211 protein-coding genes, 8 tRNA genes and 1 riboswitch (1 of these 220 running past the window's edge) are annotated in these 230686 nt (G+C 68.1%); of the genes, 71 read left to right on the top strand and 148 right to left on the bottom strand.

What is annotated here, in order from left to right:
- The 29 genes from rpe to AC1C2T_RS14510 all read right to left on the bottom strand — a co-directional run.
- Nucleotides 1-462 carry the 5' portion of a ribulose-phosphate 3-epimerase gene (gene rpe, locus AC1C2T_RS14650; protein WP_495360264.1) on the bottom strand. It extends 210 nt beyond the left edge of the window, so only the first 462 of its 672 coding nucleotides appear in the window; the start codon lies at nt 460-462; the stop codon falls past the left edge of the window.
- Nucleotides 463-471: 9 nt separating this feature from the next.
- Complete coding sequence (locus tag AC1C2T_RS14645) at nt 472-1917, bottom strand: RsmB/NOP family class I SAM-dependent RNA methyltransferase (RefSeq protein WP_495385771.1); 1446 nt, start codon at nt 1915-1917, stop codon at nt 472-474.
- Complete coding sequence (fmt, locus tag AC1C2T_RS14640) at nt 1914-2849, bottom strand: methionyl-tRNA formyltransferase (protein ID WP_495360266.1); 936 nt, start codon at nt 2847-2849, stop codon at nt 1914-1916. The genes AC1C2T_RS14645 and fmt overlap by 4 nt, the downstream gene beginning before the upstream one ends.
- A gap of 48 nt (nt 2850-2897) precedes the next feature.
- A complete protein-coding gene (locus tag AC1C2T_RS14635; RefSeq protein WP_495360267.1) occupies nt 2898-3461 on the bottom strand; it encodes a dTDP-4-dehydrorhamnose 3,5-epimerase family protein in 564 nt (187 codons plus the stop codon).
- Between the two features lie 124 nt (nt 3462-3585).
- Entirely contained in the window at nt 3586-5544 is a 1959-nt protein-coding gene (locus AC1C2T_RS14630) for a primosomal protein N' family DNA-binding protein (protein ID WP_495385770.1), read from the bottom strand.
- Nucleotide 5545: 1 nt separating this feature from the next.
- Nucleotides 5546-6739, bottom strand: coding sequence for a methionine adenosyltransferase (gene metK / locus AC1C2T_RS14625; RefSeq protein WP_495360269.1), 1194 nt, complete (start codon nt 6737-6739; stop codon nt 5546-5548).
- Nucleotides 6736-8013: a bifunctional phosphopantothenoylcysteine decarboxylase/phosphopantothenate--cysteine ligase CoaBC gene (gene coaBC / locus AC1C2T_RS14620; protein WP_495385769.1), complete on the bottom strand. Its 1278-nt coding sequence runs from the start codon at nt 8011-8013 to the stop codon at nt 6736-6738. Before coaBC ends, metK begins: the two co-directional genes overlap by 4 nt.
- A gap of 13 nt (nt 8014-8026) precedes the next feature.
- Nucleotides 8027-8284: a DNA-directed RNA polymerase subunit omega gene (gene rpoZ / locus AC1C2T_RS14615; protein WP_022891987.1), complete on the bottom strand. Its 258-nt coding sequence runs from the start codon at nt 8282-8284 to the stop codon at nt 8027-8029.
- A gap of 63 nt (nt 8285-8347) precedes the next feature.
- Nucleotides 8348-9283 (bottom strand): guanylate kinase, encoded by a 936-nt coding sequence (gene gmk / locus AC1C2T_RS14610; RefSeq protein ID WP_495385768.1) that lies wholly within the window; start codon nt 9281-9283, stop codon nt 8348-8350.
- Entirely contained in the window at nt 9276-10154 is an 879-nt protein-coding gene (gene pyrF / locus AC1C2T_RS14605; protein ID WP_495385767.1) for an orotidine-5'-phosphate decarboxylase, read from the bottom strand. The genes gmk and pyrF overlap by 8 nt, the downstream gene beginning before the upstream one ends.
- Nucleotides 10151-13438 (bottom strand): carbamoyl-phosphate synthase large subunit, encoded by a 3288-nt coding sequence (gene carB, locus AC1C2T_RS14600; RefSeq protein ID WP_495360273.1) that lies wholly within the window; start codon nt 13436-13438, stop codon nt 10151-10153. Before carB ends, pyrF begins: the two co-directional genes overlap by 4 nt.
- Entirely contained in the window at nt 13438-14649 is a 1212-nt protein-coding gene (gene carA, locus AC1C2T_RS14595) for a glutamine-hydrolyzing carbamoyl-phosphate synthase small subunit (RefSeq protein ID WP_495385766.1), read from the bottom strand. The genes carB and carA overlap by 1 nt, the downstream gene beginning before the upstream one ends.
- Nucleotides 14642-15301 (bottom strand): PH-like domain-containing protein, encoded by a 660-nt coding sequence (locus AC1C2T_RS14590; RefSeq protein ID WP_495385765.1) that lies wholly within the window; start codon nt 15299-15301, stop codon nt 14642-14644. Before AC1C2T_RS14590 ends, carA begins: the two co-directional genes overlap by 8 nt.
- Nucleotides 15294-16634 carry a dihydroorotase gene (locus tag AC1C2T_RS14585; RefSeq protein ID WP_495385764.1) on the bottom strand — a complete coding sequence of 447 codons (1341 nt, stop codon included), beginning with the start codon at nt 16632-16634 and terminating at the stop codon, nt 15294-15296. Before AC1C2T_RS14585 ends, AC1C2T_RS14590 begins: the two co-directional genes overlap by 8 nt.
- Nucleotides 16634-17584: an aspartate carbamoyltransferase catalytic subunit gene (locus tag AC1C2T_RS14580; protein WP_495360277.1), complete on the bottom strand. Its 951-nt coding sequence runs from the start codon at nt 17582-17584 to the stop codon at nt 16634-16636. The genes AC1C2T_RS14585 and AC1C2T_RS14580 overlap by 1 nt, the downstream gene beginning before the upstream one ends.
- Nucleotides 17584-18129 (bottom strand): bifunctional pyr operon transcriptional regulator/uracil phosphoribosyltransferase PyrR, encoded by a 546-nt coding sequence (pyrR, locus tag AC1C2T_RS14575; RefSeq protein WP_495385763.1) that lies wholly within the window; start codon nt 18127-18129, stop codon nt 17584-17586. Before pyrR ends, AC1C2T_RS14580 begins: the two co-directional genes overlap by 1 nt.
- 241 nt (nt 18130-18370) lie before the next feature.
- A complete protein-coding gene (nusB, locus tag AC1C2T_RS14570; protein WP_495360279.1) occupies nt 18371-18784 on the bottom strand; it encodes a transcription antitermination factor NusB in 414 nt (137 codons plus the stop codon).
- On the bottom strand, nt 18784-19347 hold the full coding sequence (efp, locus tag AC1C2T_RS14565) for an elongation factor P (RefSeq protein ID WP_495360280.1): 564 nt from the start codon (nt 19345-19347) through the stop codon (nt 18784-18786). Before efp ends, nusB begins: the two co-directional genes overlap by 1 nt.
- 131 nt (nt 19348-19478) lie before the next feature.
- Nucleotides 19479-19916 (bottom strand): type II 3-dehydroquinate dehydratase, encoded by a 438-nt coding sequence (locus AC1C2T_RS14560; RefSeq protein WP_495360281.1) that lies wholly within the window; start codon nt 19914-19916, stop codon nt 19479-19481.
- A gap of 64 nt (nt 19917-19980) precedes the next feature.
- On the bottom strand, nt 19981-21066 hold the full coding sequence (aroB, locus tag AC1C2T_RS14555; RefSeq protein WP_495385762.1) for a 3-dehydroquinate synthase: 1086 nt from the start codon (nt 21064-21066) through the stop codon (nt 19981-19983).
- Nucleotides 21063-21596: a shikimate kinase gene (locus tag AC1C2T_RS14550; protein WP_495360283.1), complete on the bottom strand. Its 534-nt coding sequence runs from the start codon at nt 21594-21596 to the stop codon at nt 21063-21065. Before AC1C2T_RS14550 ends, aroB begins: the two co-directional genes overlap by 4 nt.
- Entirely contained in the window at nt 21574-22794 is a 1221-nt protein-coding gene (aroC, locus tag AC1C2T_RS14545; RefSeq protein ID WP_495385761.1) for a chorismate synthase, read from the bottom strand. The genes AC1C2T_RS14550 and aroC overlap by 23 nt, the downstream gene beginning before the upstream one ends.
- A gap of 66 nt (nt 22795-22860) precedes the next feature.
- Complete coding sequence (locus AC1C2T_RS14540; RefSeq protein WP_495385760.1) at nt 22861-23691, bottom strand: shikimate dehydrogenase; 831 nt, start codon at nt 23689-23691, stop codon at nt 22861-22863.
- Complete coding sequence (gene mltG / locus AC1C2T_RS14535) at nt 23684-25183, bottom strand: endolytic transglycosylase MltG (RefSeq protein ID WP_495385759.1); 1500 nt, start codon at nt 25181-25183, stop codon at nt 23684-23686. The genes AC1C2T_RS14540 and mltG overlap by 8 nt, the downstream gene beginning before the upstream one ends.
- Nucleotides 25180-25656 (bottom strand): Holliday junction resolvase RuvX, encoded by a 477-nt coding sequence (gene ruvX / locus AC1C2T_RS14530; RefSeq protein WP_495385758.1) that lies wholly within the window; start codon nt 25654-25656, stop codon nt 25180-25182. The genes mltG and ruvX overlap by 4 nt, the downstream gene beginning before the upstream one ends.
- A gap of 5 nt (nt 25657-25661) precedes the next feature.
- Nucleotides 25662-28319, bottom strand: coding sequence for an alanine--tRNA ligase (alaS, locus tag AC1C2T_RS14525; RefSeq protein WP_495385757.1), 2658 nt, complete (start codon nt 28317-28319; stop codon nt 25662-25664).
- A 144-nt stretch (nt 28320-28463) separates the two neighbouring features.
- A complete protein-coding gene (locus AC1C2T_RS14520) occupies nt 28464-28667 on the bottom strand; it encodes a hypothetical protein (RefSeq protein WP_495385756.1) in 204 nt (67 codons plus the stop codon).
- A 147-nt stretch (nt 28668-28814) separates the two neighbouring features.
- Nucleotides 28815-29438 carry a 30S ribosomal protein S4 gene (gene rpsD, locus AC1C2T_RS14515; protein WP_495360290.1) on the bottom strand — a complete coding sequence of 208 codons (624 nt, stop codon included), beginning with the start codon at nt 29436-29438 and terminating at the stop codon, nt 28815-28817.
- Between the two features lie 215 nt (nt 29439-29653).
- On the bottom strand, nt 29654-31108 hold the full coding sequence (locus AC1C2T_RS14510; protein ID WP_495385755.1) for a replication-associated recombination protein A: 1455 nt from the start codon (nt 31106-31108) through the stop codon (nt 29654-29656).
- Between the two features lie 175 nt (nt 31109-31283).
- Here AC1C2T_RS14510 and AC1C2T_RS14505 point away from each other — a divergent pair, with 175 nt between their 5' ends.
- From AC1C2T_RS14505 to AC1C2T_RS14495, 3 genes are all read left to right on the top strand, one after another.
- Entirely contained in the window at nt 31284-32063 is a 780-nt protein-coding gene (locus AC1C2T_RS14505; protein WP_495360292.1) for a peptidylprolyl isomerase, read from the top strand.
- 88 nt (nt 32064-32151) lie between these two features.
- On the top strand, nt 32152-33384 hold the full coding sequence (locus AC1C2T_RS14500) for a DUF349 domain-containing protein (RefSeq protein WP_495360293.1): 1233 nt from the start codon (nt 32152-32154) through the stop codon (nt 33382-33384).
- Between the two features lie 117 nt (nt 33385-33501).
- On the top strand, nt 33502-34104 hold the full coding sequence (locus AC1C2T_RS14495; RefSeq protein WP_495385754.1) for a hypothetical protein: 603 nt from the start codon (nt 33502-33504) through the stop codon (nt 34102-34104).
- Here AC1C2T_RS14495 and AC1C2T_RS14490 read toward each other — a convergent pair.
- The 11 genes from AC1C2T_RS14490 to pdxS all read right to left on the bottom strand — a co-directional run bounded on the left by AC1C2T_RS14490 (nt 34091) and on the right by pdxS (nt 44936).
- Complete coding sequence (locus AC1C2T_RS14490; protein WP_495360296.1) at nt 34091-36343, bottom strand: RelA/SpoT family protein; 2253 nt, start codon at nt 36341-36343, stop codon at nt 34091-34093. The two genes, AC1C2T_RS14495 and AC1C2T_RS14490, sit on opposite strands and share 14 nt — an antisense overlap.
- Before the next feature lie 75 nt (nt 36344-36418).
- Nucleotides 36419-37438 (bottom strand): protein translocase subunit SecF, encoded by a 1020-nt coding sequence (gene secF, locus AC1C2T_RS14485; RefSeq protein WP_495385753.1) that lies wholly within the window; start codon nt 37436-37438, stop codon nt 36419-36421.
- Nucleotides 37438-39180, bottom strand: coding sequence for a protein translocase subunit SecD (secD, locus tag AC1C2T_RS14480; protein WP_495360298.1), 1743 nt, complete (start codon nt 39178-39180; stop codon nt 37438-37440). The genes secF and secD overlap by 1 nt, the downstream gene beginning before the upstream one ends.
- Before the next feature lie 62 nt (nt 39181-39242).
- Nucleotides 39243-39647 carry a preprotein translocase subunit YajC gene (gene yajC, locus AC1C2T_RS14475; RefSeq protein ID WP_495360299.1) on the bottom strand — a complete coding sequence of 135 codons (405 nt, stop codon included), beginning with the start codon at nt 39645-39647 and terminating at the stop codon, nt 39243-39245.
- A gap of 71 nt (nt 39648-39718) precedes the next feature.
- Nucleotides 39719-40795 (bottom strand): Holliday junction branch migration DNA helicase RuvB, encoded by a 1077-nt coding sequence (gene ruvB / locus AC1C2T_RS14470; protein ID WP_495385752.1) that lies wholly within the window; start codon nt 40793-40795, stop codon nt 39719-39721.
- Nucleotides 40792-41409: a Holliday junction branch migration protein RuvA gene (ruvA, locus tag AC1C2T_RS14465; RefSeq protein WP_495385751.1), complete on the bottom strand. Its 618-nt coding sequence runs from the start codon at nt 41407-41409 to the stop codon at nt 40792-40794. Before ruvA ends, ruvB begins: the two co-directional genes overlap by 4 nt.
- Entirely contained in the window at nt 41406-42014 is a 609-nt protein-coding gene (gene ruvC, locus AC1C2T_RS14460; protein WP_495360302.1) for a crossover junction endodeoxyribonuclease RuvC, read from the bottom strand. Before ruvC ends, ruvA begins: the two co-directional genes overlap by 4 nt.
- Nucleotides 42015-42023: 9 nt before the next feature.
- Nucleotides 42024-42782, bottom strand: a complete 759-nt coding sequence (locus AC1C2T_RS14455; RefSeq protein ID WP_495385750.1) for a YebC/PmpR family DNA-binding transcriptional regulator — start codon at nt 42780-42782, stop codon at nt 42024-42026.
- A gap of 90 nt (nt 42783-42872) precedes the next feature.
- Nucleotides 42873-43403, bottom strand: a complete 531-nt coding sequence (locus AC1C2T_RS14450) for a DUF1697 domain-containing protein (protein WP_495385749.1) — start codon at nt 43401-43403, stop codon at nt 42873-42875.
- Complete coding sequence (gene pdxT, locus AC1C2T_RS14445; protein WP_495385748.1) at nt 43400-44044, bottom strand: pyridoxal 5'-phosphate synthase glutaminase subunit PdxT; 645 nt, start codon at nt 44042-44044, stop codon at nt 43400-43402. The genes AC1C2T_RS14450 and pdxT overlap by 4 nt, the downstream gene beginning before the upstream one ends.
- Before the next feature lies 1 nt (nt 44045).
- Entirely contained in the window at nt 44046-44936 is an 891-nt protein-coding gene (gene pdxS / locus AC1C2T_RS14440; protein WP_495385747.1) for a pyridoxal 5'-phosphate synthase lyase subunit PdxS, read from the bottom strand.
- Nucleotides 44937-45079: 143 nt separating this feature from the next.
- Between pdxS and AC1C2T_RS14435 the strand changes: the two genes are divergently transcribed.
- Nucleotides 45080-46444, top strand: a complete 1365-nt coding sequence (locus AC1C2T_RS14435) for an aminotransferase class I/II-fold pyridoxal phosphate-dependent enzyme (protein WP_495360831.1) — start codon at nt 45080-45082, stop codon at nt 46442-46444.
- Nucleotides 46445-46451: 7 nt separating this feature from the next.
- Entirely contained in the window at nt 46452-47303 is an 852-nt protein-coding gene (pdxY, locus tag AC1C2T_RS14430) for a pyridoxal kinase PdxY (RefSeq protein ID WP_495360307.1), read from the top strand.
- A gap of 127 nt (nt 47304-47430) precedes the next feature.
- Here pdxY and AC1C2T_RS14425 read toward each other — a convergent pair whose 3' ends face one another.
- Nucleotides 47431-48003, bottom strand: a complete 573-nt coding sequence (locus tag AC1C2T_RS14425) for an HIT family protein (protein WP_495360308.1) — start codon at nt 48001-48003, stop codon at nt 47431-47433.
- On the bottom strand, nt 48000-49991 hold the full coding sequence (thrS, locus tag AC1C2T_RS14420) for a threonine--tRNA ligase (RefSeq protein ID WP_495385746.1): 1992 nt from the start codon (nt 49989-49991) through the stop codon (nt 48000-48002). The genes AC1C2T_RS14425 and thrS overlap by 4 nt, the downstream gene beginning before the upstream one ends.
- A gap of 325 nt (nt 49992-50316) precedes the next feature.
- Between thrS and AC1C2T_RS14415 the strand changes: the two genes are divergently transcribed.
- Both AC1C2T_RS14415 and AC1C2T_RS14410 read left to right on the top strand, forming a co-directional pair.
- Entirely contained in the window at nt 50317-52395 is a 2079-nt protein-coding gene (locus tag AC1C2T_RS14415; RefSeq protein ID WP_495385745.1) for a glycosyl hydrolase family 28-related protein, read from the top strand.
- A gap of 79 nt (nt 52396-52474) precedes the next feature.
- A complete protein-coding gene (locus AC1C2T_RS14410; RefSeq protein WP_495385744.1) occupies nt 52475-53071 on the top strand; it encodes a hypothetical protein in 597 nt (198 codons plus the stop codon).
- Nucleotides 53072-53197: 126 nt separating this feature from the next.
- Here AC1C2T_RS14410 and AC1C2T_RS14405 read toward each other — a convergent pair.
- From AC1C2T_RS14405 to AC1C2T_RS14395, 3 genes are all read right to left on the bottom strand, one after another.
- A tRNA-Val gene (locus AC1C2T_RS14405) sits at nt 53198-53272 on the bottom strand.
- 25 nt (nt 53273-53297) lie between these two features.
- Nucleotides 53298-53371, bottom strand: a tRNA-Cys gene (locus AC1C2T_RS14400).
- A gap of 57 nt (nt 53372-53428) precedes the next feature.
- Nucleotides 53429-53500 (bottom strand) — tRNA-Gly (locus tag AC1C2T_RS14395).
- A 250-nt stretch (nt 53501-53750) separates the two neighbouring features.
- Between AC1C2T_RS14395 and AC1C2T_RS14390 the strand changes: the two genes are divergently transcribed.
- Both AC1C2T_RS14390 and AC1C2T_RS14385 read left to right on the top strand, forming a co-directional pair.
- Nucleotides 53751-53823 (top strand) — tRNA-Val (locus tag AC1C2T_RS14390).
- 139 nt (nt 53824-53962) lie between these two features.
- Nucleotides 53963-54322, top strand: a complete 360-nt coding sequence (locus AC1C2T_RS14385) for a VOC family protein (RefSeq protein WP_495385743.1) — start codon at nt 53963-53965, stop codon at nt 54320-54322.
- 3 nt (nt 54323-54325) lie between these two features.
- Here the strand turns inward: AC1C2T_RS14385 and AC1C2T_RS14380 are convergent, their stop codons facing one another.
- The 3 genes from AC1C2T_RS14380 to zapE all read right to left on the bottom strand — a co-directional run bounded on the left by AC1C2T_RS14380 (nt 54326) and on the right by zapE (nt 57521).
- Entirely contained in the window at nt 54326-54886 is a 561-nt protein-coding gene (locus AC1C2T_RS14380) for a type II toxin-antitoxin system PemK/MazF family toxin (RefSeq protein WP_495385742.1), read from the bottom strand.
- A 63-nt stretch (nt 54887-54949) separates the two neighbouring features.
- Entirely contained in the window at nt 54950-56170 is a 1221-nt protein-coding gene (locus AC1C2T_RS14375) for an ammonium transporter (RefSeq protein WP_495360313.1), read from the bottom strand.
- 295 nt (nt 56171-56465) lie between these two features.
- Nucleotides 56466-57521: a cell division protein ZapE gene (gene zapE, locus AC1C2T_RS14370; protein WP_495385741.1), complete on the bottom strand. Its 1056-nt coding sequence runs from the start codon at nt 57519-57521 to the stop codon at nt 56466-56468.
- 141 nt (nt 57522-57662) lie between these two features.
- Here zapE and AC1C2T_RS14365 point away from each other — a divergent pair, with 141 nt between their 5' ends.
- Together AC1C2T_RS14365 and AC1C2T_RS14360 are read left to right on the top strand one after the other, a co-directional pair.
- Nucleotides 57663-58562 carry a sulfurtransferase gene (locus tag AC1C2T_RS14365; protein WP_495385740.1) on the top strand — a complete coding sequence of 300 codons (900 nt, stop codon included), beginning with the start codon at nt 57663-57665 and terminating at the stop codon, nt 58560-58562.
- A gap of 47 nt (nt 58563-58609) precedes the next feature.
- Nucleotides 58610-59047: a SufE family protein gene (locus AC1C2T_RS14360; RefSeq protein WP_495360316.1), complete on the top strand. Its 438-nt coding sequence runs from the start codon at nt 58610-58612 to the stop codon at nt 59045-59047.
- 62 nt (nt 59048-59109) lie between these two features.
- Here AC1C2T_RS14360 and AC1C2T_RS14355 read toward each other — a convergent pair whose 3' ends face one another.
- Nucleotides 59110-60324, bottom strand: coding sequence for an alpha/beta hydrolase family protein (locus tag AC1C2T_RS14355; RefSeq protein ID WP_495385739.1), 1215 nt, complete (start codon nt 60322-60324; stop codon nt 59110-59112).
- Nucleotides 60325-60409: 85 nt separating this feature from the next.
- Between AC1C2T_RS14355 and AC1C2T_RS14350 the strand changes: the two genes are divergently transcribed.
- The 4 genes from AC1C2T_RS14350 (at nt 60410) to AC1C2T_RS14335 (ending at nt 65608) form a co-directional block, all read left to right on the top strand.
- On the top strand, nt 60410-60997 hold the full coding sequence (locus AC1C2T_RS14350; RefSeq protein ID WP_495360318.1) for a DUF3000 domain-containing protein: 588 nt from the start codon (nt 60410-60412) through the stop codon (nt 60995-60997).
- The gene (locus AC1C2T_RS14345) at nt 60990-62186 is read left to right on the top strand and encodes an HRDC domain-containing protein (protein WP_495385738.1); all 1197 of its coding nucleotides are present in this window, start codon (nt 60990-60992) and stop codon (nt 62184-62186) included. The genes AC1C2T_RS14350 and AC1C2T_RS14345 overlap by 8 nt, the downstream gene beginning before the upstream one ends.
- Nucleotides 62187-62261: 75 nt before the next feature.
- Nucleotides 62262-63467, top strand: a complete 1206-nt coding sequence (locus tag AC1C2T_RS14340) for a thiolase family protein (protein WP_495360320.1) — start codon at nt 62262-62264, stop codon at nt 63465-63467.
- Nucleotides 63467-65608, top strand: coding sequence for a 3-hydroxyacyl-CoA dehydrogenase NAD-binding domain-containing protein (locus AC1C2T_RS14335; RefSeq protein ID WP_495385737.1), 2142 nt, complete (start codon nt 63467-63469; stop codon nt 65606-65608). The genes AC1C2T_RS14340 and AC1C2T_RS14335 overlap by 1 nt, the downstream gene beginning before the upstream one ends.
- Before the next feature lie 103 nt (nt 65609-65711).
- Here the strand turns inward: AC1C2T_RS14335 and dxs are convergent, their stop codons facing one another.
- From dxs to dut, 5 genes are all read right to left on the bottom strand, one after another.
- Nucleotides 65712-67661: a 1-deoxy-D-xylulose-5-phosphate synthase gene (dxs, locus tag AC1C2T_RS14330; protein WP_495385736.1), complete on the bottom strand. Its 1950-nt coding sequence runs from the start codon at nt 67659-67661 to the stop codon at nt 65712-65714.
- Between the two features lie 129 nt (nt 67662-67790).
- Nucleotides 67791-70601 carry an aconitate hydratase AcnA gene (gene acnA, locus AC1C2T_RS14325; protein ID WP_495385735.1) on the bottom strand — a complete coding sequence of 937 codons (2811 nt, stop codon included), beginning with the start codon at nt 70599-70601 and terminating at the stop codon, nt 67791-67793.
- A gap of 156 nt (nt 70602-70757) precedes the next feature.
- The gene (locus tag AC1C2T_RS14320) at nt 70758-71546 is read right to left on the bottom strand and encodes a DUF3159 domain-containing protein (RefSeq protein ID WP_495360833.1); all 789 of its coding nucleotides are present in this window, start codon (nt 71544-71546) and stop codon (nt 70758-70760) included.
- A 5-nt stretch (nt 71547-71551) separates the two neighbouring features.
- Nucleotides 71552-72172 carry a DUF3710 domain-containing protein gene (locus AC1C2T_RS14315; protein WP_495360324.1) on the bottom strand — a complete coding sequence of 207 codons (621 nt, stop codon included), beginning with the start codon at nt 72170-72172 and terminating at the stop codon, nt 71552-71554.
- The gene (gene dut, locus AC1C2T_RS14310; RefSeq protein WP_495385734.1) at nt 72169-72627 is read right to left on the bottom strand and encodes a dUTP diphosphatase; all 459 of its coding nucleotides are present in this window, start codon (nt 72625-72627) and stop codon (nt 72169-72171) included. Before dut ends, AC1C2T_RS14315 begins: the two co-directional genes overlap by 4 nt.
- Nucleotides 72628-72665: 38 nt before the next feature.
- Here dut and AC1C2T_RS14305 point away from each other — a divergent pair, with 38 nt between their 5' ends.
- A complete protein-coding gene (locus tag AC1C2T_RS14305) occupies nt 72666-73130 on the top strand; it encodes a DUF3093 domain-containing protein (protein ID WP_495360326.1) in 465 nt (154 codons plus the stop codon).
- Here the strand turns inward: AC1C2T_RS14305 and AC1C2T_RS14300 are convergent.
- Nucleotides 73127-73420, bottom strand: coding sequence for a DUF4193 domain-containing protein (locus AC1C2T_RS14300; RefSeq protein ID WP_495353764.1), 294 nt, complete (start codon nt 73418-73420; stop codon nt 73127-73129). The genes AC1C2T_RS14305 and AC1C2T_RS14300 overlap by 4 nt on opposite strands.
- Nucleotides 73421-73467: 47 nt before the next feature.
- A complete protein-coding gene (locus tag AC1C2T_RS14295; protein ID WP_495385792.1) occupies nt 73468-73746 on the bottom strand; it encodes a hypothetical protein in 279 nt (92 codons plus the stop codon).
- Here AC1C2T_RS14295 and sepH point away from each other — a divergent pair.
- Both sepH and AC1C2T_RS14285 read left to right on the top strand, forming a co-directional pair.
- Nucleotides 73654-74682, top strand: coding sequence for a septation protein SepH (gene sepH, locus AC1C2T_RS14290; RefSeq protein WP_495385791.1), 1029 nt, complete (start codon nt 73654-73656; stop codon nt 74680-74682). The genes AC1C2T_RS14295 and sepH overlap by 93 nt on opposite strands.
- A 104-nt stretch (nt 74683-74786) precedes the next feature.
- Entirely contained in the window at nt 74787-75071 is a 285-nt protein-coding gene (locus AC1C2T_RS14285; protein ID WP_495385733.1) for a DUF6504 family protein, read from the top strand.
- Between the two features lie 53 nt (nt 75072-75124).
- On the opposite strand, the gene AC1C2T_RS14280 is transcribed toward AC1C2T_RS14285, so the two are convergent.
- The 8 genes from AC1C2T_RS14280 to AC1C2T_RS14245 form a co-directional block, all read right to left on the bottom strand.
- Nucleotides 75125-76303, bottom strand: coding sequence for a benzoate/H(+) symporter BenE family transporter (locus tag AC1C2T_RS14280; RefSeq protein WP_495385790.1), 1179 nt, complete (start codon nt 76301-76303; stop codon nt 75125-75127).
- Between the two features lie 24 nt (nt 76304-76327).
- Entirely contained in the window at nt 76328-77602 is a 1275-nt protein-coding gene (gene clpX / locus AC1C2T_RS14275; protein ID WP_495360329.1) for an ATP-dependent Clp protease ATP-binding subunit ClpX, read from the bottom strand.
- Nucleotides 77603-77716: 114 nt separating this feature from the next.
- Nucleotides 77717-78475 (bottom strand): AAA family ATPase, encoded by a 759-nt coding sequence (locus AC1C2T_RS14270; protein WP_495360330.1) that lies wholly within the window; start codon nt 78473-78475, stop codon nt 77717-77719.
- A 9-nt stretch (nt 78476-78484) separates the two neighbouring features.
- Nucleotides 78485-79153, bottom strand: a complete 669-nt coding sequence (locus AC1C2T_RS14265) for an ATP-dependent Clp protease proteolytic subunit (protein WP_495360331.1) — start codon at nt 79151-79153, stop codon at nt 78485-78487.
- 27 nt (nt 79154-79180) lie between these two features.
- Nucleotides 79181-79765 carry an ATP-dependent Clp protease proteolytic subunit gene (locus AC1C2T_RS14260; RefSeq protein WP_495360332.1) on the bottom strand — a complete coding sequence of 195 codons (585 nt, stop codon included), beginning with the start codon at nt 79763-79765 and terminating at the stop codon, nt 79181-79183.
- A gap of 73 nt (nt 79766-79838) precedes the next feature.
- Nucleotides 79839-80321, bottom strand: a complete 483-nt coding sequence (locus tag AC1C2T_RS14255; protein WP_495385732.1) for a tetratricopeptide repeat protein — start codon at nt 80319-80321, stop codon at nt 79839-79841.
- A gap of 146 nt (nt 80322-80467) precedes the next feature.
- Entirely contained in the window at nt 80468-81985 is a 1518-nt protein-coding gene (tig, locus tag AC1C2T_RS14250) for a trigger factor (RefSeq protein ID WP_495385731.1), read from the bottom strand.
- A gap of 49 nt (nt 81986-82034) precedes the next feature.
- Nucleotides 82035-82108 (bottom strand) — tRNA-Pro (locus AC1C2T_RS14245).
- A 179-nt stretch (nt 82109-82287) separates the two neighbouring features.
- Between AC1C2T_RS14245 and AC1C2T_RS14240 the strand changes: the two genes are divergently transcribed.
- Together AC1C2T_RS14240 and AC1C2T_RS14235 are read left to right on the top strand one after the other, a co-directional pair.
- Entirely contained in the window at nt 82288-86067 is a 3780-nt protein-coding gene (locus tag AC1C2T_RS14240) for an SCO7613 C-terminal domain-containing membrane protein (RefSeq protein WP_495385730.1), read from the top strand.
- 85 nt (nt 86068-86152) lie between these two features.
- Nucleotides 86153-86226 (top strand) — tRNA-Gly (locus AC1C2T_RS14235).
- A 100-nt stretch (nt 86227-86326) separates the two neighbouring features.
- Here the strand turns inward: AC1C2T_RS14235 and AC1C2T_RS14230 are convergent.
- Nucleotides 86327-86989 carry a response regulator transcription factor gene (locus tag AC1C2T_RS14230; RefSeq protein WP_495360336.1) on the bottom strand — a complete coding sequence of 221 codons (663 nt, stop codon included), beginning with the start codon at nt 86987-86989 and terminating at the stop codon, nt 86327-86329.
- A complete protein-coding gene (locus tag AC1C2T_RS14225; protein WP_495385729.1) occupies nt 86970-88253 on the bottom strand; it encodes a sensor histidine kinase in 1284 nt (427 codons plus the stop codon). The genes AC1C2T_RS14230 and AC1C2T_RS14225 overlap by 20 nt, the downstream gene beginning before the upstream one ends.
- A 125-nt stretch (nt 88254-88378) precedes the next feature.
- On the opposite strand from AC1C2T_RS14225, the gene AC1C2T_RS14220 reads away from it, so the two are divergent.
- The 5 genes from AC1C2T_RS14220 to AC1C2T_RS14200 all read left to right on the top strand — a co-directional run bounded on the left by AC1C2T_RS14220 (nt 88379) and on the right by AC1C2T_RS14200 (nt 91906).
- Nucleotides 88379-89119: an ABC transporter ATP-binding protein gene (locus AC1C2T_RS14220; protein ID WP_495360338.1), complete on the top strand. Its 741-nt coding sequence runs from the start codon at nt 88379-88381 to the stop codon at nt 89117-89119.
- On the top strand, nt 89116-90459 hold the full coding sequence (locus AC1C2T_RS14215; protein WP_495360339.1) for an FtsX-like permease family protein: 1344 nt from the start codon (nt 89116-89118) through the stop codon (nt 90457-90459). The genes AC1C2T_RS14220 and AC1C2T_RS14215 overlap by 4 nt, the downstream gene beginning before the upstream one ends.
- 217 nt (nt 90460-90676) lie before the next feature.
- A complete protein-coding gene (locus AC1C2T_RS14210) occupies nt 90677-90958 on the top strand; it encodes a type II toxin-antitoxin system RelE/ParE family toxin (RefSeq protein WP_495385728.1) in 282 nt (93 codons plus the stop codon).
- An 11-nt stretch (nt 90959-90969) separates the two neighbouring features.
- Complete coding sequence (locus AC1C2T_RS14205; protein ID WP_495385727.1) at nt 90970-91266, top strand: HigA family addiction module antitoxin; 297 nt, start codon at nt 90970-90972, stop codon at nt 91264-91266.
- 142 nt (nt 91267-91408) lie between these two features.
- Complete coding sequence (locus AC1C2T_RS14200) at nt 91409-91906, top strand: Dps family protein (protein ID WP_495385726.1); 498 nt, start codon at nt 91409-91411, stop codon at nt 91904-91906.
- A 100-nt stretch (nt 91907-92006) separates the two neighbouring features.
- Here the strand turns inward: AC1C2T_RS14200 and AC1C2T_RS14195 are convergent, their stop codons facing one another.
- From AC1C2T_RS14195 to AC1C2T_RS14165, 7 genes are all read right to left on the bottom strand, one after another.
- On the bottom strand, nt 92007-92663 hold the full coding sequence (locus AC1C2T_RS14195) for a response regulator transcription factor (protein WP_495360343.1): 657 nt from the start codon (nt 92661-92663) through the stop codon (nt 92007-92009).
- Nucleotides 92664-92733: 70 nt separating this feature from the next.
- Complete coding sequence (locus tag AC1C2T_RS14190; protein ID WP_495385725.1) at nt 92734-94143, bottom strand: sensor histidine kinase; 1410 nt, start codon at nt 94141-94143, stop codon at nt 92734-92736.
- Nucleotides 94133-95665, bottom strand: coding sequence for a multicopper oxidase family protein (locus AC1C2T_RS14185; protein ID WP_495385724.1), 1533 nt, complete (start codon nt 95663-95665; stop codon nt 94133-94135). The genes AC1C2T_RS14190 and AC1C2T_RS14185 overlap by 11 nt, the downstream gene beginning before the upstream one ends.
- A 134-nt stretch (nt 95666-95799) precedes the next feature.
- A complete protein-coding gene (locus AC1C2T_RS14180; protein ID WP_495385723.1) occupies nt 95800-97314 on the bottom strand; it encodes an amidohydrolase in 1515 nt (504 codons plus the stop codon).
- Nucleotides 97311-97955: an FMN-binding negative transcriptional regulator gene (locus AC1C2T_RS14175; protein ID WP_495385722.1), complete on the bottom strand. Its 645-nt coding sequence runs from the start codon at nt 97953-97955 to the stop codon at nt 97311-97313. The genes AC1C2T_RS14180 and AC1C2T_RS14175 overlap by 4 nt, the downstream gene beginning before the upstream one ends.
- A 44-nt stretch (nt 97956-97999) precedes the next feature.
- Nucleotides 98000-99004, bottom strand: a complete 1005-nt coding sequence (locus tag AC1C2T_RS14170) for an Fpg/Nei family DNA glycosylase (protein WP_495385721.1) — start codon at nt 99002-99004, stop codon at nt 98000-98002.
- 2 nt (nt 99005-99006) lie between these two features.
- A complete protein-coding gene (locus AC1C2T_RS14165) occupies nt 99007-99576 on the bottom strand; it encodes a ribose-5-phosphate isomerase (RefSeq protein WP_495385720.1) in 570 nt (189 codons plus the stop codon).
- Between the two features lie 132 nt (nt 99577-99708).
- On the opposite strand from AC1C2T_RS14165, the gene AC1C2T_RS14160 reads away from it, so the two are divergent.
- From AC1C2T_RS14160 to AC1C2T_RS14150, 3 genes are read left to right on the top strand one after another with little or no spacing between them, the layout of a single operon-like run.
- Nucleotides 99709-100896, top strand: a complete 1188-nt coding sequence (locus tag AC1C2T_RS14160; protein WP_495385719.1) for a CE1758 family FMN-dependent luciferase-like monooxygenase — start codon at nt 99709-99711, stop codon at nt 100894-100896.
- Between the two features lie 2 nt (nt 100897-100898).
- Complete coding sequence (locus AC1C2T_RS14155; protein WP_495360351.1) at nt 100899-101384, top strand: MarR family winged helix-turn-helix transcriptional regulator; 486 nt, start codon at nt 100899-100901, stop codon at nt 101382-101384.
- Nucleotides 101381-102106 carry a CE1759 family FMN reductase gene (locus AC1C2T_RS14150; protein ID WP_495385718.1) on the top strand — a complete coding sequence of 242 codons (726 nt, stop codon included), beginning with the start codon at nt 101381-101383 and terminating at the stop codon, nt 102104-102106. The genes AC1C2T_RS14155 and AC1C2T_RS14150 overlap by 4 nt, the downstream gene beginning before the upstream one ends.
- Before the next feature lie 89 nt (nt 102107-102195).
- Here AC1C2T_RS14150 and AC1C2T_RS14145 read toward each other — a convergent pair whose 3' ends face one another.
- Complete coding sequence (locus AC1C2T_RS14145) at nt 102196-103191, bottom strand: DUF2332 domain-containing protein (protein ID WP_495385717.1); 996 nt, start codon at nt 103189-103191, stop codon at nt 102196-102198.
- A gap of 85 nt (nt 103192-103276) precedes the next feature.
- Here AC1C2T_RS14145 and AC1C2T_RS14140 point away from each other — a divergent pair, with 85 nt between their 5' ends.
- The 10 genes from AC1C2T_RS14140 (at nt 103277) to AC1C2T_RS14095 (ending at nt 117588) form a co-directional block, all read left to right on the top strand.
- Nucleotides 103277-104761, top strand: coding sequence for an SDR family NAD(P)-dependent oxidoreductase (locus AC1C2T_RS14140; protein ID WP_495385716.1), 1485 nt, complete (start codon nt 103277-103279; stop codon nt 104759-104761).
- Between the two features lie 174 nt (nt 104762-104935).
- A complete protein-coding gene (gene pepN, locus AC1C2T_RS14135; protein ID WP_495385715.1) occupies nt 104936-107485 on the top strand; it encodes an aminopeptidase N in 2550 nt (849 codons plus the stop codon).
- 177 nt (nt 107486-107662) lie between these two features.
- Nucleotides 107663-108574: an ABC transporter ATP-binding protein gene (locus AC1C2T_RS14130; protein ID WP_495360356.1), complete on the top strand. Its 912-nt coding sequence runs from the start codon at nt 107663-107665 to the stop codon at nt 108572-108574.
- On the top strand, nt 108571-109428 hold the full coding sequence (locus AC1C2T_RS14125; protein WP_495385714.1) for an ABC transporter permease: 858 nt from the start codon (nt 108571-108573) through the stop codon (nt 109426-109428). The genes AC1C2T_RS14130 and AC1C2T_RS14125 overlap by 4 nt, the downstream gene beginning before the upstream one ends.
- Before the next feature lie 10 nt (nt 109429-109438).
- On the top strand, nt 109439-110776 hold the full coding sequence (locus tag AC1C2T_RS14120; protein WP_495360358.1) for a sensor histidine kinase: 1338 nt from the start codon (nt 109439-109441) through the stop codon (nt 110774-110776).
- The gene (locus tag AC1C2T_RS14115; RefSeq protein ID WP_495360359.1) at nt 110773-111483 is read left to right on the top strand and encodes a response regulator transcription factor; all 711 of its coding nucleotides are present in this window, start codon (nt 110773-110775) and stop codon (nt 111481-111483) included. The genes AC1C2T_RS14120 and AC1C2T_RS14115 overlap by 4 nt, the downstream gene beginning before the upstream one ends.
- Nucleotides 111484-111571: 88 nt before the next feature.
- On the top strand, nt 111572-114250 hold the full coding sequence (pepN, locus tag AC1C2T_RS14110) for an aminopeptidase N (RefSeq protein WP_495385713.1): 2679 nt from the start codon (nt 111572-111574) through the stop codon (nt 114248-114250).
- Between the two features lie 11 nt (nt 114251-114261).
- Entirely contained in the window at nt 114262-115380 is a 1119-nt protein-coding gene (locus AC1C2T_RS14105; RefSeq protein WP_495385712.1) for a mechanosensitive ion channel family protein, read from the top strand.
- 47 nt (nt 115381-115427) lie between these two features.
- Nucleotides 115428-115841, top strand: coding sequence for a globin (locus AC1C2T_RS14100; protein ID WP_495385789.1), 414 nt, complete (start codon nt 115428-115430; stop codon nt 115839-115841).
- A 61-nt stretch (nt 115842-115902) separates the two neighbouring features.
- Entirely contained in the window at nt 115903-117588 is a 1686-nt protein-coding gene (locus AC1C2T_RS14095) for an FAD-binding dehydrogenase (protein WP_495360362.1), read from the top strand.
- A gap of 70 nt (nt 117589-117658) precedes the next feature.
- On the opposite strand, the gene AC1C2T_RS14090 is transcribed toward AC1C2T_RS14095, so the two are convergent.
- Nucleotides 117659-118339 carry a DUF8185 domain-containing protein gene (locus AC1C2T_RS14090; RefSeq protein WP_495360363.1) on the bottom strand — a complete coding sequence of 227 codons (681 nt, stop codon included), beginning with the start codon at nt 118337-118339 and terminating at the stop codon, nt 117659-117661.
- Nucleotides 118340-118432: 93 nt separating this feature from the next.
- Here AC1C2T_RS14090 and AC1C2T_RS14085 point away from each other — a divergent pair, with 93 nt between their 5' ends.
- The 3 genes from AC1C2T_RS14085 (at nt 118433) to AC1C2T_RS14075 (ending at nt 120442) form a co-directional block, all read left to right on the top strand.
- Nucleotides 118433-119323, top strand: coding sequence for an acyl-CoA thioesterase (locus AC1C2T_RS14085; protein ID WP_495360364.1), 891 nt, complete (start codon nt 118433-118435; stop codon nt 119321-119323).
- A 94-nt stretch (nt 119324-119417) separates the two neighbouring features.
- Nucleotides 119418-119909 carry a QcrA and Rieske domain-containing protein gene (locus AC1C2T_RS14080; RefSeq protein WP_495360365.1) on the top strand — a complete coding sequence of 164 codons (492 nt, stop codon included), beginning with the start codon at nt 119418-119420 and terminating at the stop codon, nt 119907-119909.
- Between the two features lie 2 nt (nt 119910-119911).
- Nucleotides 119912-120442 carry a hypothetical protein gene (locus AC1C2T_RS14075; protein ID WP_495385711.1) on the top strand — a complete coding sequence of 177 codons (531 nt, stop codon included), beginning with the start codon at nt 119912-119914 and terminating at the stop codon, nt 120440-120442.
- A gap of 1 nt (nt 120443) precedes the next feature.
- Here the strand turns inward: AC1C2T_RS14075 and AC1C2T_RS14070 are convergent, their stop codons facing one another.
- The 4 genes from AC1C2T_RS14070 to ssb form a co-directional block, all read right to left on the bottom strand.
- Complete coding sequence (locus tag AC1C2T_RS14070) at nt 120444-120920, bottom strand: acyl-CoA thioesterase (protein WP_495385710.1); 477 nt, start codon at nt 120918-120920, stop codon at nt 120444-120446.
- Nucleotide 120921: 1 nt separating this feature from the next.
- Nucleotides 120922-122604: an energy-dependent translational throttle protein EttA gene (ettA, locus tag AC1C2T_RS14065; protein WP_495360368.1), complete on the bottom strand. Its 1683-nt coding sequence runs from the start codon at nt 122602-122604 to the stop codon at nt 120922-120924.
- A gap of 5 nt (nt 122605-122609) precedes the next feature.
- Nucleotides 122610-123098, bottom strand: a complete 489-nt coding sequence (locus AC1C2T_RS14060; RefSeq protein ID WP_495360369.1) for a DUF6993 domain-containing protein — start codon at nt 123096-123098, stop codon at nt 122610-122612.
- Between the two features lie 99 nt (nt 123099-123197).
- Entirely contained in the window at nt 123198-123752 is a 555-nt protein-coding gene (gene ssb, locus AC1C2T_RS14055) for a single-stranded DNA-binding protein (RefSeq protein ID WP_495360370.1), read from the bottom strand.
- A 247-nt stretch (nt 123753-123999) separates the two neighbouring features.
- On the opposite strand from ssb, the gene AC1C2T_RS14050 reads away from it, so the two are divergent.
- The 3 genes from AC1C2T_RS14050 (at nt 124000) to AC1C2T_RS14040 (ending at nt 126082) form a co-directional block, all read left to right on the top strand.
- Nucleotides 124000-125007, top strand: coding sequence for an aldo/keto reductase (locus AC1C2T_RS14050; protein ID WP_495360371.1), 1008 nt, complete (start codon nt 124000-124002; stop codon nt 125005-125007).
- A gap of 86 nt (nt 125008-125093) precedes the next feature.
- A complete protein-coding gene (locus tag AC1C2T_RS14045; RefSeq protein WP_495360372.1) occupies nt 125094-125351 on the top strand; it encodes a hypothetical protein in 258 nt (85 codons plus the stop codon).
- A gap of 74 nt (nt 125352-125425) precedes the next feature.
- A complete protein-coding gene (locus AC1C2T_RS14040) occupies nt 125426-126082 on the top strand; it encodes a hypothetical protein (RefSeq protein WP_495360373.1) in 657 nt (218 codons plus the stop codon).
- A 56-nt stretch (nt 126083-126138) separates the two neighbouring features.
- Here the strand turns inward: AC1C2T_RS14040 and nadE are convergent, their stop codons facing one another.
- Nucleotides 126139-126960, bottom strand: coding sequence for an NAD(+) synthase (gene nadE, locus AC1C2T_RS14035; RefSeq protein ID WP_495385709.1), 822 nt, complete (start codon nt 126958-126960; stop codon nt 126139-126141).
- Nucleotides 126961-127103: 143 nt separating this feature from the next.
- On the opposite strand from nadE, the gene AC1C2T_RS14030 reads away from it, so the two are divergent.
- The 7 genes from AC1C2T_RS14030 to AC1C2T_RS14000 all read left to right on the top strand — a co-directional run bounded on the left by AC1C2T_RS14030 (nt 127104) and on the right by AC1C2T_RS14000 (nt 134046).
- Entirely contained in the window at nt 127104-128324 is a 1221-nt protein-coding gene (locus tag AC1C2T_RS14030) for a cation:proton antiporter (RefSeq protein WP_495360375.1), read from the top strand.
- A 31-nt stretch (nt 128325-128355) separates the two neighbouring features.
- Nucleotides 128356-128428: transfer RNA gene (locus tag AC1C2T_RS14025), tRNA-Arg, on the top strand.
- A gap of 111 nt (nt 128429-128539) precedes the next feature.
- Nucleotides 128540-129160, top strand: a complete 621-nt coding sequence (gene orn / locus AC1C2T_RS14020; RefSeq protein WP_495385708.1) for an oligoribonuclease — start codon at nt 128540-128542, stop codon at nt 129158-129160.
- A 43-nt stretch (nt 129161-129203) separates the two neighbouring features.
- Nucleotides 129204-129279: transfer RNA gene (locus AC1C2T_RS14015), tRNA-His, on the top strand.
- A 30-nt stretch (nt 129280-129309) separates the two neighbouring features.
- Nucleotides 129310-129657, top strand: coding sequence for a metallopeptidase family protein (locus tag AC1C2T_RS14010; protein WP_495353718.1), 348 nt, complete (start codon nt 129310-129312; stop codon nt 129655-129657).
- Nucleotides 129658-129868: 211 nt separating this feature from the next.
- Nucleotides 129869-132733, top strand: coding sequence for a sialate O-acetylesterase (locus AC1C2T_RS14005; RefSeq protein WP_495385707.1), 2865 nt, complete (start codon nt 129869-129871; stop codon nt 132731-132733).
- 44 nt (nt 132734-132777) lie between these two features.
- Nucleotides 132778-134046: a serine hydrolase family protein gene (locus AC1C2T_RS14000; RefSeq protein WP_495385706.1), complete on the top strand. Its 1269-nt coding sequence runs from the start codon at nt 132778-132780 to the stop codon at nt 134044-134046.
- Between the two features lie 38 nt (nt 134047-134084).
- On the opposite strand, the gene AC1C2T_RS13995 is transcribed toward AC1C2T_RS14000, so the two are convergent.
- The 16 genes from AC1C2T_RS13995 to AC1C2T_RS13920 all read right to left on the bottom strand — a co-directional run bounded on the left by AC1C2T_RS13995 (nt 134085) and on the right by AC1C2T_RS13920 (nt 151449).
- Nucleotides 134085-134342 (bottom strand): hypothetical protein, encoded by a 258-nt coding sequence (locus tag AC1C2T_RS13995; protein WP_495360379.1) that lies wholly within the window; start codon nt 134340-134342, stop codon nt 134085-134087.
- 58 nt (nt 134343-134400) lie between these two features.
- On the bottom strand, nt 134401-134973 hold the full coding sequence (locus AC1C2T_RS13990) for a nucleoside/nucleotide kinase family protein (RefSeq protein ID WP_495385705.1): 573 nt from the start codon (nt 134971-134973) through the stop codon (nt 134401-134403).
- Complete coding sequence (locus AC1C2T_RS13985; protein WP_495360381.1) at nt 134970-135743, bottom strand: energy-coupling factor transporter transmembrane component T family protein; 774 nt, start codon at nt 135741-135743, stop codon at nt 134970-134972. Before AC1C2T_RS13985 ends, AC1C2T_RS13990 begins: the two co-directional genes overlap by 4 nt.
- Nucleotides 135740-137230 (bottom strand): ABC transporter ATP-binding protein, encoded by a 1491-nt coding sequence (locus tag AC1C2T_RS13980; RefSeq protein WP_495385704.1) that lies wholly within the window; start codon nt 137228-137230, stop codon nt 135740-135742. The genes AC1C2T_RS13985 and AC1C2T_RS13980 overlap by 4 nt, the downstream gene beginning before the upstream one ends.
- A gap of 1 nt (nt 137231) precedes the next feature.
- Nucleotides 137232-137867 (bottom strand): ECF transporter S component, encoded by a 636-nt coding sequence (locus AC1C2T_RS13975; protein ID WP_495385703.1) that lies wholly within the window; start codon nt 137865-137867, stop codon nt 137232-137234.
- Between the two features lie 38 nt (nt 137868-137905).
- Nucleotides 137906-138015, bottom strand: a riboswitch (TPP riboswitch).
- A gap of 58 nt (nt 138016-138073) precedes the next feature.
- Nucleotides 138074-138406 carry a spore germination protein GerW family protein gene (locus AC1C2T_RS13970; RefSeq protein ID WP_495360384.1) on the bottom strand — a complete coding sequence of 111 codons (333 nt, stop codon included), beginning with the start codon at nt 138404-138406 and terminating at the stop codon, nt 138074-138076.
- Nucleotides 138407-138485: 79 nt separating this feature from the next.
- The gene (locus AC1C2T_RS13965; protein WP_495360385.1) at nt 138486-139742 is read right to left on the bottom strand and encodes a DNA polymerase IV; all 1257 of its coding nucleotides are present in this window, start codon (nt 139740-139742) and stop codon (nt 138486-138488) included.
- 62 nt (nt 139743-139804) lie between these two features.
- Nucleotides 139805-140428, bottom strand: a complete 624-nt coding sequence (locus tag AC1C2T_RS13960) for a hypothetical protein (protein WP_495385702.1) — start codon at nt 140426-140428, stop codon at nt 139805-139807.
- A 181-nt stretch (nt 140429-140609) separates the two neighbouring features.
- A complete protein-coding gene (gene gatB, locus AC1C2T_RS13955; protein ID WP_495385701.1) occupies nt 140610-142136 on the bottom strand; it encodes an Asp-tRNA(Asn)/Glu-tRNA(Gln) amidotransferase subunit GatB in 1527 nt (508 codons plus the stop codon).
- Entirely contained in the window at nt 142136-143671 is a 1536-nt protein-coding gene (gene gatA / locus AC1C2T_RS13950) for an Asp-tRNA(Asn)/Glu-tRNA(Gln) amidotransferase subunit GatA (RefSeq protein WP_495385700.1), read from the bottom strand. Before gatA ends, gatB begins: the two co-directional genes overlap by 1 nt.
- Nucleotides 143668-143970, bottom strand: a complete 303-nt coding sequence (gatC, locus tag AC1C2T_RS13945; RefSeq protein ID WP_495360389.1) for an Asp-tRNA(Asn)/Glu-tRNA(Gln) amidotransferase subunit GatC — start codon at nt 143968-143970, stop codon at nt 143668-143670. The genes gatA and gatC overlap by 4 nt, the downstream gene beginning before the upstream one ends.
- 36 nt (nt 143971-144006) lie before the next feature.
- Nucleotides 144007-145782, bottom strand: a complete 1776-nt coding sequence (locus AC1C2T_RS13940; RefSeq protein ID WP_495385699.1) for an alkaline phosphatase family protein — start codon at nt 145780-145782, stop codon at nt 144007-144009.
- Between the two features lie 18 nt (nt 145783-145800).
- A complete protein-coding gene (gene ligA / locus AC1C2T_RS13935; RefSeq protein ID WP_495385698.1) occupies nt 145801-148173 on the bottom strand; it encodes an NAD-dependent DNA ligase LigA in 2373 nt (790 codons plus the stop codon).
- A gap of 58 nt (nt 148174-148231) precedes the next feature.
- Complete coding sequence (locus AC1C2T_RS13930) at nt 148232-148915, bottom strand: hypothetical protein (RefSeq protein WP_495360392.1); 684 nt, start codon at nt 148913-148915, stop codon at nt 148232-148234.
- Between the two features lie 87 nt (nt 148916-149002).
- On the bottom strand, nt 149003-150109 hold the full coding sequence (gene mnmA / locus AC1C2T_RS13925) for a tRNA 2-thiouridine(34) synthase MnmA (RefSeq protein WP_495360393.1): 1107 nt from the start codon (nt 150107-150109) through the stop codon (nt 149003-149005).
- A 107-nt stretch (nt 150110-150216) separates the two neighbouring features.
- On the bottom strand, nt 150217-151449 hold the full coding sequence (locus AC1C2T_RS13920) for a cysteine desulfurase family protein (protein ID WP_495385697.1): 1233 nt from the start codon (nt 151447-151449) through the stop codon (nt 150217-150219).
- Between the two features lie 102 nt (nt 151450-151551).
- On the opposite strand from AC1C2T_RS13920, the gene glgX reads away from it, so the two are divergent.
- Together glgX and ybaK are read left to right on the top strand one after the other, a co-directional pair.
- Nucleotides 151552-153630: a glycogen debranching protein GlgX gene (glgX, locus tag AC1C2T_RS13915; protein ID WP_495385696.1), complete on the top strand. Its 2079-nt coding sequence runs from the start codon at nt 151552-151554 to the stop codon at nt 153628-153630.
- Entirely contained in the window at nt 153630-154127 is a 498-nt protein-coding gene (gene ybaK / locus AC1C2T_RS13910) for a Cys-tRNA(Pro) deacylase (RefSeq protein ID WP_495385695.1), read from the top strand. The genes glgX and ybaK overlap by 1 nt, the downstream gene beginning before the upstream one ends.
- A gap of 119 nt (nt 154128-154246) precedes the next feature.
- Here ybaK and glgP read toward each other — a convergent pair whose 3' ends face one another.
- Nucleotides 154247-156817, bottom strand: a complete 2571-nt coding sequence (gene glgP, locus AC1C2T_RS13905) for an alpha-glucan family phosphorylase (RefSeq protein ID WP_495385694.1) — start codon at nt 156815-156817, stop codon at nt 154247-154249.
- Nucleotides 156818-156921: 104 nt separating this feature from the next.
- Here glgP and AC1C2T_RS13900 point away from each other — a divergent pair, with 104 nt between their 5' ends.
- Together AC1C2T_RS13900 and glgB are read left to right on the top strand one after the other, a co-directional pair.
- Nucleotides 156922-158955 (top strand): alpha-1,4-glucan--maltose-1-phosphate maltosyltransferase, encoded by a 2034-nt coding sequence (locus tag AC1C2T_RS13900; RefSeq protein ID WP_495385693.1) that lies wholly within the window; start codon nt 156922-156924, stop codon nt 158953-158955.
- A complete protein-coding gene (glgB, locus tag AC1C2T_RS13895) occupies nt 158948-161161 on the top strand; it encodes a 1,4-alpha-glucan branching protein GlgB (protein ID WP_495385692.1) in 2214 nt (737 codons plus the stop codon). Before AC1C2T_RS13900 ends, glgB begins: the two co-directional genes overlap by 8 nt.
- Before the next feature lie 82 nt (nt 161162-161243).
- Here glgB and AC1C2T_RS13890 read toward each other — a convergent pair whose 3' ends face one another.
- Nucleotides 161244-162194 carry a co-chaperone YbbN gene (locus tag AC1C2T_RS13890; RefSeq protein WP_495360400.1) on the bottom strand — a complete coding sequence of 317 codons (951 nt, stop codon included), beginning with the start codon at nt 162192-162194 and terminating at the stop codon, nt 161244-161246.
- Nucleotides 162191-164038, bottom strand: a complete 1848-nt coding sequence (locus AC1C2T_RS13885; protein WP_495385691.1) for a DUF8094 domain-containing protein — start codon at nt 164036-164038, stop codon at nt 162191-162193. The genes AC1C2T_RS13890 and AC1C2T_RS13885 overlap by 4 nt, the downstream gene beginning before the upstream one ends.
- Nucleotides 164039-164223: 185 nt before the next feature.
- Here AC1C2T_RS13885 and AC1C2T_RS13880 point away from each other — a divergent pair, with 185 nt between their 5' ends.
- On the top strand, nt 164224-165837 hold the full coding sequence (locus AC1C2T_RS13880) for a DivIVA domain-containing protein (RefSeq protein ID WP_495360402.1): 1614 nt from the start codon (nt 164224-164226) through the stop codon (nt 165835-165837).
- A gap of 30 nt (nt 165838-165867) precedes the next feature.
- A complete protein-coding gene (locus tag AC1C2T_RS13875; protein ID WP_495360403.1) occupies nt 165868-166932 on the top strand; it encodes an AI-2E family transporter in 1065 nt (354 codons plus the stop codon).
- Nucleotides 166933-166950: 18 nt separating this feature from the next.
- Here the strand turns inward: AC1C2T_RS13875 and AC1C2T_RS13870 are convergent, their stop codons facing one another.
- The 9 genes from AC1C2T_RS13870 to rpsB all read right to left on the bottom strand — a co-directional run bounded on the left by AC1C2T_RS13870 (nt 166951) and on the right by rpsB (nt 173789).
- The gene (locus tag AC1C2T_RS13870) at nt 166951-167685 is read right to left on the bottom strand and encodes an alpha/beta hydrolase (RefSeq protein WP_495360404.1); all 735 of its coding nucleotides are present in this window, start codon (nt 167683-167685) and stop codon (nt 166951-166953) included.
- Nucleotides 167682-167990, bottom strand: a complete 309-nt coding sequence (locus tag AC1C2T_RS13865; RefSeq protein ID WP_495360405.1) for an Rv1322 family protein — start codon at nt 167988-167990, stop codon at nt 167682-167684. The genes AC1C2T_RS13870 and AC1C2T_RS13865 overlap by 4 nt, the downstream gene beginning before the upstream one ends.
- Nucleotides 167991-168041: 51 nt before the next feature.
- Nucleotides 168042-168725 carry an aggregation-promoting factor C-terminal-like domain-containing protein gene (locus AC1C2T_RS13860; protein WP_495360406.1) on the bottom strand — a complete coding sequence of 228 codons (684 nt, stop codon included), beginning with the start codon at nt 168723-168725 and terminating at the stop codon, nt 168042-168044.
- A gap of 54 nt (nt 168726-168779) precedes the next feature.
- Nucleotides 168780-169334 (bottom strand): DivIVA domain-containing protein, encoded by a 555-nt coding sequence (locus AC1C2T_RS13855; protein ID WP_495360407.1) that lies wholly within the window; start codon nt 169332-169334, stop codon nt 168780-168782.
- Between the two features lie 33 nt (nt 169335-169367).
- A complete protein-coding gene (locus AC1C2T_RS13850; protein WP_495360408.1) occupies nt 169368-170354 on the bottom strand; it encodes a phosphatidate cytidylyltransferase in 987 nt (328 codons plus the stop codon).
- A 9-nt stretch (nt 170355-170363) separates the two neighbouring features.
- Nucleotides 170364-170918 (bottom strand): ribosome recycling factor, encoded by a 555-nt coding sequence (frr, locus tag AC1C2T_RS13845; RefSeq protein WP_495360409.1) that lies wholly within the window; start codon nt 170916-170918, stop codon nt 170364-170366.
- Between the two features lie 33 nt (nt 170919-170951).
- Nucleotides 170952-171683, bottom strand: coding sequence for a UMP kinase (gene pyrH / locus AC1C2T_RS13840; protein WP_495360410.1), 732 nt, complete (start codon nt 171681-171683; stop codon nt 170952-170954).
- A 165-nt stretch (nt 171684-171848) separates the two neighbouring features.
- On the bottom strand, nt 171849-172679 hold the full coding sequence (gene tsf, locus AC1C2T_RS13835; protein ID WP_495360411.1) for a translation elongation factor Ts: 831 nt from the start codon (nt 172677-172679) through the stop codon (nt 171849-171851).
- 27 nt (nt 172680-172706) lie between these two features.
- On the bottom strand, nt 172707-173789 hold the full coding sequence (gene rpsB / locus AC1C2T_RS13830) for a 30S ribosomal protein S2 (protein WP_495385690.1): 1083 nt from the start codon (nt 173787-173789) through the stop codon (nt 172707-172709).
- Nucleotides 173790-174063: 274 nt separating this feature from the next.
- Between rpsB and AC1C2T_RS13825 the strand changes: the two genes are divergently transcribed.
- Complete coding sequence (locus AC1C2T_RS13825; RefSeq protein ID WP_495385689.1) at nt 174064-174666, top strand: murein hydrolase activator EnvC family protein; 603 nt, start codon at nt 174064-174066, stop codon at nt 174664-174666.
- Between the two features lie 2 nt (nt 174667-174668).
- Here AC1C2T_RS13825 and AC1C2T_RS13820 read toward each other — a convergent pair whose 3' ends face one another.
- Entirely contained in the window at nt 174669-175631 is a 963-nt protein-coding gene (locus AC1C2T_RS13820; RefSeq protein ID WP_495385688.1) for a tyrosine recombinase XerC, read from the bottom strand.
- A 67-nt stretch (nt 175632-175698) separates the two neighbouring features.
- The gene (locus AC1C2T_RS13815; RefSeq protein ID WP_495385687.1) at nt 175699-176607 is read right to left on the bottom strand and encodes a phosphodiesterase; all 909 of its coding nucleotides are present in this window, start codon (nt 176605-176607) and stop codon (nt 175699-175701) included.
- Between the two features lie 43 nt (nt 176608-176650).
- On the opposite strand from AC1C2T_RS13815, the gene AC1C2T_RS13810 reads away from it, so the two are divergent.
- A complete protein-coding gene (locus AC1C2T_RS13810; RefSeq protein WP_495385686.1) occupies nt 176651-177433 on the top strand; it encodes a haloacid dehalogenase type II in 783 nt (260 codons plus the stop codon).
- Between the two features lie 5 nt (nt 177434-177438).
- Here AC1C2T_RS13810 and dprA read toward each other — a convergent pair whose 3' ends face one another.
- From dprA to AC1C2T_RS13770, 8 genes are all read right to left on the bottom strand, one after another.
- A complete protein-coding gene (dprA, locus tag AC1C2T_RS13805; RefSeq protein WP_495385685.1) occupies nt 177439-178725 on the bottom strand; it encodes a DNA-processing protein DprA in 1287 nt (428 codons plus the stop codon).
- Entirely contained in the window at nt 178722-180263 is a 1542-nt protein-coding gene (locus tag AC1C2T_RS13800) for a YifB family Mg chelatase-like AAA ATPase (protein ID WP_495360418.1), read from the bottom strand. The genes dprA and AC1C2T_RS13800 overlap by 4 nt, the downstream gene beginning before the upstream one ends.
- Entirely contained in the window at nt 180263-180619 is a 357-nt protein-coding gene (locus tag AC1C2T_RS13795) for a YraN family protein (protein ID WP_495360419.1), read from the bottom strand. Before AC1C2T_RS13795 ends, AC1C2T_RS13800 begins: the two co-directional genes overlap by 1 nt.
- 105 nt (nt 180620-180724) lie before the next feature.
- A complete protein-coding gene (locus AC1C2T_RS13790; protein WP_495353674.1) occupies nt 180725-181048 on the bottom strand; it encodes a DUF2469 family protein in 324 nt (107 codons plus the stop codon).
- 5 nt (nt 181049-181053) lie between these two features.
- Nucleotides 181054-181734: a ribonuclease HII gene (gene rnhB, locus AC1C2T_RS13785; protein WP_495385684.1), complete on the bottom strand. Its 681-nt coding sequence runs from the start codon at nt 181732-181734 to the stop codon at nt 181054-181056.
- Nucleotide 181735: 1 nt separating this feature from the next.
- Complete coding sequence (lepB, locus tag AC1C2T_RS13780; protein WP_495360421.1) at nt 181736-182479, bottom strand: signal peptidase I; 744 nt, start codon at nt 182477-182479, stop codon at nt 181736-181738.
- Between the two features lie 104 nt (nt 182480-182583).
- A complete protein-coding gene (gene rplS, locus AC1C2T_RS13775) occupies nt 182584-182931 on the bottom strand; it encodes a 50S ribosomal protein L19 (RefSeq protein WP_495360422.1) in 348 nt (115 codons plus the stop codon).
- A gap of 211 nt (nt 182932-183142) precedes the next feature.
- A complete protein-coding gene (locus tag AC1C2T_RS13770) occupies nt 183143-183655 on the bottom strand; it encodes a hypothetical protein (protein ID WP_495385683.1) in 513 nt (170 codons plus the stop codon).
- A 73-nt stretch (nt 183656-183728) separates the two neighbouring features.
- Here AC1C2T_RS13770 and map point away from each other — a divergent pair, with 73 nt between their 5' ends.
- The gene (map, locus tag AC1C2T_RS13765; protein WP_495360424.1) at nt 183729-184496 is read left to right on the top strand and encodes a type I methionyl aminopeptidase; all 768 of its coding nucleotides are present in this window, start codon (nt 183729-183731) and stop codon (nt 184494-184496) included.
- A 359-nt stretch (nt 184497-184855) separates the two neighbouring features.
- On the opposite strand, the gene trmD is transcribed toward map, so the two are convergent.
- From trmD to rpsP, 4 genes are read right to left on the bottom strand one after another with little or no spacing between them, the layout of a single operon-like run.
- Nucleotides 184856-185545, bottom strand: a complete 690-nt coding sequence (gene trmD / locus AC1C2T_RS13760) for a tRNA (guanosine(37)-N1)-methyltransferase TrmD (protein WP_495360425.1) — start codon at nt 185543-185545, stop codon at nt 184856-184858.
- A 7-nt stretch (nt 185546-185552) separates the two neighbouring features.
- Nucleotides 185553-186281, bottom strand: coding sequence for a ribosome maturation factor RimM (rimM, locus tag AC1C2T_RS13755; protein WP_495360426.1), 729 nt, complete (start codon nt 186279-186281; stop codon nt 185553-185555).
- The gene (locus tag AC1C2T_RS13750; protein ID WP_022891825.1) at nt 186238-186474 is read right to left on the bottom strand and encodes an RNA-binding protein; all 237 of its coding nucleotides are present in this window, start codon (nt 186472-186474) and stop codon (nt 186238-186240) included. The genes rimM and AC1C2T_RS13750 overlap by 44 nt, the downstream gene beginning before the upstream one ends.
- 3 nt (nt 186475-186477) lie before the next feature.
- Nucleotides 186478-186885 (bottom strand): 30S ribosomal protein S16, encoded by a 408-nt coding sequence (gene rpsP, locus AC1C2T_RS13745; protein WP_495360427.1) that lies wholly within the window; start codon nt 186883-186885, stop codon nt 186478-186480.
- A gap of 276 nt (nt 186886-187161) precedes the next feature.
- Between rpsP and AC1C2T_RS13740 the strand changes: the two genes are divergently transcribed.
- The 3 genes from AC1C2T_RS13740 (at nt 187162) to AC1C2T_RS13730 (ending at nt 190082) form a co-directional block, all read left to right on the top strand.
- Nucleotides 187162-188331, top strand: a complete 1170-nt coding sequence (locus tag AC1C2T_RS13740) for a glutamate--cysteine ligase (RefSeq protein WP_495385682.1) — start codon at nt 187162-187164, stop codon at nt 188329-188331.
- A gap of 75 nt (nt 188332-188406) precedes the next feature.
- A complete protein-coding gene (locus tag AC1C2T_RS13735) occupies nt 188407-189078 on the top strand; it encodes a HEAT repeat domain-containing protein (RefSeq protein WP_495385681.1) in 672 nt (223 codons plus the stop codon).
- Complete coding sequence (locus AC1C2T_RS13730; protein ID WP_495385680.1) at nt 189072-190082, top strand: HEAT repeat domain-containing protein; 1011 nt, start codon at nt 189072-189074, stop codon at nt 190080-190082. The genes AC1C2T_RS13735 and AC1C2T_RS13730 overlap by 7 nt, the downstream gene beginning before the upstream one ends.
- Here the strand turns inward: AC1C2T_RS13730 and AC1C2T_RS13725 are convergent.
- Nucleotides 190079-191512, bottom strand: coding sequence for a GH1 family beta-glucosidase (locus AC1C2T_RS13725; protein ID WP_495385679.1), 1434 nt, complete (start codon nt 191510-191512; stop codon nt 190079-190081). The two genes, AC1C2T_RS13730 and AC1C2T_RS13725, sit on opposite strands and share 4 nt — an antisense overlap.
- 126 nt (nt 191513-191638) lie before the next feature.
- On the opposite strand from AC1C2T_RS13725, the gene AC1C2T_RS13720 reads away from it, so the two are divergent.
- Nucleotides 191639-192442, top strand: a complete 804-nt coding sequence (locus AC1C2T_RS13720; protein WP_495385678.1) for a spermidine synthase — start codon at nt 191639-191641, stop codon at nt 192440-192442.
- Nucleotides 192443-192469: 27 nt separating this feature from the next.
- Here the strand turns inward: AC1C2T_RS13720 and AC1C2T_RS13715 are convergent, their stop codons facing one another.
- From AC1C2T_RS13715 to ftsY, 4 genes are all read right to left on the bottom strand, one after another.
- Entirely contained in the window at nt 192470-193030 is a 561-nt protein-coding gene (locus AC1C2T_RS13715) for a hypothetical protein (protein WP_495360433.1), read from the bottom strand.
- A gap of 183 nt (nt 193031-193213) precedes the next feature.
- The gene (ffh, locus tag AC1C2T_RS13710) at nt 193214-194788 is read right to left on the bottom strand and encodes a signal recognition particle protein (RefSeq protein WP_495385677.1); all 1575 of its coding nucleotides are present in this window, start codon (nt 194786-194788) and stop codon (nt 193214-193216) included.
- A gap of 34 nt (nt 194789-194822) precedes the next feature.
- A complete protein-coding gene (locus AC1C2T_RS13705; RefSeq protein ID WP_495385676.1) occupies nt 194823-195305 on the bottom strand; it encodes a hypothetical protein in 483 nt (160 codons plus the stop codon).
- A gap of 13 nt (nt 195306-195318) precedes the next feature.
- Nucleotides 195319-196194, bottom strand: coding sequence for a signal recognition particle-docking protein FtsY (ftsY, locus tag AC1C2T_RS13700; protein ID WP_495360436.1), 876 nt, complete (start codon nt 196192-196194; stop codon nt 195319-195321).
- A gap of 107 nt (nt 196195-196301) precedes the next feature.
- On the opposite strand from ftsY, the gene AC1C2T_RS13695 reads away from it, so the two are divergent.
- Together AC1C2T_RS13695 and AC1C2T_RS13690 are read left to right on the top strand one after the other, a co-directional pair.
- A complete protein-coding gene (locus tag AC1C2T_RS13695) occupies nt 196302-197270 on the top strand; it encodes a TIGR03885 family FMN-dependent LLM class oxidoreductase (protein ID WP_495385675.1) in 969 nt (322 codons plus the stop codon).
- Nucleotides 197267-198931, top strand: coding sequence for an alpha-amylase family protein (locus tag AC1C2T_RS13690; protein ID WP_495360438.1), 1665 nt, complete (start codon nt 197267-197269; stop codon nt 198929-198931). Before AC1C2T_RS13695 ends, AC1C2T_RS13690 begins: the two co-directional genes overlap by 4 nt.
- Nucleotides 198932-198971: 40 nt before the next feature.
- On the opposite strand, the gene smc is transcribed toward AC1C2T_RS13690, so the two are convergent.
- Nucleotides 198972-202490 (bottom strand): chromosome segregation protein SMC, encoded by a 3519-nt coding sequence (gene smc / locus AC1C2T_RS13685; protein ID WP_495385674.1) that lies wholly within the window; start codon nt 202488-202490, stop codon nt 198972-198974.
- A 172-nt stretch (nt 202491-202662) separates the two neighbouring features.
- Here smc and AC1C2T_RS13680 point away from each other — a divergent pair, with 172 nt between their 5' ends.
- Both AC1C2T_RS13680 and AC1C2T_RS13675 read left to right on the top strand, forming a co-directional pair.
- Entirely contained in the window at nt 202663-203736 is a 1074-nt protein-coding gene (locus AC1C2T_RS13680; RefSeq protein ID WP_495360440.1) for a GNAT family N-acetyltransferase, read from the top strand.
- 15 nt (nt 203737-203751) lie between these two features.
- The gene (locus AC1C2T_RS13675) at nt 203752-204834 is read left to right on the top strand and encodes a GNAT family N-acetyltransferase (protein WP_495385673.1); all 1083 of its coding nucleotides are present in this window, start codon (nt 203752-203754) and stop codon (nt 204832-204834) included.
- Here AC1C2T_RS13675 and AC1C2T_RS13670 read toward each other — a convergent pair.
- Entirely contained in the window at nt 204770-205462 is a 693-nt protein-coding gene (locus AC1C2T_RS13670; RefSeq protein ID WP_495360442.1) for a TetR/AcrR family transcriptional regulator, read from the bottom strand. The two genes, AC1C2T_RS13675 and AC1C2T_RS13670, sit on opposite strands and share 65 nt — an antisense overlap.
- Before the next feature lie 102 nt (nt 205463-205564).
- On the opposite strand from AC1C2T_RS13670, the gene AC1C2T_RS13665 reads away from it, so the two are divergent.
- The gene (locus tag AC1C2T_RS13665; protein WP_495360443.1) at nt 205565-206122 is read left to right on the top strand and encodes a dihydrofolate reductase family protein; all 558 of its coding nucleotides are present in this window, start codon (nt 205565-205567) and stop codon (nt 206120-206122) included.
- Between the two features lie 87 nt (nt 206123-206209).
- On the opposite strand, the gene AC1C2T_RS13660 is transcribed toward AC1C2T_RS13665, so the two are convergent.
- From AC1C2T_RS13660 to AC1C2T_RS13580, 17 genes are all read right to left on the bottom strand, one after another.
- Nucleotides 206210-206611 (bottom strand): hypothetical protein, encoded by a 402-nt coding sequence (locus tag AC1C2T_RS13660; protein WP_495385672.1) that lies wholly within the window; start codon nt 206609-206611, stop codon nt 206210-206212.
- Nucleotides 206612-206668: 57 nt separating this feature from the next.
- A complete protein-coding gene (gene mutM, locus AC1C2T_RS13655) occupies nt 206669-207592 on the bottom strand; it encodes a bifunctional DNA-formamidopyrimidine glycosylase/DNA-(apurinic or apyrimidinic site) lyase (RefSeq protein ID WP_495385671.1) in 924 nt (307 codons plus the stop codon).
- A gap of 39 nt (nt 207593-207631) precedes the next feature.
- Complete coding sequence (locus tag AC1C2T_RS13650; RefSeq protein ID WP_495385670.1) at nt 207632-210676, bottom strand: alpha-mannosidase; 3045 nt, start codon at nt 210674-210676, stop codon at nt 207632-207634.
- A 30-nt stretch (nt 210677-210706) separates the two neighbouring features.
- Nucleotides 210707-211537 (bottom strand): carbohydrate ABC transporter permease, encoded by an 831-nt coding sequence (locus AC1C2T_RS13645; RefSeq protein WP_495385788.1) that lies wholly within the window; start codon nt 211535-211537, stop codon nt 210707-210709.
- An 8-nt stretch (nt 211538-211545) separates the two neighbouring features.
- Nucleotides 211546-212493 carry a carbohydrate ABC transporter permease gene (locus tag AC1C2T_RS13640; protein WP_495385669.1) on the bottom strand — a complete coding sequence of 316 codons (948 nt, stop codon included), beginning with the start codon at nt 212491-212493 and terminating at the stop codon, nt 211546-211548.
- 3 nt (nt 212494-212496) lie between these two features.
- Complete coding sequence (locus AC1C2T_RS13635) at nt 212497-213849, bottom strand: extracellular solute-binding protein (protein WP_495385668.1); 1353 nt, start codon at nt 213847-213849, stop codon at nt 212497-212499.
- 112 nt (nt 213850-213961) lie between these two features.
- A complete protein-coding gene (locus AC1C2T_RS13630; RefSeq protein ID WP_495385667.1) occupies nt 213962-215170 on the bottom strand; it encodes a glycoside hydrolase family 76 protein in 1209 nt (402 codons plus the stop codon).
- A 156-nt stretch (nt 215171-215326) separates the two neighbouring features.
- Nucleotides 215327-216556 carry an ROK family transcriptional regulator gene (locus AC1C2T_RS13625; protein WP_495385666.1) on the bottom strand — a complete coding sequence of 410 codons (1230 nt, stop codon included), beginning with the start codon at nt 216554-216556 and terminating at the stop codon, nt 215327-215329.
- Between the two features lie 94 nt (nt 216557-216650).
- Nucleotides 216651-217361, bottom strand: coding sequence for a ribonuclease III (gene rnc, locus AC1C2T_RS13620; protein WP_495360451.1), 711 nt, complete (start codon nt 217359-217361; stop codon nt 216651-216653).
- Between the two features lie 28 nt (nt 217362-217389).
- Complete coding sequence (rpmF, locus tag AC1C2T_RS13615; protein WP_495353628.1) at nt 217390-217593, bottom strand: 50S ribosomal protein L32; 204 nt, start codon at nt 217591-217593, stop codon at nt 217390-217392.
- A 2-nt stretch (nt 217594-217595) separates the two neighbouring features.
- Nucleotides 217596-218165, bottom strand: a complete 570-nt coding sequence (locus tag AC1C2T_RS13610; protein ID WP_495360452.1) for a YceD family protein — start codon at nt 218163-218165, stop codon at nt 217596-217598.
- Nucleotides 218166-218176: 11 nt separating this feature from the next.
- Nucleotides 218177-220504, bottom strand: coding sequence for a transglutaminase TgpA family protein (locus tag AC1C2T_RS13605; RefSeq protein WP_495385665.1), 2328 nt, complete (start codon nt 220502-220504; stop codon nt 218177-218179).
- 3 nt (nt 220505-220507) lie between these two features.
- Nucleotides 220508-221875, bottom strand: a complete 1368-nt coding sequence (locus AC1C2T_RS13600; RefSeq protein WP_495385664.1) for a DUF58 domain-containing protein — start codon at nt 221873-221875, stop codon at nt 220508-220510.
- Between the two features lies 1 nt (nt 221876).
- Nucleotides 221877-222881, bottom strand: a complete 1005-nt coding sequence (locus AC1C2T_RS13595) for an AAA family ATPase (RefSeq protein ID WP_495360455.1) — start codon at nt 222879-222881, stop codon at nt 221877-221879.
- The gene (gene coaD / locus AC1C2T_RS13590; RefSeq protein WP_495360456.1) at nt 222878-223369 is read right to left on the bottom strand and encodes a pantetheine-phosphate adenylyltransferase; all 492 of its coding nucleotides are present in this window, start codon (nt 223367-223369) and stop codon (nt 222878-222880) included. The genes AC1C2T_RS13595 and coaD overlap by 4 nt, the downstream gene beginning before the upstream one ends.
- A 51-nt stretch (nt 223370-223420) precedes the next feature.
- Nucleotides 223421-225646, bottom strand: a complete 2226-nt coding sequence (locus AC1C2T_RS13585; protein ID WP_495385663.1) for an ATP-dependent DNA helicase RecG — start codon at nt 225644-225646, stop codon at nt 223421-223423.
- A complete protein-coding gene (locus tag AC1C2T_RS13580; RefSeq protein WP_495360458.1) occupies nt 225643-226452 on the bottom strand; it encodes a tetratricopeptide repeat protein in 810 nt (269 codons plus the stop codon). Before AC1C2T_RS13580 ends, AC1C2T_RS13585 begins: the two co-directional genes overlap by 4 nt.
- A 49-nt stretch (nt 226453-226501) precedes the next feature.
- Between AC1C2T_RS13580 and rsmD the strand changes: the two genes are divergently transcribed.
- Nucleotides 226502-227122, top strand: coding sequence for a 16S rRNA (guanine(966)-N(2))-methyltransferase RsmD (rsmD, locus tag AC1C2T_RS13575; protein ID WP_495385662.1), 621 nt, complete (start codon nt 226502-226504; stop codon nt 227120-227122).
- Here rsmD and thiL read toward each other — a convergent pair.
- Together thiL and AC1C2T_RS13565 are read right to left on the bottom strand one after the other, a co-directional pair.
- A complete protein-coding gene (gene thiL, locus AC1C2T_RS13570; protein ID WP_495385661.1) occupies nt 227092-228102 on the bottom strand; it encodes a thiamine-phosphate kinase in 1011 nt (336 codons plus the stop codon). The genes rsmD and thiL overlap by 31 nt on opposite strands.
- 25 nt (nt 228103-228127) lie before the next feature.
- The gene (locus AC1C2T_RS13565) at nt 228128-229864 is read right to left on the bottom strand and encodes a VWA domain-containing protein (RefSeq protein ID WP_495360461.1); all 1737 of its coding nucleotides are present in this window, start codon (nt 229862-229864) and stop codon (nt 228128-228130) included.
- Between the two features lie 204 nt (nt 229865-230068).
- Here AC1C2T_RS13565 and AC1C2T_RS13560 point away from each other — a divergent pair, with 204 nt between their 5' ends.
- Entirely contained in the window at nt 230069-230587 is a 519-nt protein-coding gene (locus AC1C2T_RS13560; RefSeq protein ID WP_495360462.1) for a DUF3515 family protein, read from the top strand.
- Nucleotides 230588-230686 lie beyond the last annotated feature (99 nt).

Raw genomic sequence — 230686 nt, 5'->3', positions numbered from 1 at the left:
GAGCTTCGGCATCGTCTCGGGCATGAACGACTGACCGCCGAAGCCGGGCTCGACGGTCATCACGAGCACCTGGTCGAACTCTGGCAGGAGTTCGAGGTAGGGCTCGACATCAGTGCCGGGCTTGAGAGCGATGCCCGCGCGCGCGCCGATCTCGCGGAGTCGCCGCGCAAGTGCCACGGGGTCGGCGGCGGCCTCGGCATGGAACGTCACCGAGAACGCACCCGTCTCGGCGTAGCCGGGCGCCCAGTGGTCGGGATCGTCGATCATGAGGTGCACATCGAGCGGAATCGGGCTCACCTCTTGCAACCGCCCGACCATCTGCGGACCGAAGGTGAGGTTCGGCACGAAATGGTTGTCCATCACGTCGACGTGCACGAGGTCGGCACTCGCGATGCGCCCGAGCTCGCGCTCGAGGTTCGCGAAGTCGGCAGCGAGGATGCTCGGGTTGATCCGCGTCGTCATGCAGCCACCCTACCGATCGGTGCCCGCCGGTGAAGGTGCGTCGTGCTGCTTCTGCACGAGGGCGATGAACATCGCGTCGGTGCCGTGCCGGTGCGGCCAGAGCTGCACCGTCTCAGCCTCGCCTGCGAGGTCGAGCGGATGCCGCGACAGCCCCTCGACCACGACACGAGTGTCGAGCTGACGAGCTGACGTGCCTGCTCGTCGAAGCGCCGCGGCGAGCGTGCCCTGCGTCTCGGCGGTATGCGGCGAGCAGGTGACGTACGCGAGGATCCCGCCGGGCGCGAGCGCGGCGAACGCGCTGTCGAACAGCTCGCCCTGGAGTTTGGTTAACTCGGCGACATCCGATGGGGCCTTGCGCCATCTCGCCTCGGGGCGGCGGCGGAGCGCGCCGAGTCCGGTACACGGTGCATCGAGCAGGATGCGATCGAAGCCGGCGGGCGCGCCGAGCACCTCGAGGTCGAGGTCACGGCCGTCGCCGACGTGAACATCGACCGAGAGCGGCACTCCGGTGATCGCCTTGCGCACGAGCTCCGCCCGAACCGGCACGGTCTCCGTCGCCGACAGCGCGGCCCCACCCGTCAGCGCCTCCGCGGCGAGCACCGCGGTCTTGCCGCCCGGGCCGGCGCAGAGGTCGAGCCAGTGCTCGCCCGCACGCACGGGCATGGCACGACTGAGCGCGAGTGCCGCGAGCTGGGAGCCCTCGTCTTGCACGCGGATGCGGCCGCCGGAGCCCTCGGCAGCGGCGATCGGGTCGTCGGCGACCGCGCCGATCGGTGAGAACCGATCGGGTTCGAATCCCTCGATGCCATCGGTGTCGACATCGAGCCCCGGCAGCACGGCGAGATTCACCCGGGGCGAGGCGTTGTCGGCGTCGAGCAGCGATTCCAGCTCATCGGCGCGACCCTCGCGCTCGAGCGCGGTGCGGAGCGCTCGCACAATCCACTCGGGATGGCTCGCCACCGCGGCGAGGCGGGCATCTTCGCCGACAGCACCCTCGGCGACGAGCTCACGCCATGTTTCGGGCGACGATCGCGAGATCGTGCGCAGCACCGCGTTCACGAACCCGGCGGCCTTCGGTGACGCCCTCCGCGCGAGCTCGACCTGCTCGTTGACGGCGGCGTGCGTGGCGACCCTGGTTGCGAGCAACTGGTGCGCGCCAAGCCGCAGCACATCGAGCACCGCTGGGTCGATGGCGCCGACGGGGCGATTCGCGGCGAGCTCGATGACGCGATCGTAGAACCCCTGCATGCGCAGCGTGCCGTAGGTCAACTCGGTCGCGAAGGCCGCGTCGGCGCGACTCAGGCCGGCACGGCGGATGCGAGCAGGCAGGAGGAGGTTCGCGTAGGCCTCATCGGTTCGCACAGCTTCGAGTACGTCGACGGCGACGAGGCGTGCGGGCGAGATCCGAGCACCGGTGCCGCCGCCGGTGCTGCGCGCCCGGCCAGTCCCACTCATCGGGCCACCCCCACGGTCTGGGCGGCGCCGCGCCACCAGTCGCCCGCGTCCATCGCCGGCTTGCCTGCGGGTTGTACCCGGCGCAGCTCGAGCGGCGTCGTGGCCGTGCCGATCAGCAGGCGTCGTGCAGCGAGGGTGATCTCGCCGGGCGCGAGCGCCGGGACATCCGCCGCATCGTCGACGCCATCGAGCCCCAGTATCTTGACTCGCTGCCCGTCGACCGTCGTCCATGCGCCCGGCTCGGGCGTCACTCCGCGGTAACGCGCTCGCACCTCCGACGCAGGGTGCGACCAGTCGAGGCGTGCGTCGTCGATCGTGAGCTTCGGCGCGAGACTCGGCTCTCCGTGCTGAGGCACGGCGCGCGCCACCCCCTCGGCGATGCCGTCGACCACACCGGCCAACAGCGCCGCCCCCGAAACGGCGAGTTCCTCGAGCAGTTCTCCGGCCGTCTCGTCACCGCCGAGCGGTCGTTCGTGCATCGCGAAGACGTCGCCCGCATCGAGATCGGGCACGAGCTGGAACACGGATGCGCCCGCGACGGTGTCCCCCGCGATGAGAGAGTGCTGCACGGGCGCGGCCCCACGCCAAGTGGGCAGGAGGGAGAAGTGCAGGTTGATCCAGCCGTGTGCGGGCGTCGAGAGAAGCGGCTCGCGTACGAGCCCGCCGTAGGCCACGATGACGCCGAGATCGGGTGCGAGCTCGACGATGCGCGCAGTCGCGTCGGCATCGAGTCGATTGGTCTCGATGAGCGGCAACTGCAGGCGTGCCGCTGCCTGCGCGACGGGCGACGGTGTCAGCACGCGCTTGCGACCGAGGGGTGCCGGCTGTCGTGTGACGACTCCGACGAGATCATGGCGGCTCGCCGAGAGGCGCTCGAGTGATGGGACGGCCGCGGCAGGAGTGCCGGCGAAGATGATGCGGAGCTTCTGCACACTCCATTGTCGCCGACGAACGAGCGGCTACGGGACCCCGGACCGAGCTCAGATTGAGATCGGCTCGACATCCCGGAGGAACGGATGAGTCTCGTCCTTGTCCGACAGAACGGCGTCACCGAGCGGGATCGGCCAGTCCACCGCGAGCTCCGGGTCGGCCAGATTCACGAAGGTGTACAACTCGTAGGCGTCGGGGGTCCAGTGTCGGTTCACGCTGTAGAGGTAGTGGAGTGCGCTCAAGCACTGATACGAGTTCGCGACACCTGCTGGAACGAAGACCGCGTTGTCCGGGCGGAGTTCAGTCGTCACGATCCTCCCGAACGTCTCCCCCGCTCTGAGGTCCACATATGCAGCGAAGGCGGTGCCGTCGATGATCGAGATGTACTTGTCCCACGGCTCGGCGTGAAACCCCCGAGTCGATGCCCGCTCATTGAAGGCGACGCTGGTCTGGACGACGTCGAACGCCGCAGGAAGCCCCGCGCCGACCAGTTTCTCGCGATGGTACTTCTCCTGAAACCATCCTCGAGAATCTTCGACACGGGTCACATCGAACACGAGCAGTCCGGGAATCTCCGTCGTCCTGCCAGTGAACTGCGTGGTCGATGAACCCATCCTCAGCGCCTCCGTGCTCGAACGTCCCAAACCCGCGAGTCGCTTGACCAACCGCGAGAACCACCCCACGATAGCGCCCCGAGGTCATGCCGATTCGACGCGCCGAACGCTGAAGACCGTGCGGCTACGGAACCTCGGGATCGTCGAAGCGCACCCGAAGCACCGACGGCCGCTTCGGCGGCCGACCCGTGACCGGCCGCCGTCGCTCCGTCGCGACCCGGATCATCTCTGCGCGCAGCGCCTTCGCGACCGCCCCGCCGGCCGAGTAGTCGAACCGCACGATCGCCCGCTCGAGTCCTTCGTCGGCGGGCACCGGACCGAGTGCATCGACGCCATCGACCGCGGCCCGTGCCGCCGTGAGCGCCTGCGCGACCAAAGCGGGCGCAGCCGTCACGCTCGCCACACGCACGGCGGGAGGGAAACGCAGCGCCCGGCGAGCCGCGAGTTCGCCGCTCGCCCACTCGGGCTGACGCCACGACGCCAGCGCGGTCGCCAGCGCTCCCGCGACCCCGACGAGGAAGACCGGCGACCCCGGCGCTGCGAGCGCCGCGGCGTTCGACCACCATCGCAGGCAGTCCTCGGCAACGCGGAGGGATTCGCGCAGCAGCATCCGCTCGCCGTCGAGGAGGAGCACCGCGCGGTAGCCGCCGTCAGCGATCGGCTCGGCACCGCGCGTCGCCACCACCAGGGCCGGTTCAGCACCCACCCTGAGCACCGGACGCTCCCCGTCGGAGAGAATGACCCTGGCAGTCGGGAATGCCCGACCGAGCTCTTCCGCCGTGCGGCTCGCCCCGACTGTGACGGCACGCAGCTTGACGCCCTCGCAGACCGGGCATCGCCACGTACTCGCACTCGTGCCGCAGAGCACGCAACGCGGGTCACCACCGCTGCGCGGCACGACCAGTGCGCCGCCGCACGCGGTGCACCGCGCCGGTTCACGGCAACGATCGCAGGCGAGCAGCGGCGCGTGGCCGGGACGAGAGACCTGCACGAGCACCGGCCCCTCACGGATCGCCTGCTGCGCCGCTCGCCAGGCGCTCGACGGGATGCGCGCCGAACCGGGGGCGGGCGCCGACTGCTGCTCGGTCGGGATGACGCGGGGTCGAACATGCTTGACGGCAGGCACCTCCCGCGCCCAACCGATCTCGACGAGACGCTCGACCTCGACGCTGCGCGTGTGACCGAGGAACACGAGCGCCGCGCCCGACTGCTCCTGCCGGATGAGCGCAGCATCGCGCGGGTGCACGCCGGGTGAGAGCTGCTCGTTCTGCAGCGAGTCGCCGTCGTCCCACATGGCGATGAGGCCGAGCCTGGTCGCGGGAGCGTAGACGGTCGAACGGTTGCCGATGATGACGCGGGCCTCGGGCGCGGTCGCGTCGAGGAAGGCACGGAAGCGCTCACCGCCCGTCTGACGCGCATCGGTGCGCAGCACGCGTCGAGGGTCGACGCGATCGGCCAGGGCGGCCTGAAGCTGCTCCTGATCCCGGTAGTCGGGCACGATGATGAGACTCGAGCGATCGGCGGCGAGCGTATGAGCGGCCGCGGCCGCGAGCGTCGCGGCCCACGCACCGACCCACTCCCCCGAGCCGAGCCGTACCGGCCGAGGGTCCGCGGCCAGCGACATCCGCTCGCCCGCGTCGATGCCGGTCTCGAGACGGCCTGCCTCATAGCCGGGAATCGCCGCCGGCGGGGCCGGCAGCTCGCCTGGGTCGGGTTCTGCTGCACGCCACGCCCGCTCGGCCCGCACATAGCGGCTGGGAATTGCCAACCGCAGGATGTCGCCGGCGTTGCCGGCAGCGCGATCTGAGGCCGCGCGGGCCAGCGCCCACACCTCGGGCATGAGCAACGGCACCTCGGAGACGACGTCTTCGAGCTCGCTCAGCCGCCCCGCGAACTCACTCGTCTCTGCGACCTCGACGAGCCAGCCGTTCGCGATGCGCCCACCCGACCGCAATGGAACCCGAACTCGTACCCCCGCGACGGCCGCCTCGCGGAGCCGCTCGGGCACCGCGTAGTCGAAGAGCTGGTCGAGTTGAGGCAGTGGCGAGTCGACGAGCACACGGGCGACGGAGCCGCCTGCCACGTCAGATCCTGGCTGCGGTGCGGAGATCGTCGACGCGATCGAGGCGCTCCCATGTGAAATCGGGCAGCTCCCGGCCGAAGTGGCCGTAGCTCGCGGTCTGCGCGTAGATCGGCCGGAGCAGATCGAGGTCGCGGATGATCGCCGCAGGACGCAGGTCGAACACCTCACGGATCGCGGCGATGATCTGCTCGTCAGGCAGCTTTCCTGTGCCGAAGGTCTCGACGTAGAGCCCCACGGGCGCTGCCTTGCCGATGGCGTACGCGACCTGCAGTTCGAGCCGGTCGGCGAGCCCTGCGGCGACCGCGTTCTTGGCGACCCAGCGCATTGCGTATGCCGCCGAACGGTCGACCTTCGAAGGGTCCTTTCCACTGAAGGCGCCGCCGCCATGCCGGCTCGCGCCGCCGTAGGTATCGATGATGATCTTGCGCCCGGTCAGCCCGGCGTCGCCCTGCGGCCCGCCGATCTCGAAGCGGCCCGTGGGGTTGATGAGCACGTCGAGCTCTGGGCGCATGAGTTCGACCGTGTCGAGCACCGGGCGGATCACGAGCTCTTCGACCTCGACCCGGAGCTGCTCGGTCGAGACGGCACGAGTGTGCTGCGTGGAGAGCACTACAGTCTCGATCGTCTTGGGCACCTGCCCGTCGTAGCCGACCGTGACCTGGGTCTTGCCGTCGGGGCGAAGGTACTCGAGTTCGCCGTTCTTACGTACGGCCGCAAGTCGCTCGGCGAGTCGATGCGCGAGCCAGATCGGCACCGGCATGAGTTCTGGAGTCTCACGCGTGGCGTAGCCGAACATGATGCCCTGGTCGCCGGCGCCCTGTTGGTCGAGCGCGTCGTCGCTGTCTCGTTCACGGGACTCGAACGCGTGGTCGACGCCCTGGGCGATGTCGGGTGACTGACCCCCGATCGACACCGAGACTCCGCAGGAGCGGCCGTCGAACCACGCGTCGGATGAGTCGTAACCGATCGACGTGACGCGCTCGCGCACGATCGCCGGGATCTCGACGTAACCGCGCGTCGTGACCTCGCCCGCGACATGCACGAGGCCCGTGGTCACGAGGGTTTCGACCGCAACTCGGCTCGTCGGGTCTTGACGCAGGAGCGCGTCGAGTATCGAATCGGAGATCTGGTCGCAGAGCTTGTCGGGGTGCCCCTCGGTGACGGACTCGGACGTGAAGAGGCGGAGTGCGCTCATACGGGATCGGATTCCTTCGTGGTCGTCGCGGCACGCGCCGCAGTCGTCAGTTCCGAGACAACCACGTCGAGGATGTCATGCGCCACCGACAATTTCGTTCCGTGCGCTCGCGTGACGACGACGCCGTCGGTGCCGATGACGACGACCTGGTTCTCGTCGCTCGCGAAACCCTCGTTCCAGCCGACCCGATTCACGACGAGCAGGTCTGCGCCCTTCGCATCGCGCTTGGCTCGGCCGAGCGCGAGCAATCGTTCGTCGTCGACCTCGGTCTCGGCCGCGAAGCCGACGAGCAGGGTGCCGTCATGCGGTGCATGACCGAGGCCCGCGAGGATGTCGGGGTTGCGCACGAGTTCGATCGTGAGCCCGTCGTCGCTCTGGTCTTTCTTGATCTTCGCTTCGCTCACCGTCGCGGGACGGTAGTCGGCCACGGCCGCAGCCATCACGACGACATCGGCGCCCGATGTCGCCTCGGTCACCGCGCGCTGCAGTTCGAGCGCGGTCGAGACACGGCGGATGTCGCAGCCGTCGGGTTCGGCGACCTCGAGGTTCGCCGCGATGAGCGTGACGCGCGCGCCCCGCGCCCGCGCTGCCTCGGCGATCGCGGTTCCCTGCTTGCCACTCGAACGGTTGCCGAGGAACCGCACGGGATCGAGCGGTTCGCGCGTGCCGCCGGCGGTGACGACGACGTGCAGTCCCGAGAGGTCACTGCGTTCGGCGGATGCCGCGGCCGCGCCGCTCTCGCCGAGCGCACGCTCGAGTGCCGCGCGCACGATTTCACCGGGCTCCTCCATGCGACCCGGCCCGCTGTCGGTTCCGGTGAGCTGGCCGACCGCCGGACCGACGATCGTGACGCCGCGGGCACGCAGCGTCGCGATGTTCGCCTGGGTGGCGGGGTGACGCCACATCTCGGTGTGCATGGCAGGCGCAATGACGACGGGCGCCTCGCTTGCGAGCACCGAGTTGCCGAGCAGGTCGTCGGCAAGGCCCGCTGCGAGTTTCGCGATCGAATTCGCCGTCGCCGGAGCGATGACGATGAGGTCGGCCGCCTGACCGATGGCGACGTGCCGCACCTCGGAGACGCCCTCGTACAGCTCGGTGTGCACAGGGTTGCGCGAGATCGCCTCGAGGGTGGGCTTGCCGACGAAGCGCAGTGCGCCTTCGGTCGGCACGACGTGCACGTCATGCCCCGCGAGCACGAGCGCGCGAACGACGCCGACGGCTTTATATGCGGCGATGCCGCCCGTGATGCCGACGACGATGTTGAGCCGAGTCATCCGGCCCTCCGGATCACTCGGCGATCGGGCGGAGCCGGAGCTTGTCTTCGTTGATCTCGTGCAGCGCGACCGAGAGGGGCTTGTCGTCGATCGACGAATCGACGAGCGGGCCCACGTTGTCGAAGAGGCTTCCTTCGTGCAGGTCGGCGTAGTAGTCGTTGATCTGACGTGCACGCTTCGACGCGAAGATGACGAGCTGGTACTTCGAGTCGACCTTGGAGAGCAGGTCGTCGATGGGCGGATCGATGATGCCGGACAGCTTCTCAGCCATGAAATGACTCCTTGATCGTGGGGTGCACACCCGCAGTGCGCGGAAAGTCGTGGCGAGGGCAGCTCAACGCCGACCCTTGCGAGATCTCATCAAGTCTACGACCTCTTGCGCGGCTTCGGCGACGTCGTGGTTGACGACCTGGTAATCGAACTCGTCGACCGCGGCCAGTTCAACCCTCGCTGTCTCGAGTCTGCGCTGCTGTTCGGCCGGGCTTTCAGTGCCCCGACCGACGAGCCGTCGCACGAGTTCGTCCCAGCTCGGCGGGAGCAGGAAGACGAGGGTCGCCTCGGGCGCAGCCCGTCGAACCGACCGGGCTCCCTGGATGTCGATCTCGAGCAGCACGCTGTTGCCGGCGGCGATGGCCTCTTCGACTGCCTTGCGAGGTGTGCCGTAGCGGGATGCGTTGTGGACCGTGGCCCACTCGAGCAACTCGCCGCCCTCGACCATCCGATCGAATTCGGCATCGTCGACGAAGAAGTAGCTTTCGCCCTCGACTTCGCCGGGTCGGGGCTTTCGGGTCGTCGCCGACACCGAGAGTCGCACGTCGGGGTGATGACGACGGATGTATTCGGCCACAGTGCCTTTGCCCACCGCCGTGGGACCGGCGAGCACGACGAGCCGGTCGCCGGTGCCGCCGTGCGCGGCGACCCAATCGGCGAGGAACTCCCGCAGACGACGCCGCTGCAGCCGGCCGAGACCGCCCAGACGCTTCGACGTGGAGATCTCGAGTTCCTCCATGATGCGTGCCGACTTCGTCTGGCCGATCGCAGGGATGGAAGTCAGGAACTCGGTCACCCGCAGTCGCCCCTCGACCCCGTCGGGTGACTCGAATGCCTCACGCAGCACGTCGAGTGGACTCCGCGAGCCGGCCGCGATCGCGGACTTGACCGTGGCCCGCGCACGACGCGCAGCCACGGCGGCGCGGGATGCCGCGACCCGGTCGACCTCGGGCGGAGCCTGCCGCGTCGCGGCGGCGGCGGCGGTTTCATGCTCAGACACTCGCGGCCCCCACTTCGTCGACGCGACGGGTGATCGCCTCTGCGAGGCCGTCGGGCCCGGCGCTGAGAATCGACCGTGATTCGCTGACGATGACGCCGGCGGCGAGCGATCCGTAGATCGCCCGGAGGTCGGAGAGCTCTGCCCCCTGATATCCGAAGCCCGGCGCCAGCACCGGCAAGCCGGGTCTCGGCGGGTCGGCATCGAGATCGATGCCGAACGTGCGGGGGTCGACGGTCGCTCCGAGCACCACGCCCACCGAGCCGAGCGGCCGGCTCGTGGCATCCGCTCGCCCCTGGTTCCAGCCGATGACGCCGGAGGTGATGGCCTGCGCGACCGTGAAGCCCTCGCGGCTCGATTGCTGCAGCACCGCCCGCTGGATGGCCGCCGCCTCGGGGTTGGAGGTCGCGGCGAGCACGAAGACGCCCTTGCCTGCCGACTCGGCTGCGGTCAGGACGCCCTCGAGCGAACCGAGGCCCTGGTAGGCGCTGACGGTCATCGCATCGGCCTCGAGGCTCGATCCGGGTCGCAGCCACGCCTGGCCGTACGCCTCGACACTCGTGTCGAGATCGCCGCGCTTCACGTCGGCGATGATGAGCACCCCGGCGTCGCGCGCCTCAGCAAGCACCCGCTCGAGCGCCGCGTACCCCGCTGCACCGTGTCGTTCGAAGAACGCCACTTGCGGCTTCACGATGCCCACGCGACCGGAAGCGGCCTCGACCACGCGCAAGCCGAACTCCCGCACTCCCTCGGCCGAGTCGGGCAGGCCCCACGCGTCGAGGAGTGAGGCGTGCGGGTCGATGCCGACGCACAGCTTGCCGTACGCGGCGAAGACGGCTTTGAGCCGTTCGCCGAAAAGCGGCTGGCCGCTCATGCGTTCGCCTCCCGTCGGAGCTGGTATTCCTGCAGGCTCGTGACCTCGAAGCCCTCGCGCTGCACGTCGAGCGACGCGACCGCCGCCGAGAGCTCGGCGATGGTCGTGAACAGCGGGATGTCGGCGGCGACGGCCGCCGCGCGGATCTCATAGCCATCGGCGCGCGACGAACGCCCGCTCGGGGTGTTCACCACCACGTCGACCTCGCCGCGGTGGATGAGCTCGACCACGGAAGCCGCGTCTTCGCTCGTCTTCTCGCTGAATTTCAGCACCTCCTGCGCCCGGATGCCGTTGCGCCGCAGTACCTCGGCGGTGCCCTCGGTTGCTGCGATGTCATAACCGAGTTGCTGCAGGCGGAGCACGGGGAGGATGATCGAACGCTTGTCGCGGTCGGAGACCGAGACGAAGACCGTGCCCGACGTCGGCATTCCGCCGTACGCGGCGAGCTGGCTCTTCGCGAACGCAGTCGGGAAGTCCTTGTCGATGCCCATGACCTCGCCGGTCGAACGCATCTCGGGCCCGAGCACGGAGTCGACCATGATGCCTTCGCGGGTGCGGAAGCGGTGGAACGGCAGCACAGCCTCCTTCACTGCGACCGGCGCATCGAGCGGCACGCGCGAGCCGTCGGATGCCGGCAGCATGCCCTCTTCGATGAGCTCGGCGACGGTCGCGCCGACCATGATGCGCGAAGCCGCCTTCGCGAGCGGGATACCGAGCGCCTTGGAGACGAACGGGACGGTGCGGCTCGCTCGCGGGTTGGCCTCGAGCACGTAGAGCACGCCGGCGCCGATCGCGAACTGCACGTTGAGCAGGCCCCGCACCCCGATACCCTCGGCGATGGCGCGCGTCGCCACGCGCACGCGGTCGACCTCTGCACGCCCGAGGGTCACGGGCGGCAGGGTGCAGCTCGAGTCGCCGGAGTGGATGCCGGCCTCCTCGATGTGCTCCATGACGCCGCCGATGTACAGGTCGGTGCCGTCGTAGAGTGCGTCGACGTCGATCTCGATCGCGTCGTCGAGGAACCGGTCGACGAGCAGCGGATGACTCGGGCCGACGATGCCCTGGCCCTCGATGCGGTCGAAGTAGTCGGCGAGTGAGGGCGAGTCGTAGACGATCTCCATGCCACGCCCGCCGAGCACGTAGCTCGGGCGCACGAGCACGGGGTAGCCGATGCCCTCTGCGACCTGCACCGCGCCGGCGACGTCGAGGGCCGTGCCGTTCTTCGGCGCGAGCAGCCCGGCCGCATCGAGGATGCCGGAGAAGCGGCCGCGCTCTTCGGCGAGGTCGATCGCGTCGGGGGTCGTGCCGAGGATCGGGATGCCCGCAGCCTCGAGGCCCTTCGCGAGACCGAGCGCCGTCTGGCCGCCCAGTTGCACGACGACCCCGACGAGTTCACCGGACTGCGACTCGGCGTGGATGACCTCGAGCACGTCTTCGAGGGTGAGCGGCTCGAAGTAGAGCCGGTCGCTCGTGTCGTAGTCGGTCGAGACCGTCTCTGGGTTGCAGTTGATCATGATCGTCTCGAAGCCAGCCGCCGAGAGGGCGAACGAGGCGTGCACGCAGGAGTAGTCGAACTCGACGCCCTGGCCGATGCGGTTCGGGCCGGAACCGAGGATCACGACCTTCTTGCGATCGCTCGGTTCGACCTCGGTCTCCTGGTCGTAGCTCGAGTAGTGGTAGGGCGTGAGCGCCGGGAACTCCCCCGCGCAGGTGTCGACGGTCTTGTACACCGGCCGGATGCCGAGGATGTGCCGCACCTCGCGGGCGTCGGTCTCGCCGAAGCCGCGGAGCTGTCCGATCTGCGCGTCGGAGAACCCGTGGTTCTTCGCGAGCAGCAGGAGTTCGGTGTCGAGGTTCTCAGCTGCTGCGATCGTCTCTGCGACCTCGTTGATGAGCACGATCTGGTCGAGGAACCAGGGGTCGATCTTCGTCGACTCGAAGAGCTGCTCGAGGGTGGCGCCCTTGCGAAGCGCCTGCTGCACGAGCACGATGCGACCGTCGGTCGGGGTGCCGGATGCCTCGACGAGCTCGTCGGCCGTGCGGGCCTCGTCTCCCCAGTGGAACGAAGAACCGCGCTTCTCGAGCGAGCGGAGCGCCTTCTGCAGCGCCGTCGCGTAGTTGCGGCCGATCGCCATGGCCTCGCCGACCGACTTCATGGTCGTCGTGAGCGTCGGGTCGGCGGCCGGGAACTTCTCGAACGCGAACCGGGGCACCTTCACGACGACGTAGTCGAGTGTCGGCTCGAAGCTCGCGGGCGTGACCCGCGTGATGTCGTTGGGAATCTCGTCGAGACGGTAGCCGATCGCGAGCTTCGCGGCGATCTTGGCGATCGGGAAGCCGGTCGCCTTCGAAGCCAGCGCACTCGAACGCGACACACGGGGATTCATCTCGATGACGATGATGCGTCCGTCTGCGGGGTCGATCGCGAACTGGATGTTGCAGCCCCCGGTGTCGACGCCCACTGCCCGGATGATGTCGATGGCGATGTCGCGGAGCTTCTGGTACTCGCGATCGGTCAGCGTGAGTGCCGGCGCGACCGTGATCGAGTCGCCCGTGTGCACGCCGACAGGGTCGACGTTCTCGATCGAGCAGACGACGACCGTGTTGTCGGCCGTGTCGCGCATGAGTTCGAGTTCGTATTCCTTCCACCCGAGGATCGACTCCTCGAGGAGCACCTCGCTCGTGGGCGAATCATGCAGGCCTTGCGTGACGATGCGCACGAGGTCTTCCTCGGTGTGGGCGAAGCCGGATCCGAGACCGCCCATCGTGAACGACGGGCGCACGACGAGCGGGTAGCCGAGATCGAGGGCGAACTCCTTCGCCTGCTCGAGCGTCTTCACGACGTGCGAGCGCGCGACCTCGGCGCCGATCTCGATCACGAGGTCTTTGAAGAGCTGGCGGTCTTCACCCTTGCGGATGGCGTCGACCTTGGCGCCGATGAGTTCGACGCCGTGCTTCTCGAGGATGCCGGCGTCGTGCAACGCGATCGCTGCGTTCAACGCCGTCTGCCCGCCGAGCGTCGGCAGTACCGCGTCGGGCTTCTCCTTGATGATGATCGACTCGATGATCTCGGGCGTGATCGGCTCGATGTAGGTCGCGTCGGCGAAGTCGGGGTCGGTCATGATCGTCGCCGGGTTGGGGTTGACGAGGATGACCCGCACGCCCTCCGCCCGGAGCACACGGCACGCCTGGGTGCCCGAATAGTCGAACTCGGCGGCCTGGCCGATGACGATCGGACCCGATCCGATGACGAGGACGCTGTTGATGTCGTCGCGCTTGGGCATCAGTTGCCTGCCTCCTGGCTGGTCTCGGTGGTTGGCGACTCGCCCTGATCCTGCGGCCTGCCCGGAGCTTGTCGAAGGGTGACCATGTCGCGGAATCGATCGAAGAGGTAGTTCGCGTCGTGCGGGCCGGCCGCGGACTCGGGATGGTATTGCACGCTGAACGCGGGGATGTCGAGGCAGTTCAATCCCTCGACGACGTTGTCGTTGAGGCCGTAGTGGCTCACTTCGACGCGGCCGAAGCCTTCGCTGGACTCGCTCACCCGGTCGATCGGCGCGTCCACTGCGAAACCGTGGTTGTGCGCCGTGATCTCGACGCGACCGGTGGCCTTGTCGAGCACGGGCTGGTTGATGCCGCGGTGGCCGAACGGCAGCTTGTACGTGCCGAAGCCGAGGGCCCGGCCGAGCAGCTGGTTGCCGAAGCAGATGCCGAAGTAGGGCAGCCCTTCACGCAGCGTGGTGCGCAGCAGTTCGACATGGCGGTCGGACGCCGCGGGGTCGCCCGGACCGTTGGAGAAGAACAGTGCGTCGGGGGCGAGGGCGAGCACTTCTTCAGCAGTGATCGACTGCGGCACGACGTGCACCTCGAAGCCGCGCTCGGCGAGGTACTTCAGGGTCGATGTCTTGACGCCGAGGTCGAGCACCGCGACCGATCCGACCCGCTCGCCCTCGGCGGGCAGCGTGTAGGCCTCCGTGGTCGAGACCGCGCTCGACAGGTTCGCGCCGACCATGGCCGACGCGCCTTGCACGAGGTCGAGCTGCTCCCCAGGGGTCAGCAGCGCGTCGTCGCCCGAGAAGACGCCTGCACGCATGGCACCCGCGGAGCGGAGATGGCGAGTAAGCGCTCGGGTGTCGATGCCGCTGATGCCGACGACGCCCGCGGCCGTGAGATCGTCGTCGAGACTCCGCTGCGAGCGGAAGTTCGACACGACCCGTGACGGGTCGCGCACGATGAACCCCGCCACCCAGATGCGGCCGGACTCCATGTCTTCGTCGTTCATGCCCGTGTTGCCGATATGCGGCGCGGTCATCATCACGATCTGGCCCGCGTAAGACGGGTCGGTGAGGGTCTCCTGATAGCCGGTCATGCCGGTGGCGAAGACCGCCTCGCCGAGCGTGCGGCCGCGCGCGCCGTAGGCGCGCCCGTCGTAGCGGCGTCCGTCTTCGAGGACGAGCACGGCGGTGTCGCTCGTGCCTGCTGGGGTCTCAGTCATTCGAGGCCTCACTCTCCTGCTCTGGCCGCGGCGCGACTGGCGCTGCGGCGATGTCCTCTGACCGAAGCGCGGCTGGCGCTGCGGCGATGTCCTCTGACCGAAGCGCGGCTGGCGCTGCGGCGATGTCCTCTGACCGCGGCGCGGCTGGCGCTGCGGCGATGTCGTTGACGGCCTGGATGATTCTGGCCGGGTCGCCCGGATACCGGGCGCGCACGTAACTGTCGACGCGAGGTTCGGCCTCGGCCGGGCCTCGCTCCTGGGCGATCCAGGTGAGGGCGATGAGACCCTCGGGCTCGACGCCGCGGTCGATCGCGTAGCTCGCGAGTTCGGCGCCGACCAGCCGGTCGGCCGGGACGAAGGTCGTCGACTCCCCCGCGATGCGGAGGATGATCCCTTCGGGGAGCACTTCGATGCGGGCAGAGCCGCGGAACGCGAGACCGTGCACGGCGAGACGCTCGAGCGGCTCGCCGACAGGTGTCGTCGCGACGTAGAGCACCTCGGTCTCGAGCACGGGCGTACCGCGCGTCGCCGGCTCGGGATACGACCCGAGGGTCTCGTCGCGCACGGTACGGCGCTTCCAGGAGCGGTACATCAGCCAGCCGGCGACACCGACGATGACGACCGCGACCACGATGCCCATCCACTTATCCATGCTGGACCTCCCGCGCCACCGCGAGCCGGGCGATCTCGTCGTGTGGGCGCACCTCGCCGTCGAGGAACGTCGGGTAGCCGCCGTGGAAGGTCGCGACGACGCGGCCGGGCAGGCTCCGCCCGAGGTACGGCGAGTTCGTGCTGCGGCCGGCGAGGCGGTCGAGGTCGAATACGGATGCCGCGGCGGGGTCGTACAGCGTCAGCTCAGGTGCGGCCCCGACGGCGATCGACTCACCGTGCCCGCGGAGTCGGCCGATTCGTGCAGGGGCGGCCGACATCACGCGCGCGACATCCGCCCAGCCCATGAGCCCCGTCTCGACGACGGCGGCGTGCACGACCGCGAGCGCCGACTCGAGACCGACCATGCCGTTCGCCGCAGCCTGCCATTCGCTCTCTTTCGCCTCGACCGGATGCGGGGCATGGTCGGTCGCGACGATGTCGATCGTGCCGTCGGCCAGTGCCGCGCGCAGCGCCTCGACGTCTTCAGGGCGGCGCAACGGTGGGTTGACCTTGAAGCGGGGGTCGTAACCGGCGATGAGTTCCTCGGTGAGGAGGAGGTGGTGGGGGGTCACCTCGGCGGTCACGTCGATGCCACGGGCCTTCGCCCAGCGGATCACCTCGACGGAACCGGCGGTCGAGACGTGGCAGACGTGCAGCCGCGACCCGACGCGCTCGGCGAGGAGCACATCGCGGGCGATGATCGACTCCTCGGCGACGGCCGGCCAGCCGGCGAGGCCGAGTTCGCCCGAGAGCGCCCCCTCGTTCATCTGAGCGCCCTCCGTCAGGCGCGGCTCCTGCGCGTGCTGGGCGATGACGCCGTCGAAGGCCTTCACGTACTCGAGGGCGCGGCGCATGAGCAGCGGGTCGGAGACGCAGAAGCCGTCGTCGGAGAAGACGCGCACATTCGCACGAGAACGGGCCATCGCGCCGAGCTCGGCGAGTTGTTCGCCCTTGAGCCCCACGGTCACCGCACCGATCGGCTGCACGGTGGCGTAGCCGGCGGCCCGGCCGAGACTGGCCTCCTGCTCGACGACCCCGGCCGTGTCTGCCACGGGGAAGGTGTTCGCCATCGCGAACACGGCGGTGAACCCGCCGGCCGCAGCGGCCTGGGTGCCTGTGAGCACCGTCTCGCTCTGTTCGTAGCCCGGCTCGCGCAGGTGCGTGTGCAGGTCGACGAGGCCGGGAAGGGCGACGAGCCCTTCGGCGTCGATCACCGTTGCGCCCGCGGCATCCGCAATCCGACCGACCTCGGCGATGATGCCGCCATCGAGGAGGATGTCGGCGCGTTCGCCGTCGGGCAGACTGGCGCCCGTGATCAGGAAACGCTCGTTCATCAGGCATCCCCCCGATCGCCGGACAGCAAAAGGTACAGGGCGGCCATTCTCACTGAAACTCCGTTCGCAACCTGCTCGCGCACCGTCGACTGCGGGGAGTCGGCTGCACGAGCGGCGATCTCCAGCCCACGATTCATCGGGCCGGGATGCATGACCATCGTACTGGGGGGCAGTGCGTCGAACCTGGCGTCGTCGAGGCCCCAGGTTCGCGCGTACTCGCGACTGTTCGGAAAGAACGCCGCGTGCATGCGCTCTGCCTGAATACGAAGCATCATGACGACGTCGGGCGTGCCTCGCAGCGCCGCGTCGAGGTCGTACCCGACACGAGCGGGCCAGGCCGTCGTATCGACGGGCACGAGCGTCGGCGGAGCGACGAGCTCGACCTCGGCACCGAGGGTCGCGAGGAGCCAGACGTTCGACCGTGCGACACGCGAATGCAGGATGTCGCCCACGATGACGACGCGAACTCCGTCGAGCGCCCGCCCACGCGAAGCGCTGCCGTGGAGGCGCCGGCGCATCGTGAACGCGTCGAGCAGCGCTTGGGTGGGGTGCTCGTGGGTTCCATCGCCGGCGTTCACGACGCCGGCGTCGATCCATCCGCTCGTCGCGAGCGTGTACGGCGCACCCGAAGCATGGTGGCGGATGACGACGCCGTCGGCGCCCATCGCCTGCAGGGTCTGCGCCGTGTCCTTCAGGCTCTCGCCCTTCGAGACGCTCGAGCCCTTCGCGCCGAAATTGATGACGTCTGCGGAGAGCCGTTTCGCGGCCGCTTCGAACGAGATGCGGGTGCGCGTGGAGTCCTCGAAGAAGAGGTTCACGACCGTCTTGCCGCGCAACGTCGGCAGCTTCTTGACCTCGCGCTCCTGCACTGCGGCCATGTCTTCGGCGATGTCGAGCAGCTCGATCGCCTGCTCGCGCGACAACTCGCGGGTGCTCAGCAGGTGACGCATCACTCCTCGCCCTCGTCGATCGTCACGCCGTCTTCGCCGTCGATCTCGGCGAGGCGCACGTTGATGCGCTCTCGGGTCGAACTCGGCAGGTTCTTGCCGACGAAGTCGGCACGGATCGGGAACTCGCGGTGACCGCGGTCGACGAGCACCGCGAGCCGCACCGCGCGAGCACGGCCGAGGTCGCTCAGGGCGTCGAACGCTGCGCGGATCGTGCGGCCCGAGTACAGCACGTCGTCGACGAGCACGACCGTCTTGCCGTCGATTCCGCCCGGTGGCAGCTCGGTCGGCTGCGGCGTGCGCGTGCGGGTGCGCGTGAGATCGTCGCGGTACATCGTCACGTCGAGCGCCCCGGCGGGCGCCGGCGGAGCGTGCGGTTCGATGCGGGCGATCGTCTCGGCGATTCGACGGGCGAGGAACACGCCCCTGGTGGGGATGCCGAGGATGACGAGATCGGAGCTACCACGATTGGACTCGAGGATCTCGTGCGAGATGCGGGTCAGCGCCCGCGAGATGTCAGCTTGACTCAGCACAGCACGTGCCATCAAACGACTCCCTTCTCCGCCTCACAGGACGGCCTTAAAGGTTGTCAACTTCGGCAAGTCTATCGTGTCGCACGAGCGGGCACTGCCGAACGGACGCTGCGTTCAGCGGCGGCGGCCGTCCACGGGGTACGTGGCGCCGGGGTCGACGGAAGCGCTCGGAGGCATCCGATCGCGCCGTTTCGACCTCAGTCGTTCGAGGATTGCAGCATCGCGCCCGCGACCAAGTCGCCGAACGCCCGCGCCGTCAGGCCTTCGCGTGCGAGATCGCCGCGAGCAGGCCGTTGACGAAGCCGGCCGAGTCGTCGGTCGAGAGCACGGTGGCCGCCTCGACGGCTTCGGAGATCGCCACGCCGTCGGGCACGGCGTCGTTGTGAGTGATCTCCCACACGCCGATGCGCAGGATCGCCCGGTCGACGGCGGGCATGCGCTCGATCGTCCATCCGTGCGAGTTCGTCTCGATGAGTTCGTCGATCTCCGCACGGTGATCGACGATGCCATCGACGATCTCGCGGGCGTACAGCCACGAGGCGGCTCGTTCAGGCTCTCCGACGGCTTTCTCCGCCTCGACGACGAGCATCTCCTCGACCGGCACTTGGCGCATGTCGGCGGAGTACAGCATGTCGAGCGCGCGTTTGCGTGCTTTGGTTCGAGCGCTCACTAGTCGTTCACTCGGCCGAGGTAGTCGCCCGTGCGGGTGTCGACCTTGACCTTCGTGCCGGTCTCGAGGAAGAGCGGCACCTGGATCTCGTAGCCGGTCTCAACTGTGGCAGGCTTCGTGCCGCCCGTCGAGCGGTCGCCCTGCAGGCCGGGCTCGGTGTAGGTGATCTCGAGCACGACCGATGCGGGCAGGTCGACGTACAGCGGGTTGCCGTTGTTCAGCGCGATCGTGACTGCCTGGTTCTCGAGCATGAAGTTCGCGGCGTCGCCCACGACCGTGCCGGGCACGGTGATCTGGTCGTAGTCGCTCGTGTCCATGAACACGAATCCGTCGCCGTCGGCGTACAGGTAGGTGAAGTCGCGGCGGTCGACGTTCTCGATCTCGATCTTCGTGCCCGCGTTGTAGGTGCGATCGACGGTCTTGCCGGTGACGACGTTCTTGAGCTTCGTCCGCACGAACGCACCGCCCTTGCCGGGCTTGACGTGCTGGAACTCGATGACGTTCCAGAGCTGGCCGTCGATGGAGAGGACGACGCCGTTCTTGATGTCAGCGGTGCTTGCCATGCGTGTGTGTTCCATTCGGTAGCGAAAAAGGCTCGGCCTGAGTCGGCCGCAGAAGTACAGTCGGTCGAGTTTAGTCGCTCGGTTCCAGCTGCGCCAATGCGGGCGGATGCCGCGCTGCGGGAGTGTGCGCGTCAGGCGTGACGCAGCAACCAGTCGACCGCGAGACGATACGAATCGCCGCCGAAACCGGCGATGACGCCGGTCGCCACGCCGGAGATCACACTCGTGTGACGGAACGTCTCGCGAGTATGCGGGTTGGTGAGATGCACCTCGACGAGCGGCAGGCCCGCCTGCTTCAACTGGGCAGCGGCGTCACGGAGCGCGTAGCTGTAATGGGTGAACGCGGCCGGGTTCAACACGACGGGAAGCCGCCGATCAACGGCCTCGTGGATCCAGCCGATGAGTTCGGCCTCGTCGTCGCTCTGGCGCAGGTCGATCTCGACCTCGTCTGATCTGAAGCCGGCGAGCGAGGCACGAATGTCGGCGAGGCTCTCACTGCCGTAGATCTCGGGTTCGCGGGCGCCGAGCCGGCCGAGGTTCGGGCCGTTGAGCACGAGGATCGTCGTCATGCGAAAAGCCTAGCGTCGAGGCCCCCTTCGACAGACTCAGGGGGAACACCGTCGCCCTGTTCGTTCAGGAGGCGATCTCCTGGTAGGCAGCGAAGAGGAGCGACTGGTCGGGCGCGAGCATGACGGTCGGCTTCGCGAGGTCGTCGAGCACGATGAATCGGAGCTGGCCGGCGCGGGCTTTCTTGTCGCGCTGCATGGTTGCGAGCAGGGTGCTCCAGCGTCCGGCGGGGTACGACGTCGGCAGGCTCAACAGGTCGAGAACCCGTTTGTGTCGATCGGCGACCTCGTCGGAGAGGCGGCCGGAGAGGCGGCCGAGCTCGGCCGCGAACGACATGCCGACCGCGACGGCAGCGCCGTGCCGCCATTGGTACCGCTCGGCGTGCTCGACCGCGTGGCCGAGGGTGTGCCCGTAGTTCAGGATCTCGCGCAGCCCCTGCTCGGTGAGGTCTTCGGAGACGACGTCGGCCTTCATCTGAATCGCGAGCTCGACGACGCGCCTGAACTCGGGCGTCGCCGGGTCGGTCGCGGCCTCGGGATCGGCCTCGATGATGTCGAGAATCTCGGGGTAGCGGATGAAGCCCGCCTTCACGATCTCGGCGAAGCCGGCGAGGATCTCGTTCTTCGGCAGTGTGTCGAGCACGTCGAGGTCGCAGATCACGGCAACGGGCGGGTGGAAGGCCCCGACCAGGTTCTTGCCCTCGTTGGTGTTGATGCCGGTCTTACCTCCCACAGCTGCGTCGACCATGCCGAGCACCGTGGTCGGCACCTGCACGACCCGCACTCCGCGGAGCCACGTCGCAGCGACGAAGCCCGCGAGATCGGTGACCGCTCCCCCACCGAAGCCGACGATCGCGTCGGTTCGAGTGAAGTCGGCCTGCCCGAGCACCTGCCAGCAGAATGCGGCGACCTCGACGCGCTTGCCGGCTTCGGCGTCGGGCACCTCGGCGAGCAGCACCTGGTACCGGTCGGAGAGCGCTTCGCGCAGCTCGGCGGCGCGAGCACCGAGCGTCGCAGGGTGCACGATGAGCACTTTCGTCGGTGCCGTGCCGAGCACATCGCCGAGCTCGGCGATCACTCCTCGGCCCACGATCACGTCATAGCCCGATTCGCCGCCGACGCGGATGCTCGTGCGTGCCTCGTCTGCCGTCATCGTGTTCCTCCGAAGTGCTCGGTGATGTCGTCGACGATCCGCGCGACCGAGCGGCGCGAGGTGTCGATGCCGAGATCGGCCAGTGCTTCGTAGATGGGGCGGCGCGCCTCGAGGATCGCCGTCCAGCGCTCGAGGCCGCCTTCGGCGAGAAGGGGACGGTTGCCGCCGGCGAGTCTGGGGGTGACTGCTGATGCCGAAACCTGGAGCCACACCACGGGCAGGTCGGCCAGGTCGTCGCGAGTGTCGGCGTGCAGCACGGCGCCGCCGCCGAGCGAGACGACCGCCTCCTCACGGAGCGCCTCGACGACGACCTCGCGCTCGACGATGCGGAAGTACTCCTCACCCTCGCGTTCGAAGATCTCCTCGATCGGTCCGTAGCGGTCGACGATGCGCAGATCGGTGTCGATGAACGGTGCACCGACGGATGTCGCGAGCCGCTGTCCGACCCGGGACTTGCCCGCGCCCATCGGACCGACGAGCACGATCGGCAGGGCGAGGCGCGACGTCTCAGGCACCGTCTGCCGCGGCATCCGCCGATGCGACCGCCGTGCGGAGGGTTTCGGGAATCGCAGCGAGGTATGAGTCGAGGTTGCGGCGCGTCTCGGCGACCGAGTCGCCGCCGAACTTCTCGAGCACCGCGTTCGCGAGCGTGAGGGCGACCATCGCTTCGGCGACGACGCCGGCAGCGGGCACGGCGACGACATCGGAGCGCTGGTGGTGCGCTGCGGCGGCCTCCCCCGTGGCCACGTCGACGGTCGGCAGCGCGTGCGGGATGGTCGCGATCGGCTTCATGCCGGCTCGCACGCGCAACACGGTGCCGGTGGACATGCCACCCTCGGTTCCGCCCGCGCGGTCGCTCGAACGCGAGATACGCCCGTCTGCGACGTGCAGTTCGTCGTGTGCCGCAGAGCCGCGTCGCGTCGTCGTGAGGAAGCCGTCTCCGACCTCCACCCCCTTGATCGCCTGGATGCCCATGAGGGCAGCGGCGAGTTGCGAATCGAGCCGGCGGTCCCAGTGCACGTGCGAACCAAGACCGGGCGGCACGCCATAGGCGAGCACTTCGACCACGCCGCCGAGGGTGTCGCCCTCCTTGTGGGCGAGGTCGACCTCGGCGACCATCGCGGCCGAAGTCTCAGGGTCGAAACAGCGCAACGGATCGCCGTCGAGACGGTCGACGTCGTCTGGCATGGGCAGCGGCCGCCCCTCGGGCACTCGTACCGGCCCGATCGCGAGCGTGTGCGCGACGAGTCGAATGCCGAGTTCTCCGAGGAACGAGCGGGCGACGGCACCGAGCGCGACGCGGGCGGCGGTCTCACGGGCGCTCGCCCGCTCGAGCACGGGCCTGGCCTCGTCGAAGCCGTACTTCTGCATGCCGACGAGGTCGGCGTGCCCCGGCCTCGGGCGAGTCAGCGGCGCACCGCGACCGCGCCCGAGCTTGGCAGGGTCGATCGGCTCGGGGCTCATGACCTCTTGCCACTTCGGCCATTCGGTGTTGCCGATGCGCAGCGCGATCGGACTGCCGAGACTCAGGCCGTGCCGCACGCCACCCGAGATCGCGAGCTCGTCTTGCTCGAACTTCATGCGGGCACCCCGGCCGTAGCCGAGCTTGCGTCGCGCGAGGTCGGCGCGAATATCGTCGAGCGAAACGGGGATACCGGCGGGAAGACCCTCGAGGATCGCGACGAGCTCAGGGCCGTGCGACTCTCCGGCAGTGAGCCAACGGAGCATGCTCCCATCCTTCCACAGGCTCACGCACGAGACTTGCGCATGACGCACGCGCGGGAACGTACTCGATCAGCTGACGGCGTCGCGCATGACGGCGAGCACGCGCTCTTCACCGTCGAGGGCGACGGCCGGGTCGCCATGCACGAAGACGCGCACCTGGAGCAGCGCCTGCTGCAGGAGCATCCCCAGGCCGTGCACGACCGTGCCGCCGCCGGCGAGCCAGTTTGAAGCCAGCGGCGTCGGCCACGGATCGTATGCGACGTCGAGCAGTGCGGCGTTCGAGATGAGCGCCGCGGATGCCGCGACACCGATGTCGGAGCCGCCGGGAATCGTGCTCACCACCAGATCGACTGCCTCGACCGCCGCGAGATCGGAGATCGCGCCTTCGGTGACCTCGACGCCGAGCTGCGGCCCCAACGTAACGAGTGCCGCCGCCGCGCCGGGTCGTCGCACGAGCACCTGCACGCGGTGCGCGCCGATCTCCGCCATGGCGACGAGCGCCGATGCCGCGGTGGCGCCGCCGCCGAACAGCAGTCCGTCGTTGATCTCGTTCACGCCCGCGTCACGCAGCGTGCGTACGATGCCGCCCACGTCGGTGTTGAACCCTCGCCGAACTCCATCGTCGAAGAGCACGGTATTCGCCGCCCCCGTGAGCGCCGCGATCCCGTCGACGGTGTCGAGGAACGGCAGCACCTCCTGCTTCAGCGGCATCGTCAGCGAGAGCCCGCGCCACTCATCCCCCCGGCTCTCGATGAACTCACGAAGTCCGGCCCCATGCATCTCGATCGCGGTGTACTGCCAGGGAAGACCAAGCAGTTCATAGGCGGCTCGGTGCAACGCCGGGCTCTTGGAATGCGAGATCGGTGAGCCGAGCACCGCAAGCCGGCGAGGTTCATTCACAGTACGAAGCGTTCTCGTCTTGCGCGCACCATTCCTGTAGCTGTGCCACGGCGGCCTCGTGCTCGTCAACCGTGGTTGAGAAGACCGTCTCACCAGATTCGAGGTTCACCGGCACGAAGAACAGCCAGCTGCCATCAGCGGGTTGGATGGCAGCGTTGATGGCGACGTCGCCCGGGTTGCCGATCGGGCCGACCGGCAGACCGGGGTTCGCATAGGTGTTGTACAGGTTCGAGGCGTCGGCACGTTCCTCGTCGGTGGTCCAGACCGTGTGCGTGTTGCCTGTGCCATATGCCACGGTCGCGTCGGATTCGAGATTGATCCCCTGGTCGAGTCGGTTCTGGAACACACGTGCGACCTTCGGGAAGTCAGTGACATCCGATCCCGCCTCGCGCTGCACGATCGAGGCGAGCACGATGGTCCGCCAGCGCTGATCGGTCGGCACGCCCGCGGCATCGAGCGCTTCGAACTGTCGGTCCACGAGGGTCTGCAGCACGGTGTGCGCGTCGAGCTCTGGCTCGAGAGTGTACGTCGCCGGGAAGAGGAAGCCCTCGAGCGTCGTCGCTTCGGCTGGCAGCCCGTAGCTCGCGGGCGGCTCGGCCGCTGCCGCCTGCAGCTCTTCGATGGGCACGCCGGAGCCCTCGGAGATCGCGACGAGCGCGTCGGGCAGAGCCGTGCCCTCGGGAATCACGAAGGTGTTCTCGAGCTTGTTCGCAGGATCGACCAGGGCGTCGAGTGCTGCCTGCGCACTCATCTGCTCAGCGAGCTGGTAGGCGCCGGGGTGGAAATCGGGCTCGGGGGTCTGCTCGAGCAGGAGGTCGTAGAACGCGTCGTACGACGCTGTGATCCCCTCATCGACGAGGTTCTCGGCGATGCTCGATCCGGTGTCGCCGTCGTGGATCATGAACACGACCTCGCCGGTACCTGCGCCGGAGTAGTCGGCGGCCGGGGAGAACCGCTCGATGAGCGCGTTGATCGGCCCCTGCAGGAAGAAGAATGCACCGGCGCCGAGCGCGATGACGACGAGAAGCCCGACGAGGCATCCCCACGCACCGCGTTTCTTGGGCTTTTCGGGTTCGTAGGGATCGGATGTCACTGTGCGGCGCTCCGCCCGCGACGGTCGCGCCGGCTCGGGCTCGTCGGACGTCGGTCTCTCGGGCACCGGTGTCTCGGGCACCGCCGCAACCCAGTCGTGCGTCGGGACCGGCCGTTCCGACGGCGCTGCAGCCCAGTCGGGCATCGGTACCGGGCGGTCCGTCGCCGCGGCTTCCGCTTCGGCCGCACGGCGTTGCTCCGCCTCGCGCGCCTCGCGCCGAGTCATCGGGCGGTCTTCTGCGCCGCCCTGGGTCGGCCCGACGGAAGCGGCGCCCGGTGCGGGCGCGGCATCCGTACGAACCGGTGGCGACGTCGGCGGCTTGCCGGCAAGCATGTCGTGCCAGTCGGTTGCCGCGCGGGCGGCGGCGTCGTCGTTGTGCTCTGGGGGGAGCTGGGTCACAGGGGGGATGGCCCTTCGTCAGTGTCGATCGTGCGGCCGGGCGGGCGGCCGGAGGTCCGTTCAGCGTCAATGGCGTGTTGCAAAATGATAACGGCTGCAACCTGGTCGACGATGGGACGTTGCTTGCGCGTCGACTTTCCCGCCGCACGAAGCGCCTGCTGGGCGCTCACGGTGGAAAGACGTTCGTCGACCAGCCGCACTGCGACTCCCCCCTCCGCAAGTCGCTCAGCGAAGGCCACCGCATCGTCCGTCGACGGGGTCGCAGCGCCCGAGAGCGAGAGGGGGTTGCCGACCACGACCTCGATCACGTCGAGTTCGCGTGCGATGTTGAGGATTCGAGTCACGTCGGCGTCACCGTCGGCTGCGCGGGGAACCGTCTCGATGGGGGTCGCGAGCAACGCTCCGGCGTCGCAGCGTGCCACGCCGATGCGCGCTCTGCCGACATCGACGCCGAGTCTCACCCCGAGTCGCACGAGCGCTACCCGCGGAGCGCCGAGCGCACCGCGTCGAGTGCAGCAGGGATCGCCGCAAGATCGCTGCCGCCACCCTGGGCGAGGTCGGGCTTGCCGCCGCCGCCGCCGCCGAGCACGCCGGCCATGGTCTTCGCGAGCGCACCGGCGTTCGCACCGGCATCGCGAGCGGCCGGTGAAGTCGCCACGATCGCCACGGGTTTGCCGCCGACCTCGGCGGTCAATGCAACGACGGATGCCGCGTCGCCGAGCTGCGCCCGCACAGCGAGCGCAAGCGCACGCAACTCGTCACCGGAGCCGAGCGCCCCGACCATCTCGGCGACGAGCAGCACCTCGCCGGTGCGCACGGCCTTGGCTGCCAGAGCCGGCACACGGTCGTTCAGTGCCCGAGCCTCGAACGTCTGGATGCGCTTCTCGGCTGCTTTGAGGCTCGACACGAGCTCGCCGACACGGTCGACGAGCTGCTCCGGCCGGGTCTTCAGCGTGGAGGTGAGTTCGGAGACGAGCGCGCGCTCCGATGCGAACCTCCTGAACGCATCGAGGCCGACGAGCGACTCCACACGGCGATTCGAGGCGCCGACGGATGATTCGCTGACGATGTTGATCATGCCGACTTCGGAGCTCGTCGCCACGTGCGTGCCGGCGCAGAGCTCACGCGACCACGGACCGCCGATGTCGACGACGCGCACGACATCGCCGTACTTCTCGCCGAACAACGCCATCGCGCCGAGGGACTTCGCCTCATCGAGTGGCATCTCACGGGTGATGACCTGGAGGTTGTCGCGGATCGCGGCATTCGAGATCTCCTCGATCTCGCTGCGGGTCTCTGGCGACAGGGCGGAGTTCCAGCCGTAGTCGAGCCGGAGGTAGCCGGCCTTGTTGAACGATCCCGACTGGTGCGCGTTGGGGCCGAGTACCTGCCGGAGTGCGGCGTGCACGAGGTGGGTGCCCGAGTGCGCCTGCGTGGCGCCGCGACGGTACTGTTCGTCGACGAGCGTGGTCGCAGGCACGCCGACGCCGACCTCACCGGAGGTCACCTTCACGGTGTGGCTGATGAGGCCCTTGATGGGCCTTTGCACGTCGAGCACCTCGAGCTCGAATCCGTCGCCGACGATGCGTCCCTGATCGGGCGCTTGTCCGCCCGACTCTGCGTAGAGCGAGGTCTCGGCAAGGATGACTTCAGCGGTCTGCCCTGCCGTCGCGAACGGCACCGGGCGGCCGTCGACGAGGAGGCCGAGCACCGTCGAGCCCGTGGCGAGCTCGGTGTAGCCCGTGAAGATGGTCTCGCCCTTTGCGCGGAATTCGGCGTACACCGAGAGGTCGGCGAGCACCTTCTTCTTCGACTTCGCGTCGGCCTTCGCGCGAGAGCGCTGCTCGGTCATGAGTGTGTCGAACGCGGCGCGATCGACGGCGAGACCGGCTTCGTCGGCCATCTCGAGGGTGAGCTCGATCGGGAAGCCGTAAGTGTCGTGCAGGAGGAACGCAGTGTCGCCCGCGAGCTCGGCGCGGCCCGACTGCTTGGTCTTGGAGACCGCCAGGTCGAGGATCGACGTGCCGGCGGTGAGCGTGCGGAGGAAGGTCTCCTCCTCACCGATCGCGAGCTGCTCGATGTGCGCGTAGTCGGTCGCGACCTCGGGGTAGGCGGACTTCATCGCATCGCGAGACGCCGCGAAGAGCTCGCGGAACGTCGGGCCCTCGACGCCGAGAAGCCTCATTGCACGGATGCTGCGGCGCAGGAGTCGACGCAGGATGTACCCGCGCCCCTCGTTCGACGGGCTCACGCCGTCGCTCATGAGCATGAGGGCCGAGCGAACGTGGTCGGCGATGACGCGCATACGAACGTCGTCGTCGTGGTTCGCACCGTAGCGACGGCCCGAGATCTCGGCAGCGCGATCGAGCACCGGGCGCACCTGGTCGATCTCGTACATGTTGTCGACGCCCTGCTTGATGAACGCGACACGCTCGAGACCCATGCCGGTGTCGATGTTCTTCTTCGGCAGCTCTTTCACGATGCGGAAGTCGGTCTTCGACGTCACGTCATCGATGAGGTACTGCATGAAGACGAGGTTCCAGATCTCGACGTACCGGTCGTCATCGGTCGCCGGGCCACCGTCGATGCCGTACTCGGGGCCGCGGTCGAAGAAGATCTCCGAGCACGGGCCCGCAGGGCCCGGCTGGCCGGTGTGCCAGTAGTTCGTGTCTTTGCCGAGGCGCTGAATGCGCTCTTCGGGAAGACCCGCGATCGACTTCCAGAGCTCGATCGCCTCATCGTCGTCTTCGTAGACGGTCACCCAGAGGTCGTTCGGCTCGAAACCGTAGCCGCCGTCGTTCTCAGAATTCGTGAGCAGCTCCCACGCCATGCGGATGGCGCCCTCTTTGAAGTAATCGCCGAATGAGAAGTTGCCGCTCATCTGGAAGAAGGTGCCGTGACGCGGCGTCTTGCCGACTTCTTCGATGTCGTTCGTGCGGATGCACTTCTGCACGCTCGTCGCGCGCGGGTACGGCGCGGGCACCAGACCGGTGAGGTACGGCACGAAGGGCACCATGCCGGCGACCGTGAAGAGCAACGTCGGGTCATCGGACACGAGCGAAGCCGAGGGTACGACGGTGTGGCCGCGCTCGGCGAAGAAGTCCAGCCAGCGCTGGCGGATGTCGGCAGTCTGCATGTTTCCGTTTCTCAGTCTTGCCCGGCGCAGCCGGGCCATCAGATTCGCGTGCGGCCCGTTCGCGTCGGCTTCGTTCGCGTCGGCTTCGTCAGCGTCGGCTTCGTCAGCGTCGGCTTCGTCAGCGTCGGCTTCGTCAGCGTCGGCTCAGAGCGACGCGGGCGCTTCGCCCTGCTCGGCGCGGATCTCCGCGTCACGTGCGTGGTAGCCCTCTGCGATCGCGTGGCCGAAGGCGCGGGCCTTCGCGTCCACCGTGGAGAAGAAGTCCTGCCCCTGCTTGGTCTTGTTGACCTGGTGCGCGACGGCGAATCCGGCCGCGACGCCGACGGTGAACCACAGAATGCTCTTCACGAGGTGTTCCTGCTCCCTGATCGATATATCGCCGACGCGGTGGGCTCGGCACGCCTCGAACCAGTGTAGTGGCCGGGCACGAGCCCCCGCCGAGTACGCGACAGGGGCCGCGGGAAACCCCGCGACCCCTGTCGGAACTGCTCTGCGTCAGCGAGCGGCGTAGTACTCCACGACCAGCTGCACGTCGCAGGTCACGGGGACCTCGACGCGCTTCGGACGACGGAGGAGCTTCACCTGGAGCTTGTCGAGCTCGACCTCGAGGTAGCCCGGAAGCTTGGGGAGCACGTCGACGTGACCGCCGGCGGCCGCCACCTGGAAGGGCTCGGTGCCTTCGCTGCGCACCTTGACGTGCACGAGCTGGCCCGGCTTCACGCGGAACGAGGGACGGTCGACGAGCTGGCCGTCGACGAGGATGTGACGGTGCACGACGAACTGGCGGGCCTGCGAGATGGTGCGGGCGAAACCGGCGCGCAGCACGATGGCGTCGAGACGCATCTCGAGCAGCTCGACCAGGTTCTCACCGGTCAGGCCGTCGGTGCGACGGGCCTCGTTGAACGCGATGCGCAGCTGCTTCTCGCGGATGCCGTACTGGGCGCGCAGGCGCTGCTTCTCGCGCAGACGCACGGCGTAGTCGCTGTCCTGCTTGCGCTTGGTGCGGCCGTGCTCGCCGGGAGCGTACGGACGCTTCTCCATGTAGCGGGCGGCCTTCGGGGTGAGGGCGACGCCGAGCGCACGGGAGAGGCGGGTCTTGCTACGTGACTGGTTCGACACGAATGTCCTTTCGGAAGAATCTCAAGTGAATTTCACGGCGCGATCATGCGCCGAAAATCTGTGTCAGAGGGATTCGCCAAGGGTGCATCGGCTACAGATCGCACCCATTCGCCGGTGATCCTCTCGCAGCCGCGCTCGAGAATCAGGCTTCAGGCCAAGGGAGATAATACCACGGAGCCAGGCACGGCCCAACACGCCGTGAGGCGCGATCGGCGTCAGCCCTCGCCCCGCACGATGCGACGCAGCTTCGCGAGTCGCGCCGATACCTCGCGCTCGTTGCCGTGCTCGGTCGGCTCGTAGTAAACGGCGCCGCGCAGCGAGTCGGGCAGGTACTGTTGCTCGACAACGCCGATCTCGTCGTTGTGCGGGTAGCGGTAGCCCTTGCCATGCCCGAGCCGTTTGGCACCCGGGTAGTGCGCATCGCGCAGGTGCTTCGGCACACGGCCCGCCTTGCCCTCGCGCACGTCGGCGATCGCCTGGTTGATACCGAGGTAAGCGGCATTCGACTTCGGGGCGGTCGCGAGATGCACCACGGCCTGTGCGAGGGGGATGCGGCCCTCGGGCATGCCGATGAGCTGCACGGCGTCTGCCGCAGCCACCGCGACGCCGAGCGCGCTCGGGTCGGCGAGCCCGATGTCTTCGGAGGCGAGCACGATGATGCGTCTGGCGATGAACCGTGGATCTTCGCCGGCCTCGATCATGCGCGCGAGATAGTGCAGCGAGGCGTCGACGTCGCTGCCTCGCACCGACTTGATGAACGCGCTGATGACGTCGTAGTGCTCGTCGCCGTTGCGGTCGTACCGCAGCAGTGCGCGATCGACGGCGCGGGCCACGATCTCGGTGGTGATCACGGGCGTGGCGGATGCCGCGGCATCCGCTTCACCGTCGCTCTCGTCTGCGTCGGCGCCCGCGGCTTCGCCATCGCCATCGCCATCGCCATCGCCATCGCCATCGGCGAGTTCGGCGGTCGCGGTCTCTGCAGCCGGAACCGACTGGGTCGCGGCGACCGCTGCCGCTTCGAGCGCGGTGAGGGCGCGCCGCGCGTCGCCCGAGGCGAGCCGGATGATGACGGCCCGCGCCTCGGCGTCGAGCACCACCCGGCCGCCGAGCCCGCGTGGATCGGAGACCGCGCGGTCGACGAGCACGCCGAGGTCGTCGTCGGTGAGGAGTTCGAGGGTCAGTAGGAGCGACCGCGACAAGAGCGGGGAGATCACCGAGAACGACGGGTTCTCGGTCGTCGCGGCGACGAGGATGACCCAGCCGTTTTCGACACCCGGTAACAGGGCGTCTTGCTGCGCCTTCGTGAAGCGGTGGATCTCATCGAGGAAGAGCACCGTCGACAGGCCGTAGAGGTCGCGGCTGGCATGTGCCTCTTCCATCACCTGGCGTACGTCGCGCACGCCGGCACTGACCGCGGAGAGTTCGATGAACTTGCGGCCGGAAGACCGGGCGATCGCCTGCGCGAGCGTCGTCTTGCCCGTGCCGGGCGGCCCCCAGAGGATTACGGAGACCGAACCCGACTCCCCCGTGCGGTCGCCCGCGAGCGCCACGAGCGGAGAGCCTGGGGTCAGCAGATGCTTCTGCCCCGCGACCTCGTCGAGACTCGTGGGGCGCATCCGCACCGCGAGAGGGGTCGCGCCGGAGCGCAACCCCGGGCCGGAATCCACCATGGGATCCAGAGTAGTCGCGGCATCCGACACCGGATCCCGGCCCGACGCCACGCCACGGGTGCCGCGCACCGACCCCGCGAGCGCCGGGGATCACGACCTCGAACGGAGCGGCGATTGGTATGCGCACCGGCGCTTGCGTAGAGTCGGCACGCAGGAGTCCCGAGAAGGAGCATGCGTGGCATCGAACGATCGGCTGGCGCGCGAAGAGCGAGCGCGCCTTCGCACCTATCAGGCACGCCAGGAAGTCCACACGCGAAAGCAGCGCCGCCGCACGCGCGACAACGTCATCGCGGTGCTCGCGCTCGTGGTCGTGCTGGCTCTCGCCATCGGGGCTCAGCTCTTCTACTTCAGTGGCGGGCCGGGTACTCCCGAGCCTGTCGCGTCCGAGACGCCGACCCCGAGCGCCACGCCCGCGGCCGGTGAGAATCAGGGCGACGTGCCCTCCGCCGATATCGCCGAAGGCCGCACGTGGGCCGGCACGTTGACCCTCAACGAGATCCCCCTCGGCATCGAGCTCGGCGGTGCAGCCGCGCCGCAGGCCGTGTCGAGCGAGATCAGTCTCATCCAGGCGGGGTTCTACACCGGCACGAGCTGCCATCGACTCACGACCGCCGGCATCTGGGTGCTGCAATGCGGCGACCCGGCCGGCGACGGTACCGGCGGCCCTGGCTACAGCTACGGCCCCGTCGAGAACGCGCCTGCCGACGCGCTCTACCCGGCCGGCACGATCGCGATGGCGCGTAGCGCCGACCAGTACAGCCACGGCAGCCAGTTCTTCATCGTGTACGAAGACACGACGCTACCCGGCGACACCGGCGGCTACACGGTCGTCGGCCACGTCACGAGCGGTCTCGAAGAACTCCGGGCCGGCATCATCGATGCCGGCACCGCCGACGGTGCAGAGGACGGTGCCCCAGCGGTGCCGACCACGATCACCTCGTTCACCATCCAGTGACGGCCGGCCCCGCCATTCGGCGGTGCAATAGGCTTGATGCCGTCATCGCCGCCTCCGGGCGGCATCCGACCTACGACAGGGTGAGCCCGTGACCGATTCAGAGCAGCAACCGTGGGGCCGCGTCGACGCGACGGGCACCGTCTTCGTGCGCACGATCGACGGCGAACGCGCCGTCGGGCAGTATCCCGACGGCTCGGCTGAAGAGGCACTGGCCTACTTCGAGCGCAAGTACGCCGATCTCGCCGGTCAAGTGGGTCTGCTCGAGCAGCGTGTTCGGGGCGGTGCACCGGCAGCCGACGTCGCGAAAGCCGTCGCCACTCTCCGGTCCTCGGTGTCCAGCGCCAACGCGGTCGGCGACCTCGAGTCGCTCGCCCGTCGACTCGAAGCACTGTCGGGCACGACGAAGGAGCTGACCGAGCAGCAGCAGGCCGAGACGAAGGCCGCGGTCGCCGAGGCCATCACCGAGCGCACCGCGATCGTCGAAGCCGCCGAGGTGCTCGCCGCCGGCGACCCGGCGAAGACGCAGTGGAAGCAGGCGACCGCAGAACTCGAAGAGCTGTTCTCCCGCTGGCAGCGTCACCAGCAAGACGGCCCTCGGCTGCCCAAGACCGAGGCCAACGAGCTCTGGAAGCGGTTCCGCGCCGCACGTTCCACGATCGAGACGCACCGCAAGGCGTTCTTCGCCGAACTCGACGCCGCGCACCGCGACGTGCGCACCCGCAAGCAGGCGCTGATCGAACGTGCCGAGGCGCTCGCGCCCCGCGGCGCCGACGCCGTGGGCGACTACCGCAACCTGCTCGATGAGTGGAAACTGGCCGGCCGCGCCGGCAAGAAGCTCGATGACGCGCTCTGGGCGAAGTTCAAGGCCGCAGGCGACGTGCTCTTCCATGCCAAGGCCGAGATCGACGCACAGGAGGACGAAAGCTACCGCGCCAACCTCGACGAGAAGCTCGTGCTTCTCACCGAGGCCGAGCCCCTGCTCGCCGAGAAGGACCCGAAGCAGGCTCGCGCCGGCCTCAACAAGATCCAGCGCAAGTGGGACGAGATCGGCAAGGTTCCGCGCGATCAGGTGCGGGTCGTCGAAGACCGACTGCGCAAGGTCGAGAACCACGTGAAGTCGCTCGAGGAGGAGCGCTGGCAGCGCGAAGACCCCGAGAAGAAGGCCCGCTCCGAGGGCATGCTCGGGCAGCTGAACGACGCCATCGAGAAGCTCGAGGCCGAGCTCGCCGCAGCAGAGGCTTCGGGCGACGCGCAGGCTGCGGCATCCGCTCGCGAGGCGCTCGAGGCGCGTCGAGCCTGGCTGAAGGCCGTCGGCGGCTGAGATTCGTCGGCGGCTGTCGCTGACCCCACCCGTCCTCGACCGTCAGCCGTCGTTGCCATTGTCCACAGATGACGCGCAGCCATGCGATTTCGGGCACGGATGCTGCAGCATGAGGTCATGGCCAAGCTTCCGACGGTGCTCAGCACCGACGATCTCCCGCTCGCCGAACTCTACGCTGCACGCATCGACGGCGAGCTGATCGCGATCGACGAGGTCTGGGCACCAATCGACGAGCCCGATCTGCCGTCGCTTCGCGCTTCGGCCGTGGCGTTGCGTGCGCCGCGCGCCCTCGTGATCGAGCGCTACTCAGCGGCCTGGGTGCACGGTGCGTTGCCCGCTCCCCCGGCGCTCGCCCAGTTCTGCGTTCCGCGCACCTCGCGCATCGCGGTGATCTCGGCTCAACGCCTCGTCGTGCGAGAGGTGGTGCTCGCCGAGGCCGACATCGTGGAGTTCCCGCGTGCGCGATGTACCTCCGTCGTTCGCACGGCGTTCGACCTGTTGCGGGAGCCTGGCCGCGACGACCTCCGACCCGAGCAGGTCGTCGCGGAGCTCTGTGCCACCCGCGCCTGGCTCGTCGGCGAGCTCCGCGGCAGGTTCGCCGCGGCGAACCGACTGCCCCATCGCGCGCTCGCGCTCGAACGGCTCGATCGCATCGGCATGAGGCTTCGCGCCATGGGCGACGCCGGTGGCACCGCCGCTTCGTCCGTCAGCCGTCGCTGACGCGATAGACGTCGTACACCGCGTCGATGCGACGTACCGCGTTCAGTACGCGGTCGAGGTGGGTCGTGTCGCCCATCTCGAAGACGAACCGGCTGAGCGCGAGCCGATTGGTGGAGGTCGACACGTTCGCCGAGAGAATATTGACGTGATGCTCCGAGAGCACTCTCGTCACGTCGGAGAGCAGTCCTGCTCGATCGAGAGCCTCGATCTGAATCTGCACGAGGAAGACGCTCTTCGAGCTCGGCGCCCACTCGACCTCGATCATGCGCTCGGGCTCTTGCATGAGCGATTGCACATTGTGGCAACTCGCCTGGTGCACCGAGACACCCGCGCCTCGGGTGACGAACCCGACGATCTCGTCGCCTGGCACGGGCGTGCAGCATCGCGCGAGCTTGACGAGGATGTCAGGCGCTCCTCGCACGAGCACCCCTGAATCCGATTGCCGAGGCAACGGCCTCGACCGCACGGGCATCGGCAGATCGGGCTCGTCGCCTCCGTCGACGTCGCGTACGAGCGCGACGACCTTCTCCAGCACCGACTGGGTCGAGACGTGGCCCTCGCCGACCGCTGCGTACAGCGATGACACGTCGTCATAGCGCAGTTGGGCTGCGACTTCGGCGAAGGACTCCTGGCTCATGAGCTTCTGCAGCGGCAGGTTCTGCTTGCGCATGGCACGTGCGATCGAATCGCGGCCCTGCTCGATCGCCTCGTCGCGGCGCTCCTTGGTGAACCACTGCCGGATCTTGTTGCGTGCGCGGGGGCTCTTCACAAAGCCGAGCCAGTCTTTGCTGGGGCCCGAATCGGGGTTCTTCGAGGTGAACACCTCGACCACGTCGCCGCTCGACAACTCGCTCTCGAGCGGCACGAGCCGCCCGTTGACCTTGGCGCCCATCGTGCGGTGGCCGACCTCGGTGTGCACCGCGTACGCGAAGTCGACCGGGGTCGCTCCGGCGGGCAAGCCGATCACCCGCCCCTTGGGGGTGAAGACGTAGACCTCTTTGGCCCCGATCTCGAATCGGAGGGAGTCGAGGAATTCGCCAGGATCGGCGGTCTCCGCCTGCCAATCGGAGATATGCGCGAGCCAGGCCATATCGGTGTCGTTCTGGCCGGACTTCTCTGCTGTACGGCTCCCCGCCATGCGCTCCTTGTACTTCCAGTGCGCGGCGACACCGTACTCGGCGCGCTGGTGCATGTCGTGGGTGCGGATCTGGATCTCGACCGCGCGGCCATTCGGGCCGATGACCGTCGTGTGCAGCGACTGGTACAGGTTGAACTTGGGGGTGGCGATGTAGTCCTTGAACCGGCCGGGCAGTGGCGTCCACCGGGCATGAATGGCACCCAGCACTGCATAGCAGTCACGCACTGAGTTCACGAGCACTCGAATGCCGACGAGGTCGTAGATCTCGTCGAAGTCACGACCGTGCACGATCATCTTCTGATAGATCGAGTAGTACTGCTTCGGTCGGCCGACGACCTTGCCCCGGATCTTCCCGGTCTTCAGGTCTTCGGTGACGAGATCGATGACGTTCTGCACGAACTCTTCACGCTGCGGCGTGCGCTGCTTGACGAGACTCTCGATCTCGGCATAGAGCTTCGGATAGAGCACGGCGAAGGAGAGGTCTTCGAGCTCCCACTTGATCGCCTGGATACCGAGTCGGTGCGCGAGCGGTGCGTAGATCTCGAGGGTCTCAGTCGCCTTGCGCGCAGCTGACGCGGCCGGGACGAAGCCCCACGTGCGCGCGTTGTGAAGCCGATCGGCGAGTTTGATGATGAGCACCCGGATGTCTTTCGACATCGCGACGATCATCTTGCGAACGGTCTCAGCCTGCGTCGAGTCGCCGTATTTGACCTTGTCGAGCTTCGTGACGCCGTCGACGAGCATCGCGATCTCGTCGCCGAAGTCGGCCCGCACCTGGTCGAGGGTGTACGCGGTGTCTTCGACGGTGTCGTGCAGCAGCGCTGCGGCGACGGTCTTCGAACCGATGCCGAGGTCGGCGAGGATCTGCGCCACCGCGATCGGGTGCGTGATGTACGGCTCACCGCTTTTGCGCTTCTGACCCTCGTGTGCGCGTTCAGCGACCGTGTACGCGCGCTCGATGAGCGACAGATCGGCCTTCGGGTGGTGCATGCGCACCGTGCGCATGAGCGTGTCGACGGCACCCGAAGGCTGTGCCTTCGAGAAGATGCGGGGTACCAGACGGCGCAGCGATGCCGTCGAGTTGACACCCGTCTCCGTCATCGATCACCTCCGGAACTCAATTATCGCCGCTCCGGAGGCCTCGACATGCCATATAGCGCACGCCGAACGCGAACATCATGCAGTGGGCAGTGCCTCTGCCCCGCTCGAGACGGATGCCGCGCGCTCACGTTCCTTCAGCACCTTCTGGTCGTGACGGTGAATCACCGGTTCTCCTTCGCGGAGCTGCGAGTACAGCGGAGCCGCGACGAAGACCGTCGACCACGTGCCGACGAGGATGCCGATCAGGAGCGCCAGCGAGATGTCGCGCAGTGTGTCAGCGCCCAGGACGCCCGCACCGATGAAGAGGATCGCCGCGACCGGGAGCGCAGCCACGATGCTCGTGTTGATCGAGCGCACGAGCGTCTGGTTGACCGCGAGGTTCACGGACTCCGCGAACGTGCGGCGAGACTCCTGACCGTCTTCGGCGGTGTTCTCGCGGACCTTGTCGAAGACCACGACGGTGTCGTAGAGGGAGTAGCTGAGGATCGTCAGGATGCCGATCGTCGCGGCCGGGCTGATCTCGAAGCCAACCGCGGCGTAGATGCCCACGGTCACGACGAGGTCGCCGATCAGCGCGAGGATCGCCGCGAGCGACATCTTCCAGGTGCGGAAGTACAGCGCCATGATGATGCCCGCGAGCAGGAGGAAGGCGACGAGGCCGACGAGCGCCTGACGAGTGACGTCCGCACCCCAGCTGGGTCCGATGAACGAGGAGGTGACCTCGGACTCGGGAACGTCGTAGGCCTCGGCGAGAGCACCGGTCACGTCCTGCGAATCCGCTTGGTCGAGCTGGTCGGTCTGCACACGCACACCGGTGCCGCCGACGATCGCGACGTGCACCTCAGCGTCGGGAACGACGGAGTGCACCGCCTCGATGGCGGGCTCAGCCGTAGCGTTCTCGACCTCTGTGATCTGGAACTGGGATCCGCCGCGGAACTCGATGCTGAAGTTGACGCCGGTGAGGAGCGGCACGACGATCGACAGCAGGATCAGGATGCCGGCGATCGTGTACCACTTCTTGCGGCCTCCGACGAAGTTGAAGGAGCGCTTGCCGGTGTAGAGGTCGTTACCGAAGGTCGTGAGACGGTTCGCCATCAGGACTCCTTCCCTTCGTCGGACGAATCGGAGGCGCCGACTGCTGCAGATGCCTTCCGTTCGGCGATCGTCTGACGGCGCTGCGCTTCTTTGGCGCTTGCCGCGGTCTTCTTCGCCGGCTGTCCGACGGGCTTGCGGAACTCGGCACGACCGCGGTACACGGCTCCAAGTGCGTTCGGGTCGAGGCCCGACCAGGAGTTGCCGCTGGAGAAGAAACGGGTCTGCGCGAGCAGCTGCAGCATCGGGTGCGTGAAGAGGATGACCACGACGACGTCGATGATCGTGGTGAGTCCGAGTGTGTACGCGAAGCCCTTGACGCTGCCGACGGCGAGCACGAAGAGTACGACGGCTGCGAGTAGATTGGTGGCCTTCGACGCGAGCACGGTTCGGAATGCGCGCTTCCAACCCGTCTCGACCGCACCGATGAGTGGCCTGCCGTCGCGGAGTTCGTCTCGAACGCGTTCGAAGTAGATGATGAACGAGTCGGCGGTGAAGCCGATCGAGACGATGAGGCCCGCGATGCCGGCAAGCGACAGGCGGTAGCCCTCACGCCACGACAGGATCGTGATCATCAGGTAGGTGATGATGCCCACGATCACGAGCGAGGCGATGGTAACCGACGCGAGGGCGCGGTACTGGAAGATCGTGTAGATCACGACGAGGATGAGGCCGATGAGGCCGGCGATCAGGCCGGACTGCAGCTGCGACGTGCCGAGGGTCGGAGAGATCGTGTCGGAGGACTGCACCGTGAAGCTCAGAGGCAGCGCGCCGAACTTCAACTGGTCGGCCAGCGATTTCGACGACTCCTGGTCGAAGCTGCCCGTGATCTGCGGCTTGCCATCGGTGATCGCGCCGTTCATCGAGGGCGCAGTGAGCACAGCACCGTCGAGCACGAACGCGAACTGGTCGCGCGGCGTCTGGCCCTGAAGGCCGTACAGGCGGGTGCTGACCGCGGCGAAGTCTTCAGTGCCCTGTTCGTCGAAGACGATGTTCACGGCCCACTGGCCGGTCGACGCGCCGGTCGAGGTCTGCACCATGCCGTTGGTGGCGTCGACGATGTTTTCGCCGCTGGCCTCCACAGGGCCGAGCAGGTACTTCGCCGTGCGATTCACATCGCAGGTGACCAGCGGTTCATCGGCAGGTGCGACGTTCGTCGACGCCTCGTCGAGCTGGGAGCAATCGAAGTCGTCGAACTGCTGCTGCAGCGCCGGCGTGATCCACGAGGGATCGCTGCCGTCGGTGGGCTCAGCGGTCGGAGTCGACTCGAGCTCTTCGGCGGGCGCTTCAGTCGGCGACGGGCTCGCGCTGGGATCGGCCGCGGTCGTGGTCGCCGCGTCGGCGAGAAGCACAGCTCGGAGCTCGAGCTTCGCCGAAGCTTGGATACGGGCACGGGTCTGGTCGTCGAGTTCGCCCGGAATGCGGACGACGACGTTGTCGCCCTCGGTGTTGATCTCCGCCTCGGCCACACCGGACGCGTCGACGCGCTGACGGATGATGGAGACGGCCTGATCGAGCTGTTCCTGCGAGACGTCAGCGCCGGTCTCGACCTTCGGCGCCAGAATGATCTGCGTGCCGCCCTCGAGGTCGAGCGCCAGCTTCGGCGCCCACGATCCGTCACCCCAGATGACACCGGCGGCGTTGATGCCGAACAGCAGCGCGATGATGACGCCCAGCCAGGTGAGGGATCGCCATGCCTTGCGCACGGGGGTCGGCCGGGATGACCGCTTCGATTGTGCAGCCACGTGCTCCGCTTTCTCTGCAGGAGCCCGCGCGACAGCGCGCGGGCCCAGCCTCGGGGTGAGTCTTAGTCGTCCGACTTCTTGGTGTCGGGCGTCTCGTCGGTCGTGTCGCCGGGAGTCGCGTCGGGTGCGGAGTCGGCGAGACGCTCTCCGAACTCGGGCTCGCCGTCGACGGGTGCCGCGGTCTCATCGACATCGTCGGCCTTGGGCTCGACGACGCGGGCGATCGTCTGGCGGTGCACGGTGAGGATCGTGCCGGGCGAGGTCTCGAGCAGCACCTGGTTCTCTTCTTCGTCCATCGAGAGAATGGTGCCGAAGACGCCGAAGTTGGTCATCACCTTTGCGCCCACCTGCACCTTCGACTGCAATTTCTCCGCGTCGGCCTTGCGCTTGCGCGAGTTACGGAACATGAAGAAGATGAGCACCGCCAGGACGGCGAGCATGATGATGGTGAACGGATCGAACGTCATGAGAGGGAGGTACCTTCCGGAGTGCGGTGTGCGCACGAAGTCATCGGTGCTGAGGGGTCAGCCTCAAAGGATTATAGGTCATCGATGGGAAGGGCCGTTGCCGCGTCGGGCGCGCTTGCGGCGAGACCGAAGTGGCGCCAGGCCGCCGGGGTCGCGACGCGGCCCCTCGGCGTGCGGGTGATGAGACCGATGCGTACAAGGAACGGCTCGACCACGGCCTCGATGGTCTCGGACTCTTCGCCGATCGAAACGGCGAGCGTGTTCAACCCCACAGGACCGCCCCCGAACCTCGTGAGGATCATCTCCATGACGGCCCGGTCGAGCCGATCGAGGCCCAACGGGTCGACGTCGTAGAGCTCGAGCGCGGCCCGCACCGACGTGATATCGGCTCGCACAGCGCCGCGCCGCCCTGAGCTTGTCGAAGGGTGCACGAGCGCATAGTCGCGCACCCGCCGCAGCAGTCGATTGGCGATGCGCGGAGTGCCGCGACAACGGCCGGCGATCTCGGCGAGCGCTTCGTGGTCGACGTCGAGGCCCAACAGGGCGCCCGCACGTGAAAGCACCTGCTCGAGTTCGGCTTCGTCGTAGAACTCGAGATGCGCGGTGAACCCGAACCGGTCGCGGAGCGGGTTCGGCAGGAGACCGGCGCGGGTTGTGGCGCCTACGAGCGTGAACGGAGACAGGTCGAGTGGCACCGAAGTCGCCCCGGCGCCTTTGCCGACCATGATGTCGATGCGGAAGTCTTCCATCGCGAGGTAGAGCATCTCTTCGGCCGAGCGAGCCATGCGGTGGATCTCGTCGATGAACAGCACCTCGCCGGGCACGAGGGAGCTCAGAACGGCCGCGAGGTCGCCCGCGTGCTGGATCGCCGGGCCGCTCGACATGCGCAACGGCCGGCCACTCTCATGAGCGACGATCATCGCAAGTGTCGTCTTGCCGAGCCCCGGCGGGCCGGCTAGCAGGATGTGATCGGGCGTGCGCTGCTGCAGCGTGGCAGCCGTGAGCAGGAGCTGCAGCTGGCCGCGCACCCTGGTCTGGCCGACGAACTCGCCGAGGCTCTTCGGGCGCAGCGCCCCCTCGAACGCGAGTTCGGCCTCTGAGGCGAGCACGGGGTCGGTCAGGTCGAGGTCGCCGTTCGCGTCGCTCATCGTGCCCGGCCCGCCTGCTGTGCGGGCCCGAGACGGGCGAGCGTGAGCCGAAGCAGGGTCGGCACCGAGGCGGCCTCGATGTCGGATGCCTCGGCGATCGTCTCATCGACGGCCTCGGCCGCCACGCGTTCCGACCAACCGAGGCCCGTGAGCGCCGCGAGCACGCTGTCGGCCGCACCGCGTGCCACGATGGTCGGCCGTGCGGGAGTCGCCGGTGCGACGAGCTTGCCCGAGAGCGAGACGTTGATGAGCTTCGCGGTCTTGGGGCCGATGCCGCTCACCTTGCGGAAGACGGCATCGTCGTCGCGCTGCACGGCCTCGGCGATCTGGCCCGGCGACAGCGCAGAGAGCACGCCGAGCGCGGACTTCGGGCCCACCCCGGTGACGCCGATCAAGAGGTCGAAGACGTCGAGCTCATCGCGTGTGGCGAAGCCGAAGAGCGTCAGCGAGTCTTCGCGCACCACCAGGGTGGTGTGTACCGACGCCTCGTGCCCTTCTCTCGTCGAGAGGGCGAACGCAGGGGTCGTGTTGACGTGCAGGCCCACGCCGCCGACCTCGATCACGACCGAACCACCGGCTGCAGTGAGCACACGGCCACGAAGAGAGGAGATCACCGCTTCAGCCTACGGGCCGCCCCCGACACGGCAGCGGAGCGTTCAGCGGCGAGCCACGCTCGCTGCGCCGGAGTCAGCGCCGAGTCGTCGACGGTCGCGTCGGCACCGTCGCGCACGGCGGCGCCCGCGACTCCCCCGGTGCGCCAGGCGTGGCAGATCGCGAGGGCGAGCGCGTCCGCGGCATCCGCAGGTTTCGGCACCTCGTCGAGGCCGAGGATTCGGGCCACCATAGCGCCGACCTGCTTCTTGTCGGCTCGTCCGTAGCCCGTGATCGCCGCCTTGACCTCGCTCGGCGTGTGCAGGGTGACCGGGAGCGCTCGACGAGCGGCGATCAGCATGGCGACGCCAGAGATCTGGGCCGTGCCCATGATCGTCGAGACGTCGCTGCGCGCGAAGACTCGCTCGAGCGCGACGGCCTGCGGCCGATGCTCCTCGATGATCGCCTCGAGTCCTTCGGCGATGCGCACGAGCCGGCGCGGCGTGTCGAGGTCAGCCGGCGACCGCAACACCACGACGTCGACGAGGCGCGCCGTGCGGTTCGGATCGACGTCGACCACACCCACGCCGCACCGCGTGAGCCCCGGGTCGATGCCGAGCACGCGCACGGCGATCGGCTACTCCGCCTCGAGCTCGGCCTGCACCTCTGGGGTGAGGTCGAGGTTGCTGTAGATGTTCTGCACGTCGTCGCTGTCTTCGAGCGCGTCGATGAGCCGGAACACCTTGCGGGCGGTCTCGGCATCGACCTCGACCTTGATCGACGGCACGAACGCGGCATCCGCCGAGTCGTAGTCGATGCCGGCCTCTTGCAACGCACTACGCGCCGCGACCATGTCGGACGCCTCGGTGATGACCTCGAAGGTCTCCCCCTCGTCGGTGACCTCTTCGGCACCGGCGTCGAGCACCGCGCCGAGCACGTCGTCTTCGGTGAGGCCATCGGCCTTGCCGACGACGATGAGGCCCTTGCGTGCGAAGTTGTAGGCGACCGAACCGGGGTCGGCCATCGTGCCGCCGTTGCGGGTCATCAATGTGCGCACTTCGGCGGCCGCACGGTTCTTGTTGTCGGTGAGGCACTCGATGAGCAGCGCAACACCGTGGGGGCCGTAACCCTCGTACATGATCGTCGTGTACTCGATCGACTCACCCGTGAGTCCGGCGCCGCGCTTGACGGCGCGATCGATGTTGTCGTTCGGGACGGAGGTCTTCTTCGCCTTCTGCACGGCGTCGACGAGCGTGGGGTTGCCAGACATATCGGCGCCGCCCATCTTCGCGGCGACCTCGATGTTCTTGATGAGCTTCGCGAACGACTTCGCACGGCGCGAATCGATGATCGCCTTCTTGTGCTTGGTCGTCGCCCACTTGGAATGCCCGGACATGCGTCTCCTGAATCGAATCCTCGCGCGCGACTGCGAGCCGCGCCCAGCCATTCTAAGACAGCGAGGGAGCTTCCTGAGATTGTCGAAGGATCAGCCGAGCAGCTTCACGAGCGTGCGCAGATTGCGGTTCGTCGTCGTGGGCTTGAAGCGCGTCTTCGCCGTGAGCTTCGCGAACGCGCTGTCGACGCCGCGCTCACGGCGGTTGTGCCAGTAGATCACGCCGTCTCCCGGCGCGATCACGTCGTCGGCGGCATCGAGGTCATCGCCGGCTGCGACGAGCTGGTCGAGGTGCTCGGCATCCGAGCCGAAGAGCACGTACGGATGCCACCCCTCGCGCGTCGCATCGAAAGGGAACGCCGCGACGATCCGCTCGAGTCGCTCCCGGCTGATGAGCACGATCCAGGCTTCGTACCCGAAACGGTCTCCGAGCGCCTGCTCGATCCGCCTCTTCAGGGCATCGGATGTCGCGGCATCCGTCGTCTCGAATGCGACGTTGCCACTCGCGAGAACTGTGCGCACTCCCCCGAAGCCGAGACGCTCGAAGAGTTCGCGCAACGCCGCCGACTTCACCGTGATGCCGCCGACGTTCACTCCGCGGAGGAGCGCGATGTACCCGGTCATTCCCCTACCGTACGAGCCGTGACCTTGCCGAGGAAGTACTCGTGGAAGCGGTACTCCCCCGTGATCTCGGGATGGAAGCTCGTGCCGAGCAGGTTGCCCTGTTCGACGGCGACCACGCGGCCGTCGGCGAGTGTCGCAAGCGGCGTCGCCGCATCGCCGACCGACTCGACGACGGGCCCGCGGATGAAGACCGCGTGCACCGGCTCTTCGCCGAGCACGGGGATGTCGAGGTCGGTCTCGAACGACTGGTTCTGCGAACCGAAGGCGTTGCGGCGCACGACCACGTCGAGACCACCGAGCGACTCCTGCCCGGCGATCGCGTCGAGCACGGTGTCGGCGAGCATGATGAGGCCGGCGCAGGTTCCGTAGACCGGCATGCCCGCAGCGATCGCGGCCTGCAGCGGCTCGTGCAGCCCGAAGGTGCGGGCGAGCTTGTCCATCACGCTCGACTCGCCGCCCGGGATCACGAGGCCTTCGATCGTTTCGAGTTCCTCCGGGCGCCGCACGAGCGACACATCGGCGCCGAGTTTCGCGAGCACGTGCGCGTGCTCGCGGAAGTCGCCCTGGAGGGCGAGCACACCGACGCGGGGCGCGGCCGAAGCCGGTCGCCCCGCGTCGAGCGATTCACTCCGGAGGTTCAAGTCACCAGCCGCGCTCGGCGAGCCGGTGCGGGGCAGCCAGGTCGGCGACGTTGATGCCGACCATGGCCTCGCCGAGTCCGCGCGAGACCTCGGCGACGACCGACGGGTCATCGTAGAAGGTGGTCGCCTTGACGACGGCAGCCGCACGCGCCTCGGGGTTGCCCGATTTGAAGATGCCCGAGCCCACAAAGACGCCGTCGGCACCGAGCTGCATCATCATCGCGGCATCCGCGGGGGTGGCCACGCCGCCCGCCACGAAGAGCACGACCGGGAGCTTGCCGGTCTCGGCGACCTCGAGCACGAGCTCATAGGGGGCCTGCAGTTCTTTCGCGGCGACGTAGATCTCGTCGCGCGACATCGACTTCAGCTGGTTGATCTGGGAGGAGATCTTGCGAATGTGCTTGGTCGCCTCCGAGACGTCGCCCGTTCCGGCCTCGCCCTTCGAGCGGATCATCGCGGCACCCTCGTTGATGCGGCGCAGCGCCTCGCCGAGGTCCGTCGCCCCGCAGACGAAGGGAGTGTTGAACGCCCACTTGTCGATGTGGTTGACATAGTCGGCCGGCGAGAGCACCTCGGACTCGTCGATGTAGTCAACGTCGAGCGCCTGCAGCACCTGCGCCTCGACGAAGTGGCCGATGCGGGCCTTCGCCATGACGGGGATCGACACTTCGGCGATGATGGCGTCGATCAGGTCGGGGTCGCTCATGCGGGCGACGCCGCCCTGAGAACGGATGTCGGCGGGCACGCGCTCGAGCGCCATGACGGCGACGGCGCCCGCGTCTTCGGCGATACGCGCCTGCGCGGCCGTGACGACGTCCATGATGACGCCGCCTTTCAGCATCTCGGCGAGGCCGCGCTTGACGCGGCTCGATCCCGTCTCGGATATGGTCACAGGGGAATCCTCTCGGACGAGCGCGCGCTTCGTCGCGCATCAGAACTCGGACGTGCGCGGCACGTTGTCGGCATCAGAACAGATCAACATAACTATTGTCCTAGGCCAAAAGATAGCATGGTCGCAGACGTGAAGAAGGGCGGATTGCGATCATCGACATCGAGGGCCGTTCTGCGGCGGAGATCGCCGACAGCCTGCGCACGCTCATCGAGCGCGGCGCACTCCGCCCGGGCGACGCGCTCCCGCCGGTGCGGGCGCTCGCGGAGCGTCTCGGCGTCAACCGGAACACCGCCGTGTCCGCCTACCGGCAGCTGACGAACGCGGGCGTCGTCATCACCTTGGGCCGCGGCGGAACGCGCGTGGCAGGCGCGTCGACCGTCGCCCAGGAGGGATTCGCCGCCGACACGGCACTCCGCGACATCGGCACCGGCAATCCGGATCCCGGGCGAATCCCTGACCTCTCCCGCGCGCTCGCGAGCACCGCCCGTCGCCCAGTGCTGTACGGCGAACCCGTCATCGATCCCGAGCTGGCACGATGGGCACACGCGTGGATGAGCGGAGATCTGCCAGCTGCAACGTCGATGCGCATCACGGTGACGAGCGGCGCCGCCGATGCCGTCGAACGCCTGCTCGCTCAGGCGCTCACCCGCGACGACGCCGTGGCCCTCGAAGACCCGTGCTTCCTCACGAGCATCCATACGGTCCGCGTCGCCGGCTACCGCCCCGTCCCAGTGCCGATCGATGACGAAGGCATGACGGTCGCCGGTCTCCGGGCCGCACTCGAGCAGGGGGTCCGTGCGGTCATCTGCACACCGCGCGCGCAGAACCCCACCGGGGCGAGCCTCACCGAGCGGCGCGCGGCCGAACTGCGCGCGGTGCTCCGGGACCATCCATACGTCCTCGTCATCGAGGACGACCACTACTCGCTGCTCTCGCAGGTGCCCTTCCACTCGCTCATCAGTGCCGAGCACCGCCGCTGGGCGCTCGTGCGCTCTGTATCGAAGTTCCTCGGACCGGACATGTGCCTCGCCGTCACGGCGTCCGATCCCGAGACCGCCGACCGGCTCGCCGTGCGGCTGACCCCGGGCACGACGTGGGTGAGTCACCTGCTGCAGAGACTCGTGCACGCGCTCGCGACCGACCCCGACGTCGCGACGGGCATCCGGGCGGCCGGCGAACACTACGCGGCTCGAAACGCCGCGTTCGCCGAGTCGCTCACGGCGGAGGGGATCCTGACGCGGCCCGGCGACGGCCTCAACGTCTGGGTTCCGCTCGACGCGCCGGCGCGCGCCGTGTCCGAACAGCTCATGCGGCGCGGATGGCTCGCCCGACCGGGCGACGAGTTCGCGCTCGGTGACAACGCACCCTCCGAACGCCTGCGCCTCACCGTCCACGACCTCGACGATGCCGACCAGCGAAAACTGGCGGCCGACCTCGGCGCTTCCGTCCGTACGGCGAGCGAGCAGGCAAGGTTCGCAGGAGGAACGCGGGCCCCGGAGATGCGATGATCGATCGGTGAAGATTCTCTCGATCCAGTCCGCGGTCGCCTACGGTCACGTCGGCAATTCCGCCGCCGTCTTCCCCCTTCAGCGCATCGGCATCGAGGTGCTGCCGGTTTACACGGTCAACTTCTCGAACCACACCGGTTACGGTGCCTGGCGCGGACCGATGATCAGCCCCGACGAGGTGCGCGAGGTCATCACGGGCATCGAGGAACGAGGGGCGTTCCCGCAGATCGACGTGGTGCTCTCGGGCTACCAGGGCGGCGAGGGCATCGCCGACGTCATCCTCGACGCGGTCGCTCGGGTCAAGGCCGTCAATCCCGACGCCGTCTACGCTTGCGACCCGGTCATGGGCAATGCGAAATCCGGATGCTTCGTGGCCCCCGCCATCCCGATCCTGCTGCGCGAGCGCGTAGTGCCTGCAGCCGACATCATCACGCCCAACCAGTTCGAGCTGGGCTTCCTCACGGAGACCGAACCCGACACGCTCGAGTCGACCCTGGCGTCGGTCGACCTCGTGCGCGCCACCGGACCGCGCACCGTGCTCGTGACGAGCGTGGAGCGTCCCGATCGCGAAGACGGCACGATCGAGATGCTCGCAGTCGACGACACAGGCGCCTGGATCGTGCAGACCCCGCTCCTGCCGATGAAGGCGAACGGCTCCGGCGACGTCACCGCGGCGCTCTTCACGGCGCACTACCGACGCACAGGCGATGCAGCAGACGCGCTCGCACGTGCCACATCGAGCGTCTTCGACCTGCTCTCACTCACCCATACCTCGGGCGAACGAGAGCTGCAGCTCGTGGAGGCGCAGGAGGCCTACGCCAACCCCCGCTTGCAGTTCACTGTGCGCCAGGTGCGCTGACCCTCCAACGCCGGTCGAGTAGCGTCGTCACGAAGTCTCGATACGGCGCTGGCGCGCCTACTCGACCTACGGAGCGCCCGCCGGTCGAGTTGCGACGAAGGAGCGTATCGAGACCCCCAGACCGCACCTACTCCACCGACGCGGGCCACGCTTCCGCGATTTCCTGACGCACCTCGCCGAGGAGTCGGGGCAGCGCCTTCGTGCCGGCGATGATCGGGAAGAAGTTCGAGTCGAGGGCCCAGCGCGGCACGATGTGCTGATGCAGGTGCTCGGCGATGCCGGCACCGGCGATGCGGCCCTGGTTCATGCCGATGTTGAAGCCGTCGCACTTCGACACCTGCTTCACGACCCGCATCGCGATCTGCGTCAGTTCGCCGATCTCGGCGACCTCTTCGAGCGTCGCCTCGTCGTACGTCGCGACATGCCGATAGGGGCATACCAGCAGGTGTCCGCTGTTGTACGGGTAGAGGTTCAGCAGCACATAGGCGTGCGTGCCGCGTGCGACGATGAGCGACTGCTCGTCGCTCATCTCGGGAGCGCGGCAGAACGGGCACGTGTGCTCGTCGGGCTGCTGGCCGTGCTGGATGTAGACCAGCCGATGCGGCGTCCAGAGCCGTTGGAACGCATCGGGCACGCCGGCGAGGTCTGCCGCGTCATCCGTCGGCACGCCCTCGAACTCGTCGGGCTGGTACGCACTCATGCGAACAGGTCGTCGCGCGTGATGACCTGGCGACGCTCCTCGATCACCTGCTGGATGCGCTCGACCGCCTCGGCGATCGCGACGCCGTTCTCCTGGGTGCCGTCGCGGAAGCGGAAGCTCACGGTCTCGACCGAGCGGTCGCTCTCGCCTGCGATGAGCTGGAGCGGCACCTTCTGAGTCGTGTGCGTGCGAATCTTCTTCTGCATGCGGTCGTCGCTCACGTCGAGCTCGGCGCGCACGCCGGCGCCCTTCAGCTGCTCGATGATCGCGCCGAGATAGGGCGCGAATTCGTCGGCGACCGGGATGCCCACGACCTGCACGGGTGCGAGCCAGACCGGGAATGCACCGGCGTAGTGCTCGAGGAGAATGGCGAAGAAGCGCTCGATCGAACCGAACAGTGCCCGGTGGATCATGATGGGGCGCTTCTTCTGCCCGTCGCGGTCGGTGAACTCGAGTTCGAAGCGCTCGGGCAGGTTGGGGTCGACCTGCACGGTCGAGAGCTGCCAGGTGCGGCCGATCGCATCTCGCGTCTTGAGGTCGATCTTCGGCCCGTAGAACGCGGCTTCACCGGGCATCTCGGTGAGCTTGAGCCCACTCGCGCGGGCGACATTGCGGAGCGCGTTCGTGGAGTACTCCCAGAACTCGTCCGAGCCGATCCACTTGTCTTTCTCGTCGTCGCGCATCGACAACTCGAGTTCGAAATCATCGAGGCCGAAGTCGCGCAGCATCGAGATGACGAATGCGATGACCTTGGTGGTCTCCTCCTCGAGCTGGTCGGGGGTGACGAAGAGGTGCGAGTCGTCTTGCGTGAAGCCGCGCACTCGAGTGAGTCCGTGCAGCGCCCCTGAGAGCTCGTTCCGGTAGACGGTGCCATTCTCGGCGAGTCGCATCGGCAGGTCGCGGTAGCTGCGCCCGCGCTCCTTGTAGATGAGGATGTGCATTGGGCAGTTCATGGGCTTCAGGTAGTAGTCCTGGCCCTGCTTCGTCACGTTGCCCTCGGCGTCGCGCTCCTCGTCCATGCGGATGGGCGGGAACATGCCCTCCTTGTAGGTGACGAGGTGGTTCGACTGGAGGAAGAGGTCTTCCTTCGAGATGTGCGGGGTGTACACGTAGGTGTAGCCGCCCTCGATGTGGCGACGGCGTGCGTGCTGCTCCATCTCCATGCGCACGACTCCGCCGCGCGGGTGCCACACCGAGAGACCGGAACCGATCTCCTCCGGGAAGCTGAAGAGGTCGAGTTCACGCCCGAGCTTGCGGTGGTCGCGACGTGCGGCCTCCTCGAGTCGGTGCTGGTAGGCGCGCAGCTCGTCTTTCGTCGCCCACGCGGTGCCGTAGATGCGCTGCAGTTGCGGGTTCTTCTCGGAGCCTCGCCAGTACGCGGCCGCGAGGCGCGTGAGCGCCCAGCCGTTGCCGATCATGCGGGTGTTCGGCAGGTGGGGCCCGCGGCAGAGGTCTTTCCAGACGGTCTCACCGGTCTTCGGGTCGACGTTGTCGTAGATCGTGAGCTCGCCGCCGCCGACCTCGACGGACTCGTTGTCATCAGTGCTGGTTGAGCCTGTCGAAACCCCGCCCTTCAGGCCGATGAGTTCGAGCTTGTAGGGCTCGTCGGCGAGCTCGGCGCGGGCCTCGTCATCGGTGACGACGCGGCGCATGAAGCGCTGGCCGGCACGGATGATGCGCGACATCTCTTTGTCGAGCGACTTGAGGTCTTCGGGGGTGAACGCCTCTGCGACGTCGAAATCGTAGTAGAACCCATCGGCGATGGGAGGCCCGATGCCGAGCTTGGCCTCTGGGTTCACGGTCTGCACCGCTTGGGCGAGCACGTGGGCGGCCGAGTGCCGCAGAATACTGAGCCCGTCAGGCGAGTCGATCGTGACGGGTTCGACAGCATCCGCGTCGGTGACCGTCGTGGCGAGGTCCTTGAGCTCGCCGTTGACGCGCATCGCGACAACGGATCGGTCGGTGAAGAGCTCGAAGCCGTCGGCCACCTGGTCCACTCCTTGCAGTAGGAAAACGAATCCTTCAACTGTAGTCGGCGCACCAAGGCCGCTCGGCACTTCGGCGGTGGCCCTGAACCGTTGTCGGGCGACGATTTCACGCTCTTGCGCGATCCACGCAAGTCCGTGTCAAGAGTCGACTGAACTTCCACCTTCTTTCGACCGTTTCCGCAAGAACTCGACTTTTCCGTGATGTTCCCTCACATCCCCTTGTGACGGGGTGCGCTCGCGCCGTACAGTCGGCACACTCGGCGAGCGCAGATGGCCCATCGAGGTGTCCGATGGCGTGCACCCACCACGAGGAGACGAGTCGACGATGACGCGTATGACGAGCCCCATTCCACTGCCACCACGTGTTCCACTGCCACGACGTGCGCCACGACCGGCCCGCGTCGCAGCGCTCGCCGCAGCCGGGGCGTTGACGCTCGGCGCGATCGCGGGCGCTCCGCTTTCCGCGGGTGCGACACCCGGCACGGCGCCGCCTCCCGTCGTCACTCGTGCTGCACTCGACCCCGCCCTCGTCGAGGGGCGAGGGGCATCCGTCGCGTTCCTCGAGCAGGAGGCCGAGTTCTCGGTGCATACCGGCACCGTCATCGGCCCCGACCGAAGTGCGTACATACTGTCCGCCGAGGCCTCGGGCCGGAGCGCGGTACAGCTCGCGCCGGGCCAGTACGTCGAGTTCACGCTCCCGGCGGCAGCGAACGCCCTCACCGTGCGCTACAGCATCCCGGATGCGCCGAACGGCGGCGGCTTCGAGGCCCCCCTCGACATCACCGTCAACGGCAAGCACAAGCGCACCATGACGCTCACGTCCGAGTTCGCCTGGCTCTACAACCAGTACCCGTTCACGAACGACCCGAATGCCGGCCTCCTCCACCCCGACTGGTGGATCACCGAGTGCACTTGCGTTCCCGGTGACGGGTACGAGGTCGCGAAGCCGTTCCGCCCGATGCACTTCTACGATGAGCAGCGGATGCTCCTCGGCAAGTCCTCCCGCGCGGGCGACGTCATCCGGCTCACAGCGCCGGCGGGCACGAATGCCGCTTCGACCACGATCGACCTCATCGACACCGAGCAGATCGATCGGCCGCATGTCCGGCTGAAGGCCGCGAACGTACTCCTGTTCGGTGCAGACCCGTTCGGTCGTCGCGATTCGGCGAAGGCGTTCGATCGTGCGATCGCATTCGCGCAGCGGCACGACCTGCCCGTCTACGTGCCGCCGGGCAGGTTCCGGGTCGATCGGCACATCATCGTCGACGACGTGACGATCGAGGGCGCGGGCAGTTGGTACACGACCATCACGGGCGAGCAGGTGGCGCTCGACGAGCCCGCACCCGATGGCTCCGTGCACACCGGCGTCGGCTTCTACGGCAAGGATGCCTCGGCGGGCGGCAGCTCCAATGTGCACCTCTCGGGCTTCACGATCGAAGGTGATGTGCGCGAACGCATCGACACCGACCAGGTGAACGGCGTCGGCGGCGCGATGAGCGACTCGACGATCGAAGGGCTGTACATCCGGCACACGAAGGTCGGCATGTGGTTCGACGGTCCGATGGACGCCCTGACCGTGAAGGACAACATCATCGTCGACCAGATCGCCGACGCCCTGAACTTCCACGGCGGTGTGACGAACTCGACCGTCTCGAACAACTTCATCCGCAACACGGGCGACGACGGGCTCGCGATGTGGTCGGAGCACACCGCGAACGCGAACAACACGTTCGACCGGAACACGGTGCAGACCCCGACCCTCGCCAACGGCATCGCGATCTACGGCGGCACCGACAACACCGTGTCGAGCAACCTCATCGCCGATCCGATCCGGGAGGGCAGCGGCATCCACGTCGGGTCCAGATTCGGTGCCGAGGCATTCACCGATCACCTCTGGATCACCGACAACACCACGGTTCGCGCGGGCACCTACGAGCTGAACTGGAACATCGGGCTCGGTTCCATCTGGCTCTACGCGCTCGATCAGTCGATCGACGCCGACATCCAGGTCGTCGGCAATCACTTCCTCGACAGCACGTACAACGCGATCATGCTCGTGGCCGACTGGCCGGTGAAGGACCTCTACGGCATCACAGATGTCCATTTCGCCGACACGCTGGTCGACGGCACCGGAACGTCGGTGCTGAGTGCGCGCGTCGCAGGTTCCGCCAGCTTCGAGAACGTCGATGCGCGCAACGTGGGGGCGGTCGGGGTGAACAATTGCGGTTCGTTCAACTTCCCGCCCACAGGCTCCGAGTTCTCGATCGTCGACCTCGGCGGCAACGACTCGAGCGGCGTGAACACCACCGGGCCATGGCTCGCCCCGTGGGAGCTGCCCAACACCATCACGTGTGATGATCGCCCTGCGGTGGTCGCGCCGCAGGCACCGTCGCCGTGGTGGTGAGTGCACCTGATCGCCGATCGGGTTGCTTCGGTGTTCGCACTGAGGCGCACACCTCGATGGCGATACTAGAGTTTTGCTCATGTTCAATGACGACAAGGAATCCCCCGGCGGCGGCTTCGACGACCGGGTCATCCACCTCTCCGAATTCGAGGTAGATATCACGCCCGCCGACTGGGTGGAGAAGCACCGTCTCGACAGCCTCTTCCCCGGGCCGGTCTTCTGGGCGCCGATCGAGACCCTCACCCCCACGCGCACGGTCGGCAGCGGACGAACGAACCTCACACTGATCCGTCCCACGATCATGCAGACGGATGCCGCGACCCCCCACGCCGGATTCGACCTGCGCGAGACCCCGAACCGGAACCCCGCGGTCTCGGTGCACTTCGCCCCCGGGGCGTACGGCATCACCGGGGTCGGCACTTACGTGTTCACCTTCGCCGTCGACGCACCGACGCGGGCCGCGTTCAGCCCCACCGGCTTCGCCGGAGGCGGAACCGTCGACGCGCCTGGATCGATCCGGTTCAGCGGGAGCCGCGTGATCACGATCATCCTGAGGAACGTGCCACCGACGGCCGAGGTGTGGGCGGCGATCGAACAGACCGCGGGCGAAACCTGGTCGTGGTTCAGCACCCGGATCGGGCACCCGCCGCTCGTCCTCGAGGTGCTGCAGCCCTGACGAACAACCGGAGCGCAGCCCTCGAGAGCGCGTTGGTACACCCTCCCAAAGGCAAGTTGCAATATTGCCCGAGTATTGCCCACGCGATCCAGACAAGAAAAAACCCCCGGTAAACCGGGGGCTTCGTGGTGGGCGATACTGGGATCGAACCAGTGACCTCTTCCGTGTCAGGGAAGCGCGCTACCGCTGCGCCAATCGCCCAAGTCGAGAATGGAGGTTCTCAGCTTGGAGGTGGATACGGGATTCGAACCCGTGTATACGGCTTTGCAGGCCGCTGCCTCGCCTCTCGGCCAATCCACCGTGTCTGGGTTCACCACCAAAAGAACAGGAATCGGGCTTTCGCCCGATCCTGATCAGAGCGGATGACGAGATTCGAACTCGCGACCCTCACCTTGGCAAGGTGATGCGCTACCACTGCGCCACATCCGCAACGCCCGCATTTCTGCGTGCAGAGAGACTCTAACCGATTCCCGGATCGATTCACAAACCGAGGGGATCGAGTGGCCCGTTCGCGCCGGTCACGAGGGGAATCCGTGCCCACTTCCCGGGCGTGTCGAGGTCATTCGTCTCGCATCCGCAGCGATGGGGCATCCTGCGCCCCCATCTCATCGATGTGCATTCGCCCCACGCCGTCGGCTAGTATCGAGTCCGCGGTCACCATGTGCGACCGCTCACACTTGGGCGATTGGCGCAGTTGGTAGCGCGCTTCCTTCACACGGAAGAGGTCGTCGGTTCGAGTCCGGCATCGCCCACGAAAGCCCCCACTCCACTGGGGGCTTTCTTCATTCTTCGCGCGCCTCGAACGCGCCCTCCCGTTCGGCCCTGGTGTTGTGGCTGCTGCGGCCGCCCACTACGGTGTGCCGTGAACACGCATCGATGCGAGGGGGAACCATGTCGGGCGAAGTGTCGTTCATCGAGTTCGGGGCAGCGGATGCTACGACTGCACGCAGCTTCTACGGGAAGCTCTTCGGCTGGTCGTTCGCGTCGGGGCCGGGCGGCAATGGCTACGCGGTCGACGGTGCGGGCGTGCCCGCCGGCGTGCACGGCGGCGATCCGGGCGCCGCACCGTATGTGTTCTTCAGGGTCGATGACCTCGACGCCGCTGTCGCCTCGGTCGAACGCCTCGGGGGTACCGTCGAATCGCTTCCCGGTGCCGATGACGAGGAGACCGTCGCCATCTTCGGTCAGTTCCGGCTGTGCCGTGACGATCAGGGCTCCCCGTTCGGGCTCCACCATCCGCCACGGGCGTGAGGCTCAGCGCCAACCGTAACGCGCGTCGAGTGCGGCCGCCACGAGGCTGTAGCGCGCCGCGTCGAGCGACGACGCCTCGCGCCGCATGCCGCCCGCCCGCACCCGGAACACCCGGTCGATGCGCGCCCAGCTCGGGCGCCCCTCCGCGTCCCACGCGCCATCGCCGAGCGCGACGAAGTCGCGATCAGCGTCGTGCGCCTTGCTGGTCAGCTGTACGGCGAGGTAGTCACCAGCACCGGATGCCGCGATGATCACGACCGGCCGGTCCTTGCCACGCCCGTCGTTCTCCTCGTAGGGCACCCAGGTCCAGACGACCTCACCGGGATCGGGCGCACCGTCACGCGCCGGCGCATAGCCGAGCCTGACACCGCGCAGCTTCCGCGGATCCACCTCGACGGTGGCCGACGGCCCCGCCTGCCCCGCTTGCCCCGCTTGCCCCGGCGAGAGCGTGTCGGTCGCGGTGGCCGCCCGCGACGGGGCATCCGATGACTGCGTCGACCCACTGCCGACGAGCGACCTGAAGACGCGGCTGAGGGCGGTGAGGAAGCGGCTGGTGTCTGACACACCGGCACACTACCCCACCGCCCTCGCGACCCGACGGGCCCGTTCACCGCGGGCCCGTCAGGATCAGACGTTCTCGAGCTTGTAGCCTTCCTCGCCGTGCACGACCGTGTCGATGCCCGCGATCTCGTCTTCGTTCTTCACGCGGAAGCCGATCGTCTTCTCGATCGCGAAGCCGAGAACGAACGCGACGATGAAGGAGTAGAGCATCACCGCGAGTGCGGCGATCGTCTGCACTGCGAGCTGGCCGAGGTCGCCGCCCGTGAAGAGGCCCGTCTCGATCGCGAAGAAGCCGAGGTAGAGCGTGCCGATGAGGCCGCCGACGAGGTGGATGCCCACGACGTCGAGCGAGTCGTCGAAGCCGAGCTTGAACTTCAGCTCGACCGCGAGGGCGCACACCGCACCCGCGACGGCGCCGAGGAGCAGGGCCCAACCGGGCTCGAGGTTGGCGCACGCCGGGGTGATCGCGACGAGACCGGCGACGGCACCGGAACCGGCGCCGACCGAGGTGGGCTTGCCGTCCTTGAACTTCTCGACGAGCATCCAGCCGATGATTGCGGCTGCGGTTGCGCCCAGGGTGTTCACGACGATGAGTCCGACGTTGGCGAGGCCGTTCAGCCACTCGGCGCCGGCGTTGAATCCGAACCAGCCGAACCAGAGGATTGCAGCGCCGAGGAGCACGAGCGGCACGTTGTGCGGCTTGTCGATGCCCTTCTGGAATCCGACGCGCTTGCCGAGAACGAGCGCGAGGGCCAGAGCCGCGGCACCTGCATTGATGTGCACGGCGGTACCGCCGGCGTAGTCGATGACGCTGGGCAGGCCGAGCGTCTCGCCGAGGTTCAGGATCCAGCCGCCACCCCACACCCAGGCCGCGACCGGGAAGTAGACGAGCGTCGCCCAGATGCCGGCGAAGATCATCCAGGAGCCGAACTTCGCGCGGTCGGCGATGGCGCCGGAGATGAGCGCGACCGTGATGATCGCGAAGGTGGCACCGTATGCGACACCGATGAGGTCGGTGTTCGCCGACTCACCCGTCGCGAGTGCACCGAGCCCGAAGTCCGAGAACGGGTTGCCCGCGAAGTCCCAGACGCCGCCCACGGCGCTCATGTTGAAGCCGTACAGCAGCCAGAGCACGCTGACGAGCCCGAGTGCGCCGAAGCTCATCATCATCATGCTGACGACGCTCTTGGCCTTGACGAGGCCGCCGTAGAAGAAGGCGACACCCGGCGTCATGAACAGCACGAGCGCTGTGGCCGTGATGGCCCACGCAATGCTTCCCGTATCCATTGGATTTCCTCACACCTCGGTGAATCTGCAGGGGACATACCGCGAGGGTGACGGGGCGTCGGTCTCGGGTACTGCGATCAGAGTGGTGCGGTGAGGTTTCGGCGACGCTGCACGGTTCGTTTCGCGTCGGTTACGAACGAGCACCCTGTGTAACGAGCATGTTTCCGGATGCCGCGAGGCCGCCGACAGATCGGCGGACACGGGGTGCCGCGGTTGCGGGCGACACGATCGATGCGACATCCGCTCGGCGGCCGTCGAGCGACGGGCCAGACCAGCGGATGCCGCGGAGCGCGCGTCAGTCGTGCGGCGGCAGTTCGCCCGTCGTGAGCGCGATCATGCGCGACATGGCCCGCAGGTACTTCTTGCGGTAGCCGCCGGCCATCATGTCGGTGGCGAAGACCTCGTCGAGCGGCAGACCGCTCGCGATGATCGGCACCTCGGCGTCGTAGACGCGGTCGATGAACGCGACGAGTCGCAGCGCAGCATTCTGGTCGGTGAGCTCGTGCACGCCCTCGAGCGCGATGAACTCGAGTCCGGCGACGAGCTTGACGTACTTCGAGGGGTGCACGGTCGCCAGATGCTCGACGAGTTCGTCGAAGCCGTCGAGCGAGACGCGATGGCCGCGAGCTGCGAGCGCAGCCGCCGTGCGAGCGACATCGGCGTCGCCCGCGAGCGACTCGGCATGCCCCTCGGTATCGCGGCGCCGATAGTCGAGGCCGTCGATGCGCAGCGTCTCGAAGTTCGACGAGAGTGCGTGGATCTCACGGAGGAAGTCGGATGCGGCGAACCGCCCTTCGCCGAGCGCATTCGGCGGGGTGTTCGAGGTCGCGGCGACGCGGGTGCCACCGGCCATGAGTTCGCCGAGGAACCGGGTCATCAGCATCGTGTCGCCCGGGTCGTCGAGCTCGAATTCGTCGATGCAGACGAGTTTCGCGCCGCGCAGCAGCTCGACCGCCGGCTGGTAGCCGAGAGCGCCGACGAGGGCCGTGTACTCGATGAAGGTGCCGAAGTACTTCGGGCCGTGCGCAACGTGCCACAGCGCGGCCAGCAGGTGCGTCTTGCCGACGCCGAACCCGCCGTCGAGATAGACACCTGGCAGCTCGATGCGCGCAGGGCGCTTGCGAGAGAAGAACCCGCCCGGACGCTGGGCCGCGCGCCAAGCACCTGCGAACTCCTTCAACCGATCGAGCGCGGCCTGCTGCGAGGGGAAGTCGGGGTCGGGACGATACGACTCGAACGATGCGTGCTCGAACTGCGGCGGCGGTGAGAGCTCCGAGGCGATCTCGGCGCCCGAGATCGATGGGCTCCGCTCGATGAGACGGATGAGGGCATGGCTCGATGCCGTGGTCATGCTGGAGGAGCTCCCGTATTGCATCGGATGACGGGCGTACTGACTTCACCCCGTGCGCCGCGTAGATTCGTGGTGGACAGGTGATCAGCCTAGTCCGCTCCCCCGCACACCCCGCCCGACCGGGCTCCCCAGGAGGCTCCCATGCCCGCCGAATTCGACTCAGCAGCGAAGCTCGCCGAGTACGCCCACCCCGAGCGTCTCGTCACCACGGAATGGCTCGCCGAACACCTCGGTGAGCCCGGCCTCGTCGTCGTCGAATCCGACGAAGACGTGCTCCTCTACGAGATGGGGCACATTCCCGGCGCGGTGAAGATCGACTGGCACACCGACCTGAACGACCCCGTGGTGCGCGACTACATCGACGGCGAGCAGTTCGCTGCGCTCCTCGGTTCGAAGGGCATCGCCCGCGATACCACGGTCGTGATCTACGGCGACAAGAACAACTGGTGGGCCGCGTACGCGCTCTGGGTCTTCACGCTCTTCGGTCATGAAGACGTGCGCCTCCTCGACGGCGGTCGCGACCTCTGGATCGCCGAGGGTCGCGAGATCACGACGCATGCTCCCGAGGTCACGCCCGTCGAGTACCCCGTGGTCGAGCGCGACGACAGCTCCGTGCGCGCCTACAAGGACGACGTGCTCGCCCACCTCGGCAACCCGCTCGTCGACGTTCGCTCGCCCGAGGAGTACAGCGGCGAGCGCACGACCGCACCGGCCTACCCCGAAGAAGGCGCTCTTCGCGCCGGACACATCCCCACCGCGGCATCCGTACCCTGGGCTCGTGCTGCGGCCGCCGACGGCACCTTCAAGCCCCGTGAAGACCTCGACGCCATCTACCGCGGCGAGGTCGGCCTGGAAGACGGCGACGACATCATCGCCTATTGCCGCATCGGCGAGCGTTCGAGCCACACGTGGTTCGTGCTGAACCACCTCCTCGGCTTCGAGAAGGTGCGCAACTACGACGGTTCATGGACCGAGTGGGGCAGCGCCGTGCGGGTTCCGATCGTGACCGGCGACGCGCGCGGCGAGCTCCCCGCACGCTGAGACGGCTGGCGGGCGGGGTCGCCGGCCACCATGGGAGAATGGAACCGATGGAAGCGCCGACCCTGCCCGCACGACTCGCCGAGACCCGAGACGATTTCCTCGCACTCGAGGTGCGCGATCGTCTGCAACTGCTGCTCGAATTCTCGAACGAGCTGCCCGAACTGCCCGCGCGATACGCAGACCACCCCGATCTCTTCGAGCGGGTCGAAGAGTGCCAGTCGCCGGTGTTCATCTTCATCGAGGTCGATGACGGCCGGGTGCACCTCTACGCGACGGCACCGGCGGAATCCCCCACCACGCGCGGGTTCGCCTCGATCCTCGCGCAGGGCCTCGACGGGCTCACTGTGCAGGAGGTCTTCGACGTTCCCGCCGACTACCCGCAGTCGCTCGGCCTCGCTGCGGCCGTCTCACCGCTCCGGGTTCGCGGCATGACCGGCATGCTCGCCCGCACCAAGCGGCAGCTGCGCGATCGCATCGCCGCCTGACCGGCGATCGGAACGTTCAACGCCGGCGGTCGGCGCTGGCGGTTCAACGCTGCCGGGCGCGGTCAGCCCGCGATCTGCGCCTCGTCGCCGAGTCGAGCGACGCTCTCACCGCGTCGGGTGAGCCAGTCGTGCACGAGCCCCGTCCATCGTTCGGGATCGTGATTCCAGAGCTTCGTGTGCCGCGCACCCTCGAACTCCTCGAACTCGATGAGGTCAGGCCTGGCCGCGGCGAAGCGGCGTGATCCGTCGATCGGCACGAAGCCGTCGTCGACACTGTGCATCAGCAGCATCGGCACGTCGAACTCGTCGGCCCGAGCGATGGGATCGAGCTCCTCGACGTCGATCGGCGCCGCGATGCCGGTGAGCCCGACCCCGAGCGGCCCACCGAGCACCCGCACCACGAGGTCGCCGAGTTCGGGCGGGAGGCCCTGCAACCGGCCCTGGAATCGGAGGATGTCGGTCCAGTCGATCGCGGGCGAGTCGAGCATGACGCCAACGAGGTGTTCGCGCACCTCCGCAGAGCGCAATACCGCTTGGAGCGTGATCGCGCCGCCCATCGACCAGCCCATGAGCACTATCTGCTCGGCGCCGTGCTCGACTGCGAATCGTGTCGCAGCGACCACGTCGACCCACTCGGTGCCGCCGAGCCCGTACTTGCGGTCTTCACTCTCGGGCGCCTCGCTGTCGTTGCGATAGGAGATGAGCAACGAGTTCCAGCCGGCGGCACGCACCGGCGGCACGGCGCGGAGACCCTCTGGTCGTTTCGACCCTCGGCCGTGCACCTGGATCACCCAGCGCGCCGATGCATCCGCAGCCCTGATGAGCCATGCCGGGGCCGGGCCCAGCTCCGTCTCGATCGCCACGTTCTCGTACGGCGCATCGAATTCCCACGGGCCGAGGTGGTACCACCCGTTGATGCGGCCGCGTCTCGCCCGGGCGAGTCGGCCGAAATCGACGGATTCGATGCCGCGACGCACCTCGCGTTCACCGTCGTCGATGACGTCGCCGAGTCGGGCGTGCCCCGCGTCGTGATCGAACCAGAGCCCGTACCGGCCCCGCATGCGGGTCTCGTCGGAGCCGACGAGCGTGATCTCGCCCGCCGCGAGGTCGACGCGGGCGATGCGCACGTCTTCTTCGTGCTTTTCGGGCGGAGTGACGACCTTCCGTGCGAAGTACACGGCCAGGGCGGCGGTCGCCGCGCCGATCGTCACCGCGATGAGCCCCACGGCGGCAGCCGCGATCCCGATTGCAGAACTCGTACCGTGCGTTCGACGCATCCGTTCCTCCCGAACCAGCCACCGTGTGCAGAGTGATGCGGCGTGCCGCCGACGTCCCCCGCACCCGAGACTCTAGTCTGCACACGTGCCCGACTCCGTGCCTCCGCTTCCTCCCGAGTTCGAGGCCGCGCTCGACTCGTTGCGTGCGGCCGCTCCGCGGTCCGAGCTGCGCGTCACCGAAATCCCGGCGCCGGGCTCGCTCGCACCGAACTCGGTGGCCCTCTCGGCCGACGTCACGCCGAGTCGTCACGACGATTCCGAACTCGGCACCGGACGATTCGTGCTTCTGCACGACCCGAGCGAACCGGAGGCTTGGGGCGGCCGGTTCCGGATCGTCTGCTTCGCGCAGGCACCGCTCGAGACCGACATCGGCCTCGACCCATTTCTCGCGGATGTCGCGTGGTCGTGGTTGGTCGACGCTCTCGACGCACGTGGCGCCCGTTACATCGCGGCGTCGGGCACGGCGACGAAGATCCTCTCCACCGGATTCGGTGAGCTGGCCCGGCAGGGCGACGGCGCCCAGATCGAGTTGCGCGCCTCATGGACGCCCCTCGACTCGACCATCGGCCCGCATGTGGAAGGCTGGGGAGAGTTGTTGTGCATGCTCGCAGGACTCCCACCCCGATCGGAAGGGGTGACCGCACTGCCACGTCGGAGGACGAACCGTGGATGAATTCCGGGTGATCGACACCCCCGCCGCCTACGATGAGGCGGTGCGGCGGCTCCTCAGCGGTGAGGGTCCCATCGCCGTCGATGCCGAGCGTGCCAGCGGATTCCGATACTCCCAGCGTGCATACCTGATCCAGATGTTCCGGCGCGGTGCGGGCACCTTCCTCTTCGATCCGCCGCAGATTCCCGACTTCTCCGAACTCCAGGCCGGCATTCGCAGCGAAGAGTGGGTGCTGCACGCAGCCAGTCAAGATCTCGCCTGCCTGCGCGAGGTCGGGCTCGATCCCGACCGCATCTTCGACACCGAGCTCGCCGCGCGGTTGCTCGGCATGCCGCGCGTCGGCTTGGCGTCGGTGGTGGAAGAGCTCCTCGACATCCGTCTCGCCAAGGAGCATTCGGCATCCGACTGGTCCAATCGGCCCCTGCCGCAATCGTGGCTGAAGTACGCGGCCCTCGATGTCGAGCTCCTCGTCGATGTTCGCGAACGCCTCGGCGTCGCTCTTATCGACGCCGGCAAAGCGGAGTTGGCCGACGAGGAGTTCGGTGCAGTGCTGCACCGTGCGGCCAAGCCGCCGGCTGCCGAGCCATGGCGCCGTCTCTCCGGCATCCACGCGATGCGCGGGCCCCGAAACCTCGCGGTGGCCCGCGAGCTCTGGCTTTCACGCGACGAACTCGCGACCGAGACCGACGTCGCACCCGGTCGTCTGGTTCCGGATGCCTCGCTCCTCGCGGTGGCGCGCTCGTTGCCGTCGACCCGGCGTGCGCTCGCCGACCTGCGCGAGTTCAACGGTCGTGCGAGCCGCACCGAACTCGATCGTTGGTGGGGCGCTGTAGAGCGCGGCTTGGCCACGACCGAGCTGCCGGCCGTGCGGGTTCCCAGCGATGCGCCTCCCCCGCCGCGCGCATGGGCGGCGCGCAATCCCGAAGCCGATGCCCGTTTGCGAATCGCGAAGGTGGCCGTCGCCGAGATCGCGGAGCAGATCGACATGCCGATCGAGAACCTGTTGACGCCCGACCATCTGCGCCGGGTTGCATGGACTCCGCCCTCCGAACCGACCGCCGAGGCGATCCGCGACGCGCTGCTCGCACTCGGCGCGCGCCACTGGCAAGTTGCGGCAACCTCACAGATAATCGCCGATGCATTTGTAGAGGCAGCACAATCGGTCGAGGACGCCACCTCCGACGCTTCGTAGGTTCCGTCAAGCGATTCAGCGGCACCGCAGCGGCGTTCGTAGGATCGAAGCAACTGATCGAAAGTGAGCTGCAGCGTGGCTGATCAAGCTGAAGTCGTGTTCGTCGACGGGGTCCGCACCCCGTTCGGCAAGGCCGGCGACAAGGGCATGTACTGGAACACCCGAGCCGACGACCTCGTCGTGAAGGCGATCGTCGGACTCCTCGAACGAAACCCGAACGTCCCGAAAGACCGCATCGACGATGTCGCCATCGCCGCGACGACGCAGACCGGAGACCAGGGACTCACCCTCGGACGAACGGCGGCGATCCTCGCCGGCCTCCCGAAGACGGTCCCGGGCTTCTCGATCGACCGCATGTGCGCGGGCGCCATGACGGCCGCCGCGATGATGTCCGGCTCGATCGGCTTCGGCATGTACGACATTGCGATCGCCGGCGGTGTGGAGCACATGGGCCACCACCCGATGGGCTCAGGCGTCGACCCGAACCCGCGCTTCCTCAGCGAGAAGCTCGTCGGCGAAGACGCCCTCGTCATGGGCGCGACCGCCGAGCGCATCCACGACCGGTTCCCGCAGCTCACGAAGGAGCGCAGCGACCGCTACGCCCTCGCCAGCCAGCAGAAGACGGCCGCGGCCTACGCTGCGGGCAAGATCCAGCAAGACCTCATCCCGGTCGCGATCCGCACCGAAGCGGGCTGGGGACTCGCCACTCGCGACGAGGTCATGCGCCCCGAGACCACCCTCGAAGGCCTTGCCGCGCTGAAGACTCCGTTCCGCCCGCACGGCCGCATCACTGCCGGCAACGCTTCCGGGCTGAACGATGGCGCGACCGCGGCGATCCTGGCCTCCGGTACCACCGCCAAAGAGCTCGGCCTCTCGCCGAAGATGAAGCTCGTCAGCTACGCCTTCGTCGGCGTCGATCCCGAGATCATGGGAATCGGCCCGATCCCAGCGACCGAGAAGGCACTCCGCAAGGCGGGGCTCTCGATCGACGACATCGGCCTCTTCGAGATGAACGAGGCGTTCGCGGTGCAGGTGCTCTCCTTCCTCGACCACTACGGCATCGCCGACGACGACCCCCGCGTGAACCCGTGGGGCGGTGCGATCGCGGTCGGCCACCCGCTCGCCTCCTCCGGGGTGCGCCTCATGAACCAGCTCGCGAGCCAGTTCGCCGAGCGGCCCGACGTGCGCTACGGCATCACGAGCATGTGCGTCGGCCTCGGCCAGGGCGGCACGATGGTCTGGGAGAACCCGAACTACGACAAGAAGGCGAAGAAGGCCTGATGACCGACTACACGAAGATCGACTTCGGTTCGCTGGTGGCCCTCGCGGGCGACGATGAGGTCGTCACGCACTCGTACGTGCGCGACATCCCTCTGGCTTCGGGCAAGACGCTCGCACTCATCACTCTCGACAACGGACGCGACCACACGCGCCCGAACACACTCGGTGCGGCGACACTGCTCGAGTATGCGAAGACGCTCGATGAGCTGAAGGCGCGCGCCGCCGCCCGTGAGATAGACGCGGTCGCCGTCACGGGCAAGCCGTTCATCCTCGCTGCCGGCGCCGACCTCTCGAAGGTCGCCGAGATCCCCGACAAGGAGACCGCGAAGAAGTTCGTGCAGCTCGGCCACTTCGCGCTCGCGAAGATCGGCGAGGTCGGCGTGCCGTCATTCGTGTTCTACAACGGCCTCGCACTCGGCGGGGGCCTCGAGATCGGGTTGCATGCCGACTACCGCACGGTGGATGCCTCGGCACCGGCCCTCGCGCTGCCCGAGGTCTTCCTGGGCCTGATCCCCGGCTGGGGCGGCGCGACGATCCTGCCGAACCTCATCGGCATCGAGAACGCTCTCAAGGTCGTCATCGAGAACCCGCTGAAACAGAACCGCACACTCAAGGGCCAGGATGCATACGACCTCGGCATCGCCGACGCGATCTTCCCGTCGGTGAGCTACCTCGAGGACTCCATTCGCTGGGCCGACGACGTCATCTCCGGACGGATCAAGGTCAAGCGGTCGAACGAACCCGGCAAGGTGGAACGCCTCGTCAAGTGGGATGCGGCTATCGGCATCGCCACCAAGATGCTGAAGAGCCGCATCGGTTCGATTCCGCAGTCGCCGTACGCCGCGCTCGACCTGATGAAGGCAGCGAAGAGCGGCACGCGTGCCGAGGGATTCCAGCGTGAAGACGAGGTGCTCGCCGATCTCATCGCGGGCGACCAGCTTCACGCGTCCATCTACGCCTTCAACCTCGTGCAGAAGCGGGCCAAGCGCCCGGCGGGCGCACCCGACAAGGCACTTGCGAAGAAGGTCACCATGGTCGGCGTGCTCGGCGCCGGGTACATGGCGAGCCAGCTCGCCCTGCTCTTCGTGCGCCGCCTGCGGGTGCCGGTGGTCATCACCGACATCGACCAGGCACGCGTCGACAAGGGTGTGGCCAACATCGCGGAGGAGATCGACAAGCTTCTCGAGAAAGGTCGCATCTCCCCCGATGAGGCGAACCGGTTGAAGGCCCTCGTCACGGGCACGACCGACAAGGCCGACTTCGCCGACTGCGACTGGGTCATCGAGGCCGTATTCGAAGAGCTCGAGATCAAGCAGAACGTCTTCGCCGAGGTGGAGCAGTTCATCTCGCCCGAGGCCGTGCTCGCCACGAACACCTCCTCGCTGTCAGTCGAGCAGATCGGCGCGAAGCTTGCACACCCCGAGCGCCTGGTGGGCTTCCACTTCTTCACTCCGGTCGCGGTCATGCCGCTGATCGAGGTCGTGAAGACGCCGCACACCGATGAGGCGACGCTGTCGACCGCCATGGTGACCGCGAAGAATCTGCGCAAGAACGCCGTCATCACGGCCGACACACCCGGATTCGTCGTCAACCGTCTGCTCGCGGTGCTGCTCGGTGAGGCGATGCGCGCCGTCGACGAGGGCACCTCGTTCCAGACCGTCGACGAGGCGATCGCACCACTCGGCCTGCCCATGGCCCCGTCGGCGCTGCTCGACCTCGTCGGGCTCAAGGTCGGCGCGCACGTGCTCGACACGCACCACGCCGCGTTCCCCGACCGGTTCTACCGCAGCGAGAACCTCCACAAGCTCGCCGACTACGGCACGCTGCTCGACAAAGACGACAAGGGCAAGGTCAAGGGCTTCGACAAAGGTGCCCTGAAAATCGTCGCCGGCGGCAAGAACCCGCGCTCGGCGGCCGACATCCTCGTCGCACTGCAAGACGGGCTCGCCCGCGAGGTGCGCCTCATGCTCGACGATGGCGTGGTCGCGGCCGCTGAAGACATCGACCTGTGCATGATCCTCGGCGCGGGCTTCCCGTTCCAAATGGGCGGCCTGACGCCGTACCTCGATCGGGTCGGCGCGTCCGAACGGGTCTTCGGCGACACCTTCCACCACCCGACGATCACGGGTGTCGGAGCGTAACGTCCGGCTCGAGACGAACGGCCCTCGGCTTCACGCCGAGGGCCGTTCGCCGTACCGATAGTGCCGCGCCCCGAGGCATCCGATTCGCGGCCTCGACGCCGAGTCAGACGCGCGGCTGCGGTCTCGTGTCGGTCGGGACGTCTGCATCGACCCCGGCACCGCGCGCGTGCGGCAGCTTCGAACCGAGCACCATCGCGGTGACGTCTCGGGCAATGTGCTGGGGGGTCAGGCCGACCCGTTCGAGGATGTCGGCGCGCGAACCGTGATCGAGGAACTCGTCGGGCAATCCGAGCTCGGTCACCGCGGTGTCGACGCCGGCCTCGCGTAGGTCTTGCCTGATGCGGGTGCCGATGCCGCCCACACGGATGCCGTCTTCGATGCTCACGACGATGCGATGCTCGGCGGCGAGATCGATGACGCTGCGGGGCACCGGAACGACCCAGCGCGGATCGACGACGGTCGCCCCGATGCCCTGCGCCTCGAGGCGCTCGGCCACTTGGAGGCCGGTGCCGGCCATCGGCCCGACCGTGACGATGAGCACGTCCTTGCGGTCGGACTCGATGAGGACGTCGACCCCGTCGGCCGTGCGGCGAACGGCATCGAAGTCGCCACCGACCGTGCCCTTCGGGAAGCGGATCACGGTGGGAGCGTCGTCGACGACGACGGCCTCACCCAACTCTTCGACCAGTCGCACCGAGTCTCGCGGCGCGGCGATGCGGATGCCGGGAACCACCTGCAGGATCGACAGATCCCAGACCCCGTGGTGGCTCGGCCCGTCGGGGCCGGTCACTCCTGCCCGGTCGAGCACGAACGTGACACCGGCCTTGTGCAACGCGACATCCATCAGCACCTGGTCGAATGCGCGATTGATGAAAGTCGCATAGACGGCGACGACGGGGTGGAGTCCGCCGAACGCGAGACCCGCCGCGGCGGTGGCCGCATGCTGTTCGGCGATGCCGACATCGAAGACCCGGTTCGGGAACCGCTCGGCCATGCGGTGCAGGCCGGTGGGACGGAGCATTGCGGCGGTGATGCCGACGAGACGCTCGTTGCTCTCAGCGAGATGCACCATCTCGTCGGCGAAGACGCCCGTCCACGACGGGGCCGAGGCGGTCTCGAGGGACTCGCCCGTCTCGGGGTCGATCTGACCGACGGCGTGGAACTGGTCGGCGGCGTCCCGCAACGCAGGCTCGTACCCGCGGCCCTTTTCGGTGATGGCGTGCACGATCACCGGCGCGCCGTAGTCTTTCGCCTGGCGCAGCGCCGCCTCCATGGCACGCTCGTCGTGGCCATCGATGGGGCCGATGTACTTGATGTCGAGGTTGGAGTACAGCGCCTCATTTCCGGTGAACCGGCTGAGGAAGCCATGCAGCCCGCCTCGCACACCCCGGTAGAGCGCACGCGCCGGCGCGCCCATGTTGTCGAAGGCGCGGCGACTCGAGAGGTGCAGGTTGCGGTATGTCTGCTTCGTGCGAACGGTGTTCAGGAACCGCGCCATGCCTCCGATCGTCGGCGCGTAGGAGCGGCCGTTGTCGTTGACGACGACGACGAGCTTTCGCGTGTTGTCGTCGGAGATGTTGTTCAGCGCCTCCCACGTCATGCCGCCCGTGAGTGCGCCGTCGCCGACGACGGCGACGACGTGTCGATCGGTCTGTCCGGTCATCTCGAACGCCTTGGAGATGCCATCCGCCCACGACAGTGAGCTGGAGGCGTGCGAGCTCTCGACGATGTCGTGTTGGGACTCGGACCGTTGCGGGTAACCCGCGAGCCCGCCGGTCTGGCGGATGGTCGAGAGATCTTTGCGCCCGGTCAAGAGCTTGTGGACGTACGACTGATGCCCGGTGTCGAAGACGACCGCGTCGCGCGGCGACTCGAAGACCCGATGGATTGCGATCGTGAGTTCGACGACGCCGAGGTTCGGTCCAAGGTGCCCGCCGGTCTTGGAGACCGACTCGACGAGATACTCGCGGACCTCGCGCGCGAGCTGATCGAGCTGTTCGGAACTCAGTGCATCCAGATCACGAGGTCCCGAAATCGTCTCGAGCAGGGTCATGCAAATGCCTCCGGAGAATCGCGGGCGCTGCCGCTGGACGGAACGAGTCTACGCCGGGCTCTCTGAGAAGCCGGGCAGGGAACGGGGCGATCGGCGAAAAGCCGACCGCCCCGTTCCTCGCGAAATCGCTCAGACGAGCGAGCGCAGCACGTACTGCAGGATGCCACCGTTGCGGTAGTAGTCGGCTTCACCCGGTGTGTCGATGCGCACGACCGCGTCGAATTCGACCGTCTGCTTTCCGGCCGGGGAGTGCTCGGTCGGATCGGCGACGACCCGCACCGTCTTCGGCGTCGTGCCCTCGTTCAGCTGCTCGATGCCCGTGATCGAAACGACCTCCGTGCCGTCGAGCCCGAGCGATGCCCAGCTCTCCCCTGCGGGGAACTGGAGCGGCACGACACCCATGCCGATGAGGTTCGAGCGGTGGATGCGCTCGAAGCTCTCGGTGATGACCGCCTTCACGCCGAGGAGGCTCGTACCCTTGGCCGCCCAGTCGCGCGACGAACCCGAGCCGTACTCCTTGCCGCCGAAGATGACGAGGGGGGTGTCCTGCGCCTGGTAGTTCTGGCTCGCGTCGTAGATGAACGACTGCGGGGCGTCGGCCTGCGTGAAGTCACGCGTGTAGCCGCCCTCGACATCGTCGAGGAGCTGGTTCTTCAGGCGGATGTTGGCGAAGGTGCCGCGAATCATGATCTCGTGGTTGCCGCGACGCGAGCCGTAGGAGTTGAAGTCCTTGCGGTCGACGCCGTGCTCGGTCAGGTACCGGCCAGCGGGGCTGTCGGCCTTGATCGAACCGGCGGGGCTGATGTGGTCGGTCGTGACCGAGTCACCGAGCTTGGCGAGCACACGCGCGCCGACGATGTCGGTGACGGGCGTGGTCTCCATGGTCATGCCGTCGAAGTACGGAGGCTTGCGCACATAGGTCGACTCGGCATCCCACTCGAAGGTGGCGCCCGTGGGCGTCTCGAGGTTGCGCCAGCGCTCGTCGCCCTCGAACACGCTCGCGTACTGGTGCGTGAACATCTCGGTGTTGATCGAGGTGTCGATCGTGTGCTGCACCTCGGCCGCGTCGGGCCAGATGTCTTTCAGGAACACGTCGTTGCCGTCGGTGTCGGCTCCGAGCGCGTCGACCTCGAAGTCGAAGTTCATCGACCCGGCGAGGGCGTACGCGATGACGAGCGGCGGGCTCGCGAGGTAGTTCATCTTCACGTCGGGGTTGATGCGCCCCTCGAAGTTGCGGTTGCCCGAGAGCACCGCGGTGACCGCGAGGTCCTGCTCGTTGACCGCGGTCGAGATCTCGTCGATCAGCGGGCCCGAGTTGCCGATGCAGGTCGTGCAGCCGTAGCCGACGGTGTAGAAGCCGAGGTCTTCGAGGTAGCTCGTGAGACCGGCCTTCTCGTAGTAGTCGGTGACGACCTTCGAGCCCGGCGCGAGGGTGGTCTTCACCCACGGCTTGGCCTTCAGGCCCTTCTTCGCCGCATTGCGGGCGAGGAGGCCCGCGGCGAGCATCACCGAGGGGTTCGAGGTGTTCGTGCACGAGGTGATCGCCGCGATGGCGACGGCGCCGTGATCGAGCGTGAACTGCTGGCCGTCTTCGAGCCGCACCGACGTCGGGTTCGACGCGGTCGCAGGCGCGTGGCTGCGGTGGTGGTGCTCGTGGTGGCTGTGCTCGTCTTCGGGAGTGTTGCCGGGCGGGTCGGAGGCCGGGAAGGACTCGGCGCCCTCGAGATCGACGAGATCGTGGTCGACCCGAGCGTAGCTCAGCAGGTCTCTCTCGAACGCGCTCTTCGAATCGGTGAGCTCGATGCGGTCTTGCGGGCGCTTCGGGCCGGCGATCGAGGGCACGACCGTCGAGAGGTCGAGCTCAATGTACTCGCTGAAGGCCGGCTCGCTGTCGGCGTCGTGCCAGAGCTTCTGCACCTTGGAGTACGCCTCGACGAGCGCGATCTGCTCGGCGCTGCGGCCGGTCAGCCGCAGGTAGTCGAGGGTGACGTCGTCGATGGGGAACATCGCGGCCGTCGAGCCGAACTCGGGGCTCATGTTGCCGATGGTGGCGCGGTTGGCGAGCGGCACGGATGCCACGCCCGAGCCGTAGAACTCGACGAACTTGCCGACCACGCCGTGCTTGCGGAGCATGTCGGTGATCGTCAGCACGACGTCGGTCGCGGTCACACCCGTGGGGATCGCGCCGGAGAGCTTGAAGCCGACGACCTTGGGGATGAGCATCGACACGGGCTGGCCCAGCATGGCCGCCTCGGCCTCGATGCCGCCGACGCCCCAGCCGAGCACGCCGAGGCCGTTGACCATCGTGGTGTGCGAGTCAGTGCCGACGCAGGTGTCGGGGTAGGCGCGCAGCACACCGTCGACCACGCGCGTGAAGGTGACCTTCGCGAGGTGCTCGATGTTGACCTGGTGCACGATGCCGGTGCCCGGCGGCACGACCTTGAAGTCGTCGAACGCCGTCTGGCCCCAGCGGAGGAACTGGTACCGCTCGCCGTTGCGCTCGTACTCGATCTCGACGTTGCGCTCGAGTGCGTTCTCGGTGCCGAAGAGGTCGGCGATCACCGAGTGGTCGATGACCATCTCGGCGGGCGCGAGCGGGTTGATCTTGTTGGGGTCGCCGCCGAGGCCGACGACCGCCTCGCGCATCGTGGCGAGGTCGACGATGCAGGGAACACCGGTGAAGTCCTGCATGACCACACGGGCCGGCGTGAATTGGATCTCGGTGTCAGGCTCGGCCGTCGGCACCCACGACCCGAGGGCCTCGATCTGCTCCCTGGTGACGTTCTTGCCGTCTTCGGTGCGCAGCAGGTTCTCGAGCAGCACCTTGAGACTGAACGGCAGCTTCTCATGACCCGGCACGCTGTCGAGTCGGAAGATCTCGTAGGACTCATCACCGACGCGGAGCGTGTCCTTCGCCCCGAAACTGTTCACTGCAGACACGATGTCCTCTCCTTCGTGGATGCCGCCGAACATGCGGGCGACGCTCCATCTTCTCCGTCAGACATGGGGCTGTTCCAGCAAGGGTAACCTAAGCCACTCGCCCGCCGACAGGCCTCGCACGGTGTGCGGATTTATCTTGACGTCGAGATAACTCTATCACTCGGCAGAGCGAGCCGAAGACGGGTAGATCGCCCGCACGACGAGCCAGGAGAAGACCAGCACGAGCGCGTAGAGCGGCACACCCATGAGGAGGCGGGTGGCGCCGAGCGCCTCGACGTTGTCGACGAGGTAGAACGGCAACTGCACGGCCAGCCGTGCGACGAACAGCCCGATCCAGACGAGTGTGAGAACCTGCGCCGCCCGGTACTTGCGCTTGTCCTGCTTCCAGGCGACACCGTCGCCCATGAGAAACCCCACGATGAGGCCGATCGCCGGCCAACGAACGAGCAGCGACACGATCAGCGCGAGCGCGTACCCCGCATTCGTGAAGAACCCCAGCACGTAGTTGTCGCGCGCATTGCCCGACCAGAGGGCGAGCGCCGCCGAGGCGAGCACACCGATGAGCCCGGCGATCGCCTGGGTCGGCTGCCCCTTGGTGGCGAGGCGCACGATCGTGAACACCACGGCGAGGCCGACGGATGCCGCGAGCGCGGGCACGAGCGCAACCTGCGCGTCTTGCCCGGCGAAGCTCGTGAGCGCGCTGTAGACCACCAGGAACACGAGCCCGGGCAGGAGGGCCTCGAGGATGCCGCGAACGCCGCCGACCGCGGTCAGCAGGTCGCGGCCGCTCAGCTTCTCGTCACGGGCGAGCGCGCCGAGGCCGCTCTTCTCGGCGGCGGCTGCGAACTGCCTTCCGAACTCGCCGCCCTCTGCGGGCTGCCCCTCGGACGCGGCATCCGTTCGGCCGCTCTCATCGGGACGCGACGGCCCAGACGCATCCGTCATCTCGGTCACGCCGTGGGTGCGCCTGCGGAGGACGCGGGCATACGCAGCGGAATCAGGTCGCGCGGCGGCATCGGTGTGGTGCCGCGCACCACGACGATCGAACGGAAGAGGTCTTCGACCTTGGCAGCCGCAGTCGGGTCGACTGCTGCTTCGCCGGCGATCACGCCGCGCAGGAACCATCGGGGTCCGTCGACCCCGATGAAGCGCGCGAGTCGCATCTGACCCTGCTGTCCCTCGCCCGCGGCGACGGGGATCTGGGCGAGCAGTTCGGGCCCGAAGGTGCCCTCGCGCACGTTCGTCGTGCCGCCCTGGCGGGCGATCTGGTCGGCGATCTGCGCGCGGATCTCGTGCCAGAGGCCACTCGAACGCGGCGCGGCGAAGGGCTGCACCTGCAGCGTCGAGTTCGCATAGTCGAGCCCGATGGCGACGACCCGCTTGGTGCCCTCTTCGACCTCGAGGCGAAGGTGGAGCCCCTCACGCGGCAGCACCTTCACGCCGCCCAGATCGACATAGGGGCGAACCGGGTTCGCCTCGGCCTCATCGAAGGGGCCCGCGCTCGCGCGGTCTTCGGGGGCCGACTTTGGCTGGTCGGCGGATACCTCGCCGAGATTCTCGATGTCGCTCACGCGTTCACTCCTGACTTGTGCGCCCCGGTGCCTGTGGAGCCGAATCCGCCCTCGCCGCGCACGCTGCCGGGCAGTCGCTCGACTTCGACGAACCGCGCACGGAGTACGGGCATCACAACGAGCTGGGCTATACGGTCGCCGGCCTCGATCGTGTACGGCTCGGTCGCGTCGGTGTTCAGTAGGGCGACCTTGATCTCGCCGCGGTAGCCCGCATCGACGGTGCCCGGCGCATTGACGATCGTGATGCCGTGCTTGAAGGCCAGGCCCGAGCGAGGCACGACGAAGGCGACGTACCCGTCGGGCAATGCGATCGAGACGCCTGTGCCGACGGTGGCACGCTCTCCGGGATCGAGCACGACCGACTCGGCGGCATGGAGATCGGCGCCCGCGTCGCCCGGATGGGCGTATGCCGGAACGTGCTCGGCCGTGATCAGCACATCGATGGAATCGGTCACTGTTCGAGGGTAGTGCAGAAGTCTGGTCGAATAGAGCCATGCCCGACTACCGCGAAAGACTCTGGCCGACGCCGTGGATCTACCTCGCCTCACTGTTCTTCATCCCCGCGAGCATCCTCGTGCTTGCGCCGGTTTCGCTGCCCGCGGGCATCGCGACCGGGATCATCCTCTACGGCGCGGTGGTCGCCTCGCTCAGCTTGACGGCGCCAGTCATCGAGGTCGCTGACGGTCGACTCAGTGCGGGTCGTGCGTCGATCCCGCTCGCCGACACCGGAACGGCGGTGGGGGCGACGGATGCCGCTGCGCGCGTCGAACGCGGAACAGGCCTCGACGCCCGCGCCTTCCTCGTGATCCGGGGCTGGGTGCAGCCGGTGGTGCGTGTTCCCGTCACCGATGCGTCCGACCCCACGCCGTACTGGCTGATCTCGACACGTCATCCGAAAGAACTGGCCGCCGCGATCAATGGATCACGACGGCCTGAACGTTCTGAGTCGGGCGTCTAGGACGCGCACTCCAAGCAGATCGGCCCGAGCTTCGTCTCGTGGTCGATCTGTGAACGGTGCTTCACGAGGAAGCAGTTCACACAGGTGAACTCGTCAGCTTGCGGTGGAAGCACCACGACGTCGAGTTCGACGTCGGAGAGATCGGCACCAGCGAGGTCGAACCCACCGGGGTTATCGGCGTCTTCGACATCCACTACGCCCGACATCTTGTCGGGGACGCGCTCCTTGAGGGCCTCGATCGACTCAGAGTCGTCTTCGGTCTTCCTCGGTGCGTCGTAATCCGTTGCCATTCCCATCCATTTCCTCATCGCCGAAGATTCGGCGGCCATAGTCTGCATCAAATCGGTTGCGTTAGCAAACCCCTTGTGTGGGTTTTCTCAGGTGCTTCGTGCTCAACTTCCGCCGCGCCCGAGGTATTCCCACGAGCACACATCTCGACGTGGCATCCTTGGGCGGAGACGAAGGCACGGAAGGGCTTGTCGCGATGCAGGAACTCAAGGTAATCGGAGTCGAGAACGGCGCGTTGCTCGCCGCGTCCGACGATGGCGCGCGCTTCCGGATCGAGATCGACGAAGTACTGCAATCTCGCATCCGGCAGGCGCAACCCGAGCAGCACACCGGGCCCAAACCTTCGCCGCGCGAAGTGCAGTCCCACATCAGGTCGGGCATGTCGGCCGAAGAGGTCGCCCAGGTCACCGGCGCATCCCTCGACTACATCCGCCGCTTCGAAGGCCCGGTGCTCGCCGAGCGCGAACACATGGTCACCTCGGCGCTCGCGGTGCCCGTGCACGTCTCGATCGAGGTCGATCCAGCCGACGAGCCGCCGTCGTTCGGCGGAGTCATCCGCGACCGACTCGCCCAGCTCAGCGCCCATGGTGAACGCTGGGCGAGCTGGAAAGACGAAGAGCGCGGCTGGATCATCAAGCTCGAGTTCACCGCCGAGACGATCGACCACGACGCGCGCTGGAGCTTCGAACCTCGCAAGCAGTCGTTGCAGCCGCTGAACTCCGAGGCGATCACGCTCTCGCAGCAGGGTGAGATGAAGGGCGGGCTGATCCCGCGCCTGCGTGCCGTCGCTCCCGATTCCGACGAATCCCGTTTCGACAGCGGCGCCTTCACCTTCGAAGAGCCCGAGCACGGCGACTTCGACACGGCCCCTCACCTCGAGCCTCTCCCGTACTCGCGGTCGCCTCAGACGTCGAGTCCTGCGGCATCGCGCGCGGCGATCAAACGGGCGGATGAACCGAAGCAGACGCTCGGCGAGACAGCAGACCTGCTCGAGGCGCTCCGGCGACGGCGCGGCGAGCGAGAGGCTGCCGGCAACGGGCAGGAGCAACCGCCGACTCCCACTCCGGCAGTACTTCAGGAAGCAGCGCCCGCCCCCGAGCAACCGGTCGAAGAGAAACCCGGCACGGCCGCTCGAAGCATTTGGGGAGGTAAGGCCTCCACCAGCCCGGCTGGCACGCGAGGCGTCTCCAAGAAGGGGCGTGCTTCGATGCCGAGCTGGGATGAGATCGTCTTCGGCGCGCGCACCGACGACGATCTCGCCTGACCGCCTACTGACCTGAGGAAGGCCGCCGTGCAAGTGCACGGCGGCGTTTGTGCGCTCGGGCGCGGTGCTACCATCGAACATACATTCGATTCGGTGAGGTGCCCATGTCGCTCGTTCACGAGTTCGTCGAGGTATTGACGAACGACGACGGCCGCCCCGAGCGACTCGTGTGGCGCTCCCGTCGCTTCCGCGTGACCGACACGCCGACGACGCTCGTGGGCCCGTGCGACTGGTGGTCACCCGTCGCGGCACACGATGTCTCACCGGGTAGACCGCCGCTGCAGATCGCGGGCTGGCGTTTCCAGGCCAGCGCCGACGACGGCGAGACCCACGTCTTCGACGTACGCTGCCAGGAGCGCCGCTGGGAGCTCGTGCGCATCTTCGATTGAGCAACCCGCTGGCACAGCCGTTTTCAGGGCGTCAGGAGTCTTCACCGCGCCGTTCAGCGCGTTTCGCTGGCCTTCGCGTTCCTGTCGCGACTGCGCGGACGCAACCAGAGCATGAGGATGCCGCCCACCACGAGCCCCCAGAACGCCGAGCCGATCCCGGCGACCGCGACTCCCGACGCGGTCACGAGGAAGGTGCCGATCGCGGTGATGCGCTGCCCCGGATCTTCGAGTGCCCCCGTGACGGAGGTGACCAGAGCGCCGAGGAGCGCGAGCCCGGCAACCGCCGTGATGATGACCGGCGGTGAGGCCTGCACGACAGCGGCAGCCAGCCCCGCCCCTGCGCCGAGCACGAGATAGACGACCCCCGAGGTGAGCGTGGCGACCCAGCGGCGCCCCGCATCGGGATTCGACTCGGGGCTCGCCATGATCGCCGCGGTGATGGCTGCGAGGTTGATGGCGTGTCCGCCGGCGAAAGCTGCAGCCACCGATGCGACGCCCGACGTCACGAGCACGGGCCGAGGCGCCAGGCGATAGCCGAACGTCGACATCACCGCGAACCCCGGCACGTTCTGCCCGGCCATCGTCACGATGAAGAGCGGCAACCCGAGACTCACGATGACGAACGGGTCGAAGACCGGTGCGACGAACTCGAGCTGCGGCCCGACGGCATCACTGCCGAGCACAGCCGGACCCGCGATCATCGCGATGCCGATCACCGCCACGAGCATCGCCGCCGGAACGGCCCAGCGAGGCGCGAGGCGGGCGAGCAGCAGCCAGACGAGCACCATCGGAATCGCGATCCCCGGCTGTTCGACGGCCGCGAAAACGGGCGCGACGCAGATCGGAAAGAGGATGCCGGCGAGCATCGCGCTCGCGATCGGCTTCGGGATGCTCGTGATCGCACGCCCGAGCGCGGGCCACAAGCCCGAGAGCACGATGAGCACACCGCAGACGATGAACGCGCCGATCGCCGCCGCGAACTGCTGGGTGGTGGCGGCCGCCGCGACGAGCAATGCCGCACCGGGTGTCGACCAGGCGAACGAGACAGGCATCCGGGTGATGATCGGTAGGAGGATGCACGTGACGCCGGTCGCGATGCACAGTGCGAACAAGCCTGAAGCCGACTGCGTCTCGCTCGCGCCGACGGCGAGGAGTCCCGCGATCACCAGGGCGAACGAGCTCGCGAACCCGGTGATGGCCGCGATGACGCCCGCGACGACGGTATGGAAGATGGCCGGTGCTCGCTCGAACGAGTTCTACGCCGACTTCTCAGCGCGACGCGGCTTGTGCTGCACGATCGTGGGGGCTGCGTTGTCGAGCACAGCGGCCTTGGTGACGACGACTCGGGCGACACCCGTCGAAGAGGGCACCTCGAACATGATCGGTCCGAGCACTTCCTCCATGATCGCGCGGAGGCCGCGCGCACCGGTCTGTCGAAGCACTGCGAGGTCGGCGATCGCCTGCAACGCCTCCTCTTCGAAGTCGAGTTCGACGCCGTCGAGCTCGAACATGCGCTGGTACTGACGCACGAGCGCGTTCTTCGGCACGGTGAGGATCTCCATGAGCGCCTCGCTGTCGAGGGGAGTCACGGTCGCCACGACCGGCAGCCGGCCGATGAACTCTGGAATCAGGCCGAACTTGTGGAGGTCTTCGGGCAGCACCTCACTGAAGATGTCGGCTTCGTCTTCTTTGTTGTGCAGCGGGGCACCGAATCCGATGCCGCGCTTGCCTGCGCGCGAGGAGATGATGTCTTCGAGCCCGGCGAATGCGCCGGCCACGATGAAGAGCACGTTCGTCGTGTCGATCTGGATGAACTCCTGGTGCGGGTGCTTGCGCCCGCCCTGCGGCGGCACCGATGCGACGGTGCCCTCGAGGATCTTCAGGAGCGCCTGCTGCACGCCCTCACCCGAGACATCCCTCGTGATCGACGGGTTCTCGGCCTTTCGCGCGATCTTGTCGACCTCGTCGATGTAGATGATGCCGGTCTCGGCGCGCTTCACATCGAAGTCGGCGGCCTGGATCAGCTTGAGGAGGATGTTCTCGACGTCTTCACCGACATACCCCGCCTCGGTGAGGGCTGTGGCGTCGGCCACGGCGAACGGCACGTTCAGCTGCTTGGCCAAGGTCTGCGCGAGGTACGTCTTGCCGCAGCCCGTGGGGCCGATCAGCAGGATGTTGGACTTCGCGAGCTCCACATCGTCGCGCGCGTCTGCCGAAGTGAGCGTGGTGCGCGCGCGAACGCGCTTGTAGTGGTTGTAGACCGCGACGGCGAGCGCCTTCTTGGCAGCCTCTTGACCGATCACGTACTCTTCGAGGAATCCGAAGATCTCTTTCGGCTTCGGCAGCTCGAACTCGCCTGCCTCGGTCTCGCCGGCCTCGGCGAGCCGCTCCTCGATGATCTCGTTGCAGAGTTCCACGCACTCGTCGCAGATGTAGACGCCGGGTCCGGCGATGAGCTGCTGCACCTGCTTCTGGCTCTTTCCGCAGAAGGAACACTTGAGCAGGTCGGCGCTCTCTCCGATGCGTGCCATCGAAACCCTCCCTGTCAACGAGTCTGTTCCGAGCCTAGCCCGAGATCGGGCCGATCGAGGGTAGCCGGTCGGATTCGACACGCCCAGCGGTTCGCCGGTCGCGAACTGCGGCGATCAGTCGAGCAGGTGGCGCAGATACCGCTTCGGGTCATCGAGGTACAGACGCCAGTGCGAGACGAGCTCGAGTTCCTCCCAGGTGGTCTCGCGGATGCCCCACTCCCCCAGCTCGAGGATCGTGGCGCCGGGCACCGAGGCGAGGATCGGCGAATGGGTGGCGCAGATGACCTGCGTGCCGCGCGACACCATGCGGTCGAGGCCGGCGATCCAGCTGAGGATGGAGGCGAACGAGAGGGCTGCCTCTGGCTCGTCGAGGCAGACGAGGCCGGCAAGGTACTGCGAGTGGTTCAACTTGTTGTCGAGTAGGTCGTTGAACGACTCGCCGTGGCTCATCGAGTGCAGGTGCTGGTCGGGGCTGCCGGGCAGCGCCTCGAGGTAGCTGTAGTAGCCGTGCATCGTCTCTGCCCGCAGGAAGAAGCCCCATCGCGGCGCGGAAGGACTGCGTTCGATTCGCAGCCAGTCGCCGAGCGGCGATTCGCTCGGTCTGGTGGATCGCCCGCCGTTGTTGCTGCCGCCCTCTGGCGGGAGCCCGTAGGCCGTCGCGATGCCCTCGAGCAGGGTCGACTTGCCGCTGCCGTTCTCGCCGACGAGGAAGGTGAGTCCTGGCGCGAACTCGATGCCGCCATCCCCGATGAGCTGGGCGACCGCGGGAATCGTCGCCGGCCAGGAACCGCGGTCGATCGCGGCATCCGAATACAGCGAAACGCGACGGATGGCGCGGCTGTCGTTCAGCCAGTCATCCGCCGCGTTCACCACGCTGCGAGGTTATCGCGTGATCGCCGGGAGGCTCTTGCGCGAAGTGAGCACCTGGTCGATGAGACCGTATTCGAGGGCTTCGGCCGCGGAGAGGATCTTGTCGCGGTCGATGTCGGTGTTGACCTGCTCCTGCGTGCGGTTCGAGTGACGCGAGAGCGTCTCTTCGAGCCATCCACGCATGCGCAGGATCTCGGCCGCCTGGATCTCGATGTCGGATGCCTGGCCGTGCCCGGCCTCGCCCATCGCCGGCTGGTGGATCAGGATGCGCGCATTCGGCAGTGCCAGGCGCTTGCCGGGCGTGCCTGCAGCGGCGATGACCGCCGCCGCCGACGCAGCCTGGCCGAGTACGACCGTCTGAATGTGCGGACGGATGTACTGCATCGTGTCGTAGATCGCCGTCATCGCGGTGAAGGAGCCACCGGGCGAGTTGATGTAGAGGATGATGTCGCGGTCGGGATCCATCGACTCGAGCACGAGGAGCTGCGCCATGATGTCGTCGGCGGATGCGTCGTCGACCTGCACGCCGAGGAAGATGATGCGGTCCTCGAAGAGCTTGGCGTAGGGGTCTTGGCGCTTGTAGCCGTAGGCAGTGCGCTCCTCGAAGGTCGGCAGGATGTAGCGCGAGCCCGGCGCCTGGACGCCGTTGAAGGCGGTGCCACCGAAAGCAGGGATGTTCATTCGCTCGTTCTCTCTTCTCTCGAGTGCCTACGCCTGGGTTCCGCCGCCGCCGGCGACGTCGAGTGCCGACTCGCGGATGTGGTCGACGAAGCCGTACTCGAGTGCCTGCTGTGCGCTGAACCAACGGTCGCGGTCACCGTCGGCGTTGATCTGCTCGACGGTCTTGCCGGTCTGCGCTGCGGTGATCTCGGCGAGTCGCTTCTTCATGTCGAGGATGAGCTGCGCTTGCGTCTGGATGTCGCTCGAGGTGCCGCCGAAGCCGCCGTGTGGCTGGTGCAGGAGCACGCGCGCGTTGGGGGTGATGTACCGCTTGCCCTTGGTGCCGGCGGTGAGGAGCAGCTGCCCCATCGAGGCGGCCATGCCGATGCCGACCGTGACGATGTCGTTCGGCACGAATTGCATCGTGTCGTAGATCGCCATGCCGGCCGTGATCGACCCGCCCGGTGAATTGACGTAGAGGAAGATGTCTTTCTTGGCATCTTCGGCGGCGAGCAGCAGCAGCTTCGCCGCTATCTCGTTGGCGTTGTCGTCGCGCACCTCGGAGCCAAGCCAGATGATGCGGTCCTTCAGCAGTCGATCGAAAACACCGGTGCCTGGTGTCGGTTCGGCCATGTGTCGCTCCGTTTCCGTTGTCGCGTTCACTCGAATCTATCCGGTGCAACGCACGCGAACAGGGCTGTTCGCCCTAGGCGGATGCCGCGAGCTCCGCGGCGTACGCAGCGACCGAGACGCGGTAGCGCCGCAGGTGCGGCGCGAGGGCCGAGAGAGCGTCGGATGCCGCACGACGAGCGTCGCCCGCATCGACGAGGGCGAGAGCCCTGAACGCGACGACGGCATCGTGCAGTTCCGCTGCGTCGGGCTCGATCGCATCGAGGAGGGCGATCGCCTCGAGCGGCCGCCCGAGGTTGCGGATCGTGGAGGCGAGCTGGACGTGGGCCTGCACGCGTTCAGAACCGGCGAGGCCGTTCGCGAGGGCATCACGGTACAGCACTTCGGCGTCGGCTTCGCGGCCTGCGGAGTCACGCGAACCCGCACGCTCGAAGAGCGCGAGCGGATCATCTGCCGGCCGCTCGGCCGCGATGGCGTCGATGCGGCGGATCACCTCGTCGTCACCGAGTTGGTCTGCTTCCGCCCAGACGTCGTCGACCCGCTGCTGCCAATCGCTCATGCGCGCACCTCTCAACTGCTCCGACGACGTTCTGCGGCGTGGAGGACACCCCGAATCCGACCTCCATGCCGGAAACCGTCGTCGGAAGGGAACGGAATGAACGAAGGGGCCGGGCGAACTCGCCCGGCCCCTTCGCTCATGCGGAACTACTCTGCGGTCTTCTTCGTTGCGCGCTTCTTGGGCGCGGGCTTCTCGGCAGCGTCATCGGCAGCGGCAGCCTTCTTCGGCGCGCGCTTCTTCGGCGCGGGCTTCTCGGCAGCGTCATCGGCAGCGGCAGCCTTCTTCGGCGCACGCTTCTTCGGCGCGGGCTTCTCGGGGGCTTCGGCCTCTTCGACGATCTCTTCAGCTTCGTCGACGACTTCGGCCTCTGCTTCGGCTTCGCTTTCGGCAACGGCGGTGAACTCGGAGAGATCGACGGGCTTGCCCGCGGCATCCGACACCTTCGCCTTGCCGAGCGCGATCGCGAGCGCCTTGTTGCGCGCGACCTCGCCGACCATGGCCGGAATCTGGTTGTTCTGGCTGAGCGCCTGAACGAACTCGTTCGGGTCCATGCCGTACTGGCCCGCGCCCTGCACGAGGTACTGGGTGAGCTCGTCCTGGCTGACCTGCACGCCCTCGGCTTCGGCGATCGAGTCGAGCAGGATCTGCGTCTTGAACGCCTTCTCGCTCGATTCGGCGACCTCTGCGCGGTGCTCGTCGTCTTCGAGGCGGTTCTCGTTCTCGAGGTGACGGTGCACCTCGTCGTCGATGACGGCCTGCGCGACCGGCACCTCGACGAGCTCGAGGAGCTTCTCGACGAGAAGGTCGCGGGCCTGGTTGCCCTGGCCGAACGACTTGTTGCGTGCGACCTGCTCTGTGAGGCTGTCGGTCAGCTCGGCGAGAGTGTCGAACTCGCTCGCGATCTGCGCGAAGTCATCGTCGGCCTCGGGAAGCTCGCGCTCCTTCACGGCGGTGACGGTGACGGTGATCTCAGCGGTCTCGCCCTCGTGGTCGCCGCCCAGGAGCTTCGATGCGAAGGTCGTGGTCTCGTCGGCCGAGAGCGTGTCGAGCGCCTCGTCGATGCCCTCGAGCAGTTCACCCGAGCCGAGCTCGTAGGAGATGCCGCTCGCCGTGTCGACCTCGGTCTCTTCGATCATGGCGACGAGGTCGAGGGTCACGAAGTCGCCGGTCTCGGCAGGGCGATCGACGGTGATGAGCGTGCCGAAGCGGCTGCGCAGGCGCTCGAGCTCTTCGCCGACCTCGTCGTCGCCGACCTCGACGGAGTCGACCGTGAGCTCGATGCCGTCGTAGGCGGGCAGTTCGATCTCGGGGCGAACGTCGACCTCGATGGCGAGCAGCAGCTCGCCCGAGAAGTCCTTGTCGCTCGGCCACTCGACGATGTCGGCCTCTGGCCGGCCGAGGGGGCGCAGTTCGTGCTCGGCGACGGCGGCGCGGTAGAACCCGTCGAGGCCCTCGTTGACGGCGTGCTCGAGCACGGCGCCCTTGCCGACACGCTGGTCGACGATGGGCGGCGGCACCTTGCCCTTGCGGAACCCGGGCACATTGATCTGCTCGGCGATGTGCTCATAGGCGTGGGTGATGCTGGGCTTCAGCTCCTCAGGCGTCACCGAGATGGTGAGCTTGGCGCGTGTCGGGCTCAGCTTCTCAACCGAAGTGGTCGGCATGTGGAAGATCTCCTGTTGTGTGGAAGTTCGTGTCGAGTCCTGGAACTCGTCGGGGCGACAGGATTCGAACCTGCGACCTCCCGCTCCCAAAGCGGGCGCTCTACCAAGCTGAGCTACGCCCCGAGTCGCGACTCAACTCGTCGATTCAGCCGCACGGACATGCCGAGGCATGCGTCAGACGGATGGACCCCGGAAAGTCTACTGCACAGCGCTTGCGCTCGTTGTGCACTTGCCTTCCGGCAGCCGACGCGCTGCTGTGGATGAATCGTCACCGTGACTGCACACCGTGGCAGAGTGTGCGCATGCCCGACCACGATTCCGTCGTCCGACGCGACCTCCGACGCTGGCCGTCCGGCCCGGCGCAGCTGGTGGACACGACCCTCTGCCCCGCGTGCTTCAGCCCCTTGCGTTCGGCAGCGTGCGACACGTGCGGTCTCGATCTGGCCGTTCCCGCGGCTGGAGAGCTGCTCGCTGCTGGGCGACGGCTGTACGACGACGAGGCGAGTCGGCAGTCGCTGATCTCGGCCATGCGTGAAGCTCAGGCGGCAGGGGCCCGCGACGCAGCCATGACGACGGATGTCGCGGCGCAGGTCGGCGCGCAGGTCGCCGCAGCGGCGCATCCGGTAGTCAGTGCGACAGCAGCGGATGCCGCACACGCCGTTCCCGCGCCGCTCACGTCTGCTCCGGCTCCGGTTGCGGTTCCCGCTGCACCGAGTGCGCTCATTCCGCCTCCCACGGCCGCTTCGACGGCGCCCTCCGCTCCGACGGCACCCGCTTCGACCAGTTCCGGTCGCTCCGGCGTACAGGTGCTGCTCCTCACACTCGGCGTCGTGTTGATCTCGATCACGGCCGTTGTGTTCCTCTTCGTCGCCTACCTCGTGGCGAGCCTCGAGGTGCGCTCGGTGATCATCGCGATTGCGAGCGTGCTGGTGCTCGGCGTCGCATGGCTGTTGCGGGCGCGAGGCCTTCCGGGGACGGCAGAGGGCGTGGCATCCGTCGCCATCGTGCTGCTGTTGCTCGACGTGTGGATCGTGCGGGCCAACGGGCTGTTCGACACCGACTCCCTCGGCGCCGCCGGGTACACGGGCGGAGCGCTGTTGATCGTCGCGGCCGTGCTCTTGGGCGTGCGTAAGGTCAGCGGCATCCGCGTGACCGGCTTCGCCGCGGCGGCGCTCGAGCCCGTCGGCGTCTTCCTGCTGACGTTCGAGCTTGCGCCCGACGACCTCCCGGGCACTGGCTGGTGGCTCGGCTTCCTCACCGTTTCGCTGCTCGGGTCGGTTGCAGTACTGCTGCCGCGCACCGCCGAGCGCGCGATCGTGCTCGGCGCTGGATTCGTCGCCGGTGCGTTCGCGCTGATCCCTGCGTTCTGGGCGCTGGTCGACATCCAGTGGAACCAGCTGTGGAGTTACCTCGCCGTCGCGGTGGCGTGGTTGGTCGCACTGATCGCGGTGCGCTTGCGAAGCAACGACGTGTCTCAGATCTGGGCTCGCATCGCCGCGCCCGCGTTCGGACTGAGCCTGGCACTCGCGCCGACCGTGTCGATCGTCTCCGAACTCGACACGGATCTCGCGATCTGGCTCGCGCCCGCCGCGGCGGGCGTCGTGGCCTCCGTGTTCGCCGCCGGCGTGCGTCTGACCGGGCCGGCGTCGCGCGACTCGCTCTGGGCGTGCGTGGCTGCGGTGGTCGTCGCCGTCTCCGCTGCGATACCCGGAGCGTTCCTCGGCCTCGGCGCGATCGCCGCCAGGCTCGTGGCGAGCGTGCCGCCGTGGAGCCTCGCCGTCGACGAACCATCCGTGACCTTGCCAGTGGAGCACGATCTCGTGGTCGTCCTTGTGCCGTTCGTCGCTGCGGTCGGTGCACTCGTCATCACGGCACTGGTGCGCCGGGTGCGCATGCTCGTTGCCATCCCCATCGGCGCAGGGCTTGCGGGTGTCCTCGTGGCCGGTGCGATCGCTCCGAACCTCGTCGTGTGCGCCGTCGTCCTGACTGCACTCGGGGGCGGCGCATTGGCGCTCGCGGCGGCACTTCGACGCTTCATGTTGCCGGGCCTCCTCGTGACGCTCATCGTCATCGGAAGCTGCGGCGGTGCGCTCGCCTGGTGCGTGGGCTACTCGAGCTCGGCACTGTGGCCGTGGGTGGCTGGCCTCGTGATCGCCATCACCGTGGCCGGACGAGTGCTTGCGCGTCGCGTCTGGGCGGCGCACGTCAGCGCGCCGATCGGCTCGGCGCACCTTGCGATCGCGACGACGCTCTTCGCCGGCTCCGCCTTCTCGATCGCTCCCTGGCTCGATGCGGCCGGATGGCTACTCCTCGAATCGTGGAACTCGCCATGGATGTGGCTCGCAACGGTGAGCACCGCCCTGCTTGCCATCGCCGCACTTGTGCGGAACGGCAGCACGGGCGATCGCCTGGCCGTCACCGTGCCACTGCTCGCGGCATCCGTCGTCGCGCTGTGGGCGCTCGCCTTCGAGACGGATGCCGCTGTGCGCTGGCTGCCCGCGATCGTCTTCGTCGTCGCGGGTGTGCTGTGGCTTCGCGTCGGTACCCCGGCAGTGCTGCGCACGGTCTTCGCCGCGACGACCCCGCTCGCCCTCGCGTTCACGTCTGCCGTCGTCGTCGACGTCGTCTTCGGGGCTGAGTTCGTCGCCATCGGTCTCGCCGGAGCCGGCCTGCTCGCAGCCGCGCTCGCACACCTGGTGCCGCCGCGTACCGGGAGTTCGCGGCTCGCATGGGGCATCGCGGTCGGGGTCATCGGCCTCACGGCTCTCGTCTCGGGCTTCACCGGCGCCTTCGCGACTGACACGTCGTGGCTGGTACTGCTCCTGCTCACCCCCGTGCCGATCGTGATGGCCGCGCTCGACGGCGACCCGATCGCCGGCCAGAAGCCGACCCGACACCTCGCCTGGCTGAGCCTCGGGCTCGGCGTATCCACGGTGTGGGCCTGGCTCGCGGGTGACGGCGTCGAGAACGTCGAGGCCTACACGCTTCCACTCGCCGCTGCGTTGGCCGTCACCGGCGGTCTCATCACCTGGCGGCGATTCACCGCCGACTCGCGCGCCACGGGCCGCACGGCCCTCTTCGGCGCTGCCGCGGCGATCGCGGTGCTGCCCAGCGTCGGGTCGAGCGGCGACTCCGAATTTCGCACTCTGCTGCTCGTTTCGATCGGCATCGTCGTGTCGATCGCCGCGATCTTCCTGCCCGAGGCGGCACGCGGAGTGCCCATTCGCCTCCTTGGAGTGAGCGCCGGTTGGGTGGCCGTCACCGGCGCGGCGCTCGTGCGCACTTCTGCCGTCGCGTCGGGCGCAGCCGACAGCGTGCTCATCGTCGAATTCTGGCCGGTCGTCGCGCTCATCGCCGGTGCGACGATCGCGGTGATGTGGGCCCGCACCGGGTCGACGCCCGAGTGGTTCGGGCAGGTGATGCTCGCGGCATCCGTCGCCTTCGCCGCCGTGCCGACCGTGCTCGCGATTGCCAGCGGTGAGGAGCCCACAGTGCGCGCTGCCGTGCTGTTCCCGCTGCTCGCGCTGGCGCACATCGCCGCTTCGGCGACGACCGCGAAGCCGGTCGCTGGGCCGATGCTCGGCTGGACCAGCCTCGGCGTACTCGTCATCGGCGGCCTCATCGCGCTCGTGCAGGGCGAAGTCGACCCGTTCGACCTCGTCACGGCGTCGGTCGGCGTCGCGCTCATCGGCGCGGGCGCATTCCGTTTGCGCCGCTCCCCCGAGCTCGGCAGCTGGCCGGCACTCGGGCCGGGGCTCGCGGTGCTGCTCATTCCGGCGCTCATCGCCGACTTCGCCGATCCCGAACTCTGGCGCAACGTGGCTCTCGGCGTCGTGGCGGTCGCCGTCGTGGTCATCGGCGCCGTGCGTCGCCTGCAGGCGCCGTTCCTCCTCGGTGGAACTGTGCTGCTCATCCACGCGATCGTGCAGCTCTGGCCGTGGATCACCGCGCTCTACGAGGCCGTCTGGTGGTGGCTGTGGCTCGGCATCGCGGGCGTGCTGCTCGTCGTTCTCGCAGCAACCTACGAGCGTCAGATGCGTCTCGCGCGCGGCACGATCCGCTCGATCGCTTCGCTGCGGTAGTCGGCGCGCGCGGTTTCTGCGGCGCGCGTCACAGCGACGGATGCATCGTGTACTACGATGATCCAGTGCCCGCGAGCGGGCGCGCGGGGATGTAGCTCAATGGTAGAGCCTCAGTCTTCCAAACTGATTACGCGGGTTCGATTCCCGTCATCCCCTCCACATATCCGGCCAACGATCAGCCGTTTTCCCGCAGCTCCATGCTGTTTGTCCCAACGGGTTCTCAGGGAACGAGTCAGGCCGGAATCCGTCTCGCTGCGAGTTAAGGGCGATCGTTCTGGAGATAGGTCAGGACCGCCCTGACCCGGCGATTTTCATCGACTGGGTTGAGTCCGAGCTTGATGAAGATGTTGCCGATGTGTTTGCTGACTGATGCGTCGGTGAGAACGAGTGTGGCGGCTATATCGGCATTCGACTGTCCGTCTGCCATGAGGCCGAGCACTTGGCGCTCTCGTGCCGTGAGAGTTTCGAGCGGTCCCGGCTGGGTAGTGCTGAGGAGGTGCTGCACCACGTCGGGGTCGATGACGGTGCCGCCGGCCGCAACTGTTTCGAGTGCGTCGTCGAAGTCGCGGACTCGATTCACGCGGTCCTTGAGGAGGTAGCCGATCGCACCTTCGCGGAGTGTGAGCAGTTCGCGGGCGTAGTTGTCTGCGATGTATTGCGACAGAACTATGATGGGCTGGGTCGGATGCGCGCCCCGAATCTCGAGTGCGGCGCGAAGCCCATCGTCGCTGTTCGTGGGCGGCATCCGGACATCGGTGAGAACGAGATCTGGTCGCTCGTCGATATCGGCGAGGCGCGCGAACTTCGCGAGGAGATCAGGTGCGGTCTCCGCGGTGGCGGCGACGGTGTGGCCGAGCCGTTCCAAGAGGGCAGTCAGCGCTTCGCGCAGCAGCGCGGAGTCCTCAGCGAGCAGCAGACGCATCGCGCTCCGAGATCGCCGCAATGATCGGCAGGGCCATGTACAAGGTCGTTGGTCCCCCGTCTGGACTGATGATGGTGAACTGCCCGCCGAGCGTCTCAGCTCGCTCGCGGAGTCCGCGCAGCCCGGTTCCAACGTTCTCATCGGCCCCGCCATGCCCGTTGTCGGTGACGCCCACAGCGAGTGTGTCGGCTTCGATGCCGACTCGGACGGTCAGGCGTGTGGCGGTGGTGTGCTTGGCGGCGTTGCTCATCGCCTCGGTGACGAGATAGTAAGCGGCCGTCTCGACCGCGCTCGGGAGCCGACTGAATTCGGCCATGTCGACGATGATCGGGACCGGGGTGCGGTCCGCCAGCTCGTTGAGCGCGGCACGGAGGCCGTAGTCCGTGAGAACAGCGGGGTGGATGCCACGGACAGTATCGCGCAGCGTCGCCATCGCGTGCTCGGCCTGGCCTTGAGCAGCATCGAGCGCGCCGCGCGCGAGCTCCGTGTCGCTCCCTTGTGCGGCGAGATCATCGAGTTCGAGGCTGACCATTCCAAGTCGGGCAGCGAGAGTCACGAGTTCCTGCTGTACTCCGTCGTGCAGGTCGCGCTCGATGCGTCGCCGTTCGCTCTCGAACGCCTCGACCAGCGCGGCACGCGACTGGATGAGCCGTTCGACGTTTCGGGCGAGCTCGCGTGGGCGAGGTCCGCAGAGCATACGCAGTAGCGACGATTGGCCCGCCGCGACGAAGGCATTGACGTAGGCAATCAGGCACATCGCGACCAGGCTGATCGGGATGACCAGCCACCAGTTGTCCGGTCCCACGATGATCCGGACGTCTGCGAAGAGGTGTACTTGCGCGAGACCACGGGCGCCGGAGACACCGATGAAGACGAACACGACGAGGCAGAGCCCTTGAGCGAACAGGGCGGCCAGCGCGACCCAGCCGAGCACGAGGTCGAGAAGCAGTGCCGCGGTCTCCCGCCAGGTCGCGCCCTCGTTCATCCGCACACCCAACCAGATATGCCGTTGCGCACGAGTGAGGGGCACGTGCCCGGAGGCTTGACGGGGAAAGCCGAGGATGTGGGTGCGACGGCGCTCGATCGCGCCGATGACGATGCCCCACAGTGGCAGGAGCAGAAGCGTGACGATCACGACCGGCAACAACACGAGCCCGAGCGCGGAGCTCGCCAGCAGGTAGATGAGCGTGCGCCAAGGCCATCGGCTGAGCAGGAACCGCCACGGCGGCTGCATCAGCGCCTGCCATACGGTTGCCGGCCTCATACCCCAACACTACGGAGGCGACGGCCACGGGGGCTGGCGCCTTTGCGAAGAGTAGAGCCAGCTCTACCCCGACTCTCCACCTCGCCCCCTCGCGCCCGTCCCGCCCGTCGCATCCAATAGAGAGTGTGACCGAACCGCTCATTCGCGCCGAGAACCTGCACAAGACCTTCCCCGGAGTCGGGCCGAAGGAACCCCGCGTGCCGGTGCTGCGCGGGATCTCCCTCGACGTTCATCCCGGCGAGATGGTCAGCATCGTCGGACCCTCCGGCTCCGGCAAGTCCACACTGCTCTACTGCCTCTCCGGGCTCGAACCCTACGACTCCGGCTCCGTTCAACTCACCGGGCGCGAACTGCGCACGCTCCGGCGCGGTGGACTCGCCACTCTTCGTCGCAAGCATGTCGGTTTCGTGTTCCAGTCCTACAACCTCATCCCTTCCCTCACCGCCCGGGAGAACATCGCCTTGCCTGCGCGACTCGCCCGCCGGGGGGTGAACCGGGCGAGCATCGATCGCGTGCTGGCCGAAGTCGGGCTGACTGACCGGGGCAGCCACAGGCCTGGGCAGCTCTCCGGCGGGCAACAGCAGCGTGTCGCGATCGCCCGCGTGCTCGCCATGCGGCCCGACCTCGTGTTCGCCGACGAGCCCACAGGCTCCCTCGATACCGCAACCGGCGCCGACGTGCTCCGGCTTCTACGTGGCGCAGCCGATGACCACCGCTCGGTCATCGTCGTCACGCACGACCTCGAAGCTGCCGCCCTCGCCGACCGCGTGCTGGTACTGCGAGACGGCCTCATCCACAGCGAACTCCGGCATCCGGCTCCCGAACAGGTACTCGAGGCAATCACTCTCGCCGGGGTCGCCGCGTGATCCGGCTCATCTTGTCCGATCTGGCCGCTCACGGCCGGGTGTGGCTCGGCATCGTCGCCGTAACCGTCGCCACCGGCTTCGTCGCCGCCATTGCCGCCGGGCTCATCGAGACCGGCGCGGTCCATGGCGGCCGTATACAGGAAGGGCTTGCCAGCACCAGCGCCGCCGTCATCATGTTCACCACCGTCGCCGCGCTCATCGTGCTCAGCTCGACCGCGAACCTCACCGTCGCCCTGCAACAGCGCAGCTATGCCCTGTGGCAACTCGTCGGTATCCGACCTCTCCTTGTCGCGCTGGTGGTGCTCGCTCAGCTCGCCATCGTCGGCATCATCGGCGCGCTGATCGGATGCATAGTGGCGATCCCGACATTCGGCCCGCTGTTCACGTGGGCGTTCAGTGATTGGGAGCAGATGCAGGGCATCACGCTTCACCTGGGACTTGTCAGTGTGTTCGTGGTGACCGCCGCGATCACCACGGTCGTGCTCCTCGGCGGGCTCCGCGGCGCACGCCGGGCCAGTCGCACACCCCCTATTGAGGCGCTGCGCGACGCGGACCTGCCCCTGATCAAGATGGGGCGGGTCCGTATCGTCCTCACTGCGGCGATCTTCGCCGGCACCACCGCGCTGGCGATGAACCTCGACGGAAGCGCGTCGATGTCCGCGCTTTCCGGCCAAGCCATCCTGTTCACGCCACTCATCGCGGCGGCCCTCGCTGCAGCGGGACCCGTTGTGTTCCCGATCGTCCTTCGAGCATGGACGTCGCTGCTGCCGGCGAGGGCATCGGCGTCGTGGTTCCTCGCACGCAACACCGCCCGGTACCGGCTCGGCCAGTCCAGCGCCGCGATCGGCCCGCTCATGGTCGCCATCGCCCTTGCCGGCGGCCTCTACACCACCGGCGCGACCCTAGCAGCAGCCCAAGCCACGCGAACCGGCACCAACGAGGGATTCGATCTTGCGCCAGAAGGCGTCGTGATCCTCCTCGGCGGCCCGCTCCTGCTCTCGGCCGTTGCCGCTGCTGCGACCGTGTTCATGTCCGGCCACGCACGCGAACGCGAGTTCGCACTCGTCCAGGCGGCTGGCTCAACGCACACCGGAATCATCCTCACCGCGATCTGGGAGGCCGTCATCTTCACCGTCACTGCGGCCATCCTCGGAGCACTCGCCACCGTCATCGGCGGGCTCATCGTCGCCGCCGCGCTCGCACTGCCGTTCCCCGTAGTGTCGTTCGGAACCATCGCACTGATCGCCGGCGGCGGCCTAGTGCTCACCCTCGCGGCGACCGTCGCACCGACCACCGCGGCTCTCCGGCATGAGATGCCCCGAACGCTCGCCGTCGAGTAGCACTGCTTCTGTCATTGAGTCAGGATTGAACGGGCATAGCGCCGGCAATTGCACTCACGGACACCGAAGGCACTCCGACCAATCGATTCATCCTCCGTCGATTGCGACGCACACGTCAGTCCGATCGAGTCGCTCGGTCACCCGCAGGCGTCCCTGCGAGCGAATCGCTCCACTAGAAACGCTTGCCGTTATTATCGCATTGCGTTACTATTGAGTCGTGATCCGTTCTTTCGCCGACGCGGCAACTGAGCATGTGTGGAGACGTGAGCATTTGCGACGGTTCGGGCCGGATCTCCAGAGGATGGCGCTCCGAAAACTGCTCATCCTCGATGCCGCCGAGACGCTCGCCGATGCCAATTCGCCGCCCGGCAACCGATTGGAGAGCCTCAGCGGCGACCGGCACGGGCAGCACAGCATTCGTGTCAACGACCAGTTTCGGATCTGCTTCATCTGGACCGCCTCTGGTCCTGAAGACGTCGAAATCGTCGACTACCACTGAAAGGAGACATCATGACCGACACGTTCGAACCGATCCACCCCGGAGAGATTCTCCTCGAGGAGTACATGAAGCCGCTCGGGCTGACGCAGTATGCGCTCGCGAAGGCGATCAGGGTGCCGGCGCCGCGCATCGGGAGCATCGTTCACGGCACCCGATCGATCACCCCTGACACCGCCCTTCGACTCGCTCGAGCCTTCCGCACCTCTGCACGCTTCTGGTTGAACCTCCAAACCCGTTACGACCTCGAGCTCGCGGTCGCCGCCCATAAGGCCGACATCGACGAGATCACTCCGCTCGTCGGCGCGTAGCTGCATCCCGCGGCACGTCCGGCGCTGCGACATCCGCAACGCCCGATGTCAACCCCCACCCAGCCGAGCCTTCCCTTCCTTGAAATACGCGGGCATCCGCGTAGCGTTGAGGAAGACATACGCTCCAGGGAAGGTGGACCACATGACCGATACCAAGATCGCTCCCAAGATCCCGAAGACCGGCGCGAACGCCGACGTCGCCTCGGGCGTCGCCCAGTTCCTCACGCCCGTCGTGCAGGAGCTCGTCGCCCTCGCCGTCAACGGCAAGCAGGCGCACTGGCACGTACGCGGGTTGAACTTCATCGCCGTGCACGAACTGCTCGACGAGGTCGTGGCGCACGCACAGGACTGGGCCGACCTCGCCGCTGAGCGGGTCGTCGCCCTCGGCTTGCCCGTCGACGGCCGCCTGAAGTCTGTTTCCGACAAGAGCGGGGCCGTGAACCCGAAGCTCGGCTTCCAGCCCTACGACGAGGCGATCGCCGACGTCGTCGCGCAGATCGACCTCGCAGCCGAGAAGGTCGCCGAAGCGATCGAGGGCCTCGACGAGCTCGACCCGGTGAGCCAAGACGTCGTCATCGAGATCCGCCGCGGGCTCGATAAGGACCGCTGGTTCCTCTTCTCGCACGTCGCCGTGAAGTAAACGCGCGATGGCGGCCTGACGGGCCCGGGTGCAAAATGCCGGTATGACGGCGGATGCACCCGGGCCCGACTCGTCCCACGGCTGCGACGACCAGCGGTGATCAGCGCTGCAACCAGGTGAGCACCGCGAGTACCCGCCGATGGTCGGTGCCCGAGTCTTCGAGGCCGAGCTTCTGGAAGATCGAAGTGACGTTCTTCTCCACAGCTCCGACGCCGATGAACAGCTGCTTGGCGATGCCGGCGTTGGTGCGGCCCTCGGCCATGAGGGTCATCACCTCGCGCTCGCGTGGGGTCAGCGACTCGAGTGGGTCGCTTCGACGGGCGATCAGCTCGCGCACCACCTGCGGGTCGAGCACGGTGCCGCCCTGGCTGACGCGTTCGACCGCGTCTTCGAGCTCGTCGAGAGATGCCACGCGATCTTTCAAGAGGTACCCCATGCCACCCTCGCCCGATGAGAGCAGCTCGTGCGCGTAGGTGCCCTCGACGTACTGGCTGAGCAGCAGCACCCCGACCTTCGGCATTCGCCGTCGCAGTTCGAGGGCCGCGCGCACTCCCTCGTCGCGGAACGTCGGCGGCATGCGCACGTCGAGCACGGCGAGGTCGGGCCGGGTCTCGTCGAGCGCTGCGAGCAGCGAATCGGCTTCGCCGTAGGCGGCGACCGTCTCGAAGCCGGCCTCATCGAAGAGACGTATCAGACCTTCACGCAAGAGCACCGAGTCTTCGGCGAGCACGATTCGGAGCGGCGTGCGGTCGGTCATTCCCCCCACATTAGCGGGGGGCGAGCGGATGCCTCGCGGCGGTGCGGCCGCGAGGCATCCGCTGATCGGGTCAGTTGCCTGAAGGCGGCGACTGGAGCGGCACGTACGGGATGTGGGCGCCGATCGTCGTCGGTCCGCCGACGGGGCTGTCGACGACGAACATGCCGCGCAGGCCCTGCACCCGATCTTGCAGCCCGGCGAGCCCGTGGCCGGAAGCGAGCGTTGCACCGCCGCGCCCGTTGTCAGTCACCCAGAGGTCGATCCAGTGGCCGGTGGGCCCGGTGTCGCGGGTCGAGACGGAGAGACGGATGCCGGTGGCCTCGGCGTGCTTCACGGCATTCGTCAGCAGCTCTGCGGCGACGAAGTAGACGTTGCGTTCGATCGGCGCCGGCAGCGCGGCATCCGTCGGCAACACGATCTCGATCGTCACCGGAACCGGGCTCCGGGCCCCGAGCGACTGCAGGGCGACGGCGAGACCGCGGTCCTGCAGGATCGGAGGTGCGAAGCCTCGTGAGAGAGCTCGCAGCTCGTCGAGCGTCTCGCGGGCCTGCTCGCGGGCCTCGCCGAGGAGTCCACGCGCCGAGTCGGGGTCGCGCTCGAGCTTGCGCTCGATGGCGGCGAGGTCCATCTGGAGGCGCACGAGCCGCTGCTGCGGGCCATCGTGAATGTCGCGCTCGAGGCGGCGAAGCGAGGCGTCTTCGGCCTGCACGGCGGCGCCGCGGGAGGCGGAGAGCTGTGCAACCTCGCGCTCGAGAGCCTCGGAGCGCCATGCGCCGAGCACGCCGCGCGCGATGACGTCGTGCAACAGGGTCAGGCCGCGGAAGACGAACGGCAGCGTGGCGAGGAAGATCAGGCCGATGACGAACTCGAAGATCGCTTCGCCCACCCGCGGATCCACGCTCATCGTGTTGCCGGGGAAGGCCCAGTCGACGACGACGTCGTAGAGCCAGAAGTCCTGATCGCCACGGCCCTCGGGAATGTACCCCTGCCAGATCCAGCCGGTAGTGCCGCCGAGTGCGACGGAGGTCCATGCGACGGTGACGCTCCACGTGACGACGCTGACGATCGGGTTGATCACCATGCCGTGCAGGACGTACAGCCAGTAGTGGCCTTCGATGAACGGTGCGAATATCGTGCGCCAGAAGCCCCGGTCGGGGTCGGCCCGCTCCCATGGCGGTCGGGCGATCGGGCGCCGCCCCGCCCCGCGAAGGCGCGCCAGTTCGAGCGTGCCGAAGCCTCGCGCCATGAACAACGACGCGACGAGGATGAAGACGCCGAAGACGAGGATGATGAGCCCGAGCCCGGTGAAGAAGGTCGTCGACAGCAGCACGAGGCCCGCGATCGCGATGGGCATCGTGAGGATGAGGAAGCCGAACTCGCGCGGCACCGTCGCCCACAGCGACCAGTAGCTGCGGCGCTTCGCCGCGGCATCCGTGGGGCCCGCCTCGGGCGCAGTCTGGGTGATGGTTTCAGTGCTCATGGTGGGTTCCTTCAGTCATCGTCGCACGCTGGCCCGGTTCGACGACGGCGAACTGGCCCATCATTCCCTGGTCTTCGTGCCACAGCAGGTGGCAGTGGTACATGTACGGCGTGTCGGGGTCGGTGTAGTCCTCGAAGCGCATCAGGAGTTCGTACTCGGTGTGCGGCTCGGTGAAGATCGTGTCCTTCCAGCCCGCGAGCTCGGGTGGTGGTGCAGCGCCGTCGATCGATGCGATGCGGAACTGCACGTCGTGCACGTGGAAGCTGTGCGGCACGTCGGTCCCATTCTCGACCACCCACCGCTCGAGGGTGTCGACCGTCACGGTCGCGTCGATTCGGCCCATGTCCATCGAGTCGCCGTTGATCTCGAAGCTGTCGTTCAATTCGAAAGTTCGTGTGGTCGCAACCTCGGCCTCGTCGAACTCGGGAATCGTATTCAACCGCTCGGGCACGGCGGGCGCCGGGTCGAGTGTGTCGGCGGCGCGCAACTCGAGCACGTCGTACGAGTCCGTGCCGCCGTTCGTCGCAGCGATCGGCGCCACGAGCGAGGCGATCTCAGGGGTCATAAGCGACTGCAGAGTCAGGCGCTCGCCGGGAGTCACACGCACGAGCACCTCGGCGCGCTCCCCCGGCGACAAACGCACATGATCGAGTTCGACGGATGCCTCGAGCAGACCGCCGTCGGTCGCGATGAGTTCCACCGGCCGCCCATCACTCCACGTGAACGCATAGCTGCGGGCGGTGGAGGCGTTCAGGAGTCGGAGCCGGACGAGCTCGTCTTCCACGTCGAGATACGGGCCGCGGGTGCCGTTGACGATGAGTTCGTCGCCGAGTCCCCCGGCGTATCCATAGGGGTTCGGTTCCTTCTTCCCCTCCGCCGAGAAGCCGGTGTCCTGCACGATCACGGGAACGTCGTCGACGCCGTACTCGCGCGGGAGGCCAAGAGCGGCCTCGGCGTCGTCCTGCACGATGAACATGCCCGCGAGACCGCGAGAGACGTGGTCTTCGGTCTCGCCGTGCGGGTGCGGGTGGTACCAGAGGGTCGCCGCCTGCTGGTCGATATCCCACTCGGGCGACCACGCGCCACCCGCGTCGACCATCTGGTGCGGCCCGCCGTCCATCTCCGCCGGCAGGTGCATGCCGTGCCAGTGCACGGTCGTCGGTTCCTCGAGCGAGTTCGTGACGTCGACGCGCACGTGGTCGCCGCGCTTGGCGACGATCGTGGGGCCGAGATAGCTGCCGTTGAAACCCCAGGTCTTGTCGGGCTGGCCCGGTTCGAACTCGGTTTCGCCCGCTTGCGCGTCGAGCGCGAAGACTCGAGTGCCGTCGGCGTCGACGGTCGCCTCGGCGAGCGGCGGGATCGCGAGCGGCTTGTCGAACACGACATCGCCGACGGTGGAGACCTGACTCGGACCGGCGTTGCTGCATCCCGCGAAGGCCACTGCGATGAGCCCGCCGGCCGCGACTGCGGCGAGCGCGGATCCGATCGCGGCACGGGGTCTGCGGAGGCGTGTCTGAAGCATGACTCCAGCCTCGTGACGTCGGGGCCGGCAACCCAGCCGGTGCACGCCCCGATCGCATCGGGGGTTTTCCCCCGCTCGCCCAGCGATGACGCGCGCGGGATCGCGTGTGATCGCGCGCGTCGCGCGCTGCGGCCTCAGTGGATCGACGAGAACGTGAAGCGGCCGGCGAGGAGCGTGCCGGCGACCGGCATCCGGCGCAATTCGTCGACGGATGCCTCGAGCGGGTCGATCTCGACGATGGCGAGATCGGCCGCTCCGCCGACCTGCACCGCGGCGCCGTGCCCGCCGGTCGATGCCGCGAGCGCGGTTCGTGCCTCGATCGCCTGCTCGGGATGCCAGGGCTCACGGCCATCGCGAGTTCGCCCGACCGCGGCGGAGATCGCGACCCATGGGTCGAGAGGCGCGACGGGTGCGTCGGAACCGAGCGCGAGCTCGACGCCCGCAGCCGCGAGCTCGGCGAGCATGAACGCCCGTTCGGTGCGGCCAGCCCAATACCGGTCGGCGACGTCGCGGTCGTCCATCGCGTGCTCGGGCTGCACGCTCGCGACGATACCGAGGCGTGCGAAGCGCGCGATGTCGTCGCGAAGCAAGAGTTGGGCGTGTTCGATCGATCCAGCGCATCCCACCTCGTCGAACGCGTCGAGCACCCGCGCATTGGCCTGATCGCCGATGGCGTGCACAGCCGGCGTGATGCCCGATTCGTGGGCTCGGCTCATGAGCGGCACGAGCTCGTCGTGCGCCACCGTCGCGAGCCCGTACTGGTGGTCGGACGCTGCAACGCCCGAGTACGGGTCGAAACACCACGCGGTTCGCGTGTTGAGCGAGCCGTCGGTGATGACCTTGTACGCGCCGACCGTGACGAGACCCGCGGTGGCCGGCACGACGTAACCGGTGCGAAGACCCTCATCGATCGCACGGTCGAGGTGCTGGGTGTACACGCCGAACGAGACGCGCAACTCGTTGACGCCCGAACCGACGCGCCGGGCCCAGTCGTCACGATTCCACCGCATCTCGTAATCGGTGATGCCGACCACTCCGCGGGCTGCTGCCTGTCGTGCTGCCTCGGCGACCCATCCGTCGAGCACCTCGTCGGCGATGTCGTCGAGCTGCCGCACGAGGCGGAAGCAGTCGTCTTCGCGAAGCAGTCCGCTCTGCCCGGCGAGCGACTCGACGCCATGTCGTCGCAGCGCCGCGGTGTTCAGCCAGCACGAGTGCAGGTCGGCCGAGACGAGCACCACCGGCACCTCACCCGAGATGGCGTCGAGACCCTCGCGGGAGGGCGCATCGGCCCAGAGCCCGTCGCGATAGCCGAATCCGATCACCTCGTGTGCGCCTCGGTCGACGGATGCCGCGACCAGGCGTGCGACGGCGGCCGCCGACTCTGCCCCGGCGAGATCGAGGCGGCGCGACACCATCGCCCACTGGGAGAAGTGCACGTGCCGGTCGTGCAGGCCGGGCAGTACGAAGCGGCCTCCGAGGTCGAGACGGCGGATGCCGCGGGGCCGGACGGCACCGGAAGGGATCACCGCGGCGACGCGGCCTCCGTCGAGGTGGAGGTCGACAAGCCCGTCGGTGCCTGGCAACCGGGCTCCGGCGAGCAGCAGCGACTCAGCGACATCCGCGGCACCCGTCGTGACCGAAGCTCTCACGCCCGAGCCGCCCGCAACGCTTCGTGGGTGCGGCGCATCTCTGCGGCGAGCGCGGGGCTCGCATACGGGCCGTCGCCCTCGAGCTCGTCGATGATGCGATCGACGGTCTCTGCAGGCTTGTTCTGGCTCATCTTGTTCTTCGCGACGAACCGCGTGATGGGAATGCGGAGGCCGATGGTGCCCGCGGAGATGCGATCGGCGTAGGCCGAGTTCTCCGCGGTGCCGCGCATGCGCCGCGGTTCGGGCATGGGGTCTTCGAAGTGGTCGACGAGCGCTTCGAGCACCCGAAGGTTCTCGTCGGCGGAGAGCAGCTCCGGCGTGCCGTAGAGATGCGCCGTGACGAAATTCCAGGTCGGTACCGCGGGATTCGCGTCGTACCAGCCGGGCGAGATGTAGCCGTGCGGGCCCTGCACGATGATCAGCAGCTCGTGGCGTCCGAGCTCGTGCACGACCTCGTCGGGCCGGCCGACATGCGTGAGCAGCACGATGCCGGAGGCGGTCTCATCGAGGAGCACCGGATAGTGGGATGCGACGAGCCCCGCGGCATCCGTCATGCTGACGATCGTCATCCAGGGGTGCTCGCGGATGAGGCGCTTCACGCCGTCGTCGCTCGCGAGGGTGAAGCTGGGGTTCTGGCGCATCGGGTCTCCTCGGGGTGGGTTTCGACGGGCTCGATCCGCAATTCTCAGGCCTGGCAGTAGGGGCACCAGTAGAGCTTGCGGGCACCCATCTCTTCGAGCACGATGTTCGTGCCGCAGACGCGGCACGGCAGGCCCTCGCGCTTGTAGACCCAGTGGCGGTCGGCGCGGTTGGCCATCGCAGCACGGTAGGCCTCGGGGTCGAGATCATCCATCGTCATCATCTGCCCGGTCTCGACGCCGATGCGCAGCAGCTTCGCCCAATCGCGCCAGAGGTGACGAACGTGCTCTTCGGGCACGAGCTTGCCCGGCGTATGCGGGTTCTGCCTGGCACGGAACAGCAGCTCGGCCCGGTAGACGTTGCCGATGCCGGCGACGACGTTCTGGTCCATCAGCAGCAGGCCGATCGGGGTGGGCTTCTTCAGGATCGTGCGGGTGAAGCGCTCTTCCGCCTCGGGCCCGTCGTCGAGCAGCGGGTCCGGCCCGAGCTTGCCGACGACCGCCTCGACCTGTGCGGGGTCGAGCACTTCGCATGCGGTGGGCCCGCGGAGGTCGGCGCAGATCGTGTCGGTGAGCAGGCGCACCCGCACCTGGCCGATCGGCTCCGGGGGAAACGTCGTGAGCTCGTTCCCCTCCTTCTCGGACTCCGACATGCGCAAGCGGGTCTTGCGGGGCGCGCCGATGGACTGCAGGGAGTTCTCACCCGCCGTGTCGAGCACGACCGCATCGGGGTTCGGCCCGTCGAGAAATGTTCCCGCCTGATTCGTCTGACCCATGCGACCGTTCGCCGAGGCGATCGTCGCATCCATCAGGATGTCGCCCGCGAAGTCCCACGCGCCGTACATGCCGAGGTGCACGCGCAGCCACACATCGCCCTCGAAGCCGAGGAACATCTGCTTGCCAACGGCGCGGGCGTCGATCATGCGCCGCCCGTCGATCTCGGCCGCGCCGACCGCGAACCGGCCCTGCGGACTCGACGCGTGCACGACGTGCCCGACGAAGTTGCGTTCGAACTGCCGGGTGATGCGGTGAACGGAGTGACCCTCGGGCATGCTCAGTCCTCGCTGGTTGAGCCTGTCGAAACCCCGTCGGCGCCGCTGGCGGACTCCGGCGAGTCGCGCCGTGCTGAGCCTGTCGGAGTATCGACGCCCTTGCCCGCGATGTCACCCGTCGTCTCGTACTCGGCGACCTGCGCGATGCGTCGCACGTGCCGCTCATCACCCGAGAACGGCTCGGCGATGAAGGCGTCGATGTAGCGGATGGCCTCTTCGACGGTGTGCTGGCGCGCACCGATCGAGATCACGTTGGCGTCGTTGTGCTCGCGCGCGAGGATCGCGGTGTCCATGCTCCAGACGAGCGCGGCGCGGATGCCCCGCACCTTGTTGGCCGCGATCTGCTCGCCGTTGCCCGAACCGCCGAAGACCACGCCGAGCGCGCGTACTCCCGCGGCCTGGTCGCGCGCGACGCCGAGCGCCGCGCTGATGCAGAACGCCGGGTAGTCGTCGAGGGCGTCGTATTCGGCCGGGCCATGGTCGACGACCTCGTGACCGCCGTTGGTCAGGTGATCGACGAGCGTGCGGCTGAACTCGAGGCCGGCGTGGTCGGTCGCGATGTGGATGCGCATGCGCCAATCCTATTGACAGGAGAGACTGGCGAACCCATCGAACTGCACTCAGGAGAACAGATCGAGTGACGCGGGAATACATGCGCAGTCATGTTGTTGTGACTGACAAGACACCGCGGAAAGGCGGACACCATGCAGTTCGGAATCTTCACCGTCGGGGACATCGCCCCCGACCCGACCACCGGGTACACGCAGAGTGAGGCGGAGCGCATCGCCAATATGGTGCGAGTCGCACAACGGGCCGACGAGGTCGGGCTCGACGTGTTCGCACTCGGAGAGCACCACAATCCCCCGTTCGTGCCATCCTCACCGCCGACCCTGCTGGCGCACATCGCTGCGCTGACGAAGAACATCGTGCTGAGCACGTCCGTCACGCTGATGACCACGAACGACCCGGTGAAGATCGCCGAGGACTACGCCATGCTTCAGCACGTGGCGAAGGGCCGCCTCGACCTCATGGTCGGGCGCGGCAACACCGTGCCGGTCTATCCGTGGTTCGGCAAGGACATCCGCCAGGGCGTCGCTCTCGCTCTCGAGAACTACAACCTGCTGCACCGACTCTGGCGGGAGGATGTCGTCGACTGGGAGGGGAAGTTCCGCACGGCGTTGCAGGGCTTCACCTCCACCCCGCGTCCCCTCGATGATGTGCCGCCGTTCGTCTGGCACGGTTCCATCCGCACACCCGAGATCGCCGAGCAGGCCGCGTTCTACGGCAACGGATTCTTCGCCAATCACATCCTTGCGCCGAACCTGCACTTCAAGCCGCTCGTCGACTTCTACCGGGAGCGATTCGAGCACTACGGACACGGCACGAAGGAACAGGCGATCGTCGGCCTCGGCGGTCAGGCCTTCATCGCGAAACGTTCCCAGGATGCCGTCAGGAGCTTCCGCCCCTACTTCGAGCAGTACCCCATGTTCCGGGGAAGCTCGCTCGACGACTTCATGACGCGAACGCCGCTGAGCGTCGGCAGTCCGCAAGAGGTCATCGACAAGACCCTCACCTTTCAGGAGGGTTTCGGCGACTACCAGCGCCAGCTCTTCACGGTCGACAGCATGGCACTCCCGGTCGAGATGGCGCTCGAGCAGGTCGAATTGCTCGGCACCGAGGTCGTACCGGTGCTCCGAAGGGAAATGGCAGCCCGGCGCGCCCCGGGTGTTCCGAATGCCCCGACCCACGCGAGCCTCATCGCCGAGAAGTACGGCGATGCGGAACCACGGCAGCCGCGGCCGAATCCGAACCGCGGCGACAACCTCTCAGGTGCGTCGCCGTATCAGGACAGCGACCCGGCCGTCGAGGCTCGCTTCCCGATGGTGGCGTGACGATGGTCCGCGATGTCCGACTCGCGAACGAGGCCTGGGAGGCGTACTACCGCGCACAGGCCACGATCGCCCGCGAGCTCTCCGACGCCGACATCTGGGACGGCCTGCTCACGAAGGAGTACGCCGTCCTCCACGCGCTCTCGACCGAGCCCGACGGCTTGCGCATCACCGAACTGGGTGAGGATGTGCTGCTCACCCAGCCCGGAATGAGCCGGCTGATCACCCGCCTGGAGGCCCGCGGCCTGGTGGAACGCAGTGACGATGTCGGCGACGCCCGCGCGCAACGCATCCTCCTCACTCACGAAGGCGCGCAATGTCAGCGACGCGTCGGTGCGCATGTCGCCCAGAACGTCGCCCGGGTGATGTCCCGCGCTCTGGACGCCGAGCAACTCGAGGCACTCCGTGAGCTCAGCCTCACGCTTCTCGCCGGCGCCACCGGCACGAACGCGAGAGTTCAGCAGAACGCCGTCGAAAGGTTCACGTCATGACCGATCAGCTTTCCGGGCTGCACGACCCGGTCGAACCGGATGCTCCGCGCCTCCCCGTGCGCCTGATCATCGTGAGCGCCGGAGTGAGCGAGCCTTCCTCGACCAGACTGCTGGCGGAGCGGGCGGCGCAGAAGAGCATCGACCTGCTCCGTGAGGCCGGGAGGCCGGCATCCGTCGGCGTCATCGAACTGGGTCCGCTGGCGGTCGAGATCGCTCAAGCCATCGTGTCGGGAATCCCCGGTGAGCGCCTGCAGGCGGCGATCGAACGTCTCGCGGCCGCCGACGCCGTCATCGCAAGCACCCCGGTCTACAAGGCTGGGATCAGCGGCCTGTTCAAGTCCTTCGTCGACGTGCTCGACAACGACCTGCTCATCGCGAAGCCGGTCCTGCTCGCTGCGACAGCCGGCACGGCGCGGCATGCAATGGTCGTGGACGAGCAGCTCCGGCCCCTGTTCGCGTTCCTCCGCGCGCTCCCCCTTCCGACGTCGCTGTTCGCCGCGCCCGAGGATTGGGGATCCGCGACGCTCGGCGACCGCATCGAGCGTGCAGCGACCGAATTGGCGCTGTTCGTGCGAAGCGGCGTCGGCCCGTCGATAGCCGAGAGTGCCTGGGGCGGCTATCAGCACCAGTTCGCGGGCAACGCGACGCGCGCCGAACACAGCACCACGGATGTCGACTTCACGACCGACCTCATGCGGCTCGCCGTGGGCGGAGGAGGGTGAGCGCGAGCCCGGTGACACGTCACCGCGGCTGAGGCGGAGTGATCAACGCTGAGCCTCCGGATGATCACCGCTGAGCCTTCAGAGCGGAATCACTTCTCGGGATTCGGCGTCCAGCGCAGCGCACGGCCATGGGGCTGTGCCCACGCTCGTTGCTCGCCGTCGAGGGCGAGTACGAATTCCGTTCCGTCGCCGATCTCGTCGCGCACAGCGATGCCGGGAACGATCGAGCGACCCTCGGCGGAGATCCAGTGGCCGGGCAAGTCGCGCACGGTTTCGACGAACTGCTCACGCGCCGCTTGCTCGAGGTAGGCGATCACTGCGGTGTGGAAGACAACGAGTGTCGCGTCGGGCGGCGCATCGGCCGCGAGAGCCCGGAGTCGGTCGTTGAGGTCACCGGAGACGATGCGAGGCGGATCGGCGGCGGCGATGCTCGCCGCGGCACGGAGCCGCGCCCGCCGGTCGTCGTGCTCGGGCCAGATCAGGGCTTCGAGCCAAGCGAGATCCTCGGCTCGAGTCACGTCGAGCGGGTTGAGATCGATTCCTGCGCGCCACACAACGTCTGGCAGTCGCGCGGGCACCGGCACTTCTCCCTCGCCCTCGATCTCGCAGTCGAGCACGACCTCGCTCGGGCCGTCGAGGGGGTCGAGTTGCGGATGCCCCGTGTAGCGGTAGCTGTACCGGTCGGGGTAGAGGCAGAGTCCGGCCGAGGCACCGACCTCGAGCAGAGCGAGCGGGCCGGGCAACCCGGCGAGCACGGGGAGGTGCAGCGCACACCGCGCCGCCTCGTTCGTCTGCGTCGCGTGGTCGAGCGCGGTCGCTCGCACTTCGTCCCAATGTTCGTGCAGCCAATCGCGGAAGTTCTCGTACCCTCCGACCGGCGCGCCTTGGAACCGGGCGGCGCCGAACACGAGATTCGGTTGGCGCTTCGCGGGCGGCAGCTCGTCGATGAGCCTGATCGTCGACGGGTCATCCGCGACGCCGAGCGCCCATCCCTCGTACGTCGCCGACATCCCCCGAGACTCGACCTCGGCGAATGCCCGGTACCGCTCGGCCGTCGGAGCGTGAGAGTCGACACTGGTACGCATGCGGTCACGCTACTCCGACGACATCGCACCCGCCCACTCGGCAGCGCACAGGTGATCGTGGGGTGGCGGCCCGTAGAATTTCCGGATGTCCTCCGACGCCTCTCCCTCCTTCAGCGCGCCCACGATCGACGCGGGAGACCTCGAGGCGACGCTGCGGGTACTGGCCACGCTCAGCGAGCTCGATGAGCACGACCCCGACTTCGAGACCGTGCGCCATGCGACCGCGAAGATGTTCAAGGCGGTCAAGGTTGCGCGCAGACTCGAGAAGCGGAAGGTCGTGCAAGACGCCGACCGCGCCGTGATCGCCGCGACGGCGACCGGCGCACCCACCCGTATCGACGACGAGACCCGCGGCGCACACCTGGTCAGCGGCACCGATGCCCGCACCGCCGGCGAGCTGCGCGTGGCGCGCCCCTGCTACATCTGCAAGCAGCGCTACACGCTCGTCGACGCGTTCTACCACCAGCTCTGCCCGACCTGCGCCGCATTGAGCCACGCCAAGCGCGATGCGCGCACCGACCTCACGGGCAAGCGTGCGCTGCTCACCGGCGGACGAGCGAAGATCGGCATGTACATCGCGTTGCGACTGCTGCGCGACGGAGCCCACACCACGATCACGACGCGGTTCCCGCGGGATGCCGCCCGGCGGTTCGCCGCGATGCCCGATGCCGGCGAATGGCTCGACCGCCTGCGGATCGTCGGCATCGACCTGCGCGATCCCGCACAGGTGATCGCGCTCGCCGACGACGTGGCCGCGCAAGGACGGCTCGACATCCTCATCAACAACGCAGCACAGACCGTGCGCCGCTCCCCCGGTTCGTACTCGCCCCTCGTCGAGGCCGAGTCCTCGCCCCTCCCCGACGGGCCGATGCCCGAGCTCGTGAGCTTCGGCCACACGAACGATGCGCATCCGCTCGCTCTCGCGGACTCGGTGTCGAGCCACCCGGTGCTCTCGTCGGGTCTCTTCGCGGGCACCATGACGGCCGACGATCTCACGGCGCTCGCGCTCGCACCTGGCTCGAGCTCGCTCGCGAGACTCGCCGATCGCACGGCGATCGACGCCGGCGGCCTCGTGCCCGACCTCCACCACGAGAACAGCTGGAGCGCGGTCGTGCAGGATGTCGACCCGCTCGAGATGCTCGAGGTGCAGCTCTGCAACACGACAGCCCCGTTCATCCTCGTGAGTCGCCTGCGGGCGTCGCTGGCCGCGACATCCGCTCGCCGCAGCTACATCGTGAACGTGTCGGCCATGGAGGGCGTGTTCAGTCGTGGCTACAAGGGACCGGGGCATCCGCACACGAACATGGCGAAGGCGGCGGTGAACATGCTCACCCGCACGAGCGCGAAGGAAATGCTCGCCGACGGCATACTGATGACGAGCGTCGACACGGGATGGATCACCGACGAACGCCCGCACCCCACGAAGGTGCGGCTCGCCGAGGAGGGATTCCACGCGCCGCTCGACCTCGTCGACGGTGCCGCGCGGGTATACGACCCGATCGTGCGCGGCGAGGCCGGCGAAGACGTCACCGGGGTGTTCCTGAAGGACTACGCACGCGCCGACTGGTGACGTCGCAGTGACGGTCACGGCGGCGGTCTCGATCGCGGCGCGCTGAGCCGCGGCATCCGCTCGACCTGCGACCTGCGACCTTCGAATCTTCGTGACCGCGGCCCGGCCGAGAGCTAGGCTGGTGCACGTTGCCTGCGGCCATGAGCCGCGTCGATGACTGGCGAAGGAGCGCACGTGCCCGGAGAGAACCTCACCCGAATCGAAGCTGAGGAGCGCGCAGCGCTCGTCTCGGTGCATGACTACGACGTCGTGCTCGATGTCACCACGGGGCCGGAGGTGTTCCGGGCCACGACGACCGTGCGCTTCGCCGCATCGACCCCCGGCGCATCGACGTTCATCGACGCGATCACGGCGGCCGTGCACTCGGTCACCCTGAACGGCGTCGAGCTCGACCCCGCCGAGGTGAGCGACGGCGTGCGAATCCAGTTGGCGAATCTCGCAGCTGAGAACGAGCTCGAAGTCGTGGCCGACGGCCGCTACATGAACACGGGCGAGGGCCTGCACCGCTTCGTCGACCCGGTCGACGGCGAGGTCTACCTCTACACGCAGTTCGAGGTGCCCGACTCCCGGCGCATGTTCGCCGTGTTCGAGCAGCCCGACCTGAAGGCCGCGTTCAAGTTCACCCTCACGGCGCCAGCCCACTGGGAGATCGTGTCGAACTCTCCGACGCCCGAGCCGGTCGACGCCCACGACGGCGCCAAGACCTGGGCTTTCACGCCCACCCCGCGTATCTCGAGCTACATCACGGCGATCGTGGCCGGGCCGTACCATGTGGTGCGCGACGAGCTCACGAGCAGCGACGGCCGCACCATTCCGCTCGGCGTGTTCAGCCGCAAGAGCCTGTCGCAGTACCTCGACGCCGACTACATCTTCGAGAAGACGAAGCAGGGCTTCGAGTACTACGAGGCGAAGTTCGACGTGCCGTACCCGTTCGAGAAGTACGACCAGATGTTCGTGCCCGAGTACAACGCGGGTGCGATGGAGAACGCGGGCGCGGTGACCTTCACCGAGGTCTACGTATTCCGCTCGAAGGTCACCGACGCGGTGCGGGAGCGTCGCGTGGTCACGATCCTGCACGAGCTCGCCCACATGTGGTTCGGCGACCTCGTCACCATGAAGTGGTGGAACGACCTGTGGCTGAACGAGTCGTTCGCCGAGTGGGCGTCCACGATCGCCACCGCCGAGGCGACCGAGTGGAAGGAGGCGTGGACGACCTTCAACTCCATGGAGAAGAGCTGGGCCTACCGTCAAGACCAGCTGCCGTCGACGCACCCGGTCGTCGCGACCATCAATGACCTCGAAGACGTGCAGGTGAACTTCGACGGCATCACCTACGCCAAGGGCGGCTCGGTGCTGAAACAGCTCGCCGCGTGGGTGGGTGTCGAGGCCTTCTTCAAGGGCGTCTCGGCGTACTTCAAGAAGCACAAGTGGGGCAACACGACCCTCGCCGATCTGCTCGCCGAGCTCGAGATCGCGAGCGGCCGCGACCTGTCGGGCTGGTCGGAGCTCTGGCTCGAGACGGCAGGCGTCAACACCTTGCGTCCTGAAATCGCGACGGATGAATCGGGCACGATCACGGCCTTCACGGTGCTGCAGTCCGCACCGGCCGACTACCCGACGATCCGCCCGCACCGCCTGGCGATCGGCTTCTACAACCTCACGGGCGGCAAGCTCGTTCGCGACCACAGGGTCGAACTCGACGTCGACGGCGAGCGCACGGATGTCGCGGAGCTCGTCGGTCTCGCCCGCCCCGACCTCGTGCTGCTGAATGACGACGACCTCGCCTACGCGAAGATCCGTCTCGATGACGCCTCCCAACAGGTCGCCCTCGCGAACCTCTCCGAGATCGAGGACCCGCTCGCGCGGGCCCTCGTGTGGAGCTCGGTGTGGGACGCCACGCGCGACGCCGAGACGAGTGTGAGCGCCTACCTCGACCTCGTGCTCGGCAACATCGCGAGCGAAACCGAATCGACGACGCTGCGCATCGTGCTCGCCAACGCTGGGCTCTCGGCGAGCGCGTACACCGCAGCCGAGCACCGCACCGAAGCGCGCCGCAAGCTCGCCGACGGGTTCTGGAAGCTCGCCGAGGAAGCCGCGCCCGGCAGTGACGCGCAGTTCCAGTTCGTGATGAACTTCGCGGCCATCGCCGAGGCCGGATCGCACATCGACGAACTCGCCTCCCTCGCCGGCGGCTCGCTGACCCTCGAAGGGCTCGAGATCGACACCGACCTCGGCTGGGAGTTGCTCATCGCACTCGTCGCTGCAGGCCGGGCGGGCGACGCCGAGATCGATGCGCGCCTCGCGACCGACAACACCGCGACGGGTCTGCAGTCTGCTGCACACGCGCGTGCCGCGATTCAGACGGTCGAGGGCAAGGAACGTGCCTGGGCCTCGCTCATCGACGTCGACACTGCGACCAACACTGTCGTGCGCGAGACGGCCGAGGGTTTCCTCCGTGCCGGCGATCCCGCTCTGCTCGAGGCCTTCGTGGAGCGCTACTTCGCGATGCTCGAAGAAATCTGGGAGGCGCGCAGCTACGCGATCGCAGAGAAGCTCGTCGACGGGCTCTACCCGTCGCCGCTCGCAAGCCAGGCGCTCGCCGATGCGAGCCGCGCCTGGCTCGAGACGCACCCCGACGTGCCGGCACTCCGCCGGCTCGTCGTCGAGCGTCTCGCGGGCATCGACCGGGCTCTCGCCGTGCAGGCACGCGACGCACGGAAGTAGCCGCCCGCCGGTCGAGTAGCGAAGCGTAGCGAGACCCTTCGCGAGGTCTCGATACGCTCCTGCGTCGCTACTCGACCGGCGCACGGCTGATCAAGTGGTACCGCGGTACTACCTGACCAGCCCTGAACCATTCCCCAGACGGATGCCCCGGCCGCGACTGATCCGTAGCGTTGAAGCATGATCACGGCAGAAGGGCTCGTCAAGCGCTACGGCGCGAAGACCGCCGTCAACGACATCAGTTTCACCGTCCGTCCTGGGCAGGTCACCGGATTCCTCGGTCCGAACGGCGCAGGCAAATCCACCACGATGCGCATGATCGTCGGCCTCGACCGACCGAGCGCCGGTAGCGTCATCGTCAACGGCAAGCCGTTTGCCTCGCATCGCGCGCCGCTGCACGAGGTCGGCGCACTGCTCGACGCCAAGGCGGTGCACACCGGCCGGAGCGCCTACAACCACCTGCTCGCGATGGCGGCAACGCACGGCATCGGCGCGAGCCGGGTGCGCGAGGTCATCGAGCTCACGGGGCTCGAGTCCGTCGCACGCAAGCGCGTCGGCGGGTTCTCGCTCGGCATGGGCCAGCGACTCGGCATCGCCGCGGCGATGCTCGGCGATCCCGCCACGCTGATCCTCGACGAGCCCGTCAACGGCCTCGACCCCGAGGGCGTGTTGTGGGTTCGCCAGTTCGTGCGCCACCTCGCTTCCGAAGGCCGCACGATCTTCCTCTCCTCGCATCTCATGAGCGAGATGGCCGTCACCGCCGACCATCTCATCGTGCTCGGCCGAGGCGAGATCATCGCCGATGCACCCGTCGCCGACATCATTGCCGGAGGCACACGTCCCCGCGTCATGGTGCGCTCACCACACTCCTCGCAACTGGCGGATCTGCTCGCCGCACCCGACGTCGCCGTGGTGCGCTCCGAGGCGGGAGTGCTCGAGATCACGGGCGTCGAGGCATCCGGCATCGGCGACCTCGCAGCCCAGCACGGGCTGGCAATCCACGAACTCACCCCCCTCAGCGCGTCGCTCGAAGAGGCCTACATGGCCCTGACCGCCGACGCCGTCGAATACCGTACGGAGGCAGTCCGATGACCACGATCACACCCACCGCAGCGCACCCGTCGCAGCGTGCTCGATCAACCTCACTGAGCTTCGGCGGCGTGCTGCGCTCCGAGTGGATCAAGCTCCGGAGCCTCCGTTCGACCGTGTGGTCGTACCTCATCGTCATCGCGCTCTCGCTCGGCATGGCGCTCATCATGTCGTTCAGCATGGTGAGCGGTATGAGCGGCGGCGCGGATGCCTCGGGCGCGCCGGCCGAGCAACAGCTCGCGCTCATCGGGCAGTCCTCAGTGTTCGGCGTCTACTTCGGCCAGCTCGTCGTCGGTGTCCTCGGCGTGCTCGTCATCAGCGGCGAGTACACCACGGGCATGATCCGCTCGACCCTCACGGCTGTTCCGAAGCGGCTGCCGGCCCTCGCGGCAAAGGCCATGGTGCTGTTCGCGGCGACGTTCCTCGTCGGAATGATCAGCACGTTCGGCGCCTACCTCGCCTCGTCGCTCGTCTTCGCGGGCGACGGCGTCTCGGCGAGCATCACCGAGCCGGGCGTGTACCTCACCCTGCTCGGCGGCGCACTCTACCTCGCCCTCGTCGCGGTCTTCGCGCTCGGCGTGGGCACGATGCTGCGCTCGAGCGCCGGTGGTATCGCCGCAGTGCTCGGCCTGCTGCTCCTCCTCCCGAGCGTGCTGCAGATGATCCCCGCCGACTGGGCCCAGGACATGGTCCCCTACCTGCTCTCCAACGCCGGACTCGACCTGTTCTCCGATGCAATCTCGGGTGGCGCCACTGGCGACGGGCTGAATGTTTGGCAGAACCTCCTGGTCGTGCTGGCGTGGGTGGGGGCATCCATCGCCGGCGCTGCGGTGCTGTTGAAGCGACGGGACGCGTAGAGTCCTGTCCATGGCGGAAGCACCCTTCTCCCCCGGCTACCCGGCTTCGGTAGTCGGGGGAGAGCTTCGTCTGCCGAAACCGCCCGGCGTGATCCGCCAGTTCTGGGCGAGGCATCCCAGGATGACCGACGCACTCATCGCGGGCCTCTACTTCCTGCCGACCTTCATCGGCACGCTCGTCGTCGCGGTCGTCGGCGTCCTGGCTCCTCCGCTGTGGACGAGCGTGCTGCACCTGGCCGGTATCGTCGCGGTCGGCGCAGCCCTGCTGCTCTTCCGCCGGTCGCGACCGTGGTGGGTCCTCGGCACGGCCTGGGCGGTCTGCCTGCTCGTCTACCCGTTCGGCACGACCGACGTGCTGCCGATGCTGTTCGCCCTTTACGGGCTCGGCGTCTACCGCTCGACGAAGGCGGCGTGGATCGGGTTCGCGGGGTCGGTCGCCGTGGTCACGGCCTCGGCGTACATCGCGGAGTGGCTCTCGACGAACGCGCTCGTCGCGCGACTCAACATCTCCGAGGGCGGCCCCTTGGCATCGGCGTCGCAGTATGCCGTTGTCATGCTCGTCGCGACGCTCATCGGCGTCACGGTCGGCAACCGCCGTCGATACCTGAACGCGCTCATCGCACGGGCCCACGACCTCGCACGGGAACGCGACCAGCAGGCTCGGCTCGCCGCGGTGGCCGAACGGGCGCGCATCGCCCGTGAGATGCACGACATCGTCTCGCACGGCCTGACCGTCATGATCACGCTCGCGGACGGGTCGGCAGCGACCGCCGAACGAGATCCCGCCCGCGCCGCCGACGCGATGCGCAACGTCGCCGACACCGGGCGCAGCGCGCTCGACGAGATGCGACGCATGCTCGGCGTGCTGCGGGATCCCGCCGACGAAGGGGCCGACCTCGCACCGCAACCCGACGTTGCGGCGATCCCCCGCCTCGTCGACGGGTTCCGCGAGGCCGGGCTGCCCGTGCACCTCACCACCGTCGGCGCTCCGATCGTCGAACCGACCCTGCAACTGGCGGTGTACCGCGTCGCGCAGGAGGGCCTCACCAACGCCCTGCGCCATGCGGTGCGCGCCCACCGTGTCGACGTGCGCATCGAGCACCGCGACGACGAGGTCGAGATCTCGGTCGAAGATGACGCGCCCGTGGCGACCGACCAGACCATGCACGGTGCAGGCCGCGGCCTCGCGGGCCTCCGCGAGCGCGTCGCCCTCTACGGCGGCACCCTCGAGGCCGGCGCGCTGCCCGTGCGAGGCTGGCGGCTGCGTGCAGTGCTGCCGACGCGACGAGGCGCAGACGTACGCGACGGCGAGCGCGACCACGAGAGCGACGGCGAGGAGCCACGATGACCGACGAGCACGCACCGATCCGAGTCGCGATCGTCGACGACCAGGCGCTCGTGCGCACGGGGTTCCACATGGTGCTCGATGCCGAGCCCGGCATCGAGGTCGTGGGCGAGGCTGCTGACGGCCACGCCGCCGTCGCGCTCGTGCGCGACGTACCGGTCGACGTCGTGCTCATGGACGTGCGGATGCCCCGACTCGACGGCATCGCCGCGACCGAAGCCGTGACCTCCGGCGCCACGCCCCCGCGCGTGATCGTGCTGACGACCTTCGATCTCGACGAGTACGCTTTCGCCGCGATCCGCGCGGGCGCGAGCGGGTTCCTGCTGAAAGACGTGCGCCCAGCCGAGCTGGCGTCGGCGATCCGCACCGTCCACTCCGGCGAAGCCGCGCTCTCGCCTCGCGTCACTCGACGCATGATCGAGTTGTTCAGCAATGAACTGCCTGGCCCGATCGACGGGCACGACGGCGAGCCCGACCGATCCGTCGGAGTGCTCGAAGTGCTCACCCCACGCGAGCGGGAGATCCTCGTGGCGATCGCGGAAGGCTTGAGCAACAGCGAACTCGCCGCGCGGTTCTTCCTCTCGGAGTCGACCGTGAAGACCCACGTCGGCCGCGTGCTCGCGAAGCTCGATGCCCGCGATCGAGTGCACCTCGTGATCATGGCGTACGAACAGGGGCTGCTGCCCGCGCCCGGCTCCGGGGCGGGTTGAGTCGGAGCGCATCGAGTTCGGCCGTGCAGTGCTCGGCGGCGTCGAATCAGTAGGCTGGCGAGTCAACGACCACACGGAGGCCCCGCACATGCCCGCTGTCGATCTCACCCGAACCGAAGCCGAGGAACGCGCACTGGTCGTGCGCACCCCTCGCTACGAAGTTCAGCTCGATCTGACCGGCGCGGGCGAGACTTTTCGCAGCGAGACGCGCGTGAAGTTCCTGGGCACCGTCGGAGCATCGACCTTCATCGAGGCGTGTACCAGCGAAGTGCACGAGATCACCCTGAACGGCCGGCCACTCGACCCTGCCGTCGTGAGCGACGGCACTCGCATCCGGCTCGATGGGCTCGACGAGGAGAACGAGCTCCACGTCGTGGCGACGGCCTCGTACACGAACACGGGCGAAGGCCTGCACCGATTCGTCGATCCCGTCGACGGCGAGACATACCTCTACACCGAGTTCGCCGTCGCCGAGGCGAACCGAGTCTTCGCGGTATTCGACCAGCCCGACCTCAAGGCCTCGTTCACGTTCACCATCACCGCGCCCGCCGCATGGACGGTGCTGAGCAACGCGACGACGCCCGAGCCGGCTTCGTTCGCTGAGCCCGCCGAAGCGATCGCGCCCGAGGGCTTCCCTTCGACAAGCTCAGGGCGCACGAGCGCGACAGGTTCAGGGGGCACGAGCGCGACAGGCTCAGGGCGCACGAGCGCGACCTGGTCGTTCGAACCGGGCCCGGTCATCTCCAGCTACATCGTCGCGATCATCGCCGGCCCGTACGCCGCATGGCACGGCACCGCGCGCAGCATCGACGGTCGCGACATCCCGCTCGGCCTCTTCACGCGCGCCTCGCTCGCCCGGTACGCAGAGCCCGAGGTCATGTTCGAGCTCGTGCAGGCCGGCCTCGGGTTCTACGAGACGGCCTTCGGCGTGCCGTACCCCTTCGGCAAGTACGACCAGATCTTCGTGCCCGAGTACAACTGGGGCGCCATGGAGAATGTCGGCGCAGTCACGTTCAACGAGTCGTACCTGTTCCGCTCGCGTGTGTCCGACGCACGACGCGAGCAGCGCGCGATCGTCGTGCTGCACGAACTCTCGCATATGTGGTTCGGCAACTCGGTCACGATGCGGTGGTGGAACGACCTGTGGCTGAACGAGTCGTTCGCCACGTGGGCGTCGACGCTCGCGACGGCCGCTGTCACGGAGTTCACGGGGGTCTGGGCGACGTTCGCAAGCGACGAGAAGACGCACGCAGCCGAACAGGACCAACTGCCGTCGACGCATCCGATCGTCGCCGAGATCGCAAGCCTCGCCGATGTCGAGGTCAATTTCGATGCGATCACGTACGACAAGGGCGCCTCGGTGCTGAAGCAGCTCGTGGCCTGGGTCGGACTCGACGCCTTCCAGCGGGGCGTCGGCGCGTATCTCACGGCCCACGCCACTGGCAACGCCACCCTCCGCGACCTGCTCGACGAGCTCGAGAGCGCGAGCGGCCGCGATCTCACCCGGTGGTCGGCGCTCTGGCTCGAGACGGCGGGCGTCAACACCCTTCGAGCGGTGATCGAGACGACTGAGCCGACCACAACCGGCGCGGGTACGATCACGGCGGCGCGTGTCGAGCAGTCCGCGGCACCGGGGCATCCGACGCTGCGCCCCCACCGTCTCGCGCTCGGCTGCTACGTACTCGGCCCCAACGGTCTGCAGCGAACCCACCGCATCGAGCTCGATATCGACGGCGCAGTGACCGAGGTTCCCGATCTCATCGGCCAGCACCGACCCGACCTGCTGCTCGTGAACGACGACGACCTCACGTACGCGAAGGTTCGACTCGACGCCGCGTCTCTCGAGACGGCGATCGCCCATCTCCCCGACATCGTCGACCCGGTCGCGCGCGCCGTCATCCTCGGCTCGGCGTGGGACGCCGTGCGCGACGCGGAGGTGCCGACGATCGATTTCGTGCGACTCGTCATCGGCAGCATCGGTCACGAGACGCAGTCGGCGGCGCGGGGGCTGGCGCTGACGCGCCTCGAACTCGCGATCGGACGCTACCTCGCCGAAGAGCGCCGCCCACAGCTCGCCGCCGAGGCGGGCGATGCCGTGTGGGCGCTCGCCGAGCTCTGCGAGGCCGGCTCAGACGCCCAACTGCAGTTCGTCAAGGGGTTCACCCGACTCGCGGCCACCGCGGCGCACGCCGACGTGCTCGGCAGCCTGCTCGACGGCTCGATCAAGCTCGACGGGCTCGAGATCGACCTCGACCTGCGCTGGGAGCTCGTGATCGCCCGGGCCACCCTCGGCGCAGCCTCCGACGAGGAGATCGCCGATGCACTCGCCCGCGATAACACGGCCAAGGGCCGCCTGCTCGCCGAGACGGCACGCGCTGCACGCCCCGATCAGGCGATGAAGGATGCCGCATGGCGGCGCGTGGCGACGGACGCCACGCTGTCGAACGATCTCGCGCGCGCGATCGCCGATGGCTGGCGGCGCACCACGCAACCCGAGCTCCTCGCCGGCACCGCCGCGGAGTACTTCGCCTCGCTGCAATCGGTGTGGGAGCGCCGCAGTTTCACGATGGCCTCGCTCGTCGTGAATCGACTGTTCCCGGCGCCATTCGTCTCCACCGAGCTCGCCGCGATGGCCCGCGATTGGCTCGAGGCGAATCCGACGCCGGCGCCACTCCACCGCCTGGTCTCCGAGCAACTCGACGAACTCGAACGTGCACTCGCCGCTCAGGCCCGCGATGCCAGCGAGCTCTCGGGCACGGCTCAGTAGACTTTCACAACATGTTCGTTTTCGATTCGCCCGCCACTGACGAGAACCCGGTGTCCGTCGACTTCTGGGCGCGCATCGTCGATTACTGGGTCGAGAACTGGGACGTCGTGCTCGGCAAACTGATCTCGATCATCTTCATCATCGTCATCGCGCTTCTGGTGCGTTGGGTGCTGCACTTCGTCATCGAGCGAGTCGTCACGCAGGTCGTCTCGGGCGTCAAGAAGAAGCAGGATGTCACCGACACCCAGGCGCTGCAGGCATCGCCGCTCGCGGCCGTTCGTCTCGTGCAGCGCACGAGAACCCTCGGCTCGGTGCTCGCGAACATCGTGAATGTGACGCTCTTCATCATCGTCACGCTCCTCGTCGTGACCACCATCAACGAGACGATTCTGAGCTCGTTCGCCCTGCTCACTGCGGCACTGGGCGCCGGTCTCGGCTTCGGCGCCCAGAACATCGTGAAAGACGCGCTCAACGGCATCTTCATGGTCGTCGAAGACCAGCTCGGCGTCGGCGATGTCGTCGACCTCGGCCCGGCAACCGGCATCGTCGAAGAGGTGCGCATCCGGGTCACGAAGATCCGCGACGTGAACGGCACGCTCTGGTTCGTGCGCAACGGCGAGATCCTCCGGGTCGGCAACATGTCGCAGGGCTGGGCGCGGGTGATCGTCGATCTCGCCGTACCGTACGACGTCGACGTCGACGAGGTCGAGGCGACGCTGTTGCGTACCGCGACCGAGATGGCGCAGTCGGCCAAGTGGCGTTCGCGCGTGCTCGAGAAGCCCGAGGTCTGGGGGATGGAATCGATCACGGCAGATGCGCTCGTCACCCGCGTCGTCATGAAGGTGCGGTCCTCGGCGAAAGACGACGTCGCAAGCGAGCTGCGCATGCGCTTGAAGCGGGCGCTCGACGAGCTGGGCGTCAAGCTGCCGAGCCTCACCAGCGTCGTGCTGGCCGGGTTCGACGGCGCGACCCGGGTGAAGGGTGCGAGGCCGCCCAAGACTACGCCGAGCGCCGTCGTCGACGGCGACACGGGCGCCGCAGCGGCGCGGGCCGCGCTGAAGATGCCGCGAGCGCCGCGCGCCCCCAGACTGCCGAAGCTGCCGAAGCCGCCGACCGGAGAATCATCGTGAGTGAGCAACTGCCGACCGAGGCATCCGGCCCCCCGCAGCCTGCGAACGTGCCGCTCCGCGGCACCGAACACGACGCGGCACTCGGGCCCTCGTTCTACGAGACCGTGGGCGGCCGCCAGACCTTCGAGCGGCTCGTCGCGGAGTTCTACCGGGGCGTCGCAAGCGACCCCGTGCTGAAGCCCATGTATCCCGAGGAGGACCTCGGGCCTGCTGCCGAGCGGCTCACGATGTTCCTCGAGCAGTACTGGGGCGGCCCCGGCACCTACAGCGAGCAGCGAGGGCACCCGCGCCTGCGCATGCGCCATCAGCCGTTCAAGGTGAACCCCGACGCCCGTGATCGTTGGCTCGCGAACATGCGGGTCGCCGTCGATTCGCTCGCATTGCCGCCGCTCGCGGAAGAGACCCTGTGGGACTATCTCCAACGGGCCGCATACGCGATGGTGAACACCTTCGACGAATAACCGCACGCCCCGCTCGATCAACACCCGCAATCCGATCACCACCCGAGACGAAGGAGTCCTTGTGGCCGCCTCCCCCGCACCCACCGCGACCGATCGCACCCCGAAGCCCGCCGACGCGATCGTCGTCGGCGCCGGACTCTCCGGCCTCGTCGCCGCGGCCGAACTCGTCGATGCCGGCAAGCGCGTCGTGATCGTCGACCAAGAGCCCGAAGCGAGCCTCGGCGGCCAGGCGCACTGGTCGTTCGGCGGACTCTTCCTCGTCGATTCCCCCGAGCAGCGCCGCATGGGCGTCAAAGATTCGGTCGAACTCGCGCATCAGGACTGGGCAGGCACCGCGGGCTTCGACCGGGACGAAGACGACTGGGGGCGGCGCTGGGCCGAGGCATACGTCGACTTCGCGGCAGGCGAGAAACGAGCGTGGCTCCACCAGAAGGGCGTGCGATTCTTCCCCGTCGTCGGCTGGGCCGAGCGCGGCGGGTACAACGCCATCGGGCACGGCAACTCGGTACCGCGATTCCACATCGTGTGGGGCACTGGCCCCGGAGTGCTTGCGCCCTTCATCGCCAAGGTGAAGGCGGGCGAGGCCGCAGGTCTCGTCGAACTGCGCCATCGGCACCGCGTCGACGAGCTCATCGTCGAAGCCGGCGCGGTCGTCGGCATCCGCGGCGCCGTGCTCGCACCCGACACCGCTGCCCGCGGCGAATCGTCCAATCGCGACGAGGTCGCCTCGTTCGAGCTGCGTGCGCCGGCGGTCGTCGTCGCCTCCGGGGGAATCGGCGGCAACCACGACCTCGTGCGCGCAGCGTGGCCTGAACGACTCGGGCAGGCGCCGGCGAACCTGCTCTCGGGCGTGCCTGCACACGTCGACGGTCGCATGCTCGGCATCGCCGAGGCATCCGGCGCCCGGCTCGTCAACGGCGACCGCATGTGGCACTACACCGAAGGCATCACGAACTGGGATCCGGTCTGGCCCAAGCACGGCATCCGCATCCTTCCCGGCCCGTCGTCGCTCTGGTTCGACGCCGACGGCAAGCGACTTCCGGTGCCGCTCTTCCCCGGATTCGACACCCTTGGCACGCTCGAACACATCGCCTCGACCGGTCACGACCACTCATGGTTCGTGCTCACGCAGAAGATCATCGAGAAGGAGTTCGCCCTCTCGGGCAGCGAGCAGAACCCCGATCTCACCGGCAAAGACGTGAAACTGCTCGCCGAGCGCCTCGGTTCGGGCGCACCCGGCCCTGTCGAGGCGTTCAAGCAGCACGGCGTCGACTTCGTGGTCGCCGATACTCTGCCCGAGCTGCTCGAGGGCATGCGCGGCCTCTCGGCCGAAACCGAGCTCGACACCGAGAACATCGAGCGCGAGATCATCGCCCGCGACCGCGAACTCGACAACGAGTTCTCCAAAGACCTCCAGCTCACGGCGGTGCGCGGTGCACGGAAGTACCGCGGCGACAAGCTCATCCGCGTCGCGACCCCGCACAAGATCCTCGACCCGAAGGCCGGCCCGCTCATCGCGGTGAAGCTGCACATCCTCACGCGCAAGAGCCTCGGCGGCATCCAGACCGACCTCGACTCGCGGGCTCTCGGAAGCGACGGCGCCCCGGTTCCGGGTCTCTACGCGGTCGGCGAAGCGTCGGGGTTCGGCGGCGGTGGCGTGCACGGGTACCGCGCGCTCGAGGGCACCTTCCTCGGCGGATGCCTCTTCACAGGGAGGGCCGCGGGGCGCGCGATCGCCCGGGGCTGAGCCTTCTGAGGGTTGAGCCTGTCGAAGCCCCCGGCGCACAGCAGGTTTCGACAGGCTCAACCCGCAGGAGTCACGCCTTCAGCGTCCATGGCTTGCGGCGCACGAGCACGTGGCCTCGCCGCGAGGAGAGACGGGTCCACGGACCAGTCTCGAAGAGCTTCACCTCATCGTCGCCGAGGAACCCGAGGCTGTAGGCCGCGAATGCCGCACCGGTCGGCACGTACTCGACGCCCTCGACACCACGCCCCCACACCTCTGAGCGCACGCGCTGCACGAGCTGCTCCCCGGTGCCGGCCGGAATCGCCTCGGCCACCTCGTCGATGCCCGCACGTGCCGCAGCCTCGAGCGTCGCGGCATCCGTCACACCGAGCGGTCGCCACCCGCCTCTGGGCGGTGAGATGCCCGCCCAGGTGACGGTGTTGACCTCTGGAGGTCGTGACATCGAGACCGGGCGCGAGTCGTCGTCTTCGCCGAGTTCGCCCCTGGCCCGCACGATACGTTCGACGAGCGAACGCATCGGCACGACCGAATCGAACTCCTCGTCGTCGGCGAGCGCGAAGGTGCGCAGCCCGAGAACGGTCGGGCTCTCATCGAGGATGCCTCGTGGATACAGGATCGCGGTGTACACGGCGAGGATGCCCGAACCGGCGATCAGGCGCACCGAACCGTCTTCGACGCGGCCTGCACGTTGCAGGTAGGTATGCAGGTCTCCGAGCGACAAGCTGTCGGCGAGCGTGAGTTGTTGAACCATCTCCTGTCTAAACTACCAAGTGAGCGCCGCCGCCCCGGCGGCCTCGCGCTCCGCGGGCGCCGGGCGGTCACCGACCACCGACACGGAGGAACGATGAACGGTCCGATCGACGGCCTGCTGAGCACCCTGCACCTCACCGACACCGGGGCCCGCACCACCGAAGACATCTTCACCGGGCCTTCGCAATGGATGCCGCTCGGGCGTGTCTTCGGCGGTCAGGTGCTCGCGCAGTCGCTCATCGCCGCGATGCACACCGTGCCCGACGACCGCACGATCCATTCGATGCACGGCTACTTCCTCCGCCCCGGCGATGTCGCGCACCCCATCACCTTCTCCGTCGATCGACTGCACGACGGGCGATCGTTCTCGACGCGCCGCACCCACGCATTCCAGAACGGCGAGCCGATCCTCTCGCTCATCGCCTCGTTCCAGACTCCCGACGAGGGTGTCGAGCATCAGGTCGACATGCCGGCCGACCTCCCCGACCCTGAGAGCCTGCCGTCGACCGCCGACGTGCTCGGCGCGTTCGATCACGACATCGCCCGATACTGGTCGAACGAACGTGCCTTCGACATGCGGCACGTCTCTTCGCCCGTCTACCTCACGGTCGAAGGCGAGCGAGTGCCTCGGCAGGCGGTGTGGATGAAGGCGTTCGGCAAGCTTCCCGACGACCCGAAGCAGCATCGTGCCGCCCTCGCTTACGCGAGCGACTACTCGATCCTCGAGCCGATCCTCCGCGCACACGGTGTGGCTTGGGCGACGCCCGGCCTCAAGGTTGCGAGCCTCGACCATGCGATGTGGTGGCACCGCGATGCGCGGGTCGACGAGTGGTTGCTGTACACGCAGGAGTCGCCGTCGGCGAGCGGGGGTCGCGGTCTCTCACTCGGCCGCATCTACACTCGCGAGGGCGTGCTGGTGGCAAGTGTTGCGCAAGAGGGCATGGTGCGCGTGCCCGAATCGGCCGGGATGCATTCGCCTGAATAGATCCTGTGGAATCCGGCAGTGGCACCGCGCCGTGACACACAATGGGCAAAGGCGCGCGCGTGACGCGAGCGAAGTGGACGAAGGAGCTCAGGCGATGACCGATCCCACCGATCTCACACGACGCACCATCCTCACGCTCGGCTCCGTCGGAGCCGTCGGCGGTGCCCTCGCGCTGGCCGGCTGCGCAGCGGATGCCCCGTCGGACACCGCTTCACCCTCGACGCCTCCCGATCCCTCGATCACCGACGAACCGCCCACCGAGCCGAGCGCCGCGCCCGATGCGCCACCGGTCGGCGAAGACATCGCGGCTGTCGCCGACGTGCCCGTCGGCGGCAGCATCGACGCGAAGATCAATGGCGAGCCCGCGCTCATCGCACAACCGACGGCGGGCCAGGTCGTGGCATTCAGCGCGATCTGCACGCACCAGCAGTGCGTCGTCGCCGCGGCGGCATCCGAGTTCCACTGTCCCTGCCACGGCTCGATGTTCGATGCGGCGACGGGTGACGTGATCCAGGGCCCAGCGCTCGACCCGCTCACGGCCATCCCCGTCGCGATCTCGGGTGACCGCATCGTCGCGGCGTCCTGACCATGGACGACTTCGACTTCACGTTCGCAGGACTCCCGATGCACGTGTTGCTCGTGCATGCGGTCGTCGTACTGACCCCGTTGCTCGGCTTGGCACTCGTCGTCGTCGCGGCGTGGCCGGCAGCTCGGCGGGTGCTGTGGTTGCCGGTACTGATCGGCGCGGTACTGCTCCTCCCCCTCGGTCTCTTCACGATCGAAGCCGGCGAGTGGCTCGAGGAGCGGGTGTCGCCGACACCGCTCATCGAGGAGCACACCGACCAGGGCGAGGGAATCGTGCCGTGGCTCATTGCGATCCTCGTGCTCGCCGTCGTCGTCGCGGCGTGGGCGGTCGTCGAGCGCGGCTCGGCTCGTCGCACCGCAGCAGGGAATGGAACCGGCATCGGCCGCGGCATCCGCCTCGTCGTCGGCATCGCACTGACCATCGCTGCGCTCGTCATCGCGGCAGGCTCCACCTGGACGCTCGTGCAGATCGCAGAGGCGGGAAGCCGTGCCGTCTGGGAGGGCTCGTTCAGCGACGATCCACTCGGCGACTGAGTCAGCGGCGGCGGAACCCGATCGGGTCGCCGACGTACGGCTCCCAGGCCGCGCGTTCGGCCTCGCTGACACGCCGCGGACGCTCGGTCGCCGCGTCGACGAGCACGATCGTCGTGACGGCGCGGGTGTACAGCGTGCGAGGCTCGACGCCGACCGGCGAGTACACCTCGTAGCAGACGTCGAGGCTCGCCCCGCCCATGTGGCCGATCCAGAGCTCGATGTCGACGGGCTGGCGCTGATACGGGATCGGCGCGAGGTACTCGACCTCCTGCCGCGCGATCAGGGTGATCGTGTTCGCGCCCGGCGTGGCGTCGAGCACCGCCGTCGATGCGCCGACGGCGTGCTCTGGCGTGTCGTCGTTCACCCAGAAGGCCTGGATGCGGGCTTCTTCGAGCAGACCCAGCATGCGGGCATTGTTCACGTGCCCATATGCGTCGAGATCACTCCAGCGCAACGGGGTCGGCACGTGCAGCCGCATGTCAGTCTCGCGTGAGCTTGCGGTACGCAGAACGGTGCGGCTTGGCCGCGTCGGGGCCGAGCCGCTCGATCTTGTTCTGCTCGTACGACTCGAAGTTGCCCTCGAACCAGTACCAGTTCGCCGGGTCGTCTTCGGTGCCCTCGTACGAGAGGATGTGGGTCGCGATGCGGTCGAGGAACCAACGGTCGTGGGTGATCACCACTGCACAGCCGGGGAATTCGAGGAGGGCGTTCTCGAGGCTCGACAGCGTTTCGACGTCGAGGTCGTTGGTCGGTTCGTCGAGGAGCAGGAGGTTTCCGCCCTGCTTCAGCGTGAGCGCGAGGTTCAAGCGGTTGCGCTCGCCGCCGGAGAGCACCCCCGCCTTCTTCTGCTGGTCGGGCCCCTTGAATCCGAATTGCGAGACGTATGCCCGCGACGGGATCTCGGTCTTGCCGACGATGATGTAGTCGAGCCCGTCGGAGACGACCTCCCACAGGTTCTTGTTCGGGTCGATGCCGCCGCGGCTCTGGTCGACGTAGGAGATGTCGACCGTCTCGCCGATCTTCAGTTCGCCGCCGTCGAGCGGCTCGAGCCCGACGATCGTCTTGAACAACGTCGTCTTGCCGACGCCGTTCGGACCGATGATGCCGACGATTCCGTTGCGCGGAAGGCTGAAGCTGAGGTTGTCGATCAGAATGCGTTCGCCGAAGCCCTTGCGGACCTTCTTCGCTTCGATCACCTGCGCGCCGAGACGCGGACCGACGGGGATCACGATCTCTTCGAAGTCGAGTTTGCGTGTGCGCTCGGCCTCGGTCGCCATCTCGTCGTACCGCGCGAGACGCGCCTTCGACTTGGCCTGTCGGCCCTTCGCGTTCGAGCGCACCCACTCGAGTTCTGATTCGAGGCGCTTGGCGAGCTTCTGGTCTTTCTTGCCCTGCACCTGCAGTCGTTCCTGCTTCTTCTCGAGGTAGGTCGAGTAGTTGCCCTCGTACGGGTAGAGCCGGCCACGGTCGACCTCGCAGATCCACTCGGCGACGTGGTCGAGGAAGTAGCGGTCGTGCGTGACGGCAAGCACGGCGCCGGGGTACTTCGCGAGGTGCTGCTCGAGCCAGAGCACGCTCTCGGCGTCGAGGTGGTTCGTGGGCTCGTCGAGGAGCAGCAGATCGGGCTTCTGCAGCAACAACTTGCAGAGCGCGACACGGCGCTTCTCACCGCCCGAGAGCACGGAGACCTGCTCGTCGCCAGGCGGGCAGCGAAGGGCATCCATGGCCTGCTCGAGCTGGGAGTCGAGGTCCCACGCGTCAGCGGCGTCAATGGCCTCCTGGAGGGTTCCCATCTCGGCGAGGAGCGCGTCGAAGTCGGCGTCGGGGTCTGCCATCGCAAGCGAGATCTCGTTGAATCGATCGAGTTTCGCCTTGATCGGGCCGACCCCCTCTTGCACGTTCTCGAGCACCGTCTTGGTCTCATCGAGCACGGGCTCCTGCATGAGGATGCCGACGGAGTAGCCCGGGCTCAGCCGCGCCTCGCCATTCGACGGCTGATCGAGACCGGCCATGATCTTCAGGATCGTCGACTTGCCGGCGCCGTTCGGGCCGACCACGCCGATCTTCGCTCCGGGCAGGAACGCCATCGTCACGTCATCGAGGATGACCTTGTCTCCGACCGCCTTGCGGGCGCGAACCATCGAGTAAATGTAATCAGCCATGTCGCCTACCAGTCTATGGGGCGGGTCTGCCCGACGAGACAGCCGCCGGTGCCGAGCGGCGGGCGCACCGCGCCATGGTAGCCGCCCGATTTCGGGCCGTACTGGCCGACCAGGCATTCACCCTGGAACAGCACGGAGAACTGCACCGAGTCGGCCGGCTCACCGATCGTGGTCGTGTCTGCGGTCACCTGCATCTGAGCCTTGTCGAAGCCCGCAGCGGCGAGCGCGTCGATGAAGTCACGGCCACCAGCGGCACCGTTCGCGGCGACGACGCCCGCGTTCACCCAGTCGAAGAACCCCAGGTTCTCAGCGGCCGACAGTTCTGGCCGGAACTCGGGTGCCGTCGGCGTCGGTGCACTGGCCTCCGAGGGTGTCGGGCGAGCCGTCGAGGGGGCCGTGGGCTGCGGGTCTGCAGTCGTGCAGCCGGCGGTGCCTGCGATGATCGCGACAGCCGTGAGCGCCACAGCCGCGGATGTGCCGAAGCGCCGTCTCATCGTTCCCCTCACCGGCGGTGCCGACCGCCCGAGCAGAGTCTATGCGTTCGCGTTCGACCGTTGCCCGGGCGGCCCGCCGTGTGGCGTCCGCTCGATCGATCAGACGGTGGCCATCGCTTCGTCGAGCTCAGCAGGTTCAGCGCTGTCGTCGCTGGCCTCGTCGTGGCCCTCATCGGTCGTTGCGACGTCAGGCCACGCGGACGCGCCCTGCTCGAGGCCTTCCGCCGCACCGAACGCGTCGACGACCTCGGCCCCGCCCGACGAAGCGTCGTCGGCCGCGGCATCCGCTGGGCGCGCGGAGCGCACTTTCGCGTAGGACGTCACGCACCAGGCGAGGTCGTGCCCGATCGAATCCGCCTCGATCTCGACAGCGGTGCCCGACTTCTCGCCGGTCTCCCATGCGCGCAGCCGGAGCCGACCGCGTACGATCAGGCGTTCACCTTTGCGGATCGAGAGCTTCGCGTTCGATGCGAGCTGCCGGAACGCCGAGACGGTGTACCAGTTCGTCTCGCCGTCTTCCCAGGTGCCCTTCGCCCGATCGAAGACTCGTCTGGTCGATGCCAGACGGAACGACGTGATGGCGAGGCCGCCGTTGGTGACGGTGTGTTTGGGATCGGTTCCCACTACGCCGGTCACGGTGATGATGTCGGTCATGTGCTGCACTCCTCAGTCGGATGCCGCCGCGAGTCGACGGCACGCGGCTCCGAGGTGCGCTCGTGCCGGGATCGTCACCCCGGAGCCGCAAGCACCAGCATCACCGGCCGGCCGAGGCATCCGATGGCCTCATCGACGACGGTGCAGAAGAACCGGGTACCGACCGTTGTGGAGGACGAGTGACCCCGAATGACGATGTGGGCGGCCGCGGCACGAGCAGCGCGGCGTATCGCCATAGAGTTGCAGAATGAGCTACGTCGCCCTCCCCGAACGCTACGAACGGATGCAGTACAACCGGGTCGGCCGCAGCGGCCTGAAACTGCCGGCACTCTCTCTGGGGCTCTGGCACAACTTCGGTCACGAGCGGCCGTACGACACGCAACGCGCGATCGTGCGACGTGCGTTCGACCTCGGCGTCACCCACTTCGACCTCGCGAACAACTACGGGCCGCCCGCCGGGAGCGCGGAGGAGAACTTCGGGCGCATTCTCGCCGACGACCTCGCCCAGTACCGCGACGAGCTGATCATCTCGTCGAAGGCCGGGTTCGACATGTGGCCCGGTCCGTACGGTGATTTCGGTTCGCGCAAGTACCTGCTCGCCTCGCTCGATCAGAGCCTCGAGCGTCTCGGCCTCGACTACGTCGACATCTTCTACTCGCACCGGCCCGACCCCGAGACGCCCATCGAAGAGACGATGGGCGCCCTCGCCACCGCGGTGCGCCAGGGCAAGGCGCTCTACGCGGGCATCTCGAACTACGACCCCGATCAGACTCGAGCGGCCGCCGCCGCCCTCGCTGCCGAAGGCGTGCCGCTGCTCATCCACCAGCCGCGGTACTCGATGTTCGACCGGCACATCGAAGACGGGCTCTTCCCCGCTCTCGAAGAAGTCGGCGCCGCGAGCATCGTCTTCTCGCCGCTCGCGCAAGGGCTGCTCACCGATCGTTACCTGAGCGGCGACGTGCCCGCGGACTCGCGTGCCGCAACCAGCCGGTTCCTCTCAGCCGATCGCATCAGCACCGACTACCTCGAGCGCGCGCGGGCGCTCGACACGATCGCGAAGGAGCGCGGCCAGACCCTCGCCCAGCTCGCGCTCTCGTGGGTGCTCCGCCAGCCGCTCGTGGCGAGCGCACTCATCGGCGCCTCGAGCGTCGCGCAGCTCGAACAGAACGTTGCAGCGCTCGATGCCCCGCCCCTCACCGATGAGGAGATCGAACGCATCGAGCCGCTCGCGGCCCACGGCACCGCACTCGGCTGAGTCGGCACCACCGGTCGGATGTCGGTGGCCCTTCGTACTCTCGTGACATACACCAGCAGGGCCGGCTGCGTCACGAGAGGAACGACATGTCCGCCATCGCAACGAACGCCGCACGCACGCGCGAACCGTTCCCCATCGACGTTCCCGGTCTGCTCATCTCGCCGGCCGCTCCGGGCCTGTGGCGAGTCACTCGCCCGCACGGGCCGGTGCTCGGTCACATCGAGCAGCGCGGTGCGGGCACCGAGACGCGCTTCGGAGCGAAGCGACTGGTTGCCGGCGGCATCCGCTCGATCGACCTCGGTGAGTTCTGGTCTTCGCGCGACGCCGCTGAACTCTTCCGGTGACCGGGCGTCGAGCGAATTCGGGCACGCCGTCCCTGCTCGCCCGGCGCGACACCGACGCGAGGTAACCTGCGGCCATGCAGTGGTGGAATGATCTCGTCTCCTGGCTCGACTCGGCTGCGGCGCGGCCCGCGATCTTCTCGGCCGCCGTGCTGTTCTTGGCGGTGCTCGCCGCCGGGCTTCTCGCGGTGTGGATCGCCAGTATCGCGATCAAGCGTCTCGTCACACAGCGCGACCGTGAGGCCAAGGCGACGGCGATCGCCGCGCTCGTCGACGCCGCGACCGAGGCTTCCGTCTGGAACTCGCTCACTCCTCAAGAACAGGTGCTCGTCGATCGCGCCGTCGGCCAGGCCGACATCATCGTGCGCCTGCTCCCGATCCGCGGGTCGGATGTCGCGGCGAACTGGGCTTCCCACCAGTTGCACGAACTCAAGCGCGCATCGGCGACGTTCGGCTACCAGCTCGATCCCGCCGTGGTGGAGTTCCGCGACCGACTGCTCGAGTGGCAGCGTCACCCGGCGCGCACACGCCGGCAGTTCCAGAACGACCTCGCACGGTGGCGCACGCAGCGTCAGGATCCGGATCAAGCCGCAGTGGACCAGCAAGACACGTGGGTGGCCGAGCAGCACCAGCAGCGCTACCAGGGCAGCGTCAACCTCGCCGAGCCGAGCGAGCCCACTGCCACGGCGAACACCGCGCCCACCCCGACGATGCAGAGCGAGCCACTGCGCTGACCTACTGCTCAGCTGGCTCGCGGCTCCGGCCGATTCGGGTCAGGTCGAGCGATTGATCAACGCCACCAGTCATCGAACATCGAGACGGGCACCGTGCGCTTGTGCCGGGTCTGCAGGAATCTCGCCTCGATGCGTTCGGCGACCTCCTCGTCGATGTCGTGACCTTCGAGGAATGCGTCGATGTCGAGGTAGCTCAGCCCGAGGTTCGCCTCGTCGGTCTGCCCCGGGTTCGCATCGAGCAGGTCGGCGGTCGGCTCCTTCAGGAACAGACGCTCGGGAGCACCGAGATACTCGAGCAACGCACGGCCCTGCCGCTTCGTGAGCCCGGTCAACGGCAGGATGTCGGCGCCACCGTCACCGAACTTCGTGAAGAAGCCGGTGACGGCCTCCGCAGCATGATCGGTGCCGACGACGAGCAGCCCCTGCTCGCCCGCCAGCGCGTATTGCGCGACCATCCGCAGTCGTGCCTTGACGTTGCCCTTGCCGAAGTCGCTGAGGGGCGCTTGCGTCGCCGCCTCGAAGTCTGCTGCGAACCCGTCGACACCGCCCTTGATGTTGAACACCACGGCCTCGTGCGGGGCGATGAACTCGAGTGCGAGTTGCGCATCGTCTTCGTCACGCTGCACGCCGTAAGGCAATCGCGCCGCGACGAAGCGCGCAGGAGTCCGCTCGGAGACGAGTTCATCGACCGCCAGTCGGCAGAGCCGCCCGGCCAGTGTCGAATCCTGTCCCCCGCTGATGCCGAGGATGAAGCCGCGTGCACCGGTCGAGCGCAGGTAGGACTTCAGGAAGTCGATGCGCGCACGCACCTGCTCTGCCGGTTCGATGACCGGGACGACGTTGAGTTCGGCGATGATTCGCGACTGCAGCTCTCGCATTCCACGACGATACCGCTGACATGTTTCCGGGATGCAAACGAGCACGGCCGCGTCATCGCGCAGATGCGATCAAGCCTCCGCTAGCATCGCGACAAGTGCAACGCCGCCGGCCCTGGCGACGTCGTGTCCTGACGGGAGTTCGGATGGATATCTCGATCGGAACCATGGTGCTCGTGCCGGCGATCGCCGTTGCCGCGCCGCTGCTCGTGCGAGCGATCGGACGTTGGGTCGTCATCCCGCTTGTCGTCTTCGAGATAGTGCTCGGACTCGCACTCGGACCGGCGGTGCTCGGCTGGGTCGTGCCAGATGAGTTCATGGGCCAGCTCGCCGACTTCGGACTGGCAATGCTCTTCTTCCTCGCAGGCAATGAGGTCGACTTCCGCTCGATCCGCGGGCGCCCCCTGAGCCGTGCCGCCATCGGCTGGATAATCTCACTCGCCGCGGGCATCGGGATCGCCTCGGTGCTGGCGGCCGACCTCCCCGCGGCGGCCTTCATCGGCATCGCCCTGACCTCGACGGCGCTCGGTACGATCATGCCGGTGCTTCGAGATTCGGGCGATCTCGGCACCCCCTTCGGCATCGCCGTCATCGCGCTCGGCGCCGTGGGCGAGTTCGGGCCGCTGCTTGCGATCTCGATCTTCCTCAGCGGGCGCACCCCGCTGCTCGCGACGGTCGTGCTCCTCGCCTTCGCGCTCATCGCCGGGATCGCCATCTGGCTGGCCGCGAAGGGCGTGGGCAAGCGCATGCATCGGGTGATCACCGCGACCCTCCACACGAGCGGGCAGTTCGCAGTGCGACTCGTCGTCTTCGTGCTGCTCGCGCTCGTAGCGCTCAGCATCGTGCTCGACCTCGATATGCTCCTCGGTGCATTCACCGCCGGCGTGATCTACCGCTTGCTGATGACCGGCGCACCCGAGCGCGATGCGGAGATCGTCGAGACGAAGCTCGAGGCCGTCGGCTACGGCTTCCTCGTACCTGTGTTCTTCATCAACACAGGCGTGACCTTCGACCTCGAAGCGCTCTTCGCCGATGCCAGCACGACGGCGCTCCTCCCGATCTTCCTCGTGCTGATGCTCATCGTGCGCGGACTTCCCTCGCTCCTCGCCGCACCGAAGGGCTCGAGTCGGCGCGACCTCGCGGCGACCGCACTCTTCGGCGCCACCGGTCTGCCGATCATCGTCGCGGTCACCGCCATCGGAGTCGACAACGGCGACCTGCCGAGCGGTACCGCCGCGGCGCTCGTGGGGGCGGGGATGGCCTCGGTGCTCCTGTTCCCGCTCATCGCACTCACGATTCGCAAGGGCCGAACAGATGCCGCCGCGAAGCAGCCGGACGACGATCCGTACGTTCCCGTCGAGGGGTGACCCGGCCTGCCCCGGTATGCTTGGCACCGTCGCCCCCGTAGCTCAGCGGATAGAGCAGGAGCCTTCTAATCTCTTGGTCGCAGGTTCAATTCCTGCCGGGGGCACCGAATCCAACGCCTGGAACCGCGACACCTCGACCGGGCATCAATCCCAGCGTTCACCGTCGCCCGAGGCACTGAAACAGTAGTGTCGGAGCGCCCCGGTAGACTCGCCGCATGGCTTCCTCGAGTGACCGACTGGTCTGGATCGACTGTGAAATGACCGGACTCGACCTCGAGGTCGATGAACTCGTCGAAATCGCCGTCGTCATCACCGACTACGACCTGAACCCCGTCGATCCGGGGCTCAGCATCGTCATCAAGCCCGATTCGAGCGCGCTCGAGTCGATGGGCGAGTTCGTCCGAACCATGCACACCCAATCCGGACTCATCGAAGAGATCCCGAATGGTGTCAGCGTCGCCGAGGCGGAGTACGAAGTACTCGAGTACGTGCTGAAGCACATACCCGAAGAACAGAAGGCACCCCTCGCGGGCAACTCGATCGGCACCGACCGCGCCTTCCTCGTAAAGTTCATGCCTCGCCTCGATGCGCACCTGCACTACCGCAGTGTCGACGTCTCCTCGATCAAGGAGCTCGCAAAACGCTGGTTCCCTCGCGCGTACTTCAACTCGCCTCAGAAACACGGCGGACACCGGGCGCTCGCCGACATCCTCGAATCGATCCGCGAACTGCATTACTACCGGCGCGCGGTCTTCGTCACCGAGCCCGGCCCGTCGACCCAGGAACTCCAGACCCTTGCGGCGACCGTCGTGGACGAGTTCGACGCCAAGGTGTAGTAGTCTCTTTGAGTTGCCAGATCGCTTCGGCGGTCGACACATGGTGGGTATAGCTCAGTTGGCAGAGCGCCTGGTTGTGGTCCAGGAGGTCGCGGGTTCAAGCCCCGTTACTCACCCCAATTCTTCACCCGCTCCGAACGGAGTTGCTCGTGGAACTCGATGCCGAGGCGTTCGAAGCTCTCGTCGTCGATGAACTCGACCAGTTGCCCGACGACATGGTCGACGGCCTCGAGAACGTCGTCTTCGTCGTCGAAGACCGCCCCGAAGACGGCTCGCTCGACCTGCTCGGCCTCTACGACGGGTGGGCGCTGACCGAACGCGACCGGTACGGATTCGGTGAGATGCCCGACCGCATCATCCTCTACCGCGAGCCGTTGCTTTCGATCTCAGACGACGAAGACGAACTCCGTGAAGAGATCCACGTCACGCTCGTACACGAGATCGCCCACTTCTACGGTATCGACGACGCTCGCCTGCACGAACTCGGCTGGGCCTGAGCCCGACACGTCGCTCCACCGGCCACCACGGCCCGCTCCGGGGCATCGAAGCGCGCTCAGACCGACGACGGGGGGCTCAGGCATACACGGGCCGCCCGGTGCATTGACGCGCCGCTCGACTGGCCGCTACTGTATCGACTGACCGCTTCTGAATCGTTTCATCACCAGATTCACTCCACACGTTGCGCACATCAAAGATGATTGGCCCGCATTGATCAACGCGCTTTCGGCACGCACACCCGTCCGCCTCCTCGCTCTCGCCGCCCTGACCGGGGCACTCGTCCTCACCCCCACCGCTCCCGCGCCGGCCGCCGAGACAGCCGCACCCACTTCGTGCGATGCGGCCGCCACGGCCGACGGCCAGGCGCCGGTGCTGCAACTCGAGCTCCCTGCCAACGCTTCGTGGCCGGGCGCCGTGCCCGACTACGCGTTCAATGCACTTCAATCGGCCGAACACGGCTTCGACCGCGTGGGGTATTGCCTTGAGACGACGAGCGGCACAGGCACGCAGTGGGCCTGGTCCGGTATGGACGCCTTCACCGCCGATCCTTCGCTGCTCGGCCTTCATACGATCCCGGGCCAGATGACGCAGCAGCGCGTGAACGACTTGGAGGTCGCCTCGAACGTCGCCGGCGTCGCGACGGGCGAAGGTATGACGGGGTGGATCGAGCACTGGCCGAACACCTACGAGCGCTACCGCAGCGGGCAAGTACAGGGCGCGACGAACGACGCGTACGACGCCGACGACCAGCCGACCGTCGGGTGGTACGGCTCGTTCCAGATCCACCGGGTGAACGCCGAACCGGGCGACACCCAGACCCCGAGCACCGTGATGGCACTCAACGGGTTCACCGGAACGGAAACGCTCGACATCGGGTTCGGAGACGCACCAGGCGGCTCGGCGGAGTCGGACTGGACCTTCGCCCGCAATGCGGCCTCGTTCGCGAGCCGTACGCTCACGGTCTACACACGCTCCGCCGTCGTCGAGCTGAGCAACGCCCCGCAGGATCGGGAGCTCTTCCCGCGCGATGCCGACAACGGTGCGAACGTGATCGTCGCCGGTACTTCGGATGCCGCGGTGGAGAACGTGCGTCTCTCGGTCACGAGTGCCGGAGTGACGACGACACAGGCGACATCGGACTCGTCGTTCTCGTTCGACACGCGCATCACGGCGGGCCTTCACGACTACGAGTTCCACCTGGAGGCCCAGGTCGACGGCGTCTGGCGCACGAGCGGCCGGTGGACCCACGTCGTCGCCGGCGACGTCTTCGTGATTCAAGGACAGTCCAATTCGGAGTCCGCCGCATGGCAGGACGGATCGGATTCGAGCGCTGGCAATCAGTCGCCGTGGGTGCGGAGTTACGGCACGACGTCGTGGCATCCCGAGACCTCTCACGGCAGCCGCGCATGGCAATACGCCTACGGTGACATGACCTCCGCGAACAAGGGTCAGGTGACCAATGTCGGCATGGTCGGCCAGTGGGGTATGCGCATGGGCGGCGCGCTCTCGCAAGAGCTTCAGGTTCCGGTCGCGATCTTCAATGGTGCGCATGGTGGGCAGCCGATACACGTGTTCCAGCGCAACGATTCCGACCCGAATGACAGCGCAACGAACTACGGCCGGTTGCGGCAGCGCCTGGAAACGGCCGGGGTCCTCGACGACGTCAAGGCGGTGTTCTGGTACCAGGGCGAGTCGGACAACGGCGACACGGTCCGTCACATCGACGGCTTCACCACCCTCCTCGAGGACTGGCGAAGTGAATTCGGCTCGAGTATCAGCGGCGGCGCGCAGTATTACGCGTACCAGCTCCGAACTTCGTGCAACGGCGCCGGCGATGCGGCCCGCGGAGACGACATCGCCCTGCGCGAAGCGCAACGGAACCTCGCGCGGACGCATGGCGTGACCGTGCTCTCCACGACAGGAGCACCCGTTCATGACGGCTGCCACTTCGGATACGAAGGCGGCTACAAGATGTTCGGCGAGCAGGCGACGGCCGTGCTCCTCCGCGACCTTTATGACGGGCCGAGCGCCGGCGTTGCCGCTCCGAACCCGATCGCAGCAGCAGCGGCGGCACCGTCGAGCACGGAGTTCACCATCCAGCTCGACTCGGCAACCGATCCGCTGACCGTCGACGCGAACATCAACTCGACAGGCGACTTCGTGGTGAACGGCTCATCTGCCAAGGTCACGAACGTGAGTTCTCACGAGGGAGGAAAGCTGCTCGTGACACTGGCCGGGGCCATCGGAGCGAATACGACGGTGAGCTATCTCTCGCACTACGGCGCCGGCCCGATGATTCGTACCTCGAACGATGTCGGCCTGCTGGCGTTCAACCGACTCCCGGTGGCCATCGGGGCAGCCTCGCCCGAGCTGGTGACTTCCATTCCGAATGCAGTGGCCGGGGTCGAGCACTCGGTTCCGCTGGGAGCGACCGGCACCGACTCCGCGCGCTACACGGTGACGGAGGGATCTCTCCCCGCTGGGTTCGTGCTCGACCGCACGAGCGGCGAACTCGCGGGCGAGTCCGATCTCGCCGTGACGGCCACCTTCACGGTGCGGATGGATTCCGCGACAGGCTCGAGCAGCCGAGCGCTCACGTTCGAAGTCGCCCCAGGTCCGATCACCGACATCACCATGTCAGCCGACTCACTCGAGGCGACGGTGGGCGACTCCGTGGAGATCGCCGTCTCGGGGGTGGACACTTTCGGAAATGACCACGGTGATGTGGCTTCCGACGTGACCCTGACCAGTGATCAACCAGGCGACATCGTCTCGGGCAACCGAGTGACGTTCACTCACGCAAGTGCGCACGTGATCACGGCGAGCGTGGGCGAAGCTTCGGCATCGATCACGATCGAAGTCTCACCAGCGGCCACCGGCGGCAACGGAGGAGGAAACACGCCCGGCGGCACGGGGGGCGGCGGCGGAGGCGCCTCGAACGATCCCGACTCCGCGGGCGGCCTCGCCGCCACGGGCTTCGAACCAGGCGTCGGCGTCATCCTGGTGCTGTTCCTCACCGTGCTCGGCGCACTCGCCGTGCTGCGCGGTCGGCGTGCGCAGCGCCGCACCGAGTAGTCGGGCCGTCCTGGGCGTGAACGCGGCCGGGTTACGCTGATTCCATGAGCATCACCCCCCGCCGCATCGTCGGCATCGCCGTCGGCGCGATCGCGATCCTCGGCATCGGGGTCTACGGTCCGGCGATGCTCCTCGGCCCGCTCCCGGCCGTGAGCGTCACGGTCGATGACACCGGTGCAGCGGCATCCGCGATGGGCACGCCCACCGCGATCACGCTTCCCACCGCGGGCGCGAGCGCGATCGCCGTCCTCGCTGACGACAGCACGCCGACGACGCTCACTGTGGCAGGCGACACGGCCGCGGTTCCGATCGGCAGCGCCGCAAAACTCATCACCGTGCTCGCGACCCTCGACTCTCTGCCGCTGCCCGCAGACGGCGGTGCCGGCCCGGCCATCAACATCGGACCCGAGGACTACACCGACTACCTCCGCTACGTCGCGGAGGACTCGCGCACTCTGCAGGTCTCGCCCGGCGAGAGTTGGACGGAGCGAGACGTCGTGCGTGCGGTGCTGCTCGCATCGAGCAACAACCACGCCGACACGCTCGTGCGCTGGGCGTTCGGCGGCGTCAACCCCTATGTCAAGGCGGCCAATGCCTGGCTCGCCGAGCAAGGCTTCACCGGGACCCGGGTCGCCGATGCGACGGGCCTGTCGGGCGACAATGTCGGCACCGCCGAAGAACTCACCCGCCTCGCGGCGCTGGCACTGGCCGACCCGGCGCTCGCGGCGATGTACGACACGGTCGAGTCCCCAGCAGTCGCCGGGGCGCGAAACGTGCCGGACGTGGTCGCCCATCTCGGCGACGCGGGAGTGCGTGCCCTCGCGCGCAGCTACACCGACCAGGCGGGCCTGACCTTCCTGTTCTCAACTGAGATCCCGGGCGCAGAAGGCGACCCATCACATCACCTCGTCGGCGCGATGACGCTCATGCCCGACTACGAGACTCTCGACGCCGCCGTTCGTGCGGCGGTCGAATCGAGCTCGCTCACCGCTCAGCCAGTCGAAGTCATCACCGCCGGCACGCCGTACGCGAGTGTCGAAGCGCCCTGGGGAGACCGAGCCGAGCTCATCGCCACTGTGAGCCAGACGGATGTCTCGTGGGGCAACCCGGGCGGCGAGACATCCGTCACCGTCGAGGCGTTCACGACCGCGTCGGCGGGTCGTGACGTCGGCCGGGTCACCGTGGCTGCGGCCAGCGGGGAGCTCGCCTCCCCCCTCGAGTTGACGAGCGGCATCCGCGATCCGGGTCCGCTCTGGCGACTCACGAACCCGGCCGCGCTCATCGGGGCGTTCTTCGCCGATCAGCAGGGCTGAACCCGGGGGTCGCGCGCGGCCTCACTCTTGCGGTGTACTCAGTCGTTCTCGTCGTCGGACTCGACCGGGTCGGAGTCATCGGCATCGAACCGGAACTGCACCCGCACCTGTCCGTTGACCTCGCGCTCGTCGACCGCGTCGTACCAGAACAGCGATTCGAGACCGTCGACGGCGGCGACCATGCCGACGCGCTGTTCGGGCTTGCCGCCCACGAGGATGCGCTGCTCGAACTCGCCCTCGAGCGGACCGTCGAGGAACTCCGCGACGTACTGGGCGCCTGTCCTGTCTGTGCTCATATGACTACCGTAGCCCCCGGTCGCAGCGAGGGGCAGGGGGCCGCACGGGCGCGCCGACTCAGGCGTCGGCGACGCGAACCCGCAGGTCGGCACGACTGGCGGGAGCCGTACGCGCGACGTATCGCCGCCACTGCCGCTCCCAGAGATCCCAATACGGATCGAATGCGCCGTCGTCTCGTGCCAGCGCCCTGCGTTTGCGCACCCGTGCCGAGGCCTCGACCCAGACATGCACCGCATCGACCTGCGAGACGGCGGCGAACGCACCGCACCCCTCGATGATCAGCGCGTTGCCCGGATCGCTCGACTCGATCGAACCCGCACGGTCGGCCGCCCAGTCCCAGCGCCGCCACTGCCCCACCTTGCCACGCGCCCGGCGGGCGATGAGGGTGCGCGACAACTCGGTTCCGGCCCGTTCCAGCCCGGTCCAGCCGTGATAGGCGTCGTCGAGACGAACGAGGTCGGGCCTCTGACCTGGCCAGGCCCGCAGGATCGTGTCGGCGAGCGTGCTCTTGCCTGAGCCACTGGGTCCGTCGATCGCGATGATCCGCGATCGCTCCGCGCGTACCCGAGCGAGCACGGCCTGAACGGCGGATGCCGCGGGGCCGGCCTCGACACCCGGGCGATCGGTCACGACCACACCGGGTGGAAGGTGCCGGCCCAGATGGCCGCGCCGATCGCGAGCGCGGCGATGCCGACGGCGAGTGCGAGGAGCGCCGCGTCCGACCAACCGACACGGGAGACACGCGCCCAGGTGCGCGGTCGGTCGGACCCGAAGCCGCGTGCCTCCATCGCGGTCGCGAGTTTGCTTCCCCGCCGAATGGCGAGCACGAGCAGCGCGAAGGCCATCGTCGCGAACCGACGAATGGCACCATGATCGCCGATGCCGCGCGCGCGGCGCGACAACGCCATCGCCCGCCAATCCTCGATGAACAGGCCGACGAGGCGTGCTCCCGCGAGCGCGCCCAGCACGAACCTGCTCGGCAGGCGAGCGATCTGTGCGAGCCCGTCGGCGAGCTCGGTCGGGTCGACATTCATGAACAGCAGCACCGCCGGCAATCCGATCGCGAGTACGCGCACGGTGACGGCGATGGCGAGTTCGATGGAGCCGTCGGTGACCCGCGCCAGCCAGAACGACCAGTACTCGGTGCCCTCGGGGCGCCCGTACAGCAGCATGCTGAGACCGGCGATCGGCGCCGCGATGAGGATCGGCCAGGTGCGTGCCACGAGTACTTTCGGGGTCACCCCGGCCATGGCGAACAGTGCGAGCTGCACGATGAGTGCGACCGCGGCGCTCACCCAATCGACCGTGAGGAGCAGCGGTGTGGTGAGGAGCATCGCCGCGGCGAGGCGGCTGACGGGGTTGACGCGATCGACGAGTCGCAGGCGGGGTGCCGCGATCATGCCGCCGCCTCCGCTCGGAGGCATTCCCGGCTGAGATCGAGATGCTGATCGCCGAGCGCCGCGAGATATGCCGCATCATGACTGATCGAGAGCAGGGTCACCCCGTCGTCGACGAGTCCCCTGAGCAGGCTGACGAGTTCGATCCAGGTGAGACGGTCTTGGCCGAAGGTCGGCTCGTCGAGGATGATGACGCGGGGCTGGGCGACGAGCGCGCACGCGACCGTGAGCCGACGTTGCTCACCGCCTGAGAGCGTGAACGGGTTCGCCTCGGCGAGCCGGTCGAGCCCCAGGCGTTCGAGCACCTCGCGAGTGCGCAGGCGGGTCGTCGCCGTGTCGAGACCCAGCGCCCGCGGGGCGACTTCGAGTTCGCGCTGCACGGTGGAGGCGACGAACTGGTGCTCCGGCTCTTGAAACACGGTTCCGATGCGGGTCAGCAATTCGCGCGAACGCCATCGGATCGGCTCCCCGCGCAGCCCGCTCGCGAGTTCCGCTGACGCGCGCACCTGCCCCGCGATCGGTGCCAGAAGTCCGCCCATCGTGAGGGCGAGGGTCGACTTTCCGGCGCCGTTCGGCCCAGTGAGCACGGTCGACGAGGCCCTCGGTAACGACAGCTCGAGCCCCTCTCGCACGACCGCATCGCTCCGGCGGCCGATTGCGAGGTCGATGCCGGCGAGATCGATGACGGATGCCGCCGCGGCGGGCCGCGCGGACGTGACCGTCGGCGGCGAGCCGGGCACCCAGACCCCGGCGGCGAGGAGCGCCGCGCGCTGCGTGTCGATGACGTCTCGCGGGTCGCCGTCGGCGATGATTCGACCGTTCCTGCCGAGCACCACCACTCGGGTCACGAGGTCGATCCAGACATCGACGCGGTGCTCGACCACGACGAAAGTGGCTCCCGTGCGCTCGAGCGTACGGTCGACCGCGTGACGAACCTCGCTCACCCCGTCGGGGTCGAGGTTCGCAGTCGGCTCGTCGAGAAGCAGTAGCCCCGGTCGCATCGCGAGCGCGCCCGCGAGCGCCAGACGCTGCTTCTGCCCGCCCGAGAGCGAGCTCGTCGGGTGGTCGAGTGGGAGATCCAGCCCGACGTCGTCGAGTGCACGGCGTACGCGCGGCCAGATCTCCTCTCGGGGCACCCCGAGGTTCTCGCAGCCGAAGGCGACGTCATCACCGACGCGAGCGAGGATCACTTGCGAGTCGGGGTCCTGCAGCACGAGGCTCGCGCGGCCCCGCATCGAGGCCGGCCATTCGCCGTCGATGCGCAGCGAACCGGTCTCCTCGCCCTCCTCGGCTCCGCCGTGAACGCCGGCAAGGGCGTGAAGGAGCGTCGATTTGCCCGAACCCGACGGCCCGAGCAGCAGCACCCGCTCCCCCGGTTCGATACGAAGGTCGATGCCATCGAGCGCGGCGTCGCGCCTGCTGGCGTGGCGCCACCCCCACCCGCGCGCCTCCACGCGCGCGGGCCGGATTGCTTCGGAGTCGTGACCCACGTCAGACCCGCTGAGTCACGTCTTGACCCGCGGCGAAACGGCTGAGCGCCCCGGTGGCTGCGAGACCCCGCACGATGAGCCAGCCGAGCAGCCCGGCCAGGACCGCGCCCGACACGACCACCGTCGCGAAATAGAGCCCCAGGAACTCGGCGGACTTCTGCAGATTGCCCGACGTGAAGAGCTCGAGGCTCCAGGCCGCCGCGCCGGCAGCCGCACCGGCGAGCATGGCGGGCAGCACGCCGAAGCGGCGGTAGGCGAGGAGCGCGAACACCAGTTCGGCGCCAAGCCCCTGCGCCACACCGGCGTAGATCGTCTCGATGCCCCACTGGTTGCCGATGAGCGCGGACACCACGGCGGCAAACAGTTCGACGAAGAGCGCCGCACCCGGCTTGCGAATGATGAGTCCGCCGATCACGCCGCCGATGAGCCAGATGCCGACGGCGATACCGCCGAGGCCCGGCGTGAGCGCATCAGCCGCGCTGAACCACGCGTAACCGATGTTGTTCCAGAAGAGGAAGAGAAGCCCTGTCGCGACGCCGATCACGCTGGCGACGACGATGTCCACGACCCGCCAACTCAGATTGCGCGGCTTCGGATCGGCTGGAGGCGTGCTGGATTCAGTTGCTGCAGTGTGCACTGTCGTGCCCTTTCGATTCGTGGAAAGAGGCACGGGAATTGAGATGTGATTGCCCTCCCTGCGCTGGCATTACCCAGATCAGGTTCGACGGTCGAAGGTTGAGAACCTTCCTCTCAGCCCGGCTCACCGGACTCCCGTGTTCGTTGACGAGTATACGCCGACGAGCACGGTGAGGGTCGGCCGCGACGGCGGCGACGGTGGGCGTCTCAGCGCTTGAGCGCTCTGATCACCATGCGCAGCGCCTTGCCGGTGACCCACACGAGCGGGGTGGCGACGAGCAGCAGCCCGATGAGGTTCGGTTCGAAGCGAACCCCGCCATCGCGACCGACGTATGCGCCGAGCGGAATGGAGAGGCCACCGCCGCCACCACCGCCCGCCTCGTCACCCTTCTCGTCGGAGCCGCTGCCGGCACCGAAGCCGTAGTATCCGAGCGCCACCGGTACGAGCGTGGTGCCGTCGATCTCGACGGCATCACCGTAGGAGGTCTTCACGCCGACGCCGGCGACGGATTCAGCCAGTTCCAGTACGAGTTCAGCCATGCCTCCAACGCTACCCTCGGATGCGCCACTCAGCCACCCCCCTCACGATTCACACTGCGGCGGGTTCATCGCGGCGCGCTCACTCGCCGCCCGCATCCTTGCGTCGTGACGACTCGACACGATCGACGGCCGGGCGCACGAGCGAGGCCGGACGCACGGTACCTCGGCCGAAGCGAGCGGTCACCTCATCGATCGTGCGCTCAGCCTCGCGCCACTCCTCGTCGGGGTCCCACAACATCGCACCGGTACCCGACGGTCGAAGCTGCTCGGCGCGAACACCGATGAGACGGATGCGCGCGCCATCGCCGGCGAGTTCGCCGAGGGCCGCGGATGCCTCGTCGTAGATGCGGCGCGCGACATCCGTGGGCTCGCCCAGCGTGCGCGACCTGGTGACCGTGCGGAAGTCGCCGTAGCGGAGCTTCAACACGACCGTGCGGCCGAGGAGCCCTGCCTTGCGCAGCCGCACAGCGACGTCGTCGGAGAGCCGGAGGAGCTCGCGCCTCAATTGCTCGAGATCGGTGAGGTCGTAACCGAACGTGACCTCGTGACCGATGCTCTTCTCCTCTCGGCCCGTGACGACGTCGCGAGCGTCGACGCCCATCGCGAGATGGCTGAGCTTGGCCGCGAGCGCCGGCCCGAGTGCACGCTCGAGCGCGTCGACCGGCATGGCGGCGACATCGCCGACGGTGCGCAGCCCGATGCGCGTGAGTGACTCCTCGGTGACCCGGCCGACGCCCCAGAGCGCCGAGACCGGCAGCGGGTGCAGGAAGTCGAGCGTGCGCTCGGCCGGCACGACGAGCATGCCGTCGGGCTTCGCCCTGCTCGACGCAACCTTGGCCACGAACTTCGTCGCTGCCACGCCGACCGAGCACGTCAACCCGGTTTCACCGTGTACGCGCTGCCGCAGGGTCCACGCGATCTCGGCCGGGCTGCCGTGCAGGCGACGCGCGCCCGACACGTCGAGGAACGCCTCATCGATCGAGAGCTGCTCGACGAGCGGAGTGACCTCTTCGAAGATGGTCATCACCCGACGCGAATACTCGGTGTAGCTCGCGTAGTCGCCGCGCAATACGACGGCGTTCGGGCAGCGCTGCAAGGCGAGCGACATCGGCATCGCCGAGTTCACGCCGTACTTTCGGGCCTCGTAGCTCGCCGCAGAAACAACCCCACGCCCGGCGGTACCGCCGACCAGCACCGGCTTGCCGCGCAGATCTGGCCGCTTCAATAACTCGACCGACACGAAGAACGCATCCATGTCGACGTGCAGGATGGGTGTCGCCGAATCGTCGACGGGGCCAGTGGTGACCTGCCGCGACGAGCCGTCCTGCTTGCTCATGCTCCGAACCTAGCCCGTGCCACCGTCATCGGAAGCCCAGGGCTTGCCGACGCGATCGAGTGTCAGAACCCGAAGTCGCCACCACCACCGAAATCGCCACCGCCGAAGTCTCCGAAGCCGCCTTGATCTGAACCAGAAGCGTCAGAGCCGCCGGCATCGGCGCCCGTGTCGGCGCCGGAGTCGCTCCCGGTGTCCCCGCCGTCGGCACCCGCCTCGAACGAGGCGGGGTCGGGCAGGAACGCCTGCGCGATCGCCGAGCCGACCACCACACCAGCGATGGAGCCGAGCAGCGAGCCCGCGAACATACCGCCGAACGACGGCCCGCCCTGCCGGCTGCGGCCACCCGAGGCATCCGCTCGGTTGAAGGCTCGTTCCACGCTGCCGGGAGCTCGAAGCTCGGCACGGGTCGCCGCTCGGGCCAGTGCGCTGGGCTCGTCGGAGACGAGTCGTTCACCGGCAGGTGCCTCTTCGGAGAGCGAGGCGAAGACCGCCGCTCGCTGCTCGGGAGTGAGCTTGGCGAACGCCTCGGCGTGCACAGCCTCGACCGACTCGGGCGGCGCCGTGCGCAGCAGGTAGCGGTATCGCTCGACGGCGAGCTCGTCGTCACTCAGTCTGCGTGTCGAAGGAACCGGGCGCGCCGCGGGTTCATCGGGGACGGTGCCGAACAGTCGGTCCAGGAATCCCATTTCGTGCTCCTCAATCGTTCAAAGGACGACCACTGTACGGCCGTTGGTATCGCGCCGGCTGTGAGTCGGTCTCGATACGCTCGCTGCGCTCGCTACTCGACCAGCGGTATGAGAACGCTCGCTACTCGACCGGCGGTATCGGAACGCTCGCCACTCGACCAGCGGTGGCGGAACGCACCCGCTACTCGGCCACCGGAGTCGCGGCCCGCTCGAGCACGAGCTCGCGCACACGCGCCGCATCGGCCTTGCCCTGCATGGCCTTCATGACGGCGCCGATCACCGCACCGGCCGCCTGCACCTTGCCATCGCGGATCTTCGCGAGCACGTCGGGCTGCGAGGCGAGTGCCGCATCGATGGCCGCGATCAGGGCCCCGTCATCGGAGACGACGGCGAGACCGCGCGCGTCGATGACCTGCTGCGGCGCGCCTTCGCCCGCGATGACGCCTTCGAGCACCTGGCGCGCCAGGCGGTCGGTGAGCGTGCCGGCGTCGACGAGCTGTGCGAGCTCGGCGACATGTTCGGGCGAGACGAGGCCAGAGGCATCCTGATCGGCCGCATTCGCGAGGCGGGCGATCTCGCCGGTCCACCATTTGCGGGCTGCAGCGGGCGAGGCACCGGCCTTCACCGTGGCCTCGAGTTCGATCAGCAGGCCCGAGTTCGCGACATCCTGGAATTCGAGGTCGGTGAAGCCCCAATCGGCCTTCAGCCGGCGGCGGCGCACCGCCGGCGGCTCGGGCAACGCGGCACGCAGCCCGTCGACGAGTTCTTTCGACGGCACGACGGGAAGCAGGTCGGGCTCAGGGAAGTACCGGTAGTCGTCGGCATCGGACTTGGGCCGTCCGGCGCTCGTCGCACCGGTGTCTTCGTGCCAGTGACGCGTCTCTTGAGTGATCGTGCCGCCACCGGCGAGGATTGCGGCCTGACGCTGGATCTCGTAGCGCACCGCACGCTCGACCGACCGCATCGAGTTGACGTTCTTCGTCTCGGTGCGTGTGCCGAGCTTCTCCTGCCCGCGGGGGCGGAGCGAGACGTTCGCGTCGCAACGGAGGTTGCCGCGCTCCATGCGCGCCTCGGAGATGCCGAGCGAGAGCACGATGTCGCGGATCGTCGACACGTACGCCTTCGCGAGCGCAGGAGTGTCGGCCTCGCCTCCGAAGATCGGCCGCGTGACGATCTCGACGAGCGGAACACCGGCACGGTTGTAGTCGACGAGCGAGTACTCGGCGCCCTGGATGCGACCGGTCGAACCGCCCACGTGCGTGAGCTTGCCGGCGTCTTCCTCCATATGCGCGCGCTCGATCGGCACTGTGAACGTGCGTCCGTTCTCGAGCTCGACCTCGACCTCGCCGTCGAACGCGATCGGCTCGTCGTATTGCGAGATCTGGTAGTTCTTCGCGAGGTCGGGATAGAAGTAGTTCTTGCGGGCGAAGCGGCTCGAGGGGGCGATCGAGCAGCCGAGCGCGAGCCCGAGGCTGATCGAGTACTTCACTGCCTCACCGTTGACGACGGGAAGCGAACCCGGGAGACCGAGGCACACCGGCGTCGTGAGCGTGTTCGGCTCTGCGCCGTGGAACTGCGAGTTCGCAGGGTTCGGTGCAGACGAGAACATCTTCGACACGGTGTTCAGCTCGACGTGCACCTCGAGACCGATGACCGGCTCGAAGAGCTCGAGGGCCTTATCGAAGTCCATCAGTTCAGCGCGTGCCATCAGAGTGCGCCTTCCTCGGTCGCGGTGAGCTCATGGGCGGAGAGGTCGGGGGCCTGCGCGAGAAGCGGGCCACCCCACCGCTCTTCGAGCAACTGCTCGAGCGCAGCGCCGACGTTGTAGAGTCGCGCATCCTCTCGCGCCGGCGCGAGGAACTGGATGCCGACGGGCAGCCCGTCTTCGGGGGCGAGCCCCGAGGGCAGCGAGATGCCCGGCACGCCGGCGAGGTTCGCTGGAATCGTCGCGATGTCGTTCAGGTACATCGACACGGGGTCGGCGAGCTTCTCGCCGAACTTGAACGCGGTCGTCGGTGCGGTCGGCGAGGCGAGCACGTCGACGTTCATGAACGCCGCGTCGAAGTCGCGCTGCACGAGCGTGCGCACCTTCTGCGCGCTGCCGTAGAAGGCGTCGTAGTAGCCGGCCGAGAGCGCGTAGGTGCCGAGGATGATGCGTCGCTTCACCTCGGGACCGAAGCCGGCCTCGCGAGTCGCCGCCATGACCTGCTCCACCGTGCCGCCGCCCTCTGGAGTGACACGGAGGCCGAAGCGCACCGAGTCGAACTTCGCGAGGTTCGACGACGCCTCTGCGGGCAGGATCAGGTAGTACGCCGCGATCGCGTACTCGAAGTGCGGTGCGGAGACCTCCACGATCTCGGCGCCCTGCTGTTCGAGCAGCTCGAGCGACTCGTGGAACCGCTGCCGCACACCGGCCTGGAAGCCCTCGCCGTCGAGCTCCTTGATGACGCCGATGCGAAGGCCTGAGACATCCGCTCGCCGTACTGCCTCGGCCATCGACGGCCAGGCCTCGGGAATCGAGGTCGAGTCGAGCGGGTCGTGCCCGGCGATGACGTCGTGCAGCAGCGCTGCGTCGAGCACGGTGCGAGTGACCGGGCCGATCTGGTCGAGCGACGATGCCAATGCGATCGAGCCGTAACGGCTGACGGCGCCATAGGTCGGCTTCACGCCGACGGTGCCGGTGACGTGCGCCGGTTGACGGATCGAGCCACCGGTGTCGGAGCCGAGCGCCAGGGGGGCTTCGAAGGCGGCGACGGATGCCGCGGAGCCGCCGCCCGAACCACCGGGGATGCGCTCGAGATCCCACGGGTTATGGGTGGGGCCGTATGCCGAGTGCTCGGTCGACGAACCCATGGCGAACTCGTCCATGTTCGTCTTGCCGAGCGGGATCATGCCCGCCTCGCGCACCTTGGTGACCGGAGTCGCGTCGTACGGCGGAACCCAGCCCTCGAGGATGCGCGAACCAGCGGTCGACGGCATGCCTTTGGTGACGAGCACGTCTTTGATCGCGATCGGCACCCCGGCGAGCGGGCCGAGCGGGGCACCTGCTGCGCGTTGCCGGTCGATCTCGGCTGCCGTCTCGATAGCGCGATCGCCCTCGATGTGGAGGAACGCGTGCACGGCTCCGTCGACGGCGGCGATGCGGTCGAGGTGCGCGCGGGTTGCCTCGACCGACGAGACCTCGCCAGAGGAGAGCTTCTCGCCGAGCGCGGCAGCTGTCAGGCGGATCAGTTCGTCGCTCACTGCTCTTCTCCCAGGATCGCCGAGACCTTGAATCGGGCGTCGTCGGACTCGGGGGCGCCCGCGAGCGCCTCGTCGACGGTGAGGACCGATTCGCCGACGACGTCGTTGCGGTAGACGTTCTGCATCGGGATCGGGTGACTCGTCGGCGGCACGTCGGGCGTGGCCACCTCGCTCACCTGCTCGACCGCGTGCATGATCTGGCCGAGCTCTGTCGTGAGGTGCTCGATCTCTTCATCGGTGAGCGCGATGCGGGCGAGGTTCGCGAGATGCGCGACCTGCTCCGCAGTGATTTCGGACATGCTGCTCCGTCGTCTCGGGATGGGGATGGATCGATTCTATCCGGGCACGCCGAACAGCCCGTCGCCGTAGCGGTGCAACAGCTCGTAGGCCTCGGCATACGTCTCGGGCAGCGGTTCGCCCGGCTCGCCGTACTTCGCGAGCAACAGGCCGAGGAGTCCTTGCCCGGGCGGACTCAGCGGCCGCGTCGACGCGCTATCCGTTTCGTCAGGCGGTCGCTCCTCGTCGTTCAGCGGCACGTACTGCGGGGTCGGCGACGGCCAGGTCGACGGATGCCTCGGCACGGTGAGGTTGAGCGCCGCAGTGAGGTCGCGGACACCGTCGTCTCGATTCGTCAGGGCAGCGAGATCGTACTTCTTCGACAGGGTCGCGATGACGGCGGCGTGGTGGAATTCGTCGCTGATGATCGTGCCGGCCCCGGTGTAGGCCGAGATGGCGATCGCCGGCACGCGGCATCCGAGACGATCGAAGCCGAACCCCATCTCGCCTTCGCCGTCGTCGTTCGGGGGCTTCGCCGAGGGCGGGGGCACGTGGTCATATGTGCCACCATGCTCATCGAAGGTGATGAGCAGCATCGTGTTGAGGGCGTTGGAACCCGACTCCGACGCCGCCCCGCGCACCGCCTGATAGACGCGGCCGACCAGCGCGTCACCGGCACGCACGTCGGAAACGGCGCTGTCGACGATGGGCTCTCCGTCGAACTCTCCTTCGCGAAGCTTGCCGAACGGCGGGTGGAAGTCGTTGTGGTCGTAGACCATGCGCGGCTCGATGAACGCGTACGCGGGCAGCGTGCCCGCAGCGGCGTCACTCTCGAAATCCTCCATCGTGGCGAAGTGCTCCGTGCGCCAGAAGCGTTCGAGCGCCGGCGCGTGCAGGAATCCGGTGAAGGAGATCAACTGACGCTCGTCGAAGTAGACGCGCCAGCTCACGCCCTGCTCTTCGAGGCGATTGAAGATCGTCGGCGAATCGGGGGCGTCGAGCCACTTGCGGTAGCCCCCGTCGAGCACGTTCGTGACGAAGCCGTGCGACGTGGACGCGTGGAAGAACGACCGGTTGCAGAAGGTCTGCGACGGCACCGCGCAATACCAGTGATCGAAGACGGCGAACTCGCGAGCCAGCGTCGACAGCACCGGCAGCATGACGGGATCGAACCCGCCCATGATCTGGCGAACCTCGTCGGCCTCGGGTGCGCGTCCGTGGCGGAGTGCGCGGAGATTCGACTCGTAGTCGCGCACGAAGCCCGACATGTCGGGCTTCGAGGCGTCGCTCGGCGCGTTGTACGGCGCGGTCATCTCCGCAGTCTCACGACCCTCGTTGTGCGCGGGGTCGATCGTGCCGAACAGTTGGGTGTTGACGTGCGGGTACTCCTCGCCGGGATCTGGATCGGGCTGCTCCATGATCCGGTCGGTCGCACCCGTGTAGACGTGCGCGGACACCGTGCTGCCATCGGACGCGACATTCGAGTACTCGCCGAAGTCGAGCCCGTCGAAGCTCGCACCCGCGGGCAACGACTCCGTCGTGTACAGCCGGCCGAGGAGATTGTCGAACGAGCGGTTCTCTCCCATCAGCACGACGAGGTGTTCGATCGGCGATGCGCCCTCTGGCACGGCCGTCGCACTCGGCGACGGCGCGTTCGCGTTCGATGCTCCCCCGGCGAGCGCGACACCGACCGCCCCACCGGCCGCGCCACCGACGACGACTCCGGCCGCCGCCGCACCGCCGACCCTGAGGAACTCGCGGCGCGAGGGGCCGCGCGGAGCCTGCTTCGACGAAGCATCCGCCGATGCCGCTGCGTCGTTCTCTGGTGCCGACATACTCCTCCTGATACCCGGCTAGTCGCCTTCAGCTGCCTCGATCGCCTGCAACGCAGCCGGACCTTCGCTCACGAGCACCGCGAACTGGGCGGCGTCGAGCACGCGGATGCCGAGCTCTTCGGCTTTCGCGAGCTTGGAACCGGCTCCCGGCCCGGCAGCGACGAAGTCGGTCTTCTTCGAGACGCTCGACGCGGCTTTGCCGCCGGCGGCGATGATCGCCTCGAGCGCCCCGTCACGTGTGAAGCCCTCGAGCGATCCGGTCGCGACGATCGTGAGTCCCGCGAGCACTCCCCCGGCTTCGGCTGCGGCGCCCGGCCCCGGATGCCCCGGCGTCGTCCATTGGACGCCTGCGGCGGTCCACCGGTCGATGATCTCGAGATGCCAGTCGACACCGAACCAGTCGATGAGCGAGTCCGCGATGATGCCGCCGACGCCGTCGACTTCGGCGAGCTCTTCTCTGGATGCACCGCGGATCGCCTCGAGCGAGCCGAAGTGGTCGGCGAGCGCTCGCGCCGCGACCGGCCCGACGTGGCGGATGTTGAGTGAGACGAGCAGACGCGAGAGTGGTTTCGTCTTGGCCTTGCCGAGCTCGGCCAGGAGTTTCGTCGCCGCCTCGGACGGACCGACCTCGCGAAAGTTCTTCTTCACGCCCGCTGCACGGCGCTCGGCCGGTGTCATGGTCTCGGTGCCGGGCGGATAGCTCGCGGGCCCGAGCTTCTGGAACGGCGCTCGCTTCACCGGCTCGCCGGTCTCATCGTCGACCTTCGGTTCGCCCGTCTCGGCGTCGCGCACGACGACTTCGATCGGCACGAGCTCCTCGATCGTGAGGTCGAAGAGGCGGGCCTCGGTGGGCAGCGGCGGCTGCGTCGGGAAGGACGGCTGGGTGAGCGCGGCCGCGGTCACCTCGCCGAGCGCCTCGATGTCGAGGCCACCCCGTGAGCCGATGTGCTCGACCCGCCCGCGCACTTGGGCGGGGCAGGATTTCGCATTGGGGCAGCGCAGATCGATGTCGCCCTCTTTCATGGCGCGCAGCGGAGTACCGCACTCGGGACAGCGCTCGGGCATGTGCCACTCGCGCTCGCTGCCGTCGCGCAATTGTTCGACCGCACCGAGGATCTCGGGGATGACTTCGCCCGCCTTGCGCAGCACCACGGTGTCGCCGATGAGCACGCCCTTCGCCTTCACGACCTGCTGGTTGTGCAGTGTCGCCTGCCGCACGGTGCTGCCGGCGACCTTCACGGGTTCCATGACGGCGTAGGGCGTCGCGCGGCCGGTGCGGCCGACGCCGACGACGATGTCGAGGAGCTTCGTGTGCACCTCCTCGGGCGGATACTTGTACGCGATCGCCCAGCGCGGCGCGCGACTGGTCGCCCCGAGCTCATCGTGCAGGGCGAGCTCGTCGACCTTGACGACGATGCCGTCGATCTCGTGCTCGACGTCGTGGCGGTGCTCGCCGCGTTCGACGATGTACCCGGCGACGTCGTCGACTGAGTCGAACACGCGGGAGTGCGGCGAGACCGGCAGGCCCCACCCATCGAGGAGCGAGTAGATGTCGGACTGGTTTCGCACATCTGGCCCAGTCGGTGAGGCACTGCGCCACGCGCCGATGCCGTGGAGATACAGGGCGAGTCGGCCGAGCCGCTCGCGCATGAGCGAGCGCTCGAACGCGCTCTTCTTCTCACGGCGCTGGCGCAAGCTGCCTGCCGCGGTGTTGCGCGCGTTGGCGAACTCGGGATACTTCGTGGGGATCTGCTCGATCGCACGACCCTTTGCGATCTGCTCGGCCTCGAAGGCGGCCTGCAGTTCGTGCTGTCGCTCGTTCAGCGCCTCGAAGTCGCTCGTGCGCAGGAACACCTCGCCGCGCACTTCGAAGAACGCGGGGTACCCGGCGCCCTCGAGCCGCGGTGGGATGGCGGGGATCAGGTCGACGTTCTCGGTGATGTCTTCGCCGACACGGCCGTCGCCTCGCGTCGTCGCGGTCTCGAGCACACCGTCGCGGTAGGCAAGGCTGATCGCCAGTCCGTCGATCTTCAACTCGGAGAGCCAGCGCACGGGCCGCCCTGCCGCAGCGGCGGTCTTCGTCGCCCAATCGCGGAACTCGTCGATCGAGAAGACGTTGTCGAGGCTGAGCATGCGTTCGGCGTGCTCGTGCTCGGGGAAGCCCGCCGAGACGATGGCCGCGCCGACCTGCTGGGTCGGGCTGTCTTGGCCCGCGAGCTCGGGGAAGGCGCGCTCGAGTGCCTCGAGCCGGTGGAAGTCGGCGTCGTACTCGGCGTCGGAGAGTGACGAGTCGCCATCGCCGTAGTAGGCGAGCCGCGCACCTTCGATGCGGTCGGCGAGCAACGCGGCTTCGGCACGGGCGGCTTCGAACTCGGTGGGGATGTCGCTCACAGCGCCATCCTATGGGCGCGCAGCGACGCCCGCCGGGCGTTCGGGGCGCCTGTCTCTGCTACCGATCGAACCCGACGAGATCGACGCGACGGTGGTAGCGCACCCCGACGACGCCGCCGAGGATGGCACCGCCGACGCTCACGAGGGCCGCAACGACCGCGGCGGTGATGACCGCGATCGTCAGGGCACTCTCGGGCACGGGGATGCGCGGGAACGCATCGAGGTAGCCGAGGATGTCGTCCTGGCGACCCAGCACCACGCTGAGCACCGCCGCCAGGATCGCGATCACGAGCGCCCAGAGCCACACGGCGAGACCCTGCAGCACGCCGCTGAAGCGCGCCATGCGGCCGGTGACGTAGCCGCCGCAATAGAAGGCCGCCAGTACGATCACGAGCAGTGCGCTGACCCCGACCCATCCGACGGTGTCAGCATCGAGCAGCGCGTCGCCGGTCGACGCCGCACCGCGCGCCGCACCGCGACCGAGCGCAATGCCGATGGCCGTGACGCCTGCCGCGGTGAGCCACCCGAAGAGGGCCGAGCCGATCTTCATGCCGCCGAACACCTGTCGCTGGCGTTCGATGACCTCCTCGGCGGTAATGGGGGCGACCTCCACGATCGGTTCCCATTCGTCGGCGGGCGGGGCGACGATCGTGATGCGGCCCGTCGTGGGCGCCGGGCCGAGGTTTCGGAACGGGTCGGCCGGGTCGCGGTTCGGATCGGCGGGACTTTGCGGGTAGGACACAACGACTCCTCGTCACTGACGCGGCGCCGGGGGTAGCGCCAGCGCGAATCTACGCGATGCTGGCCGTCGAGGCGAGCCTGTCCGGGGCTACGCGTCGACCGGAACGGCGCTCACCGTGCGGTCGATCGTGAACTGGCCGAGCACCCGCGTACCGACGTAGATCACCGCGGTCTGGCCGGGCGCCACTCCATCGAGCGGATGCCCCGGCGTGACCACGAACTCGCCGTCGACGAGCTCGGCGACCGCCGGCACTGGGTCGGCGTGTGCGCGGATCTGCACCTCGCACTCGAACGGGGTCGACGGGTCGGCGGGCGCGAGCCCGGCCCACGAGAACCGGAAACCGGCGATGAGCCCGATCGCGAGCGCCGCCTTCGGGCCGACCACGACGGTGTTCTCTTTCGGCCGCACCTCGAGCACGAATCGCGGCTTGCCGTCGGCGGCCGGAGTTCCGAGTCGCATGCCGCGCCGCTGGCCGACCGTGAATGCGTGCGCGCCCTCGTGCGACCCCACCACGGCGCCGGTGCGGTCGACGATGTCGCCCGTTTCGGTGCCGACGCGCTCGGCGAGCCAGCCCTTCGTGTCGCCGTCGGGGATGAAGCAGATGTCGTACGAGTCGGGCTTCTGCGCCACCGAGAGACCGCGTTCGGCGGCTTCGGCGCGCACGAGCGTCTTCGACGGCGTGTCGCCGAGCGGGAAGTAGGCGTGCGCGAGCTGCTCGGCGGTGAGCACCCCGAGCACATAGCTCTGGTCTTTCGCCTCGGCGCTCGCACGATGGAGCTCACGGTTGCCCGCGGCATCCGTCACGATCTTGGCGTAGTGGCCGGTGGCCACGGCGTCGAACCCGAGGGCGAGCGCCTTCTCGAGGAGGGCCGCGAACTTGATGCGCTCGTTGCAGCGCATGCACGGGTTCGGGGTGCGCCCGGCGGAGTACTCGGCGATGAAGTCGTCGACGACGTCGGCCTTGAACCGCTCGGAGAAGTCCCACACGTAGTACGGGATGCCGAGCACGTTGGCCGCCCGCTGCGCGTCCATCGAGTCTTCGATCGTGCAGCAGCCGCGGCTGCCGGTGCGGAGTGTTCCGGGCATGCGACTGAGGGCGAGGTGCACTCCGACGACCTCGTGACCGGCTTCGACGGCGCGCGCAGCGGCAACGGCGCTGTCGACGCCGCCGCTCATCGCAGCGAGAACCTTCATGTGCTCCAGTCTAAACAGACCTGTCTGAGCGGATGCCTCGGCCCCGAGCTGCCCGATTCTGTCCGGAGTCGGGCAACTCGAGAAATCGAGGAGACGCCACCGCCTTCTCAGCGGTCGAAGGAGGTGGCGCGCGCGGCGAGCCCGGCGCGAGCCGCCTGGGCGTGTGCGACCGGCAATGCCGCGAGGAACGCATCGACGTCGGCGTCGGTCGAAGCGTGGCCGATCGTGATGCGGAGGGCGCCGCGCGCGTCGGCCTCGGAGCGCCCCATGGCCATGAGCACGTGCGAGGGCTCGGGTACACCCGCCTGGCACGCCGAGCCCGTCGAGACGGCGACCCCGGCGGCATCGAGCAGGAAGAGCAGCGAATCACCCTCGCACCCCGTGAACGAGAAGTGAGCGTTGCCCGCCAGGCGGCCGTCAGCGGCGGCATCCCCGGAGAGTCGCGCGTCGGGCACCGCATCGAGCGTGCCCGCGATCAGTCGGTCGCGCAGCTTCGCCATGCGCGCCGCATCGACGTCGAGATGAGCGGCCACGACGGATGCCGCTGCTGCGAACGACGACGCTGCAGCGACGTCTTGCGTGCCCGAGCGCACCTTGCGCTGCTGCCCACCGCCGTGGATGAGCGGTTCGACGGCCGCGGAGCGGTCGAGCACGAGCGCTCCGATGCCGGCTGGGCCGCCGATCTTGTGCGCTGAGACGCTGAGGGCGACGAGTCCGGCGCCCCGCGGGGCATCCGTTGCCCGCCTGATGCCGTGGAAGTCGATCGGCACCTGCCCGTAGGCCGAGATCGCGTCGACGTGCAGCGGCACGCCGGCACGCGCGGTCAGGCGAGCGGCCTCCTCGACGGGCTGAATGGTGCCGACCTCGTTGTTGGCCCAGAGCATCGTCACGAGAGCCACGGATGCCGCATCGTGCGACAGCTCGGCGGCGAGCACGTCGAGGCGCACCCGGCCGACCTCGTCGAGCGGGATCTCGACCACGTCGGCGCCCTCGTGGGTCGCGAGCCACTCGACCGTGTCGACGGTGGCATGGTGTTCGCCGGCCGGAACCAGGATGCGCGTGCGAGCAGCGCCCGTCGAAGCATCCGCTCGCCGTTGCCACCAGATGCCCTTGATCGCGAGGTTGACCGCCTCGGTGCCGTTGCCCGTGAAGACCACTTCGATGCCGTCGGCGCCGAGTGTCGCGGCGACGCGCTCGCGCGACTCCTCGAGGAGTCGTTTCGCCTGCTGGCCGGCGCTGTGGATCGACGAGGGGTTGCCGACCACGGCGAGCGCGGCGGTCAGCGCCTCGATGGCCTCGGGCAGCATCGGGGTGGTCGCGGCGTGGTCCAGATAGACCATGCGACCTCCAACCCTGATGATGACCCTGATGACCGAGTGCGTGCGAACACGCCCGTGCACACGCTTGCAGGCGTCTCGCCTCCACGAACTACTGTAGAACGCATGCCTGAGCGCGATCCCCTGCATGACCTCGGCGTTCGGGCCGGTGCCGACGGCGGGGTCGCCCGAGTGTGGTCGCAGCACGCGACATCCGTCGATCTCGTCGTCTTCGACGCCGACGACCTCGACTGGGCGATCGCTCGCTCGCCGCTCACGCGCGACGTGCACGGCGTCTGGCAGGGCGAGTCGACCGCCCTGCGAGCGGGAGCGCACTACGGCCTCCGCGTCGACGGACCCGCCGGCATGGATCACGCGTTCAATCCAGTGCACACGCTGCTCGACCCCTACGCCCGCGGACTCGCCCGCGCTGACGACGGGTCATGGCGGGGCGTCGCCCTCGATTCGCTCACCGCGACGGGTTTCGAGTGGGGCGGCTCGGCGAAGCCCCGAGTACCGCTCGACCGCACCGTCGTCTACGAAGCCCACGTGCGCGGGTTCTCCAAGCTCAACACGGCGATTCCCGAGGCGTTGCGCGGCACCTACGCGGGCCTCGCGCACGACGCATCGCTCGAGTACCTGACGGGCCTCGGCGTCACGACGGTCGAGCTCCTGCCCGCGCAGGCCTTCGTCTCCGAGCAGCGGCTCGTGCGCCAGGGCAAGCTCAATTACTGGGGCTACAACACGCTCGCGTTCTTCGCGGCGCACGCACCCTACGCGAGCGCTGCGGCACAGGCCGAGGGCGCCTCTGCCGTTCGGCGGGAATTCGCCGGCATGGTTCGGCGCCTGCACGAGGCCGGCCTCGAGGTGGTACTCGACGTCGTCTACAACCACACGGCCGAAGAGGGGCGCGAGGGGCCGACCTACTCGTTCCGCGGCATCGACAACGCGTCCTATTACCGGCACGACGCGCACGGGCGCTACGTCGACACGACCGGATGCGGCAACAGCCTCGACTTCGGGGCCGACGCACCGCAGCGACTCGTGCTCGACTCGATGCGATACTTCGCCGAGGAACTGCAGGTCGACGGGTTCCGCCTCGACCTCGCCGCGACGCTCGGCCGCGACGACCACGAGGCGTTCACGCCCGAGCATCCGCTGCTGCGCGCGATGCTCGACGACCCGGTGGTCGGCACCACGAAGCTCATCGCCGAGCCGTGGGACGTCGGACCCGGCGGCTGGCAGACCGGCAACTTCCCAGCGGGCTTCTCCGAGTGGAACGATCGTTACCGCGACCGGATGCGCGACTTCTGGCTCGGCGACCTGCGGCGTGAGCGCGAGACCGGCTCGGCCGGCAGCGGCATCGGCCGCTTCGCGACGCGGCTCGCGGGCTCGTCGAACACCTTCTCGGCCGACCGGGGTCCGCTCGCGAGCCTGAATTTCGTGACCTCGCACGACGGATTCACGCTCGCCGACCTCACGGCCTACGACACGAAACACAATCAGGGCAACGGCGAGGGCAACCGCGACGGCACCGACTCGAACAACTCCTACAACCACGGCGTCGAGGGCGAGGCGGCCGACCCTGCCATTCGGGCGGCGCGCCGGCGCAGCATCCGCAATCTCCTCGGCACCCTGCTGCTGTCGGCCGGTGTGCCGATGATCACCGCGGGCGACGAGTTCGGCCGCAGCCAACGCGGCAACAACAACGCCTACTGTCATGACTCGCCGCTCACCTGGCTCGCCTGGGACCCGGTCGAGCGGGCTCGGTTCGACCCCGAACTCCTCGAGACGGCGCGTCACCTCATCCGGATCCGCGCCGAGCACCCCGCGCTTCGACCGATGCGATTCGGTCGCCTCGGCGAGCGAACGCCGAGCGCCACGCGCATGGAGTGGTTCAACGCCGACGGCGAGTCGATGGACATCGACGACTGGAACTCTCCCGCAGAGCGCACCCTGCAGTACCTCGCCGCCTCGACGCCCGAGACAGAGGCGTCGAACCAGATCCTCCTCGTCGTACACGCGCACGAGTCGAGCACCGTCGTCGTGCTGCCCGAGCACGACGAAGTCAGCGGATACGCCCTGCTCTGGGACTCAGCAGACGAAGCGCCACCGGCCGCCGGCACGCCGGCGATCGCGCCAGGCAACCGCGTCGACGTCGATGCCCAATCGATGCGCCTGTACCGCGCCGAGGGCCGCGAGTGATGGCCAAGCGAGCGGATGCCTCGGCGAGCACGCCCGCCACGCTCGCCCTCACCCGGGCAGGCGTCGCCTTCACTGCGCACGCATACGACCACGATCCGCGTGCCGGGGCCTACGGCCTCGAAGCGGCCGAGAAACTCAGTCTCGATCCCGACCGGGTCTTCAAGACCTTGCTCGCGAGCGTCGATGGCGCACTGGCCGTCGGCATCGTTCCCGTCGCCATGCAACTCGACCTGAAGGCGTTCGCTGCCGCGCTCGGCGGCAAGCGCGCAGAGATGGCCGACCCCGCCGTGGCCGAGCGCAAGACCGGGTACGTCGTCGGCGGCATCAGCCCCATCGGGCAGAAGACGGCGTTGCCGACGGTGCTCGACGAATCGGCGATCCTCTGCGAGACGATCTACGTCTCGGGTGGGCGGCGCGGCCTCGACCTCGAGCTCGCCCCCGACGACCTGCTCGCCGTCACCGACGGCCGCTCCGCGCCGATCGCCCGCACCCGCTGACCGCAGACCCCGCGGGTTGAGGAGGCGCGCCAGCGCCGTCTTGAGACCCACACGTGCGGGCAAGCAGGTTTTGAGACGAGTCCTCCTTCGTCGGGCGCTCCTCAAACAGCGGGTCAGGCTCACTCGGCAACGGCGACGAGGCCGAGCTCGGCCGTCGACAACAGCAGCGGATGCCGCGGCACCACGCGCACCGTGTACCCGAACGCCCCCGGCCGGTCGAGCACGACGGTGCCCGTATACAGGCGCTGGCCGGGCGCGACCGTGGTCGCCGAGGCATCCGTCGCCGGATCGAGCGCGGCTCGCTGCACAGCATCGATCGTGTCATCGGCGCGGCTTCGGCCGTAGACGACCTCGACGGTGACGTCGTCGGGCGAGAGTTCGCCGAGTGCGATGTACGCGCGCAGGTGCAGCTCGTCGCCGACGTGCGGCGCATCGACGCCGCCCGACTCGACGTGCACGACCTGCACGCCGCCCCACGCGGCCCGCACTCTCGCGCTCCACGCCGAGAGCTCTCGCGCTCCGCGGGCCCCCTCGGCCGAGACATGGGCGAAGTGCTCGGCCGCCGGCCGGTAGAGACGCTCGACGTACTCGCGCACCATGCGATCGGCACCGAGTTCGGGAGCGAGGGTCGCGAGGGTGGTGCGCACCCGACGCACCCACTCGACCGGTACCGCATCATCGTCGCGTTCGTAGTACCTGGTCGCGACCCGGTGTTCGAGAAGGTCGTAGAGGGCGGCCGCCTCGAGGGCGTCGCGCTCCCCCGCGTCGCCCGCGGAATCGGCCGACGGGATCACCCAACCGGAGTCGTCGCTTGCGAACTCGGCCCACCAGCCGTCGAGGATCGACAGGTTGAGCGCGCCGTTCATCGCCGCCTTCATGCCCGAGGTGCCGCACGCCTCGAGCGGGCGCAAGGGATTGTTCAGCCAGACATCGCACCCGGGGTAGAGAATCTCGGCCATGCCCATGTCGTAGTCGGGCAGGAACACGATGCGCTCACGCAACTCGGGCTGCTGCGCGAACTGCACGAGCTGCTGGATGAGCCGTTTGCCTTCGTCGTCGGCCGGGTGCGACTTGCCGGCGATCACGAACTGCACCGGCCGCTCGGGATTCGTGAGGATCGACTTCAGTCGCTCGGGGTCGGCGAGCATGAGCGTGAGTCGCTTGTACGTCGGCACTCGGCGCGCGAACCCGACCGTGAGCGTGTCGGGGTCGAGCACCCGGGCCACCCACTTCGGCGGTTCGGCACCCGAGTGCTGTTCCCGCCAGGCCGCCGCGAGACGCCGGCGTGCATCGTCGACGAGCTGTTGACGCATCCGTCGCTTGACCGCCCAGAACTCGCCATCGGCGAGCGCGGGGCTTCGCCAGTCGGCGTGCTCGGTGTCACCCGTGCCGAGCGTCGTTTCGGCGAGGCCGAGCAGCGCGGGGTCCGTCCACGTCGGCGCATGCACGCCGTTCGTGATCGATGTGATCGGCACCTCATCGGAGTCGAACCCCGGCCACAGCTCGCCGAACATGCGCCGGCTCACCTCGCCGTGCAGTTTCGAAACGCCGTTCGCGTGCTGGGCGAGCCGCAGGCCCATGACGGCCATGTTGAACGCACTCGTGGCCGGATCGGCGCCTGGTTCGACGCCGAGGGCGAGCGCATCTGCGGGGTCCACGCCGGGCAGCAGCGAGCCCGAGAGATACCGCTCCACGAGCGCGCGGTCGAAGCGATCGATGCCGGCGGGTACGGGCGTGTGCGTCGTGAAGACCGTACCGGCGCGCACGAGCTGCAGCGCCTCGGCGAACGTGAGCCCCTCGCCGATGTAGGTGGCGATGCGCTCGAGCCCCAAGAACCCCGCGTGCCCCTCGTTCATGTGGAACACGTCGGGAGCGGGGCATCCGCTCAGCTCGGTCCACGCCCGAACGGCACGCGCGCCGCCGATGCCGAGCAGCAGCTCCTGCAACAGGCGATGCTCACCCCCACCGCCGTAGAGGCGATCGGTGACCGAACGCAGGTCATCGCTGTTGGCCGGCACGTCGGTGTCGAGCAGGAGGAGCGGAACGCGACCGACATCGGCCTTCCACACCCGCGCGTGCAGCGAACGGTCGTCGGGAAGAGCGAGCGTCACCTGCACCGGTGCGCCGTCTGCACTGCGCAGCACCGAGAGCGGCAGGCCATCGGGGTCGAGCACCGGGTAGCGCTCCTGTTGCCAGCCATCGGGCGAGATCGACTGCGAGAAGTACCCCGCCTTGTAGAAGAGGCCGACGCCCACGAGGGGAACGCCGAGGTCGGATGCCGCCTTCAGGTGATCGCCCGCGAGGATACCGAGACCGCCAGAGTACTGCGGCAGTGCCGCGGTGATGCCGAACTCGGGCGAGAGATACGCGATCGTTCGCGGCGCCTCGGTGCCGAGCGACTGGAACCATCGCGGCTCAGCGAGGTACTCGCGAAGGCCCGCCCGCTCGCGTTCGGCCCACTCGACGTAACCGCCGTCGACGGCCAACTCGTCGAGACGCGCCGGGTCGACCTCGCCGAGGAACGCGACCGGATCGCGCTCGGAGGTGCGCCACAGCTCGGGGTCGATGTGCTGGAACAGGCGACGAGTGGGCTCGTGCCATGACCAGCGCAGATTGGCGGCGAGCTCTTCGAGCGCAGAGAGCGAGCCGGGAACGACGGCGCGAACGGTGAACTTGCGAATCGGCTTCACGGCTCAACCCTAGGTCGAGGGCCCGTCGAACGTGTGAACGGCGGCACGCGCGCAGGCGCACGTTTCGACCGGCTCGATCAGCGCAAACGCGCTACGGTCGAACCGTGACGTCCAGCCCTGTGCTCGCCGGCCGGATCCCAGTGACCCGGCTCACCCCAGCCGTGCCCGACGAGCGGTGGCGGCCGAAGGCCTTCGAGGGCGAGGTGGTGCCGTTCCAGGCCACGGTGTTCCGCGAGGGGCACGACCAGGTGGGCGCGATGCTCGTCATCACGAGCCCGTCGGGCCAGACGCGCAGCGAGCGGATGTCTCCGCTGGCGGCAGGCACCGACCGGTGGGAGGCCAAAGTCCTCCTCGACACGACCGGCGAGTGGCGCTGGCACGTCACCGGATTCGACGACGAGATCTCGACCTGGCGCCACGATGCCGCGCTCAAGGTCGACGCCGGCGTCGATGCCGAGCTGATGTTCGAGATCGGCGCGCGCCTCGCCGATCGGGCCGTCGCCGAGAAGACCCGCCCGCTCGCGGCACGCAAGCGCCTCACGACGCTCGCCGCCGAGTTACGTGACAGCGAGGCATCCGTCGCCGAACGCCGACCGCTCATCGACGACCCCGCACTCGACGAGTTCGCAGCGCGCCCGCTCGCGCGGCTTTCGACCGACTCCCCCGAGCGCACGATCCTCGTCGAGCGTCGCCGTGCCGGCGTCGGCGCCTGGTACGAGTTCTTCCCCAGGTCGGAGGGGGCGAAGCAGCTGAAGGACGGCAGCTGGAAGTCGGGCACCTTCCGCTCGGCGGCCAAGCGCCTCGACGGCGTCGCCGCGATGGGATTCGACGTCGTCTACTTGCCGCCGATCCATCCGATCGGCGTCACCAACCGCAAGGGCCGCAACAACACGCTCGACCCCGGCCCGCACGACCCCGGCTCACCGTGGGCGATCGGCGGACCGCTCGCCGACGGCACACCTGGTGGCCACGACGCCGTGCACCCAGATCTCGGCACGCTCGCCGACTTCCGCGCCTTCGTGCGGCGCGCGTCGGCGCTCGGCATCGAGGTCGCGCTCGACCTCGCCCTGCAGGCCTCTCCCGACCACCCGTGGGTCGTCGAGCATCCCGACTGGTTCACGCAGCTGCCCGACGGCACGATCCGCTTCGCGGAGAACCCGCCGAAGAAGTACCAGGACATCTACCCCGTGAATTTCGACGACGATCCGGAACGGCTATTCGACGAGGTGCTGCGTGTGGTGCGGCATTGGATGAAGCAGGGCGTGCGCATCTTCCGGGTCGACAACCCGCACACGAAGCCGCTCGCGTTCTGGGAGCGGCTGATCGGAACGGTGAACGCGGAAGACCCCGGCGTGATCTTCCTCGCCGAGGCGTTCACGCGCCCCGCGATGATGCAGGCCCTCGCGATGGTCGGCTTCCAGCAGTCGTACTCCTACTTCACCTGGCGCAACACCAAGGCCGAGCTCGAGGAGTTCCTCACGTCGGTGTCGCTGGAGACCGCCGACTTCATGCGCCCGAACCTCTTCGTGAACACCCCTGACATCCTCACGGAGTACCTGCAGTTCGGCGGCCCGGCCGCATTCACGGTGCGTGCGACCATTGCCGCGACCGCAGCGCCGCTCTGGGGTGTCTACGCGGGCTTCGAGCACTTCGAATCGGTGGCCCGCCCCGGCGCCGAAGAGGCCATCGACAACGAGAAGTACGAGTACAAGCCGCGCGATTTCGCCGCCGCCGAGCGCGAGGGCCGCTCGCTCGCGCTCTACCTCGGCATCCTCAACCGCATCCGGGCTGAGCATCCCGCGCTCGGCCAGCTCCGCAACATCCGCTTCCATACCAGCGACGACGACTCGGTGCTCGTCTACTCGAAGCACCTCGAGGGGCGCTTCACCGGCACCGGGGCTCGACCCGGTGCCGACGACACGATCATCGTCGTCGCGAACGTCGACCCGCACTCGGTGCGGGAGACCACCGTGCACCTGGACCTCGAAGCGCTCGGCCTCGAACTCGGCAGCACGTTCGAGGTCGAAGAACTCGTCACGGGCGAACGATGGCGCTGGGGCGCATCCAACTACGTGCGACTCGACGCCTTCACCCGACCGGCGCACATCCTGCACGTGAGAAGGGGCACGGATGCCTGATTCACTCGCCGCACCCGTCATCGCCGACGAGGTGCTCGCGGCCGTCGCCGACGGCCGGCACCCCGATCCGCACTCGGTGCTCGGACAGCACGGATTCGACGTGCCCCAGCTCGATGGACCGCTCACGGTGATCCGCACCCGCCGCCCGCTCGCCGAATCGGTCGAAGCCGTGCTCGCCGGCGGCGAGGTGCTCACCCTCACTCACGTCGGCCACGGCATCTGGGCCGGGGCCGGAGCATTCGGGCCGATCGACTATCGCATCCGCGCCCGGTACGGAGAGGATGTGGAGTGGACGAGCGACGACCCGTACCGCTTCGCCCCCACCATCGCCGAACTCGACTTGCACCTGATCGGCGAGGGGCGGCACGAACAGCTCTGGCACGTGCTCGGTGCGCACCATCGCGATCATTGGGGCGTCGCGGGCAGCGTTCATGGCACAGCCTTCACGGTGTGGGCGCCGCGCGCCCGCGCTGCGCGGGTCGTCGGGGTGTTCAACCGTTGGGACGGCACCGGGCATGCCATGCGCACCATGGGCGCGACCGGCATCTGGGAACTCTTCATCCCCGACGTCGAGCCCGGCGCGATCTACAAGTTCGAGCTGCTCACCGCCTCGGGCGACTGGATCATGAAGGCCGACCCGATGGCACGGCAGGCCGAGATCGCTCCCGCCACCGCTTCCGTGGTGTCGGTGAGCGATCACGACTGGGACGACGACGAATGGATGTCGCGGCGCGCGCGCACCGACCTCCATTCGCAGCCCATGAGCATCTACGAACTGCACCTCGGCTCCTGGCGCCCCGGTAAGGGATACCGCGACGTCGCCGACGAGCTCATCGAGTACCTCGATTGGCTCGGCTACACGCACGTCGAGTTCATGCCCCTCGCGGAGCATCCGTTCGGCGGTTCGTGGGGCTACCAGGTGACCGGCTACTACGCGGTGACGAGCCGATTCGGCTCCCCCGACGACCTCAAATATCTCATCGACCGACTGCACGGTGCCGGCGTCGGCGTCATCATGGACTGGGTGCCCGGGCACTTCCCGAAAGACGAGTGGGCACTCGCCCGCTTCGACGGCGAGCCGCTCTACGAGCACGCCGACCCACGCCGCGGCGAACAGCTCGACTGGGGCACCTACGTCTTCGACTACGGCAACCCACGAGTGCGCAACTTCCTCGTAGCGAACGCCCTCTTCTGGTTCGAGGAGATGCATGTCGACGGGCTGCGCGTCGACGCCGTCGCGTCGATGCTCTATCTCGACTACTCGCGTGAAGAGGGCGGCTGGCTGCCGAACATCCACGGCGGCCGCGAGCACCTCGAGGCGATCGCCTTCCTGCAGGAGGCGACCGCGACCGCGTACAAGCGCAACCCGGGCATCGTCATGATCGCCGAGGAGTCGACGAGTTGGCCCGGAGTCACGGCGCCGACCTCGACCGGCGGGCTCGGCTTCGGCTACAAGTGGAACATGGGCTGGATGCACGACTCGCTGCAGTACATCCAGAACGACCCGCTCTACCGGTCGCATCACCACCACGACCTCACCTTCTCGTTCCTCTACGCGTTCAGCGAGCACTTCGTGCTGCCGATCAGCCACGACGAGGTCGTGCACGGCAAGGGCTCCCTCGTGCGCAAGATGCCCGGCGATCACTGGCAGCAGCTCGCGAACGTGCGCGCCTACCTCGCCTTCATGTGGGCGCACCCCGGCAAGCAACTGCTTTTCATGGGGCAGGAGTTCGGCCAGCTCTCCGAGTGGAGCGAAGAGCGGGGCCTCGATTGGTGGATCCTCGACCAGCCGAGCCACCGGCAGCTCGCCGAGTTCGTCGGCGAGCTGAACCGCGGCTATCGCGCGACCCCGGCGCTGTGGCAACTCGATGACGACGACGCCGGATTCGAGTGGGTCGAGGGCGGGGCCGCTGCCGAGAATGTCATCGCGTTTCTCCGCTACGACCGCGAGCGTCGTCCGCTGCTGTGCGTCGTGAACTTCGCGGGCGTGCCGCACGAGGGCTTCCGACTGGGACTTCCGTCTGCCGGCCGCTGGCGTGAACTCTTGAACTCGGATGCCGCGGAGTTCGGTGGCTCGGGTGTCGGCAACCTCGGCGGGATCGATGCGACCGCAACGCCGTGGGCGGGGCGACCCGCGTCGGCGTCATTCACGTTGCCCCCGCTCGGGGCGGTCTGGTTCACGCTCGACCACACGTTGATCGAGTAGCGAGCGCGCACGTCGGCGAGCGACACCTCGTTGATCGAGTAGCGAGCGCAAGCGAGCGTATCGAGATCCGCCCGCGCCCGCCTCAGTACAAAAGGTTCGTGAACCGTCGCCGCGCGGCGACGACTCGCGGGTCGTCGGTGCCGACGACCTCGAACAGCTCGACGAGCCGCTCGCGCACGAGATTCTTGCCATCGGCATCGAGGTTCGGGAACAAAGTCAGCAACCGGTCGAACGCATCGTCGATGTGACCGCCCGACAGATCGAGGTCGGCGACGTCGAGCTGGGCACCGAGATCGTCCGGAGATGCTGCCGCAGCATTTCGGATCTCGTCGAGGGTCTTGCCCTGCAGCCGACCGAGCAGGTTCGCCTGAGCGAGCCCCGCCACGGCGAGGGTGTCACGCGGGTCCTGCGCGATCGCCGTGCGATAGGCGGATGCCGCGGCATCGAAGTCGCCGCGCTCGATCGCGTCGTACGCCTCTTGATGCAAGGGCGGCAACGGCTCCTCGACCGGCTCTGCGGGTGCAGCGTCACCAGTCTCGCCCTGCTCGATGCTGCCGGTCACGCCGTGCTGGCCGGCGAGCTCGAGCAACTGATCGAACACCTGGTCGATGACCTCGTCGGGCTGCTCCCCTGCGAAGAGCGGCACCGGCTGGCCGGCGACCACCGCGACGACCGTCGGGATGGACTGCGCCTGGAACGCCTGCACGAGCTGGGCGCTGCGATCGGCGTCGGCCGCAGCGAGCACGAGGCGTCCGCCCCGCGCACGAACGAGGCGTTCGAGCGTGGCGAGCAGCGCCTTCGACGGCTCACTCCAGGTCGCCCAGAGCGCGACGACGACCGGCACGGTGCGCGAGAGTTCGAGCGTGGCGCCGAACGCCGCGTCATCCGTCTCGAAGACGATCTGATCGGTCGGGCCGGATGCCGCGTGCGCACCTTGCGCATTCTGACCGGCCGGCGGCTGCCGTTGCACGAGGGCCGACAGGTCGACCGCGCCGCGAAGCGCTGCACCTGAGGGGGGAATCGGGTTGGTCACGGTATCTCCGATGCTCCGATGAGGCTTTCCGACCAGCCGAGCAGTCGGATCTGGTCGGCGGCGTCGTTGCCGACGCCCGGGACGTAGAAGAGCAGTTGGATGCCGATGACGCGCTGCACACCCTTCGCGCTCTTGTCGGCGAAGCCGGACAGTGCCGCGGCAGGACCCGGCTGATATCCGATCGTTCCGCCGTCATTCGGCACAACGTTTTCGGTCTGCTTGATCGAGACGGTCACGAGTGCGCCCGCGTCGTTCGTGGCGAGCGCGATCGTCGGACTGTCGCCGACCACATTCGAGAAGGTCGCGTCGACCGTGGCAGGCAGCCCGTCGTTCGTGGCCTGTTGCCCGGTCACCCCGAGTTGCTCTCTGAGCGCATCGCCCTCGGGGTCGAACATCGGCGCGAACTCCGAGGCGTCGCCCTTGATCAGGATGTCGGCGTAGGCCGCTGCAACCTGGCCGGTCGGCATCACGAGACCCTTGAACTCCGGAGAGATGGGCGGAGCACCGATCGACGCCGGTGCGACCTCGGGAATATCGGCATCGGGCGCGAGCGCCATCGCATAGAGGATCCGGTAGTTCTCGCGCGGCGTCTGCTGCACGAGCACGAGTGCCGTCGGTGCGATGGTCGGATCATCGGCGTTCTTCGCGATGGTGAGCACCGTGCGCGGCCAGCCTGTGGCCTGCTGCGGCAGCGTCAACGTGAGCGGCGATGCCGGAATGGGCGTGGGCGCTGGATGCTCGGCCAATGCGCCACGGATCGCATAATTGGCGGTGCGCGCCTCGAGCGCCGGCCCGGTGAATCGCTGTGCAGCAGCGGTCGCGTCGCGCGAGGTATCCACTTCGTTGGCGAACACCGCAACGCGACGCATGATGCGCTCCATTTGCGGAACCGTCACTGCCGGCTGCGCTTCGGGCACCGCCTCGCCCGCGTCTTCGGTCGCCGGCGGGGTGGCAGGAAGGGTGGCTGGCGCTGTCGTCTCGGGGGCGCTCTGGTCGAAGCTCGGCCAGTAATCGGACGAACACGCGCTCAGCGCGAGTGCCGGGATCACGAGGAACGGCACGATCGCTACACGCTTCGCGCGGCCGATCGCGCGACGAGCACCGCCGGCACCGACCTGGGTACGGCCCGGTTTCGGGGCGCTCGGAAGCTTGCCTCGCGACCCCTTCGACAGGTTGCGGCGAGGACCTCGCGAACGACGGTGGTTCATGAACCCTGAGATGAGGAGTGCGATTCCCACCAGGAAGACGAGTGCGCCGCCGACGATGAGCGGACCCGCCCACGGTGTGGCGTTGTCGAGCGGCCAATCGATCTTCACGCGCGAGGGAAGGGTGTCGCCGCCGCCGGCTGTGATCAACACCGAGATGCCATCGGGCACGTCGACCGTCGTGGTGAGCACCATGCTGTCGCTGAATTCGTCGAGCCAGAGGTCGGAGCCGACCGGTGAAGGAACGACGGCAGTCTCGGGCGGGGTCGTGGTGGCCGGTGGCGTGGCCGTCCCCGAGTCGTCGATGGGTTCGGCGACGACGATCTCGTTGGTCAGCTCGTCGGTGGCTGCGTCGTACCCCACGGCCACGTACTGCGTCTCGCCGAGCCAGGCTTCCACATCAGAGCTTCGCCCGTAAGCGAGGTACGCCTTCGGAGAGCCCGACACGGTGATCGTCTGCTTGCCGTCATGAGCCGCCAACGCCTCGGGGCCGACCACGACGAAGTCGGCCTCACCGCCCGAGAGCTGGGCGGACATCGAGACACGGTCGGGTTCGAGGAACACCGTGCGCTGGGCGATGCCGAGCCCGATCATCACGGCCGCGGCGATGAACGCCACGATTGCGAAGACGAAGCGCACGAACTGACCTCCACTGTCGCCAACGGCGATAACTGACAAGACAGTTCACACTATCGGCGGAATCTGGGAGACTCCTAACTGCTCGCTGAACGAGCGGTGTTCTACGCGTCTCCCCCGCGACCCGTAGAATCGGACGCACATCCCGCATGCGCCCCCACGAACGCGGGAACGAGCCCGGAGGAAGAATGGCCGTCGAAGAGACCGAGTTCACGCAAGTGTTCCGCGGATACGACAAAGACGAGGTCGACAAGGCGATCAATGGACTTCGCCGCGACATCATCGCAGCGAACAACCAGGGCACCGACAGCGTCAAGGAGACCAAGCGTCTCCTCGCCCGTATTGAAGAACTCACCGCTGAACTCGAAGAGGTCGGCAGCCCGACCTTCTCCGGACTCGGCACCAAGCTCGAGAACACCCTTCGCGTTGCCGAAGAGCAGTCGACCCGCCTCATCGCGCAGGCCGACATCGACGCAGAGAAGCTCCGTCGTGCCGCAGAAGACGAGGCGCACCTCATGCGCTCCGATGCGCACGAGCTCGCCGAGCGCACCCTCACCGAGGCGCGTGCGCAGGCCAACCGCATCCTCGAGAACGCCAGGGCCGAAGCCGACGACATGGTCTCCCGCTCGCACGAGTCGAGTGAACAGCTCCGGCAAGACGCCGCCCGTGACGCCGCGGCGATCCGCGGCGCCGTCGCGACCGAGACCGCCGAGATCCGCACAAGCGCGAAGCGCGAATCCGCCGCGATGACCGCCGCGGCCGAGCGCAAGGCATCCGAGATCCTGGCCGCCGCGAACACCGAGGCCGCCGACGCCCGTGCGACCGCCGCCGGCCTCACGCAGGAGACCGAGCAGACGCGCGCCGAAGTGGCCATCGAGCTCGACCGCGCACGCGCCGACCTGGCCCGTGAGACCGACCAGGCACGCATCGACCTCGCCGCGGAGACGGAGCAGTCACGCCTCGACCTCGAGCGCGAATCCGCCGAAGCACGCGCCGCGATCGATGCAGAGATCGCCGAGCGTCGTGCCGACCTCGTGCACGAGCTCGAGCAGTCACGTGCTGACCTCGACCGCGAGCTCGAAGGCATTCGCGCCGAACTCCTGCAGCAGCGCGAGCAGGCCAAGACCGACCTCGAGCGTGAGGCCGAGGCCGCCCGCCTGAAGCTGCAACACGAACTCGAGCGCATCCGTGCCAAGCACGCGGCCGACCTCGACCAGATGCGTGCAGACCTCGCCCTCGAGCAGGAGCAGGCGCGCGCCGACTTCGACGCCGAGTCCGAACAGGGCCGCATCGACCTCGACAACCAGCTCACCGCGATGCGCAAGAAGACCACTCACGAGGTCAACCGCATGCGACGCGAGATCGAGAAGGCCCACCTCGACCTGGCGTCCGAAGTCTCCACCAAGCGCGACGAGGCCGAGCAGGAGCTGCTCGCCGCCCACCAAGAGGCCGTCTCGCAGACGCAGAAGTTCCTCGAGGACGCCAACGCCGAACTCGCTGAAGCCGTCTCCCGCACGGCGGAGAGCCGCGCCGAAGCCGACCGACTCGAGACCGCGGTGCGCTCCGAGATCGCGGTCGTCCGCGACAAGGCCGACGACGACGCACGCGACCGCATCGCGGCCGCGCACGAGCAAGCACGCAAGCTCATCGCCGATGCTGAGGAGCGCACCCGTGCCCTCGTCGCCGATGCGGAAGACCGCCTCTCGCAGATCAGGATCGAACGCGACGCGGTCGCCGGCTACTTCGAAAGCCTGCGCGGCGTGCTCACACAGGCCGAACAGATCGCGGCCAAGACCAAATAGTCGGTTCGAAGAGAAGGCGCGGGCCGTTCCATGAAGATCCAGAACGCGTTCCGCATCGGGCTGGTCGGCACCCTCGGCGTCGGTGTCGGCCTCCTCATCCTCACCTCGGTCGTCACGCTCTCGACGATCATCACCTACATCGGCGCGGCCCTCTTCCTGGCCCTCGGCCTCGACCCGGCGATCAGCTGGGTCGAGCGCCGAGGGCTTCCGCGTTGGGCCGCCATCCTGATCGTCATGACCGGGGTCGGGCTCCTCGTCGCCGCTCTCGTGCTCGCGGTCGTACCGATCATCGTCGACCAGGTCAGCCAGCTCGTCGAGGAGATCCCGCGGATCGTCGATCGAATCGACTCCCAGGAGTGGATCGAAAATCTGAAGGACCAGTTCCCCCAGGTTCCGGTCGACGAGATCAACCACCAGGTGACCACCGGCCTCACCGATTTCTTCACCAATCCCGACAAGCTCAGCGAACTCGCCGGCGGCGTGTTGCAGGTCGCCGTGGCGATCGGCGTCGGCGTCTTCGGCGTCGTCATCGTCTTCATCCTCACGCTCTACTTCGCCGCGTCGCTGAACACGATGAAGCGCGCCGCCTACCAGCTGGTTCCCGCATCGAAGCGCGCTCGCTTCGCCGACCTCACCGAGCAGATCACGCAGTCGGTCGGCCGGTACGTGCTGGGGCAGGTCTCACTCGCGGCGGTCAACGGCGTCGCGAGCTTCATCTTCCTCTCGATCATCCAGGCACCGTTCCCGGCAGTCCTCGCATTCCTCGCGTTCCTCTTCTCACTGGTGCCGCTCGTCGGCACCCTGAGCGGCTCGGTAGTGATCGTGCTCGTCTGCCTGATCCCCGGCCTCGGCTCCCCGCTCACCGCGCTCGTCGCAGCGATCTACTACATCGTCTACATGCAGGTCGAGGCGTACGTGCTCAGCCCGCGCATCATGAACCGTGCGGTGAAGGTGCCCGGCGCGGTCGTCGTGATCGCGGCACTCGCCGGCGGCTCACTCGGCGGGGTGCTCGGCGCGCTCGTCGCGATCCCGGTCGCGGCAGCCACCCTCTTGATCATCAAGCAAGTCGTCATCCCCCGCCAGAACGAGCGGTGAGCGCCACCCGCCCTCGGCTCACGCTACCGGCGGGGGCCAGACGGTCGGCAGTGGCGCGGCCGCCGGGTTGACGACTGCAACGATCTCGTCGAGCACGCGGCGGGTCTGCGCCTCCCCGACCCACAAGTGCTTTCCGCCCGCGACATCGATGCGTGTGAGCTTCGGCAATCCGGCGAAGCGCTCGGCGGCTTCGGGCGGCCGCAGGTAGTCATCGTGCTCGGGAATCAGGGCGACGAGCGCCGGCGACGCGTCCTTCCACCGGGCGAGCTCATCATCGCTCGTGCGATGCAGCGGCGGCGACAACAGGATCGCCCCTTCGATGCCGTGCTCGAGCCCGTACTTCAGGGCGAGCTCCGTGCCGAACGACCAGCCGACGAGCCATGGGTGCGGCAGAGCCCGCTCCTCCACGAACGCCATCGCCGCCGCGACATCCGCTCGCTCGTCGATGCCATGACCGAACGAGCCCTCGCTCGTGCCGCGCGGTGAAGCGGTGCCGCGCGTGTTGAAACGCAGCACCGCGAGATCGGCGAGGGCCGGCAGCCGCGCAGCCGCCTTGCGGATGATGTGCGAGTCCATGAACCCACCGGCGGTGGGCAGCGGATGCAGCGTGACGAGTGTGGCGACCGGTGCGTGTTCCATCGGCATCGCAAGCTCACCGACCAGCGTCAGCCCGTCGCTCGTGTGCAGCTGGATCTCTTCGCGTCTGGCCGGCAGCTCGACACCCGCGCGGATTTCGATGGGTCCATCGCTCATGGGGTGCCGATCCTCCAACAGTGGATGTGCCAGTGGCGACGAGAGGCGAGATCTGCGGCGTCACCGAGCACGCCGTCAGCGCGCCACGCCACGAGGTGCGCCACTCCCAGCGTGACGTCGAGCCCGCATCCGGGGCAGAGGTAGGCCTTCACGGCCTGCGCCTCGGAGACCGGTTGCACGTTCCACTCGCGGCCACCGCGCGATTCGCTGCGCTTCCAACCCGAGGTGAGACGTTCGACGTCGAGTTCCGGATGACCCTCTCGGGCACGATCCGCCCGACTCCGGGATCGGTTCGAGCGGGCCATGTCTCAAGTCTAAGCGAGGCAGCGGGTTCGCTTCACGCGCGAACGGCCGACTCAGTACCAGCCGATGTCTTGCGAGTGGGCCCACGCTCCGCAGGGCGTGCCATACCGACCGGACACGTAGCCGAGGCCCCACTCGACCTGCGTTGCCGCGTTCGTCTCCCAGTCGGCTCCGGTCGTGGCCATCTTCGAACCGGGCAGCGCCTGGGGAATGCCGTACGCACCGCTCGACGCGTTGTACGCGTTCACCCGCCAGCCCGATTCCTTGCTCCAGAGCGCGACGAGGCAGTCGAACTCGCTCGACGGCCAGCCGCGGGCGGCGACTGCGCCGGCAGCGTACGCCTGTGCAGAGCCAGGATCGGGTGTGATCGCAGGCGGAGCCCAACCGCTTTCGGCGCTCGTCGAAGCAGGCGCGAGCTTGACTTCCTCGGGCTTCTTCTCGACGATGTAGCTCTCTTGACCCACATCGATCGAGTACTCGCCGTCGACCTCGATCGCCTGGACGTCGGCGCCACCGAACCGGTCACCATCGGTCGCGAAATTCGAGGAGGCAGTCGCTCCCGAGAACGGGTCGACGATGTTCACGAGGAGGAAGCTCACGGACGCCGCGAAAGCGAACACGACGGTTGCGGCCTGCTTGACCCGACCGGTGCGTGCGGGTCTGACCGCGACGGGAGTGCTGTCAGGCGTCGATCGACGCGACTGGACCGTCTCGTCACTGTCTGTATGCCTACCCACGATGGCACGAGTGTATCGGAGGTTGGCCTGCCGTGGCGAGCTCGACTCGCGCGTTCACCGCACCGCCAGCATCACGTCGACGACAGCGTCGAGCAGGAGGTCGACCTGAGCCTCGCGATACCCGCCTCGTTGGGTCTTGAACACGACCGTGCGCACGTTGTCGACCGAGATCGGCCAACCGTCCCGGAAGTAGCGGTTGAGCTTGTCGGCGAGTCGGTCGACGTCGCGCGTGCTGTATCCGCGAACCAGCGGGTTGACCCGATCGAACCGCCGGCCCTCCGGCCGCGCGAGTCTGTTGGAGACGACTTGAGCCGTCGTGCGCGCTTCACGCAACCACGCCTCGCCACCGTGCAGGCGAGCGGCGACCTGTCGCTCCTGCGCCGCGAACGCGTCTTCGAGTCGTTCCAACGCCTGATCGACGTGGGTCGTGGAGTAGCCGCCCTTCTCCATGCCGAAGGCCGTGAGCCGGATGCGATCGGACGTCAGCGGCTCGTCACCGGGTCTGACGGTGCCGTCGTAGGCGCGTCGGGCGAGCTGGAGGAACTCCTCGACCTGAGAGGTGTTGTACCCGAGCTTGGGCTTTCGTACGCGAGGGAAGGTGGCATCCACCGCTCCATTATTGCGGAGCCGCAGCGCCGAGGCTCACCCGAAGATCCGGAAGGCGACGAATGCGACGGCGGCCGACGGGAGGATCGAGTCGAGTCGATCGAGGATTCCGCCGTGCCCGGGCAACCAGGAACTCATGTCCTTGATGCCGATGTCGCGCTTGATCAACGATTCGACCAGGTCGCCGAGACTTGCGCTCAGGAAGATCGCTGCCCCGAAAATGAGTCCGAACCACCACGTGTTGCCGAGCATCAGCGTCGAGAGCAGCACGCCGGCCAGAAGGCTCGCGCCCGCTCCCCCGGCGAAGCCCTCCCAGGTCTTCTTCGGACTGATGATGGGCGCCATCTTGTGCTTGCCGAACATGAGCCCGAAGGCGTAGGCGCCTGTGTCGGCCGCGACGGCGATGGCGATGAATGCGAGCGTCCAGAGTTCGCCTCCCTCGGCCGCCGTCAGCACCACCGCGAAGGTCGCGAGGAAGGTGACGTAACCCTGCACGAACGCTCCCGCGACGAGGTCGCGGGCGAGCGCTCGTGCCGACGAGCGCCGCAGTGACGGCACCATCTGTTCGCCGAGCCGCCAGAGCGCGACGATCAGGATGCCGCCGAGCACGGCGATCAGCTGCCCGCCTGCTCCGCCGTAGTACGAAAGCGGAACTGCGGCCACGGCAACCGCAACGGTCGGGATGCGAGGAACGTGATAGTCGGCCTTGCGCAGCGCCTGCGCGAGCTCGTAACTCGCGAACGCGGCGATGAACACAGCGAAGAGCATGAACAGCTCTTTGATCCACAGGAGGCTGAGCAGCAGTACGACACCGAACGCGAGTCCGATGAGAATCGCGAGGATCAGGTTGCGGCCGGTGCGGGCCTTGATCTTCTCCTGCGCCTGATCGAACTGCGCCCTGCTGACCTCGAACTGACGTTCGAGATCGGCCTTGCGTGCGTGTACCTGCGCACGGAACTCGTCGCGCGAGGTTCGTTCAGGCCCCCCGGCGTCCGACTGATCCTCTTCTGGGACGCCCGACATCTTCTTGCCTCAGACCTCGAGGAGTTCGGCTTCCTTGCGCTTCAAGGCCTCGTCGATGGCATCCACGTTGGACTTCGTGATCTGCTCGAGTTCCTTCTCTGCGCGCGAAACCTCGTCGTCGCCCACCTCGCCCTTGAGGGAGTCGAGGTCGTCCTTCGCCTTGCGGCGGATGTTGCGCGCCGAGACTCGGGCGTCCTCCGCCTTGGCACGCACGATCTTCACGAACTCGCGCCGGCGTTCTTCGGTGAGCTCGGGCAGCGTCACCCGAATGATGTTGCCGTCGTTCGACGGATTCGCACCGAGGTTCGGAGTGTCGCGGATGGCTTGCTCGATGTCTTTCAGCGCGCCCTTGTCGTACGGCGTCACCAACAGCGTGCGGGCCTCGGGGTTCGCGAGCGAGGCGAGTTGCGCGAGTGGGGTGGGAGTGCCGTAGTAGCTCACCAGGATCTTCTGGAAGAGCTGTGGGTTGGCCCGACCCGTGCGTACGGTCGCGAAGTCGTCTTTGGCGACCTCCACGGCCTTCTGCATGCGTGCGGTGGCATCGGAAAGTACGTCCGCGATCACGGGGGCTCCTTCTGGTTCGCTACTCTGGACAGTCTACCGACTGGCGGCGGGCACGCCGTTGCTGACGATGGTGCCGAGGTCGGCGCCGAGGATCGCCGCAGTCACGTTGCCGTGCGGTGTCATGCCGAATACCTGCATCGGCATGCCGTTGTCCATGCACAAGCTGAATGCCGTCGAGTCGACGACCTTGAGCCCTCGCTGCAGCGCCTCCTGGTAGCTGATGCGGTCGATCTTGCGCGCGTCGGGATTCGTGCGCGGGTCGTCGGAGTAGACGCCGTCGACACCGTTCTTCGCGACGAGCACGACCTCGGCACCGATCTCGAGCGCCCGCTGCGCGGCGACCGTGTCAGTCGAGAAGTACGGCAATCCGGCGCCGGCGCCGAAGATGACGACCCGGCCCTTCTCGAGGTGGCGCTCCGCACGGCGCGGGATGTACGGCTCTGCGACCTGCGTCATGGAGATCGCCGACTGAACGCGCGTCTCGGCGCCGGCCTGCTCGAGGAAGTCCTGCAGGGCGAGCGCGTTCATCACGGTGCCGAGCATGCCCATGTAATCGGCCCTGCCGCGGTCCATGCCGCGCTGGGAGAGCTCGGCACCGCGGAAGAAGTTGCCGCCGCCGACGACGATGGCGATCTCGACGGTTCGTGCTGCATCGGCGATCTCGCGTGCGAGTGCGCTGATCACGTCGGGATTGACGCCGAGCGACCCCGCCCCGAACGCCTCACCCGAGAGTTTCAAGAGGACCCTACGCTTGTGTTCCGTCATGCCGACCGATCCTTCCCTGTGGGTGTAAAACTACTGGTTCGCCGACCGCGGCGCAGCGTCGATTGTCGTGCGTGTTCGACGAGTGCGGGGCGTCGGGCATCCGAAATCACTCCGGACACAGCAAAGGAGTCCGGATCGCGAACGATCCGGACTCCCGTGGTGCACCTAGGCGCCGACCTTGAAGCGAGCGAAGTCGCTCACCGTGAGGCCTGCACCTTCGAGAACCTTCGCGACGGACAGCTTGTTGTCTTTCGCGTAGTCCTGCTCGAGCAGCGCGACCTGCTTGAAGAAGGCGCCGAGGCGACCTTCGATGATCTTCGGAAGGGCGGCCTCGGGCTTGCCCTCCTCACGCGAGATCTGCTCGACGATGCCGCGCTCCTTCTCGACCGCGTCGGCCGGAACGTCCTCGCGGGCGAGGTACTCCGGGTTCGCGAACGAGATGTGCTGGGCGACCGAGCGAGCGGTCTCCGCGTCGTCACCGGAGTAGCCGAGCACGACGCCCACCTGCGGTGGGAGGTCTTTCGACGTCTTGTGCAGGTAGATCGAGAAGTGCTCGCCCTTGACGAGACGGATGCGACGAAGCTCGACCTTCTCGCCGAGGATCGCGGCTTCTTCGTCGATCACGACGGCAACGGTCTTGCCATCGGCCGGCGCGGCCAGGGCGGCCTCGACGGTCTCGGCACGAGCCGCGGCGACGGCCGCGAGCACTCGGTCGGCGAGGCCGACGAACTTGTCGCCCTTGGCGACGAAGTCGGTCTCGCAAGCGAGCTCGATGATCGTGGCAGTGCCGTCGCCGTTGTCGACGGCGGCGACGAGGCCCTCGGCTGTGGAGCGGTCGGCACGCTTCGCGTTGCCCTTCGCGCCCTTCAGGCGGAGGATCTCGACGGCCTTCTCGAGGTCACCGTCGGCCTCCACGAGTGCGTTCTTCGTGTCGACCATGCCGGTGCCGAGGCGCTCGCGCAGGTTCTTGACGTCTTCGAGAGTGAAGTTGGCCATATCTGTAAGTCTCCTGGACTCGTGGTCTTACTTGGACTCGGCGGCGGGCTCGGCCTCGACGACTGCTTCAGCCTCGACGACCGGCTCAGCCTCGACTGCTTCAGCCTCGACGACCGGCTCGGCCTCGACGACCGGCTCGGCCTCGACGACTGCTTCAGCCTCGACGACTGCTTCAGCCTCGACGACTGCTTCAGCCTCGACTGCTGCTTCAGCGTCATCGGCCGACTCGGTCGCGGCTTCCGCGGTGGCATCCGCTGAAACGACCTCGACGATCTCGGCGACCTCTTCGGCCTCGGCCGTTGCGCCGTCGACCTTGTCGGTCTCGGGCGAGGACTGCTCGGGCGTGCCTGCCTGGAGGAGCTCCTGCTCCCACTCGGCGAGCGGCTCGACGGCGGAGACGTTGCCCTCGGCCTCGGGCTTCTGGTGGCGCTCGATGAGGCCCTCAGCAGCGGCGTCGGCGACGATGCGGGTGAGCAGGCTCACCGAACGGATCGCGTCATCGTTGCCCGGAATCGGGTACTGGACCTCGTCGGGGTCGCAGTTCGTGTCGAGGATGCCGATGACGGGGATGCCGAGCTTCTTGGCCTCGTCGATCGCCAGGTGCTCTTTCTTGGTGTCGACAACCCAGAGCGCCGAAGGCGTCTTCGTCAGGTTGCGGATACCGCCGAGCGACTTGTGCAGCTTGTCGAGCTCGCGCTTCTTGATGAGCAGCTCTTTCTTGGTGAAGCCACTCGTGGTGCCTTCGAAGTCGAGCTCCTCGAGCTCCTTCATGCGCGCGAGGCGCTTGGAGACCGTCTGGAAGTTGGTGAGGAGGCCACCGAGCCAGCGCTGGTTCACGTAGGGCTGGCCGACGCGGGTCGCCTGCTCGGCGATCGCGTTCTGCGCCTGCTTCTTGGTGCCGACGAAGAGGATGGTGCCGCCATGGGCGACCGTCTCGCGCACGAAGTCGTACGTCTTGTCGATGTAGGCGAGCGACTGCTGCAGGTCGATGATGTAGCTGCCCGACCGCTCCGTGAGGATGAAGCGCTTCATCTTCGGGTTCCAACGGCGGGTCTGGTGCCCGAAGTGAACGCCGCTGTCGAGCAGCTGGCGAATGGTGACGACGGCCATGAGCCGTACTCCTTTGTTCTCAGTTGTCGCTCCGGCCGGCGGCTGGAGCCCTGGCGCCCGGCACGGCTCCGCCTGCTCCGGCTGTCGAAACAGCATGGAGCGGGACTGAGTGGAGTCGTCGGCCGAAATGGCGCGCGTAGTCACCCCGGAAGACCGGAGTGCTCCCGACACTCTATCATCGGCACTCCCCCTCCCCAACCGCGTCTGGTTCGCCGTCGTCCACATCCGAGCGAGCGAGACGAGCGGATGCCGCGTGGCGCCCGAGCATCGAAGCATGAACGCAGCTCTCGCTCCGCCCATCTCCTCGTCGATCGCCCGTCGACGCAAGCGCCGCTGGTCCGCCGCAGCGGCATCCGCCCTCACCGCGGCGACGCTGCTCGCCCTGGTCACGACCGCCCCCATGGCCACAGCGCTGGGCGTCGGCGACGGTCCGAGTTCGCACGAGCAGCGCGCCGTCGCTGAGTATCCAGAGCAATGGCAGTGGCCGGTTGCCGGGCCCATTCGGGTCGTCTCGCCGTTCCGCGCCCCTCCGTCGCCCTACAAGGCCGGTCACCGCGGCATCGATGTTGAGACTGAGGTCGGCGCACCCGTGGTCGCATCAGCCGCCGGCGTGGTCAGCTACGCCGGCATGGTCGCCGGGCGGCCCGTCGTCGCCATCGATCACAGTGACGGCGTGGTGAGCGCGATCGAACCAGTTGCCGCGCTCATCGAGGCCGGCGCTTCCGTCGCCGCCGGTGACCCCATCGGCACCGTGTCGACGGGCGGGCACTGCGCGACGGGCTGTGTGCATTTCGGCGTGCGGGTCGACGGCGAGTACGTCTCGCCGTTCCTCTTCCTCGGGGGTCTGCCGCGCGCCGTTCTGCTGCCGTCGAGCTGAGGTCACGCCCGGGGGTGGGCGGTGCGGTAGCTCTGCTTCAGCCGCTCCGTCGACACGTGGGTGTAGATCTGGGTGGTGCCGAGACTGGCGTGCCCGAGGAACTCCTGCACCGCACGCAGGTCCGCGCCACCGTCGAGCAGGTGTGTGGCGGCGCTGTGACGGAAGGCGTGCGGGCCGCTCGGTCCGCTGCCGGGGATTGTCGAGAGCAGCGCGGCGACGAGTCGATAGACGCTGCGCACGCCCATGCGGGCTCCGCGGGCACCGAGGAAGACGGCGCGCATCTGGCCAGACCTCACGCCGACTGCCCGACCGGGCGTGTCCTTGGCTGTCGCAGCGGCCTCGGCGGCCGCAATCATCGCGGGCCTCGCCTCATCGAGGTATCGGTCGATCGCGCGTGCCGCCGGCGCCCCGTAGGGCACCATTCGCTCCTTCGATCCTTTGCCGAGCACCCGCACGAGACGGCGGCGGCGGTCGATGTCCTCCAGGTCGAGCCCGACGAGTTCTGAGACCCGCAGCGCCGAGGCGTAGAGCAACTCGATGATTGCGGCATCCCGGATCTCGGTGGGTTCACCGGTGGCGGCCCGCGCGGCGAGGCCGGCGAGTGTCTCGGCGACGGCCTGTTCAGTGACGACGCGCGGCAGGGTGCGCTGGGCGCGTGGGGCCTTGAGTCTCGCCCCGGGGTCGGTCGCGAGTGTGCCGCGGCGCGTGAGCCAGGCGGTGAAACCACGAACGGATGCTGCGCGGCGGGCGATGCTCGTCCGGGCGAGGCCCCGCTCTGTGGCCCGCCACAGCCAGTCGCGCAGAAGCGGCAGGTCGAGTGCTGCGGCGTCTGCTGGACCCCGTTCCTCGGCGAATGAGATGAGTTCGAGGAGGTCGCTCCGGTATGCGGCGACCGTGTGCATGGAGTATCCGCGCTCGACGGCGACGTGCGACAGATAGTCGTCGAGGAGGAGGTCGAGGCTCACAGCTCCAGCTTGCTCCCCCGGTGGTCATCGCCCGGTCCGACGCGCCCGCGGCATGCCGAGGCCGCGTTCACTCTGCGGGTCGCTTGCGGGAGAACCGCTCCAGGCGCTCATCGGGCGTCAGTGCCTCGATCTCGGCGAGGAACGTCTCGCTGAAGCTCGTGACCGGCGGGAACGGCCCCACCGGCACCACCGAGGTCACCAGGCCGTCGTCGGCGAGATGCACGAGCGTGAACGAGCGGCCGCCGTCGATGCCGACGAGCGCACGCGGCGGGGCCGAGAGGTCCATCGTGTACGAGGTCGCGCCTGCGACGGAGACGGGGATGCCCGCGAAGCTGCCGTTGGTCGCGTAGTGCAGGTGACCGCCGAGGATGAGTCGCACATCGCGGTCGCGGACGACCTCGGCGAATCGGTCTTGACCACGCAGCTCGAGTAGGTCCATCAATGCGAGTGGCGTGGCGATCGGCGCGTGGTGCATCGCGATGACGGTGCCGTTCGCCGCGGGTTCGGCGAGCGCGGCATCGAGCCAGTCGAGCGACGCATCATCGAGTTCGCCGTGGTGGAAGCCCGGCACGGTCGAGTCGAGGGCGATGATGCGCAACCCGTCGACCTCGAGGATGCGATGCACGGGGGAACCGTCGGCGCGTTCGCCGAGCAGTCCGGCGCGGAACGCGGCTCGTTCGTCGTGGTTTCCCATGACCCAGACGAGGCGGGCACCCGTGCGCTCGGCGAGCGGCTCGAGCGACTCGCGGGCGAGCCGGTAGGCATCGGGCTCGCCGAGATCAGCGACGTCGCCGGTGATGACGATCGCGTCGATCGAGGAGCCGAGTCGGTCGAGTTGCGCGGTCACCTGGGAGAGCGCGGCGACCGTGTCGGCGACGCCGCCGAGTGGTGCGCCCTCGCGCAGCAAGTGCGTGTCGCTGACGTGGACGATGACGTGACGGGCGGCCGGATACCGGCCGAGTTGCGGATGCTGCATAGAACCCCCTCTTTCCGCCGCCAGCCTAGAGGCTGCCGCCGACGTGCCGACCCTGGCGGGCTCTCTTCTCCACACCGACCACGCCGTCGTATCTGCGACCCATACAGTTGAAAAGATGAGCACCTCTGCCCCGACAGTTCGCGAAACCGTGGTCTTCGACGTTCTCGGCACCTTGGTCGATCAACGAGGGAGCCTGCTCGGGCAGATGAAGTCGGTGATCGTGGCGGACGAGGACGCCGCGAACCTCGCTCTCTCGGCATGGCTTGCCCACGTCGAGGCGCAGCAGGAAGAGATCCTCTCCGGGCGACGCGCCTTCGCTCCGAGCGACGCTCTCGACCGGGAGGCCCTCGACGACCTTGCCACGCAGTGGCGATTCAGGCCCGGACGAACTGTTGCCGACCTCTACGCCGCCGGCGAGCACCTGACGCCGTGGCACGACACGATCGACGGAGTGAACCGATTGGCACGAGACATGACCGTCATGGGTCTCTCCAATGCAAGTAGGAGCACGCTGACCGGGCTCAGCTCCCGCTCGGGATTGAGGTGGCATCAAGTGCTTTCCGGCGAGGACGTGCAGAGCTACAAGCCGGCAGCGCGGATCTACGAGGCGGCCATCGCGAGCGCCCCATCGTCTTCTGGGATTCCGATCATGGTTGCAGCGCACGCCTGGGATCTCCGCGCTGCAGCTCAGGCGGGTATGCGGACCGCGTACGTTCCCCGCCCGAATGGTGATGCACCGACAGTGCAGGATGATTTCACCTTCTTCGCCGAGAGCATTGACGATCTTCACAGGCAGCTTCAGGCCGCAGCACGCTCGGCTGGCTGAGCGACTCACCTCCGCTTCGCCCGCAACCAGCCCAGCGGATGTCTCGTGGCCAGTGCCGCGGCCTCGAGCCCGCCGAGCACGCCCATCACCGTGGTCGGCGCCATACCGCACCTGCGCGCCACGTCGGCGAGCTCTCGAGGACTGCGGGAGCTGAGCGCGTCGAGCACACGCACCGCCTCGGGGGTCGACGCGATGCCCCACCGTCGGGTGGGTGCCTTATCGGCAGCTCCACTCGAGGTCGCGCCCTGTTCTGGTGAACCGTGCGCCGTCGAGATGACGCGCCGCCGCTGACCACCGGCGAGCTCGGCCATCTGATCGGCATCCACGACGCAGACCGCGTCGAACTCTCGCAGGAGTCGGTGGCAGCCGGCCGATGCCGGGCTCGTCACCGGGCCGGGAACCGCGCCCAACGGGCGGCCGAGGGTGGCCGCATGCCCGGCGGTGTTCAGTGAGCCCGAGCGGAGTCCGGCCTCGAGCACCACCGTCGCATCGCTCGCGGCGGCGATGAGTCGATTTCGTTGCAGGAACCGCCACTTCGTCGGCGCGGCGCCGCAAGGCAGCTCGGAGATGACGGCACCGGTTTCGACGATGCGGGTCAGTAGCGTCTCGTGCCCCATCGGATAGAACCGGTCGACGCCTCCGGCGAGGAAGGCGACGGTCGTGCCGCTGCTCGCGAGCGCGGCCCGGTGCGCCATGCCGTCGATGCCGTACGCACCGCCGGAGACGACGGCGAAGCCTCGATCGACGAGCCCCGCCGATGCCTCCATGGTCACGTGCTCGCCGTAGCCGGTTGCGGCTCGTGCGCCCACGAGCGAGATCGAAGCGCCGGCGCTTGCGAGTGCAGCCGCCCGACCCCGAACCCAGAGGCCGATCGGCGCGTGCACACCGAGCTCATCGACGCCTCGCGGCCAGACCGTGTCGGGTGGGAGCACAAGGCGGGCTCCCACTCGCGCCGCCTGCCCGAGCGATCGCACGAACGCGTCGTGATCGAGGCGGGGCAGCCAACGCTCGAGCCCCGTGGTCGCCTCGCGTTCGTCCACCGCTCCCCCGGCTTGCGCGACCTCGTCGATGAAGCGAGCTGGGCTTGCCCGGCCGAGCAGCAGCTCGGCCGTCGGCGCAGCACCGAGCACTTCGATCGCGCGCCCGAGCACGCCATCGCCGGGTTCGGCCAAGGTGCCGAGCAACGCCCTGGCGAAGACGTCGTCGAGCGCGGTCGCATCGTCGGGCGCGACGGTCCGTACGGCGGAGAGTTCGGTGCGCAGTTGGGTGGCCGAGCGGCGGACGATGCTCATTGCGGGAGCCCCTTTCGGAGGAAGAGCGCCCGCCCGACATGTTCGAGTCCCGGCGAGGCGACGCCGTCGAGATCGGCAAGTGTCCACGCGACCTTGAGGATGCGGTCGTACCCGCGCATCGTGATTCCGCCGAGCTCGAGTGAACGGTCGAGATCGGCCGTCGCGCGGCCACCGGGGTGCAGCCCGCCTGCGCCGCGCAGCCAGGGGCCGGGCATCTGCGCGTTGGTGCGCCACGGCGTCTCGCGCAACCGGCTGGCTGCCCGCTTCCGGGCTTCGAGAACCCGCTCACGCGCCACGGCCGTCGACACTCCCGGCTGCTCGGCCGCGATTCGCAGCCCGGCGGCCGTGATGCGCGGAACGAAGAGCTGCAGGTCGAGCCGATCGCGGAGCGGCCCCGACACGCGGGCCATGTAGCGCCGACGGGCCGCAGGCGGACAGATGCAGTCGCCGACCTTGGAGCCGTGGTTGCCGCACGGACAAGGGTTGGCCGCCAGCACGAGCTGGAAGCGGCCGGGAAACGACGCGACGGCATTCGCACGATGGATCGCGATGGTGCCGGATTCGAGCGGTTGGCGGAGGACATCGAGCACCGCCGACGGGAACTCCGGCGCCTCGTCGAGGAAGAGCACCCCGTGCGAGGCTCGGGCTGCGGCACCAGGACGGATCAGCCGACTGCCGCCACCGACCATCGCAGCCGCCGTGGCCGTGTGGTGCGGTGCCTCGAAGGGCGGCCGCAGCGAGAGCCCGGCGCTGAGCGGTTGCCCGGCGAGTGATCGGAGGGAGGCGACCTCGAGCGCCTCTTCGGTCTCGAGGTCGGGGAGCAGGCCCGGCAGCCGCGAGGCGAGCATCGTCTTGCCCGCCCCGGGCGGGCCGAGGAGGAACATGTGGTGCCCGCCGGCCGCGGCCGCGATGAGGGCGTCGACTGCACCATCGTTGCCTGCGATGTCGGCGAGATCGCCGGGCGACTCGTCAGCCGGTTCAGCGCGTTCGGGAGCGGGGACCGGCTCGAACACCCGCTCATCGAATGCTCCTCCGTGCGAGATTGCCGCGTCGATGAGCGACGCGACCCCGATGACCGTGACTCCGGGAACGAGGCTCGCTTCGCCCGCATTCGCGGCCGGCACCATGACCGTGTCGTAGCCTGCCCGAACCGCGGCGAGAACGGCAGGCAGGATGCCGTCGATCGGGCGGAGCCGACCGTCGAGGCCGAGCTCGCCGAGGTGCACGACATGTTCGATCGACTCCGGCGAGATCTCGCCAGACGCGGCGAGACAGGCGATCGCGATCGCGAGGTCGAAGCCCGAACCGTGCTTCGGCAGCGCCGCCGGCGACAGGTTCACCGTGAGCCGCCGCTGTGGAAGGGGGCATCCGGCATTCACCGCAGCGGCGCGCACCCGATCGCGTGCCTCGCCGAGTGCGGCATCGGGCAGCCCGATGATGATGAACGCGGGCAGCTGCGACGAGAGATCGGCCTCGACCTCGACGATCGAGCCAGTCAATCCGAGCAACGCCACCGAGCGCGTGCGAGCGACGGGCATCAGTTGATCCCCTCGAGATGCTCGATGAGGGCGGGCGCCTCGGTCGGCGCGAGAACCGCGACGGCGTCGATGCGAATGCGCGACACCGCTGCATCAGTCGCCTCGCACCAGGCGATCGCGAGGCGACGCATGCGCGCGAGCTTCAGCGGGGTGATCGCCTCGAACGGATGCCCGTAGTCACCCGAGGTACGCGTCTTGACCTCGACGAACACCGTGTCGCGGCCGTCGCGCGCGACGATGTCGATCTCGCCGATGCGGCAGCGCCAGTTGCGCTCGAGCACCTCCATGCCGCGTGCCTCGAGATGCTCCACCGCGAGCTGTTCGCCGCGCCTGCCGAGTTCTGCGTTGTGCGCCATCCGCACCACCTCCGCAACCAGCGTCGCGGCCGGCCGCACCTGCGGAGGCCGGAAACGGCGAAGTCACGAAGGTCGATCGAGAAGCGCAGCTGTGGAGGAACAGTGCTACTCGTCGAGTGCAAGCTCTTTCGGCAGTTCGAACTCGCGCGAGGCGAGCTCTTCGACGTTGACGTCTTTGAAGGTGAGCACGCGCACCGACTTCACGAAGCGGTCGGCGCGATAGACGTCCCAGACCCAGACGTCTTTCATCGTCAGCTCGAAGTAGAAGTCGTGCTCGGTGTCGCGACGCACGAGTTCGACCTCGTTGGCGAGGTAGAACCGTCGCTCGGTCTCGACCACGTACTTGAACTGCGACACGATGTCGCGGTACTCCCGATACAGGGCCAGCTCGACCTCGCGGTCGTAGTCTTCGAACTCGTCCTCATCCATCGCACTCATCCTACGCCGAGGTCGAACAGTGTCGGTGCGGCCGCCACGCGATCGTGCAACCAAGTCGCGCGGTGCAGCTCGCTCGGCCCGTGCTCATCGATCGCCGCGAAGTGCGCCCGGCTCGAGTAACCCTTGTTCTCGTCCCACGCGTAGAGCGGCCGCTCGTCGTGCGCACGGCGCATGCCACGGTCGCGATGCACTTTCGCGATGACGGATGCCGCGGCCACCGAAGCACAGTCGCGGTCGGCCTTGATGCGGGTGACGACTCGCGCCCGATGCTCGATCGAGACGCTGAGCCAGTCGTGGTTGCCGTCGAGGAGCAGTGGGACTTCGGCGGCGAGTTCGTTCGCCGCCGATAACTCGGCGAATGCCCGCGCACCGGCGAGCCCCAGGCAGGCCATGATGCCGAGCTCGTCGATCTCGGCGGCACTCGCCTCACCGACGGCGGAGGCGCGCACCCAGGCGGATGCCTTCGGCGCCATCGCCTCGCGGCGCGGTTCGCTCAGCAGTTTCGAGTCGCGCAGCCCCGCGGGCATGCGCCGCACGCCCGAATCGATCAGCACGAGGCCGACGGACACGGGACCGGCGAGCGCGCCACGACCGACCTCGTCGCAGGCGAGCAGCATGGGCGCACCGGCGAGGAACTCTCGTTCGGTGCGCAGGGTCGGCACGGCGACGGGCGTCATGTCAGCGACCCGCCTCGTCGACCCCGTCGAAGACCTGCGGGTAGTTGTCGAGCCACGCCCAGTGATCGATCGGCCAGCTGACCACGAATGCGCGCCCCACGACGTTCTCGATCGGCACGAAGCCCTTCAGCGGGGTGTCGCCGTTGTAGCGCGAGTCCTTCGAGTTGTAGCGGTTGTCGCCCATGACCCAGAGGGAGTCATCGGGAACGACGACGTCGAAGTCGTCACGGGAGACCTTCGACTCGCCCGGGGGCAGGGCGACGTAGGGTTCGTCGAGCGGAACGTCGTTGACGCTCATCTGGCCGAGCGCGTTGCAGCACACGACGTGATCGCCTGGCAGCCCGATCAGGCGCTTGACGAGGTGGTCGTTCGAATCGGGCGCCGAGAGCCCCACGAACGCGAGGAACCAGTCGACGGCGGCCACGAGCGGCGGTTGCGGGGTCTCGACGCGCGCGGGCAGCCAGCCGCCGGGATCTTTGAACACGACGACGTCGCCGCGAGTGAGCGGCGTGACCTCGGGAACCAGCTCGTTCACGATGATGCGGTCGTCTTTGACGAGCGTCTCCTCCATCGACTGCGACGGGATGAAGAACGATCGGATGAGGAACGTCTTGATGAGGAATGAGACGAGTACCGCCACTACGAAGATAACGAGCAGGTCCCGCAGGAACAGCAGGACACTGCGTCGTCTGCTCGGCGATGCCGAATCCACGCGACCAGTTCGCGTGTCTGTATCTTCTGTCATTTAGTGTCTGTATCTTCTGTCATTTAACCGCCCGAGCTCCCCGCCCAGTCTAGGGGTGGGGAGCTCGGGGACGAGTTCGCGTTGAGCGCGATCCGCGTGGCGGATCAGTTGTCGCGCTTCTCCTTGATCTTCGCCTTCTTGCCGCGCAGCTTGCGCAGGTAGTAGAGCTTCGCGCGACGCACGTCACCGCGGGTGACGACCTCGATGTGGTCGATCACGGGCGAGTGCACCGGGAACTTGCGCTCGACGCCGACCTGGAAGCTCACCTTGCGGACAGTGAAGGTCTCGCGCACGCCTTCGCCCTGGCGGCCGATGACGACGCCCTGGAAGACCTGGACACGCGCACGCGTGCCTTCGATGATGTTGACGTGCACCTTGACGGTGTCGCCGGGGCGGAAGTCGGGGATATCCGACCTCAGGCTCGCGGCGTCGACATGGTCGAGGATGTGCATGATGGTTCGCTCTCTGCGCCCGCAACCGGTCGAACGCTGATCATTGAATGGAAGTGACTGGTGCCGCCTCGCACGATGATTCGTGCGTGCGCGCTCCCCGGAGGCAGAGTCCTACGGCGGCACAATCCTCTATTGTGCCATGCCGGTGGGCAGCTCGGCAAAAGCGGGCGCCGGATGCCACGTGGCGGCGCGCCGACCGTGCGTGCTGCCGCTACTCGCGGACCTCGTTGATGATGATCACGTCGTCGCCGCCGTCGTCGAAGGGCGGCCTCCGCACACCGGGTGCAGCGGGTCGAGCCGGGCCACCCTGCTGTTCAGCCGCGAGTCGCTCGAACTCGGCCATCGAGGCTTTCACCCGATTGGCGCCGTCGGTGATGAGCTGCCACACGGCGAGCCAGAACGCCGCGATGCCGAGCAGGATCGCGAGGACGCCGACGAGCGTTGCGGACGTGCCGTAGAAGCCGGTCGCGATGATCGCGAGGTGCCATGCCGTGAGCACGCCGAGGTCGGTCCACGAGACGGCGTGCTGCTGGCGAACGGTCGGTCGAATGCTCGTGAGGAGCGCAACGATGCCGAGCACGACGAAGGCGACGGGCACGACGACCACGAGCCCGAGCGTGCCCCAACCTCCGCCGCCGAAGATGGCCCAGCCGACCGCCAGCCAGACGGGCAGCACGACGACCGCGATCATCTGCCATCGATAGAACACGCGCCGCAGGAGCATGTTCACAGCGTAATCCGCCGATCCTGCGCGCGTGCCGAGTGTTCACTCAGGGCGGACCCGCCAGAATGGACTCGTGATTGAACTTCGAACCCCTGCAGAGATCGAGGAGATGCGTCCTGCCGGCCGCTTCGTGGCGAGCGTGCTGGAGGCGACCGCGGCTGCCGCAGCCGTCGGCGTGAATCTGCTCGAGCTCGATGCCCTCGCGCACGAGATGATCCGCAAGGCCGGCGCTGAGAGCTGTTACATCGACTACCACCCGTCGTTCGGTGCGAGCCCGTTCGGCAAGGTCCTCTGCACCTCGGTCAACGATGCCGTGCTGCACGGCCTCCCCCACGACTACAAGCTGCGCGACGGCGACCTGGTGAGCCTCGACTTCGCTGCCTCGGTGAACGGTTGGGTCGCCGACTCGGCGATCTCGATCGTGGTCGGCACGCCCCGCGCCGAAGACCTGCGCCTCATCGACACGACCCGCCGCGCGCTCGACGCCGGCATCGCCGCTGCGCGCACTGGCAACCGCATCGGCGACATCTCACGAGCCATCGCGGATGTCGCGAAGGCCGAGGGGTACTCGATCAACACCGACTTCGGCGGGCACGGCGTCGGCCGCACCATGCACGGTGACCCGCACATCCCGAACAACGGCCGCCCCGGCCGTGGTCTGCCGTTGAAGCCGGGCCTCGTCGTCGCGATCGAACCGTGGTTCCTCGCGACGACCGATCGGATCTTCACCGATCCCGACGGCTGGACCCTGCGCAGCGCCGACGGTTCGCGTGGCGCGCACTCGGAACACACGATCGCGGTCACCGAGGGCGACCCGATCATCTTCACGCAGCGCGGCTGAGCGCCGAGGCGCCCGTCTCGGTCCGCGGCGATGCGTGCGAGGTCGAGCACTGCGGCCACGTCGGGCTCGGAATCAAGGTTCAGCGCTGGGCATTGCCCGAGCCGACGGGCAGTCTCGAAGCACTCCCTGACGGCTCGCGGGTCATTGGATCCGGCCGCGGCGAGCAGCACCGCATCACCTTCGGCCAACAGCGGGTCGAGCCGGGTCGCGAGCACGTCGACGATCCGATCGTCGGGTCCGAGCTCTGCTGCCAGACGTGCGCCTCCGCCGAGCAGAGCGTGTTTCGCGCACCGCACCCGCGTGTTTCCGGCAGGTGCAGAACGGCTCACGCCCCGAGATCTGGGTGCGGCGCGGGCCGGCTACTCGCCGAGCAGTTCGGGTCGGACGCGCCGGGTGCGCTCCAGTTGCTGCTCGCGGCGCCACGCGGCGATCGCCCCGTGGTTGCCCGAGAGCAGCACCGGCGGTACCTCGAGCCCGCGCCATGCGGCGGGCTTGGTGTAGCTCGGGTACTCGAGCAGGCCGTCTTCGTGGGACTCTTCGACGAGGCTCTCTGGGTTGCCCACGACGCCGGGCACGAGGCGGCCGGCGGCCTCGATCATCGCCATGACTGCGACCTCGCCGCCGTTCAGTACGTAGTCGCCGAGGCTGATGAGACGAACGCGCATGCGCGTCTCGTAGTGATCGACCACGCGCTGGTCGATGCCCTCGTAACGACCGCAGGCGAACACGAGGTGCTCTTCAGCGGCGAGCTCACGGGCGATCTGCTGGGTGAACGGCTCGCCGGCGGGCGACGGCACGATGAGCAGGGCATCGGATGCCCCGTCGCCCACGATGCCGTCGAGCGCCTCGCCCCACGGCTCGGGCTTCATGACCATGCCCGCCCCGCCGCCGTAGGGGGTGTCATCGACCGTGCGGTGCCGGTCGTGCGTGGCGTCACGGAGGTCGTGCGCCTTCACGTCGATGAGGCCGGATTGGCGGGCCTTGCCGAGGAGTGACAGATCGAGCACCGAGAAGAACTCGGGGAAGATCGTGACGATGTCGACGCGCATCGGCCGACTACTCGTCGCGGTCGGCCTCGGCGGGTGCCGTGGCATCCGCTTCGGCAGCTTCGGCCGGCGACTCGGATGCGACGGTCTCGACCGGCGCCTCGGGCGCTGCGGCCGTCTCGACCGCGGCCGTCTCGGCCTCCGGCGTCTCGACCTCGGCCACCTCCTCGAAGAGTCCGGGAGGCGGCGTCACCGTCAGTGTGCCGGACGCGAGGTCGACTTCGGGCACGATCGCCGACACGAACGGCACCATGACCTCGCCGCCCTGCGTCTTGACGATGAGAAGGTCTTGCGCGGGGAAGTGGTCGACATGTGCGACCTCGCCGACATGCTCGCCGTCGCGGATCACCGCGAGGCCGATGAGCTGGTGGTCGTACCAGGCGTCGTCTTCGGGCGCCTCTTCTTCAACGTGCGTGACCCAGAGGATCGCCTTGGCAAGGCCCTCGGCCGCGGTGCGGTCGTCGACGCCGTCGAAGAACCCGACCGCGTGCCCGTTGTACCAACGGAGCTCACGCAGCGTGAGGTTCTTGCCGTGCCACGGCGACGTGTCGGGCACCTGCAGCGAGAACTCCGCGCCCGGCACGAAGCGCCGGTCGGGGTCGTCGGTGTAGAGCTCGACCTTGATGGCACCTTTGAGGCCGTGCGCCTTCAGCAGGCGACCGACCCGCAGCTGCGTACTTGCGGTGTCGGCCACGTCAGTCGTCGGTGTCGACGACGTCGACGCGAACGCGTCGACCATCGGCGAGCGCGGTGACGAGGGTGCGCAGCGCCTTCGCGGTGCGGCCTGCACGGCCGATCACGCGACCGAGGTCCTCGGGGTTCACATGAACCTCGAGGACCTCGCCGCGTGCGCTCGACGCGGAAACGACCTTGACCTCGTCAGGGTGATCGACGATCCCTTTGACGAGGTGTTCGAGCGCGGACTGGAGCAAGGTTTACGCCTCGTCCGTCGCGGTCTCGGCGGGAGCCTCTTCGACCTTCGGCGCGGGCTTGTCGGCCTTGGGCTTCAGCACCGGCTTCTTCTTCTCGTCGGCGACGAAGGCGGCCTTCGGCTCGGCGACCTGAACGGTCGAGACGGCATTCTTGTCACCCTTGAACTTGCCCCAGTCGCCCGTGAGCTTGAGGATCGCGGCGACCTGCTCGGTCGGCTGGGCGCCGACGGAGAGCCAGTACTGCGCGCGGTCCGAGTCGACCTCGATGACCGAGGGGTTCTGGGTGGGGTGGTACTTGCCGATCTCCTCGATCACACGACCATCGCGCTTGGTGCGCGAGTCGGCGACGACGATGCGGTAGTACGGCGCACGGATCTTGCCGAGGCGCTTGAGACGGATCTTGACAGCCACAATTCTCCTGAAATGTTGTGAGTTGGCGAACTGACAGCCGTGAGCGTGGGGTGCACACTCGGCGGAAGCTCAATAGGTTCTGCGCGCCGGATAGAGGGTCGGGCGATACAGAACTCGACTGACCATTCTTGCAGATCTCACGTCGCAACGGTAATCGCCCGGATGTCGGCACCATCGCCTGCGACATCGGATGACGCGGCGACCTCATCGACCGCAGTCATCATGTCATGATGTCCCCACGCCGGCGTACGCGCCGCAGGAACCGGGGGCGCTCACATGGACATCGCATTCGCGGACTCGCCGCGGTCGAGCGTGGGTCTCGAGTGGGAGATCGCGATCGTCGATCGGGCCACCGGCGAGCTCGCCTCCATCGCCGACCGGGTGCTCGACGTGCTTGACTCGACGAGCGAGGGCACGGCGCATCCGTTCATCACCTCGGAGCTCCTCACGAACACCGTCGAGCTCGTGAGCGGCCCGCACGCGCGGGTCGCCGACGCCGTCGCCGACCTCGAGACCCAGCTCGAGGAGGTGCGCGGCGTCATCGACGGTCTCGGCGACTTCGAGCTGGTCTGCGCCGGATCCCACCCGTTCAGCCAGTGGTACGACCAGCATCTGACTGACAAGCCGAGGTACCACAAGCTCATCGAGCGCACCCGATGGTGGGGCCGCAACATGATGATCTGGGGTGTGCACGTGCACGTCGGCATCGAGGACCGCGACAAGGCGCTGCCGATCCTCGATGGTCTGCTGGCGTACCTGCCGCACCTGCAGGCACTCTCGGCGTCGAGCCCGTTCTGGGCCGGCGTCGACACGGGGTACGCCTCGAACCGTGCCCTCATGTTCCAGCAGCTCCCGACGGCAGGACTCCCCTATCCCCTCGCCGATTGGCCGGCCTACGAGCGCTGCGTCGACGACCTCGTCCGCACGGGCGTCATCGAGGATCACAGCGAGGTGCGCTGGGACATCCGTCCCTCGCCGAAATGGGGCACCGTCGAGGTGCGAGTCTGCGACGGACTGTCGACGGCGGCCGAGATCGCAGCGATCGGTGCGCTCGTGCAGTGCCTCGTCGAGTGGATGAGCACGACGCTCGATGAGGGCGGCACGCTGACCGTGCTGCAGCCCTGGTACGTGCGCGAGAACAAGTGGCGGGCGGCGCGATACGGGCTCGAAGCCGAAGTGATCACGGATGTCGCGGGCACCGAGCGCCCCGTCGCCGACGACCTTCGGGCACTCATCACGACGCTCGCGCCGATCGCGGAGCGCCTCGGCTGCGCCGTCGAGCTGCAGGGTGTGCGCGGCATCCTCGACTCAGGAGCGAGCTACGCCCGCCAGCTGCGGGTCGCCGCGGCCGCCGGCGGCGACCTCACGGCCGTGGTCGCCCACCTCGCCCGCGAACTGCGCGACGGCATCGAGAGCGGGCTGCCTGCGGCATCCGCTGGGCGCTGACCGTGACCCTGACGCTGACCCGACTTGACCTTGACACGGTGACAAGGTCTTGACTGTATCCATGAGGTACCCACGATGACCGCCCCGTCCGACACAACGCATGCAGCGCTCATCGGAGCGTTGAGAGATCCGCGATCGTCGACGCGACTGCAGGCTGCGCTCTCGGCGGGAACGTACCCGGACGCCGCACTCGTCGAGCCGCTCATCGAGCGCTGCCGCGTGGAGCCGGACTTCTTCGTGCGCGACATGCTGACCTGGGCGCTCACACGGCACTCCGCCGCCACGACCGTGCCCCGGATCCACGAGGAACTCCATTCTCCGCACGCGCAGGCACGCAGCCAGGCGCTGCACACACTCTCGAAGATCGGCGACCGCAGCTCATGGGCGGCGATCCCGATAGCGCTGCTGCACGACGAAGACGATGCCGTCGCGCGCAGTGCGTGGCGCGCGACCGTCGCGCTCGTTCCCGAGGGCGGCGAACCGAACCTCGCCGCGGAACTGATGGAAGAGCTCGGACGAGGCGACAGCGAGACGCAGCGAAGCCTGAGCCGCGCCCTCGTCGCCCTCGGCGACGCCGTGCCGCCCTTGCTCAGGGCGGTGACCTCGAGCACCGCGAACAAGCGAGTGCACGCGATCGCGACGGAACGATTGCTGCGCGACCCCGACAGCGATTTCGCGTCCGCGCTCGAGCACGCCAAGCGCACCACGATCCTGGACTCCGCTCCCCTCGGAGGACGACCGTGCTGATCGGTGAGGTGTCGCGACGTTCGGGGGTGAGTACCCGCATGCTCCGGCACTACCACTCGCTCGGACTCGTGGCACCCTCCGGGCGCACGACCGGTGGCTACCGCGAGTATTCACCCGAAGACATCCATCAACTGTTCCGTGTGGAGAGCCTCCGGTCTCTCGGTCTGCCGCTCGGCGAGATCCGACAGGCGTTGAACGACGCGACGATCGGGCCGTCATCACTGATCCCAGACCTGATCGAGCAGACCCGTCAGCGACTCGCCCGCGAACAGGAGCTGCTGGAGAGACTCCGCCGCATCGATGACACCGCGCCCTCCGACTGGGAGGAGGTCCTTCGAACAGTGAACCTGCTGCGGGCCTTGAACTCGGAGCACCCCGCGATCCGTCAACGTGCCGCTCTCGCGTCGGGCGACGGCGAGCCGCTCTCCGCCGAGACCCTCGCGACGGCGATCCTCACAGAGTCCGACCCGAACGTCGCCGGAACCCTTCGGTGGGCGTTGGCAGCAACCGGCAGCCACGATGGCATGCGCGCCCTCGCCGGCGGCTTGGAATCGTCCGAAGCCGACATACGGCGGCGCGCGGTCACTGCGATCGCCGAGCTGCAGTTCACCGATGCGGCCGCCATGCTCCGGCGTGCACTCTCCGACACCGACGACGTGGTCCGCGGCCGCGCGGCACTGGCGCTCGGCTCGCGCGGCGACCAGGACGCCGTGCCGGTGCTCATCGAGATGGTGGTGGCGGGCATCAGCGACGTCGAGGCCGCGGATGTGCTCGGCGAACTGGCGCAGGGCACCGGCGCTGTCGACCGCATCGCCGAAGCCCTCGTCGGCAGACTCGAAGATGACCCCACCAGGCCGGGCGCTCGCGGCCGACTCGCCCAGGCGCTCATCGAAGTTCCCGGAGAGATCTCATTCGGGATTCTTTCGCGCCTGACCGACGACGACGACCCCGCCGTCGCGTTCACGGCGAGAGCGTTCCTGCGAACCGCCCGGCCGCGCGCCTAGCCCGGGATGCGCCTCGTGCGGATCAGCTCCGCGTACCAGTGCGCGCTGTCTTTCAGCAGGCGCTCGAACGAGTCGTAGTCGACCCGCACGATTCCGAAGCGCTTGGAGTAGCCGTAGCCCCACTCGAAGTTGTCCATGAGCGACCACACCTGGTAGCCGCGCAGGTCGACGCCGCGTTCGATCGCCCGGTGCGCGGCCGTGAAGTGGCGGCGCAGGTAGTCGATGCGGTCGACGTCGTGAACGGCGGGGCCGTCGGGCTCCTGCACGAGGACGTCGTCGAACGCTGCCCCGTTCTCGGTGATCATGAGCGGGAGATCGGGGTAGCGCTCGCTCAGCGAGACGAGCAGGTCTTCGAGGCCCGAGGGGTCGATGTTCCACCCCATCGCGGTGTACGGCCCCGGCTGCTCGAGGAACTCGACGTGCTCGGAACCCGGCCACGGCGTGCCGCCCATGTCCTTGTGGCCGTCGGAGTTCGTGCGTGACGAGACGCCGTCCCACATGTCGACGGTCACGGTCGAGTAGTAGTTCACGCCGAGCAGGTCGATCGGCTGGGCGATGACCTCCGTGTCGCCCAGCAGCACGAACGACCAGTCGGTGACGCCCGCGGTGTCGGCGATCACGTCGGACGGGTAGCCATCGCCGAGGAGCGGCCCGAGGAAGACCCGGTTCGCGAGCCCGTCGATGCGCCGGGCGGCTTCGGCACCGCCCTGACCCGACGGCCGGATCACGTGCAGGTTCAGCGTGATCGAGTAGCCGGGGTCGTTCGTCACGACCTCGCGTAAAGCGGCGATCGCGAGCCCGTGCGCGAGGTTGAGGTGGTGCACCGCGGCGAGCGCCTTCGCGCCGTCCATGAGCCCCGGGGCATGCGCCCCTGAGCCGTAGCCGAGGTAGGCGCTGCACCACGGCTCGTTGAGCGTCGTCCACACTGCGACGCGGTCGCCGAGGCGCTCGCCGACGAGTCGGGCGTAGTCGGCGAACGCGTACGCCGTCGCACGGTTGGTCCAGCCGCCCTCATCTTCGAGAGCCTGCGGCAGGTCCCAGTGGTAGAGCGTCGCGATGGGCCGGATGCCCCGGGCGATGAGTCCGTCGACGAGGCGCTCGTAGAACGCGAGACCGGCCTCGTTGGCCGCGCCCCGCCCGGTCGGCTGGATGCGCGGCCACGCGATCGAGAAGCGGTACGCCTCGAGACCGAGCCGGGCCATGAGATCGAGGTCTTCGTCGAGGCGGTGATAGTGGTCGCACGCCGTGTCACCGGTGTCGCCGTTCGAGATCTTGCCCGGCGTGTGGCTGAAGGTGTCCCAGATCGATGGACCGCGACCGTCTTCGTGCACGGCCCCCTCGATCTGGTACGAGGCCGTGGCCGAGCCGAACACGAACTCGTCGTCGAATTCGAGGCCCGCATCGCGGTAGTCGGGGGTGCCGATCGTCATCGTCAGTGCTCCAAGTCGTCTCGCGCGTTTGCCGCCGAATCACTGTATCGCGGTCGCTGAACCGTTCACTGACCCCTCGGTAAGCAACCCGCGGGTCCGCGCGCTCGGATCGCCTAGGGTCGAGATATGGACACGTCGCCGACACTCGAGACCGCCGCGTTCAGGGCCGAACTCCAGCCCGACCGCGGCTCGAACGGCGGCTATGCGCTCGTCATCGACGACGTCACGCAATCGCACGTGAACCCCGACGACCCCCGCGACCTGCAGCTTCCGTACGTGCGCCGCATCGCCGCCGTGCTCGCCACGCTTCCGGGCGAGTCGCCGTCGGTGCTGCACCTCGGCGCGGGAGCCCTCACGCTCCCCCGCTACGTGCACGCCCTGCACCCGTCGAGCCGTCAGCGCGTCGTCGAGCTGTATCCCGAGCTGCTCGAGTTCGTCACGCAGCACGTGCCGCTGCCCCCCGACGCACCGATCGAACTCGCGATCGACGATGCCCGCGCCGAGGTGCAGCGGCTCACGGGCGACGGCGACGACCAGTGGGACCTCGTGCTCGTCGACGTCTTCTCGGGTGGCGCCGTGCCGCGTCACGTCACGACGATCGAGTTCTTCACCGAGCTCGTCTCGCTCCTGTCGCCGGGCGGCGTGCTCATCGTCAACTGCCTGAACGGCGCCGAGCCGCAGGTGACGGGCGACACCCTCGCCGCGGTGCTCGAACTCCTGCCCGACGTGCTCGTCATCGGCTCCGAGGCCGTGCTCAGGCGGGTGGCGTCCGGCAACACGATCATCGTGGCGTCGCGGCATCCGCTCGAACCGGAATCGGTCGCGCAGTGGCTCTCGACCGACCCGCTCTCGGTCGCGACCGGCGCGACGGTCGTCGACGGACCAGCCCTCGAAGAGCTCTCGGGAACGACGCGTCATGACGCTCGGTAGGAACCCGGAGAGTGGCACAGGCAGCCATCAGCGGGGTGGGCGCGTCGACCGATCCTCGCGGAGCACGGCTGCGAGCTTGATCCGGTAGACCGCGAGCACTGCGAAGAACGCGCTCAGGTCGACCTTCTCGGAGTTCGGATCCTCGAGCTCCTTGAGCCGGATCGGACGGATCTTCGCGACCACGGCGACCTGCTTGTGCGTCGCATTACCTCGGCTCTTGACGAGGAAGTCCGCCAGCGCCGCCCGGTCGCCGAGGACGCGATGCGTCTCGGTCGCGAGGTCGATGCGACTGTGGCCGATGTGGAGGTGGCCGCAGTGCTGGCAGGTATACCAGCTCGTCGACGGGTCCTCACGGAGCTTGCCCGGAATCTCGATCTCGCTCCGATACCGGCGCTTGAACTCCCATCGGCCGCCCCGATCGGTCTTGCACTCGCGAGGTGCGTTCGCAGCATCGAGCACCAGCTCCGCCATGCCTGCGCACCGAGGCGTGCAGTACAGCCCCTGGTAGACCGGAACCCCGGGTCCGCCGAGCTTCTGCGCACACTTCCTGCAGCGCTGCCGCCCTGGGAAGAGCTTCTCCTGGACCATGGCCCTCCTTGGATTCTCGTCGCCCGTCATGGGACCTACCGGTGCGCCGGCCCATCGTCGGACAGCACCCGCTCGACGGCGAGGGGTTCTCGCCCCGACGTCGGTTCGGATACGACACCCGGAAGGAATCGGCGGAGGACGAGATCGACCAGCCCCATCCAGGATCTGACGGGCGAGCCGATGCTAGCGGCGCAGCATCTTCTGCAGGGCCGCGAGCTCTTCTTCGCTCGGTGCAGCCTTCGCGCCGCCGCCGAGGCCGAAGCCCGAGCCCGCGGGCGCGCTCGCCTGACTCGGTGCCGTACCCGACGCGATCGCCGCGTTCTCGGCGGCGCGTTTGGCCGGGTTTCCCGAGCGCGACGAGCTGGACTTCTTGCCCTTGCCGCCCTGTCGCTTGCCGCCGCCGTGGCCGCCGCCGCCCGGCATCGGCCCCATGCCGGGGATCTGCGGCATGCCGCCGCGCGCGACCGTCTTCATCATCTTCGCGGCCTGCTCGAAGCGCGACACGAGCTGGTTGACGTCGGTGACGGTCATGCCTGAGCCCCTCGCGATGCGGACCCGCCGCGATCCGTTCAGGAGCTTCGTGTTCTCGCGCTCGGCGGGCGTCATCGACTGGATGATCGCCTCGGTGCGCACGATCTCGCGCTCGTCGAAGTTCTCGAGCTGCTGCTTCATGCCGCCAGCGCCCGGCAGCATGCCGAGCATCTTCTTGATCGAGCCGGCGCCCCGAAGCTGCTGCATCTGGCCGAGGAAGTCGTTGAGGGTGAACTGGTCGGTCGCGAACTTCTCGGCGACCTTCATCGCCTCTTCTTCATCGAACGCCGACTGCGCCTGCTCGATGAGGGTGAGGATGTCGCCGAGGTCGAGGATGCGGCTCGCCATGCGGTCGGGGTGGAAGGGCTCGAAGTCGTCGAGCCCCTCGCCTGTTGAGGCGAACATGATGGGGCGACCGGTGACCGAGGCCACGCTCAGCGCTGCGCCACCGCGGGCGTCGCCGTCGAGCTTGGTGAGCACGACGCCCGTGAAGTCGACGCCCTCTTGGAAGGCCTTCGCGGTCGTGACCGCGTCTTGGCCGATCATGGCGTCGATAACGAAGAGCACCTCGTCGGGGTTCGTCGCCTTGCGGATGTTCGAGGCCTGCTTCATGAGCTCGGCGTCGACGCCGAGCCGGCCGGCGGTGTCGATGATGACGACGTCGTGCTGGGCGCGCTCGGCCTGCGTGACTGCGTCTTTCGCGACCTTGACCGGGTCACCGGTGCCGTTGCCCGGTTCGGGGGCGTAGACGGGAACGCCTGCCTGGGCGCCGACGACCTGGAGCTGGTTCACGGCGTTCGGGCGCTGGAGGTCGGCCGCGACGAGGAGCGGGGTGTGCCCGTCTTTCACGAGCCACTTCGCGAGCTTGCCCGCGAGCGTCGTCTTGCCTGCACCCTGGAGACCGGCCAGCATGATGACGGTCGGCGGGGTCTTCGCGAACTGCAGGCGCCGCTGCTCGCCGCCGAGGATCTTGATGAGCTCCTCGTTGACGATCTGCACGACCTGCTGCGCCGGGTTCAGCGCCTTGTTGACCTCGTCACCGAGCGCGCGCTCGCGCACGTCTGACGTGAACTGCTTGACGACGTCGAGTGCGACGTCGGCGTCGAGCAGCGCGCGGCGGATCTCGCGAACGGTGCCGTCGACGTCGGACGCCGAGAGCTTGCCCTTGGTGCGGAGATTCTTGAAGGTCTCGGCGAGGCGGTCAGACAGGTTTCCGAAGGTAGCCATGGTCTGCCAAGTCTAAATGAGGTCGGATGCCGTCTCAGGCGTCGAAGCGGAGGTCGACGACATCGCGGCCGATGTCGATGGACGCGACGAGCCGCGTATCGATGTCTTCAGGCGCGAGACCGTACTCGAACTCGGCGAACGTCTCGCCGTCGCCGTCGGCGTCGGGCCTCAAGTCGACGCGCACGAGGCTCAGTGAGCGGAGCGCATCGATGTGCCGGTCGCCCGAGTCGCGGCTGATCGCCTCGCTCGCGGCCTCTGCATCGTCACCATCGAGCACCGCGACGAGGAACTGCGAGACCACGCTGCTGCCCGAATCGAGCTGGCCGACGAAGACGCCGCGGATCTCATCGTCGATGAGCTCGAGCTCGCCGACCATCGTCGCCGCTGCGTCGAGCGACGGGGTGGAGACCTCGTCGGCGTCGGCATCGAGCACGACCTCGACATCTTGGTCGCCGTATTCCTTTCGCTCGGCCCAGTAGTCGCCGATGAGTCCGAAGTAGTCGTGTTCGATCGCCATGTCGTTCTCCTTCTCAGCCGACGAGCTTCTGCGCGAAGACGTGCGGCGTGAATCCTGTGAGGTCGCCAATGGCCTCGCCTTGGCCGATGAGTTTGATGGGCAGCCCGGTCTTCTCCTGCACGGCGAGCACGAAACCGCCCTTGGCGCTCCCGTCGAGTTTCGTGAGTACGAGACCGGTGACGCCCCCGTGCTCGATGAACGCCTCGGCCTGCGCGAGGCCGTTCTGCCCTGTGGTGGCGTCGAGCACGAGCAGCACCTCGCTGATCGGTGCGAGCTTCTCGACGACACGCTTGATCTTGCCGAGCTCGTCCATGAGCCCGCCTTTGGTGTGCAGGCGCCCGGCTGTGTCGATGATGACGATCTCGGTGCCGTCGCGCTTGGCCTGCTCGACGGTCTGGAACGCGACGGATGCGGGATCTTGCCCCTCACGCTCGGGCCGCACGATGCCCACGCCCGCGCGTTCGGCCCACGTCGCGAGCTGGTCGACGGCGGCCGCGCGGAACGTGTCGGCCGCGCCGACGACGACACTGCGGTCGTAGCTGCGCAGAAATCTCGCGAACTTTCCGATCGTCGTGGTCTTGCCCACGCCGTTCACTCCGACGACGAGCACGACGGCCGGCCGTTCGGTGAGTTTCAGAGTGGGGTCGTACTTCGAGAGCCGCTCCTCGACGATCTCGCGGAGCATCCGCTGCACGTCTTTCGGGTCGGTGGTCTTGTATCGCTCGACCTGCGCCCTGATCTGCGCGACGATCTCCTCGGTCACCGAGGGGCCGAAGTCCGCACGGATGAGTGCCGACTCGAGATCGTCCCATGTGTCGTCGTCGATCGTCTTCGCGCCGAAGACCCCGCGAAGGGCCGCGCCGAGAGACCACGATGCACGTTCTGCCATGCGTCCAGCCTAGAGCGCGCGCCCGGTACACCGATCCAGCGAACGCCCGCAAGGGGTTGCCGGTTACGGTCGCCATCGGAAGCCTCGGAGGGACGGAAGGAGTGCGAATGACGATCGTGGGATTCCACGCCTCGCACGAACAACTCCCACCGAGCCGCCTGCTCGAGGCGGTCAAGCACGCGGAGCAGGCCGGCTTCGACGCCGCGATGTGCAGCGACCACTTCGAACCGTGGAGCGTGCGCCAGGGCCATTCGGGATACGCATGGAGCTGGCTCGCCGCCGCGCTCGAGGCCACCCGGTTCTCGCTCGGCGTCGTCACGGCGCCAGGCCAGCGCTACCACCCGGCGATAGCCGCACAGAAGATCGCGACCCTCGCCGAGATGTATCCGCGGCGATTCTGGGCGGCGATCGGCAGTGGCGAAGCGATCAACGAGCACATCACCGGCGACCCGTGGCCGGAGAAGGAGGAACGCGACGCGCGGCTCATCGAGACCATCGACATCATGCGGCGCCTGCTCGCGGGCGAGGAAGTCTCGACCGAGGGCAGGATCCGAACCGATCGAGCCCGCATCTGGAGCCTGCCCGAGTCACCGGCCCCGCTGTTCGCGGCAGCGGTGAGCACCGAGACGGCACGTGAGGCAGCAGCGTGGGCCGACGGCATCATCACGGTCGACCAGCCGCGCGACGAGCTCCGCCAGTTCATCGACGCCTATCGAGATGCGGGCGGGCGCGGCCCGGTCAGCGTGCAGGTGCACCTCAGTTGGGCGCCGACCGATGAGGAGGCACGAGCGATCGCGCACGACCAATGGCGCCAGAGTATCGTTCCCGCGCACCTCGCATGGGAGCTCGACACTCCCAAAGCGTTCGACGAGCGCACAGCGGATGCCACGGCTGACCAGGTGGCCGAAACCCTGCAGGTCTCCTCCGACCCGAGCCGGCACCTCGACCAACTGGCCGCCATCGCCGAGCTCGGTGTCGACCGCATCTTCCTCCACCACGTGGGCATCGAGCAAGACGCGTTCATCGACAAATTCGGCGAGCGCGTGTTGCCCGCCTTGAAGGAGGTAGGCGGATGAGGATCACCGACCGCAGCGACCTCTGGTGGAAGACCGCCGTCGTCTACTGCCTCGATGTCGAGACGTACATGGACTGGAACGATGACGGCTCCGGCGATTTCGAAGGACTCGCGCACCGGCTCGACCACCTCGCCGAGCTCGGCGTGACGTGCATCTGGCTCATGCCCTTCCAGCCGACCCCCGACCGCGATGACGGGTACGACATCACCGACTTCACCGGCGTCGACTCCCGGCTCGGCTCGCTCGGCGACGTGGCTGAGTTCACACGCACCGCCCGCGATCGCGGCATGCGGGTGATCATCGACTTCGTCATGAACCACACCTCCGACCGGCACCCTTGGTTCACGGCTGCGCGCCGGAGCCGCAACTCGCCGTACCGCGACTACTACGTCTGGCGTGACGAGCCGCCGAAGAAGCAGGCGAAGACGGTCTTCCCTGGCGAGGAGGACAGCGTCTGGGAGCTCGACGAGCGCAGCGGCCAGTACTACCTGCACAGCTTCTACCGCCACCAGCCCGACCTCAACATCGCCAACCCGGCCGTGCGCGACGAGATCGCGAAGACTGTCGGATATTGGCTGGAGCTCGGCATCTCGGGGTTCCGGGTCGACGCGGTGCCGTTCCTGATCGAGCCGCCGGAAGGGGTCGACATCGGCGACCCGCACGAGTTCCTCCGAGACATCCGCCGCTTCCTGCAGCGCCGCTCGAGCGCGGCCATGCTGCTCGGCGAGGTGAACCTGCCGTACGACCAGCAGGTCGAGTTCTTCGGCCGGCCCGGCAATCCGCCTGAGCTCACGATGCAGTTCGACTTCCTCGGCATGCAGGCGCTCTACCTCTCACTTGCGAGGGAGGACGCCCGACCCTTCGCCGCGTCTCTCGCGAAACGGCCCCAGCTCGAACCCGAGGCCCAGTGGGCGAACTTCGTGCGCAATCACGACGAGCTCACCCTCGACAAGCTGAGCGACGCCGAACGCGAGGAGGTGTTCGACGCCTTCGCCCCCGAGGAGTGGATGCGCGTCTACGATCGCGGCATCGCGCGCCGGCTGCCCACAATGCTCGACGGCGACCCGCGCCGAATCCGCATGGTCTACAGCCTGCTCTTCTCGCTGCCGGGAACCCCAGTGCTCTTCTACGGCGAGGAGATCGGCATGGGCGAGAACCGCGACGAGGGCGGCCGGATGACTGTGCGCACCCCCATGCAGTGGACCGACGGGAAGAACGGCGGATTCTCGCGCGCCGCCGCGGGCCGGCTTCCCGCGGCACCACCCGACGACGGCTACGCCCCTGAACATGTCAACGTCGAGGCGCAGATGCACGACCCCGATTCGCTGCTCAGTGTCATCCGGAGCTTCGCGGTGCGCTACCGCAGCTCGCCCGAGATCGGCTGGGGCCGCCACGAGGTGCTGTCGAGCGGGCAGGACGCCGTGCTCGCACACCGCATCACCGCGGATGTCGGCCGGTTCGTGGCGGTGCACAACTTCGCCCCCACCCCGACGGTCGTCTCGCTCGAACTCGGTCCTGTCGCAGCCGGCTCGGTGCTCTCCGACCTGTTCGCGCCCGACAGGTTCGACCTCGACGAGCGCGGGCGCATCGACGTGCACCTCGACGCGTACGGCTACCGTTGGTTCCGCATCGTCGAGCCCGACGATCGCCGGCTCACCTGAACGACACGGCGCCGACGACGAGCGGATGCCGCGGCATCCGTCAGCTCGCCTTCGCCTCGCGCTCTTCGCGCACGCGCTGGCCGACGACCGCCGAGACACCGTCTTGCCGCATCGAGACGCCGTAGAGCGCGTCGGCGATCTCCATGGTGCGCTTCTGGTGCGTGATGACGATGAGCTGCGAGTCTTCGCGCAGTGACTCGAGCGTCGTGAGCAGCCGGCCGAGGTTCGCGTCGTCGAGCGCCGCCTCGACCTCGTCCATGATGTAGAACGGGCTGGGGCGGGCCTTGAAGATCGCGATCAGCAGCGCGACGGCTGCGAGTGAACGCTCACCGCCCGAGAGCAGCGAGAGACGCTCGATCTTCTTGCCCGCGGGCTTCACGCTCACCTCGATGCCCGTGGTGAGCATGTTCTCGGGATCGGTGAGCGTGATGCTGCCGGCGCCACCCGGGAAGAGCACCGGGAAGACCTCGGCGAACGCCGCCCTGGTGTCTTCGAAGGCGCTGCGGAAGATGGACTCCATCTTGCCGTCGATCTCTTCGATGATCGTCAGCAGGTCCTTGCGTGTGTTCGCGAGATCGGTCAGCTGTTCGGTGAGGAACTGGTGGCGCTGCTCGAGCGCCGCGAACTCCTCGAGCGCGAGGGGATTCACCCGGCCGAGCTGGGCGATCTTGCGTTCGGCTTGCGCGAGCCGACGCTGCTGTTCCTCGCGCCGGTACGGACGAGCTTGGCCGTCTTCGTCTTCGGCGGGGATCTCCTGGTCGGGGCCGTACTCGTCGACGAGCACGTCTTCGGTCAGTCCGAGCTCGGACTCGGCGCGCTCGACGAGCCCGCCGACGTGAAGCTTCTTCTCGTAGATGCGCAGTTCGAGCCCGTGCACGTCCTCGGTGACCGAGTGCAGGCGCTCACGCACGGCGGCCTCGTCGCGGCGCACCGCCTGAAGCTCTTCGTTGCGGCTCGCCCGCTCGGCTTCGGCACGTCCGAGCGCGACACGCGCCTCGGCGACCGAAGCGTCGACCGACGCGAGCGCAGCTGGCAGCACCTCGGCGACCCGGGTGGCCGCTTCGAGCTGTGCTCGACGGATCACAGCCCGCCTCGCGGCATCCGCTGCAGCCTGCCGTTCGGCTTCGAACTGCGCTTCCATGGCGCGAATGCGGGCTTCTTCGGCACGCACACGCTCTTTCGCCGTCTCGAGGCGCAACTTCGCCTCGACCTCGGCCTCGCGTGCCGACTCGAGCGCGGCGAGCGCCCCATCACGCGCGCTCGTCTCGAGCACCGGTCGCGCCTCAGCACGTGCTGCCTCGAGCGCCGTCTTCGCCGCGGCAGCGAACTGCTCGGCCTCGACCACACGCTCTTCGGCGTTCGCTGCTGCTTGCCGCAGGCGCTCACTCTCGGCGTCGGCCGCTTCGGCCTGCACGCGTGCACGATTCAAGCGCTCGGTGCGCTGGGCGAGCTGGGCGTCGAACTCGCGCAGCGCGGCGAGCGCGCGCTTCGCCTGGTCTTTGGACTGCTCGACGATCTGTCGTTGCTCGGTGAGCTCGAACCGTGCACGCTCGATCTCGGCGCGCACCTCTTCGAGTCGAGCAGCAGCCCGATCGCGTTCGGCGATGAGTTCGATGCGGCTCTGCTTGCGCCCCGATCCCCCGCGCAGCACGAATCGGCCGACGACGGTGCCGTCTTTCGTGATGACGGTGGCCGGTGTCGCCCGCTTCGCGAGGGCGGATTCGGCGGCGCGCACGGCGTCGAGGTCGTCGGCGATCAGCACGTCGGCGAGCAAGCCGAGCACGCCGGCGGGTGCGGTGACGATGTCGGATGCCGCGGTGAGCCCCGCGATCGACGATGAGGCCGGGGGCGTGACACCGGCGTCGGCCAGCGTGAGCGCGACCCGGCCGAGTTCGCCGCGCTCGGCATGCTCGAGGGCGCGGAACGCCGCGTCGCGGTCGTCGACGAGCACCGCATCGCTCAGCGAGCCGAGGGCCGCGGCGATCGCCGGCTCGTAGCCGGGTTCGACCTGGAGGGCCTCGGCGAGGAGACCGCGCACGCCGCGTACGCCTGCGACGACGAGCGCGGCCGATCCGTCTTTCTGGTCGAGCGCGAGCGAGAGGGCCTGCGTGCGGGCACCGAGTGCACCGTGCTCGCGTTCGCGTCCGTGCAGCTCTTCACGGATGCGCTCGATCTCCGCCTCGGCCTCGAACACCGCCGCTTGAGCTAATTCATAGGCCTCGTCGAGGTCGGTCTCCGCGGTCTCGCCGCTGTCGGCGTTGGCTTCGGCCGACGCGAGCGCGGTGGCGGCGGCAGCACGGCGTTCAGCCGATGCCTCGAGTGCGTTCGCGTGGCGCAGCACCTCGCCGCGCGCGCCCGCGAGCTTCGAGGCGGCGGTGTCGGCCTGGCCTGTGAGCTTGGAGAGCTCGAGGTCGTACGCGGAGACCAACGCGCTCTGGCGCGCGATGCCCTCGTCGACGGTGTCGAGCTCGGCCCGTCGCCGCATCGTGGTCTCGTGGGCCTCGTCGAGCGCGGATGCCGCGGCGCCGACGCCGTCACGGATACCGGTGAGCTCGGCGACGGCCGCGTCGATCATCGCGCGGGTCACGCTCGGCGAGGCATCCGTCTGCTCTTGCGCGCTGCCGAGCAGGGCGATGCGCTGGCTGGCGAGCGAATCGAGCGAGCGGAGACTGCCCTGCGCCTGCTCGAGGGCGAAGGTCGTCGATCTCGCCCGGTCGACGGCGTCGCCGATCTGCGCCTGTTCGAGTCTCGTCACCTTCGCCTGGTGCTGTTCGAGCTGGTCTTGCAGCACGAGTCGTTCGGCGTGGCGCTCGTGCTCGCTCTTGCCGTGCTCGTCGAGCGCCCTACGGAGGCCGACGACCTCGTCGGCGAGAAGTCTCGCCTTGGCATCGCGTACGACGGCGGCGATGGTCGCGGCCTCGCGCGCGACTTCGGCCTGACGACCGAGCGGTTTCAGCTGTCGACGGATCTCGCCCGCGAGGTCGGAGAGGCGCGTGAGGTTGGCCTGCATGGCATCGAGCTTGCGGAGGGTCTTCTCCTTGCGCCGACGGTGCTTGAGGATGCCGGCGGCCTCCTCGATGAAGCCGCGCCGATCTTCGGGGGTCGCGCGCAGCACCTGGTCGAGCTGCCCCTGCCCGACGATGACGTGCATCTCACGGCCGAGGCCCGAATCGCTGAGGAGCTCCTGCACGTCGAGCAGCCGGCAGGTCTCGCCGTTGATCGCGTACTCGCTCGCTCCGTTGCGAAAGAGCGTGCGCGAGATCGTGACCTCGCTGTACTCGATCGGGAGCGCGCCGTCGGCGTTGTCGATCGTGAGGCTCACCTCGGCGCGACCGAGCGGGCCTCGCGTCGAGGTTCCCGCGAAGATGACGTCCTCCATCTTGCCGCCGCGAAGCGTCTTCGCCCCCTGCTCGCCCATCACCCAGGCGAGCGCGTCGACGACGTTGGACTTGCCGGAGCCGTTGGGACCGACGATGCAGGTCACGCCGGGCTCGAATGCGAACGTCGTCGGCTGCGCGAAGGACTTGAAGCCCTTGAGCGTCAGGCTCTTCAGGTACATGGCCCCCCGTGCGGCTCAGATGGTGCGGATACCTCGGAAAGCGTACCCGAGCGGATGCCCCTCGTCGTGTCGCCCTCGCCGTCGATGGTCGATCGCGGTTGCGGCCGAAACAGCGCGCCGATAGCCTGATCGGCTGCCCGCATCGACGCGGGCCGGAGAGGCAGTACTCCAAATGAACTTCGTCATCCGCCCGATTCCCGTGCCCGCTTCGCTCGGAACCCCCGATTCCGCCGACTTCGAGGCGTTCGCGGCGTTCGCCGAGGCGCTGGAGGTCGAGGTGCACGGCACTGACGAGCTCAGCTTCGGCGCCGACGAACTGCTCGTGTTCTACAGCGACGAGCGGTACACGATGCGGCGCGCATTCGGCGCGTGGGACGGTGATCGCCTCGTCGGAGTCGCGAACGTCGTGTGGGAACTCGATGCCGATGCAACAACCGCGTTCTCGACGATCCTCGGGATCTCACCCGAGCTGCGACGCCGGGGCATCGCCAGCCGCCTGCTCGCAGCACTCGAGCGCACTGCTCGCGATGCCGGCAAACCCACACTCGTGCTTCGCGCCAACCATCCCATCGACGACGGCGCGCCGGGGACCGAACGTCTGAGGGCTCCGCAGGGCGATGCGAGTATCGCCGCAGACGAGCCCGCCGCCCGCTTCGCGCTCGCGCACGGCTACACGCTCGGTCAACTCGACCGAATGAGTGCGATGCCGGTGGCCGGCCGGGCAGAAGAGTTTCACGAGCGCCTCACGCGGCACGAGGCGACCTCGCCGGGCTATCGGCTCGTGACGTGGCACGATCGGGCGCCAGTAGAGCTGATCGTCGCACTGGCCCATGCGCGCGAACGGATGTCGGTCGATGCGCCGAGCGGTGGCATCGACTTCGAGCAGGAGACATGGGACGCCGAACGGATCCGCGCAGAGGAACAGCATGCCCTCGATGCCGGCCGCGGCACGATCATCACGGCCGCGATCACCGACGACGGCGTCGTGGCCGGGTACACCCAGTTCCTCCTTGCGCCGCGCAAGCGAGTGGCCTTCCAAGACGACACCTTCGTGCTCGCCGATCACCGCGGCCACGGCCTCGGCATGCGTATGAAAGTCGCGAACCTCGTCGAACTCGATCGCACCGCACCTGATCGAGGGCGTGTGATCACGTGGAACGCCGACGAGAACGAGCACATGCTCGCGATCAACATCGCGCTGGGATTCGAACCGGTCGCGGTCGATTCGGCCTGGCAGAAGGGTTGATCGGAGAGAACGATCATGACCGTGGACATCCGCCGGGTACCCGTGCCGAATGAGCTCGGCACAGACGAGGCCGCCGAGTTCGAGGCGTACGCCGAGCTCGGCTTTCGACTCGAGCGCGTCAACTGGGGTCACGACCATTTCGCGGAGTCGGCGGCGATGCTGCTCGGGCAGCACCGCAACGACACGAACCGCGGGCATGCGCTCTACGGCGCGTGGGTCGGCGACACGATGGTCGGCAGGGCCGGGCTGGGTTGGGAGCGGGACGCTGGAGCCGCCACGGTCGAGCTCACCCTCGGCGTGCTCGACTCGCATCGCCGGCGGGGCATCGGATCGCGACTCCTCGCCGCAGCCGAGGACGCGGCTCGCAACCTCGGGCGCTCCACGGTGGTCGCCTACTCCGACCATCCCGACGCCGATGGCTTTCCCGCCGGCCCGATGTTGCACGCACCCGACGGCGACGCCGGGCTTTCGGCATCCACCCCTGCCGCCGGGTTCGCCTCGGCGCACGGCTACTCGCTCGAGCAACTCGAACGGGTGAGCAGCCTCACCGTGGCCGGCCGCTCCGACGAGTTCCATCGTGAGCTCGACTCGCGGGCGGCTCGTGCGAACGCGCGCGGATACCGGGTCGAGTGCTGGACCGATCGCACCCCGGCCGACCTCGTCGACGCCTACGCGACCGCTCGAGCGCGCATGGTGCTCGACGTTCCCGCGGGCGGCGTCATCATCGACGAGGAGCGATGGGATGCGGCTCGGGTGCGCGACCGCGAGACCGAGTCGCGGGGCGGCGGCACGACCCTGCTCGTGGCGGCGGCCGTGACCGGCGACGGTGACGTCGCGGGGTACACGGAGCTCGAACTCCCGATCGGGCGCGAGTTCGCCTACCAGTACGACACCCTCGTCGTCGGTGCACATCGCGGCAACGGGCTCGGCATGCTCGTGAAGCTCGCGAACCTGGTGCGGCTCGCCGAGGCCGCACCCCAGCGCACGGTCGTCTACACGTGGAACGCCGACGAGAACGAGCACATGCTCGCGATCAATATCGCCCTCGGTTTCCAGCGGTGCGGCCTCGAGTCGATCTGGCAGCGCGAGCTCCGATAGCGCGTTCGATGATGCCGTACCGCGCGACGATCGTGCGCACAGCTTCGTCCACCACATCGCGCGTCTCGTCCTCGCTGAGTGACCAACCGCCATGGATGAGGCGGGGCCAGAAGACGACGGTGGAGATCATGCCGAGAAACTGGGCTGCCGCGGCATCCGGATCATCGATGTGTGCGGATCCAGCGGCGTCCTCCGCGCGGAGGTACCGCCCCAGTGCCGCGAACACGGGCAATGTGCCGAAATCGAACGTGCGCTCGCGCAGCTCGGGGAATCTCTGGGACTCGCCGATCAAGGTGCGGATCAACTGCTCCATGCGGGGGCGGTTCAGCAGCTCCACGTACGCGCTGCCCAGGGCGGTCAGGCCCGCGCTGAAGTCCCCGGTCGGCGGGTCGACGACCTCTCCGGCAGGTGCATCGCCTGCCGCGAGCACCATCGCCTCGAAGAGCTCGGCCTTCGTCGGGAACTGTTTGAACAGGGTCGCCTTGGAGACCCCGGCGCGCTCGGCCACGCGAGTGAGCGATGTGCGGTCGTAGCCGTGTTCGAGGAACAGGCCTGTGGCCGCGTCGACGATGGCCGCACGGTTCGCTGCGGCGATCCGGCGGTGATATGCGGAGAGCTCGCGGGGCATGCGCCTAGTATGCCAGAGAGGTGAGTCACTTGACTCATGACTTGGGTTGGTCTACTTTGCTAGTGGTGAGCTGCATGACTCACCTCAAGCAAAGGAGCTGAAATGGGCAAGCTCATCTACTCGATGATCACCTCGCTCGACGGATACGCCAAGGCGGCAGAAGGCGACCTCGGCAGAGGGGCCGAAGACGAAGAGGTGCACACCTTCATCGGCGACGCCTTTCGCAACGTGGGCACCTTTCTCTACGGCCGTCGCATGTACGAGACGATGGTCTTCTGGGAGACCGTTCACACCCAGCCCGACGTGCCGCCGTACATTTTGCAGTACGCCGACGAGTGGAAGGCCGCACAGAAGGTCGTGTACTCCACGACGTTGGAGGCGGTGTCGAGCGCGAAGACCAGAATCGAGCGCACGTTCGACCCCGACGCGGTTCGCAAGCTCAAGGCCGAGTCCGACCACGACCTCAGCGTCGACGGGCCGAACCTCGCTGCCCAGGCGATCGCGGCCGGGCTCGTGGACGAGTACCACCTCTTCATCACCACGAGCGTGGTCGGTGGCGGCACCCGATTCTTTCCTGACGGTGTACGTCTCGATCTCGACCTGGTCGAGGAGCGGGCCTTCGACAACGGGTTGATCTATGCGCACTACCGCGCCCGGTGAGCCCGCCCCACCCGCTGGCACTTCGGGCAGAAGTGCGACCCCCGATGAACTGCTCGCCCAGCCTGCCCGGCTTGGCACCGAAGCTATTCAGGAAGTCCCTGTCACCGGCATCGTCCGCGCGCTGCTGTTCTGTCTCAGCACGACGGCGTCGAAGAGGATCCATCCATCGACTTCGCGCTCTCCCTCGGCCGGGAACATTTCGCGGAGCAGCGCCTGATCGAGGAGCGATCGCACGACTCCGGGCGCGTGAAGGTTCAGATAGGCGCGATCCGGCAATCGGATCACGGCACCGGACTCGTAGACTCCATCAGAAACGACTCGATCGTTCGCCGGCGAGAAGACCATTCGCAACCTCGCTGCACGGTCGGAGCGTCGCACGGCCACTTCGCTTGGGCCACCATCGCTGCGCCCTTCGTCATATCGGTGCCTGAAGGTCCAGAAATAGACGGTTTCACCAACCGTAAGTTGACGGAGCCTGCGACGCGTCACTTCCAGATCCTCACTCCAGAGCCACAGGGCCTCGTCGGCGGACGGGTGGCCCCGACCTCACCGCCGCCGCTGGCACCGCGGGCAGAAGTGCGACCCGCGGTTCATGAACTGCTCGCGCACCATGGCGGTGCCGCAGCGCAGGCACGGCAGTCCGGCGCGCCCGTACGCGTTCAACGAGTGCTCGAAGTATCCGGATGCCCCGTTGACGTTGACATATTGCGCGTCGAAGCTCGTGCCGCCCTCGGCGAGCGCCTTGCCGAGCACCGAGCGCACGGCTCCGAGCAGTTCACGTGCGCGACGGGTCGACAGAGTCGACGCGGGCCGCTCGCCGTGCAGTCGCACCGCCCAGAGTGATTCGTCGGCGTAGATGTTGCCGATGCCGCTCACGACGCCCTGGTCGAGCAGCACGCGCTTGATGGCCGTGTCGCGTTTCGCGAGTGCCGCGAAGAAGGCGCGCTCGGAGAACGCAGGGTCGAGCGGGTCGCGCGCAATGTGAGCGACCTGGGCGGGCACCTGTCGCGCCCACTCCCCCGACACTCCGTCGGAGAACCCGCCGACCTCGCCGTCGATGGTCGGTACGAGCCGGTCGACGGCGAGCGAGCCGAAGATGCGCTGGTCGACGAAGTCGACCCGCAGTTCGCCGAGTTCGGGATGCTCGAGATGCAATCGCACTCGGGCGTGGGCGTCATTGCCGGGGTGGTCTGGCGTGCGCAGCAGCATCTGCCCGCTCATGCCGAGGTGCCCGACGATGGCGCGGCCGGCACGCATCTCGTCGCTCGACAACGGCAGCCAGAGGAACTTGCCGCGGCGCACGGCCGCCTCGATGTGCGCACCCGTGACCAGCGCCTCGAAATCGCCGGATGCCGCGTCGTGCCGTTTCAGCGAACGAGGCTCGAGCACCTCGACCGCCGAGACGACGGCGCCGGTCACGGCCGGAGCGAGACCGGCCCGCACGACCTCGACTTCGGGCAGTTCAGGCATCCCTCGAGACTACTGCGGCCGGCCCCTCCAGCCGCCGGATCAGCTGCGTGCGAACCGGAGCGTCACCAACTGGAAGGGGCGGAGTCGGAGTTCGGCGTTCGCGCCGCGGGCCTCGACCAATGCCGACGGTTCGGCGATCGCACGCTCGAGCAGATCGGTCTCCACGATGCCGTCGACCGTGCCGTCGACCGTCACCATTCCCTGTGCTCGAGCGCCACGCGCCTCGTAGAGTCGCACGATGAGGTCGCCTGACCGATCTTCAGCCAGCTTGACCGATTCGATGACGATGCTCGGCGAATCGGTGCGCACGAGCGCCGGCACCGCGTGCGCGCCGTCGATGGTTCGGAGGGGGAGGTTCAGCCGATACCCCTCCTCCGCCGCGTCGAGCACATCCGTGCCGATCGCAACCGAGGTGCGGAGGCGGTGGCGGCCCTGATCACTCTGAGGGTCGGGGAAGAGCGGGGCGCGCAGCAGCGACTGGCGAACGAGGGTCGTCGTGCCGCCGCGCGGCCCGGCGATACGCGTGACGTCGTGACCGTATGTGGAGTCGTTGGCAACCGTCACGCCGAAGCCCGGTTCGGCGACGTGCACCCAGCGATGCGCGCATGTCTCGAAACGGGCCGCATCCCACGAGGTGTTGACGTGCGTCGGCCGTTGCACATGGCCGAACTGCACTTCGGACGCAGCACGCTCGGCGTGCACGTCGAGCGGGAATGCGAGCTTCAGCAGTTTCTGCTTCTCGTGCCAGTCGACCGTCGTCTCGATCTCGAGGGCCGTGGCGTCTCCTGTCAGGGTGAGCAGTTGCGACACCGTCGAGGCACCGAAGCGTCGCTCGACACGCACGGCCGCCCGCCCCGGGGCATCCGTCACCAGTTCGACCGACTCCGCTTCACGCAACTCGGTGCCGGATCGTTGGTAGTGCTCGTCGATGTCCCAGGCATCCCACTGGGTCGGGGTGTCCCGGAACAGCTGCAGCAGGTTGCCGGGTTGCCCGGCCGGGATCGCGTCGCGGCCGCTCGCCACGTCGACGAGCGAGGTGAGCAGTCCGTGCCGATCGATGACGACGCGAACGCGAGCGTTCTCGAGCACGAAGCCATCGGGTGTTCGTTCCGCACGCACCGTCTGCGACGTGTCGACCGGCCCGGCCGACAACGCCGCGACACCCGACACGGCGAAGGGCGAGGCGTTGAATGCAACCGTGCCGCCGTCGACGGACTCAGCGCTGGCATCATCGCCGCCGAGCGCCGCGATCGCGGCCCCGACGATCTCCTCGAGCTCGCCCGCGATGCGCGCGTAACTCGCCTCGGCCTCACGGTGCACCCAGGCGATGGAACTGCCGGGCAGAATGTCGTGGAACTGCAGCAGCAGCACCGTGTGCCAGAGCTCGGCGAGTCGTTCGTAGGGATACTCGGCCCCCGTGCGCACCGCCGCCGTCGCGGCCCAGAGTTCGGCCTCGCGCAGCAGGTGCTCGCTCCGCCGATTGCCTGACTTCGTCCTCGCTTGCGAGGTGTAGGTGCCGCGGTGGAACTCGAGGTAGAGCTCGCCCGACCAGACCGGCGGGTTCGGGTAGTCTCGCTCGGCCTCCTCGAAGAACGCGAGCGGCGAGGCCACGGTCACGGTCGGCGAGCCCTCGAGCGACGCGGTCCGCGCCGCGGCAGCGAGCATCTCACGCGTCGGCCCGCCGCCGCCGTCGCCGAAGCCGAACGGCACGAGCGACACGTTCGATGCACCCTTCTCCGCGTACTGCCGTTGCGCCCTGGCCAGTTCCTCCCCCGAGAGCACCGAGTTGTACGTATCGACCGGAGGGAAGTGGGTGAAGATGCGCGAACCGTCGATGCCCTCCCACGAGAACGTGTGATGCGGCATCGTGTTGGTCTCATTCCAACTCGTCTTCTGCGTCAGGAAGTAGCGGGAACCGGCGGCGGCTGCGATCTGCGGCAACGCCGCCGAGTAGCCGAACGAGTCGGGTAGCCAGACCTCGAGCGGCTCGATGCCGAACTCGCGCATGAAGAACGCCTTGCCCGCGAGGAACTGCCGCACGAGGGCCTCACCGCCCGGCATGTTCGTGTCGGACTCGACCCACATGCCGCCGACCGGCACGAACCGGCCTTCGGCCGCTCGAGCCCGGATGCGCTCGAACAGCTCGGGATAGTACGCCTTCATCCAGGCGTACTGCTGCGCCGAGGAGGCGGCGAAGACGAAGCCCGGATCCCGATCCATCAGGTCGAGCACGTTCGAGAAGGTGCGGGCGCACTTGCGGATGGTCTCCCGCACGGGCCACAGCCACGCCGAGTCGATGTGCGCGTGGCCGACCGCGACAACCCGGTGCGCACTCGCGTACGCGGGTTGCGCGAGCACCGGAGCGAGAAGAGCCCGGCCGAGCGATGCAGTGCCGGCCACGTCGTCGGGGTCCATCCGGTCGACGACCGACTCGAGCGCCCGCAGGATGTCGGCGGTGCGCGGCAGGTCGCTGCTGAGCTCGTTCATGAGGCCCGTCAGCGTCCAGATGTCCATCTGGAGTTCCCACACCTCGGTGTCGCGCAGGGCGACATCAACCCGTCGAAGCCGGTAGATCGGCTCGATGCCGGCCGTGGCCTTGTCGCCGACCGGGGTCGGCCGGAAGCTCCAGTCACTGCCGACATCCGGATTCGACGCCGCCTCGATGTAGACGTCGATGCGACCGCCAGGCAGGGCCTCGACCGGGACGTGGTCGTTGAGCGGTTCGATCGCCTTCACGATGCGACCCGTCGGGTCGAACACGAGCCCCTCTGCCTGGAATCCTGCCTGACCCGAGAGGAACCCCAGGTCGACGACGAGTTCGATGGCGCCGGCGCGCCCGGCCCACTCGAGCGGCACTTCGCCCGTGACATGGAACCAGGTCGTGCCCCACGGCTTGCCCCATGGCGAGCCGACGGCGAACGGTTCGAAGGTCTGGGCCACGGCCTCCGCGAACGGCACGGGTTCGTCGGGCACCTCCCATGCGGTGAGCGTGAGCGGAGTGCTCGCGACGTGGATGGCGGGCTTCACGCGTTCCTCCACGAACCGGGCGATCCGGGCGCGGACGAGGGCGGAGTTGTCGTGCATCGAGGATGATTCCTAACGAGTCGGGTGCGATCAGCCCTTGACGGCGCCTGCGAGTGCGGACGACCCGCCGAGCACTCGTGAGACGAGTACGTACAGGGTGATCACGGGAACGGAATAGAGCAGTGAGAACGCGGCCAGCTGCCCGTAGGCGACCGACCCGTATTGACCGAAGAACGCGAAGATGCTGACTGCGGCAGGCAATTTGTCGGGTGAGAGCAGCAGCACGAACGGCACGAAGAAGTTCCCCCATGCGCCGATGAACACGAAGATGAACACCACCGCGAGGCCCGGCCTCATGAGAGGTACGACGATGCGGGTGAGCGTGGTCATCATCGAGGCGCCGTCCATCCATGCCGCCTCCTCGAGCGTGACCGGCACACTGTCCATGAAGCTCTTCGTCATGTAGATCGCCATCGGCAGGCTCGTCGCGGCGAGGAACAGGATCGTGCCACCCATCGAGTCGATGAGGTTGAACGCGACGAACAGGCTGTAGACCGGCACCATCATCGCCGTGATCGGAAGGCACGTGCCGAAGAGCACTCCATAGAGGAACGGCTTGTTGATGCGCATCCGATAGCGCGACAGCGGGTAGGCCGCCAGCACCGCGACGCCGACCGTGATGACAGCGCATCCGGCCGAGAGGATCAGGCTGTTCAGGAGCGGAATGAACGCCTTCTCGGGCGTCATCACCTCGACGAAGTTCTGCAGGGAGAGCGCATCGGGCAACTTGATCGACAGGGTCGCACGCTCGTCGACCGATGCCAGCACGAGCCAGACGAGCGGCAGGGCGAAGGCGAGGCCGACGAGCAGCAGCACGCCGTTCGAGACGAAGCGCAGGCTCCGCCTGCTGGGCGAGGTCATGCCCATGGTCAGTCCACCTCCGGTTTGAGGGCGCGCAGGTACACGATCGAGAACAGCGCTCCGACGAGCAGCAGGATCGTGGCGATCGCCGTGCCGAACCCGAGTTTGCCGAACTGGAACGCCTCCTGATACGCCAGCACCGGCAGCGTCGAGCTGTCGGTGCCGGGTCCGCCGCCGGTCATGACGAAGATCAGCGTGAACACCGAGAGCGTCTGAAGCGTCGTCAGCATCAGGTTGGTCGAGATGCTGCGCCGGATCATCGGCACGGTGATGAACGCGAGTCGCTGCCATCCGCGTGCCCCGTCGACCTCTGCGGATTCGGTGATCTCGGGAGGGACATCCTGCAGCGCTGCCGAGTAGACGAGCATCGAGAAAGCGGTGCCCCGCCAGATGTTCGCCAGGATCACCGCGAGCATCGGAGTCGCATACAGCCAGTTCGTGCCCTCGAGCCCGATGGAGGCGAGCAGGGTGTTCAAGGTGCCGGTGTCGTTGAAGAACGCGTACGCGGCGAATGCCGCCACGATCTCGGGAAGCACCCACGCCGTGACGACGAAAGTACCGACCATGCCTCTCGTGAATCGGTTGGATGACCGCATGAGGATCGCAAGGGCGAGGCCGATGATGTTCTGGCCCACGATGGCCGACGCGACCAGGAACAGCAGCGTCAGCATCACCGATTTCGGGAAGTCCGGGTCGGCGAACAGCTCCACGTAGTTGTCGAAGCCGACGAAGGACGAGCCCCGAGCGGCCGACCCCGTGAGGGATGCATCGGTGAACGAGCCGTAGAACGAACTGATCACCGGCCCCAGCAGGAAGATCGCGAGGAGCACGATCGCCGGCACCAGCGGAATGCTCCGCACCAGCGATCTGCGGGTGCCGGCCTTCGACCGGCCGGGCCGGGGAGCAGGTCCCCGGCCCGGCGGGGCGTCCGGTCGCACTTGGGCGAGCGTGGCCATCGGCTACTTCGCGCTCGTCGTGTTCTCTTCGCCCACGATGCCGACGACAGCCTCGTCATAGGCGGCCGCGGCGTCGGCCGGACTCTGCTGTCCGGTCATGACCGCCTCCATCGCGATCGTGATCTCGCTGGAGATCTGGCCGTAGTCGCTCGTGGCCGGACGGAAGTTGGTGACGGACACGATTTCGGAGAAGAAGCCGAAGCTCGGGTTCGCAACCTGGTAGTCGGGGTCCTCCGAGACGTCGCTGCGCACCGCGATCTGGCTGGCGGCGATGTCGTAGGCCTGCGAGTTGTCCTTGTCGAGCGCCAGGGCGATGAAGTCCCACGCGGCATCCTTGTTCTGCGACTTCGAGCCCATGGCGAGGGTCCAACCGCCCGACATGCTCGTCGCACCGGGCTCGTCGCCGTTCTGCGTCGGCATCGGTGCCTGCGCCATGACGTTGCTCCACTCGGGCCACGGGGCGGTGCCGGTCTCGAGCCAGGTGCCGCTCAGCCACGAGCCGTCGAGGCCGATCGCGAGGGTGCCCTGCGGGAACCACTCGGACGCGACGAGGTTGCCGACGTTCTTGTCGAGTGCCTGTTCGGGAGTCGGGCCGAGGCCGCCCTGGTAGAGGTCCTCGATGAAGGTCAGCGAGTCTTCGAAGCCCTGCGAGCCCGTCACCCACTTCTTCTCGTCGGTGTCGTAGAGGGTGTCGCCGGTGCCGTAGAGCAGCATCTCGAACCCCTGCATCGCGGCTGCTTCGCCCTGGGCCTTGCCCGAGTAGACGTTCAGCGGCACCACGTCGGGCAGCTCGGCCTTGACGGTCGCGGCCGCATCGAGCACGTCTGCCCAGGTCGTCGGCTCCCACGGCACGGGGATGCCCGCCTGCTCGAACACCTCGGTGTTGTACCAGAGCGCCCGGGTGTCGGTGCCCATCGGGATGCCGTAGGTCTTGCCGTCGCCGCCGAGACCGGCGCTCTTCGCGTTGTCGTAGAACGCATCCCAGTCCTCCCACGACTCGGTGTACTCGTCGAGAGGGGCGAGATAGCCGGCGTCGGCGTCGGATTCCACCATGAAGGTGTCCTCGTACATCACATCGGGCGCCGTCGATGCCGACTGGTTCATGAGCGCCAGCTTGGTGAAGTAGTCGTTCTGCTGCGCCTCGATCGGCACGAGCTCGACGGTCAGACCCTCGTTCTCCGCCTCGAACGCGGCCTTGACCTCCTTCATGTGGTCGTCGAGCTGGGTGAAGGTGCCGAACTTCTGGTAGGCGACTTTGATCGTGTCGGACGATCCGCCGTCATCGGCCGAGCATCCTGAGAAGGCCAGTAAGCCCGCCGCGGCGAGCGCGACGGCTGCGGTGAATGTGTGCTTCATCGAATCTCCTTGTGATTTCCTCTGGGTGGCGGGGGTGGGGGCCGCCGCGGCTTCGGTGCCGCGGTCGGCGCACTCCCGAAATGGTCGAACGGATGCCGTGGCATCCGTTGCATCAGTACAGGTCGCTCCACTGGCTCGGCGTCCAGCTGAGCACCGCGAAGATCTGCGTCATTGCGGCCTGCTCGAGCAGCTGGGTGTGCCCGTTGAAGACGAACAGCCCGGTCTCGGCGTCGCGGTTGTCCGCCCAGACCTGGTCGGCGTAGTCCTGCATCGCGTCGTGATACTTCGAACCACGGGTCTCCGACTCGAGGAGGAGCAGGTTCTTGAAGAAGATCGAGTTGAAGAAGGCGGGCTGGTCGGCCAGTCGCCCTTCGGTGACGTAGTACCGGTAAGCGGCGTCGGCGATCCGCTCGGCCTCATCGAGGTATCGATGGTCGTTCGTCACCTCGGAGAGGAGCACGTTGACCCCGACCGGCACGCCCTGGTTGTACGACCAGACCGTCGGCTCGATGGTCCCGGCCAGGTCCACGTGGTCGGAGTACAGGCCGTCAGGTCGCTGCAGGTTCTCGTTGGTCCACTCGTACATCCGTAGTGCCCAGTCGAGGTACGCCTGCTCTCCGGTGATCTGGTGGAGCCGCAACCCCAGTTGGGCTCCTGGCATGTTCGAGACGGTGTTCCGGTCGCTGCTCCATGGCGCTTGCGTCCAGAAGACGCCGCCGGGGTTCGGATGGCTCTGGTCGGTGTCCCAGCCGGAGACGACGAGGTCGAAGATCTGTTCTGCGCGTTCGAGCGCCGCCTCGTCGCCGTCGGTCAGGTACCGCTGCACGTCGAGGAGGCCGACCCACTCGTTGTCGTCGTAGAAGTAGTCGCCGCCCTCGCCGTACTCCTCGACCGGGTACGAGGCGTACCCGGGCAGTCCGGTCGTTCCGCCATCGGCATCCCAGTAGTGCTCTTGCGCCGAGGCCGCGGTCGCAAGGGCCGCGTCGTACCGACGGCCGTTCGATCCGTGCTGGTTGGCGAGGTCTGCGATGGCGATGTGCGCCTGGGAGAACGGCCACTCGAACGCAGAGGGGCGATCGCCGTCTTCTACCGGGTACTGTTCGCGGAAGAGGCCGCTGCCGTCGTCGACCGCGAAGTGCTCGTGCATCGACAGGAACGCCGAGTGCGCACGTGCGGAATTCTGGTGACGGGTGGCCGGGTGGTGCCGCTCATCGGAGTGGGCGGCCGGTTCGGACGTGGCCGCCAGGGCCGGGGTGGATGCCGAAAGCAGGAGTGCCGATGTCGCCGCGACGGCGAGCGCTGCGGCAAGTGTGCTCTTCATGGATCTCCTTTGATTCCAAGTTCCTCCCTTTGCGGCGTCGATGCCGAGGGAGCCCATCTCGTATAACTAAAAAGCATGGACTAATTCTTGTCAACCGTTCTGCGGTCACTGAGCTTCGTCGATCGTCCGGTACTTCCGCCCCGGCGGGCGACCGCCTCAGCCCGAGATCAGCAGCGCTGACGGGCGCGGCGACAGCACGTCGTCCAGCACGAGGCATGCGGCGCCGACGGCCGCGACGTCATCGCCCGTCTTCGAGACGGTCATCGCGATGGGATGCGTCGTGACGAGTGCGCTCGACGAATTGACGAGCTCGGAGACCCGAAGCAGCAACGACGACGAGACACGATTCCAGTACGGCCCCCCGAACACCACCGTGTCGAGGTCGAGCAGGTTCGCGACGGTCACGACGGCGACGGCGATGCGGTCGGCCATCACCTCGAGCAGTTCGGATGCCTCAGCGTCGCCGGAACCCGCCAGCGCCGCGATCTGCGCGAGACCGTCGTCGATTTCCCGGCCGCCCAGGCGCTCACAGGGCGCGACGATCAGGCCGGAGGTGATGGCCGAGCCGACGACGGCTCGCGGCATGATCGCGTCGCCGAGGCATCCGCGACGCCCGCAGCCGCAGAGCGGACCCTCGGGATCGACGATGATATGCCCGGCGTCGCCCGCGTTGTTCGTCGCGCCCCGCACCGCCTCGTGCGCGATCGCCAGGCCGACACCGACGCCCGTGCCGTAGTAGAAGAACATGAAGTCATCCCGCTCCTGCGCGGAACTCATCCAGAGCTCCGCAACCGTCGCCGCGGTCACGTCCTTCTCGAGCAGCACCGTCAACCCGGTCGACTCCGCGAGGGCATCCCGGAGCGCGACCCCGTGCCACCCCTCGAGGAGCGGTGGATCGAGCACGACACCGCGTTCGAGGTCGAGTGGCCCCGGTGCCGCGATGCCGACGCCGAGAATGCGAGCGCGATCGACGCCCGCCTCGGCGATGATGGACTCGATCGAGTCGTGCATGCCGGCGATCACCCGATCGGGCGCCACCCCGGAGGGCGTTCTCGTCGCGGAGTGGGCGACCACCCGGCCGTCCAGGTCGAGCACGACATACGTGATCACGGCCGGGTCGAGGTGAACGCCGATCGCGTAACCCCCCGCGGGATCCAGCTCCAGGATGATGCGCGGCTTGCCGACACCGAGGATGCGTTGCCCCGCCTCGCGGATGATGCCCTCATCGAGCAGGCGGCGCGAGACGTTCGACACGGTCTGCGCGCTCAGCCCGGTCTGCTCGGCGATCTCAACTCGGCTCAATCCGTCGCGAGTACGCCGGATCGTGTCGAGTATCACGATCTGGTTGAACCCGCCGAGCGCTTGGACGTTCGTGCCTCGTCGCATGCACACCCCCTCGAGCCGCCTCTGCCACCAGTATGCCGTTCGGGCAGTGCATGGTCGGGCCGTGCATGGTCGGGCAAGAGCGACCGCCCGGGCGTCAGCGCGTGTTCAGGCGGGTCCACGCCTCGAGTGCTGCGGCCATCTCGGCCTGCTTCTTGCTCGACCCCTCGCCTTTCGCCTCGACGAGGTCGCCGACGACGACGGTCGCGATGAAGTGCTTGTTGTGATCGGGACCGCTCTCGGCGACCGTGTACATCGGTGCGACGGCACCCCGGCGGGCGGCGATCTCCTGCAGGCTCGTCTTCGGGTCCATGGCAGCGCCGAACCGGGTCGGGTCTTGCATGAGCGGAGCGACGAGTTGCAGCACGAGCTTCGTTGCGGCGTCGCCGCCGGCATCGAGGTAGACGGCACCGATGATCGCTTCGACGGTGTCGGCGAGGATCGAGGGCTTGTCGGCACCGCCGGTCATCGTCTCGCCGCGTCCCAATCGCACGTACGGGCCGATGCCGATCGCGCGGCCCACCTCGGCCAGCGCAACGCTCGAAACGAGGCTCGCACGCCGCTTGGCGAGTTCGCCCTCGTCGAGGTCGGGGTGGTCGCGAAAGAGCTTCACCGTCACGGCCTGTCCGAGAATCGAGTCGCCCAGGAATTCCAGGCGCTCATTCGTCGGGATTCCGCCGTTCTCATACGCGAATGACCGGTGCGTGAGCGCGAGGCCGAACAGGGCCGGATCGATCGAGATCTGCAGTCGTTGCTGCAGCTCTTCGAGTGTTCGATCCTCTGCCCCGGTGAGCTCCGTTCGCGTCACGACCGGTCGTTCGGGTGTCTGGGGCCGACTAGACGTCGGCGACCTTGCGGCCCTTGTACTCGAGGAACAGCGGGGTACCCGCTGCATCCTCGACGACCTTCGCGCGGTGCGGAAGGCTGTAGGTGACCTTGCCGTTCTCCACGGTCTTGACGAGCGTGGGAACCTCGGCCTTCCACTGCGCACGGCGCATGTGGGTTCGGGCGCGTGACTTCTTCCTCTTGGGAACAGCCATGACTATCTCTCTTCTCTCTGCTGGTCGGCGCCGGATGCGGCATCCGAGCCGTTGTCTTCGGAAGCCTCGAACCCCGAGAGCGCGGCCCAACGTGGGTCGCTGTGCTCAGGGGTGACGAGTTCCGGATGATCGGCCAGTCGGAGCCCTGTCTCGGGGTCGAGACCCGGGCAATCCGGTCGGCACACCGGCTGAAACGGCAGTGCCAGCACTACCGCATCTCGGATGAGTGATTCAAGATCCACGTGGTCGTCTTGAACCTCATACTCGATAGCTTCCCCAGAATGATACCCGAAGAGCTCTTGGAACTCGACTTCGACCGGAAGCGCGATGTCGATGAGGCATCGACCGCACTCCCCCTCGGCGACCGCGTCGATCTCTGCCGAGACGAGGATGCCCTCGTGCACCGACTCGAGTCGCACCTCGAGATCGAGCTCCGAGCCGGGGCGCACAGCCACGAGTCCCTCGCCCATCTGCTCGCCGACGGCGACGATGAACGGGTGCTCGCGCATCTCGCCGGGACGGTTGACGAGGTCGCGCACGTTGACGCGGTACGGGGAATACTTGATGGCCACGATCGACGATTCTACGCGCCGGCAGATGGACGTTCGCCGAAAGCGCGCCGTGCCCCCTCGAAGAGCGACCTCGGTGCGAGCACGGCCCGCACGCGCGCGGCCGGCGTCGAGCCGGTCAGGAGCGCCGCGCGAACGAGCGAGAGGTCGTCGAGCAAGATGCTGCCGGATGCCGCGAGATCGCCGCCCGGCCCGTATCGCTCACGCTCGACCGCGTCACGCAACGCGACGAGTGCGGCCTCGGTTCGCGGATCCTCGAACCCGTCACGCCCGGTGAGCGCCGCAGTGAAGGCTCGCGGCGTCTCGACAGCGTCGCCTCCTGCGCGGAGATCTCGCGCGGTGGCGATCACCTCGTCCCACGCGGCATCCGCGGGTCGCTCACCAGTCACCACTCGACGGCGTCGGCTCCAGCGCTGGCCGAGTCTCAGCACCGCGGGCAGGAGCAGCACGAGTGCGACGACGAGCGCGACCGGCACGCCGCGCTGCCACCATGAGTTCGCAGCGAGCGCGTCGCCGCCCTGCCCGGCCAGATCGCGGTCGGGATCGAGTTCGGGGCGACCGCTCGCACCGGTGGTCGACGGCGCAACACTCGGCGCCGTCGCACCCGAATCCTCGCCAGCGCCCGGTCGCGAGTACTCGGGTACGCTGCCCCGACCCGGCGTCGGCTCGAACGGCACCCAACCGACACCCTCGAAGTACAGCTCCGGCCAGGAATGCAGGTCATGGGAGTCGACTTCGACACGCTGCACACCGTCGACCCGCTCTTGCATGGGCGTGCCCTGGGTGTAGCCGAGGGAAATGCGCGACGGGATGCCGACCTCGCGAGCGAGCACCGCCATGGTCGAGGCGAAGTGCACGCAGTAGCCCGCCTTCGTCTCGAGGAATTCGGCGATGACGTCGAATCCGCCGCCGTCGTACCCGTCAGTCACCGGCGCCTCGGTCGAGTAGTCGAACTGGCTCGACCGCAAGTACGCCTGGATCGCCACGGCCGCATCGTAGGGCGAGGCCGCGTTCGACGCGACCGCAGCGGCCGTCTCGGTGATCACCGACGGAATCTCATCGGGCAGCTCGAGATACCGGTCGAGCTCAGGCGGAGACGCACGCCCCGCGTCACGAAGCTGATCGACCGTGGGCTCGACCTCGAGTCTCGTGACCCGGTAGCGCTGGCCGCCGGTGTTCGTGTCGACGCTGCGCACAGCGAGGCTCTCGGCGTCCCAGAACCACGAGCCGTTCAGTCCCTCGATGCGCGAGGACGGATACGGCACCGGCAACCACGTGGTCCGCACCTCGTCGACGACGACCTCGATCGGATGCTCCGAGGTCGAAACGTCGTCGGAGAGACCGTCTGGGCGCGGCATCGCGTCGACGGTGTTGTCGCCGTCGACGGCCGAATCGGTCGCCCCCCACACCTCGCCTTCGAAGCGATCGAGGGTGAGGAGCGTGAAGTAGGGTCGGTCGGCGTCGCGTGCGAAGTAGTGGAACGCCGGCCGCGGCTCGGGTCGCCGGAGGTCTCGTCCGAGGTCGATGAACGGACTCACCCCCCGCGCGAAGAGCGTGCCCTGGCTCGGTGAGCCGAGCAGCAGGCTCGTCGACACACTCGGGGTCGACGCGGCCAGCACCGACGCGGCGAGGAGCCCGACGGCCGCGAGCCCGAGGGAGACGCCGAAGGTCGAGACGATCGGCACACGCTTCGGAGGGATGATCGTCGCGACGTTCTCGCCCTCGTCGACCGTCATCAGTCGGGCCCGGCGCCGCACCCTCACATCGACGCGGAGGAGGAGGAGGTACGCGGCCGCTGTGAGCACGAGGGTCGGCACCTCGGCGCCCGCCTCGATGATGAAGCCCGGAACGAGGATGGGTACGAGCGCGGGCGCGGCGGCGAGCGCGGGCATGCGGAGAGTCTGCACGAGGATGTCGGTGATGACCGCCATCAGTCCGACGCCGAGCGCGAGTGCGAAGAGCAGCGGGGGCACGGGAATGGCGGGCACCGATTGCTGCTCGATGGTGCGCTGCGCGCCCGACAGGAGCCCTCCGAAGGTCTCGAACGTGCCCTGCGTCGGTACGATGAGCGCGATGCTCGTGGATCCGCCGAAGACGAGCGTGAGCAGCAGCAGGAGCACCACGAGCTCGAGCACCGGCACGAGCGAGGCTGGGGTGCGCACTGCGCGGAGCGCAGTGCCGGAGAAGAGCGTTCCCGCAGCGATGAACGCGCAGAGCCACCACCAGCCGCTGCCGGCGATCAGCGGACCGAGCGCCATCGCGGCGATCGCGAGCAGCAGGAACGATGCGGCGGTCAGCGCGAGCCGCTGCGCCCGCGACAGGGGAACCGGGTCAGGGCGCATCGTTCAGCCCCGCCCTTCACCGTCGCGCCGCGATGCCGATTGGACCGGACCGGACCGTGCAGGGAGCGTCGTGCCCGACCATGCTGCACCGATGTCGGCGGCCCGTCGCACGCGTACCACGCGCCAGTCGGCCTTCTCCAGCGCGTCGACGATGCCGGCGCCGACACCCTCGGTGACGAACACGACGGCCGGTTCGAATGTCGTTCGGAGTGCCACGAGGGTGCGCGCGTCATGCTCGTCGGGGTCGACGAGCACCGCGAACCCCGGCATACGTGCGTCACGGCCGCGCGGGCCCGACTCGGGCGACGACTCGTGCACCGCCTCGCGTGCGTTCGTGTGCTTGGGCGGACCGTCGAGCCTCGCCAGGTCTTCGAGCAGCATGCGATCGCCGCCCGGCATCCGGTACCCGGCTCCCGATTCCTCGGAGAGCAGGCTGCGCTCCGGGTCATCGACACGGTCGCAGCGCACCCGGAACCCGCGCTCCAACAGGTGCATGCCGATCGAGGCGACGATCTCGACGCCGAGTTCGAATCCGAAGTGCGGGCCGACGTCGCCGTCTCGCCGGAGTGCCGACGCCTTCGGCCGCCCGGCGAGCGTCGTATCGAGGATGATGCGCGCTTCGGGATCACCGCGCTGCTCCTCTTCGCGCACCATGAGCTCACCGCGGCGTGCGGTCGCAGCCCAATTCACCCGGCGAAGCGGATCGCCGTACCGATACTCGCGAGCGATGAGCTCGTCGGAGTTGGGGTGTGAGCGTCGCTGCAGACCGTTGAGCACGCCGTCGACGCTCGCCGCCGAACCGAGCGCGGCGTCGAGCGGGGTGATCCGCGGGGTCACGGCCACCTCGTGGCCGTTGCCGACGTCGCGTTCGATGCGCGCGAGGCCGAACGGGTCGGCGATGACCACCCGCAACGGACCGATCTGGTACATGCCTCGCCGTGGCATCCGGAGCCGGTATTCGAGACGAGCCGAGTCGTCGCCGGTCGGCAGCATGGATTCGTGCGGCCCGATCGCCGGGAGGATCGCCTCGGCCGGCGCGGTCAGTGCCGTGGGCACGCGATCACGCCAGTGCGCGCCGTCGAAGGTGCGACGCGACCGGTTCTTCACGACGAGTGAGACCAGCGTCGATCCCCCGGCAGCGACCACGGGCGGTGAGAATCGGCGGGTAACGGCGATGCGGGGTTTTCGCATCGCGACGAAGAGCGCGGCGACGGCCGGCATCGCGATGCCGACGAACGCGAGCACGAGGATGTCACGCAGATCGAACCACAGCGACACCGCGAGGAGCAGTGCCCCGACGATCACGAGCGTCGCACCCCGCCGGGTGAGTCGCGGCCAGGTCGCGACTCGAGCGGAGCGGGGGCGCCACATTTCAGTTCCTTCGCGCGCTGCCGACCGGAACCGGCGTCTCCCCCACGATGCGGCGCACGATGGCGTCGATGAGCGGCCCGCTGTCACGGTCGTGCGCCCCGATCGCACGACTGGTGGGCACGAGGCGATGGGCGAGCACGGGCACCGCGAGCGCGTCGACGTCGTCGGGCAGCACGAAGTCGCGGCCGTGCATCGCCGCGTGCGCCTTCGCCGCGCGGATGAGCTGCAGCGTGGCGCGCGGACTCGCACCCAGTCGCAACTGACGGTCTTCGCGAGTGGCCCGAGCGAGGTCGACGGCATACTCTTTGACCGGCTGCGAGGTGAACACGTGCTGCACCGCCTCGATCATGCCGCGAAACTCTTCGAGAGTGACGACCGGCTCGAGGTCGTCGAGCGGGCTCGAGGTCTCGCGCGTCGAGAGCATCGCGAGTTCATCGGCCGACGACGGGTACCCCATGGAGATGCGGGCCATGAACCGGTCGCGCTGCGCCTCGGGCAGCGGGTAGGTGCCCTCCATCTCGACCGGGTTCTGCGTCGCGATGACCGTGAACGGCGGCTCGAGGTGGTACGTCGTGCCGTCGGCGGTGACCTGCCGCTCTTCCATGCACTCGAGGAGCGCCGACTGCGTCTTCGGACTCGCGCGGTTGATCTCGTCGCCGATCACGATGTTGGCGAACACGGGCCCGTGCTTGAACTCGAATCGCCGACTCGCCTGGTCGAACACCGAGACGCCCGTGACGTCGCTCGGCAGCAGGTCGGGGGTGAACTGGATGCGGCTGACGGTCGCGTCGACCGAGCGGGCGAGGGTCTTGGCGAGCATCGTCTTGCCGACGCCGGGGACGTCTTCGATGAGCAAGTGCCCCTCGGCGAGCAGCACGGTCAGGGAACTGGTCACGGCGTCGCGCTTGCCGGCGATGACCGTCTCGACGTTCTGCACGATCGAGGCCGCTCGAGCGCCGACCTCGTCGATGCCCATCTTCGCCGCGATGGCGGTGACCTCGGTCATGGTGTCGTCGCCGCCTGCAGGTAGTCGGCGACGACGGCTGGCACGTAGGGTGCGACGTCGCCGCCGAGCGCCGACACCTGTCTCACGAGCGAACTCGAGACGTGCGCATTCGCAGGGTCGGGCAGGAGGAAGACCGTCTCGACCCCCGCGAGGTGCCGATTGACGATCGCCATGGGCGTCTCGTACCCGACGTCGAGCTGCGACCGCACGCCCTTGACGAGCACCGAGGCACCGACGTCGCTGCAGTAATCGACGAGGAGACCCATGGTCCACGACGCCACGACGATGCGCCCCTCGATGCCGGCGTCGGCGATCGAGCGTTCGATGAGCGCGACCCGCTGGGCGATCGGCAACAGCGCGGTCTTGTCGGGATTGTGCACGACGACGACGTGCAATTCGTCGTAGAGCCCCGCTGCTCGCCCGATGACATCGAGATGGCCGAGCGTGACGGGGTCGAACGATCCTGGGACGACGGCGATCCGCTGCATACGCACCAGCGTACTGCCCGGATGCCACAGCGTGAGGCGCTGTGGAGAGTCTCAGCCCTTGCTCAGGTACCCGCTCGCCTCCTCGTCGAGACGTCGCCGAACGGCGGCGGCGAGAGCGGGGTGATCGGCGAGCCCGTCGCCGCTCGCCAACAGCTCCTGCGCGAGTTCTCGCGCCTCGGCGATGAGGTCGCCGTCGCGGGCGACCCTGAGCAACTTCAGCGACGAACGGCCACCCGATTGCGTGGCGCCCAGCACGTCGCCCTCCTGCCGCAGTTCAAGGTCGGCCTGGGCGAGCTCGAAGCCGTCGAGCGTCGCTGCGACCGCCTCGACGCGCTGCAACCCCAGTGACCCCGGCACTGCGGACGTCACGAGCAGGCACAGACCCGGCACACTGCCTCGACCGACGCGGCCACGCAATTGGTGCAACTGCGAGACGCCGAATCGGTCGGCATCGACCACGACCATCGCACTCGCGTTCGGCACGTCGACGCCGACCTCGATGACCGTCGTCGCGACGAGCACGTCGAGCTCGCCTGCTGCGAACGCACGCATCGTGGCGTCTTTCTCCTCAGCCGACATGCGACCGTGCAACGGTGCGATGCGAACGTCGGCGAACCGGTCGTCGGCCCGCAGCTCGGCGAGCACCGCAGTGACGGATGCGACGGGCCCGGCGGCATCTGCAGAGCCCTCGTCGCCCCGCCCCTCTGCACCCGAACCCACATCTTCGACGACTTTCGCCTCGATCGCCGGACACACGACGAAGGCCTGGCGCCCCTGACCGATCTCTTCCGCGAGCCGTTCCCAGATGCGCTGGCGCCACGTCGGCCGGATCGCGAGCGGCACGACCTGCGAGGTGATGCCGGCGCGGCCGGCCGGCAACTCACGGATCGTCGACACGTCGAGATCGCCGAACACCGTCATCGCGACGGTGCGCGGAATGGGTGTCGCCGTGAGCACGAGCACGTGCGGCGGGTTTCGGCCCTTCAGGCGCAACGCCTCGCGCTGCTCGACACCGAATCGGTGCTGCTCGTCGACGACCACGAGGCCGAGGTCGGCGAAGGAGACCGTGTCTCCGAGGAGGGCATGCGTGCCCACGACGATGCGCGACTGCCCGGCCGCAGCGCGCAGCATGGCCTTCTTGCGCTGCGCCAACGGCAGCTGGCCGGTGAGGAGGGTCGGCACGAGTTCGGCGGCGAGGTCGGGGCCGAGCATCTTCGCGATCGAACGCAGGTGCTGGCCGGCCAGTACCTCGGTCGGTGCGAGCAGAGCGGACTGCCCACCGGAATCGGCGACGGCGAGCATCGCCCGCAGCGCGACGACGGTCTTGCCCGAGCCCACCTCGCCCTGCACCAGCCGGTTCATCGGCACCGGTTCGCCGAGGTCGTGCGCGATCTCGGCGCCGACCTCGTTCTGGTCGCCGGTGAGGGTGAACGGCAGCGCGGCGTCGAAGCGCTCGAGCAGCCCACCGGGCACCGGCTGCCGCGCCGCCGTCGTGTGCGTGCGGAGCTCGGCACGCCGCTCCAGCAACGCCGTCTGCAAGACGAACGCCTCGGTGAAGCGCAGGGTGCGCCGTGCGCTCTTCCAATCGCCGTCGCGTTCGGGCCGGTGCACGAATTCGAGTGCCTCGCGGTGGGCGAGCAGCGACTTCGCCTGCCGCACGCTCGGCGGGATCGGATCGTCGAGCGGCGCAAGCCCGTCGAGCACGAGCGCGACGGCCTTGGCGATCTGCCAGCTGGCGAGGGTGCCCGTCGCAGGATAGATCGGGATCGGCGCCTCGGCCCACCGCTTCGCCGCGGCGTCGCCCGCCTCGACCGGCGCAGCTTCGTCGAACAGCTCGTAGTCGGGGTGTGCAAGCTGACGCTGACCCTTGTAGTCGCTCACCTTGCCCGCGAAGATGCCGCGCCGCCCGGGGCGGAGATCGGCGGCCCGCCAGCGCTGGTTGAAGAACGTGAGGGTCAGCACACCAGTGCCATCGGTGATCTTCGCCTCGACGATCGAGCCGCGCCGCGCGCGCATCGAACGCTCGCCGACCTCGATCACCTCGGCGATGATCGTGATGTTCTCGTCGAGTGGCAGCGACTCGAGCGCGGTCAGCTCACCCCGCATCACATACCGACGCGGATAGTGGGCGAGGAGGTCTCCGACGGTGCGGTGGCCGAAGCCGCGCTCGAAGGCCTGCGCCGTGCGACCGCCGAGTGCTCCCGAGAGTTTGGAGTCGAGGGTGAACGCGCCGGGGGCGGCCTCGCCGCCCGCCGTCACCCCTGCACCATCGGTCATGCGTCGATCGTAGGCTCCGCCTCCGTCAGCGCGGCGAGCTCGGCCTGCACGTACGGGTCGGCGGGGCGGGCCGCTGTGAGTTCGCGCTGCATCGCGAGTGCTTCGTCGGTGCGACCGACGCTGCGCAGGCACCGTGCGACCGACCAACGGGCGACGTGGCGTTGCTCGGCGGTGCCGTAGCGATCCGCCGCCTCGACGGCCTGCTCGAAGTGCGAGAGCGCCGCCTCGGCGCGCCCGCCGTCGTGAAGGGTCCAGCCGAGGTTGTTGTGCAGTGCGACCCCCCATCGACGCACTCGGGGGTCGCGCGCACCGGCGAGCACGTCGAATCCCTCGGCGGCCCACTCCTCCTCGTGCCCGACATCGTTCAGGGCGAGCATGTGCAGCGCGTCGAGCACGAGGAACGGCGAGCCGGCGAGCGCGGCCTCGCGAACACCGCGGGTGAGTTCGGGCACGGCATCGGCAGGGCGGGCATCGGATGCCGCGAGCCGGCCTCGTTCGATGGCCACCCGCGCCCGCAACTCCGCGGCATCCGCCTCGACATCGTTGGCGGGGGTATCGGACGCGACCGTGTCGAGCACGGCGAGCGCCTCGGCCAGCCGCCCCTGGATGCCGAGCGCCCGCGCAAGCTGGGTCGCCATCACGGCGCGCACGTGCGCGGAGTTCCCGTCGTCATCGTCAGCGGCCTCCCGGAACCGCTCCTCACTGGCCGCTGGGTCGCTGAAATCCCAGAGTCGGTCGATCATCTGCTGTTCGGCGCCCCGGTGTCGGGACGGTTCGGCGGGCACCTGGTCGGTCGAGTCATCCACCCTCCCATCATGGCAGCGCAGCGGGGTCGCCCGTTATGCTGCCGAGAGCATGACCCGCATCATCGCCGGATTCGCCGGCTCTCTGACCCTCCGGGTGCCGCGTTCCGGCACCCGTCCGACGAGCGACCGGGTGCGCGAGGCGATCTTCTCCGCCCTCGAGGCACGAGACGCCCTCGAGGGCGCACGAGTGCTCGACCTGTACGCCGGATCCGGTGCGCTCGGGCTCGAGGCTGCGAGCCGCGGCGCGACCGACGTCGTCCTCGTCGAACGTGCCAAACCCGCCGCCGAAATCTGCCGCGCCAACGCCGGAGCACTCCTGAAGGCGACACGCGGCCACCACGCACCGCACATCCGAGTGGTCGTGCGTGCGGTCGCCGCCTACCTCGACGGCGCGCCGGCCGGCGTCGACATCGCGTTCATCGACCCGCCCTACGAGCTCGACGACGTCGCGCTCGCCCGGGATCTCGAGCTGCTCGCACCCCTGCTCGCCCCGGATGCGATCGTGATGGTCGAGCGCAGCTCCCGCTCACCCGAACCTCGGTGGCCGGCGGGCGTCGCCGCCGAACGTCGGCGCGACTACGGTGAGACCACCCTCTGGTGGGCGAGCACGACGAACTCGGTGAACCCGGCAACCACGGATCAGCCCGATCGGCCATCCCAGCCGGAGTAGGGATCCCACCCGGAGGCGTCGATCGCGACTGCGTCGACGAAGAGCTCACCCGCGGCTGCCGTCACCAGACCGATGCGCTCGAACGGCTCGGGCAGCGCCACGCCGGGGGGGAACGTCGCGAGCAAGCCGTGGTCTTCCCCGCCTGCGAGCGCGAGCCGCACATCCGGCCCGAGCGCGGCGGCGGAGAAGTCGAACCCGACGCCGCTCGCCACCGCGATGCGGCGGGCGTCGCGAGCGAGCCCGTCGGAGACGTCGAGCATCGCCGTGGCCCCGGCCTCGGCTGCAACGACCCCGGCCGCGACCGGCGGGGAGGGTGCGAGCTGCGCGCCGATGAGCTCTGGAAACCGGGCGCGGAGCGATTCGGCCAGCTCGGCATCGGGCGCGCCCGCGGCATCCGTCGCCTCGTCGAACAGCAGCGCGAGCCCGCGGGCGGCGTCGCCGCGCGCACCTGCGTGCGCCACGACGTCGCCGGGACGTGCACCGCTGCGGGTCACCGGTGCACGACCCTCGAGGTCGCCGAAGGCGGTCACTGCAATCGTCATCACAGCCGAGGCCGACAGGTCGCCGCCGACGACGCCCGCGCCCGGCGCGAGCACCGCGAGCGCCTCGCGGACGCCATCCGCGATGCCCTCGAGCACCGACGCATCCGTCGACGGCGGAACGGCGATCGCCACGACGAGCGCGGTCGGCCGGGCGCCCATCGCCGCGACATCCGTGAGGTTCGTGGCGGCCGCCTTCCACCCGAGCTCGAACGGGGTCGACCACGCGAGGCGGAAGTCGGGCCCGTGCACCATGAGGTCGGTGGTCACGACGAACCGCCCGTCGGCTGCAGAGACGACTGCTGCGTCATCGCCGGCGCCGAGGAGCGCAGCGTCGCCCGGGCGCAGTCGCGGCAGGATCAACCCGAGCACCGCGTCTTCGCCGAGCGCGCCGACGGTTCGAGAGTGCGCCGCGGCATCCGCTGGCTGAAGCTCGTGCATGCCCATCACGCTAGCGTGCGCGCCGTCAGCAGTTGGGTCGGCAGGCCCGCTGCGAGAGCGCGTCGGTGAGCACAACGCTCAGGTCTTCCGGGCGGGCTGCGGAGTAGGCAGCGCCGCCGGTGGCCTCGGCGATCCTGCGCATCGAATCGATATCGGTGTCGGGGCCGATGCCGATGAGCACCACGGGCACCGGCTTGTCAGGGTCGTTCAGGGCTGCGAGCTCGGCCAGCACCTGTTCGCCCGAGATGCCGACCTCGTCTTCGTTGCGCCCGTCGGTGAGCAGCAGCACCGAATTGACCTTCGCGGGGTCGTACGTCTCGAGCACGCTCTTCACCGCCGCGAGCGTGGTGTCGTAGAGGCCCGTCGCGCCGCCCAATCGTGCCGGCAGTGAGGCGATGACCTCGTTCATGTGCTGCTTGTGGGCGTCGCTGGAGAGGCGATCGATCGGCGCGAGCTCCTCCCAGTCCTGCTCGCCGACTCGAAGTGTGGAGAACCCCCACATGCCGAGGTCGACCTGCTCCGAGAATTGGTCGATGGTGGCCGCTGCTGCCTGCTGGAGCACATCGATGCGACGCTGACCGGACACGGTCGGCTCCTCCATCGACCCCGAGAGGTCGACCACGGCGAGGATGCGCGACCGCACGCTCACGACGCCCCAGGTGCGCAGAATCGCGACTTGAGCGGATGCCGCGGCCGAGCTCACCTCGATCGGCGTCTCGATCACGCCGTCCTGCTCGAGTTTTCCGCCGCCGCTGCCGTCGCGGAAGCCGTCGGTCGCGAATTGCGTGCTCGCCTCCCAGAGGGCGATCTTCAATGCGCCGAGCTCGCGGGCACGGAGCTCGAGCGCGAGGCTGTCGGCATCGGGTTCGGCGCGTGCCTCACCCTCGGCGGGCAGGTTCTTGGCGAGCTCGCTCTCCTCGAGGAGCCGAAGGAACGGGTAGCTGAGTGCGAGGCTTCCATCGCTCGGGTAGAGCGCGACGAGCGGGTCGGCGCCCTCCTTGCGGTTGTGCAGGGCAATTTGCTGCTCGCTGGCGATCGCCACGGTGCCGGGCTCGCTCACAGTGAGCGCGGCGAACGCCGCGTCGGCGTTCGCGGGAACTTCCCCGTTGAGCCTGAACATCGCGTCTTGGAACTGCCGCGGCTGGGTGATGTCCACCTCGCCCTGAAGCGACTGCAGCGCGCTCAGGCTGGCCGACGATGCCTCGGGATCGGGCAGCAATGCGTCGAACTGGTCGATCAGCAGCCCTCTCCAGCTGAGGTCGACGCCGGTGAACTCCTCGGCGCGGCTCACGGGAGCGGCGAAGATCACCGGGCTCGTCGCGATCGAACGTTCGAGCGCGATGTCGGGCACCGGGCGACCGAGGGAGCGCGCCATGCTCGACATGCGCACGAGCCAGACCGGCGAGTCCGGAATCCACGCGTCGACCGCGGACGCGTTGCCGGAAGCGAGCACGGCAGCAGTGTCGGCCGACGCCTGCGCCTGCACCTCGGTGTGCGAGCATGCCGCCTCGCTCGCGTCGTACTCGGCCGCGACGGCTTGCACCGTTGCCGCGATCGCCGGGTCGGCCACGACGGTCAGTTCGGCCGGCTCGGTGCACTCGACGACCGGATCGAGCCAGGCACCGAGTCCGCCGGTGGCCCACGCGGTGCCGACGGCTCCGACGCCGCCGACGAGTACGACGGTCGCGACCGCCGCGGCGATGACGGTGTTCGTACGGCGCCGCCGCTTCCTATTCTGCTCTCGCTCGCTTCGACGACTCACTCGTGCTCCATTGCTCGTCGGTGAGTAGTTTCGCTCACCGCGCTCGGGATCACCGCGATCGTTCAGGGGGTCCAACGGGGTAGGGCATCGCGGCGTGCTGCTAAGCATCATGACATTCGATCACCCGAAACGCATCTTCCGCGTCGGTCCGGAGCTGGGCGGCACCCGGCTTCCGGCCGTCTCAGTCGCGATATCCTGAGCGGGATGTCTCTGTCACCCCAGTCCGCCCGACCGCACCTGCGGCTCCGAGTACTCGCTTCGGCGGCCCTCACCGCGGCCTCGGTGTTCGTGCTCGCCGCGTGCAGCCAGACCGTGCCGGTCGAGACCGCACTCGAGGCGAGTGATGTCGATTGCGCCGCCGTCGTCGTTCGATTGCCCGACACGCTCGCCAAAGGCACGGATGCCGAGCAGGTGCAGCGTGAGACGAACGCGCAGGGCACCGGCGCATGGGGCACGCCGGCTTCGGTGGTGCTGCGCTGCGGGGCGGAGACGCCGGGCCCGACCACCGATCGCTGCGTCAGCGTCAACGGCGTCGACTGGGTCATCGACGAGTCTGAAGCCCCACAGTACCTGTTCACCACCTACGGGCGCACGCCCGCCGTCGAAGTGCTCGTCGACAACGACGTCGTCTCGGGCACGACGGTGATCACCGAGCTCGCTGCCGCGGTCTCCGTGATTCCGGCCGATGGTGCGTGTACGACACTCGACGATCCCGTCGAGTGACGTCTGCAGGTTGAGCCCGCCGAAACCCACCTGACGTCTGCAGGTTGAGCCCGCCGAAACCCACCTGACGTCTGCAGGTTGAGCCCGCCGAAACCCACC

Source organism: Agromyces sp. Y558 (genome assembly GCF_059445415.1).
This window is presented reverse-complemented; position numbering and strand designations above follow the sequence as displayed.

Excerpts from the sequence above, each read along its gene's own strand:
- AC1C2T_RS14645 (WP_495385771.1), bottom strand. The coding sequence starts at position 1,917 with ATGAGTGGGACTGGCCGGGCGCGCAGCACCGGCGGCGGCACCGGTGCT.
- AC1C2T_RS14635 (WP_495360267.1), bottom strand. The coding sequence starts at position 3,461 with ATGGGTTCATCGACCACGCAGTTCACTGGCAGGACGACGGAGATTCCC.
- metK (WP_495360269.1), bottom strand. The coding sequence starts at position 6,739 with ATGAGCGCACTCCGCCTCTTCACGTCCGAGTCCGTCACCGAGGGGCAC.
- coaBC (WP_495385769.1), bottom strand. The coding sequence starts at position 8,013 with ATGACTCGGCTCAACATCGTCGTCGGCATCACGGGCGGCATCGCCGCA.
- rpoZ (WP_022891987.1), bottom strand. The coding sequence starts at position 8,284 with ATGGCTGAGAAGCTGTCCGGCATCATCGATCCGCCCATCGACGACCTG.
- pyrF (WP_495385767.1), bottom strand. The coding sequence starts at position 10,154 with ATGAGCGGCCAGCCGCTTTTCGGCGAACGGCTCAAAGCCGTCTTCGCC.
- carB (WP_495360273.1), bottom strand. The coding sequence starts at position 13,438 with ATGCCCAAGCGCGACGACATCAACAGCGTCCTCGTCATCGGATCGGGT.
- carA (WP_495385766.1), bottom strand. The coding sequence starts at position 14,649 with ATGACTGAGACCCCAGCAGGCACGAGCGACACCGCCGTGCTCGTCCTC.
- AC1C2T_RS14590 (WP_495385765.1), bottom strand. The coding sequence starts at position 15,301 with ATGGATAAGTGGATGGGCATCGTGGTCGCGGTCGTCATCGTCGGTGTC.
- AC1C2T_RS14585 (WP_495385764.1), bottom strand. The coding sequence starts at position 16,634 with ATGAACGAGCGTTTCCTGATCACGGGCGCCAGTCTGCCCGACGGCGAA.
- AC1C2T_RS14580 (WP_495360277.1), bottom strand. The coding sequence starts at position 17,584 with ATGCGTCACCTGCTGAGCACCCGCGAGTTGTCGCGCGAGCAGGCGATC.
- efp (WP_495360280.1), bottom strand. The coding sequence starts at position 19,347 with ATGGCAAGCACCGCTGACATCAAGAACGGCGTCGTCCTCTCCATCGAC.
- AC1C2T_RS14560 (WP_495360281.1), bottom strand. The coding sequence starts at position 19,916 with ATGACGACGATCCTCGTGCTCAACGGCCCGAACCTCGGCCGGCTCGGC.
- aroB (WP_495385762.1), bottom strand. The coding sequence starts at position 21,066 with ATGACGGCAGACGAGGCACGCACGAGCATCCGCGTCGGCGGCGAATCG.
- AC1C2T_RS14550 (WP_495360283.1), bottom strand. The coding sequence starts at position 21,596 with ATGCCGCGGCAGACGGTGCCTGAGACGTCGCGCCTCGCCCTGCCGATC.
- aroC (WP_495385761.1), bottom strand. The coding sequence starts at position 22,794 with ATGCTCCGTTGGCTCACTGCCGGAGAGTCGCACGGCCCTGAGCTCGTC.
- alaS (WP_495385757.1), bottom strand. The coding sequence starts at position 28,319 with ATGCAGACTGCCGACATCCGCCAGCGCTGGCTGGACTTCTTCGCCGAG.
- AC1C2T_RS14510 (WP_495385755.1), bottom strand. The coding sequence starts at position 31,108 with ATGGTGGATTCCGGCCCGGGGTTGCGCTCCGGCGCGACCCCTCTCGCG.
- AC1C2T_RS14495 (WP_495385754.1), top strand. The coding sequence starts at position 33,502 with ATGGCCAAGCTTCCGACGGTGCTCAGCACCGACGATCTCCCGCTCGCC.
- AC1C2T_RS14490 (WP_495360296.1), bottom strand. The coding sequence starts at position 36,343 with ATGACGGAGACGGGTGTCAACTCGACGGCATCGCTGCGCCGTCTGGTA.
- secF (WP_495385753.1), bottom strand. The coding sequence starts at position 37,438 with ATGGCGAACCGTCTCACGACCTTCGGTAACGACCTCTACACCGGCAAG.
- yajC (WP_495360299.1), bottom strand. The coding sequence starts at position 39,647 with ATGACGTTCGATCCGTTCACCATCATCATGCTCGCCGTCCTGGCGGTG.
- ruvB (WP_495385752.1), bottom strand. The coding sequence starts at position 40,795 with ATGAGCGACGCGAACGGCGACCTCGACCTGACCGACCCCGTGCTCGCC.
- AC1C2T_RS14455 (WP_495385750.1), bottom strand. The coding sequence starts at position 42,782 with ATGTCCGGGCATTCCAAGTGGGCGACGACCAAGCACAAGAAGGCGATC.
- AC1C2T_RS14450 (WP_495385749.1), bottom strand. The coding sequence starts at position 43,403 with ATGACCGGGTACATCGCGCTCCTCCGCGGAGTGAACGTCGGCGGCATC.
- AC1C2T_RS14425 (WP_495360308.1), bottom strand. The coding sequence starts at position 48,003 with ATGAGTGCGTACCAGCCCGACGAGTTCGAGGGCGTGCCGACGGATGAC.
- AC1C2T_RS14415 (WP_495385745.1), top strand. The coding sequence starts at position 50,317 with ATGACGCGTATGACGAGCCCCATTCCACTGCCACCACGTGTTCCACTG.
- AC1C2T_RS14410 (WP_495385744.1), top strand. The coding sequence starts at position 52,475 with ATGTTCAATGACGACAAGGAATCCCCCGGCGGCGGCTTCGACGACCGG.
- AC1C2T_RS14385 (WP_495385743.1), top strand. The coding sequence starts at position 53,963 with ATGTCGGGCGAAGTGTCGTTCATCGAGTTCGGGGCAGCGGATGCTACG.
- AC1C2T_RS14375 (WP_495360313.1), bottom strand. The coding sequence starts at position 56,170 with ATGGATACGGGAAGCATTGCGTGGGCCATCACGGCCACAGCGCTCGTG.
- zapE (WP_495385741.1), bottom strand. The coding sequence starts at position 57,521 with ATGACCACGGCATCGAGCCATGCCCTCATCCGTCTCATCGAGCGGAGC.
- AC1C2T_RS14365 (WP_495385740.1), top strand. The coding sequence starts at position 57,663 with ATGCCCGCCGAATTCGACTCAGCAGCGAAGCTCGCCGAGTACGCCCAC.
- AC1C2T_RS14360 (WP_495360316.1), top strand. The coding sequence starts at position 58,610 with ATGGAAGCGCCGACCCTGCCCGCACGACTCGCCGAGACCCGAGACGAT.
- AC1C2T_RS14355 (WP_495385739.1), bottom strand. The coding sequence starts at position 60,324 with ATGCGTCGAACGCACGGTACGAGTTCTGCAATCGGGATCGCGGCTGCC.
- AC1C2T_RS14335 (WP_495385737.1), top strand. The coding sequence starts at position 63,467 with ATGACCGACTACACGAAGATCGACTTCGGTTCGCTGGTGGCCCTCGCG.
- dxs (WP_495385736.1), bottom strand. The coding sequence starts at position 67,661 with ATGACCCTGCTCGAGACGATTTCGGGACCTCGTGATCTGGATGCACTG.
- AC1C2T_RS14320 (WP_495360833.1), bottom strand. The coding sequence starts at position 71,546 with ATGACGGATGCGTCTGGGCCGTCGCGTCCCGATGAGAGCGGCCGAACG.
- AC1C2T_RS14305 (WP_495360326.1), top strand. The coding sequence starts at position 72,666 with ATGCCCGACTACCGCGAAAGACTCTGGCCGACGCCGTGGATCTACCTC.
- AC1C2T_RS14300 (WP_495353764.1), bottom strand. The coding sequence starts at position 73,420 with ATGGCAACGGATTACGACGCACCGAGGAAGACCGAAGACGACTCTGAG.
- AC1C2T_RS14285 (WP_495385733.1), top strand. The coding sequence starts at position 74,787 with ATGTCGCTCGTTCACGAGTTCGTCGAGGTATTGACGAACGACGACGGC.
- clpX (WP_495360329.1), bottom strand. The coding sequence starts at position 77,602 with ATGGCACGCATCGGAGAGAGCGCCGACCTGCTCAAGTGTTCCTTCTGC.
- AC1C2T_RS14265 (WP_495360331.1), bottom strand. The coding sequence starts at position 79,153 with ATGAACATCCCTGCTTTCGGTGGCACCGCCTTCAACGGCGTCCAGGCG.
- AC1C2T_RS14260 (WP_495360332.1), bottom strand. The coding sequence starts at position 79,765 with ATGGCCGAACCGACACCAGGCACCGGTGTTTTCGATCGACTGCTGAAG.
- AC1C2T_RS14255 (WP_495385732.1), bottom strand. The coding sequence starts at position 80,321 with ATGAGCGATTGGCAGCAGCGGGTCGACGACGTCTGGGCGGAAGCAGAC.
- tig (WP_495385731.1), bottom strand. The coding sequence starts at position 81,985 with ATGCCGACCACTTCGGTTGAGAAGCTGAGCCCGACACGCGCCAAGCTC.
- AC1C2T_RS14240 (WP_495385730.1), top strand. The coding sequence starts at position 82,288 with ATGCCCGACCACGATTCCGTCGTCCGACGCGACCTCCGACGCTGGCCG.
- AC1C2T_RS14230 (WP_495360336.1), bottom strand. The coding sequence starts at position 86,989 with ATGCGTCTGCTGCTCGCTGAGGACTCCGCGCTGCTGCGCGAAGCGCTG.
- AC1C2T_RS14225 (WP_495385729.1), bottom strand. The coding sequence starts at position 88,253 with ATGAGGCCGGCAACCGTATGGCAGGCGCTGATGCAGCCGCCGTGGCGG.
- AC1C2T_RS14205 (WP_495385727.1), top strand. The coding sequence starts at position 90,970 with ATGACCGACACGTTCGAACCGATCCACCCCGGAGAGATTCTCCTCGAG.
- AC1C2T_RS14200 (WP_495385726.1), top strand. The coding sequence starts at position 91,409 with ATGACCGATACCAAGATCGCTCCCAAGATCCCGAAGACCGGCGCGAAC.
- AC1C2T_RS14195 (WP_495360343.1), bottom strand. The coding sequence starts at position 92,663 with ATGACCGACCGCACGCCGCTCCGAATCGTGCTCGCCGAAGACTCGGTG.
- AC1C2T_RS14190 (WP_495385725.1), bottom strand. The coding sequence starts at position 94,143 with ATGAGCACTGAAACCATCACCCAGACTGCGCCCGAGGCGGGCCCCACG.
- AC1C2T_RS14185 (WP_495385724.1), bottom strand. The coding sequence starts at position 95,665 with ATGCTTCAGACACGCCTCCGCAGACCCCGTGCCGCGATCGGATCCGCG.
- AC1C2T_RS14175 (WP_495385722.1), bottom strand. The coding sequence starts at position 97,955 with ATGCGCCAGAACCCCAGCTTCACCCTCGCGAGCGACGACGGCGTGAAG.
- AC1C2T_RS14170 (WP_495385721.1), bottom strand. The coding sequence starts at position 99,004 with ATGCCCGAGGGTCACTCCGTTCACCGCATCACCCGGCAGTTCGAACGC.
- AC1C2T_RS14165 (WP_495385720.1), bottom strand. The coding sequence starts at position 99,576 with ATGCGCATCCACATCGCGACCGACCACGCCGGCCTCGAGTTCAGCCGC.
- AC1C2T_RS14160 (WP_495385719.1), top strand. The coding sequence starts at position 99,709 with ATGCAGTTCGGAATCTTCACCGTCGGGGACATCGCCCCCGACCCGACC.
- AC1C2T_RS14155 (WP_495360351.1), top strand. The coding sequence starts at position 100,899 with ATGGTCCGCGATGTCCGACTCGCGAACGAGGCCTGGGAGGCGTACTAC.
- AC1C2T_RS14150 (WP_495385718.1), top strand. The coding sequence starts at position 101,381 with ATGACCGATCAGCTTTCCGGGCTGCACGACCCGGTCGAACCGGATGCT.
- AC1C2T_RS14145 (WP_495385717.1), bottom strand. The coding sequence starts at position 103,191 with ATGCGTACCAGTGTCGACTCTCACGCTCCGACGGCCGAGCGGTACCGG.
- AC1C2T_RS14140 (WP_495385716.1), top strand. The coding sequence starts at position 103,277 with ATGTCCTCCGACGCCTCTCCCTCCTTCAGCGCGCCCACGATCGACGCG.
- AC1C2T_RS14130 (WP_495360356.1), top strand. The coding sequence starts at position 107,663 with ATGATCACGGCAGAAGGGCTCGTCAAGCGCTACGGCGCGAAGACCGCC.
- AC1C2T_RS14125 (WP_495385714.1), top strand. The coding sequence starts at position 108,571 with ATGACCACGATCACACCCACCGCAGCGCACCCGTCGCAGCGTGCTCGA.
- AC1C2T_RS14120 (WP_495360358.1), top strand. The coding sequence starts at position 109,439 with ATGGCGGAAGCACCCTTCTCCCCCGGCTACCCGGCTTCGGTAGTCGGG.
- AC1C2T_RS14115 (WP_495360359.1), top strand. The coding sequence starts at position 110,773 with ATGACCGACGAGCACGCACCGATCCGAGTCGCGATCGTCGACGACCAG.
- pepN (WP_495385713.1), top strand. The coding sequence starts at position 111,572 with ATGCCCGCTGTCGATCTCACCCGAACCGAAGCCGAGGAACGCGCACTG.
- AC1C2T_RS14105 (WP_495385712.1), top strand. The coding sequence starts at position 114,262 with ATGTTCGTTTTCGATTCGCCCGCCACTGACGAGAACCCGGTGTCCGTC.
- AC1C2T_RS14090 (WP_495360363.1), bottom strand. The coding sequence starts at position 118,339 with ATGGTTCAACAACTCACGCTCGCCGACAGCTTGTCGCTCGGAGACCTG.
- AC1C2T_RS14085 (WP_495360364.1), top strand. The coding sequence starts at position 118,433 with ATGAACGGTCCGATCGACGGCCTGCTGAGCACCCTGCACCTCACCGAC.
- AC1C2T_RS14080 (WP_495360365.1), top strand. The coding sequence starts at position 119,418 with ATGACCGATCCCACCGATCTCACACGACGCACCATCCTCACGCTCGGC.
- AC1C2T_RS14075 (WP_495385711.1), top strand. The coding sequence starts at position 119,912 with ATGGACGACTTCGACTTCACGTTCGCAGGACTCCCGATGCACGTGTTG.
- AC1C2T_RS14070 (WP_495385710.1), bottom strand. The coding sequence starts at position 120,920 with ATGCGGCTGCACGTGCCGACCCCGTTGCGCTGGAGTGATCTCGACGCA.
- ettA (WP_495360368.1), bottom strand. The coding sequence starts at position 122,604 with ATGGCTGATTACATTTACTCGATGGTTCGCGCCCGCAAGGCGGTCGGA.
- AC1C2T_RS14060 (WP_495360369.1), bottom strand. The coding sequence starts at position 123,098 with ATGAGACGGCGCTTCGGCACATCCGCGGCTGTGGCGCTCACGGCTGTC.
- ssb (WP_495360370.1), bottom strand. The coding sequence starts at position 123,752 with ATGACCGACATCATCACCGTGACCGGCGTAGTGGGAACCGATCCCAAA.
- AC1C2T_RS14050 (WP_495360371.1), top strand. The coding sequence starts at position 124,000 with ATGAGCTACGTCGCCCTCCCCGAACGCTACGAACGGATGCAGTACAAC.
- AC1C2T_RS14045 (WP_495360372.1), top strand. The coding sequence starts at position 125,094 with ATGTCCGCCATCGCAACGAACGCCGCACGCACGCGCGAACCGTTCCCC.
- AC1C2T_RS14040 (WP_495360373.1), top strand. The coding sequence starts at position 125,426 with ATGCAGTGGTGGAATGATCTCGTCTCCTGGCTCGACTCGGCTGCGGCG.
- nadE (WP_495385709.1), bottom strand. The coding sequence starts at position 126,960 with ATGCGAGAGCTGCAGTCGCGAATCATCGCCGAACTCAACGTCGTCCCG.
- AC1C2T_RS14030 (WP_495360375.1), top strand. The coding sequence starts at position 127,104 with ATGGATATCTCGATCGGAACCATGGTGCTCGTGCCGGCGATCGCCGTT.
- orn (WP_495385708.1), top strand. The coding sequence starts at position 128,540 with ATGGCTTCCTCGAGTGACCGACTGGTCTGGATCGACTGTGAAATGACC.
- AC1C2T_RS14000 (WP_495385706.1), top strand. The coding sequence starts at position 132,778 with ATGAGCATCACCCCCCGCCGCATCGTCGGCATCGCCGTCGGCGCGATC.
- AC1C2T_RS13995 (WP_495360379.1), bottom strand. The coding sequence starts at position 134,342 with ATGAGCACAGACAGGACAGGCGCCCAGTACGTCGCGGAGTTCCTCGAC.
- AC1C2T_RS13985 (WP_495360381.1), bottom strand. The coding sequence starts at position 135,743 with ATGATCGCGGCACCCCGCCTGCGACTCGTCGATCGCGTCAACCCCGTC.
- AC1C2T_RS13970 (WP_495360384.1), bottom strand. The coding sequence starts at position 138,406 with ATGGCTGAACTCGTACTGGAACTGGCTGAATCCGTCGCCGGCGTCGGC.
- AC1C2T_RS13965 (WP_495360385.1), bottom strand. The coding sequence starts at position 139,742 with ATGAGCAAGCAGGACGGCTCGTCGCGGCAGGTCACCACTGGCCCCGTC.
- AC1C2T_RS13960 (WP_495385702.1), bottom strand. The coding sequence starts at position 140,428 with ATGGGATTCCTGGACCGACTGTTCGGCACCGTCCCCGATGAACCCGCG.
- gatB (WP_495385701.1), bottom strand. The coding sequence starts at position 142,136 with ATGGCACGCGCTGAACTGATGGACTTCGATAAGGCCCTCGAGCTCTTC.
- gatC (WP_495360389.1), bottom strand. The coding sequence starts at position 143,970 with ATGTCCGAAATCACTGCGGAGCAGGTCGCGCATCTCGCGAACCTCGCC.
- AC1C2T_RS13940 (WP_495385699.1), bottom strand. The coding sequence starts at position 145,782 with ATGTCGGCACCAGAGAACGACGCAGCGGCATCGGCGGATGCTTCGTCG.
- mnmA (WP_495360393.1), bottom strand. The coding sequence starts at position 150,109 with ATGAAGGTTCTCGCTGCGATGAGCGGCGGCGTCGACAGCGCCGTTGCC.
- AC1C2T_RS13920 (WP_495385697.1), bottom strand. The coding sequence starts at position 151,449 with ATGGTCTATCTGGACCACGCCGCGACCACCCCGATGCTGCCCGAGGCC.
- glgX (WP_495385696.1), top strand. The coding sequence starts at position 151,552 with ATGCCTGAGCGCGATCCCCTGCATGACCTCGGCGTTCGGGCCGGTGCC.
- ybaK (WP_495385695.1), top strand. The coding sequence starts at position 153,630 with ATGGCCAAGCGAGCGGATGCCTCGGCGAGCACGCCCGCCACGCTCGCC.
- glgB (WP_495385692.1), top strand. The coding sequence starts at position 158,948 with ATGCCTGATTCACTCGCCGCACCCGTCATCGCCGACGAGGTGCTCGCG.
- AC1C2T_RS13880 (WP_495360402.1), top strand. The coding sequence starts at position 164,224 with ATGGCCGTCGAAGAGACCGAGTTCACGCAAGTGTTCCGCGGATACGAC.
- AC1C2T_RS13875 (WP_495360403.1), top strand. The coding sequence starts at position 165,868 with ATGAAGATCCAGAACGCGTTCCGCATCGGGCTGGTCGGCACCCTCGGC.
- AC1C2T_RS13870 (WP_495360404.1), bottom strand. The coding sequence starts at position 167,685 with ATGAGCGATGGACCCATCGAAATCCGCGCGGGTGTCGAGCTGCCGGCC.
- AC1C2T_RS13865 (WP_495360405.1), bottom strand. The coding sequence starts at position 167,990 with ATGGCCCGCTCGAACCGATCCCGGAGTCGGGCGGATCGTGCCCGAGAG.
- AC1C2T_RS13850 (WP_495360408.1), bottom strand. The coding sequence starts at position 170,354 with ATGTCGGGCGTCCCAGAAGAGGATCAGTCGGACGCCGGGGGGCCTGAA.
- pyrH (WP_495360410.1), bottom strand. The coding sequence starts at position 171,683 with ATGACGGAACACAAGCGTAGGGTCCTCTTGAAACTCTCGGGTGAGGCG.
- tsf (WP_495360411.1), bottom strand. The coding sequence starts at position 172,679 with ATGGCCAACTTCACTCTCGAAGACGTCAAGAACCTGCGCGAGCGCCTC.
- rpsB (WP_495385690.1), bottom strand. The coding sequence starts at position 173,789 with ATGGCCGTCGTCACCATTCGCCAGCTGCTCGACAGCGGCGTTCACTTC.
- AC1C2T_RS13825 (WP_495385689.1), top strand. The coding sequence starts at position 174,064 with ATGAACGCAGCTCTCGCTCCGCCCATCTCCTCGTCGATCGCCCGTCGA.
- AC1C2T_RS13815 (WP_495385687.1), bottom strand. The coding sequence starts at position 176,607 with ATGCAGCATCCGCAACTCGGCCGGTATCCGGCCGCCCGTCACGTCATC.
- dprA (WP_495385685.1), bottom strand. The coding sequence starts at position 178,725 with ATGAGCATCGTCCGCCGCTCGGCCACCCAACTGCGCACCGAACTCTCC.
- AC1C2T_RS13800 (WP_495360418.1), bottom strand. The coding sequence starts at position 180,263 with ATGCCCGTCGCTCGCACGCGCTCGGTGGCGTTGCTCGGATTGACTGGC.
- AC1C2T_RS13795 (WP_495360419.1), bottom strand. The coding sequence starts at position 180,619 with ATGGCGCACAACGCAGAACTCGGCAGGCGCGGCGAACAGCTCGCGGTG.
- AC1C2T_RS13790 (WP_495353674.1), bottom strand. The coding sequence starts at position 181,048 with ATGGATGAGGACGAGTTCGAAGACTACGACCGCGAGGTCGAGCTGGCC.
- rnhB (WP_495385684.1), bottom strand. The coding sequence starts at position 181,734 with ATGACGCCCGTCGCCGTGCCGACCCTGCGCACCGAACGAGAGTTCCTC.
- lepB (WP_495360421.1), bottom strand. The coding sequence starts at position 182,479 with ATGACAGAAGATACAGACACGCGAACTGGTCGCGTGGATTCGGCATCG.
- rplS (WP_495360422.1), bottom strand. The coding sequence starts at position 182,931 with ATGCACATCCTCGACCATGTCGACGCCGCGAGCCTGAGGTCGGATATC.
- AC1C2T_RS13770 (WP_495385683.1), bottom strand. The coding sequence starts at position 183,655 with ATGCTCCTGCGGCGCGTGTTCTATCGATGGCAGATGATCGCGGTCGTC.
- trmD (WP_495360425.1), bottom strand. The coding sequence starts at position 185,545 with ATGCGCGTCGACATCGTCACGATCTTCCCCGAGTTCTTCTCGGTGCTC.
- rimM (WP_495360426.1), bottom strand. The coding sequence starts at position 186,281 with ATGGTCGACGCGTTCGCGTCGACGTCGTCGACACCGACGACTGACGTG.
- AC1C2T_RS13740 (WP_495385682.1), top strand. The coding sequence starts at position 187,162 with ATGGACATCGCATTCGCGGACTCGCCGCGGTCGAGCGTGGGTCTCGAG.
- AC1C2T_RS13735 (WP_495385681.1), top strand. The coding sequence starts at position 188,407 with ATGACCGCCCCGTCCGACACAACGCATGCAGCGCTCATCGGAGCGTTG.
- AC1C2T_RS13725 (WP_495385679.1), bottom strand. The coding sequence starts at position 191,512 with ATGACGATCGGCACCCCCGACTACCGCGATGCGGGCCTCGAATTCGAC.
- AC1C2T_RS13720 (WP_495385678.1), top strand. The coding sequence starts at position 191,639 with ATGGACACGTCGCCGACACTCGAGACCGCCGCGTTCAGGGCCGAACTC.
- AC1C2T_RS13715 (WP_495360433.1), bottom strand. The coding sequence starts at position 193,030 with ATGGTCCAGGAGAAGCTCTTCCCAGGGCGGCAGCGCTGCAGGAAGTGT.
- ffh (WP_495385677.1), bottom strand. The coding sequence starts at position 194,788 with ATGGCTACCTTCGGAAACCTGTCTGACCGCCTCGCCGAGACCTTCAAG.
- AC1C2T_RS13705 (WP_495385676.1), bottom strand. The coding sequence starts at position 195,305 with ATGGCGATCGAACACGACTACTTCGGACTCATCGGCGACTACTGGGCC.
- ftsY (WP_495360436.1), bottom strand. The coding sequence starts at position 196,194 with ATGGCAGAACGTGCATCGTGGTCTCTCGGCGCGGCCCTTCGCGGGGTC.
- AC1C2T_RS13695 (WP_495385675.1), top strand. The coding sequence starts at position 196,302 with ATGACGATCGTGGGATTCCACGCCTCGCACGAACAACTCCCACCGAGC.
- AC1C2T_RS13690 (WP_495360438.1), top strand. The coding sequence starts at position 197,267 with ATGAGGATCACCGACCGCAGCGACCTCTGGTGGAAGACCGCCGTCGTC.
- smc (WP_495385674.1), bottom strand. The coding sequence starts at position 202,490 with ATGTACCTGAAGAGCCTGACGCTCAAGGGCTTCAAGTCCTTCGCGCAG.
- AC1C2T_RS13680 (WP_495360440.1), top strand. The coding sequence starts at position 202,663 with ATGAACTTCGTCATCCGCCCGATTCCCGTGCCCGCTTCGCTCGGAACC.
- AC1C2T_RS13675 (WP_495385673.1), top strand. The coding sequence starts at position 203,752 with ATGACCGTGGACATCCGCCGGGTACCCGTGCCGAATGAGCTCGGCACA.
- AC1C2T_RS13670 (WP_495360442.1), bottom strand. The coding sequence starts at position 205,462 with ATGCCCCGCGAGCTCTCCGCATATCACCGCCGGATCGCCGCAGCGAAC.
- AC1C2T_RS13665 (WP_495360443.1), top strand. The coding sequence starts at position 205,565 with ATGGGCAAGCTCATCTACTCGATGATCACCTCGCTCGACGGATACGCC.
- mutM (WP_495385671.1), bottom strand. The coding sequence starts at position 207,592 with ATGCCTGAACTGCCCGAAGTCGAGGTCGTGCGGGCCGGTCTCGCTCCG.
- AC1C2T_RS13650 (WP_495385670.1), bottom strand. The coding sequence starts at position 210,676 with ATGCACGACAACTCCGCCCTCGTCCGCGCCCGGATCGCCCGGTTCGTG.
- AC1C2T_RS13645 (WP_495385788.1), bottom strand. The coding sequence starts at position 211,537 with ATGACCTCGCCCAGCAGGCGGAGCCTGCGCTTCGTCTCGAACGGCGTG.
- AC1C2T_RS13640 (WP_495385669.1), bottom strand. The coding sequence starts at position 212,493 with ATGGCCACGCTCGCCCAAGTGCGACCGGACGCCCCGCCGGGCCGGGGA.
- AC1C2T_RS13635 (WP_495385668.1), bottom strand. The coding sequence starts at position 213,849 with ATGAAGCACACATTCACCGCAGCCGTCGCGCTCGCCGCGGCGGGCTTA.
- AC1C2T_RS13630 (WP_495385667.1), bottom strand. The coding sequence starts at position 215,170 with ATGAAGAGCACACTTGCCGCAGCGCTCGCCGTCGCGGCGACATCGGCA.
- AC1C2T_RS13625 (WP_495385666.1), bottom strand. The coding sequence starts at position 216,556 with ATGCGACGAGGCACGAACGTCCAAGCGCTCGGCGGGTTCAACCAGATC.
- rpmF (WP_495353628.1), bottom strand. The coding sequence starts at position 217,593 with ATGGCTGTTCCCAAGAGGAAGAAGTCACGCGCCCGAACCCACATGCGC.
- AC1C2T_RS13605 (WP_495385665.1), bottom strand. The coding sequence starts at position 220,504 with ATGCGCCCTGACCCGGTTCCCCTGTCGCGGGCGCAGCGGCTCGCGCTG.
- AC1C2T_RS13600 (WP_495385664.1), bottom strand. The coding sequence starts at position 221,875 with ATGTGGCGCCCCCGCTCCGCTCGAGTCGCGACCTGGCCGCGACTCACC.
- AC1C2T_RS13595 (WP_495360455.1), bottom strand. The coding sequence starts at position 222,881 with ATGACCGAGGTCACCGCCATCGCGGCGAAGATGGGCATCGACGAGGTC.
- coaD (WP_495360456.1), bottom strand. The coding sequence starts at position 223,369 with ATGCAGCGGATCGCCGTCGTCCCAGGATCGTTCGACCCCGTCACGCTC.
- AC1C2T_RS13585 (WP_495385663.1), bottom strand. The coding sequence starts at position 225,646 with ATGACCGATGGTGCAGGGGTGACGGCGGGCGGCGAGGCCGCCCCCGGC.
- rsmD (WP_495385662.1), top strand. The coding sequence starts at position 226,502 with ATGACCCGCATCATCGCCGGATTCGCCGGCTCTCTGACCCTCCGGGTG.
- thiL (WP_495385661.1), bottom strand. The coding sequence starts at position 228,102 with ATGCACGAGCTTCAGCCAGCGGATGCCGCGGCGCACTCTCGAACCGTC.
- AC1C2T_RS13560 (WP_495360462.1), top strand. The coding sequence starts at position 230,069 with ATGTCTCTGTCACCCCAGTCCGCCCGACCGCACCTGCGGCTCCGAGTA.